Genomic DNA, 224,362 nt, shown 5'->3' on the forward strand with positions numbered 1-224,362 from the left:
CGCGATCCCCAGACCGGCGTCGAAGTCGCGCCTTGGCACCGTGCACGGCGGATCAACAGCGTCATGATGCTGTGCGGCCACTACGACAATTCCGGCGAGTTCGCCTATCGCGTCGGGCTTCCAGGAAAGAGCGGGGTCGGCGGCGGGATCCTCGCCATCGCTCCGGGCCAGGGCGCCATCGCCGTCTGGTCTCCCGGCCTGAATGAAGCGGGCACAAGCGCCGCCGGAGCAGTGGCGCTGGAAAAGCTCGTCGAACTGACGGGCTGGTCGGTGTTCGCGCCCTGAACCACCGAAGAGCGGGCGAGACTTATTCCCATGCTGCACTGCAGCGGCTAAGGGGCCGCCATGACCGATGGCGATACCGCCCTGCTACTGGCGCGCTTCCAGTTCGCCTTCACCGTGAGTTTCCATTTCATCTTTCCGGCCTTCTCGATCGGGCTCGCCTCCTACCTGGCGGTGCTCGAGGGCCTGTGGCTCCGGACCGGCCGCGAAGTCTATCTCAACCTCTTCAAATATTGGGTGAAAATCTTCGCGATCACGTTCGCCATGGGCGTCGTCTCCGGGATCGTCATGTCGTACCAGTTCGGCACCAACTGGTCGGTTTTCTCCGACCGGGCGGGGCCGATCATCGGGCCATTAATGGCCTATGAGGTGCTGACGGCCTTCTTCCTCGAGGCGGGCTTTCTTGGAGTCATGCTGTTCGGCATGAACCGTGTCGGCAAGGGCCTGCACTTCGCCGCCACCTGCATGGTGGCGATCGGCACGGGAATTTCCGCTTTCTGGATCCTGAGCGTCAACAGCTGGATGCACACGCCGGTCGGCTGGGCAATCAACGAGGTGGGGCAGTTCGTTCCGGCGGCCGGATGGCTTGAGATCATCTTCAATCCCAGCTTCCCCTATCGCCTCGTTCACACCGTCATTGCGGCCTATCTGACCACCGCATTGGTCGTCGGCGGAGTTGGCGCCTGGCATCTGCTGAAGCGCCGCGACACGCCTGAAGTCCGCAAGATGTTCTCGATGGCGATGTGGATGGCGGCGCTGGTTGCGCCGGTCCAGGCGGTCGTCGGCGATTTCCATGGCCTCAACACGCTCCATCATCAGCCGCAAAAGGTGATGGCCATGGAGGGGCATTTCGACTCCTATCCGGACGGCGCGCCCCTGATCCTGTTCGGCTGGCCGGACGAGGAAGCGGAAGTCGTGCGCGGCGCGATCGCCATTCCGAACCTCTCCTCGCTGATTCTCCATCATGACTGGAATGCCCCGGTCGAGGGCCTCAAGACGGTGCCGCGGGACGAGCGGCCGCCGGTGGCGATCGTCTTCTGGTCGTTCAGAATCATGGTCGGGCTGGGGCTGCTGATGATCAGCCTCGGCCTGTGGAGCCTCTTCGCGCGCTATCGTCGTCGGCTGTACGAGTGGCGCCTGCTCCACCGCTTTGCCCTCGTGATGGGGCCGGCCGGATTCGTGGCGGTGATCGCCGGCTGGGTAACGACCGAAGTCGGCCGCCAGCCTTATGTGGTCTACGGGCTGCTTCGAACGGCCGACGCCGTATCGCCGATCGCCGCTCCGGGAGTCAGCGGTTCCCTGCTCGCCTTCGTGATCGTCTATCTGACCGTCTTTGCGGCTGGGACGATCTACATCCTCCGGCTGATGTCGTCGCCGCCACATGCCGGCGAGCCGCAGCCAGCGCACGCGCCGATCCGAACCGCCGGAATCACCCCCGCACCTTCGGTCGATCGTCGAGAAAGCGATCCCAGGCCGGACCGGGCGGAGGAGACGCGCTGATGGACCTGACCGTGATCTGGGCCTTTCTCATCGCCTTCGCCGTCGCGGCCTATGTTGTGATGGACGGATTCGATCTCGGAATCGGAATCCTCTTTCCCGCCTTTCGGGTGGGGACCGAGCGGGACCAGGCGATGAACGCCATCGCGCCGGTCTGGGACGGCAACGAAACCTGGCTCGTGCTGGGCGGCGGCGGCCTTCTGGCCGCTTTCCCGCTCGCTTACGCGATCGTCCTCCCGGCGCTCTACGCTCCGCTGATCGCCATGCTGCTTGGCCTGATCTTCCGCGGGGTCGCGTTCGAATTCCGCTGGCGCGATCCCGGGCATCGCAAGTTCTGGGACGCCGGCTTCTGCATCGGCTCGCTGGTGGCCACCTTCGCCCAGGGCGTCACGCTTGGGGCGCTGCTGCAGGGAATCGAAGTGGACGGCCGCGCCTATGCCGGAGGATGGTGGGACTGGCTTACGCCGTTCAGCCTCCTCACCGGCCTCAGCCTGGTAATCGGCTACGCCTTGCTGGGCGCCGGCTGGCTGATCTGGAAGACGGAAGGCGCGCTTCAGGCCGATGCGCGGCGTTTCGCTCGCTGGCTGACCCCGACCATGCTGGCGGCGATCGGCGCGGTGAGCCTCTTCACCCTGGTTCTGCTGCCCAAATATGTCGATCGCTGGCTCGACGAGCCGGGGCTCTATGTGACGGTGCCGATGCCCCTGCTCGTGGCGGTTATCGGCTTCGCCTTGTGGCGCAGCGTGGGTGCCGGCCGCGACTGGCTGCCGTTCCTCCTGACCCTTCTTCTTTTCCTGCTTTCGATGGCTGGGCTCGCCATTTCGATCTGGCCGGACGTGATTCCCGGAAGCGTCACCATCTGGCAGGCCGCCGCGCCCTACGAGAGCCAGTTGTTCATGCTTGTCGGAGCGCTTGTCCTGGTGCCGATCATCCTCGCCTACACCGCCTGGGCCTATTGGGTCTTCCGAGGCAAGGTGGACGAGGAAGGCTATCATGCCCATTGACGAGGATCGGCCGGTCTGGAAGCGACTGGCTTGGTTCGTCGCCCTGTGGGTGGCGGGGGTGGCCGCGGTGAGCGCGATCGCCTACCTGCTGCGCTGGTGGCTCCATTGACCGAACCGCCCCTGTTGTTGGTCGGAACTCGGGCCGGAGGCACGAGCGGCGCTTAGCAGCTACTGCCGCCCTCTCAATCGGCTTGGCCGCGATCAGCGCCTGAAGCCGAATCGGCGCATCAGTTCCTCACGGCTAGCTGTTTCGGCTTCCCCTCCCCGCATTCGGATGACGCGCTGATAAATGCCCGGACGAACCTGACGCCACCAGGGAAGGTCGATTGGCCCGTTCGTTTGCTCGAGATAGGCCAGATATTCATCCAAGGTCCGGAAGGTGCGCCCGCGCGCATAGGGAAGTCCGGAAACCCCGTCGGTCGAATCGGATAGGTTCATCCGTCCTTCTCCTCGATCCTGCCGCTCAACCGCAACGCTGCCGGGCGCTTGTGCGCACGCGCTTGTGGCTGCGCAGACGACAAGGGCAACAGGCGCAACCATCTGGAAGTTGATCGGCTTCATTGGTCCTCCTGCTGCACAGCATTAGGACGCCTGCGGATTTGCGGGTGGGGGCTCATCGTGTATTTGGCACGTCTCATCGGGATCGATACCCCTTTCCACTGAAGCGCACAGTTCCCGGCGTCCGGCCACTGTCCGAAGTGGCTTTACAACTATCGATAAATGATGATCTTTTCTGCTTCTCACCTCGATTCTTGCGGATCTTGGTCCGGTCTCTCCACTTCATTCAGGGGGCTCATCGAAATGTCGTCACCATTTGTCAGGATCGACGAAGACGGACGCGTCGTTTTCATCAACGAAGACGACAAGGATTATTTCCAGCGCGGCGCAACTTGGAACGCTGATCCAGCCGTAGCCATAGGCGCCGAAATCTCCAGAAGCTTGGCGACATTCGCCACTCACTCTGACGCGACTGTTCCGGGCTCTCTTTCCGGTGTCGAGTCTTACGATTTGCTCGCCATCAATCTGGTTGCCGGCCAGACCTATTCCTTCGCTTATCGCGGCACCGCGACCGACGGCATCGAGGACCCGTATCTTGGACTGTTCGGACCGGGGCTCACCTATATCACCGAGGATGACGACGGCGGCGCCGGCCGTACCTCACTGATCACCTACACGCCCTCGGTAAGTGGGACCCATTATCTCTACCTCACGTCCTGGTACACGATCGATACGGGCAATCCGGCTCTCGACACCGGCAATTACAGCATCGATGTTTGGGTGGCGGACCCGGCGCATGACGCGCCCGACAGCTTCGCCGGTGCCGTCGAGATCGATCTCGGCACCTCTTTCGGCCACCTGACCCCCGCCGGCGACGCCGACATGTATCGGATCGAGATGACGGAGGGGCTGGTCTATGCCTTCAATCTCGCCGGCGGCGTTTCGGGAAGTGCCGATTTCACCGCTGCTCCCGGTGACCTTATCGCCAATGTCGAGCTATTTGACGGCGACGGCAATCTCATCGACTGGAATGTCAATTACGAGACCGGTCTGACCTATTTCGCGGCCGAAAGTGGCACCTATTATGTCAGAGTCTCACCCTATGAGCAGGCGGGCCTTCCCGATTTGACGGGCGGCTACACGCTCGACGTCGCCGAGATCAATCCGGCCGACTACGATCCCCTCGACTCGATCAATTGGTTCTCCGCCAACAATGTCGAATTCGTTGAGGTGAACGGGGTCAAGACAGCCTACGTCTATTTTGGCGACTCCGGGGAGAATTTCGGTCAGCTCGCGGACGATGGCGTCTCACCGATGGTGACCATCGACTGGAACGACTATGAGAAGCAGCAGGTGATGCTGGCGCTCGAAGAGTTCGAGAAGATACTCGGCGTGGAATATGAGATCACGACAGATGTCAGCCAGGCGACGTTCCGGCTGCTCAAGACCGAGTCTCAGGATTATGGCGCCTATTTCTATCCTCAGGACCCGGCGTCCTACGGCGACGATCAGGGGATTGGCGTGTTCAACGTCCTCAGCGGCGGCTGGAACCTTCCGGGCCAGCCGAGCCTCGAACGCGGCGGCCACGCCTTTGGCGTGATCCTTCACGAGTTCGGCCATGCGCACGGCCTTTCGCACCCGCACGACCGCGGCGGTGGGTCGGATGTCATGCTGGGAGTCAACGGATCCACCGGGTCTTACGGGGTCTATAATCTCAACCAGGGCGTCTACACGGTCATGTCGTACAACGATGCCTGGGACTTCCATCCCGACGGGCCGTCATCCTTTACCATTGCGGGTATCGACAACGGCTGGTCGGCAACGCTCAGCGCCTTTGATATTGCCGTGCTTCAGCAGCGTTACGGCGTGCACGACCACAATACTGGCGACGATGTGTACGCCTTGACCGACGTCGTGGACGACGCCTTCTATCAGACTATCTGGGACACGGGCGGGGTCGACACGATCGCCTATGACGGTCCGCGCGACGCGCAAATCGATCTCACCGCCGCCACTCTCGATTATTCCCCCACGGGCGGGGGCGTCCTTTCCTTCCTGCGCAACCTCCCAGGATTGCCTGGGTCCCAGGAGATCAAGGGCGGCTACACCATCGCTCACGGAGTCGTGATCGAGAATGCGACGGGTGGTTCCGGCAACGACCTGCTGATCGGCAATGCCGTCGCCAACACGCTCAACGGCAATGCCGGCGATGACGTGCTGATTGGCGGCAAAGGCGCCGATCTGCTGGACGGCGGATCAGGGTTCGATACCGTCAGCTACGCCAGCGCCGCGGAGCGAGTGAAGGCTGGTCTCCCAGGATCCGGCTCTCAAGGCGATGCCGCGGGTGATAGATATGTCTCGATCGAGAAGCTGATCGGAAGCAAGTTCAACGACGAGCTTGACGGGGGCAATGGGAGCGACTCACTCGACGGCTTCGAGGGCGATGACCTGATCAGCGGCGGTAACGGCAAGGACTCGCTCTGGGGAGGTGCCGGCAACGACAGTCTCTCCGGCGGCAACGATCGTGACTCGCTGGAAGGGGATGACGGCAACGATTTCCTCGACGGCGGCAATGATCAGGACGTGCTGAATGGCGGAGCCGGCGATGACACGCTGAAGGGCGGCAATGACGTCGACCAGCTGAACGGCGGCGACGGTACCGACTATCTGGACGGCGGCAACGGCAATGACCGGCTGAACGGCGGCGCCGGCGACGACACGCTCCGCGGCGGCAACGGCAGGGATATGTTCGCGTTCACCGAAGCCGGCGGCGCCGACGTCATCAGCGACTTCAGGCGCGGTCAGGACAAGATCGATCTGAGCGGGATCGACGCCATTGCCGGCGGCGGAGACGACGCCTTCATCTGGGTTGGAAGCAATGCCTTCAGCGGGGCGGCTGGCCAATTGCGCGCCTATAGCAGCGGCGGCAGTCACTTCCTTGCCGGTGACATCGACGGCGACAGCATTGCCGACTTCACGATCCAGACAACCGTTCCGATTACGACCACCGACCTGCTATTCTGACCGGGTAGACAAAGTCCGCGGCGTCCCGGCTCTCGGGACGCCGCGGTCTCGATCTTGAGGTCGATCCGGTCGCCTCAGGCTGCCATCCACTCCCGCACCCGCCGCTCGAGCACGGTGAGCGGCATCGAACCACTGAGCAGAAGGGCATCGTGGAAGGCCTTGATGTCGAAGCGCGAGCTTAGTCTCCGCTCGGCCTCGGCACGTAGGTCGGCGATCACCGTCTGGCCGATCTTGTAGGCGGTCGCCTGACCAGGCCAGACGCTGTAGCGCTCGATTTCCCGGATCGCGACGCCCTCGGGTTCGGCGGCATTGTCGACCATGTAACGGATCGCCTGCTCGCGACTCCAGCGCTTGTCGTGAAGTCCGGTATCGACGACCAGCCGGACGGCTCGGAACAGGTAGGACTGGAGATAGCCGATCCGGCCGAACGGATCGTCGGCGTAGACGCCGAGTTCGTCGGCTACGCGCTCGGCATAAAGCGCCCAGCCTTCATTATAGGCGGAGAAGCCTCCGGCTCGGCGGTAGAGCGGAAGCTCGCCCTGCTCGCGCGCGATCGAGCCCTGGAAGAGATGTCCCGGAACCGCCTCGTGATAGGTGAGGGTGGGAAGGCCGTATTTCGGCCAGTCATGCGTGTCCTTGAGGTTGATGTAATAAGCGCCGGGTCGCGAGCCGTCGAGCGACGGCGCCTGCGCATAGCCGCCCGGCGCCCCGGCCTCGATCGACGGCGGGACGCGCCGGATCTCCATCCGGGCGTTCGGAATGGTGCTGAACATGCGCGGAAGCAGCGCCCGCATCGCTTCCATCTGCCGGTTCAGATCGGCAAGCAGCTGCTCGCGGCCGGCGTCCGTATTGGGGTAAAGGAAACGCTCTTCCCGGTTGATGGCATTCAACCGCTCGCCCACCGAGCCGCGGGTATAGCCTTGCGCGCGGAGCATCCCGTCGATCTCGGACTGGAGCTGAGCCACCTGTTCGAGTCCCATCCGATGGACCTCGTCCGGGCTCAGATTGGTCGTGTTGTTGGCCTTGAGCGCGTAGGCATAATAAGCGTCCCCCGCCGGCAGCCTCCAGACACCGGCGTCATGCACGGCTTCGCGGCGGATCCGGCGAAGCTCGGCAATCTGTCGGCCAAGCGCCGCGTTGATCGGACCGGTCACGATCTGCGTCGCCCGTCGTCCCCAATCGCCGCCAATATTCTGTTCTCCGGTGCGGCGCACGATCGAACGGACCAGGCTCGTCTCGGCGGCGGGCGTGGCTCGAAGCTGCTCGAGATTGCTGACCGCCTTGTCGATGACGAAATCGGGCGGGACGACGCCGATGGAAGCGTCATGGCGGATCCGCCCCGATTCCTGATCGAGCACTCGGGCAAAGGCTTCGAGGCGGGAAAGATAGGCCTCGGCATCCTCGGCGCTGCGCACCGGGTGTTGGGAATCGAGGAAGTCCGGAAGGCTGTAATAGGCACCGCCGAGCTGGGTGACGAGATAGGGGTTCGGGCGCCCGCCGGCGCTGCCGTACCGGAAGCGGGCCCCTTCGGCGGCAACCGACTGGCGGAAGTCGGCAATGTCGAAGTTGAGCTGTCCGGCCGGTGACAACCCCTCGCGCCCGAAAGCCTGGAGCTGACGGTAACGCGCCACCGCTTCCGCGCGCTCTTCATTGGCCTTGGCCAGCGAAGCGTCGCCGAGCTGCCCACGCAGATAAGCAAGCTCGCCAGTGTCGAGCCCGAGATTGGTGGCGAAGGTCGGCGCTTCACGCAAATCCTCGTCAAACCAGCCTTGCAGCATCTGGTGGAGCGCCGCATCCCGCTCCGCGGGAGACCCGCGCGGTACCGTCGCGCAGCCGGAGAGCGTGACGAGCCCGAGCGCGGTCGAGCTGACGAGGAATTGGCGGCGATCGAACATGGGCCCTCCTGCTTTGACAGAGGTCCTAATCACCGTCTCCGGACGGCGCAACGATGTCCCAGGATCGAAATCGAACGGGTGCGGCCTTGCTGCACTGCAACATCCGCTCTATATGGCCGGCGAACCTTTTCCCTGCTCGAAAGTTGAACTGAGATGAGCCTGCGCAACGTGGCGATCATCGCCCACGTCGATCACGGCAAGACCACCCTTGTCGACCAGTTGTTCCGCCAATCCGGCACCTTCCGCGAGAACCAGCGCGTGGAGGAGCGAGCGATGGATTCCAACGATCTCGAAAAAGAGCGTGGAATCACCATTCTGGCCAAGTGCACCTCGGTCGAATGGACCGGTGCAGGCGACGGGCAGGAGCCGGTTCGGATCAATATCGTCGATACGCCGGGCCACGCCGACTTCGGCGCCGAAGTCGAGCGGATCCTGTCGATGGTGGATGGAGTCATCCTGCTCGTCGACGCCGCCGAAGGGCCGATGCCGCAGACCAAGTTCGTTACCGGCAAGGCACTCAGCCTGGGGCTCAGGCCGATCGTCGTCGTCAACAAGATCGACCGTCCGGATGCCCGGCCGGCCGAAGTGCTCGACGAGGTCTTCGAACTCTTCCTCAGTCTCGATGCCAATGACGAGCAGCTCGACTTCCCGACCCTCTATGCGAGCGGCCGCGCCGGCTATGCGGGGCGAAGCGACGACGTTCGGTCGGGCGACCTGACGCCGCTGTTCGAGGCCATCGTTTCCCACGTGCCGGAGCCGGGTCTCGACTCCGCCGGGCAGTTCAAGATGCTCGCCACTCTGCTCGATCGCGATCCCTTCCTTGGTCGAATTCTCACCGGTCGGATCGAAAGCGGCCGGCTGGACGTCAACATGCCGATCAAGGCGATCGACGTTGACGGCAACGAGGTCGAAGCCGGGCGAGCGACCAAGGTTTTCGCCTTCCGCGGCCTCGAACGGGTCCCGGTGGAGAGCGCCTCGGCCGGGGACATCGTCGCCATTGCCGGACTCACCAAGGCGACGGTCTCGAACACGATCGCCGATCCGGCGGTGACCGAGCCGCTCAAGGCCCGGCCGATCGATCCGCCGACGCTGGCGATGAGCTTCAGCGTCAACGACAGCCCCTATGCCGGGCGCGACGGCGACAAGGTGCAGAGCCGGGTCATCCGCGAGCGACTGATGCGCGAATCCGAAGGCAATGTCGCGATCCGGGTCACGGAAAGCGCGGACAAGGATGCGTTCGAAGTGGCGGGCCGGGGCGAGCTCCAGCTCGGCGTGCTGATCGAAACGATGCGACGGGAGGGCTTCGAGCTGTCGATCAGCCGTCCCCGCGTCCTTTTTCGTGACGGTCCCAATGGGCGCGAGGAGCCCTATGAAACCGTCGTCATCGACGTTGACGACGAGTTCAGTGGAACCGTCGTCGAGAAGATGGCTCAGCGCAAGGCCGAGATGGTCGACATGCGTCCGTCCGGCGGAGGCAAGACGCGCCTTACCTTCTCGGCCCCGTCACGCGGCCTGATCGGCTATCATGGCGAATTCCTGTCCGATACGCGCGGCACCGGGATCATGAACCGGCTCTTCGAGAAATATGGTCCCTACAAGGGCCCCATCCAGGGCCGCCAGAACGGCGTTCTGATCTCGATGGAGCAGGGCGAGGCGGTCGCCTATGCTCTGAATGCCCTGGAAGAGCGAGGAATCCTTTTCATCTCTCCCGGCGAGAAGCTCTACGAAGGCATGATCATCGGCGAGAATGCCAAGCCGCAGGACCTCGAAGTCAATCCGCTCAAGTCGAAGCAGCTCACCAACTTCCGCGCCAGCGGCAAGGACGAGGGCATCCGCCTCACCCCGCCGCGCCGGATGACGCTCGAGCAGGCGATTGCCTATATTCAGGACGACGAGCTGGTCGAGGTCACGCCCAAGGTGATCCGGATCCGCAAGCGCCATCTCGACCCGCACGAGCGCAAGCGCCAGTCGCGCAAGGCCGAAGCAGCCTAGCGTCCGCCCCGATGCCGCGATAGCGTCTCCCCATGGGGGAAGATGCCATGTCGTTTCGGTTCGCCGCCGGGCTCCTGATCGCAATGTCGCCGGTGCCAGCCATGGCCATGGCGCAGGAACGCGCCTTCGACTCGGCGTTGCGCAAATTTCGCCAGCTGCACAGCGCCGAGGTTCGCCGATCGGGGATCGTCGGGAGCAGCTTCTATTTCGTTCGCGACGGCCAGACCGTGGTCGCCGATCATCTGGGCGAACAGGATGCGGAGGCTGGGGTGCCGGTGGACTCGGCAACCATCTACCATTGGGCCTCCATCACCAAGACGATGACCGGTATCGCGATCATGCAGCTGCGCGATCGCGGTCTATTGTCGCTCGACGATCCGATCGTCCGCTACGTGCCGGAGCTCGCTCGCGTTCATAACCCCTTCGGCGACACGGAGGCGATCACCCTTCGCCAGCTGATGAGCCACAGCGCCGGCTTCCGGAACGGCACCTGGCCCTGGCGGGACCAGGAATGGCAACCGTTCGAGCCTCCCAGCTGGGCGCAGCTTGAGGCGATGCTTCCCTATACTGAGGTGCTGTTTCGCCCCGGTTCCCGCTACAGCTATTCCAATCCCGGGATCGTCTATCTGGGACAGGTCATTGAGCGACTCTCAGGCGAAGACTTCGAAACCTATGTCGACAAGAACATCCTGAAGCCGCTCGGCATGCATTCCAGCTACTTCGACCGGACTCCGCCGCATCTCCTCCGGCATCGGTCGCATAGTTATTACCTGCGCGACGGTCGCCGGATCGCTGCGCCGTTCGATGTCGACACCGGCGTTACCGTTTCGAATGGCGGTCTCAACGCGCCGCTGCCGGACATGGCACGCTATCTCGCTTTCCTGCTCGGCGATCCTGCGCGTCAGCAGGAATATGACCTCATCCTGAGGCGGCCCTCGCTCGAAGAGATGTGGCAGCCGCAGGTCTCGGCCGGCGAAGATTTCACTCAGGGCCGAATGGCGCCCTCGACCCAGAGCGGTCTCACCTTCTTCATCGACGCCGCCGGGCCAGTGCGATTCGTCGGGCACAATGGCGACCAGAACGGCTTTCGAGCCTATCTCAGCTTCTGCCCCGATCATCGTGCCGGCAGCCTGCTTGCCTTCAACACCGAGACCCGGCCGGTCCGCAACGACCCCGCCAACCGGGATTCCGCCGAATCGCGCATCGCGCTTGCCAGTGATCGTCTTTGTGAGGCGCTTGCCGGCGCCGACTGACTGTCGTCGAGACGGACGATCAGGGACGGAGCAGGGTACGGCTCCTGGCCTGGGCATCGACGGCCGCGCGGCTGAAAAGCATCGGCTTCATGTCGCCGGCTATCCATGGCTCGTACAGGTCGCGATAGTGAGGAGAGCGCGGATCATTGGACTGACCTGGCAGGTTGAGCATCAGCGAATTGTCCCAATTGCCGACGTCGATGACCTGGAAATAGCTCGCGCCGCCGGTGACGTTCCATCCTCCACCGCTTCGAAGCCATCGCGCCATCACCGTGTAGGAATCGCCGCCCGATCCCTGCCCCTCGATTGCCGGAAAGGCTGCAGCGATCGCCGGTATGGCGGAGAGGGGGTGTCTGATTCTCACCTGGTGCAAGGTCGCCCAGCGCCACGCTCCAGGGTCGGGGCCGAGCAATTCGACCGCGCGGCTCCAAGCGGCGCCGAGCGCGGCATCGAACAAGGCGTCGCGGGCTTCAACAGGATTGGCGCCGAGGCGCTCGTCGGGGCGGGCGAGCAGGCCCAGCAGAACCGATGGAGAGATCTCGTCGACCAGCCCCCGTGCGCGCTCGGGAACGATCGTTTCGAGCATCCGCGTGGCGAGTTCGCGCCAGAGGATCTGGAACAAGGCTGCCGGGCCGCTCTCGGCCTCGAGTCTTCCGTCCCATCCGCGCAGAAGATCGATCGCTCGCTCCGCCTCCGGCGAGCCTTGAGCGGGCAGTAGAGCGACGAGTTGCCGCGCAGGGGTGGAGAGAGTGTCGTGAAGGAGCTCGACACTGTCGGCAAGGCTGTGCCTGGGCTGACTTGCGAGCACCTCCGCAATGCGGTTGTACCGGTAGGGATCGCGGAAGGAAAAGGCCGGAATCCGGTCGCGCGGCCAGTCTTCCGGCAGATTGTTCTGGTTGGCGGACGCGAACCAACCCTTTGCGGGATTATACTCGCTGGGCAGCGACCGGAAATCGCGCATTCCCGTCCAATCGAATCGGCCATCGCCGGGCACCGGCATCAGGCCGTCTCCCCTGCGGCGGACCGGAAGGAAACCGATCACCTGCCAGCCATGATTCCCGTCAATGTCGGCATAATGGAAGTTGGTCGGCGACGGATGAAACCTGAAGGCATCGCGCTGCAGGCTTTCCCAATCACGCGCGAGATTGATCGCGATCATTGCAAAGGCGCCGCTGGCCCCCGGCTGCAGTTCGACCGCGGCGAGCGCCGTTGCTCGACGCCTCGATGGATCGTGCGATAGAACCGGTCCCTGAACGGCATAGCGCAAGGTCACACGTTGCGGAGCGGCTCCCTTGACCGGGATTGTAACATTCACGCTCTCCAACCGCCTCCAGCCGCCCTCGTGACGGTATCGCTCCGGGTCGGACGGGTGGAGCTCGAGAATGAACAGATCGTCCTGGTCGATGTGGAAATTGGTTCGGCCGAACGCGAACCGGTCGGTATGGCCCTGCATGATCCCCGCAAGGCCCGGGAAGCCGGCACCGATCACGTCCAGACCGGGAGCGGTGAGATGGGCGACGTGCCGCGGCCCGAAGCCGCCTATGCCAAGATGCGGATCGTTGGCGAGGATTGGCCGGCCGGTAGCGCTGCGACCGGGCGCGATCGTCCAGGCATTGCTCCCGTCATCGCCTCGATCTCTACGCTCTGAGGTGCGTATCGAAGCGGTGGGGCCTGGATCGGGATCGGGCGCAAGCGCCTCGATCGGAAGCCCTCCCAAAGCCAGCACCCCCAGGTCGGCCTCGGAAACGGCCGCCGCATCCAGGCCCTCGGGGACGGTCAAGGTCCAATCGGGGCGCAAGGGGGCAATCACCGAATCAAGGCCGATTAGCTCCATCCCCGCGAGGCGGGCGCGACGAACCTCGTCCTCGACGTTCCCGAACGATGTGCCCCGGGCCAGTAGCAGGTCGAGCAGGTTCCACTTCAACGGCTCGATCCCGAGAATTCCGTACTCGAGAGGCAGCAAGGCCGGATCGGCCAGCACTTCGTCGATCCGGGCATTGATACCGGCGACATAGGCCTGTGCGCAGGCGACCAGGTTTGCCGGCACCCGAGCCAGTTCCTGATCGAGATCGCCACGGAAGTGGAACAGCCGAGCAGCAGCGTCGTGGCGGACGAACTCCGCTCCGAACGCTTCAGCCATCCGCCCCAGTTCACGGCGGTGCCCCAGGTCGATCTGAAACAGCCTGTCGCGAGCAACGACGTAACCCTGCCCGAAAAAGGCGTCGGGGATCGAGCCTGCCCTGATGTGGGGAACGCCATAAGGATCATCGATGATCTCGATCGGCGCGGTCGGACCGGCGACGCTCACCGGACGGGTGACCGCCACCGGCATCCCTTCCCCGGCGCGGCAGCCGGCGTTCGAAAGCGCCGCCGTTGCGGCGGAACCGAGCAGGAAGGAGCGGCGGGTGAACATCGGCAACATCCCTCGTCGATCCGTTACGCTAGCGGTCGGCTTCGCGCGGGTCGCATCAAAAGCGCTTGGGCGACCATAGGGTCAGGCTATGGCGGCCGCCTTCCGTCACTTGGCCTCGCAGGAGAGCAGCCTGTTCCAGAGCCTCGCCAACATGTGAGCAGGAAATAAGGATCGGAGACGGACCCGAAACGGCCGCCGCTCGTTTGGCGATCGAGAGGAGGACGATGTGAGACCTATCCTTTTGCTTGCGCTCGTGCCGCTTGCGGCCTGCAGCGTCGACAATGACGGCACCAACGATCAGGTGACCTTCGAATATAATGAGCAGCGGGTCGAAGAAGCGGCCGAAGACGCTTCCAACGTCGCCCGGGAGGTCGGATCCAGCGTCGCCAATGTCGCCGACACTACCGGCGATGCCATTGCCAACGAGGTCGGCGATGTCGATGTGGACGTGAACCGCGACCGCACGGGCAATGAGCAGTAGCCGGCTCCAGTCCTGCCCCTCCGGTCGAGGCCTGCTGCCTTAGCTCGTCAGTCGCGAGGAGATCCGCTGGTGAGTGGCCTTCAGTCGGTCCACTCGGCCAGGATTCGCCGCCCAGAGCTGTCGGTTACCGCGATCCGGCTGTTTTCAAGGGCGATCAAACAGGTCGGCGGATCGTCCGGCCCCTCCGAACGACAAGCGATCGGCTGGCTGGTCGGAAGGCGTGCCAGTCGGCCTTCAATCACCAGCTGCAGTCCACGATCGAGGTCGATCTCCTCGGCCGGGACATTGACGACCAGCTCGTAGGGGCGCCCGTTGCGGCGCGCGGCTCGCGGCGCTCCCGCGGCGAAAAGTTCGACGAGACCCAACCTTCCGCTCGCTGATTCGGCGGCCGCGTTTACCGGAGCCGCGCTCGGGTCGCCAGGCTCTTCGGCAGGTTCGGGTGGAGGAGAAGCGACCGCGGCTGGTGAACTGGTGACGGGGCACTCGCCGACCCGGATCCAGGGGTGCGGGATCCAGAATCCTTCCGCGGCCTCGAAGGGAATGGTGCCGAGAAGGGCGCGGACCGCCTCGTCTTCCGTCCAGACCTGCGGAGTCACGCTTGCCCTCAGCGTCTGGCTGTCGGAGTCGTAGCTCCACCAGGCCCAGTCGCCCTCGTCTTCGCTGCTGGGGCCGGTACAGCCGAAAGGCAGTCGAAGCAGGAAGCGCCGACCGGCCAGAGCGACATTCTCCGGCGGCGGCGGGAGACCCCGAGCCACGGCATCGGCAGCCCGGGCGGCGGCATCGATCAGGTCGGCTCGAGTCAGTGGCGGCAAAGGCGCCGGAACGGCGGAGGCCTTCTCTCGGGCAGGTTGCGGCTGACTCTTTTCCGGCTCGACCCGCGGCGGGCTCGACATCAGCAGGACGCCCGCCAGAAGAAGGGCGACGAACACACTTGCGGCCAGCCAGGCCCGCCAATTCATGATTTGAGCCTTCCCAATCCCGTCCTCCAGAGTGCGGCTTGCAAGGATGTGAGCCGCTGTTGCTCCTGCCTCCTTGCCACAACAGGTACATGCGTCGCAAAGGTGGCGGAATGTCGCCCGACCAACTCGTCACCTTGCTGGTGCTCGCGGCCGTGATTGGCGCGCTGATTTGGGACAAGGTTCGGGCCGATGTCGTCGCTCTGGCCGGTGCCGCGGTACTGCTGGTCAGTGGCGTCGTTCGGCCCAGCGAGGTCCAGGGTGCCTTCGCCAGCCCGGCCCTGATCGCTCTCGCTTCGCTGTTCGTCATCGTCTATGCCATCGAGCTGTCGGGCCTGCTGGATCGACTCATCGGGCTATCGGTTCGACTCGGCAGGCTGCTGGGCGCTGCCGGCTTGTGGATCACGATCGCGCTGTGCGGCGCGGCCTCAGCTTTCCTCAACAACACGCCGATCGTCGTCCTCGCCGGGCCGGTGATCAAGGACACTGCCGAGCAGCTGAAGCTCAATCCGAAACGCTACCTCATGCCCCTGTCGTACATCTGCATCCTCGGCGGGTGCTGTACGTTGATTGGCACGTCGACCAACCTGCTGGTTTCCGACATGGCCCGAGTCTCGGGTCAACCGACCTTCGGGATATTCGAGATCGCTCCCGTCGGGCTGTGCGTGGCGGCGGCCGGAGCCATGTATCTTCTCTTCGCGAGTGGGCGTCTGTTGAAGGCGACCATCGGCGATTCCGGCCCCTCTTCCCTCGAGGGGCGGCACGATCGATGGGAAGCACAGGTCGGAGCTCCCGAAGTCTTCGCGCCGAACCACCCCCTCAACATCAGGAAAGCAGGTCTGGCCTTTCTCGTCTTTGTCGGAGTTGTCGCCGCGGCGGCGTTCAACGTGGCTCCGATCGCCGCCTCCGCCTTCGCCGGGGCCGTATTGCTGATCCTTCTGCGGGTGATCAGCGCCGACGAGGCCTATCGCGGTCTCCGCCCCGAAATCCTCCTCCTGATCGCGGGGATGGTGGTACTGGGAATCGCGCTCGAGGAAAGCGGCCTGGCGGGATCCGCGTCCGATGCGCTGGTGAGGTTCACCGAGCCGCTGGGACCCGTGCTCGCGCTTGCTCTCTTCTACGGAGCGACTCTGTTCTTCACCGAGGTGCTGTCCAATGCGACCGTTGCCGTCCTCTTCACGCCGGTTGCGGTAGCGCTTGCGGAGAGCCTGGGAGTCAGCCCACGCCCTTTCATCGTCGCGGTGATGATGGCGGCCAGCGCAGCTTTCGCCACCCCTTTCGGCTACCAGACCAACGTCCTCGTCTATCAGATGGGGCAGTACAATTACATGGACTTCGTCCGGGTCGGCCTGCCGCTCAACCTGATCACCTGGGCTGTCGGACTGATCGCCATTCTCACCTTCTTCCCGCTCTAGTGGCTTGCGGCCGGAAACTCCTGGATGTCTGGAGCGGCGTTTGCATTTGCCGTCACCCTCAGCATGATGGCCGCAAGCGAAGAGAGTAGGGAATATGCGCGGACAGGTGCTTGGCGTTGACACCCGCACCGGCGACGGGGTCGTCGTTGGAGACGATGGCCGACGCTATCGCTTCGGCCCGAGTGACTGGGCTGCTCGGGGCGAGCCCATGGTGGGAATGCAGGTCGACTTCGAAACCCATGAGAGCCGGGCGCTTAGTCTGTTCCCGGTTCCGGGCGCGACGCCCGTTCCGCCGCCTTCACCGACCCGGGCGGAGCCGCCAGGCGATCGCAACAAATATGTTGCGGCGATCATCGCCTTCCTTCTCGGTCCGCTCGGCATTCACCGCTTCTACCTCGGCCGGGTCGGCTCCGGCATCCTGATGCTGGTGCTGAGCTGTACCATAGTCGGTTTGCTCGTTTCGGTGCCATGGGCCTTTATCGACATGGTCCGCTATCTGGTCATGTCGGACCGGGAATTCGCCGCCCGCTACGCCCGCGAATAGGGCCGCCGTCTCACTCGGCCATCTGAAGGATATGATCCCATTCCTCATGGCGAACGGGTGAAACGGAAAGGCGAGACTGTCGGATCAGTTCCATCCCGGCCAGGGCTTGTTCCGCCTTGATGTCCTTGAGGGTGACGGGGCCGATGCCGCGGACCGGCTCGACCGGCACCTTCACCCAGCTGCCGTCCTCGCCGTCCGGTTGCTGTGCTCCGGCGATCCGCATGATCCCCACCACGGCACGCTCGTCTCCCGAGTGATAGAAGAAGGCCTGATCGCCCGGCTTCATCGCCCGGAGATGCAGCCGAGCGGCATTGTTGCGGACGCCGTCCCAATCGGTCCGGCCGTCGCGAACGAGATCGTCCCAGCTGTAGACGTGCGGTTCCGACTTCATCAGCCAATAGGCCATTGCTTGCGCTCCTCTCGCCATCGCTTCCCAGCGCCGGTAAAGCCTCCCCCATGAAGGCTCAACCGCAGACGATTCTGGTCCTGCTGATCGCGCTCTCGGCGTGCGGTGAGCAGGCGTCGGATCCCAATGCGCAAGGCTCGACCACTCCGCCCTATGTTCGCGCCGAAACCGATTCGCCGCTGAGCGGGACCGTAACTCCGGTCAGGATCGGCGACTTGGGACCCAATTTCGCTGCCTGCAACGCGCGCGGGGCAACCCGCGATCGGGTCGGTGCCGGTTCGGTCCCGGTTCGAGCGGCCCCGTTCGAGCCCGCCGAGCAGATCGACAGCCTCGAATCAGGGGCGGAGTTCTTCATCTGCTCACGAACTCACGATCAGCGTTGGATGGGAATCGTCTACGACGAAAGCCGGCAGGCGGCGGAGCGGTGTGGTGTTTCGGCGCCGGTGCCGGAGCGGCGAATCTACCAGGGCCCCTGTGCGGCCGGCTGGGTACCCAGCAGCAGAGTCCGCCTCGTCTCCGGAGTCCCGCACCAGCTTTTCGGCCCTCCGCCAACCGACTGATTTTGTAGACGAATTGATTTAGTTCCGCAGCTCGTCGCGGGACTCTCCCGACCCGCCGTAGGATCAAGTGTCAAAGCTTGATTTACCATTCTGAACTCATCATTTCACCCTCACTGAAAGCGAGCGGGAGCCGCCTGAAAGCGCACTAGGCGCTGGCGGCCGAGCAAGACGGGGAGGCGAGCGACCCTGGGTGCATCCTGCACCCGCCGGGCCAGCCCACCGCACTTATAAACGGGATGAGATGATCCGATCGGTTCGTGCCGCGGGCTTTGCCGCGGCTGCCTTCATCATTGCGGTTGCTGCAAATGGGGATCCACTTCAGGCTTGGCAGGGCGACTCAGCCCCGACGGCGCACTATCTCGACCACGGCATGGCCGGTGGGGAGATCAGCAATCTCGGACTCAACGACGTCGACAATCTCGACGAAGCTGGCAGCGGCCGGCCGGGCCTGGTCCCGTCCGGCAATGCGGCGGACTTTGCCGAGCATCTGGTTGCGCTGGCGGACTCGGCGATGCCGCGACCGCGCGGGCTGGAAGAGCTGGTCGACACCTATGCCGACGTTCGGACCGAAGACGGTGAGCAGGATTGCCTGGCTAGCGCGGTCTATTTCGAAGCTCGCGGCGAACCGCTCGACGGCCAGCTTGCCGTCGCCGAAGTGGTTCTGAACCGGGCCCAGTCGGGTCGCTATCCGGCCACCATCTGCGGAGTCGTAACTCAACCCTGGCAATTCTCCTTCGTGAACGCCACCGGCCGAATTCCGCCCGCGAACCGCTCCTCGGAGGCCTGGCGCAAGGCGGTTGCGGTGGCCCGGATCGCTCAGGCGGAGGCGGCCCGCCTCCTGCCCCGCAACGTTCTCTGGTATCATGCCGACTATGTGTCGCCGAGCTGGGGTCGTCGGCTTGCCCGAAACTCCAAGATCGGGCTCCACATCTTCTACAGCTGAGGTCGGCGGGCGAGCGTTCGAAGCGTGATCGAGTAGCGCAAGCTTTCGACCGGCGGAATCGAATGCTCCCATTCGTTTCGTGCCGGGCCGCGTAGCAGATAGGCCGAGCGCGGCTGCGGACGAAGCGTGACCCGCTCCCATTGGCTGCCCGCTTTGCGACGAAAGCGGAGCGGCGCCGGCGACAGAAGCGATATTCCGATGACGTCGCCGAACACCGGCCGATCGCGATGCCAGCCCAGCCCTGCGCCCGGACCATATTCGATCAGCAAGGCATGCTCGATCGCCTCCGGGTCAAGGCCCGCAAATCCTGCGGCTTTCGCACGGACCGGCAGAAGCCAGTCGGGGAACGGCTCGGCGGGCGAAAGCCCGCTTCCATCGAAGCGATAGGCCCAGCCGAACGACACCGTCTGCCTTTTCCCGACGAATCCCTGGAACTCGAATGGGCGGAAGGGAAGTTCGGCCATCCGCGCAATCAGCGCCTGCTCTTCTGCCTCGCTGATCAGGTCGGGCCGATAGACCAGGCCTTCAGGCTCGAGCGAAGCACCTTCGAACAGGTCGCCCTGGATCATCAGCTGGGAACAACGAGGGAGAGAAGGCCGGGGCGCTCGATCTCGACACTCGGCTGATCTGGAAGCGCCCATTGCACGGGATCGAGGCCGCAGCTTTCGAGAAAGGCGTTGGCTCGCGAGAAATGCCGGCAGCCGAAGAATCCGCCATGGGCCGATAAGGGCGAAGGATGGGGCGCTTTCAGCACGAGGTGTTGCCCGCCTTTGTCCACGGAGTCGACGAACGCTGCCTTCTTCTGCGCATAGCTGCCCCAGAGCATGAAGACGACGGGTTCAGCCCTGGCGTTGACGGCGCGAATCACGGCATCGGTGAATCTTTCCCAACCGCGCTCACGGTGAGAGGCCGCCCGGCCCTTTTCCACCGTAAGGACGCTGTTGAGCAGAAGCACGCCCTGGGACGCCCAGGCTTCGAGGCAGCCATGGCGGGGGGGAGGCAGGCTGAGGTCGCTTCGCAATTCCTTGAAGATGTTGACGAGCGAGGGTGGAATCGGGACTCCGTGCGGCACGGAGAAGCACAGGCCGTGAGCCTGGCCGATCCCATGGTAGGGATCCTGCCCCAGAATGACGATCCGGACCTGATCCAACGGCGTCTGGTCCAGAGCTCGAAACCAGTCGCGGCCCTTGGGCAAGATGCACTTGCCCGCCGACTTTTCGGCGATCAGGAAGGCCCTCAGCTGCTGCATGTAGGGACTGGCAAATTCGTCCCTCAGCGGTTCCAGCCAGCTCGGGTGGAGCCGGATCCGGTTCGACATCGCGATCAGCGACGCCGCTGTTGCGCCCGCCACTGCCGGACGGCGGCGAGCGTGTTGGCCACGTGGTTGCGCCAGTCCGGATCGGAATAGGCGTAGATGATCCGTCCGTTCGGCGCGATCACGTAGGACGTCCGGTTGCTCAGCGGCGATCCTTCGCGCAGTCGGACATCAAACGCTTCGATCGTCGCCGGGCTTGCAGTCGCCACCGGGAAGGCGTTGCGGCAAGCCTCGACCGAGAAACGGCGAAGAGTGTCGTAGTCATCGGCAGACAGGCCCACCACACGGGCTCCGGCGCGACGAAAGTCCCTCGAGGCTTCGGAAAAGGCTCGAGCTTCGAGCGTACAGCCTTCCGTGAAAGCGCGAGGGAAGAAGTAGAGCACGACAGGCCCATTCCGGAGCAGCGCGCGAAGATTCATCTCGAACGGTTGCCCGGCGAGCGCACCGCGCGTGCTGAAATCCGGCGCCAGTGCGCCTTCGGGAAGTGCCGCCCCGGCACCGGCCGAGGCGATCGCCACTCCAATGGCAATGACGGGTGCGAACAGGCGCATTGGGATCCCCCTGGAAGTCGAAGGCAGGATAGACCGGAAGGCCAATCTCGACCAGCCTCAACCCGCCCGAGCGAAGGTCTGGTGAGAGGTCCGCCCGCTTGAGCCTCCGCCGATCAGCTTCCGCAATCGCGGCAGCCGGCTTCGGTGTCGAGCTCGATCTGAAGGGTGACATGGCCTATCCCGAAACGGCGTCGCATCATCTGCTTCGCCTCCTCGAGGAACCGGTTGCCCGGGTGGGCGCCGGCGACGACGAGATGGGCCGTCATCACCGTGTCGGTGGTGCCCATTGGCCAGATGTGGAGATCGTGAACGGCGGAAACTCCGGGCATCTTTGCCAGCGCCGCTTCCACCTCTTCCGGCTCGATCCCTTCAGGGACGGCGCCAAGGAACATCATCACCGACTGCTTGAGCAGCCCCCAGGTGTTCCAGAAGATGATGGCGGCAATGACCAGGCTGAGCGCCGGGTCGATCCAGTCGTACCCGGTGAGGAGGATGAGCAGGCCGGCAGCGACGACGCCGGCGGAAACCCCGGCATCGGCGGCCATGTGGAGATAGGCTCCGCGAATGTTGAGATCGCCCTTGCGTCCGCGCGCGAACAGCATGGCGGTGGCGAGGTTGACGACCACCCCCGCCGCCGCAACCAGGATCATGACTTGGCCCGGCGCCTGCGGCGGATCGGCGAAACGTTCGATCGCTTCCCAGGCGATGGCGCCCAGCGCGACCAGCAGAAGCAGCGCGTTGCCGAGCGACGCGAGAATGGTGGCACCGCGATAGCCATAAGTGAAGCGGCGAGTCGGGGGCCGTTTGGAGAGGCCGGCGCCGACCCAGGCGACGGCAAGACCGATCACGTCCGAGAAATTGTGCCCGGCATCGGCGAGCAGGGCCATGGAATCGAAGATCAGCCCCGCGGCCGCCTCGATGGCGACGAACAGGCTGTTCAGCAGGATTCCGATGGCGAAGGCCCTGCCGAAATCGGCCGGTCCATGGCTATGGCCATGGTGGCCGTGATGGTGATGATGTGCGCCCATCCAGGGACCGACTAACGCAACTCGCCCGGGTGATGCTAGGACATGCGCTTGCGCTCCGGCTCATCGAGGGACTAGGCGCGTGCCATGGATCCAAGCCTCGCCGTCTCAGCCATCGCTCACCAGATCGAGCTGGCGGTTGCGCCGGTTTTCCTGCTCGCTGGAGTCGGAGCGATTCTCAACGTCCTGGCCCACCGGCTCGCGCGTGTCGTCGATCGTGCCCGTCATCTCGCTGACGCGGGGCAATCGCTCGACGACGCCGAGCGCCACCTGGCGGAGCAGGAGCTCCGGCTGCTCGCCCGAAGGATGAAAGCGGCCAATCTCGCGATCGGTTGCTGTACGGCCAGCGCGCTGTTCGTCTGTATCGTCGTCGCGATCCTGTTCATTGCCGGCCCAACCCAGCTCGGCGTGGCGCGACTGATTTCCTGGCTGTTCATCGCCGCGATGGGCCTGCTGATCGCCGGACTCGTCCTGTTCCTGCACGAGGTGCAACTGGCGATGCGCAGCCTGCGCATCCGCCACACCTGGGCCGCCCGCTAGCCGGTCCGCTGCTTCGAGCTAGGCCGGCTCGGCCGGAACGTCGCTGCGTCCCTCGATCTGGAGAGTGTCGCTTTCCGGTTCGGTGAATTCGCCGCCAGCCCCGCCGAAGGCGGCAGCGAGCTGGGCTGGAGTGACACTGCGTTCCCAGCGCGCAACGACGATCGTCGCGACGGCATTGCCGACAAAGTTGGTGAGCGCCCGGCACTCGCTCATGAACCGGTCGATCCCCAGGATCAGGGCCATTCCGGCCACGGGAACCGACGGCACCACCGAAAGGGTCGCAGCGAGCACGATGAACCCTGATCCGGTCACTCCTGCCGCCCCCTTTGACGAGATGATCGCCACGGCCATCAGCAGGAGCTGGTCGGCGAGGCTGAGTTCGGTGTTGGTCGCCTGGGCGATGAACAAGGCTGCCAGCGACATATAGATATTGGTGCCGTCCAAGTTGAAGGAATAGCCCGTGGGCACGACCAGGCCGACGATTGGCTTGGGGCAGCCGGCGCGTTCGAGCTTTTCCATCAGCAGCGGCATCGCGCTTTCGGAACTTGAGGTGCCGAGCACCAGGAACAGCTCAGCCTTGATGTAGCGGACAAGCCCGAGCAGCGAGAAGCCGGCCGCCTTGGCGACCAATCCCAGGACCAGGACCACGAACAGCAAGGACGTGACGTAGAAGGTGGCGATCAGTCCGGCGAGATTGGCGAGCGTTCCGATGCCATATTGCCCGATCGTGAAGGCCATGGCCCCGAACGCGCCGATCGGTGCCAGATACATCAGCATGTGGACCATTCGGAACACGACGGCCGTGACGACCCTGAGGCTCGACAACAGTCCAGTGCCGCGCTCGCCGATCAGAGCGAGCGCGACTCCGAACAGGATCGCAACGAACAGCACCTGCAAGATCTCGCCCGAGGTAAAGGCACTGAAGGCGGTATCGGGAATGATGTGGAGGATGAACTCCGTGACCGTGCGTCCCTGAGCCTGGGTCACATAGCCGGCGACCGCTCCTGTATCGAGTGTCGCCGGATCGACGTTCAGCCCATCTCCGGGCCGGGCGACATTGCCGACGACGAGCCCGACGGCCAGCGCCAGGGTGGAGAAGAGAAGGAAATAGGCCATTGCCTTGGCGCCGACCCGGCCGAACGCCTTGAGGTCGGCCATTCCGGCAATCCCGGTCACGACGGTGAGGAAGATTACCGGGCTGATGATCATCTTCACCAGCTTGATGAAGCCGTCGCCAAGGGGCTTCAGCGCCCGGCCGAATTCAGGATAGAGCCAGCCGATCAGAACGCCCAGGGCGATACCGACCAGCACCTGGAAATAGAGCGTTCGCCAGAACGGCCGTTCCGCTTGACCCATTGTTCCTCCCCTTGCGTCAGGTGATAGGCGCCGCGAGCACGGCTGTCAGGACGCATTTTCCGCGCGGTTGCGAATCCGGCGGGCGAGGTCCATTGAGCGCCCATGCTTTCTCAACGCACGCGGTATACAATCCGGGCGCTGCTCCACCTCGCCGACCGCTATGGGGAGGGGCCGGTCCAGCTCGCGGAAATCGCCGAGAAGCAGAACTTGCCACCGAAGTTCCTCACCGTGATCCTGTCGCAGATGCGGCGGGCGGGACTGGTCGAGACCTTGCGTGGGCGGGAAGGCGGCTACTGGCTTGCTCGCCCGCCCTCCGAGATCACCTATGGCCAGATCGTCCGGCTCACCCGCGGATCGCTCGGGCTTCTGCCATGCGCGAGCCGGCTGTCGCATCAGCCCTGCCGCAACTGCATCGGCGAGGAGAAATGCCGGCTTCACCGGGCAATGCTGCTCGTCAGAGACGAGACGGCCCGGATCCTGGACGGACTGAGCCTCGCCGATCAGGTCGAGGTCGAGCCCCTCTCCGAAATCGTCCAGTCCTGAGCGTGTCTCACGTCGCGATCGTCGGCGCAGGAGCCTCGGGGACCATCCAGGCGCTCCACCTGCTCGACCAGGGTGTCGGCCGGGTCAGCTTGATCGAACGGGAGCGAGTGCCCGGCCGCGGCACCGCTTATGGTACCCGCCGACCGGAGCATTTGCTCAACGTCACCGCCCGTCTAATGATTGTCTGGCCCCAGGATCCGGATCACTTCGCCCGCTGGTGGAAGGAACGTTTCGGCGGCGACCCCGAGGATTATCCCCCGCGGATGCTGTTCGGGGACTATCTGGCCGAGCAACTGGATCGCGAACGCGCAAGGATCGACATCGTCGCGGGAGAAGCGGTCGGGATCGAGCGTTCCGGCGAAGGTGAGCAAGTGGCGCTGAGCGACGGCCGCAGAGTTTCGGCGGATTCAGCCGTGCTGGCGCTGGGCAATCTTCGCCCCGCCTTGCTTTCCGAGCTTGCCTCCGTCGACCTTGATGGAATCCTCGTCGACGATCCCTGGTTCGGCGATCTCGCCGATGAGCTGAGACCGGAGGACACGGTTCTGCTGGTCGGGACGGCACTTACTGCCGTCGATGCCGCTCTGACCCTGGACGCCAGCGGATTCCGGGGAAGGATCGTCGCCTTGTCGCGCCGAGGCCTGCTCCCGCGGCCGCACCTCGGTAGGGAGCCCGTGGCGGGCCAGGGGGGGGAACTGCCGGGTGACCCGCTGAAGCTTCTCCGCCATGTTCGCCGGCGAGCCGAGCTTATCGGCTGGCGCGAAGCGGTCCAGGAGGTTCGACCCGTGACCCCGCAGCTCTGGAGCGGAGCGCCGATCGAGCAACGGCGGCGCTTCATCCGTCACCTGAGGCCCTGGTGGGACGTGCACCGCCATCGGATCGCTCCGGCGGTGGCGGAACGGATCGAAGCGATGCGGCAAGAGGGGCGTCTCACGCTTCTTTCCGGAAGAATTCGGTCGGCCAGGAGGGCAGGGGGGACCGCCGAAATCGCCTGGAGCCCGCGGGGCCGCTCCGAGATCGAGACCATGCAGGTCCGCCGGATTGTGAATTGCAGCGGCCCGGATCTCGACATCGCCCGAACTGGCGATCCGCTGCTCGACGCCTTGATCGCTTCAGGGCGGATCCGGCCGGACGTCTGCCGGCTGGGAATCGATGTCGACCCTCGAAGCCGGATCATCGGCGCCGACGGCACTGCCAGCCCCACCTTGACCGCGATTGGCCCAATGACTCGCGGCGCCTTTTGGGAGAGCATCGCCGTTCCGGAAATCGCCTTTCAGGCGCAGTCGGTGGCGAAGCGGATCGGCGGAGCCTCCGGCTAGATCACGATCCGGAACAGCGCGCCGCCTTGCTTCCCCTCGCCAATGCTGATCGACCCGCGATGAGCGAGCACGACCTGTCTGGCGAGGCTGAGGCCCACTCCGGTTCCTTTCGCCTTGGTGGTGAAGAAGGGCAGAAAAATGTCCTGCCTTAGCGCCTCTGGCACGCCCGGACCGTTGTCCTCGACCTCGATCTGGGCCTTGCCCGATCGGGTGCGGGTGAAAGTCAGAGTCACGCGCGGTTTCTCGGCGTGTTCAAGCGCCGCATCGGCAGCATTGCGAAGCAGGTTGATCAGCACCTGGCTCATCAGGTCCGGATCCGCCTCGATCCTGGTCGAGTCCTCCGCAACGATGACCTCGAAAGCCACGCCCTCGGCTTGGTCGTCGGCGAGAAAGAGTGCCTCCAGTTCCTCCCCCCAGGCGACGACGTCGATCAGCCGGCGCCTCACTTCGGGAGCGCGGCTTATCTGGCGGTAGCTCTCGACGAAATGCATGACTCCGTCGGCACGGCGCGCAAGCGTCTCGACCGCCGCCCGCGCATCGGCAATCGCAGGATCGCAGCCTTTGTCGGCTTCGCGCATCAGCCCGACGGCGCTGTGGGCAAGCGAAGTCACCGGGGTCATCGAATTCATGATCTCGTGGGTGAGTACGCGGATGAGATCGCTTTGCGCTGCGATTTCGATCGCGTTGAGTTCGCCCTGGATCGGCTGCACCGCAACCACCCTGACGAAGCCGCCGAGCCGGTGAACCACGGCTGCACTGACCAGCATCGTCTGCGGCACGCCGTCGATGAGCAGCGGCACAAGCCGCGGCCGATTGACCACGCCGCCCTCCAAGGCCCTCGCGAAAGCGTCTCCATATTCTCGGAAGTCCTGAATTCTTACGCCCTTGTGCCGCATCAGCAGCCGGCGCGCCGCCTTGTTCGAAAGCTCGACCTTTCCCTGTCCATCGACCGTGAGCAGGGCCGTTGGCGCATCGTCGAGCACCGCCTCGTAGAACCGGTTGGCATCGATCAGCTTGTGCTTCTCGTCGCGCATTCGCTTGATGGAATCGTCGAGGACCTTGCCGAGTTCGGCGAAGCCGCTGCCGTCGAAGCGATGGCCGAACCCCTGGCTGAAATCGGCGAAGCGAACCGCATCGATGAACCGCGCCAGCTCCATGTTGGTAAGTTGGATATGCCGCCACAGCAGAAAGGCGCTGCCGAGGACGAGCAGCCCGGCCACGATCCGGGCGGCGCCTAGCCCCTCGACCGAAAGGGACTGAGCGAAGGCAAAGGCCATGAGCAGCAGCAAGCCGAGCCGCCAGGCCAAACCGATGACGAATCGCCCGCCGACGCGCACCTACAGGAACTCCCCGGCCGGGACCTCTCCGATCACAAGCCGTGCTTTTCCATGCGGCGGTAGAGCGAGGCTCGGGTCAGGCCCAGCTCGGCTGCGGCCAGCGAGATATTGTAGCTGTGCTTCTTCAGAGCCGCCTCGACCATCTGCTTTTCGGCCTTCTCCAGATTCAGATCATCCCGCGGTTGATCGGCCGGAAGAGGCGCTGGTGCGGCTCGGGCCGCGGAGGTCCGCGAAAGCGAGAAATCCTCCAACGAAAACGAGTCCCCATCGGCAAGGATCACCGCTCGCTCGGCGGCGTGGCGGAGGGCCCGGACGTTGCCCGGCCAATCATAGTTCGCGAGCGCTCGAGCGACCTCCGAGGGGACCTCCCGGACCGGCTTGCCATACTTCCTCGAATAAACCGCGATGAAATGATCCACGAGGATCGGAATGTCCTCCCGCCTTTCCCGCAACGGCGGAATCTCGATCTCGACCGTATTGAGACGGAAGAGGAGGTCTTGGCGGAACCGGTTTTCGTCCGCCAGTTGATCGGCCGGGCAGTTCGTCGCGGCGATCACGCGCACATCGACCGCCACGGGTCGATTGCCACCGACGGGCACCACCTGCCTCTGCTCCAGCGCGGTCAGCAGCTTGGGCTGGAGGTGGAGAGGAAGATTTCCAATCTCGTCGAGGAACAGCGTACCACCATGCGCCGCCTGGATTCGGCCGATCCGATCGCCGCGAGCGTCGGTGAAGGCGCCCTTCACATGGCCGAACAGCTCGGATTCGAAGAGCGTCTCGGCGACGGCTCCGAGATCAACCGAAACAAGCACGTCCTCCGCTCGCCGCGACCGGCGGTGAAGCTCCCGGGCGACGAGTTCCTTGCCGGTCCCGTTTTCGCCGAGGATGAGAACATTCGCCTCGGTCGGCGCCGCACGCTCGATCAGGGAGTAAAGGCGAGCCACTGCCGGCGAGCGGCCGAGCAGGAGCGGTTCGCCGCCGGCTGCGGGCGCCGAGACGGCAGCGGCGCGCTTGCGCTCGGTCGACGCTTCCTCGCGCGAGGAGCGAAGGGCCGCAGCCGTTCGCACCGTCGCCAGCAATCGCTCGTTCGACCAGGGCTTGGACACGAAGTCGGTGGCCCCGCGCTTCATCGCTTCCACTGCAACGGCTACGCCCGCATGGGCGGTGATCATCACCACCACTGCCTGGGGGTCGCGCTTCAGGATTTCGGTCAGCCAGTGGAATCCCTCGGCGGCATTGGTGGCGCCGCGCCCGAAATTGGCATCGAGCAGGACGACATCGGGAAGTTCCTGCTCCATTGTCGCGATAGCCGCTTCGGGCGACTGGAATTCGGCGACCTCGCGGAACAGGTCGCGCAGCAGCAAGCGCGCCGACAACAGGATGTCGGGATCATCGTCGATGATGATGCAGCGCCCAAAGCGCGTTTGGTGATTCACTTGGCCCTCCCGAACTGTTCGATAGGTCACAATCAAAATGCGTGCCAGTGTCCGAAAACGGCGTTCGCGGCCGGACAATCCTGTTCGGAAGCGGACAGTCTTTCCACTCTTCTTCAGCGGGCGATGACTGCCGAAATTGGCGGAATCTAGCCATTCTTGGAGTTTGGCACGGCTCGTGCTGAACCTTGGCAGCAGGGGTTCACTCAAGTTCAGGAGTTGGGGACATGGAAAAGATCGAAGCGATGGCTTTCACCGTCGGATTCATCCTTACCGGCTTCCTTTCGCTCGCGGCGCTGCCGCTTGCTTGAGGGTCGTCGGGTGTGCGGCGGCGGACAGTGAGTGTCCGAAAGCGGACACCCGCGGCCGCTCATCATCATCGGGAAAGAAGTGAATGAGTGTCGTGAGAATTGCGAAGGCTGAAGCGAGGCCCGAGAGCGGCGGCGGCATGGACCGGGTCGTCGAGCGGAAGGGCTTGTCCAGGCAGGTGAAGATCGGCCTCGGCGCGGCCGGTATCCTGCTTCTCGTGCTTCTCTTCTACTTCTTTGCGCCTTCTTCGAACAGTCAGACCATCGATTCTTCCCGAGTGACGATTTCGACGGTGGAGCGCGGCCGTTTCGACGATTTCCTGCCACTGCGCGCACGAGTCGAGCCGCTCGTCACCGTCTACTTGGACGCGGTCGAAGGCGGTCGGGTCGAGCAGGTGATGGTCGAAGACGGCGCCATGGTCCAGCAGGGGCAGATGCTGGCGGTGCTTTCCAATTCCGACCTCCAGCTCAATGTCCTGGCCCGCCAGACCGAGGTTACCCAGCAGATCAACTCGATGCGAAGCCAGGAACTGGCCCTTTCGCAGACTCGCCTCGCCAACGAGCGCGCGGTGATCGAGGCCGAGCTCGCCGTCCAGACCGCCCGTCGGCAATATGAAACCCAGCGGCCGCTTGCCGAGCGCGGGTTCGTTCCCGCCCGGCAGCTCGCCGACAGTCGCGATGCCTATGACGCGGCCCGCAATCGTCTGGCGGTCCTTCGCCGCACTCAGGCGAATGACGAAAGGCTGCAGTCGAACCAGCTTGCGCAGCTTCGCGCTTCGGCCATGTCGCTGAACCAAAGTCTCGAACTCGCCCGAGCAAGTCTCGATTCGCTCAACCTTCGGGCGCCCGTCACCGGGCAGCTGACGGCCTTCTCGATTCAGGTCGGACAGTCCTTCAATCGCGGCGAACGGCTTGGCCAGATCGACAGCGCCGGCCGCAACAAGCTTCGCGCGCAGGTCGACGAATTCTATCTCGGACGAGTCACCGAGGGCCAGGTCGCTGCCGCCGAAGTCGGTGGACGGCCGTTCCGCATGCGCGTCAGCAAGATCTACCCGCAGGTCCGCAACGGAGCCTTCGAGATCGACCTTCAGTTCATCGGACAGGAGCCGGCCGACCTCCAGCGAGGCCAAACGGTGCAGATCCGGCTGACCCTGGGGGATCCCGCGCCGGCGCTGCTGATCCCCAATGGGGCCTTCTACAACGAGACGGGCGGCAACTGGGTGTTCGTGGTCACGCCCGACGGAAGCAGCGCGGTCAAGCGCCAGGTCCGGCTCGGCCGCCGCAATGCCGATTTCATCGAAGTGCTCGAAGGGCTCGACCCGGGCGAGCGAGTCATCACCTCTCCTTATACGGGTTTTGCCGAACGCGATCGGCTGAGCCTCAGTGGGCAATGAAGGGAGCCGAATATGCTGAGCATGCGTGAAGTTTCGCGGGTCTACCGCACCGACACGGTCGAGACGACAGCGCTCGACGGGATTTTCCTGGACGTGGCCGATGGCGAGTTCGTCGCGATCATGGGCCCGTCCGGCTGCGGCAAGTCGACCCTTCTCAACGTCATCGGCATGCTCGACAGCCCGACCAGCGGCTCCTACGTGTTCAACGGAACCGAGGTCGCCGGCCTCAGCGAATCCAAGCTCGCCGATTTCCGCAAACGGAACATCGGCTTCATCTTTCAAAGTTTCAATCTCGTCGACGAGCTTTCGGTCCGCGAGAATGTCGAGCTAGCGCTGCTCTACCACAATGTCCCCGCGGCAGAGCGGCGCGCCCGGGTCGACGAGGTGATGGACAAGGTGGGTATCGCTCACCGCGCCAAGCACCGCCCGTCCCAATTGTCAGGCGGTCAGCAGCAGCGTGTCGCCGTCGCCCGGGCACTCGTCGCATCGCCGAATCTGATCCTGGCCGACGAGCCGACCGGCAATCTCGACACGGCTCATGGCGAAGAAGTGATGAAGATGCTTCAGGCGCTCAATGCCGAGGGTTCCACCATCGTGATGGTGACGCACTCGCCCGCCCATGCCGATTATGCCGGGCGGGTCGTCAACATGCTCGACGGACGGATCCTCGTCGAGCATCGGCGGGCCGCCTGATGCGCCTGGCACTTCTCCTCTGCTCGGCGCTTGCCGCCGTCCCCGGATCGGCGGCGGGCGCTCAGGCGCGCGAGCAGGGCACCGTGATCATGTCCGAGAATGAGGGCGAGCGGCGGTTTCAGGAACAATGGGGATTTTCGGACGCGGTCATCGTCGGGGACACCATCTATCTTTCGGGCGTGGTGGTCGGACAGCGTGAGGGCGAGAGCCTCGAGAGCGCCTACGATCGGACTTACCGTCGCATCGGCGAGATCCTCCGCCGCGCCGGAGCGAGCTGGGACGATGTCGTCGACATCACCAGCTACCATACTGACGTAACGGCCCAGATGGACGCCATCGTCGCCGCCCATCGTCGACACGTGCGGGCGCCGTTCCCGGCCTGGACTGCGATCGACGTCGATCGCCTGATCCCGGAGCGGGGGATTACCGAAATCAAGATCATCGCCCGTCGCCCGACGGCGACGGCAGCGAACTAGAAGGGGGAGGCCTCGGATGTGGCGCAACTATGTAACGGTCGGGCTTCGCACCCTGATGAAGAACCGCACCTACGCCTTCATCAACATCTTCGGCCTCGCCATCGGTCTCGCCGCCTGTCTGATGCTCCTGATCTACGTGAACTACGAGCGCAGCTACGACGAGTGGCTGCCCGGGTCGCAGAATGTCTATCAGGTTCAATCCGAGTGGACCAACACCGAGACCGGCGAAGTCAATCCCGGACAGATGTCCGCCTATGTCGTCGGTACCGCGCTTCGGAAGGATTTTCCGCAGATAGAATCCTCGGTCTACGCCCTCTCGACTTCCCCAGTGGTGATGCGCGACGGCCAGGCACTCCCGACCGACGAGGTCATCTTCGTCGACAATCTGTTCTTCGACGTCCTGGAGCTTCCGCTCCTTCGAGGTGATCCGCGCACGGCTCTGCGCGAACCCGGCTCCATCGTTCTCACCGAAAGTGAGGCGAGAAGGTTTTTTGGCGACTCCAATCCGATCGGCCAGACCCTGACCCTGATCGCCCGTGGCCAGAGCATCGATCACCGCGTAACCGCGGTGATGCGGGATCTGCCGCGCAATTCGCACATGCGCCTCAACATGGTCGCCCGCTTCGATCCGGCGAGCTATTTTGCCGAGACTCCGGATTTCCTGACGCAATGGGGCTGGCAGTCGGGTTGGAACTATGTCCGGCTTCGGGAAGGCACCGACGGCGCCTCCATCAATGCCCGGCTCCCGCAATGGGAGGAGCGCAATATCCCGGACCAGAGGTTCGGGGACCAGACTCTGAACCAGGGCGACATTGGCGATTGGCGGCTGGTCAACATTCGCGACGTGCACCTTGGCGAGGCGGTTTCGGGCGCGATGAGCCCGAACAATGACGATCGGACGATCCTCACCTTTACCATCGTCGCCTTTCTCATCCTCGGCATGGCCTGCATCAACTTCACGAACCTCGCGACCGCCCGGGCGAGCCAGCGCGCCCGCGAAGTGGCCCTGCGCAAGGTGCTCGGCGCGAACCGCCAGCAACTGGTGGCGCAGTTCCTCGCCGAGTCGGTGCTCGTTTCCGGGCTCGCCATGCTGCTTGCACTGGCGTTGGTCGAGCTGCTTCTGCCCGCTCTCTCGAACTTCCTCGATGCCGATCTCGAGATGACCTATGTCGGCGCCGGCGGAATGCTTCTGCCGATCCTGCTTCTGACCCTGGTCGTCGGCGCGGCGGGCGGCCTCTACCCGGCCGTCTACCTTTCGCGCTTTCAGCCTGCCCAGGTTCTGAAGGCGAACAAGTCGACGGCCGAGGCGGCCGGCTCCGGCCGCTTGCGGAGCGCTCTCGTCATCGGCCAGTTCGCGGTCTCCATCGGGCTCATCATCTGTACGGCGGTCGTCTACGCCCAGACCGTCCATGCAAGGACGGCCGATCCCGGCTACAAGCGGGAGGGGATCCTCCAGGTCGACGAACTCGGCCGCCGTCAGCTGGAGGGCCGCCAGGAAGCCATTGCTCGAGAGATCGCACGGATCCCCGGCGTGCAGTCGGTTGGCCTCACCGGCATCGGGATTGCGACCCGCAACCAGAATACGACCGGGATCTCCATTCCGGGACGCGAACAGCCGGTAGGCGTCGGCAACTACACGATCGACGACGGCTTCTTCCGGGCAATGGGGATGGAGTTGATTGCCGGGCGCGAGCTGACCCGCAATCGGCCGATGGACGTGGATCCGCGCACATCCGCAAGCGACATCGAGGCCGACCGGGCCCTCGCTGCCCGCGGCATCAACGTCGTCATCAACGAACTTGCCGCTCGACGGATCGGCTTCACCAACCCGGGCGACGCAATTGGCCGGCAGTTCAACATGAGCCTCGCCGCCGAAGAAGCCGGCCTCGTGCCGATCACCATTGTCGGAGTCGTCAAGGACACCCGCTTCCGCTCGATACGCGAACCGCTCGAGCCGATCGTCTTCCGACTCGGCAACGGTATTGGCAACATGGTGGTCCGCTACGATTCGAGCGACCCCAATGCCGTCCGCTCGCGCATCGAGCAGACGTGGCGCCGGCTCGTCCCGGATGTACCTTTCAGCGCCCGCTTCAGCGAAGAGATCATCGCCGAGCTTTATGATGCCGAGGAATCGCGGGCCCAGGTCTTCGCCGGCTTTTCGCTCCTCGCGATCGTCATCGCCTGTCTTGGCCTGTTCGGGCTAGCCGCCTTCACGGCCGAACGGCGGACCAAGGAAATCGGCATCCGCAAGGTTCTGGGCGCCCGCACTCGCGACATCGTCCGACTGCTGGCCTGGCAATTTTCCAAGCCGATCCTGGTGGCGAACCTGATTGCCTGGCCGATCGCGTGGTGGGCGATGCGCGATTGGCTCAACACGTTCGATGCGCGGATCGACCTTGGCCCAGCGCCCTTCGTCACGGCGGGTCTTCTCGCCCTGGCGATCGCGATCGGGACCATCGCCGGGCACGCCTTCAGAGTGGCCCGAGCCAATCCGATCCACGCCCTTCGCTACGAATAAGGCGCTGACAAAAGGGGAAGAGTCATGTGGCGCAACTATCTGACCGTTGGCTTCCGATCGCTCATCAAGAGCCGGACCTACGCGTTCATCAACATGTTCGGTCTCGCCACCGGTCTCGCCGCCTGCCTGATGCTGATCGTCTACGTGCGCTACGAGCAGAGCTATGACGAATGGCTTCCCAACGCGGAAAATCTTTACCAGCTCCAAACCTTCTACGTCCCGGACGACAGCGGCGAGCCGCTGGAGATGCAGATGGCGTCCTACGCAGCCGGGCTCGCGCTCGAGCGGGATTTCCCCCAGGTCGAGAAGCGCGTCTACATGCTCGCCAGCTCACCGACCGTTATCCGCAACGGCGAAGCCTTCCGGGTCGAGGGCGGGCGAATGGTCGACGGCCCCTTCTTCGACATGATCCGAGTGCCCTTCGTCCACGGCAACCCGGAGACGGCGTTGAGCGACGTCGGCAGCGTCGCGCTTTCCCGCTCGGAAGCGGAGCGGATCTTCGGCAACGTCAATCCGGTCGGGCAAACGCTGTCGATCGACCTGAACGGCACCACGACCGACCATCGCGTCACCGGCGTATTCGAGGACCTGCCGAGTAACTCGCATCTCGACTTCAACATGCTCGTGCGGTTCGATCCGGCCGCCTACTTCTCCGACTCACCGACTTTCCTGACGGAATTCGGCTGGCAGTCGGGCTGGGTCTATGTCCAACTTCGTCCTGAATCGGATCCGGAGGCGATTCACGCCCAGATGCCGACCTGGGAGCGACGGAACATCCCCGACCAGACGGCTGGCGGAGTCACAACCAACCAGGGCGATGACCAGGATTATCGGCTCGCAAACGTCCGCGACATCCATCTCGGACGAGCGCAGGCCGCCGCGATGACGCCCGGCAACGATCGCAAGACCATTGTCACCTTCGCGGTGGTCGCTTTGCTGATCCTCGGGATGGCCTGCGTCAACTTCACCAATCTCGCAACCGCGCGGGCAAGTCAGCGGGCCCGTGAGGTGGCTCTGCGCAAGGTGCTGGGAGCCAGTCGGCGGCAACTGGTCGTTCAGTTCCTCAGCGAATCCGTCATCCTCGTGACTCTGTCCATGCTCGTCGCACTAGCTCTCGTGGAGTTGCTGCTCCCGCACCTGTCCAACTTTCTCGACGCCGATCTCAAAGTCGCTTATTTCGGTGCCGACGGCATATTGTTGCCGGTGCTTCTGCTCGTTCTTGTCGTCGGCGCGGCCGGCGGACTTTATCCGGCTTTCTACCTGTCGCGCTACCGCCCTGCCGAGGTGCTCCGGGCCAACAAATCGAGCGCAGAGCCGGCCGGATCAGGACGATTGCGCAACATTCTCGTCGTGGCCCAGTTTGCCGTGTCGATTGGCCTGATCATCTGTACCGCCGTCGTTTATGCCCAGACGGTCTATGCGCGAAATGCCGATCCTGGCTTTCGACGCGATGGACTGATTCAGCTCGACAATATCGGTGCTCGGAGACTCGCCGACCAGCGGGAGGCGATCGTTCGCGAAGTCGCCCGGCTTCCCGGAGTCACGGCTGCTTCGAGAACCGGAATCGGCATCAGCACTCCCAACACGATCACGACCGGAATCTTTGTTCCCGGACGCGAGGAGCCGGTGGACATCGGCAGCTACGCTGTCGATTCCCGCTTCTTCGAGACGATGGGCGTTGACCTCGTCGCCGGCCGCACCTTCGACGAAAACCGCCCTGGCGACGAAGCCACGATCGATCCGGCCGATAGCGAGAACAGCATTCGCGGGATCGTCGCTCGCGGAGTCAATGTGGTGATCAACGAACTTGCCGCTCGCCGGCTCGGCTTCGCCGACCCGCGGGAGGCGGTGGGCAAGCAGCTGCGCGCCTCGATCTACAACAGCGAGCAATATGGACTGACGCCGATCACGATCATCGGGGTGGTGAAGGATTCGCGCTTCCGCTCGGTGCGCAGCTCGCTCGAGCCGATCGTCTTCCGCTACAGCCGGGGCGGGCTGGGCTGGATGGTGGTCCGCTACGAGGATTCGGATCCCGCTCAGGTTCGCGAAGGACTGAGGCGCGTCTGGCGCCGCCTCGCCAGCGAGGTCCCCTTTGAAGCGAATTTCAGCGAGGACATCGTTGCTGAAATCTACGAAGCGGAAGAAGCGCGCGCGCAGACCTTCGCCGGCTTCGCTCTTCTGGCCGTGGTGATCGCCTGCCTCGGCCTGTTCGGGCTTGCCGCCTTCACGGCGGAGCGGCGGACGAAGGAGATCGGGATCCGCAAGGTGTTCGGCGCCCGTAGCCGGGACATCGTCCGGCTGCTCGCCTGGCAATTCTCGAAGCCGGTGATCATCGCCAACCTCATCGCCTGGCCGGCCGCATGGTGGGTGATGCGCGACTGGCTCAACAGCTTCGACGCTCGGATCGATCTCGGGCCGACGCCTTTCCTTTTCGCCGGGCTGCTTGCGTTGACGATCGCGATCGGAACCATCGCCGGGCATGCGATCAAGGTAGCGCGGTCCAATCCGATCCACGCGCTTCGATATGAGTGAGGCGTTGAAGGGCTGCGCTGCCTTTCGTCGAAGGCTGAAGCGGTTCGGCAGAATGCAGGTCCCATCCGGTGGCGCGGCTCGCCAGTCATGTTCCGCGAAGAGTGATGATTTACCAGGCTGTTATCGAGGCACTCATGACGGCCGCAACACCACCACCGTGCCGATGGGTTGCTCGCATCGGCGCTTCCAATTCGCTGATCTACAGGTAGGATCATGATTTCTTCCTTCATGCTTGCCGCCACCATAGTCTGCACCACAGGCATGCTCTGTTTCACCGGCCTTCGCGCCTGGCGTGGATGGCTCGAACTGCGCCGACTGGAGATTTCGCGGGGACGGGAAACTCCCGAAGACGCCGGCGTTCGGATCGAACTGGCCAGCGTTCGAGAGCGTCTCAAGAAGCTCGAGGCGATTGCCAGCGGAGTCGATCCCTGAGGCGGGCCGGGTCCGCCGTACCGATCCTGGTCGGCTTGCTCGACGCCGTCACTGCGCAGCGCGCGAGAGCAGCAGGAGAAAACGACTGGATCAGGATCCTTGTGGCGCTGTATCCCGTCACCGGGGCCTACTCTTTTCCGGTGAGTTGATGCTGACGAAGTTGTTCGATTCGGCGGGCGTGTCTTGCGGTGGGTCGCCGCCTCCAAACGTAAGCGGCGCTGGCTCTCTGCGACTGCTGAGGACCCGGACGGGAGTCGATCGTTGAAGCTTGGCTCGCGACTCGTCCTCGGCGCCGTCGCCGGGTTCGTTGGGACGATGGCGATGACTTCGGCCATGCGCCGTCTTCACAAGCGCCTTCCTGCCAGCGAGCGCTACCCGCTTACGCCGCGCGAGATCATCGATTCAGCCGCTGCGCCCCCTGACGAGCGGGCGCGGGACCTCACCCTTGCCGCGCATTTCCTCTATGGCGCCGCCTGCGGAGCCTTGCTTGCGGCGGCCAACCCTCGACCGGGAAAAGGGCAGGGCGCTGCCGCCGGTGCGATCGTCTGGTTGGGAAGCTATATGGGCTGGATCCCTGCGCTGGGCCTGCTCGAGCCCGCAACCGAACATCCGGCGCGCCGGAACGCGCTGATGATCACGGTGCATCTCGTCTGGGGAAGCGCCACCGCTACCGCCCTGAACGAACTTGCGGAGAGCCGCCAGTCGATCTTCGCGCAGGGCCCCGACCGCGATTCGCCGAACCGAGGGCGCGGTTAGGCCCCGGCTAGCTCAATCGACATGCTTGACGGCCGGAGGATCGCTGGCCGGGAAGCTCTCGTCGGAAGCCTCGTCGACCTGGCTCCACTCTCTTGGAGGGTCCCGCATCGCGTCGGGGCCGGCCGAGCGAAGGCCGCCGGAATGGCCGCCGGGGCCCAGCGCCTTTTCGCCCCGGCTCAGGGCTGCTCCGCTGCGAGTCTCGCCCTCGCCCGCCATCCACCACCGCCGGGTGGCCAGTGCGCCCGCAACTCCGGCAACAGCCGCGAGTCCGGCAGCGATAAAGGTTCGATTCCTGCTCCAGGCCATTCTCATACCCCTTCGTGCTGCAAGGTGGCGGGCTCTGCCGGGGGCAGACCCCCGCTTTCCGCCTGTGCCATCAGTTCGGCTTTGCGGGCGGCGAGTTGCTCGCCCAGAGCTTCCAGGTCCAGCTCAGCCGCTCGAGTCTGCTGGAACAGGTTCCCTTGCTGCTTCTCCTCTTCCTTTACATGATGTTCGACCAGCTCCTGGAGGACCTTGACCTTGGCGTCGTAAAATTCCTCGCTCGGCTCGGCGGCCTCCAGTTCGTTGACGAGCGCTTTGGCGCTGTCATGCTCCACAAAGGCCTCATCCAGGTCGGAATCCTCCACCTTTCCTCGGATCGCTGGATAATAGATCTCTTCCTCGATCATCGTGTGGATCTTGAGTTCGGTGCAGATCTGGCTGACGATCTTCTGCTTGTTCGTCGCCCCGCTCGCCTTCTGGAACTGCTCGAAAAGCTCCTCGACGCGCCGGTGGTCCTGGGCCAGAAGCTGAAGCCCGTTCATGGTCGCCTGCTCGGCCATTGCTGATCTCCTGATTGCGGCCGTGGAACAATCGGAGCGGGGCGCCGGTTCCGCGCCGGAGAAGGATTGGAGCCGGATTTTGAACGACACCGAGACGCTATCTCCCGTGCTTCCGGACGCGGTCGAGGAAGCCACCCGACGCCTTCTTGCCAAGGCCTGCGAGCGCGACCTGATACTCGCAACGGCGGAGAGCTGCACGGGCGGGATGCTTGCTTCCCTGCTCACCGATGTGCAGGGCGTCGCGCATGCCTTCGACCGCGGTTTCGTCACCTATTCCAACGCGGCCAAGAACGAGATGCTCGGCGTTCCCATGGAACTGATCGAAGCGAAAGGCGCCGTTTCCAGGGAGGTCGCTCTGGCCATGGCGGAAGGCGCCTTGCAGCGCTCGCGCGCCAATATCGCGGTGGCGATCACCGGCTTTGCCGACAAGGGGGAGGAGCCGGGCCTGGTCCATTTCGCCTGCGCCCGGGCCGGCCGTATAACCGCGCACCGGGAGGAACATCTCGGTCCGATAGGGCGAGGCGCCACCCGGATCGAGTGCATGCGGATTGCGGTCGAAATGATGACGGAGATGCTGTGATGGGGGAAGGGGGTTCATTTTCCTCGGGACCGTTGGTCAAGGCGCCCTTCGGAGCGATCCACGGTCACGGCTTCGTCCGGGTTGCCGCGGCGAGCCCCTGCGCCTCTTCCGGCGACGTGGCATACAATGTTGGCCAGACGATCACCCTTGCGCGCGAGGCTCACGAGCGAGGTGTCGATCTTGCCGTCTTCCCTGAGCTGAACATTTCTTCCTATGCGGTTGACGATCTCCACCTCCAGGACGCGTTTCTCGATGCGGTCGAACAGGGCATCGGACGGCTTGCTGCGGAAACGGCCGAACTCAGGACCGTGCTGGTGATCGGCGCCCCCCTGCGCCGCAACGGCCGGCTCTACAATTGTGGGGTCGCACTCTCCCGCGGGCGAATTCTTGGCGTCGTTCCGAAATGCTTCCTCCCGAACTATCGCGAATATTACGAGAAGCGCTGGTTCGCCTCGGGCATCGGCACCGAAGGGTTGAAGATCGCCGTGGCGGGACAGGTGGCGCCCTTCGGCCCGGATCAGATCTTCGCCGCCGAAGACCTGCCGGACTTCATCTTCCACATCGAAATTTGCGAGGATTACTGGGCGCCGCAGCCGCCCTCGACCAATGGCGCCCTCGCCGGCGCCCTGATCCTCACCAATCTTTCCGCTTCCAACATCACGATCGGCAAGGCCGACGAGCGCAAGCTGCTTTGCGCCGCCCAGGCGAGCCGCTGTCACGCGGCCTATGTCTATTCCGCCTCGGGGCCGGGGGAGAGCACGACCGACCTTGCCTGGGACGGGCAGGGCTCGATCTACGAACTGGGTGAGCTGCTGGCGGAAACCGGCCGCTTCGATCGTGCCAACGAACTCGCGGTCGCGGACATAGATGTTCAGCGGCTCAGGCTCGAACGGATGCGCAACGGCACGTTCAACGACAATGCTCGAGCGGCGGGTCACCCGGAAAAGGGCTTCCGGAGGATCGTCTTCGACCACCGGCCGGATTTCGCCGTTGTCGGGTTGGAGCGGCCGGTACGACGCTTCCCTTATGTCCCCAACCGGATCGAGCAGCTCGATCAGGATTGCTATGAAGCGTTCAACATCCAGGTCCAGGGTCTCGCGAAGCGCTTCCAGACGACGTCGGGCAAGCATCTCGTCATTGGCGTATCGGGCGGGCTCGATTCGACCCATGCCCTCATCGTTGCTGCCAAGACCTGCGACATGCTTGGCCTGCCGCGATCGACGATTCTCGGCTTCACCATGCCAGGCTTCGCCACCGGCGATGAGACCAAGAGCAATGCCTGGCGTCTGATGAAGGCGCTCGGGATCGTCGGCGAGGAGATCGACATCAAGCCGGCGGCGCGGCAGATGCTCGCCGACATGGACCATCCCTTCGCCCGGGGCGAAGCGGTCTACGACATAACTTTTGAGAATGTGCAGGCCGGCCTCAGGACCGACTATCTGTTCCGGCTCGCCAACCAGCGAGGCGGCTTCGTCGTCGGCACCGGCGATCTTTCGGAGATTGCGCTTGGCTGGTCGACTTACGGCGTCGGCGACCAGATGAGTCATTACGGCGTCAATGCCGGGGTTCCCAAGACGTTGATCCAGTATCTCGTCCGATGGGTGATCAAGACGGGCCAGTTCGACCGGGCGACCAACGAGGTTCTCCAGGCGATCCTCGACACCAAGATCTCGCCGGAGCTGGTTCCGGCGGACGAGAAGAGCGGCATTCAGTCGACCGAAGAGCGGATCGGGCCTTACGAGCTTCACGATTTCTTCCTGTTTCACATCCTTCGTCACGGGCAGCCGCCGTCAAAGGTGGCGTTTCTCGCTTGGCAGGCATGGAAGGATTCCGGTCAGGGCCTGTGGCCGTTCGACTATCCTGAAAGCCTCAAGCGCGAATATGATCTGCCGACGATCCGCAAATGGCTGGAGGTTTTCCTCTTCCGCTTCTTTCAGATCAGTCAGTTCAAGCGCTCCGCCATCCCCAATTCCCCCAAAGTCTCGGCCGGCGGTTCGCTCAGCCCCCGAGGCGATTGGCGCGCCCCTTCCGATGGCACCGCCGCACCCTGGCTGGACGAGCTCAGGGATCGGCTTGATTCGACCCACTGATCTGGATCAGGGAATAATTGCTGCACTGCGGGGAACCCGCCGCCGAGTCGCTACGTTGTCGAAATAGTCCTTCGGCTACAGGGGTTTCAGTGATCAAGTTTCAAGATGCCCTGCGGCCCCAGAGCCGCGTTCCCGCCCAGATTCCCTTCACCCTGATCTGCTTTTCGCATCTCAGGTGGAACTTCGTGTTCCAGAGGCCGCAGCATCTCATGAGTCGATTTGCGGCTGACCGGCGGGTCATTTTTTGGGAGGAGCCGGAGCCGGCCCTTCCGGACTGTGATCCGGCCCTGGGTGTGCGCACCTGCGCGGAAACCGGAGTGATCGTCGTGACGCCCTCACTTCCGGATGGCTTGGACGAGGCCGAGCAGGACCGGATCCTCAAGGGATTGCTCGATGGGTTCCTCGCCGGCGAGGAAGGGCCATTCGTCCGCTGGTACTACACGCCGATGATGCTGCCCTTTTCGCGGCACGTCCGATCGCTGGCGACGGTCTATGACTGCATGGACGAACTTGCCAATTTCCGCTTCGCGCCACCACGCCTGCTGCCGCTGGAGCAGGAATTGCTCGATCTTGCGGATGTCGTCTTCACCGGCGGATATTCGCTCTACGAGGCGAAGAAGGATCGTCATCCGAACATCCATCCCTTCCCTTCAAGCGTCGATCGGGCACATTTCGCGCAGGCGCGGTCCCCCGCCGGCGAAGCCGAGGACCAGCAAGCGCTGCCACGGCCGCGTTTCGGCTTCTACGGAGTCGTGGACGAGCGCATGGATCTTGCGCTGATCGAAGCGCTCGCGGACGCCCATCCCGAATGGTCGATCGTCATCGTCGGCCCGGTGGTGAAGATCGATCCCGCCGACCTGCCGCAAAGGCCCAACCTCCATTATCTCGGCGGCAAGACCTATGAGCAGCTGCCCCAATATCTCGGCGGCTGGGACGTCGCCCTGATGCCGTTCGCGATCAACGAGTCGACGAAGTTCATCAGCCCGACCAAGACACCCGAATATCTTGCCGGGGGGCGGCCGGTCGTTTCGACTCCGATCACCGACGTCATCCGTCACTATAGCGATCTCGACGCGGTGATCATCGCCGACGGTGCGGAGGCCTTCATCAAGGGCTGCGAGCAGGCTCTCGCTTTGACCCGCGACGGCGAGGAGTGGCTTTCCGAGGTCGATCTCAAGCTCGCCAATCTGAGCTGGGACATCACTTATGCTCGGATGGCCGGTCTCGTCCACGAGGCGGTCGCCGTTCCCAAGGCGGGTCCGAACATCGTCAAGGCGCACAACAAGAAGCGCTACGACTATCTGGTCGTGGGCGCCGGCTTTGCCGGCTCGGTCATCGCCGAGCGGCTGGCCAGCCAGCAGAACGCGCATGTGCTCGTCATCGACAAGCGCCCGCACGTCGCGGGCAACGCCTACGATCATCTCGACGAAGCAGGCGTCCTGATCCACCAGTACGGACCGCACATCTTCCACACCAACAGCGACGAGATCGTCGACTATCTTTCGCAGTTCACGCAGTGGCGGCCCTACGAGCATCGCGTGCTCGCCCATGTCCGCGACCAGCTCGTGCCGATCCCGATCAACCGGACGACCCTGAACAAGCTGTTCGGTCTGGACCTTCAGACCGACGAGGAGGCAGCCACCTATCTCGCCTCGCGGGCCGAGCCGGTGGCGGAGATCAGGACGTCGGAGGACGTCGTCATCAATGCCGTCGGCCGGGAGCTTTATGAGCTGTTCTTCCAGGGCTATACCCGCAAGCAGTGGGGGATCGACCCGAGCGGCCTCGACAAGGCGGTGACGGCTCGGATCCCGACCAGGACCAACACCGACGATCGCTATTTCGGCGACAAGCACCAGGTCATGCCGCGCGACGGCTATACGGCGATGTTCAACCGGATGCTCGATCACCCCAACATCGATGTGCTGCTGTCGACCGACTACAAGGACGTGATGGACGAGGTCGATGCCGGCCACATCGTCTATACCGGCCCGATCGACGAGTTCTTTGACTTCCGCTTCGGCAAGCTGCCCTATCGAAGCCTTCGCTTCGAGCACAAGGTGATCGACGAGGCGCAGTTCCAGCCGGTCGCGGTGGTGAATTATCCGGATCCTCAAGTCCCCTATACGAGGATCACCGAATACAAGCACCTGACCGGACAGCAGCATCCGAAGACGAGCGTCACCTACGAATATCCGTCGGCGGAAGGCGATCCCTATTATCCCATTCCGCGCGCCGAGAATCAGGCGCTGTTCAAGCGCTATGAAGCGCTTGCCGACGCGACTCCGAACGTCACCTTCGTCGGCCGATTGGCGACCTATCGCTACTATAATATGGACCAGGTCGTGGGGCAGGCGCTGGCCACCTTCCGGCGCCTGGAGGCTCGGCGCAAGGCGGAGGCGAGCAACAAGACCGACGTCTGGACGGAGGCGGCCGAATAGTCCCTCCCGGGCCAAGCCAGTCCTGAGAAGCCGAAGCGGCGCGAGCGGCACAAGCCTTCGCGCCGCTTGCGCGTGTTGCCTGAATAGTGCAGCCTCGCCGCTTCTTCACAACACAAGACCAGGATGCCCGATGTTCCGCAGTCTCGCCGTTCTTTCGCTTCTGCTCGCCTCCACCGCAACGCTTGCCCAGGCACAAAGAGGCGGCGAACAGCCGAAGTGGGACGTGAACAACCCGCCGGGACAGCGATTGCGCCAGGTTCCGATGCGTGTTTCGGAAGGCACCTGGATGAACCTTGACGTCAGCCCCGATGGGCGGACGATCGCCTTCGACCTGCTCGGCGACATCTATACCATGCCGATCGGCGGCGGGCGGCCGACTCGGATCACCTCAGGTCTCGCTTATGACCAGCAGCCGCGCTTCTCCCCGGATGGTCGACTGATCGCCTTCACCTCCGACCGGGGCGGCGGCGACAATATCTGGGTGATGAACACGGACGGTTCGGGTGCGCGTGCCATCACCCGCGAGACGTTCGAGCTGCTCAACAACCCGACCTGGAGCCCGGACGGCCGATACATAGCCGCCCGAAAGCATTTCACGACCCAGCGCTCGCTGGGAACCGGCGAAATCTGGCTCTATCATGCCAGCGGAACGGGCAATGGCGTGCCGCTCGTCCAGCGGCCGAACCCGCAGCACCAGAAGGAGCTTGGCGAACCCGCTTACGCGCCGGACGGCAGCGCGATCTATTTCAGTCGCAACACCACCCCCGGTCCGATCTTCGAATATGCGCAGGATTCGAACCAGCAGGTCTTCGCCGTCGAGCGCTACGACATCGCGACCGGCGAGCGGACCCAGGTTGCCGGTGGCCCCGGCGGTGCGGTCCGTCCAACGCCTTCCCCCGATGGACGCTGGCTCGCCTTCGTTCAGCGCGTCGGCGGCCTTAGCCGCTTGTTCGTCAAGGACCTCCGCACCGGCGAGGAACGGCGAATCTATGACGATCTCGACCAGGATCTGCAGGAGACGTGGGCGGTTCATGGCGTCTATCCGAACATGGACTGGACTCCGGACAGCAGCGCCATCGTCTTCTGGGCCGGTGGCAAGATCCGGCGGATCAATGCCGACGGTACGGGTGCGGCAGAAATCCCGTTCGAGATCAACGACAATCGAGTCGTGATCGACGCGGTGATACCGCAGGTGGAGGTCGCTCCGACTACCTTCACCACGCGGATGCCGCGTTTCGCCGCAGTGTCGCCGGACGGCAGTCGGGTCGTGTTCGAGACCCTCGGCCGGCTCTACATCCGCGATCTTTCCGGCGGAGAGCCTCGGCTCCTGACCGGGCAGGACGGCGATTTCCAGCTTTTCCCCTCCTGGTCACGCGATGGCAGCCGGATCGCCTTCGTCTCCTGGAACGACCAGCGGCTCGGGGAAATCCGCACGGTTTCGCCCGACGGCAGCAACATTCGGACCGTCACTCAGCAGCCCGGCCATTATCGCCGGCCGCGTTTCTCCCCGGACGGATCCACAATCGTCTATGAGGTGGCGAGCGGCGGCGGGCTCGTCTCCGAAGCCTGGTCGGAGTCGACCGGCATCTTCCGTGTGCCCGCGGCCGGCGGCCCCTCGACCCGGGTGATCCGGGAGGGCGGCAATCCGCATTTCGGCGCCGCCAGCGACCGGATCTTCCTGGAGGTGAACCAGGACCAGAAGCTGCGCTTGATCAGCGTCGACCTCAACGGCGGCAACCGGCGCGACCATGCGCAAGGCGACCTCGTCACCACCTATGAAGTTTCGCCGGACGGACGGACCCTCGTCTTCCGGGAGAATTACAACATCTTCGCCATGCCCTTTTTCGGCGGCGCGGCGATGATGAACGTGGGTTCGCGCAGCACTCAGCTGCCGATCACGCGAGTGACGGGCGGCGGCGGCACCTATCCGAACTGGACTCAGAATGGACTCCGCCTGACCTGGACGCTGGGACCGACGCTCTATGGCGCCAACACGGCCGATCTCGTCCGGACCGCTCCGGGCGGGAGCTACACGCCGCCGACCAGCGGCACCTCGCTTGCGATCACCGCGCGGGCCGATGTGCCGCAGGGTCGGGTCGCCCTCGTCGGTGCGCGGATCGTGACCATGGCGAACGATTCCGGCGGAATCATCGACGATGGAGTGATCCTCATCGAGGGCAATCGGATCAGAGCCGTCGGCCGACGCGGCGAAGTCGCCATCCCCGCCGATGCGCGCCAGGTCGACGTGACCGGAAAGACGATCATCCCGGGCCTGATCGACGGCCACGCCCACGGACCCCAGGGATCGGACGACCTGGTTCCCCAGCAGAATTGGTCGGCCATGTCGCACCTGGCGCTTGGCGTCACCACGGTTCACGATCCGTCGAGCACGTCGAGCGAAATCTTCCCCGCGGCCGAAATGCAGCGCGCAGGAATCATCCTTGCGCCGCGGACCTTCTCGAGCGGAGAGATCGTCTACGGCGCGCGTTCGCCGGGCCGCTATGCGCAGATCGATTCCTATCAGGATGCGCTCGCCCATGTCCGCCGACTCGAGTCGGAGGGCGCCCATTCGATCAAGAACTACAACCAGCCCCGGCGCGACCAGCGCCAGCAGGTGGCCGCGGCCGGTCGCGCCGAGAACATCCTCGTCGTCCCCGAAGGCGGGTCCCTCTTCTCCATGGACATCAGCCTCATCCAGGACGGCAACTCGACGCTCGAGCACAACATTCCGCAGCGCAGGCTGTACGAAGATGTGCTCAGCCTCTGGTCGCAGACCCGGGTCGGTTACAATCCGACCCTGGTCGTGACCTATGGCGGCCTTGCCGGCGATCCCTATTGGGCGCAGGCGATGCCGGTCTGGAACCATCCGCTGCTGACTCGTCACGTGCCGCCGCAGCAGCTTGCTTCGCGGGTTCGGGCGGTGACCGCGCCGGCCGATCAGTTCGTCGATCAATATAGCGCAAGGGAGTCGGTCCGGCTTGCCAATCGCGGTGTACCGGTCAGCATCGGCGCGCATGGCCAGCAGCAGGGGCTCGGGTCGCATTGGGAGATCTGGTCGTTCGTTCGGGGTGGCGCAACGCCGGTCCAGGCGCTTCGCTTCGCGACCGTTGATCCGGCCCGCATGTACGGGTTCAGCGACCTCGGCAGCCTCGAGCCCGGCAAGCTTGCCGATCTGGTGGTGCTCAATGCCGACCCGACCGTCGACATTCAGAATAGCGACGACATTCATTATGTCATGCTGAATGGCCGGCTCTACGAGGCCGCGACGCTCAACGAAACGGTCACCGGGGATCGCCGCCGTCAGCCATATCATTGGGAAGATTGAGCCAAGTTTCGCTCATCATTCGGTAACTGTTTTTTGTAATGGTCCATGGTGCCACGGAAGGGGGAGGCACCATGGCAAGTCACGCCGTCCAGTTCTCGAGCCGTTCGGCCAGGGATGTTCAATCGTCCGCCGAAGAGCGGCGGTCCGAACCGCGACACGAGGGCTTGGCCGACCTGGCGATCCTTTGCTTCCGCGGGCACGAATATCTGGTCCCGGTCGTCAACATCTCCAGCCGGGGCACTCAGGTCCAGTCGGACCTGGTGCCGCGTCTCGGCGAAAGCGTGGTGATCCGCTTTCAGGGCTGCAGTCCGCTCTACGCCTTCGTCCGCTGGATCCGTGACGGCCGACTGGGCCTGAACTTCGGTTGCGAGCTGACGATCGGCTGATTCCCTGGCTTCAGCTTCGGTCTGCTGACGGGGATCACGGCGAGCCGTTTGCTTTTCCCTGCCGAGGGCGTCGCCTGCTAGCCTTTGGATTGACAGGCGGTCAGCCAGTCCTATTTTGCAACGGATGTGAATGGGGCGCTCGAACGAACGTCGCACCGCCGCTGAACCGGTGATCGGGAGCGGCAGTCCGATCTGCCCCCAAGCTTCTGGTTCGAAGCGCGATCCGTTATAGCGGCGCCGAAGGAGACTCGCCCGATGAACGAAATGACCCGGATTTCCGCTCAGCCTGCTTACAGCGACGCCGTTCAGGCCTTCCTGAAGCGGGAGCACAAGCTTTTCATCAATGGCGAGTGGGTCGATTCGACGCACGACAAGAAGATCCCGGTCTACGATCCCTCCACGGGCAAGGAGATTGCCCGCGTCGTTGACGCGTCCGATTCGGATGTTGATCGCGCCGTCGCTGCGGCCCGGCTCGCCTTCGACGATGGCCGCTGGACGGGATTGCCGCCTTACCAGCGCCAGCGCCTGGTGGAGAAGCTGGCCGACCTGATCGAAGCTAATATCCCGGAGCTTGCGGAGCTCGAGTCGATCGACAATGGCAAGCCTCGAGCCGCCGCTCAGGGCTATGACATGCCCAAATGCGTGGCGGCGCTGCGCTACATGGCCGGCTGGGCCACCAAGCTGGTCGGCGAGCATGTCGAGCCTTCCGGCTTTCCCACCGGGACGATCCATGCTTATGTTCGGCGCGAGCCGGTCGGCGTTTGCGCCCAGATCGTGCCCTGGAACTTCCCGCTGATGATGGCGGTCCAGAAGATCGCTCCAGCCCTTTCCGCCGGCTGCACCGTCATTCTGAAGCCTGCCGAACAGACTCCGCTGACCGTTCTTCGGCTGGCGGACCTGGTGGCCGAAGCCGGAATCCCGGCCGGGGTCCTGAATATCGTGACCGGCTATGGCGAAACGGCGGGCGACCGGATGGTGCGCCACCCGGATGTCGACAAGGTCGCCTTCACCGGCTCGACCGAGGTCGGCAAGATCATCAACCGCAACGCCACCGAGACACTGAAGCGGGTCACTCTCGAACTGGGCGGCAAGTCGCCGGTCATCGTCCTTCCGGACGTCGACGTCCAGCGGACGGCGACCGGCGCGGCCACTTCCATCTTTTCCAACGCCGGGCAGGTCTGCATTGCCGGCTCTCGCTTGTTCGCGCACCGCGACGTTTTCGACCAGTTGATCGAAGCTGTCGCCGGCGCCGCCTCCAAGTGGAAGGTCGGGCCGAGCCTGGCCCCCGACACGCGAATGGGACCGCTTGTTTCCACCGAGCAGCATGAGCGCGTTCTCGGCTATATCGAAGCAGGCCGGAAGGAAGGGGCCTCGGTCATCTGCGGCGGCGATACGCCGGGCGGCGAAGGCTATTTCGTCAATCCGACGATCATGGTCGACGTAAAGCCCGAGATGAAGATCGTCCGCGAGGAGATTTTCGGTCCGGTGCTCGCCGCGACGCGCTACGACGACCTCGACGAGGTGGCGCGGCTGGCGAACGACACGCCTTATGGCCTCGCCGCCTCGATCTGGACTCGTGACGTTTCGGCGATGCACAAGCTTGCCGCAAAGCTGAAAGCCGGCATGGTGTGGGGCAATTGTCCCTCTGCGGCGGACACTTCGCTGCCCTTCGGAGGGTACAAGCAGTCCGGTTTCGGGCGAGAGAGCGGCCGCTATGGCATCGAAGCTTATACGGAGCTGAAGACGGTCGCCATCGCGCTCTGATCGACGGTCAGCCGCGGTTCACCCGGGGGCCGCGATCAGAACGGCCGGACCAGAAGGATTGCCAGTGATCCGTATGCCGAAGCTTCTCCTGACGATCGCCGCGACCGTTCTTGGCGCCCAGGTCGTCGCCGCGCAGAGTGCCGCCGAGGATGCCGAGGCGCCGCAGCCGCGGGGGCTTTCCGGGCTCGAGGAGAGCGTCGCGGAGATGCGCGACGAGGCACCTTCCGCGGCCGATCCGGATCCTTCCCGGCCGCAGGGTCCGAGCAGCGTTGCGCCGCCGCTCGCCCGAGCCCAGGTCGCCGAGCTCAATCGTACGGCCGAACGCGGGCGCCTGCTGGTCGATATCGCTCGGGCCGGCCTCGTCGCCACTCAGGACATGCTCAGCCGTGTCTCTGACCCGGAAGGTGCGGGAATCGACGGCTGGATCGCGGAGCCGGAGGGAAATGCGATGTCCGTCACCTTCTACGGCGAGGGTCCGACCGGTCCGGTGGCGATCTTTCGGGCCAGGGTGCTCGGCACCCGGGTGACGTCCCGCGAAGTTTTTCTTGCCGACAACCGGCCGGCGCTCAACCCGATCCAGGCGCGCATGGCCGCGGCGCGGTTGGCCAGCGAGGACGAGGAACAACGGCCCTGCACGAACCAGCCCTTCAACGTTCTGGTGGTTGCACCCGCTTCGGCGTCGGCGCCGATCGACGTTTACCGGATAAGCGCTCCGGCCGAGCGGGGACAGTTTCCGCTCGGCGGTCATTTCAGGTCGACAGTCAACGCCGATGGCCGGGTTACCGACAGCCGCGGCTTCAGCAATGCTTGCGTGACTCTCGATGCTCCGCCGGTGCCAGAGGGCCAGCAGCCGCGGCCGCTCGCGGTGACTCATTTGCTCGATCCGACGCCGACCGAGATCCACGTCCTCCTGGCGCAGATGACCGGCCGGCCGCTGATGGTCGTCACCGGAGAGCCTCAGCGCGTGTGGCTGGTGACCAACGAGCGAATCGTCGAGGTGCGGGAGCGGCCGGGCGTCCGGTCCAGCAACTGAGAAGCGCCGAGGCCGCGCTCCGGCCTGCCGGTTCCGCCGCTTGTCCGCACCCGGTCCGCCAATAACATAGATGAACGAATGCCGTGAATCGGCGCGCTATCAACGGCTTGCAATAAACAGCCAGTCGATGGGGCGGGGCTCTGCGTCTACATATCGAAGCTTCAGCGAAGCTTTCCCAACAGGATCGGGCTCTAATCGAAGAGCTCGCAACGAAGAACGTCCGGGAGGTCGCGCCCCGGCGTGACCTCATTCGTGAGGGCGACCGCCCGCGCTCCGTCAATCTGGTGCTCGAAGGCTGGGGCTGTCGCTACAAGCAGCTGCCCGATGGGCGCCGCCAGATCCTGTCCTTCATCCTTCCGGGCGAAATTTGCGAGCCGTATGTCCATCTGCTTCGCGAGATGGACCATGGCGTCAGCGCGATCACCCGGCTGCGCTATGCCGAGATCGCTCCGACCGACTTCCAGGCTCTGATGACGAAGAGCGCGAGCATCGGGGAGGCACTTTGGTGGAACGAACTCGTCAATGCCGCCGTCGCTCGCGAATGGATCGCCAATGTCGGGCAGCGGACGGCCTATGAGCGACTGGCCCATCTTATCTGCGAACTCTTCCTGAGGCTTCGGCAAGCGGAGCTGACGGAAGAGAATAGCTGCGGCTTTCCGCTCACTCAGGCGGACCTGGCCGAAGCCACCGGGCTGACCCCGGTGCATGTCAACCGAACACTGCAGGAGCTGCGCCGGGATGGGCTCATCGAGCTTCACGGCCGAAGACTCACCATCCCCGATCTCGATAGGTTGAAGCAGGCCGGACAGTTCAATCCCAACTATCTCCACATGGACCATCGCTTGGCCGAGTGAAGTGAGTTGCGAACGCGCGAGCGTTCGGAACATGGACAGGGTTTCTCGGTTCCGTCTTGCTCAAGTGCGGAGTCGCCGTGATCGAAGCGCATCTCAAGAAGCTGAGGGCGAGGGACGAGATCTCCGCCGAGGAAGAACGGGCAATCCGCGGCGCCGTCGCGGAGATCAGGGCGTTTCGTGCCGACGAAACCGTGATTCGGGCCGATGTCGACTTGTCGGTGAGCATGCTGCTCCTCGAAGGACTGATGTGCCGATACAAGGATCTGCGCGATGGGCAGCGCCAGATCACCGAGCTTCACGTCGCCGGCGATTTCGCCGACCTGCACAGCTTCACTCTGAAGCGGCTGGACCATGCCGTCATGACCCTTACGCCCTGTCAGGTGGCGATCGTTCCCCATGATAGGCTGCAGGCGATCACGGAAGAGTATCCGCATCTGACGCGAGTCTACTGGTTTTCGACCAATCTGGACGCGGCGATCCACCGGGAATGGGAGCTCTCGCTTGGCCGTCGATCGGCGGTCTCGCGAGTGGCTCACCCTTTTTTGCGAGCTTCAGCTACGCCTCGCTCTCGTCGGACTGTCCGACGAGAAGGGCTTCGACCTGAGACTGACTCAGGCCGACCTGGCCGAATGCCTCGGCCTCACTTCCGTCCATGTGAATCGAACCCTGAAGGAGTTGCGCGAGCAGGGCCTGGTCGAATTCCGAAACAGCCGAGTAAGAATTGGCGATCTTGAGCGGTTGCGCAGAGTGGCCGAGTTCAACCCGAACTATCTCTATCTGGAGCGTCGGCCCCGCTGATGCGAGGGGCAGCCCCTTCGCCTCGTCTTGGCCGCGACGAAGGGACGAGGCGCTGTTGCCGACCGCGGCGGATCTTGCGGGCGCGGCAATGACTGCGGTCAGATCGTATCTCCCCTTGATCTCGGCGGGAACCGCTTCGGTACGGCCGAGTTGGCGATCTGAGTTGGGTTGCGAGAGGTCATGAGCCGCTACCACTTCAACATCCACAATGGCGGCGGCTTTCTCGAGGACGAGGACGGGCGCGAGTTGCCCGACGTTGAAGCCGTGCGCCGCGAGGCGCTGAAGGGCGTGCGCTCACTCCTCGCGGAGGAGGTTCTTCAGGGTCGGCTCGATCTTCGCGGAACGATCGAGGTGGTCGACCAAGCGGGCAATGTCGTGCTCTCGCTCCGCTTCGACGAAATCGTCGAAATTCTTACAAACGACTGAATCGCACCGGCTCTGGTCCGGCGCATGAAAGGGCGAGGCCTCGCTCGCCAAGGCTGCGACCTCTCGCGTTCGTAATCGGACAGGTGAGCGTCCGGATCCGGACACTCCGACGATCGGGCCGGGAACCGCCGCGACAGCCCGCTTCCAGCAAGTTCTTCGAAAGAAACGGCTCCTCGATGGCGGGTTCGGGCCGAGCCGTTTGGCATAGTTAGTGCAGTAGCACAGTTGCCGTGGGGTGGGGGTAAAGAGTGTCGCCGAGCTTCAGGGATCTGGTATGCGATCCCTCCTTCATCCTCTATCGGGTGGACCCGGAAGGCGGCTGGCTCGTCTTCACGCCCACGGCGCGTCGCCTGCTGCACGAAGCCAGCTTCCTCGACGGCCGGTCAAACATTGCCACCGGCCCGCCGATGATGGTGCCGATAGCGGAAGCGCTGAGCCAGGCGGATGAGCTGCCGAAGGGACCGGATCGGTTCATTTTCCACGTTTCGTTCTGCGGGTCCACGCTCCTGGCGCGAATCCTCGATCAGCCAGGCCGTTCATTCGTGTTGCGCGAGCCCAATTGCCTCGTCGACCTGGCGAACTGGAAGATGGCGCTTGACCGCAGCGGCCTCGAAGATCCGCGATTCCAGCCCGTCCTGAGACTCGCCTGCGCGAGCTTGCGGTCGCGCTGGAGCCACGGAGAACCCGTCGTCATCAAGCCATCGAACTGGGCCAACAATCTGGTTCCGGACCTGTGCCGGTCCGGGGCAGACCTGTTGCCTCTCTTTATCACGATCCAGCCAAGGGCGTTCCTTCGAGCCGTCTTCCGCGGGGGACATGAGCGAATAGCCTTCACCGCCCGGGTCGCGGCGCATCTTGCGGGTGGTGATGTCGCTGGTGAAACTCTGCTCGCTTCTGCCATTCGGCAGTCGCGAGATCCGCTCGGCAAGGCGGCCAATCTGGCGCTGCTCGCCTATCATCTGGAGGTCCGCCGCTTCCGAAGCGCTCTCCACGCGCTCGACTTGAAGGCCAAGGCCGTGACATCCCTCGAGGCACTGACCGCCAACCCGTTGGCGACCGCCCGGCAATCGGCCGAAGCTCTCGGCTTGACCCTGAGCACCGACACGCTTGCCGGCAGCATCGCCAAGAACCTCCACCGGCATGCCAAGCAGCCGAACCTGCCTTATTCCGCCGAGGAACACGACCGAGCCGACCGGCTCGTTGAGCAGTCACATGGACGACAGATCGAGGAGGCGCTCGCCTGGGGGACGGAGCTGCTGCAGCTGGAGGGACTTTCTGTCGCCAACGAAGACGAGGCGCGACTTGCCGGCTAGTCGAACTGCAGGCTCTCGGCTTTATTCCAAGTCAATCAACATTTTGCCGATTTTTTGGTTTGCGCGAATCGCGTTCGGCGTCGAGGCTCGGCGCGGGGACATCATCATATGGGCGGCCGGCGCGCACCGACCGCTTGGGGAGCTGATTGCATGAAGAAATCACCTGTCGCGCTGGCAACGGCCATTCTCCTCGCGGGCGCCGCCCCGCTCATGGCCCAGCCTTCACCGGGCGGTGCCCCGGCTGGTCAGGCGGTCGCCAAGGCCCGCTACGGCACTTTCGGCATTGACCTGGCTGCCCGCGACACGGCTGTGGAACCAGGCGACAATTTCTTCCAATATGCAAATGGGAGCTGGCTTCGCACCACCCAGATACCCGCCGACCGATCGGCCTGGAGCCTGTGGACGGTTCTGAGCGAGGAAATCGAGCAGCAGCTGCGGGCGATCGTTACCGAAGCCGCCGCTTCCAGCGATCCGGCGCAGCGCCGGGTCGGCGACTTCTACGCCGCCTGGATGGACGAGGCAGGGATCGAGTCCCGCGGAACCGCGCCGCTTCAGCCTTATCTTCAGCGGATCAGTGCCGTCCGCGATCGCGGCGATCTCGTCACCCTGTTCGCGACCCCCGGCTATATCGCGCCCGTCGGGATTGGGATCATTCCCGACTTCGCCGATCCGACCCGCTACTCGGCCGTGGCCGGCCAAGGCGGTCTCGGCATGCCCAATCGCGATTACTATCTCCGCGAGGGCGCCGAATATGACCGGTACCGTTCCGCTTATCGCGAATTCATCGTCACTCTTCACCGGCTCGGAATCTCCGACGGGGAAGCCAAGGCAGACTCGATCATCGCTCTTGAGCGCCGGATTGCTGAAGTTCACTGGGCCCCGGAGCGGCTTCGCGATCCCCGCGCCATCTACAATCCGATGAACCGGCAGCAGCTCAACGAGCTGGCACCGCAATTCGATTGGGCCAATTATCTGGAGCGCCGCGGACTCGGCAGCGCCGAAACGGTGATCGCCACCACGCCCAGCGCGATCACCGGTATCGGCCAGCTGCTCGAGCAGGTGCCGATCGACACATGGAAGGACTATATGACCTTCCACTTCATCCGCAGCTATGCGCAATATCTGCCGAGAGCCTTCGACGAGGCGCAGTTCAACTTCTACGGTCGGACCCTCAACGGTCAGCAGCAGCAGCGCGATCGCTGGAAGCGGGGAATCGCGCTCCTTAATGCCAATCTCGGCGAGGCGGTGGGCCAGATCTACGTCCAGCGCCATTTCCCCGGCGAGAGCCGCCGTCAGATGGACGAGCTGATCGGCAATCTGCGCACCGCCTTTCAGGAGCGGCTGCAGCGGCTCGACTGGATGGACGAGGAGACACGACGCGAGGCCCTTCGCAAGCTCGATGCATTCGAGCCGCGTATCGGCCATCCCGTCCGCTGGATCGACTACGGCAACTTCCGCGTCGATCCGCGCGACCCACTCGGCAATGCGGTCCGGTCGGGCGAGTTCCAGTGGAACCTCGCTCTGTCACGCCTGCCCAATCCGGTCGATCGCGCCCTGTGGAACATGAGCGCGCAGACGATCAACGCTTCCTACAACGGCCTGCTCAATCAGATCACCTTCCCTGCAGGAATCCTTCAGCCGCCCTTCTTCGATCCGAATGCGGATCCGGCGGTGAATTATGGGGCGATCGGCGCCGTCATCGGCCACGAAATCGGCCACGGCTTCGACGACCAGGGGCGGCGCTTCGACGGGTCGGGTCGGCTGCGCGACTGGTGGACCGAAACCTCCGCGCAACGGTTCCAGGAGCGGGCGGCGCGGCTTGGTCAGCAATATGCCGGCTATTCGCCGCTCCCCGGGCTCAACGTCAATCCGCAGCTCACCATGGGCGAGAATATCGGCGACCTCGGTGGTGTGGAGATGGCCTATGCCGCCTATCGCCGGCACGTCGCGGAGCATGGCGAGCCGCCGGTGATCGACGGCCTTACCGGCGATCAGCGCTTCTTCCTTGCCTGGGCCCAGGTCTGGCGAAGCAAGGAGCGGGAGGACCTTATCCGCCAGGGCATCCTCACCGATCCGCACAGCCCCGACGAATTCCGGGTGAACGGCGTCGTTCGCAACATCGACGCCTGGTATCGAGCCTTCGACGTCGCTCCCGACGACGAACTGTACCTGCCGCCCGATCAGCGCGTCCGGATCTGGTAGGAAGTCGAGCAGCAAGGGGCCGGAGAGATCCGGCCCCTTCATTTTGCGCATCGGCTTGTGCAGAAGGGACGAAACCATCGGGAGCCGCTCATGCGCCATTCGACCCCGTTCGTTCTTCTGGCGACCCTCGCCGCCTGTACCCAGACGGCAAGCGAAACGCCGGTCGAGCCATCCGCTCGCTACACCTTCTGGCGGCCGGCACCGGTCGAGGGGGCGATCGAACCCACCGAGGTGATCGCAGCTTCCGCGGCGGCCGACTGGCGGGCAATCGACCCAGCCAATCTGCTGGTCATGGATCTGGCTGACGGCGGACGCGTGATCATCGAACTGGCCCCGGATTTCGCGCCCGTCCATGTCGCGAACGTGCGCGCCTTTGCGCGTGCCGGCTGGTGGAACAACGCCACGATCTACCGGGTGCAGGACAATTATGTCGCTCAATGGGGCAATGGCGATTCCGAGCTTCCACTTCCGCCAGGCGTGGTCAGAACGCCGCCTGCGGAATATGAGCGTGCGCTGGCGGGACTGAACGTCCGCCCTCTCGGCTTTCCGGACAGCTACTCGCCGATGGCGGGGCATGCGGATGGCTGGCCGATCGGCTATGACCCCGAGCGAGGTCGGGCCTGGCTCGCCCATTGTTATGCGAGCGTCGGAGTTGGACGGAACCTGGCCCCCGACACGGGTACCGGAGGGGAGCTTTACGCGGTGATCGGTCACGCCCCTCGCCATCTCGATCGGAACATTGCCAATGTCGGCCGAGTCATTGAGGGTATCCACCATCTCTCCGCCCGACCGCGAGGCACCGGAAATCTGGGCTTCTACGAGGAAGGACGGCAGAGTGGGATCCCGATCCGTTCGATCCGGCTCGCCAGTGACTTGCCGCCGGCCGAGCGGCCGCGGTTCGAAGTCTTGCGCTCGGACAGCGAAGCTTTCTCGGCCTATGTCACCGGCCGAGCCAATCGCGGCGGCACATTCTTCCAGGTGCCGGCCGGTGGCGTCGACCTGTGCAACGTGAATGTGCCGGTTCGTCGCCGCTCTTAACGCAGCACCATCCGGTTGCCGCGGATCTCGACCGAGCCGACCCGTGAAAGGAAGCTTTGGCCGAGAAGCGAGACCGTCAGTCCATCGGCGATTGCTGCCGGGACCGCTGTCGAGCTGAGGGGGCCCACCGCCATCCTGTCGATGGTCACGGGAGCGATCGGGACCTCGCCCCCCGCCCCCATTGCCGACGCCCGTTCATCGCCGGCGGCGATTCCGGCACGCAGCGCATCGGCTGGCGTCAGGGCGACGACACTTGCGCCGGTGTCGACGAGGAATCGGATGCGCGCCCCGTTCACCTGCGCCTCGACGTAGAAATGGCCGTCGGGAGCGCGTTCGATCTCCTGCGAGGCATAGCCGTTGCCGGCCGGCGCCGCCGGCTCGGGCGAGCGTTCGATCGGGAGCCGTGGACGCCGCTGCTCCAGGCGCGGAGCCTCGAGCGCGGGGGCGATCATTAGCACGCCCACCACGATCATACCGGCCCAGAAGAAGCTGGCTCTCGCGCTCATTCGGGATTTTTATCGCTCAGGATTGCCAAAGCCCGGTTAACGGCCTTTCGAAATGGAAGCGCCCGCCGAAGCCTCGACTTCGACGGGCGCCTTCCGCCTCTCCTGGACTGACTAGCACTTCAAGCGCAGGGGGGCGGCTCCGCCGCTGGCAGCGGCAGGTCCTGACGATTCCTCAGGCTGCGAAGGCGTGATCTCCCGCAAAGGGATAACGCCGAACGGTCCGAATGATCTGACCGCCGGCAATCATCGGTGCGTTCTCGAGCGGCAAGGCCGTGCCGCAGAAAGCGCACTCGGCCATGATCCGGCCAATATACCAATGGGTCCGCCCGCAACCCGGGCAGTAATTCGTCTCATGATCGCGATAGACGATATGATAGCCGCGCTGCGCCACTGGGGGGACCAGACTGCCGCCGCGCGCTTCCAGGATGTTCGTCGCCATACACCGGCTCCTTCCAAAACCACTTGCAACGCCCAACGCAGCGGCAGAGCGAGAAGTTTCATGGATTTAAGGTGAACGACAACGAGTTTTGTCCCGGCTGACACTCCTAAAGCGGTTTGAACAGTGTGCAAAAGCGCGGCGGCAAGCCGTTTCTAGGGCGCGCTGAAGCGTTCCAGTGACACATGGCCGATGGGTTTCCATTGCCTCTGGTCGAAGTGGCGAACGATCGCCGATCAGGCTCTCCGGGAACCAGTTGCTCCCCCAAGCGCTTGATCCCGGATGTCTTTCCTGATTGCCTCAAGCGCTCCGAGTGAGTCGGACTATCTCGTCCTTTCCGCCGCGGAGGCGGCGTGGGAGCGGACTCGTCGACGGCGGGAGTCTCAACGCTCTCTCGAAACGGCGCGGCTCTTCTTTCGCCGCCGGAGTGCTCGTTCGTGAGGCGCCGACGCCGGACTGGCTTGCTCGCGGGGATCGGCCTGATCGCGGTCGCCGGAACGGCTGTGCTGCTCGGTGACCGAAGCTCCTCGGCAGGCGAGCCGGCTCCGCCCGCCGTGCTCGAGCGGATTGCGGCGAAGAATGACGACGCGGCGATCGCGGCAGCGGCGCGGATGAAGCAACGTTCCGAGGCGATGTCCGCGGCAGCCGATGCCCGGCAGAGTTCAGCCGAAGCTCCGCTGGACGAGAGTACCGCAGGCCAATAGGGTCGTTCCACCACCGGCCGGCGATACTCGCCGGGCGCGCTCCAGAAGCGAGACCGCGAAATGTCCACCCATCACGAATTCTATGTGGAACGCGCCTCCGCCGCGCGTCGCGATGCCGATTCCGCGAGTCTCGTCAATGTCCGCGAGCGATGCCTTCGCGCCGCCGCCGCCTGGGATGAGATGGCGGCCCGGGCCGCCCGAACCGATCGCCTCCGCGCCGAGACCGACGCGCGAAAGGCGCTGTTGGCAGAATAGCACGCCAGGATCAATCGATTGTAAAGACCTGATCAACAGTCTGGCCTTGGATTTAAGTATTATCCTCCCGCTTCAGTCGACAGTCTCAGTAATGAAACCACCGGATTCGACTGCTCTCGATTGATACGGTACAATGGCTCCCGGTTTGACTTACCGGAGGGCTCCATGATCTTGGAACTTATTGTCCTGGTTGGCTTGCAGGCGCAGAGCGGAGTTCCAGCAATCGAGGCGAGGGCGGCGCTGGTCCGCGCCGAACCGAGGTTGCCGCTTGGCCAATACATCAGCGTGGCAGATTATCCGCCCGAGGCCTTGCGGAATCGCGAACAGGGAACAGTTGCCATCATGCTCGCCGTCAATCCGACGGGGCGCGTGAGCGACTGCACGATAACTCGATCAAGTGGCTCGGGAATACTCGACTCAGCCACGTGCCGACTGATGCGCTCTCGTGCTCGTTACTCCCCCGCGCGCGATTTGACGGGTCGAGCGGTCGCCGACATTCATGCCGGCGAAGTGACATGGTCCCTTTCCGAGTCCAATCTCGCGACGCCCTCGCCAGAGACCCCAGCACGCCCAGCAGCGAGCGCCCGGCCCCGAGCCGACTTGGCGTCCTATATTTCTGGCCCGGATTACCCTGCTCCCGCTCTCAAGGCGCGCGAGGAAGGCGCAGTCAGCTTCACTCTCGACGTCGGGCCGGACGGGCGCGTGTCCAGGTGCGAGATCGACCAGAGTAGTGGATCGGCAGCGCTCGACAATACGACCTGTCGGATCATGCGCTCCCGCGCCCGTTTCTATCCTGCGCAGGACGCTTCCGGGAGTCCCGTCGGCGATCGGGTGCAGGGCAGGATCGGTTGGGAATTGCCGGAAGCGACTCCCTAGCAAACCGCTCCCTTTCCCCTCCGCGTCCGGCTTGCTAGGAGCGCTGCGACATCAGCCAGGTGGTAGAAGCGGGAAGGAAACGAGCGATGACGGCCGTCGGACAGGATTCATTGGGGACCCGCAGCACGTTCGACGTCGGCGGCCGCTCCTACGCTTATTATTCGCTCGACAAGGCGAGCCAGCAGCTCGGCGACATTTCCCGGCTGCCCTTCTCGATGAAGGTGCTGCTCGAGAACCTGCTGCGCTTCGAAGACGGCGACACGGTCACCCGTGACGACATCCAGGCGATCGTCGACTGGCAGCAGGATCGCGGCACCCAGGCCCGCGAGATCCAGTACCGGCCGGCCCGAGTCCTGATGCAGGATTTCACCGGCGTGCCTGCCGTGGTCGACCTCGCTGCCATGCGCGATGCGATGGCGAGGCTCGGCGGCGACCCGCAGAAGATCAATCCCCTCGTGCCCGTCCATCTCGTCATCGATCATAGCGTGATGGTCGACGAGTTCGGCACCCCCAAAGCCTTCGAGCGGAACGTGGAGCTCGAATATCAGCGCAATTTCGAGCGCTACCAGTTCCTCAAATGGGGGCAGACGGCGTTCCGGAACTTCGAGGTCGTTCCTCCGGGCACGGGTATCTGCCACCAGGTCAATCTGGAATATATCGCCCGCGGAGTCTGGTCGTCGACCGACGAGAAAGGCGAGGAGGTCGCCTATCCGGACACTCTGGTGGGTACCGACAGCCACACGACGATGGTGAACGGCCTTGGAGTCCTCGGCTGGGGCGTCGGCGGTATCGAGGCCGAGGCGGCGATGCTCGGCCAGCCGGTGTCGATGCTGATTCCCGAAGTGGTGGGTTTTCGACTGACCGGGCAGCTCCGCGAAGGGATCACCGCCACCGATCTGGTGCTCACGGTCACTCAGATGCTCCGCAAGCACGGCGTGGTCGGTCGCTTCGTCGAGTTCTACGGGCCGGGGGTTTCCGCGCTCAGCCTTGCCGATCGTGCCACCATCGCCAACATGGCGCCCGAATATGGGGCAACGTGCGGCTTCTTCCCGATCGACGGGAAGACGCTCGATTACATGCGTCTGACCGGCCGCCCGGACGATCAGATCGCACTCACTGAAGCCTATGCCAAGCGACAGGGATTCTGGCTCGACACCTCGGCGCCGGAACCGGTCTTCACCTCGACTCTGGACCTCGACATGTCCACCGTCGAGCCGAGCCTGGCAGGACCCAAGCGCCCACAGGACAAGGTCGTTCTGTCCAAGGTGGACGACGAGTTCATCGCCAATTTCACGACGGAATATGGCCAGGACATCGGTCGGCTGAAGCAGCGCTGCGACGTCGATGTCGACAATGACGGCGAGCTCGAAACGGCGGAAACCCTCGGCCACGGCGACGTCGTCATCGCCGCCATCACCAGCTGCACCAACACCTCCAATCCGGCGGTTCTCATTGCCGCCGGCCTCGTCGCCCGAAAGGCTCGGGAGAAGGGGCTCACCCGCAAGCCCTGGGTCAAGACCAGCCTCGCGCCGGGCTCCCAGGTGGTGACCGACTATCTGGTGAAATCGGGGCTCCAGGACGACCTGAACGCACTCGGTTTCAACCTCGCCGGTTATGGCTGCACGACCTGCATCGGCAATTCGGGCCCGCTGCCCGAACCGATCAGCAAGGCGATCCACAAGAACGATCTCGTCGCTGCCAGTGTCCTTTCCGGCAACCGCAATTTCGAAGGGCGGGTCTCGCCGGACGTTCGCGCCAACTATCTCGCCTCGCCACCGCTCGTTGTCGCCTATGCGGTCAAGGGGACGGTCATCGAAGACATGGTCGAATGCCCGATCGGCAAGGGCAAGGATGGCGAGGATGTGTACCTGAAGGACATCTGGCCGACGAACGAGGAGGTTCGCCGCCTGATCGATCAGCATGTGCACGGCGAGATGTTCCGTTCACGTTATGCCGACGTCTACAAGGGCGACGAGCGCTGGCGTGAGATCGAGGTAGCCGGAGGCGACACTTATGGCTGGCCGGCGGGCTCCACTTACATTCAGAACCCGCCTTATTTCGAAGGCATGTCGATGACTCCGACGCCGCCGTCCGACATTGTCGGTGCGCGTCCGCTCGCCATTCTCGGCGACTCGATCACCACCGATCACATCTCGCCCGCCGGAGCGATCAAGCTCGACAGCCCGGCCGGCAAGTATCTGACCGAACATCAGGTCGCCCGCACCGACTTCAATTCCTACGGCGCCCGCCGGGGCAATCATGAAGTGATGATGCGTGGCACCTTCGCCAACATCCGGATCCGCAACAAGATGGTTCCGGGAATCGAAGGCGGCGTCGCTCGCCACGTTCCCACCGGCGAGAACATGGCGATCTACGATGCGGCGATGCGCTACAAGGCCGAGGGGACGCCGCTGGTCGTGATCGCCGGCAAGGAATATGGCACCGGCTCTTCGCGCGACTGGGCCGCCAAGGGCACCAACCTGCTCGGCGTCCGGGCGGTGATCGCCGAAACCTATGAGCGCATCCATCGCTCGAACCTGGTCGGCATGGGCGTCCTGCCGCTGCAGTTCGTCGGCGAAGTGCCGGAATTCGACGGGAACGAGACGTTCACCGTCACCGGTGTCGCCGATCTCCAGCCGCGCCAGGAGATCGAGGTCAAGGTGAGGAAGGCCGACGGGAGCGAGACGAGCTTCACCGCGCGGGTCCGGATCGACACGGCCAACGAGCTGGAATATTTCCGTCACGGCGGCATCCTCCACTACGTCCTCCGGCAGCTCGCCGGGAATGGCGTCGCCGCCTGACGCGCCGTATGCGGCCTGCTGCGGCCAGCGCTGGCGCGTTGATCGTCCAGAGGCGAGACGCGACCGGGGCAGGGGTGGGGTTCGCCTGGTGACGGGATGCTGATCCTCGTCGAAATCGCGGGCTGGGCCGGGGCCAGCCTGATCCTGCTGGCTTATCTGCTGCTGTCGATGGGCAAGGTAACCGGCGACTCTCCAGTTTATCAGGCGATGAATGTGGGCGGGGCCGCGGGATTCATCGTCAACGGCTGGTGGCACGGGGCCATCCCCTCCGCCACGCTCAACTTGGTCTGGATGCTGATCGGCTCCGCAGCGCTCTGGCGGATCGCCCGAAGAAAGCGTCTCCCGGCGCCGCCCGGCGCGCCACCGCCCTAGGAGCTCGAATGCTGGTCGACCTCAGCCACGATATCGAAGCTGGAATGACGACCTACAAGGGCTTGCCGGGGCCGCATATTTGCGACTTCTGGACCCGCGAGGCTTCGGCCGCCAGCTTCGACGACGGCTCCACCTTTCAGATCGGCCGGATCGACATGGTGGCCAATACCGGAACCTATCTGGACTCGCCCTTTCACCGCTTCCAAGACGGCGCCGACCTCGCCGCTCTTGATCTGGCCCAGCTTGCCGCGCTGCCGGGGATCGTCGTTCGATCCGAAGCCATGGCGCTCGATGCCGAGCGGCTCGATGGACTGGACGTGGCGGGAAAAGCGGTACTGGTCCATACCCGGTGGGACCGGCACTGGCGCACTCCGGCTTATTTCGACAACCATCCCTTCCTGACCGAAGCCGCGGCGCATTTGCTTGTGGAGCGAGGAGCCGCTTTGGTCGGGATTGACAGCCACAATATCGACGACACCCGCACTCGCGCCCGGCCGGTACATTCGATCCTGCTCGGGGCCGGGGTGCTGGTCTGTGAGCATCTGAGCAATCTCGGTGCCTTGCCGGAGGGCGGCTTCACCTTCAGCGCGGTTCCGCCGAAGATCGTCGGAATGGGGACTTTCCCGGTCCGGGCCTTTGCTAAGATTCAGCACGGTTCTGGCCGGACCTGAACCGGAGCGGCCGGAGTCAGAGAGCTTCAGCCAACCAGCCAGGAACGATCGCGCCGACCAGGTCGTCGACCCGCCGGTGCTCCACCGCCACGCCCAGTTCCGGATAATGGATTCGGGCGCGATCGCCGGGCCGGTCTGTCGGAACCACGACCAGTCGCCGGTTGACCTTGTTGCGGTAGTTCATCCGGGCGGTGTTTTCCTGGCCGACATAGCAGCCCTTGGTGAAGCTCACCCCGTTGAGCTCCTTGGCATTGCACTCCAGCCAGAGGGTCTTGTCGGAGCCGAGCTCCGCGACGCCCTCGGTGACTCCGAGCGAGAGGCGATGCGCAAGCCATCCCTCCGCCGGGTCGCCCGGCGCCGCCAGCCAGCGAACGCCCAGCGATTCGAGGCGAGGATCCGGTGAAGCCTCGCCCTCGACCGCCCAATGCACGCCCAAGCCGGTCTCGATCCCGATCCGGATCGGGCGGCGCAGCCGGTACAAAGTGAGTCGCCGCACCAGAGCCTCGGCCTGGTCTGCTTCGCAGTCGATCAGAACGTCCTGGCCGTCGGACCAGAGGATGAAGTCGAACAAGGCCTTGCCCTGGGGAGTCAATAGTCCGGCCCAAAGGGGACGATCGGGCGTCAGCCGGCCCACATCCTGAGTGACCAGCCCCTGGAGAAAGCCCTCCACATCCTCTCCCGACAGACGAATCAGCGAACGATCGATAAGGGTGGTCCCGGCCATCCCGAGCAGTTAGGGACGAAACCGCTCGAAATGAAGGCAGGAAGCTCTTGATCGATCGTCTCGTCCTCCGTCGTCCCGACGACTGGCACGTTCATTTGCGCGACGGCGAGATGCTGGAGGCCGTGGCCGGCTATACGGCGCGCCAGTTCGCGAGGGCGATCGTGATGCCCAACCTCTCGCCTCCGGTCACGACCGTCGCCGCGGCCGAAGCCTATCGCCAGCGGATCCTCGCCGCCGTCCCGTCGGGCATGGATTTCACGCCGTTGATGACCTGCTACCTGACCGACGGAGCCGATCCCGAAGAGATCGAGCGGGGATTCGCTGAAGGCGTGTTCACAGCCTGCAAGCTCTACCCGGCCCATGCGACGACCAACTCCGCTCACGGTGTGACCGACATCGCCAACATCTACCCGGCGATCGAAAGGATGCAGCGGATCGGAATGCCGCTGCTGATCCACGGGGAGGTCACCGATCCCAACGTCGACATTTTCGACCGCGAAAAGGTCTTCATCGAGCGAACCTTTGCGCGGCTGGTGAGCGACTTTCCGGAGCTGAAGATGGTCCTTGAGCATGTCACCACCGCCGAAGGCGTGGACTTTGTCGGCGGCAGCGGGGCGAACATCGCCGCAACCGTCACCCCGCAGCACCTGATCATCAACCGCAACGCAATCTTCGAGGGCGGGATCAGGCCGCACGCTTATTGCCTTCCGGTGGCGAAGCGCGAGCATCACCGTCAGGCGATCCGACGTGCCGCCACTTCGGGTTCACCCAAATTCTTTCTCGGCACGGACAGTGCGCCTCATGCCGTCGAAAAGAAGGAGGCTGCCTGCGGCTGCGCCGGGATCTTCAATGCGCCGTTCGCGCTCGAAAGCTACGCGACCGTGTTCGAGGAAGAGGGGGCTCTGGATCGGCTCGAAGCCTTCGCGTCCGAGAACGGACCGCGCTTCTACGGCCTGCCGCTGAACGAAGGGAAGGTCGTTCTGGAACGCGCGGAATCATCGGTGCCACAGGATCTTCCCGCCGCCGGGACCCGGCTCGTGCCTTTCCACGCAGGGGAAAGGCTTGGCTGGCGCTTCAGCGGCTCGGCCTAGAAGGGCAGCCAGCGGTTCCGTTCGCTGAAGCGCATATATCCCGCATTGACGCCGAGGCGCAGCCCGACGCCGAGTCGGATCGGGATCAGCACCACGTCCCCGCGCCGAAGATACTGGGCAGTGAAGCCGCCGACGAAATAGGCGTTTCCTTCGGCGCCGGGATAGCGCTTGAACAATTCCTGGCTGTCATGGAGATTGTAGACCAGCACGAAGACCTTGTTGGCGTCGGCTCCCATGTCGAAGCCGATCGACGGCCCCGTCCAATAGACTGGCCGATCGCCTTCGATCCGGTGATGAAGGGTGCCCGATCCGTAACGAACTCCGACCACCAGCGCGCCCCCTGCCTCCTGTCCGGAAATGTAGGCGACGGGTTCGCCCTGATCGCGAAGGATGCGCTCCAGCAATTGACCGAGGCCCTCGGCACCGCGCCCGAAAACGCCCTCAGCGGCCGTGAAAACATCTTCTCGCGGAACCGTCTCGACCGGTGCGGTGGTGGCAGGCGCGGCCGCGGTGCGATTCTCGGTCTGGGGCGTTTCGATCGGAGCCCAATCCGATTCGGCCGGCGGGCTCGATTCCCACTGCGGGTCTTCCCACTCCGGTTCGGGAGCCGACCGATATTCCTCGGCCCGGTTCGGATCGATCGTCTGGACCTGCTGGGCCGCGGCCGGCGCGGCAGCGGCGAACGCCGCCATTGCGGCGATTTTCAGCAAGCTTCTCAACATCATTCAATTCCCCACACGCTCTTCATTATAGATAACGCGAGCGACTCTTGACCGGCAATGAACGGGCGGCGAGTCGAGTCGATCATGCGGCGGGCCGAGTCGGCAAGTGCCGGTTGAACCTTTGAAATCGCGCCTATATAGGCCTCTGCCTTGGGGCCATCTTCCGGAGACGTGGGTGAGTGGCTGAAACCAGCGGTTTGCTAAACCGCCGTAGGGGGATTACTCCTACCGAGGGTTCGAATCCCTCCGTCTCCGCCACCTCGCGCTGATCGGTTTTCCTCCATCGCTCCTGACTCGAAGCTTCTCTTCAGGTACGCATTGGGCGAGACAAGCGGTGCACCGGCGGCTCGATCTTTGTCGGTGCGGGTTCCTCGCAAGCTTGCCCGGCAGCAATGCCGTTTGAACAGCCGTCAAACCTCGATTAGCCTTCGAAAAGTTCGGGTGGGGCGGCCATCGCAATGATCCTCAAGGCGTTCCAGCACAGGTCGTGGCGAGTCGTCTCGCTCAGCCGACTCGTGCTCGCGCTCGTCTTTCTGGTTGGAATATGGCTCGATCCAACTCAGCCTTCACGGCTCGCCGGACTGGGCTATTGGTTGCTCGCCGGTTATTTCCTGGCCGCTGCAGGATTACTTGCGTTCACGTGGAGCGATTGGCGACTGGAAGCGCGACTTGCCGGTCCGGTCCATTTTGTCGATTTGGTTCTGTTCACGACGCTGGTCTTCATGACCGAAGGTTACAGCAGCCCCTTCTTTCCCTTTTTCGTCTTCATCATCCTCTCGGCTGGTGTCCAATGGGGCTGGCGCGAAACGGCTCTGACCGCCGCTTTGGTTGTGCTCCTTTTCTTTGCTGCAGGACTTGCCGCGCTTGCTTGGCATGCGGCAGACTTCAACGTACGGATTTTCATCTTTCGCAGTGCGTATCTGGTGGTCCTGTCTTTGGTGCTGGTCTGGTTTGCACTCAATCAGCGGCCGGCCAAGCTGACGCGGCTCCCTCAGCCGAAAATGACGCGGCCTGACCGGCCTACCGAGCCACCCGTCGAGCAAATCATAAACTATGTTGCCGCTCGAGTGGGAGCGGGGCGGGTGCTGTTTGCCTGGTGGAGCCACGAAGAGCCTTGGACACATGTCAGTTGGAAGCCTGACGGTGATCTGAAGGACCGGAAATATTCCCCGGAGACTTTTGCTAGCCTGATCGAGCCTTCCCTGTTGAACGCTCCTCTCATCTTCGATCTTGCTCGCGACGAGGTTCTGGTGCGTCGAGTCCCGCGTCGCCGGCGCCTCCTGACCATTCCGCGTGCGGTGAATTCGAACTTCGCCGGACAATTCGATGTTATCGATGGATTGGCGATCCCCGTCGATTCCGACGGCTTCGGCGGCGTGATTTTCGCGCTCGATGTCCCGGGCTTATGTTCCGACGATCTCGACGTGGCGGAGACGATCGGCGAGGAAGTTTCAGCGGCGCTCGAGCGATCGTCGGTCATGGTTCTGCTGGAGGAGGGCGTGGAAAGTCGCGCCAGGCTCGCTTTGTCGCGTGACCTTCATGATTCGGTGCTCCAACTTCTGGCCGGTACGGCTTACCGCCTGGAAGGAATCCGAAAGGCGGCCGCATCGGCCACGAACGTCGACGCCGAGATCGAAACGCTTCAGCGGGAACTCGCCGTTGAGCAGCGGCAGCTCCGATCGCTGATCGCCGATCTCCGAGGCACCCAGACAGCCGGTGTCGCAACCGAACTTCAGCAGAGCCTGCGAGAGCTGACGGAACGCATGTCGAGGCAGTGGAATGTGAACTGTAGCCTGGATCATTGTCCTTCCGATCTTCGGGCGTCGGTCGTGCTGGAGCGAGATTGCCAGCAACTGGTTAGGGAGGCCGTGGCTAACGCGGTGCGGCACGGCAAAGCGAATAATGTCGCGATCCGAGTTGATGCCTGTGAAGACTCGATCCGGCTCATTGTAACGGACGACGGGACGGGCTTTCCAAACAAGGGCAGCGTCTCGTCGGAAGAAAGCGGGGCTCCCTGGTCACTGAGCGAACGAGTCAAATCCCTCGGGGGGAATCTTGCACTTGTGACCGGCAAGGAAGGTTCTCAGATTGCCATCTCCCTTCCGCTGGGTCGAGTACGATGACTCGGATATTGGTTGCCGACGATCACCCGATCATCCTGTCCGGCATCGATGCCATTCTCCGGGACACGCCCTACCGCGTGGTTGGCAAGGTGCTGGACGGGGTCTCGGTTGCGCCGGCCGTGGATCGACTTCGACCGGACATTCTGATCCTCGATGAACGTCTGCCCGGCATGAGCGGCATCGAGGTGGTGCGACATCTTCGCGCCCAGTCCCAGGATCTGCCGATCGTGCTCCTCACTGCCGAAATCGGCGGACAGCGCCTGCTGGATGCACTTGTCTTGGCTGTTCAGGGAATCGTTCTCAAGGAGAGCGCGCAGGACCGCTTGCTCACCTGCCTGAACGAAGTTGTCAGCGGTAGTCGCTGGATCGAACCGAGCTTGCTTCAGCAGGCCCTCGACCTGAAGATGCGAGGAGGTCCGGAAGAAACTTGCCTTGCTGCTCTAAGCCCGCGCGAAAGGGCGATTGCTGAACTGGTGTCGCGCGGCCTTCGAAATCGCGAGATCGGGGTGCAGCTTGGCCTGACCGAAGGGACGGTGAAGGTTTATCTTCACCGGATCTATGAGAAGCTCGGCGTCGCGAGCCGGACCGAACTCGCGCTTCGAGTTCGGGAAGAGACCCTGACCTGAACGGGCGATCAGCCCAACATCAGTCGAAGAGTTTTGAAGCGACCGTTCGAACGCACAAGTCTCTACCGACCATTCGCCACTCGCCCGCCTTTCCCTCCCCAGAAGGCCACCCACTGTTGCGCGAGAGCAACGCCGCTAAATTTTCGCTCGTGGTTCGACGGGCTTTGTGTCCCCTCACTCCGGAGCCCTCCTCGGGAAAATAACGAAGGTTAATGGTCGACTATAACCTTCGACAAATCGTGGCGCCCACAATCGCCTGATATCAACTCGAACATCTGAGTGGTGTGGGGCTTCGTCCATACGGGAAGAGCCGCTGGGCCGGCCGACCGCCACAAGAGGCGCGCAAGCATTGATCCAACCCAGAAGGGGGCAAGAATGATCGGTTTCCAGACCAAGAACGTTTCCCTGCATGTTGCTCTGATGAGCAGTGCGGCAGTTGCATTTGCCTCGCCTGCTTATGCCCAGCCGCAAGACCGAACGAACGACCAGCCGTCGGTTCAGGCCGAGGCTGATGCGGCTCCGGACGCTCAGGATCGCGGTGGCGAATCCATCGTCGTCACGGGTTCGCGCATTGCTCGCCGCGACCTTACTTCTACCAGTCCGCTCGCGGTCGTGCAGGACGAGGAGTTCCGACTGACCGGCGCAGTCAACGTCGAGCAGGTGATCAACACCTTGCCGCAGGTCATTCCCGGCACCACGGCTTTCTCGAACAATCCCGGTGGCGGTTTCGCCACTTTGAATCTCCGTGGTCTCGGCACTCAGCGCAACCTCGTTCTGGTCAACGGTCGGCGCTGGATGTTCTATTCGACGAACCAGGTGGTCGATCTCAACACCATTCCGCAATTCATGATCGACAGCGTCGATGTCGTGACCGGCGGTGCTTCGGCCGTCTACGGCTCCGACGCTCTCGCCGGCGTGGTCAACTTCCGCCTGCGGAGCGATCTTGAAGGCATGATCGCCGGCGGCCAATATTCGATCACCGAGGAGGGCGATGGCCGTCGCTACAATGCCTATGTCGGCATCGGCACCCAGTTCGCCGATGGCCGCGGCCATGTCGCGGCCTTTGCCGAATATTACAATCGCGGTCAGATCATGCAGTCCGACCGTGATTTCTCCCGCTGCGCTCGTGGCGAGTCCGCCGGAGCGCTGATCTGCCAAGGCTCGGCGAACGTTCCCCAGGGCCGTTTCGTCGCTCCGGGCACCGTGACCCTGCCGGCTGTCGGCGGGAACGCCGCGACCACGTTGAACATCGCCGCCGGAACGAGCTTCCCAGGCCTCGGTGCCTTCTTCGGGACCCCGGGCGTCGCCCGCCCCTATGTGGCGGCGACCGACGCGCACAATTTCGCCCCCGAAAACTATCTGATGGTTCCCCAGGAGCGGTGGCTGCTCGGCGGCTATGCCGAATATGAGGTGGCCGAGGGGATCAACGCCTATACCGAGATCAGCTACGTCAACAGCACGACCGCGAACGAATTGGCGGCGACTCCGATCACCCAGAACGTCGACATCAATCTGGCGGCGATCCAGGGTTTCGTGAATCCGGCCACTTTCGCTCAGCTGCAGCAAATCTCGGCGAACCAGCTTGCCGCCAACGCTGCGGCAGCAGCCCGCGGCAATACGCTCCCGTTCGGAGCTTTCAGCTTCAACCAGGGCGGCGCCCAGGTGAGCGTTCCCGCGCTTGCGCCCGGCTTCGTTCGGCTTGAGGTCAATCAGCGCGTCACCCAGGTGGGCTCGCGGAATACCGAGTTCGAGAGGAACGCGTTCCGCACCTTGTTCGGGATCCGCGGCGACCTCACGGACACGCTGACCTACGACGTCTATTATTCATTCGGGCGCACTCGAAACTCGAATATCCAGGAAGGGAACATCTCGCGTTCCGCTTTCTACAGGAACGTCTCGAATGGCACCTGCAACGTGTTCGGCGGAGGCCAGCTGAGCCAGCAGTGCATTTCGAACATCTCGATCCTGGCTCAGAACGCCGAAATCTCTCAGCTCCAGGTGGCCCAGGCCAGCCTCTCCGGACCCCTCTTCCAGTTTGGCTGGGCTAACGATCCGGTGGCCTTCGCCGCGGGCGTGGAATGGCGGAGCATGCAGGGAAGATTCATCCCCGACACGGCGCTTTCCTCGGGCGATGTCGTCGGCTTCAATGCCGGCAACCCGACCGCCGGCAGCTACGATGTGAAGGAGGTCTTCGCCGAGATCCGCGTGCCCATCATCCAGGACAACTTCATTCATCGCCTGGAACTGAACGGCGCTGCCCGCTATTCCGACTACTCGCTCGAAGCGGTCGGCGGGGTATGGACCTATGCGGTAGGCGCTGAGCTTGCGCCGATCCGCGACGTCACGCTCCGCGGCCAGTACCAACGGGCGGTGCGTGCACCGAACGTTCTGGAGCTGTTCGGTGGACAGCAGATCGGTTTCCCGCAGGCGACCGATCCGTGCGCCGTGCCGGCTAACGCGAATCGCGCCGACGCTGCGACGATCCGTCAGCTTTGCATCGCGACCGGTGTTCCTCAGGCGGCGGTGTTCACGTCCGCTCTCCAGCCGAACCCGCAGATCCAGGGGACCTTCGGCGGAAACCCGGACTTGCAGGAAGAGGTGGCGGATACCTGGACCGCCGGTGTGGTCTTGCGTCCCCGGTTCATTCCAAGGCTCAACATCACCGTCGATTATTACGACATCGAGATCGCCAATGCGATCGCTTCGGCCGCCGGCGGCGTCGCCAACATCCTCAATCTCTGCTACTTGACCATTCAGGACATCAACAACCCGCTCTGCCAGTCCATCGTCCGCAATCCGCTGACCGGCGTCATTTCGGGCGGACAGTTCGTGGTTCGTGCCAACAATGCCAATCTCGGCGCTTTGCTGACCAACGGCGTCGACATCCAGGTCGACTATACCCAGCCGCTGGGCTTCAGCCTGATGGGTGCGGGCGAATCCCGATTGAGCTTCTTCGCGCTCGCAACCTGGACGGATGAGAACGATTTCATTCCGGTGGTCGGCCTGCCGACGGTGAATCAGTGCGCGGGTCAATTTGGCAGCACCTGCGGTGAGCCGACGCCTGAGTGGAAATGGACGAGCCGTCTCTCGTGGGTCGACGGACCGATCACGACTAGTGTCCGCTGGCGGCACGTCAGCGCCGTCAACGACGACGCGGCGGCGGTTCGCGTGGTCGAGCGGATCCCCGCCTTCGACTATTTCGACCTCGCCTTCGCTTTCGAGGTGAACGACAACCTCACGTTGAACATGGGCGTCAACAACCTTTTCGATAAGCAGCCGCCGGTCATGGGTCCGAACGCTCAGCAGGCGAACACCTGGCCGGGCACTTATGACGTGCTGGGACGCGACTTCTTCATCTCCGCCAACCTTCGCTTCTAGGTCGGTCCGGAGCAGAGTTCAGGGAGACCCCTAGCCTCCCTGCTATCGGATGGACCTCCATCCAAGTGGGCCGAAGACGCTCAAGCGTCTTCGGCTCCTTTTTTCGCGCGTGGCAGCGATCCGCCCGCGGCACGCCCACTCCTTCAAGCTTGCCTTTGACGCGTGGGTGCCGCGTCGGCATTAGGGCGCAATGCTGAGCCTCGTCTTCATTCGCGAAAATCCGGATGCCGTTCGTACCGCCGCCGAGCAGAAAGGCGTGTCGCTCGATCTCGAGGCTCTGCTGGCGCTCGACGGCGAAGTGCGGGAGCTCAAGACTCGAGTCGACGAGCTTCGACGGAAGCGCAACGAGATCAGCGACGGCTTCAAGAGCGCTCCTCCGGAGCAAAGGCCGGCGCTCGGTCAGCGGGCCAAGGCGATCGGAGCGGAAATCTCCGGAACCGAGGCGTCGCTCGGCGAGAAGCAGGCCGCCCTCGACGCGCTGCTTCTTCGGGTTCCGAACCTTCCCTGGGAGGGGGCGCCCGTCGGGCCTGACGAGACGTTCAACACCGTCGTTCGGCGCGAAGGCGAGCTGCCGCGGTTCGATTTCGAGCCGCTCGACCATGTCGCGCTGGTCGAGAGGAACGACTGGGCCGATCTGGGCCGAATCACTCAGGTGGCGGGGTCGCGGACCTATTGCCTGAAGGGCCGCCTGGCGCTGCTCGAGCAGGCGTTGATGCTGTGGGCGCAGAAGCGGCTCGCGGCCGACGGCTTCACCCTGATGACCGTCCCTTCGCTGGCCCGACCGCAGGCCTTCGTCGGCACCGGGCACTTTCCGGGGCACGAGGAAGAGGCCTACCATGTTCCCGCGGACGAACTGTATCTCGCGGGCACTGGCGAAATCGCGCTGACCGGCCTTCATTCGGGCGAGATCATCGAAGCCGAAAAGCTGCCCATCCTTTATGCCGGCTACTCGCCCTGCTTCCGGCGCGAAGCGGGAAGCGCCGGTCGCGACGTGCGCGGCCTGCTCCGGGTCCATCAATTCTACAAGCTCGAACAATATGTGATCTGCCGCGACGATCCGGAGGAAAGTGCCCGCTGGCACGCCCGGCTGCTCGCCAATGCCGAAGCCATGCTTCAGGCGCTCGAAATCCCCTATCAGGTGATCGAAGCCTCCACCGGGGACATGGGGACCGGCAAGTATCGGATGAACGATATCGAATGCTGGGTACCGAGCCTCGGCAAGTATCGGGAGACCCACAGCTGTTCCACCTTGCACGACTGGCAGGCTCGTCGGGCCAATCTTCGCTGGAGGGACGAGGAGCGCAAGGTCCGCTTCGTCCACACGCTCAACAACACCGCCTTGGCGACGCCCCGCCTGCTCGTTCCGCTGCTGGAGAACCACCAGACGGCTGACGGGCGCGTTCGGCTGCCGGCCGCCCTCCACGAGCTGATGGATGGCGAGTATCTCTAGATCGGGCCGAGATCCCGACTCGCTGCCTCCGTCACGATGGCGGCTGCTGATCGAAGCCGCCTTCCTCCTGCTTCGATTCTATCGCTCCTTCGGTCATCTCGGCCAGCGCGGTCCGGCGGACGGCCCCAGGCTGATGGTGATTCCGGGTTTCCTTGCCACCGATCGGACCACGCTTGGGCTTCAGCGTGCCCTGGCCGGAGCGGGGTTCCGGGTCACCGGCTGGGGCATGGGAATCAACACCGGCGTCCAGGTGGACACGCTCGACCGGATCGTCGAACGGATCGAGGATTTCGGCGGCGGCGAACCCGTCACCCTGGTCGGCTGGAGCCTCGGCGGCGTCTATGCCCGGGAAGCCGCCAAGGTCCGCCCCGATCTGGTATCGAGCGTCGTCACCCTGGGATCGCCTTTTTCCGGGGACCGGCGAAACAACAATGTCTGGCCGCTCTACGAGCTGGTCGCCGGTCACCCCGTGGACGATCCTCCGATCAAGACGGTGCTCGAGGAGAAACCCCCGGTTCCGACGCTTGCGCTCTGGTCCCGCCGCGACGGCATCGTCGCGCCCTGCGCCGCCCGGGGCGAGCCGGGCGAAAGCGACCGGCAGATCGAGCTGGACTGCAGTCACATGGGCTTCGCCGTCAGCGCCCGGGCTTTTCCCACTATCGTCGACGCGATCTGCACTTTCAGCGGAGGAACGGCGCCGCGACCTCGGCTGGAACACGGATCGGACGCCCCGTCTTTTTGTCGATGATCGCCCAGGTCGTCTTCGCTCGAACGCGCCGCCGTCCGTCCGCCCCGACGAACTCGACATGCCGGTCGAAACGGGCGCCGCGAGGCGCTTCGCCGACCCAGGTCCGGCCGATGACCATTTCGCCGGGGCCGACCGCCCTCAGATAGTCGATCTCGTGGCGGGTCACGACCCACACATAGGCATCGACATGCGCCGGAGCTGCGACGGCGCGCCAGTGAGCGGTGGCCATGTCCTGGATCCACCGGACCCAGACCGCATTGTTGACGTGCCCCAGCTCGTCAATGTCCTCGGGCGCGGCGGTGATCTCCCGTTCGAACGGAGTCATTGAAGGCTCCAAGCTCCTCAGCCATCGAGGACGTCATAGAGGCTGAAGCGTCAACGCCCGCTCTCGTCCGTCCCCATCTGGGTGAGGATGAAGGCGTAAGCCTCGGCAATCTCGCGCAGCCGGGTCCATCGTCCCGACTGGCCGCCATGGCCGGCGCCCATGTTGATCTTGAGGAGCAGCAGATTGTCGTCGGTCTTCGTGGAACGAAGGCGCGCTGCCCATTTGGCCGGCTCCCAATAGGTGACCCGCGGATCGTTGAGGCCGCCGGTGATCAGTAGCGGCGGATATTCCTGTGCCCGGACATTGTCGTAGGGCGAATAGGAGCGGATATATTCGAAGGCTGCCCGGTCGGTGATCGGATTGCCCCATTCGTTCCACTCGCCGGGCGTCAGCGGCAGGCTCTCGTCGAGCATCGTGTTGAGCACATCCACGAACGGCACGTCGGCGACCACCGCGCCCCAGAGGTCCGGGTCGGAATTGACGACGGCGCCCATGAGCTCGCCGCCGGCCGAGCCGCCCTGAATCGCGATATTGCCGGGACGGGTATAGCCCTGGGCCACCAGTCCGCGCGCCGCATCGACGAAATCGTTGAAGGTGTTGGTGCGACGGTCGAGCTTCCCGTCCAGATACCATTGATAGCCGAGATCGTCCCCGCCCCGGATATGGGCGATGGCATAGGCATAGCCACGATCGATCAGGCTCAAGCGGTTGGTGCTGAACGCCGGGGGCGTTGCGATCCCGTAAGCGCCGTAGGCGTAGAGGTAGAGCCGTCCCTGGCCGTTGCGCTCGAAGCCGCGTTTGTAGACGATCGACACCGGGATCTGCCGGCCGTCCCGTGAAGGGACCATGATCCGCTCCGTCACATACTGGCTCGGATCGTATCCGGACGGGATACGCTGGACCTTGCGGGTTTCCAGTCGGTCCTCGGCGGGATGATAGTCGTAGACGGTCGGCGGAGTGACCAGAGAACTGTAACTCAGCCGGTAGGTCGCCGGATCGAATTCCGGGTTGGCGCCCAGCGAGACGGTGTAGCTCGCTTCCTGGAACGGGATCCGCTCCTCGGTTCCGTCATAGGATCGGAGCCGGATCTGATCGAGGCCGTTCACTCGCTCGGTGATGGCGAGATGGTCGGCAAAGGCGGTGATCCCGCGCAGATACACCTCGTCGGAGCCGGCAATGACGGTCCGCCAGTCGCCCGGCCGTTCCGGCGTGGCTTCGGCAAGACGGAAGTTAACATGCTCGTCATTGCTCAGGATCCACAGCTTTCCATGGCTGGAATCGACCGAATATTGGATGTTCGGACGACGGGCGGCGACGAGGAGGGGTTGGGCCAACGGATTGTCGGCGGGCACCAGTCGGATTTCGTTGGAAACATTCTCGCCGGTGTTGATGACGATGTAACGGCGATCCTGAGTTCGGCCGACGCCGACGGTGAAGGCGACATTCTCCGTTTCTTCGTACAGCGTTCGGTCGTTCTCGGTCGGCTCGCCCAGCCGGTGCAGCCGCGCCCGGTAGCTGCGCCAGTTCTCGTTCACTTCGGTGAACACGACTCCCCGGCTGTCGGCGGTCCAGACCGGCTGGCCGATTCCGACCTCGGTAACGGTCTCGACATCCGCTCCGCTGGCGAGATCGCGGATGCGCAGCTGGAAGCGCTCCGAACCGTCATCGTCGACGAGAATTGCCGCGTAGCGGCCGTCCGGACTGATCTCCATCGCCCCGAGCCGGAAATATTGCTTGCCTTCGGCTTCGCGCGGCTCGTCGAAGATGATCTGGGGCTCGCCACCGGCGACCGGCCGCCGATACCAGGTGCGATACTGCGCGCCCGGCTCGAACGCCCACCAGTAGAGCCAGTCGCCGTCCTTCACCGGCACCGAGCTGTCGTCTTCCGGGATTCGCCCGCGCATCTCCTGGAACAGGGTTTCGATCAGCGGCTGATGCGGCTGCATCGCCGCTTCGAAATAGGCGTTCTCCGCCCGAAGATATTGGAGCACGTCCTCGTCGTCGATCGTCGGATAGGACTGGTCCTTGAGCCAGTGATAGGGATCGTCGATCCGGATCCCGTGGCGCTCGAAGGAATGGGGACGCTGCTCGGCCCGCGGCGGAGCGGGAAGGTCGGACGTTCGGGTCATGGAGTCTCGTTGCGGCTGGGTTTGCGATTGGGCGGCGAGCGGCGCCGCTGCGATCAGAAGGCAAAGTGCGACTAGACGCATGCTTGTTCCCCACCCCCGCGCGGGCTGGCGCGCCGCGCTCTTCAGTATTAGGGAAACGGCGATAAAGACCAATTGGGAAAAAGCCAAATGTCCAGCTATGAGGCCCGGCTCCAAGCTTTGCGCGAGCAGTTGAAGTCAGACCGTCTCGACGGTTTCGTGGTGCCGCTGACCGACGAGCATATGAGCGAGTATGTCGGCAGTTATGCCCAGCGTCTGGCCTGGCTGACGGGCTTCCAGGGCTCGGCCGGATCCGCCGTGGTGCTGCCCGAGGAAGCGGCCATCTTCGTCGATGGCCGTTATACTCTCCAGGTGCGCGATCAGGTGGACGGGCGGCACTGGAGCTACCAGTCGGTGCCGGAGACCAGCGTCGCCGATTGGCTGAAGGCCCATGCGCCCGGCGGCGCCCGGATCGGCTATGATCCGTGGCTTCACACCAAGGAGTGGGTCGTCAAGGCGCGCGAAGCCCTTGCGGAAAAGGGCGCCGAGCTGGTCCCGGTGCCGCGCAACCCGATCGACGCCGTGTGGGCGGACCAGCCGGAGCCGTCGCGTGCCCGGCTCGTCGCTCATCCCGAGCGGCACGCCGGCAAGTCCTCGGCGGCTAAACGCCAGGAAATGGCCGATTCGCTCAGGGAACAGGGCGCCGACTCGGCCGTTCTGGCGGCGCTCGATTCGATCGCCTGGACCTTCAACGTGCGGGGCCAGGATGTCGAACATACGCCGGTGGCGTTGTCCTTTGCCCTCGTCCATGCCGACGGCACCGCCGACCTTTTCGTCGCTTCCGAGAAAATCGGCGAGGATGTGCGGGCGCATCTCGGCAATGGCGTTCGGTTGCACGAACGGCACGAATTCGAACCGCAACTCGCCTCGCTCGGCGGGAAGACCGTCATCGTCGACCCTGAGCGGTCGGTGGCGGCGATCTTCGAAGCGCTGGAAAAAGCCGGCGCCCGGATTCTGGCGAAACGCGATCCTGCCGTCCTGCCAAAGGCGATCAAGAACGACACCGAGATTGCCGGCCACCGAGCCGCTCAGGCCCGCGACGGCGCGGCCCTGGTGCGTTTCCTGCACTGGCTGTCGATCGAAGCCCCCAAAGGCGGAGTCGACGAACTGAGTGCAGCAGCGAAGCTGCAGGATTTCCGCCGCCAGGGCGGCGACCTCAGGGACCTCAGCTTCGACACCATTTCAGGCGCCGGACCGAACGGAGCGATCGTCCATTATCGCGTGACGGAGGCGACCAACCGGCCGCTCGAGTTGAACTCTCTCTATTTGGTCGACAGCGGTGGGCAATATCCGGACGGAACCACCGACGTCACCCGCACCGTCGTCATCGGAACGCCGACCGCCGAGATGCGCGATCGCTTCACCCGGGTGCTGAAGGGCCACATCGCCGTCGCCTGCGCGCTCTTCCCCGACGGCACCCGAGGATCGCAACTCGACAGCTTCGCCCGGCAATATCTGTGGCGCGCCGGCCTGGATTACGCCCACGGCACCGGCCATGGGGTCGGCAGCTTCCTGGCCGTCCATGAGGGGCCGCAGCGCATTTCGCCGGTCGGAAGCGGCCAGCCGGGGGGCGACGAGCCGCTCAAGGCCGGAATGATTCTCTCGAACGAGCCGGGCTACTACAAGACGGGCGAATATGGCATCCGGGTCGAGAATCTGGTGCTGGTCGTTCCGGTGGAGGTCGAGGGGGCAGAGAAGAAGGTGCTCGGCTTCGAAACGCTCACCTTTGCGCCGATCGACCGCAACCTGATCGAAGCCGGCCTGCTCACGCCCGAGGAGAAAGCCTGGATCGACGACTATCATGCCAAGGTGCTGGAGGTCGTCGGGCCGAAGCTCGAGGGCGAACCCCTCGCCTGGCTCGAAGCGCAGTGCCGGCCCCTGGAAGATTAGGCGAATGTGGGAGCAGGCCTAGGCCTGGCCGCTGCCGTCGTCCTTGGCTTCGCTCCGGGACTCTTGGGCTGAGCTGCGCGCCTGTGCCTTGCGGCGGCGCAGATTCTCCCTGAGGGCCGCGGCGAGCCGCTTGGCGCGCTCTTCATCCTTTCCGGTCATTCGCTCGGCTTAGGACCGGCATCGGCGTTCGGCAACGATCCACACCTGCCGGGACGGATTGGCGGCCGCTTCGACTCCGCGAGAGGTCGGGAGCGATCAGCTTGCGGCGAGGCGCCTTGACACTATATCGCCGCAGCGGCCATAGCGCCGCCTTCCGCGAACGACGTGCTGCCGTAGCTCAGTGGTAGAGCGCATCCTTGGTAAGGCTGAGGTCGTGAGTTCAATCCTCACCGGCAGCACCATCGTTCCGGAGCCGCTGATCGCGATCAGCGGGCGAACTGCCGATCCTCGATTCGGATGCGCTCGGCCGCCTTGGCGGCGAAAAGGTTGGCAAGCTCCCGATGGCGCTCCTGCGCCTGCGGCGTGATGGCGCGGGCGGCCCGCAACTGTTCTTCGGCGGCCCGCCGCGAATAATAGCGATAGTCCGATTCCATGCCGTCGCCTCCCCTCGACTCGGAAATACGTAACACAGGCGATCCGAATTTCCGAATCGGGTCGCCGGTCGCCAGCGGCGGCCCGCCTCAGCGGGTTCCGGCCCGCTGGACGAGCATGGCAAGCACGGCCGGGTGAAGCGGCCGTTCGAACGCGCATCCGACGAAATGGCCTTCGGACCAGACCACCTTGGCATGGCTTGCCTCAAGCCCCGGCAGACGCAGCCAGACGTCGGTTCCGATGCACAGTTCCAGATGGGTCGCGACCCGGAAGCCGTGGGTGGACAGGTCCATCACTTGTACCGAAACTCCCGAAGCGCCGCGCTGGCGCAGTCCGGCACCGAACTCGACCGCTACTCGCTCGGCCTGCCGGCCCGCGGGCTTGGTGTCCCCGGCCGGCCGATCGGTCGAAAGTTCGCCGGCCAATGAACCGCTCTGGTCTGACGAGCCCCAGGAACAATGGTCGGCGAAATCCGTCATCGGCAAACCTCAGATGTCGTCCGGCACGGCGAGGCCGACCGTCACTCCCCAGGCTCGGGCGAGCCTGCGATCCTTGTCGCTCAGCCCCTCATTGAGGCCGGGCCGGCGGAACCGTCCGCTGCTGTCGCTGCTCTGGGGACGGCGAAGCTGGACCAGAACTTCGGACTCGTCGATCATGTAGTGGAATTCCAGCCCGACCCGATTGGTCCCGGACCAGGCGACCCGGGCGGGAACAATGGTCGAGCCACGCGAAAAGACCACTTCGGCGCCGACCGGCGGAACATTACTGCACTCGACGAGCGCTCCCTTGCGGGAAAGGTCGCGAAGGCGGCAGTCAATCTCCCCGTTGGGCGTCTTCAACCTCGCCGAAAGCAGGACACGCGCCCGCTTCGCCGAGCGCTTGCCGCCGGCAACCGGAGAGATCACCACTTTATCGACGCCCATTTCCCGTCTTCTCCCAATCCTTTCCCTGCACTTACGTGGCGAGGCCAAAATTTCGGTAAACGCAAGGAGGGGAATCTCCGCGCATCGAACCCGGCACATCACCGTTGACGCCGGTCGCGACCGCTTACATTGGCGGCAGCGATGCGCTTCTTCTCCGACAATGCAGCGGCGGCCTGCGACGAGGTGCTGAAGGCACTCTCGGCGGCCAATCGGCTCGACACGGCCTATGACGGCGATTCCTGGAGCAAGCGCCTCGACGCGATCTTTTCCGACCTGTTCGGAACCGAGGTCGAGGCGCTCTGGGTCGCCACGGGTACGGCGGCCAACAGCCTGGCTTTGGCCGCGCTCTGCCCGCCGCACGGGGCGATCGTCTGCCACAAGGATGCCCACATCCAGAACGACGAATGCGGCGCTCCGGAATTCTTCACCCATGGAGCGAAGCTTCTGCTCGGCGAGGGCGAGGGAGCGAAGCTGACGGCCCGGGCGGTCGCGGATCTGCTGGGCACGGTCCGCAACGATGTCCACCAGGTGCAGCCGGCGGCGCTCTCGATCACCAATGCGACGGAATATGGGCTGGTCTATACGCCCGACGAAACGGCGGCGCTGGGCGCCCTTTGTCGTGAACGGGGCCTGGGCTTCCATGTGGACGGCGCGCGCTTCGCCAATGCCGTCGCAAGCCTTGGGTGCCATCCCGCGGACCTGACCTGGAAGGCGGGAGTCGACGCGCTCAGCTTCGGTTTCGTCAAGAATGGCGGAATGTCGGCCGAAGCCTTGATCTTCTTCCGTCCCGACCTTGCGGCTGCCAGTCGGTACCGCCGCAAGCGAGCTGGCCATCTGCTGTCCAAGGGCCGGTTCCTGGCGGCCCAGATCATCGCCATGCTGGAGGACGATCTGTGGCTGCGAAACGCGCGCGCGGCCAATGCGGCGGCGGCTCGCCTGGCCGAAGCGGCTGGACCGTCGCGCCTGGTGCTTCCGGTCGAGGCCAATGAGGTCTTCGTCAAGGTCGCTCCGGAGGAGGCGCAGAGGCTCCGCGACCAAGGCTTCGACTTCTACGACTGGGGGCCTGGCGAAGCTCGGCTGGTGACCAGCTGGGACAGCGATCCGGCGCAGGTCGACGCTCTCGCCGCCGCCATCCGGGCGCTGTGACCGACGAACCCGGGTTTCGCGACCCGAAAATCCTGCTCCCCTTCCTCCTGGTCACCCTGATCTGGAGCTCGACCTGGATCGTCATCAAGGACCAGCTTGGCACGGTGCCGCACGTCTGGTCGGTCAGCTACCGCTTCTTCATCGCCGGCGCGGCAATGATGGTGATCGCCCGAGCGCTCGGACAGAGCCTTGCCCTCGGCCGCGGGGGCCATGCTTTGGCCCTGCAGCTCGGCACCTTCCAGTTCGTCGTGAACTATAATTTCGTCTACGCTTCGGAGTTGTACATCACCTCCGGCCTGGCAGCCGTCGTCTTCGCTTTGCTGGTGGTGCCCAATGCCCTCTTTGCTCGGATGTTCTTCGGGCAACGTGTCACGCCGCGATTCGTCATCGGTTCGGCACTGGCGATGATCGGCGTCGCTTTGCTGTTCGTCCAGGAAATCCGCCAGACGGCGAGCTCGACCTCCGCGGTGCTGACCGGGCTCGGCCTCGTGCTCGTGGCAGTGCTCGCGGCCTCGATATCGAACGTGATGCAGCTCATGCCGGCAATGAAGGCTCGACCGATCGCCTCGATGCTGGCCTGGGCGATGCTCTACGGCGCCTCGCTCGATTCGGTCTTTGCCCTGGTCTTTGTCGGTCCGCCGGTGCTCGAATCCCGTCCCGGCTACTGGATCGGGCTGGTCTATCTCAGCGTCGTCGCCTCGTCGCTCGCCTTCTGGCTGTATTACGACATCATCCGCAAGGTCGGCCCGGCGCGCGCGGCTTATTCCAGTGTCCTCATCCCGATCGTCGCCATGGCGATTTCGACCCTGTTCGAGGGCTATCGCTGGTCGGTGCTCGCGCTTGCCGGTGGCGCGCTGGCGATTGCGGGGCTTGTGATCGCCCTTCGCGCCCGCAGGGTCCCGGCCCCGCCAAGCCCGGACGCAGCCGCAGCTAGTTCTGCGCCCGCGCCGCCTCGATCTCGGCAGGGCTGAGCCGGCGGACCGACTGCACCAGGCAGCTCTGCCGTCCGCTCGGACTGGGAACGATCAGCTCGGCGTCGAGCCCGCGGCAAATCCATGACGATCCGCCGCGCGTCCGGATCGCAATGGCCTGGCTCCAGTCGACGTCGGGACAGAAGCCGACAAGTTCCAGCCGGTATTGTTCGTTGGCGCCCACTCGAACATCGACGGCCCTGTCGCCGCGCGGACTGAAGCCGTTGACGCTCGAAGCGTGGAAGCATTCCCGCTGGCTCGGCGAGGCTCCTGCGGCGGCGCTCCCTTCGGGTGGATCGGTGACGGCGCAGCCTGCGACGGCAAGCGCGACCGGCAAGTAGAAGGCCTGTTTCATCCTTGGCTCCTATGTCTCCCGACGGGTTAAAGCATCAGGCTCCGGCGAGTTGCCATCGGACAGTAAAAGGCCCGCGGCCGATCGGGCCGCGGGCCTCAAGGCTGTTTCAGCATCTGTATATCTTAACGGACGGTACCCCGACGAAACAGATTGACGATCGCCAGCAGGATCACTGCGCCGATGAACGCCGCCAGCAGCGTGCCGCCATCGAGCGGAGCGTTGAGGATGTTGCCGTCCGCGCCGAGCATCGGCCCGAGCAGGAAGCTGCCGAGCAGAGAGCCGACGATTCCGACGACGATGTTCAAAAGAATGCCCTGCTGAGCATTGGTCCGCATGACGATGCTCGCAAGCCAGCCGATGATACCACCGATGATCAGTGCAAGGATAAGACCCATGGCGTTACTCCTACCGTGCTCCGACAGCTTCGAGAGCCGCGGATCACGATAAAGACGCTTCGCCGCGGGGAGCGGTTCCCTCGTTACGGCGGAAAAATGTTCAGGAGGCGCGGCCGAATGCCAGCTTCTCGCGCGGCTCCGGGGGCGGAGTGTCGGAGGCCTTGAAGTAGAGATGGGCAATCAGCATCAGAAGCGATCCGGAATAGAACAGGCTGTGCCAGTTCTGGACGTGCCAGAGGCTGAGTGGGACGATTCCCACCAGCAGAGTGCGCACCAGCCATTCGCGCGCGCGGGCCGTCCGGACTCCCACTGAAGAGGCCGCCTGCCGATAGGCGAGCCGACGAACGGCTTCCATGATCAGCAGCCAGGCGAGGGCCCGCAGCAGGATGACGAAGATGCCGTCGTCCATGCCCCTGCCGACGAGCGAGAAGGCAACGCCCGCGAGATAGAAAGCGACGCTGCCATTGAGGCATTCAATGGCTACCCGCCACTGGCTGATGCCGAGCAGGTGATGCAGTCGTCCCGCCAAAGGCGAGAACAGGCGTTCGATCAGGACGTCGTCGACGGTGCTCATGGGAGGATGGTTATCGCCGGGAAAATCTTGCCGAATCCTGAAGAATCAGGCGGCTGGAGAATTTTCCTAGCGCTCCTGCTGCGGCGCAGCAACCGAGCATGGGCCACTTGCGATTGCGCGCGCAGGGTCGGAGGCCTAGATTCATCCCATGGTAGATGCCCGACCCGCCGCCGCCCAGCCGCCCGTCATCAGGCGGGAGGATTATCGCGCCCCCGAATGGCGAATTCCGCAGATCGATCTCGAATTCGCACTGGGAGCCGATCGGACGATCGTCCGATCCTCGCTCCGTGTGGAGCGAAGCGGCGATCATCGGCTGCCGCTCCGGCTCGACGCCGAAGGCCTGGAGCTCGTCCGGGTCCTGGTTGACGGCGCGCCAGTGAATCATCGCTACGAGGACGACCGTCTCGAACTTCCGATCTCCGGCGACTCGGCGCTGGTGGAGACGGAAGTCGCCATTTCGCCGCGGGCCAATACCCAGCTGATGGGGCTCTACGAATCGGGGGGATTGCTCTGCACCCAGTGCGAGGCGGAGGGTTTTCGCCGGATCACGCCATTTCCCGATCGGCCGGACGTGCTCAGCCGCTACCGAGTCAAGCTGATCGCCGAGAAGGCGCTGTATCCGGTGCTGCTTTGCAATGGCGATCCGGTCGGCTCGGGCGAACTCCAGGATGGTCGCCACTGGGCCGAGTGGCACGACCCATTCCCGAAGCCGAGCTACCTGTTCGCTTTGGTTGCCGGCGACCTGGTGGCCAATCGCGATCGTTTCGTCACGCGATCAGGGCGCGAGGTCGAGCTGGGCATCTGGGTCCGCGAAGGCGACCTGGCCAAGACCGACCATGCGATGAAGGCGCTGAAGTCGGCGATGAAGTGGGACGAGGAGGTGTTCGGCCGCGAATATGACCTGGCCGTGTTCAACATCGTCGCGGTGGCCGACTTCAACTTCGGAGCGATGGAGAATAAGGGCCTCAACATCTTCAATTCCCGCTACATCCTCGCCGATCCGGACACGGCGACGGATGCCGATTACGACGCGATCGCCGGCGTCGTCGCTCACGAATATTTCCACAACTGGTCGGGTAATCGGGTCACTTGCCGGGACTGGTTCCAGCTCTCGTTGAAGGAAGGCTTCACTGTCTTCCGCGACCAGCAATTCTCGGCGGACATGGGCTCGCGCGCCGTCAAGAGGATCGAGGACGTGCGGATGCTGCGGGCGGCTCAGTTTCCCGAGGATTCGGGTCCGCTCGCCCATCCGGTCCGGCCCGATTCCTATATCGAGATCAGCAACTTCTACACCGCGACTATCTACAACAAGGGGGCCGAACTGATCCGGATGATGCACACCATCCTCGGCCCGGAGAAGTTTCGCGCCGGCTGCGACCTCTATTTCGAGCGATTCGACGGTCAGGCGGTGACCTGCGAGGATTTCGTCCGGTCGATGGAGGAGGCGAGCGCAATCGACCTGTCGCAGTTCCGGCTCTGGTACAGTCAGGCCGGCACTCCGAAGGTGCGGGCGAGGCTTGCGCAGGACGGCGACGCCGTTCGCGTGCGCCTCGAGCAGGAAGTGCCGCCGACGCCAGGGCAGGACCGCAAGCGTCCGATGCCGATCCCGCTCAAGCTGGCGCTTTTCGACGTGGCGACCGGCCAAGCGACGGACGAGCGGCTGGTCCTGCTTGACGAAGCGCAGGCGGAGATCACCCTTCCGTCGGCGCCCGCTCGACCGGTCCTTTCGATCAATCGCGATTTCTCGGCGCCGGTCGCGATCGAGTCCGACCGGAGCTCGGCGGACCTCGCCTTTCTTTCGGCCTTCGAAACCGACCCCTTCGCCCGCTACGAAGCGATGCAACAACTGATGCTCGATGTGCTGGTCGCGGCGGTTTCGAGCGACGAGGCCGATCACCGGCCGGTCGTCGAGGCGGTTCGCCGGACCTTGACCGACGAGGCGCTGGACCCGGCCTTCATTGCGGAAGCGGTGCTGCTGCCGAGCGAAGCGTTCATCGGCGATCAGATGGCGGTGGTCGATCCGGAAGCGATCCATGCTCGCCGCGAGGCGCTCCGCGCTCAACTCGGCGCCGAGCTCGAAGATCTCTGGCGCTCGGCCTATTCGGCCCATGCCGCCAATCGCTACGAATACAGCCCCGCCGCCAAGGGGGCTCGCCGGCTTCGGACGATTTCCCTCGGCTATATCACGGCGTCGGGTGCCGCCGATTCGGCCCTGCTCGCCAAGCGCCAGTTCGACGAAGCCGACAACATGACCGATCGGCAGGGCGCGCTCGGAATCCTCGCCAACGGCTATTCGGAAGAGCGAACGGCAGCTCTCGAGGCCTTTTACGGCCGCTATCGCGACAATGCCCTGGTGCTGGACAAATGGTTCAGCACTCAGGCGCTTTCGACCCGGGCGGACACGCCCGAGGCGGTGGAAGCGCTAGCCGGCCACCCCGATTTCACCCTTTCCAATCCCAACCGGCTGCGCTCGCTGGTCGGCGCCTTTTCGGTCAACCAGCGCGCCTTTCACGATCCTTCCGGCCGCGGCTATCGTTTCCTTGCCGACATGACCCTCGCCGAAGACAGGCTTAATCCTCAGACCGCGGCGAAACTGGTGCCTCCGCTCGGGCGCTGGCGTCGCTTCGACGAGGAACGGGCGGCACTCATGCGGGCGCAGCTCCAGAGGATCGTCGCGACGCCCGGTCTCTCGAAGGACGTTTTCGAGCAGGCGTCGAAGAGCCTCGCCTAGGGGCGGCCCGCAGCGAGCGGGAAGGCGGCCCCGCCTGATCGATTGAAGGGACCCTAGGCCGCGACCCAGGCGGCGACCTGCTCGGCGATCTGGTTGGCAGCCTGGTTGAGCGCCGGGGCGACGGCGGCGCTGGTCGCTTCGGCGACCGGCACTCGCGCCTGGAAGCGATTGGTGACGACGGCGCTCTGTGGCCGAGCCAGCGTCGCCTCGAATTCGATCACCACTTCCATCGCATTGGGATCGAGGCCGAAGGTCAGCAACTGGCCGCCGAGCGTCAGGCCCTGAACCTGGGTGTAGAGGGCAGGATCGATGACGACCAGCTGGGTCCGCGCCGCTATCGTTTCCGACAGAAGTTGACGGAACAGCTCGTTGGGCCCTTCGACCCACTGGGCATTCTCCAGATACTGGATCGAAGTCGGGCTGACATAGACCGGGACGCGCTTGTAGCGGAGCGCCTGCGGAACGGTTGGCACCGTTACGGTGATGACCTGCCCCTGCTCGGCCTGGCGCGCCGTTCCCGTCGGCCGGGTCGCGGCCGCCGTCAGCGTCAACAGCTCCGACGGCGTAGCGCCGCCGCCGAAGCAGCCGGCGAGGGAGAGGGCCGCAACCGTAAGCGACATAAGCCTGAAGCGCATCCTCAATTCCTCCGTCCGGGCTCGTAGTCGGGAAGGCGCTCGCCGCCAATCACTCCCCCGACTCCCCGCTGATCCAGCCGCTCGGTCACGTTTCGAAGCGATTCGCTGGTGGCGCGAAGGTCGCGGACGAGTTGCCCGACCTCCGGAAGGGTGCGGGTGGAAAAGGTCTGAAGGCCGGGCCGAGCGTCGCTCAGCACCGAGTCGAGATTGCGCATGCTCTGCTCGGCCGCACGAATGGTGTGTCTCAGATCGTTGATGAGCGGTCGGCCGTCCTCGTTGACGAGCGTTTCGGTGGTCCCGGCAAGCCGGCCGATCTGCTCGGCGGCGGCTCCGGCCTGGGCGATCGCGACCCGGGCTTCGGCGAGGGTGGCAGCGATTTCCGGCGATCGTTCGGCGAGCGACTGCGTCACCTCCTCGAGATTGTCGAGTATTCCCGCGATCGATTCCTGGTTGCGGTCCGACAGCAGCTCGGTCAGCCGTTCGGTCAGCGTGGAAACCCGCTCGAGAAGCTCAGGCGCCGTGTTCAGCAACTGGCCCAGCGCCCCGGGCCGGGTCGGGATCACTGGATAGCCGTAGGGACATTCCGACTGCGGATTCTGTTCCGGGCAGCGAATCTCCTGCTGCGATCGCGGAGGCTGTCCCGGCTCCGGCTCCGGCGGGTCGAGCTGGATCTGCGAAACGCCGGTGAAGCCGACGCCGCGGATTGTCGCCGTGGTGCCTTGAAGAACCGGTGTGTCGTCCCGGACGGAAATCCGGACACGGATGAATTGCGGACTGGACGGCTCCAGATTGATCGACTCGATCTGGCCGACGGGAACGCCCCGGAAGGTCACGGCCGAGCCCTTGGCCAGCCCTTCGACCGATTGCTGGAAGAAGATGTCGTAGCGCTTTTCGGCGCCGTCTCCGACCTGGCTCAGCCAGACGATGAAGAAGGCCAGCGCAGCGATCAGGCCGAGGACGACGCTACCGACGAGGATTTGGTTGGAACGCGTTTCCATCAGCCCCCGGCCTTCTCAGTCTCGACAGCGGCAACGGCGGCCCGGCCGCGCGGTCCCCTGAAATATTTCTGAATCCACTCGTGGTCCAAAGCCAATAATTCCGCAATCGTTCCGATCGCCACGACCTTGCGATCCGCAATCACCGCCACCCGGTCGCAGATTGCGTATAGCGTGTCGAGGTCATGGGTGATCAGGAAAACGGTAAGGCCGAGCGCGTCCCTCAGCTCGCAGATCAGCTGGTCGAACGCGGCCGCACCGATCGGATCGAGTCCCGCCGTCGGCTCATCGAGGAAGAGCAGGTCGGGATCGAGCGCGAGTGCGCGGGCGATTCCTGCGCGTTTCCGCATTCCGCCGGATAGCTCGGCGGGGAATTTGGCGCCCGCATCCACGTTGAGCCCGCACATCGCGATCTTGTAGGCGGCGATCTCGTCAAGCAGATCCTGTTCGATCCCGGGGTAGAATTCGCGGATCGGCACCTGCACGTTTTCGGCGACCGTCAGCGTGGAAAACAGGGCCGCACCCTGGAAGAGAACGCCCCAGCGACGCCGGATATGCTTGGCTTCTTCCTCGTCGCGGCCGATCATCGGCTCGCCGAACACCTTGATCTCGCCGGCCGCCGGCGTCTGCAGGCCGATGATCGACCGCATCAGCACCGATTTGCCGGTCCCGGATCCGCCGACGACGCCGAGAATCTCGCCGCGACGGACGCTGAGCTCCAGGTCTTCATGGATGACCTGCTCGCCGAAGCTGTTGCGCAGGCCGGCAACCTCGATCACCAACTCGCGCTCTTCGCCCTGCGGTGCCATCACACCCAACCGATCTCGGTGAAGAAGACGGCGAAGAAGGCGTCGAGCACGATCACGAGAAAAATCCCCTGAACGACGGCGGTGGTCGTTCGAAGTCCGACCTCTTCCGCATTTCCCTCCACCTGAAGCCCCTGGTAGCAACCGGCCATGGCGATGATCATCCCGAAGACCGGAGCCTTGATCAAAGACTGGTAAAGGTCGGTCATCGGCACGACCTCGCGGATGCGCTGGACGAAGGTGATCGGCGGAATCTCCAGGGAGAGCCAGACGAAGATGCCGCCGCCGATGATCGCCATGATGGCCGCGTAGAAGCCGAGCAGCGGCATCATCAGCACGGTGGCGAACACCCGCGGAAAGACGAGCGCCTCCATCGGCGAGACGCCGATCGTGCGCATGGCGTCGATTTCCTCGTTGAGCTTCATCGAACCGAGTTGGGCGGCAAAGGCCGAACCCGACCGGCCGGCGACCATGATCGCCGTCATCAGCACGCCCAGCTCCTTGATCGCGCTTCGACCGATCAGGTTGATGGTGAACACTTCCGCTCCGAACTGGCGGAGCTGCACGGCGCCCTGCTGAGCGATGACGATCCCGACCAGGAAGCTCATCAGCCCGATGATCGCCAGAGCTCGAACCCCGACGACGTCGAACCGGGTGATCACCGCATTGAATCGGAACCTTCGAGGATGGCGGATGATGTTCGCGATCGAGATCAGAAGGGAACCGAAGAAGCCGAGCAGGCCGACCATCGTCTGCCCGGCCGTCTGGGTGGCGATACCGACCTCGCCGACGAACTGCCTGAAGGCCGGCTCATGTTCGCGGCGGACTTTCACCGGCCGGTCCGCCTGAGTGACATGGTCGATCAACGTCTGCTGCTCTTCGGTCGCGCCGACGATTCTGGCCCCGCGGTCGCGTTCGAGCTTGTGAATGAGCCAGGCGCCGACCGTGTCCATCCGATCGACCTCGGTCAGGTCCACGACCAGCCGGTCCGCCTCGACGGCCTTGAGCTGGTCGCTGAGTTTGCGGACGCGCAAAATGGTGAGGTTGCCGCTGAAGCGCAGCACGCACTGCCCGTCTTCGGAGCTCTGGATGAAATCGCCCGTTACGCTCATGCCGGAGCGACTAGTGCTTCAAATCCCGGCAGGCGGCAAGCGTGAGGGCATGGACGGCGCAACGCTTCTATGCTTGCGAAGGCGCCGATGAAGCGCGCGATCGCCATCTACGACATGGACAAGACGGTGACTCGGCGCCCGACCTACACGCCGTTCCTGATCCACGCAGCACTGAAGCTCGGCCCGTGGCGGCTGCTGCTCCTGCCGGCCGTCCTGATGGCCACGCTGGCCTATATCCTCGGGCTGGTGGACCGCGGCCGGCTCAAGGAAATCAATTACCGGCTCCTGGTCGGGCGGCCTTCGGCCGAAAGACTCGAGCCGGTCGTGGAAAGCTTCGCCGACCGCCAGATCGCGACCAACATCCTGCCGGGCGCTCGGACCCGGATCGCGGAGGACCGGGAGGCGGGGCGCCGACTCGTCCTGGCCACCGCTTCCTACCGGCTCTACGCTGCGGCAATTGCCCGGCGGCTCGGATTCGACGATGTCATCGCGACGGAAACCCTGCCCGATTCGCTCGGCCGGATCGTTGCCCGGATCGACGGACGCAATTGCTACGGCCTCGGCAAGCTCGACATGATCGAAGCCTGGCTCCAGCGCGAGGGGCTGGAGCGCGAGGCTCTGCACATCCGATTCTATTCCGACCATATCTCGGACGCGCCGGTGCATCGCTGGTCGGACGAAGCCTTCGCGACCAACGCTCACGCCCGCCTGGTCCGGCTCGCCGAGACCGAGGGCTGGGAAGTGCTCGACTGGCGCGACCGCGTCAGATCGCGGCCAGCGCCTGGTCGAAATCGGCAATGAGATCGTCCGGATCCTCGACTCCGATCGAGATCCGGACGAGATTGTCGGTGATTCCGAGCGCCTGCTTGCGCTCGTCCGGAACCGACAGGTGGGTCATCGCCGCCGGATGGCTGGCCAGGGTCTCGGTTCCGCCCAGACTCACCGCCAGATGGGCGATCTTCAGCGAATCGAGGAAGGCAAAGGCTTCCTTCTCGCCGCCCTTGAGATAGAGCGAGAAGGTTGAACCCGCGCCCGTGCAGTGACGGCGATAGATGTCCGCCTGGCGCGAATCTTCGCCCTGCTCGAGGAAGCCGAGATAGCCGACGCTTTCGACCTTCGCATGGCCGCGGAGGAATTCGCAGACCTTGGCGGCGTTTTCGCCGGCGCGAGTCATTCGCAGTTCAAGCGTTTCGAGGCTCCGCAACAGCATCCAGGCGGTGTTCGGGTCGGTGATCGTGCCGATCGTGTTGCGCATCATCCGGATCGGGTTGATCAGCGCCTTGGATCCGGTGATTCCGCCGGCCACCAGATCGGAATGACCGCCGGCATATTTGGTCAGCGAATAGACCGAAAGATCGGCTCCGTGCCGGAGCGGATGGTGCCAGAGGGGACCCAGGAAGGTGTTGTCGATCGCGATCGGCGGCCGCTCCTCCTGTCCGAACAGCTTGTCGCGGGCGGCGGAAACGGCCTGGACATCGACCAGCGCATTGGTCGGGTTCGCCGGGCTTTCGAGATAGATGAGCGAAACTCGCCCCATTCCTCTGGCCCGCTCGATGACCGCCTCGATCTCCTCCTGGGTCGCTCCGGCCGGGAAGTCGAGCCACTTGACTCCGAAGCGGCCGAAGATCCGCCCGATCAATGTCTCGGTCGCGGCGTAAAGCGGCCCGGAATGGACGACCACGTCGCCGGGTTGGACGAAGGTCATGATCAAGGTGGTGATCGCCGACATGCCGCTTGAGAAGGTGAGGGCGTCCTCGGCATCTTCCCAGACGCTGAGACGGTCTTCCAATATTTCCTGGTTGGGGCCGTTGAAGCGCGAATAGACCAGTCCCTCGGCGCCGCCCGGACGCTTGCCGGTGACGCCTTCGAAGTGGCGCTTGCCGGCAGCGGCATTCTCGAAGACGAAGGTCGAGGTGAGAAAGATGGGCGGCTTGAGCGAGCCTTCGGACAGAGCCGGATCGAAGCCGTGGCCCATCATCAGGGTGGACGGCTTGAGCCGCCGTCCGCCGATCTCGAGGACGTCGGGCTTCGGGCGGCGGCGCGGCGTGGCACCGGTCAGATCGGATTCGTCGGGCTTGCGCGGCATAGTCATGTCTCCCTTTTCCGCCGGTCGCAGGTTCTGCGTGGAGACCGAGCCAGCCGGATCTTGGCCGGCTCACGGGCCGTTCGCTGGAACGGCCGGGGGTGAGGTCTGTTGCCCGTGCCGCTCTTTAGCGACCTGCCGGATTCGTATCTAGCCCGGCAGAGCGATCAGCGAGAACTGGCGGCCGTAGGTCGGCTCGACGCGATGAGTCGCCCGCCGGTAACTGAAGAATCGGTCCGGTTCCGAATAGGTGTCGAGCCCCATCGCTTCGACTCGAGTGACTCCTGCTGCCGCAAGCCGCGAGGCGACATAGCCCTCCAGATCGAACTGGTGGTGCCCCTCGCGCCCGGGACTGAAGAAGCGGTCATTCTCGGGATCGGCTTCGGCGAAGCGGCGGTGGAAAGCCTCGTCGACCTCGTAGGAGCGCCGGGCGATGGCCGGTCCGATCGCGGCGGCAATCCGGCCGCGCTCGGCGCCGAGCGACTCCATCGCTTCGACCACCGAATCGACCACTCCGCCGAAGGCGCCCTTCCAGCCGGCATGGGCGGCGCCGATCACGCCCGCTTGCGAGTCCGCGAGCAGGACGGGTGCGCAGTCCGCGGTGAGGATCCCCAGCACCAGCCCGGGCCGGTTCGTTGCCATGGCGTCGGCCCGAGGGCGTTGCTGATCCGGCCAGGGCTCGGCGACGACGAGAGCGTCGGCGGAATGGACCTGGTGCACGGTCACCAGCCGTGCCTGCGGCGCCACGGCTTCCACGGCGCGGCGTCTATTCTCCTGGATCGCCTCGCGATCGTCGTCCGATCCCAGGCCGACGTTGAGGCCGGCGCAGACCCCCTGCGACACTCCGCCGCGCCGCCCGAGGAAGCCGTGGGGCACGCGAACGAGACCGGATTTGATCACTTCGACCGTCACGGCTGCAGCTTCAGTCGCATGATGATGTCCTCGTCCGCATGAGTTCCGACCATGAAATCGTACCGGCCGACCGGCTCGAAGCCATAGCGTTCGTAGAAGCGACGCGCGCGGTGATTGTCGATGAAGACGGAAAGCTGGATTGCTCCGGCGCCGCGCCGCCGCGCCTCGTCGAGCACCCAGCCCATCATTTCCTGGGCGGCACCGGTCCCATGCCACGGCTTCAGCACGTAGAACTGGCGAAGTTCGACGGTCGGCCCCGCCACCTCCAATGGCAGCGAGGGAGGCCCGAGCTTGGCATAAGCGGCGGCCCGATCGTCCGCTTCGCCGAGCCTGACGACGAAATCCGGATCGGAAAGCTCGCCCCGCCAGCCTTCCTCGCTGTGGTTGAGGAGGAAAGCCGCAAGATCGTCGGAACTATAAAGATGGCCGAAAGTCTCGACGAAGCTCTGTCGTCCGAGCTCCGCCAGGACCGCGGCATCGGTCCGCCTGGCGATCCGCCAAAGGAGCCGACTCATCCGCCGAACCCTGCCGGCTTCGGCCAGCCAGGCGCGACCAGCGCCATTGCCTTGAACAACCGACCCATCTGTCCGGCCGAGGTCAGCCGATCGCGAGCCGCCGCAATCTCCTCCGTCCGTTCGGGCGCGGCCCGCGCCAGGGCCGCGGCCCTCAGCTGAATGCCCATCGCATCGAGCCATTCGCCCTGGGAGCGCGGGCCGAACACAGTCACGCTTGCTCGGCGAGCCGCTGCCGCTAGCGCCGAAAAGTCGACATGGGCGGTCAGGTCCTGGCTTCCCGGTGCCTGCCACGGATCGGCATATTCATGGCGAGACACCGCCTGGAGCGTGTCGCCGAAGCCGGGCCGGTCATGGCCGTAATCGAAGATCAGGGCGCCGCCGCCCTGGGCCGTCAGACGGGCGGCGAGGGCTTCGACGACCTGGATCGATTCGGGCGAATCTTCCCGGATCCGGCTCGCCTCGTCGCGGACGAAGCGGCTTCCCACCAGCTTCACTCGAAGCTCCCGATCACCGTCGAACTGGCGGATCGGCAGGGCGTCGAAGAATTCGTTGGCGGCGACCAGCAGCGCTCGGTCCTTCGGGACCGTGGCGAGATCGTCATGCCACTGTGCCTGTGGCAGCCGTTCCGCCTGGGCGCGCCTCAGCGCCGGACTGGTCTCAACGAGATGGATCGCCGGAGCGCAGCCGGCGCCGCCAAGCGCTCGAAGCGCATCCTTGGCCAGGGTGCCCCGCCCGGGCCCGAGCTCGACATAGCAGGCGTCCGGCCTGCCGGAGCGAAGCCAGAGGTCGGCAAGCCAGACCCCGACCAGCTCGCCGAACATCTGGCTGATCTCAGGCGCAGTGATGAAGTCGCCGGCGGCACCGAACGGATCGCGCGTGGCGTAATAATGGGCATTGGCTTCGGCCATATAGTCCGCGACGCTGATCGAGCCCTCTTCGGCTATTCGCCTGGCCAGGCGATCGGCCACGTCCTCTTGCCGCTTCCCGCCGGTCTCCGACGGCGCGCTTGGAACGCCGGCCATTCTAGCTCCTCCGGAGCCGGCGGACGGCAAATTCAGGTGGACGGTTCATCGGCGGGATCGGCCCGGACCCGGTCGGCGCGACGGGCGGCGGTGAGAAGCAGGTAAAGTCCGCCCGCGATCATCGGCAAGGAAAGGGTTTGGCCCATGCTGAGCCCCCAGGACAGGTTCTCCAGTCCGGGATCGGGCTGGCGCACCAGTTCGACCAGGAAGCGGCTGATCCCATAGACGAGGATGAAGGTCCCGACGAGCTTTCCCGGCTGGTAGCGTGCGCGCGTTCTCCAGAACATGTAGGCGAGGATGAGAAAGAGGACGACGCCTTCGAGGATCGCTTCGTAAAGCTGGCTCGGGTGACGCGGAACCTCGCCGCCAGTCGGAAAGATCACCGCCCAGGGCAGATCGCTTTCCCGGCCCCAAAGCTCCGCATTCACGAAATTGGCCAGTCGGCCGAGGAAGAGGCCGAACGGGATGCAGCAGGCGACATAATCGTGGATCCGCAGCCAATCGAGCCGGTGCTTGCGTGCCATGTAGAGCAGGCCGAGGCTGACTCCGATCACGCCCCCGTGAAAGGACATTCCGCCATCCCACAGCTGGATGATCTCCCCGGGATTTTCGACATAATAATCGGGTCGATAGAAGAGCACATAGCCCAGGCGTCCACCGAGGATGATCCCGACCGTCGCGAAGAAGACCATGTCGTCGGCGTGACGCCGCGCCATCGGCGCTCCGGGCTGGGCGAGCAGCTTCAACAGATACCACCAGCCGATGACGATTCCCGCCAGATAGGCGAGGCTGTACCAGCGGAGCTGGAAGAAGCCGAGGTCGAGCGCCACGGGATCGAGCCCGAGATCGGTCCAGCGGATCGCTCCCCCGGCTGCTGTCAGCGATGTCAATAAAGGCTCAATCAAGGCTTCCCCCTGCGCGCTCGCGCCTTCATAGTAGGGGGCAGATAAAAGGCAAAGCAGGAGAGAAACGCGCATGCCGAGCGAGCTCGACCGCAGATATGACGCGGTGCTGGCGGTAGTCACCGGGGAGGGCGGCCGGATTCAGATCGGCCGCAACGAGCAGGGGCTGGCGATCGTCACCAACCTGCCGCCCACTCTGCCCGGCCTGTTCGACATCTTCTGCATGCTGCACGGGGCCACCGAGGCGGTGGTCGCGGACGGCGAGCGACTGACTTTTGCCGAGCTCAACGCCGAAGCCACCCGGCTGGCTCGAGCGCTTGTTGGCCGCGGTATCGCCAAGGGCGATCGGGTCGCCATCGCGATGCGCAATTCGCCGGCCTGGATCGTTTCATGGATGGCGGTGCTCAAGGCGGGCGGGATCGCGACTCTGATCAACGGCTGGTGGCAGCCCGACGAAATGCGCCACGCGCTCGGCCTCGCCGAGCCCCGGCTGATCATCGCCGACGGTCCGAGGGCGAAACGGCTCGAGGCCGGCAGTTGTCCATTCGAGCATGTCGCGCTGCCGATCGAAAAGCCGATCGCCGAAGCCATCGCCCCGCTGCTCGGCGGCGAAGATGGCGAACTTCCCCAGGTCAACCCGGACGACGACGCCACGATCCTCTTCACTTCAGGTTCGACCGGGCTCGCCAAGGGCGCGGTGTCGACCCACCGGGCGGTGACGACGGGCGTCTATTCCTACACGATCGGCCTGGCGACCCTGCTGGGAATCAAGGAGAGCATGGGCGAGCCGCCGGTCAATCCGCCCAAAACCCTCGTCAACGTGCCGCTGTTTCACGTCACCGGCGAAGTTCCGGTGCTGCTCAACAGCTTCGTCATCGGCCGAACGATGGTGCTGATGCCGAAATGGGACGCGGGCGAAGCCCTTCGGCTGATCGAGCAGGAGAAGGTCACCTATTTCGTAGGCGTTCCGACGATGAGCCTCGAACTGATGCAGCATCCGGACCGCGACAAATATGATCTGTCCTCGCTCACCGACATCGCCGCCGGCGGCGCTCCGCGCCCCGTCGCCCACGTGAAGCGGCTGGAACAGAGCTTCAAGGGCGCCCAGCCGGCGCTCGGCTACGGCCTGACCGAAACCAATGCCGTCGGCTGCGGCAATTTCTGGTCCAACTACCATGACAAGCCGGCTTCGACGGGCAGGCCCCACAAGCCGCTGGTGGAGCTCGCAATCCTGGGCGAGGGGGGCGAGCATCTCGGCCCGAACGAGCGCGGCGAGATTGCCATCCGCTCGGCCGCCAACATCCGCGGCTATTGGCGTGACGAGGCGGCAACGCGCGCGGCCTTCACCGCCGACGGCTATTTCCGGACCGGCGACATCGGCTATCTCGACGAAGACGACTATCTCTTCATCGTCGACCGCAAGAAGGACATCATCATCCGCGGCGGCGAGAATATCAGCGCGGCCGAAGTCGAGGCGGCCATCTACGCCCACCCCGCCGTGTCCGAAGCCTCGGTGTTCGGCGTTCCCGACGATCGGCTTGGCGAAGTTCCGGCGGCGGTCGTCTACAGCGAAAAAGGCGGAATCGACGAGGAGGCGTTGCGCGCCTTTCTCTCGGAGAGCATCGCCCCGTTCAAGGTGCCGGCCTTTATCTGGATCCGGAACGAACCCTTGCCCAAGCTGGGAACCGGCAAGATCGACAAGATCGAACTTCGCGATCATTACCGCCGGCTTGCGATCGAGGCGGCTTGAGGAAACCGATCGCGAAACCGGTCATTATGTCGTCAGCAAGGAGGCGAGCGATGCGAAGGATCCTGATTGCGGCGGTAGCGACGCTGGGCCTGGCCGGGTGTGGCGACGCTGATGCGCCGTCCGGCACCAGCCAGCAAAATGCCGCCGACACGACGGGGGAGGTGCAGAACCGGCTTGAGGAAATGCCGGAAGGGCAGCGCAACGCGGTCTTCATCCGAGCGATTCGGGATTCGGGCGAGCCGTGCCAGCATGTCGAAAGCTCGTCGCGCTCCGGCGAGCATCAGGGTCATCCTGTCTGGACAGCGACCTGCACCGAAGGCGGGACCTATACGATCGTGGTGACTCAAGGCGGCTCCGCCCAGGTCCTGAACGCGGCCGAGCGGCAGCTGATGGAGTCGAACCAGGCTGGAAACCCGGTGCCACAGGGCCAGTGAGGATGCGATTGCGAACCGGGCTCACCCTGGGCCTGGTGGCTCTGCTCGCTGCCGCTTGCGAGGACGGACGCCCGTCGCAGGAGACGAGGCGGATCAGGGTCGCCAATCCCCACCACGAGGCTCTTCTGAAACTCTCGCCCCCCTATCAGCGGCTCGGCCTGATGCGGGCGATCCGCGACAATGGCCGGCGCTGCCGACGGGTCGAAGGGGCGGCCCATCAGCAGGAGCATGAGGGGCTGGAAATGTGGGTCGCGCTTTGCGACGACGGCCGTCACTGGGGCATCTTCATCGGCCCGAACGGCGACACCCAGGTTCGCGACTGCGCGCAGATGCAGCAGCTGAACCTTCCCCAATGCCGGCCGGTCGAGGTTCCGCCGCGCGAGTCGCAGCCCTTCTAGGCGGTTTGGTTCCGGTCGAACTCGAACCCGGCCCGATCGTGAGGGCCGGGTCGGCACAGGCGCGCCTCTCCCCGCGGGCTATTGAGGCGCCGGCGCCGCGCGGTTCCGGGATGCCGTGCGCAGCCCGTCAACGGTGAAGATCGCCAGGGCCGTCCAGATCGCGCCGAAGCAGATGATGTGGGCGGTCGTCAGGGGTTCCCCGAAGGCGAGAACGGCCAGCAGGAACTGAAGCGACGGGGCAATATATTGAAGGAAGCCCAGCATCGAATAAGGCAGGCGCCGGGCCGCTGCGGTGAAGAGAAGTAGCGGGATGGCGGTGACGGCGCCGCCAAGCACCAGCAGGGCATCGGTCGACATTCCAAGGCTGGCGAAATGCCCGGTGCCGCTTTCCTGCAGCCAGAGCACCCATCCCAGCGCAATCGGCGCCAGGATCGCCGTCTCGATCGACAGTCCCTCCAGCGAGTCGACCGGCGCGACCTTCCTCAGGAAACCGTATAAACCGAAACTGGCGGCCAGCGTCAGGCTGACCCACAGCCCTGAGCCCGCCCCGGCGGCGAGCACGGCAACGCCGGCCCCGGCGAGCAGGGCTGCGGCGATCTGGGCGCGGCTGAGCCGCTCCTTCAGCAGGACCACCCCCAGCAGGACATTGACCAGAGGGTTCAGATAGTAGCCGAGACTGCCTTCGAGAACATGTCCGCTGACCACGGCATAGATGTAGGTCAGCCAATTGACGGCGATCAGGAGCGAGGTGATCACCAGCGTCATCACGACCCGGCCGGCGCCGAGTGCGGCGCGAATGGCCGGCCAGCGCCGCCAGAGCGTGACCAGAGCGCCCAGGAAGATGAGCGACCAGAGGATCCGATGGGCGACGATTTCGGTCGCGGGAACGTGCGCCAGCGCCTTGAAATAAAGCGGCATGACGCCCCAGAGCAGATAGGCGCCGAGGCCGAACAGGAGCCCGGCGCGCCGCTGGCTGTGATCGTCGGCCATAAGCGGCGCCTAGTGAGGGCGTGACCCGACGGCAAGACGGCTGTTGTGTTACATGACTAATACAGCTAGGTTCTGAGGCGAAGGAGGATCCACGATGACGAAGAAGGTCTCCGCTCTCGCCGCCGTGGCGCTGCTTGCCGCCTGCGAAGCCCGGTTCGGGAATGACGCCGCCCCCGTCGATGCGAACGCCACCGCGCAAGGGCGCGCCGAGGAGGGCCGGCTGACGGTCGAGGCGCCGGGGTTCAACCTTTCGGTCAACATTCCCGAAGGCTTTCGCAATGGCGCCAATTTCGACGAGGATAGCGGTCTGGTCTATCCTGGGGCGACCTTCAGCGGGATGCATGTCCAGGGGCAGCCGGAGGGCGGAGCTCGGCAGGACGAAGTGGAGCTGCGTTTCGTCACCGGCGACCCTGTCGCCCAGGTCGTCGCCTGGTATCGGGATCCGGCGCGGGGCCAGGAGGTGCAGATCGATTCGACGCAGCAACGCGGAGAAAACTTTGTCATCTCCGGCGCGGGCCGGAAGGGCGAGCGTTTCACGATCAACATTGCGCCGCGTCAGGGTGGCGGCTCCGAGGCTCGGCTGGTGCTTTCCGACACGCGTTGATAGCTTCAAGCAGAACGCCGCGCGATCCTAGGTGACAGGATGTCGAGTCTCGTCCCACTCCTGAACTTTCTTGCTGCGGCAGCGTCTGCGCCCGCGACTGCAGGCGGAGACCTGCCACCATGCAGCGAAGCTGCGGGTTCGGTCGAGGCGCTCTGCTTTGTTGAACACGACTTTGTGCCCAGATCAGCCGCAAGCCTCATCGGCGACCGACAGCGCTTCTGGTGGATCCTGGGTGACCATCTAACGGTGATCGGCCGCCTCAATGACCAGGGAGAGGCGCGGCTGTGCTGCGCGATCCAAGCTCCGTTGGAGCGCATTGGCGAAACTCAGTTGGGGGCGATCACGGTTCGGGTTCCTCGGATCGACGAGGCGTTGCTTGACATCATGCTTCCCTTCGGTCCGGTGTTCGAGCTGCCGGACGTCTTCCGGGGTCCCGCAGCCCCTCGCGCGCCAGCCACAACTGAGGATCTGAGGGGCCAAATCGTTGAGACGCAGTTCTCCTCGGCATTGCTCGGTGGGCCGCGAGCATTGACCATCTATGTGCCGCCGGAGATCCCGAGTGGCCATCGGGTACCCGTCATTTACCTCGCGGATGGCGAAGTCGCGCGTGGATATGCCGCCATCCTCGAAGCCGCCCTGGGCGATGGCCAAATCGCGCCCGCGATGATCGTGGGCATCCACAGCGCGCAAGGTGTCGCAGCCCACTGCGGCCAGGATCATTGCGACCGGAGGAATCTCGAATACGTGCCTGGTTCGCCTTTCGAAGGCGGGCGGGATTTTCAGAAGCATCTGGATTTCGTTTCGGACGAACTGGTCCCGTTTGTAGAGGAGACATATCCGGCCTCGCAGCGCCGTGAAGACCGGATCGCGGCCGGCTTCTCGAGCGGTGCCGTCTGGGCTTTCGCGGCAGCAGCTCTTCGGCCTCGGGTGTTTGGCAATGTGCTGGCAATGTCGCCTGGCGGCGGCTCTACCGCTTATCTCGCCTCGCGACTCACAGATGCGCGAATCTATGCGGGCGCGGGTCTGTTTGAGCCCCGCTTTCTTCGAGCGACGCGGCAGCGCGTAGAGCTGGCGAGGAATGCGGGCGCCGAAGTGCGTTCGAGAGAGATTGTTTCCGGACACAGCAGCGTCATGTGGGATGTCTTGTTCAAGGAGGGGATAATGTGGCTCCTGGGACCGGGACGCGCGCAAAGCGCGGTAAGATAGGCCGGGGTAGCCTTGGTTCCATGTTCTTCTGAACAGCTCTTCTGTGGAAGCTCGCTCGGTTTGCCGCTGGACACCACAGACAGGCGGTCGGCGGAGGAGATCGTCTCCGCCCAATGAGCGATGATGATGGGCGTGATATGAGCGATGAAATGGCGGTATCCACTTCTGCTACCATGATGACGGCATCGGAGTGCGAAGTACCTTGGTCCATGGCGGGAAGGCGTGGCGATCGATAAATGGCGGGAGCAAGGAGCAAACGCTGCTTCAGCCCACCCGAAGAGCAGGTGGCGCAACGTCTGGCCGATCCGGAGGAAGTGCGCGCTCATCTCGTGGCCGCGGCCAAGGCGGGGCTGGCGCTGACCTATTCGGAGCTGCTCGAACAGCTTGGCTATGCCTTCTCCCGTCCGAAGATGCGGCAACTTTGTGCCGTTCTCGGGGAGGTCGACCGCGACTCGGAGGCGCTCGGGCAACCGGAGCTGGCGGTCCTTGTCGTTCGTCAGAGCGACGGCCTTCCGGGCCAGGGCTGGTGGGTCGGCGGAGGTGGTCGCAGGCGCGGCTATGAAGGGCCCCGGGAAGGGCCGGAGGCGCAGCGGTTCATCGCCGGCGTGCAAGCCGAGACTTTCGCCTGGTGGCAGTCGCGCAAGGGCGAGGCGACGCCAGGCGTGCGGCGTTAACCATATTCGCTCACCTGATTCTGCGAAAAATCCGGCAAGGGACGGGCATGGATCATGCTGTTCCTCCAGGTCACGCCTTGCTCGCGGCCGCGGCGCTGGCGCTCACGGCGTGCAGCAGCGCCGTCGGGAACGACATCGCGGCCCTCGAAGGGGAGGGGCTCGACCCGGCCCTGACGAGTGCGCTGGAGGATCCGATCCTCGTCGATGCGGACCTCGTTCAGCAGGCGCATCCCAACACGATCAGACCACCGGAGATGCCGGTTCAGGCGCAATATCCGCTGGGGACCGGACTTTCGGCGGCGGCCGAACCGGAATGCGGCTCGCTCGAACGACAGCGGCAGTGGCCTGGTGGGATGCCGGCCGGCTTTTCCTCATATCCCGGGGCAAACCTGATCGAATCCGCCGGTCCCGCTGCATCGGCCGGTCCCGCTGCATCGGCCGGTCCCGCTGCATCGGATTGTCCGGTTCGGATCGTCTCGTTCGAAACCGGCGATCCGCCCGAGCATGTGCTCGACCATTACCGAGCCGCCGCGGCGCGCGCCGGCTTCTCCGCCGAATATCGAACCCGTGGCGCCGACCACCTGCTCGCTGGGAAGAATGGTGGTGGCAATGCCGCTTTCCTCCTCGTCGTCAGTCCCGTCGAGAGCGGGTCGAGCGTCGCGCTGGCGGTTCGACCGGACGGTGCCTGAATCGAGGGGGAGCGCTTGGAGCGCTCCCCTTCTCCCGGCTCAATAATCGAGGCCGTACCAGCTGTTCACGCGCCGCCCATAGTCGCGGTTGAAGCGCGGCTCGTCATTGCGGTCGAAGCTCGGCGCCCGTTCGAGATCATGGTCGCTCATGTCGATATGGTAGCCGCCTTCCCGCGTATCGTAGTTCAGAATTCGCCACGGCAGCGGGTAATAACGCTGGCCGAGGCCGAGAAAGCCGCCGTAGCGCATTACGGCATATTCGACCTGGCCCGAATATTTGTCGACCATGAAGTTGTAGATCGTGCCGAGCCGTTCGCCGCGGCGTCCATAGACCGGCGTTCCCTCGACCTTGTTCGAGGCGATCAGGCGGCTGGTCTCGTCGATCGGAAGGCCGGCATGATAATCGTCATAGCCATAGTCCCGGTCTCGGCCCCAGCGGTCGCCGTCCCAATCGTCGCGTCCCCAGCCCGAGCGGCGGCTGCTCCGTCCCATGGATCCGGATCCTTCGCGGCCGCGCTCATCGAGCCGGAATCGCCCGCGCCCGAGCTCGCCGCGTTCGCGGCTGCGCTCGCGGCCGGAAGCGAAGAAGCCGCCGCGGCGGTCGTCACGTTCGTCGTCAGGGTGAAAACGCTCGCGGCGATCGCGAACATCGCTGCCATATCGGCCATGATCGGACATCACTTTCTCCTCTCGATTTCAGGTGCGCGAGCGGCTGGCCGGCAAGCCGAGCCTCGCTGGATCGCGTCAGGAACGGGAACGTGAAGCGCTCCGGCTGCCCGAGCTGCCGGTGCTCGACTCGGCCGCCGAGCCGGTCCCGCCCGACGAGGTCGTCGCTCCGGCGCTTTCCATTCCCAGGGAATCGCTCGTGGCGCCGGCGGTGCCTTGGTTTCGAACGCTATCGCCGCTCGAGCCGGTTGACCGGCCGGCATTGTCCCGGGTGGCGCCGCTGCTGCTTGCGGTCGTGTCCGTGCCGCTGCCGCTTTGGGTCAGCCGGCTGGTCCGCCAGCTGTTGAAGTCCTGCTCGAAGCGGTCCTGGCACTCCAGGCAGAATTCCTCATATTCCCGGTCGAGCTGGGCGATCTGCTGATCTCGCCACCGCAGATAATTCTCGTCCCAGTGCGATCGCCCGCCGCTGAACCTGTTGCGGCTCCGGTCGGGTTCGCCCCAGGACGATCCGCCACGGCCATATTCCTGGAGATCACCGCCGGAGCGACCGAAGTCGGCACCTCCCGGACTGCCAGCGCCGTAGCGGCTGCGGCTGGTGGTTCCTCCGCCGCTCCAGCCGCGTCCTTCATCGTTCGAGCCGGCTCGGCCCCCATTGTCGCGGCTTCCGAAGGAGCCGCTTTCGCCGCGCCGCATATCCTGTTCGCGCCGACGCTCGGCATCCTCATCCCCGAACCAGGAGCGGACCTCGTCGCCGGCTCGTTCGAGGAAGCCGCGCTCATCCTCCGGCCCTTGCCAGCTGCGCCCACGAGGCTCTTCGCGCTCCCAGCCGCTTTCGCTTCGCTCGCCGCCCCAGCCCCGGCTTCGGTCGCGCCCGAACTGACGGTCAGGGCTGCCGGACCAGCGCCCGGAGCCGCGGCTCCAGCGATCGTTGTCCTCGTCGGAAAAGATGGAGCTGTCGCGGCCGCGCCATGAATCGCGGCTGCGGCCATAATCGCCATAGCGATCGTCTGCCATTTGAAAGTCTCCTCGATATCTGCCGGAACGCGCGGATCGTCCGCACCGCCTCAACGGGCGGGTGCCTCGTGCCGTTCCGGCCCGGCCCGCCGTTCCGTGCCCGAATCGAGCCGGTCAGGGGCCGACATCGCCACGATGCTGCGGGCGCGGCTGCCGGTCGCGCGCGGCCAGTCCGAGCGCTTCGGCAACATCCTCGTCCCAGCCATAGGGGTCCGGCCGGAACACGATCCGATCGCCGTCCGCGAACGCGGTATGGTAAAGCAGCCGCACCGGGATCTGCTTCGGCAGGGCGACGAAAGTCTCCTCCCCTGTTGCCCTTGCCCGCTGCCACTCCTCCTCCACGCCTTCATGGCGGGCGATGAGCTGAGCAAAGCCGAGCGCGTCCTGCACCCGGACGCAGCCATGGCTGAAGTGCCTCTGATCCTCGTTGAACAGCGCCTTCGAAGGCGTGTCGTGGAGGTAGATGGCGTGATCGTTCCTCATGTCGAACTTGACGAGCCCGAGGGCGTTGGTCGGCCCGGATTTCTGGACGATCCAGCCGTCGCGCCATTCCATATTGTTGCGGGCCATGTAGCCCGATCCCTTGGGCTCGATCTCCTCTTCCTGGATCGACCGGGGAACGGTCCAGGTCGGATTGGCGACCAGCCGGAAGAGCGGCGAGCCGAGCTCGGGGGTTTCGTTGCCGGGCTGACCCACGACGACCCGGCGACGGTCGACGGCGGCGCCGTCGCGCCAGTAAGCGAGCATTGCCGCAGCGGTGTTGACGTCGATCCGGCTCTGCGGGAGCTCGCGAGCGAGCCAGCGTCGGCGCTCAAGATTGACGGCGAGGGTTCGGGCGCGTTCGAACGGCCCGTCATTGATCGCCACAAGAGTCGCCGAATCGATGATTCCGTCGGTCTCGAGTCCGTAATCCTGCTGCAGGCGGCGAACTGCCGCGACCAGTTCGGGCGAATAGCGATCGGACGGCGGCTGCTGGCTCTTCTGCTGATTTTTCCCCGGCTGCGGCGCAGCGGCCTGGGCCGGCTCTGCGGACTGAAGGTAGCCGTCTGAGCGCAGCGCGGCGGCTATTGCGGGAATTCGCGGATCGCTCGCGCCCGGCCGAACCGAATCGCCGGAGGGGATCGTCCGGCGCTGCTGGCCTGCATTGTCGCTGTAGCGCAGGTAAGCCTCCGACATCAGCCTGTATTCCGGATCCTGGGGCGCCAGGCCTTCGATCCACTCGGCAAGGTTCCCGGCCTCGATCGCCTGGGCGAGGCCCCGGGCCAGATCGGGATCGGGACGTGGGACCGTATAGACATCGAAGAGCCGGGAAGGATCGGTTCGGCCGCGCGCAAGGGCGTCGGCATAGGACAAGGCGGCGAGGGTGAGGGCGGCCTCCTTCGCCGTCGCGCCCTGTGCCTGTTCGACAGGCTGCAGGAAATGGCGCTCGTCCAATGCGTGACGCTTGGCGCCGCCGATCGCCTGTGTCAGCGCCTCCGCCAGCTGGTCCGTCCAGGCCGGTTGCCATCCCCTTGCTTCGTAGAAGCGGCGAACCCTTGGATCGGAGGCCGCTTCGCGAAGCCGGGCCGAATCGACCTGATCCGGTTGAACCGCCGCGGAACCGGCTCCGCCACCTTGACTGCCATCACAACCCCCCAGGGCGATCAACGCCGCCGCGATCAAGACTCGTGCGCGCACAAATACTCCAAACTGAACAGCTTACCGAGTGGCAACGCTCGGCGACCCCCCGGTTTCCCGAGCCCGCGACTTAAGCCTTGATTAGGCAATATCCGGCATAGGCGCCGACAGAGGGAGACTGACGGTGACCCGAGGACAATTGGCCATTCTTCCGGTGCCGGACGGCCGTCAGGCGGAGCGTCGGCTCGTCAACCTTGCGGCCCGGCTGCGGGATCCCGGCGCAACCGTGGCCGAGGTCGAAGTGCTCAACCTTTCAACTCACGGGTTCGCCGCCGAGGGCCAGTTCACCCTCGAGCCGGGAGCCTTCGTCTGGCTGAAGCTTCCCGGGCTTGAGCCGCAGAACAGCCGGGCGGTCTGGGTCGAGCAGGGCAAGGCCGGCTTCGAATTCGTTTCGCCGCTCCACCCCGCGACGATCGACCTGATCGTCGAAGCCAATCGCAAGCCCCTCCGCCGCGGCCATTTCGGACCGCGGCGCTAGGAGCCGCCCGCCCGCTGGGAATCAGTCCGCCAGCGAGCCATTGTCGATCACGAAGCGATAGCGGACGTCGCTCTTCTGCATCCGGTCATAGGCTTCCTCGATCTGCTCGATCCGGATCATCTCGATGTCGGCGACGATCCCCTTCTCGGCGCAGAAATCGAGCATCTCCTGAGTTTCGGGAATTCCGCCGATCAGCGACCCGGCAATCGACCGGCGGCCAAAGATCAAAGTGGCCACACTCGGCGAGGGATGGGCATGCTCCGGCACGCCGACCAGGCACAAGGTGCCGTCGAGCTTCAGCAGGGCCGTAAAGGCGTCGAGATCGTGGCTTGCAGCCACCGTGTCGAGGATGAAGTCGAAGCTTCCCGAATGCCTCTGCATCTCGTCGGCATGGCGCGAGACGATCACTTCGTCGGCGCCGAGATCGAGCGCATCCTGGCGCTTGCCTTCCGATGTGGTGAAGGCGACGGTGCGCGCTCCCATCGCATGGGCGAGCTTGACGCCCATATGGCCGAGCCCGCCGATGCCGACGATCCCCACCTTCATGCCCGGCCCCACCTTCCAATTGCGGAGCGGCGAATAAGTGGTGATTCCTGCGCAAAGCAGCGGGGCGACCGCCGCCAGCTGCTCTTCGGGATGGCTGATCCTGAGCACGAACCGCTCATCCACAGTGATCCGCTGCGAATAGCCGCCCAGCGTATGGCCGGGCGGATCCTGGGTCGGTGCGTTGTAGGTGCCGACGAAGCCGTTGAGGCAATATTGCTCGAGGCCTTCGGAACAGGAGGCGCAATGCTGGCAGCTGTCGACCATGCAGCCGACGCCCACCGTGTCGCCGGGCGCGAAGCCGGTCACTTCGCCGCCGACCGCAGTGACTCGGCCGACGATTTCGTGGCCGGGGACGCAGGGATAAAGCGTGCCCGCCCATTCGGACCGGACGGTGTGGAGGTCGGAATGGCAGACGCCGCAATAGGCGATCTCGATCTGCACGTCCTTCGACCCCGGCTGGCGGCGCTCGATGTGGATCGGCTCCAGCGGCTTGTCGGCGGCATGGGCTGCATAGGCTTTGGTGATCATGAGCTATCCTTCGGTTGCGGAGGCGATTGTCCAGACGGGCGTCGTGGGGCTCGGGAAGCCTGGTCGGAGCAGAGGCCGCGGACCCTCGGGTGGGGGATAGACGGGGACAGCGGCAGCAATAATGAGCTATAATCTCCATGTTGTTATGAGCAGGATTCATCAATGAACCGCCAGCACCTGGCGGACCTGTCAGCCTTCCTCCAGGTGGCCCGAGAGCGAAGCTTTACCCGGGCCGCGGCAAAGCTCGGGGTCACGCCTTCGGCCCTGAGCCACAGTCTTCGCGCCTTGGAGGAGCGGCTGGGATTGAGACTGCTCAACCGCACGACTCGAAGCGTCAGGCCAACTGAGATCGGAGAACGACTGATCTCCTCGATCGGTCCCCGGCTCGACGAGATCGAAGCCGAACTGAGCGGTCTCAGCGCGTTGCGCGACAGGCCGGCGGGAACGGTCCGGATCAGTGCCGACGAACATTCCCTCGCGTCGGTTCTTTGGCCGGCGCTCAGGCGGGTCCTGCCCGACCACCCCGATATCCATGTCGAGGTCGTCACCGACTATACCCTGACGGACATTGTCGCGGAGGGTTTCGACGCCGGCGTCCGGTTCGGAGAGATCGTCGCCAAGGACATGATCGCCGTTCCGATCGGTCCGGAGGCACGGATGCTTGCGGTCGCTTCGCCTGCTTATTTCCAGAAGCGCGGCCGGCCCGGCTCGCTGGAGGAACTGACCGGCCACGATTGCATCAATCTGAGATTGCCGACTCTGGGCGGGCTCTATGCCTGGGAATTCGTCCGCGATGGGCGCGACTTGCGCGTCAGGGTCGAGGGCCAGCTGACCTTCTCGTCGATTCTGCCGATCCTCCAGGCCGCGCTCGAGGGCTTCGGAATCGCCTATCTGCCCCAGTCCCTCATTGAACCGCACCTGGAAAACGGGGCGTTGGAGTCGGTGCTGACGCAATGGTCGCCGCCCTTTCCGGGCTATCGCCTCTATTATCCGAGCCGACGCCAGCCCACCGCCGCCTTCGCGATCATCGTCGAGGCGTTGCGCTGGAGGGGATAGGAGAAGGCCGTGCGGGACTCGTCGGCGACCGCCCGCACGACGGTGGCAAGCCTTGCATGACTTCAGCACGGAATTTCGATGGAGGGTGCCACCCGGCGCGATGGACGGTCCGGCGGCCATGTCCGCCGGACACGGCTGAACAGTGCCGAGCCCTGTTTGCCTGACCATGGTGCCGCTTGGGGGACTCGAACCCACGACCCCATCATTACGAATGATGTGCTCTACCAGCTGAGCTAAAGCGGCCCTTGGCCTGGGAAGCGCGCCCTTATCAGTGGCCATGGGCAAAGACAAGCGGGCGAGGGCCTCAGGTTTAACCATATCTCAACCACGAGGGTGCACCTTCATCCCACCAACGCGGGGTGTGACTGAAGACAATATGGACAGCTTCCGGGCCTTTGAAGACGAAGCCGCGCTGCAGCCGGTCGCGGACGAGGAAGCGGCCATGGAGCGTCCTCCGGAGATCGGCGTCGACGAGCGTCGGATGCATGTGCGCGCCTACAATTACTGGGTGTCGCTGCTCAACGGCCGCGCTTATCCCTCGATCCAGGACGTCGACCCCCACACGATCGAGGATTTCGGGCCGCACAGCGTCCTGCTCGATTTCTCGCGCAACCCGGAGGATCCGGAGATCGCCTTTCTCGGCCGGGCGCTCCGTGCCGAATGCGATCTCGACCAGGCGATCCGGCAGATCAGCGAAGTTCCGCAGCGTTCGCTGCTTTCCCGGCTGACCGATCACTTCCTTCAGATCATCGCGAATCGCGCGCCAATCGGGTTCGAGGCCGAATTCGTCGGGCAGCGGGGCTTCAACACCCTTTATCGCGGAATCCTGATGCCGCTTTCGTCCGACGGCGAAAGGATCGACTTCATCTACGGCGTCATCAACTGGAAGGAACTCGCCGATCGCGGCACCGCCGACGCGATCGTCGGCGAGGTCGACCGGGCGATCACCGCCGCCCCCGCGCCCGCCGATTGCCCCGTCTGGGCCGACGGTCCGACCGCCGATCTCCAGGTTTCCGCCCCTTCCGAGCAGGCCGAATCGGACAGCCTGACGCTCAGCCTCTGGCCGGACGAGGAAAGCGGCGTTTCCGAAGCCTGGATCCTCGCCGACGACGCGACCCTGTTCGACCGCCTGAGCATCGCCCGCGAATGTGCCGAGCGGGCGAACTCGACGGCGCAGCGAAGCCACGCCGCTCTCTATCGGGCGCTCGGCCAGGCCTATGACTTCGCGCTCGCCGCCGACTCGGAACCGCAGGCCTATGCCGAACTGCTCCAGGAGGCCGGACTGAAGGTTCAGGCGCGGGCGCCGATGACTCCGATCGTCAAGCTGATTTTCGGCGCCGGCTACGACAAGACCCGACTGACCGAATTTGCCGCTGCGCTTTCCTGGGCCAGGCGCTCGGGTCTCGGCCAGGGCGAACTATCCGAGCGACTCCTGAGCCATCCGGGAGGACTCAAGGGAGTCGTCCAGGAGGAGCGTCGGGCGCGTCGGCCGGAGCCACGCCCTGACCGGGCAGAGGAGATTCGCGACCGGCTGAGGAGCGCGCCGGCTTTCGCTCATGTCGAGGTCGAGCTCCCGCAAGGCGAGGAGGAATTCCTTCTTCTCGTCGCTCGGCGTGAAAAGGGCCGGCGCTACGCCGTCGTCGCCCCGATTGCCGATTCCCGGCTGACCGACCAGGCGATCCGAAGGAGTGCCGCCTGATCGAACCGGCCTCGACCTGAGGCTGGTCGAGCGCCTCCCACGTCGCTACACTTGTAGCAACAGGACGGGAGGACTCATGAAGTTGCCTATGCTCATGGCCGGACTGGCTTTCGTTCTGGCGATCGCACCGGCTTCGGCCGCCCAGCGGGACGCTGCGGCGGCGGCGGGCCTGCCGGATCGGCTCGAATCGACGGTGCGCGCGGCGATGGAGCGTACCGGCACCCGAGGCTTCGCCATGGCCGTGATCGAGGACGGGCAGCCGGTGCTGGTGCGAAGCTGGGGCGATCGCAACGGCGCCGGAGAACCGCTTCGGACGGACACGATCATGTACGGAGCCTCGCTGACCAAGGCGGTGTTCGCCTACACCGTCATGCAGCTGGTCGACGAAGGGGTGATCGATCTCGATCGCTCGATCGCCGACTATCTGCCTCGACCGCTTCCCGAATATTCGAGCGACGAGGACGATTACGCCCCCTGGCACCATCTGGCCGGCGACGAACGCTGGCGGCAGCTGACTCCGCGCATCCTGCTTTCGCACCGGTCCGGCTTCAGCAATTTCGCCTTCGTCGAACCTGACGGCCGGCTGCGCTTCCATTTCGATCCCGGCGCCCGCTACGCTTATTCAGGCGAAGGCCTGATCCTCCTTCAGTTCGTGCTCGAGCGCGGCCTGGGCCTGGACCTCGGCGCGGAGATGCAGCGGCGCGTGTTCGACCGCTTCGGAATGCGCAATACCAGCATGATGTGGCGGCCGGACTTCGCGAACAATCTTGCCGACGGGTGGATGGTGGACGGACGCACCGAACCGCATGACGAGCGAAGTCGCGTCCGGGCGGCCGGATCGATGGACACGACGATCGAGGATTTCGCCCGCTTCGCTGCCGGTTTCATTCGCGGCGAAGGGCTGAGTCCGCAAGCTCGCGCCGAAATGGTCCGCGAGCAGGCGCCGATCCTGACCGACTCCCAATTCCCTTCGCTTGCGCCCGAGGCCACGGTGCAGCGCTGGCCCGGCCTTGGCGCCGGACTGGGCGTGGTCACCTTCCGGGGTCCGCAGGGTGCCGGCTTCTTCAAGGGCGGCCACAATGACAGCACCGGCAACATGTGGGTCTGTCTGGAGCAAGGCCGGCGCTGCGTCCTTTTGCTGGCCAATGACGTCCGGGCAGAAGCCTTTTTCGAAGAAGTGGCGGAACTCGTCCTCGGCCCCACCGGCCTTCCCTGGGCCTGGGAATATCCGCAATTCGCCGACTGAGCAGGGCCCCTTCGCCGCCGGGCGTGCGCGTGCTAGCACCCGTCATCGGTTCGCGTACGGAGGCCAGAATGCGTTCTTTTTCCCTGATCTTCCTGCTGGTTGCGACGCCGGCTGCCGCGGCCGAGCCGGACTGGAGCCGTGCCCCGACCATCGAAGTGCGTGTCGCCAGCTTTGTCTTCCGTCCCGACACCCTCCGGCTTCGCGCCGGCGAGCCGGTTGTGCTCCGGCTGGTGAATTCCGGCGGTCGCGGTCATGATTTTTCGGCACCGCAATTCTTCGCTCTCGCGGCCGTCGAGCCGAGCGACCGCCTCCACATGCGTGCCGGCTCGGTGGAGGTGCCGAAACGGCAGGTTCGGGAAATCCGATTGGTGCCGGAGCGCGGGCGGTACCGGTTGCGCTGCACCCACGACTTTCACTCCGCGCTGGGGATGAGAGGCGAGATCCTGGTCGAATAGCCGGCACTCAGCTCAGCTTGCTCCTCGCTCGGCGGCGGGGCTATAGGCGCCGCAAATCGGGGCGCACTGCCGCCCGTCCGAACCCCGGGAGTAGATGCGATGAAAGCGGAGAGCAGGCAGGCGGGAGACACCGCTGACGAGCGCCTGCTGGACAGCCTCAGCCATGCGCTGCGTCATGGCGCCCTTCCAGGCGAGCTGGAGAATTTCAGCGACGAGGATCGTCGCGCCGCCGCCGAGTTCGTACTGTCCTGTGCCATGCGCCGCCCTCCGGGCGTCGCTTTGGTCCGGCTGGAGTCGACCAGCACCCGGCTCGGCCACCGCCGGATGCGGATCGCGATCGTCAATGACGACATGCCGTTCCTGGTCGATTCGATTGCCGGCGCGATCGCCGCCCGGGGACTGATCATCCACCGGCTGCTTCATCCGGTGGTCTGCGCGGGGCGGGACGAACAAGGCTGCCTTCAGACGATCGAGCCCCTCTGCGAGGATCTCAGCCGCCGCGAGTCGATCATGTATATCGAGGTCGATCGTGCCGAGGCCCGAATCCGAAGCGCGCTTCTCGCCGAACTTCATCGGGTCCTGGCCGATGTTCGCGCCGCCGTGACCGACTGGCGAGCGATGCAGGACCGGATGCGCTCGGATGCCGATCAGATCGAGGACGAAGAGGGGCGCGACCTGCTTCACTGGTTTGCCGACGGGGCGATGACCCTGCTTGGCTATCAGGTCGAGCGGCCCGGGGCGGCTCCCAGCGACAAGCTGGGCCTGTTCCGGCTTCCCGGCGAGCCGACGGATGAAGGCGGCTGCGAAGGCGCGATCCGCTATTTCGAACAGGGCGGCGCCGTGCCGCTGCTCGCCAAGGCCGACCGGAAATCGCCGGTCCACCGGCGGGTCCCCCTGGACCTGGTGGTCGTTCCGGTAAAGGAGAATGGACGGGTCGTCGGCGTCGGCGTGCATGTCGGGCTCTGGACCAGCGAAGCTCTGAATTCGCCCGTCGAGGAAGTGCCGGTGCTTCGGCGGCGTCTCGCCGAGCTGGAGCGGAGCTTCGGCTTCGATCCGCGCGGCCATAGCGGCAAGGCGCTCCGCCACGCGATGATGGCGCTCCCGCACGATCTGCTCATCAATATCAGCAGCGATTCGGTCGGCGATCTCGTCGCTACCTCCATGTCGCTGGCCGACCGTCCGAGGCCGACCCTCGCCCTGTTCCGATCGATTCTCCAGGGGCATCTCTTCGCCTTCGTCTGGCTGCCGCGTGACGAACTCACCACCCGTCGCCGGATCGACATCGGCGAGATGATCGGACGGGCGGCCGAGGGGCGGCAGACCAATTGGTCGGTGTCGCTCGGTGACGGCGACATGGCCCTGATCCGCTACACTTTCGCGGTCGATCCGCAGCGGCCGACGCCCGATACGGCCGCGCTCGACCGGCAATTGGACGACATGGTGCGGGGCTGGGCGCCTGCGGTCGAGGCGAGCCTTACCGAGCTTGCAGGCGTTGCCCGCGCGACCCGGCTCACCATGTCCTACGCGCATCTGTTTCCGACCGCCTACCGGTCCCGCTACCCGGCCGAGGATGCCGCTCACGACATCGTCCGGCTGGACGCGCTGGCGAGCGATCGCGAACGTTCCGTTCGGCTCTACCAGCTGCCGATCGACCCGGAGAGTCAGCTCCGACTCAAAATCTATCGTCGCGGCGGTCTCGTGCCGCTGTCGGACGTGGTGCCGGTCCTCGAAGATTTCGGATTCAAGGTTTTGAAGGAAACGCCGACGCGTCTTGAGGACGATCAGGCGAACATCCACGAATTTGCCGTTGCCACCCTGGACGGTTCACCCGCCGATCCGATCATGGCTCGAGCCTCGGTGATCGAATCCGCTGTCGCCGCCGTGCTCGAAGGCCGTTCGGAGAATGACGCGTTCAACCAGCTGATCGTGTCCACGGGGCTGGAACCGGGCGCCGTCGTCCTGTTCCGCGCCTGGTTCCGCTACCTTCGCCAGACCGGCCTTTCCTATTCGCTGATCACCGTGGTCGAAGCGCTTCGGCGTGCGCCTCAGGTGACTCGCGGACTGGTCGCCCTTTTCCAGGCGTTGCACGATCCGGCGCTGGAGGGTTCCCGCGACGAAGCCGTGAAGGGAGCGGACCGACGGATCAGGCAGGGGCTCGCCGCCGTCGCGGCGATCGACGAGGACAGGATCCTGCGGCTGATCAGGGGCGTGATCCTGGCGACCCTGCGCACCAACGCCTTCGCCCCGTCGGGTGAGGAAGCCCTCGCCTTCAAGCTCGATTCCACCCTTGTGCCCGATCTGCCGGCACCGCGGCCGTGGCGGGAAATCTGGGTCTACAGTCCCAGGCTCGAGGGGATCCACCTCCGCGGCGGTCCGATCGCCCGCGGCGGGCTTCGCTGGTCCGACCGGCGCGACGATTTCCGCACCGAGATCCTCGGCCTGATGAAAGCGCAGCTGGTCAAGAATGCGGTGATCGTGCCGACCGGAGCCAAGGGCGGCTTCTATCCCAAGCAGCTTCCGCCGGTTTCGGATCGCGACGCCTGGCTCGCCGAAGGCACCGAGGCCTACCGGATCTTCATCCGCTCGCTTCTGTCGATCACCGACAATATCGTGAACGAGAAGGTGGTTCATCCCGAAGGCGTCGTCATTCGCGATGGGGAGGATCCCTATTTCGTCGTCGCCGCCGACAAGGGGACCGCGACCTTTTCCGACGTCGCCAACGCCATCGCCGTCGAGCGGAAGTTCTGGCTGGGCGACGCTTTCGCGAGCGGCGGCAGCTACGGCTACGATCACAAGGCGATGGGAATCACCGCCCGCGGGGCGTGGGTCTCGGTTCAACGCCATTTCCGGGAGATGGGAATCGACGTCCAGACCCAGCCGATCCAGGTGGCGGGTGTCGGCGACATGTCGGGCGACGTGTTCGGCAACGGAATGCTCCTGTCCAAGGCGATCAAGCTCGTCGCCGCGTTCGACCATCGTCACATCTTCCTCGATCCGGATCCCGACCCGGCGACGAGCTGGGCGGAGCGCAAGCGGCTGTTCGAGCTGCCGCGCTCGACCTGGGAAGATTATGACAAGGCGCTCATCTCCAGGGGCGGCGGAGTCTTCCCGCGAAGCCAGAAATCGATCCCGCTCAGCCCGGAAGTTCGGTCGCTCCTGAAGATCGACGAGGAAGAGGTGGAGCCGAACGTCCTCATTTCGGCGATCCTGAAGAGCCCGGTCGATCTGCTCTGGTTCGGCGGCATCGGCACCTACATCAAGGCGCGAACGGAAAGTCATGCCGACGTTGGCGACCCGGGCAATGATTCGATCCGGATCAACGCTTTCGAACTTCGCGCCAAGGCGCTCGGCGAGGGCGCCAATCTCGCCATCACCCAGGCGGCGCGAATCGAGTTCGCCCAACATGGCGGGCGGATCAACACCGACTTCATCGACAATTCGGCCGGCGTCGACTGCTCGGACAACGAGGTCAACATCAAGATCCCGCTGAATCGCGAAATGCGCGAAGGGCGGCTCGAGTTCGAGGAGCGCAACCTCCTGCTCGCCGAGATGACCGAGGATGTTGCCTCGATCGTGCTCGAGGACAATCGACTCCAGACGCTCGCGCTTTCGATTGCCGAGCGCGGCGGTGCCCGCGCTCTGCCGCAGCTCGTCCGGGTGATCGAGATCCTCGAGGAAAGCGGCCGGCTCAACCGGAAGGTTGAAGGGCTGGAAAGCAACGAGGAGCTGCTGCGCCGCTCGCAGCAGAATAATGGTCTTACCCGGCCCGAACTGGCGGTCCTGCTTTCGACCGCCAAGATGCGGCTTCAAAGCGCCATCGAAAATGCCAGCTGGACGGACGATCCGACGCTCGAACCGGAGCTCCTCGCGGCTTTTCCGCCGCAGATGCAGGAGCGGCAGCGCGAGGCCCTGCTTCAGCACCGGCTGCGCAAGCAGATCATTGCGACCAAGATCGCGAACCGCTTCGTCAATCGCCTCGGGATCGTCGCCCCCTTCTCGCTGACGGAAGAGGAGGGGGCGTCCTTCGGCCAGGCGGTGGCGGCCTTCGTCGCCGCCGAGCGGCTGTTCGACATGGACCGGCTATGGGCGGACCTGGACCAGGCGGACGTCCCGGAACAGGTCAGGCTGGCCTTGTTCGAACAGGCGTCCGCCGGGCTTCAGCTGCACATTGCCGACCTGCTTCGCTGCACCTCGCCGGAAATGACTCCAGGTGCGCTGGTCGACCGGCTTCGGCCGGGCCTGACCAAGCTCAACGACGCGGTCGACGATCTGCTTCGGCCCGAGCCCAAGATGGAGGCGAGCGGACTTCGGGCCGAGCTCGAGTCGATGGGTGCACCGAGGGACCTGGCGGAGCGGATCGTCCGCTTGTTCGAGATGAACGGAGGGGTTGGCCTGGCCGAGCTCGGACGTACGCTGGGAATCGACGAGGTCGTGCTTACCGAGGCCTATACGTCGCTGGGCGAGGCGTTGGGGCTGGATTGGGCCCAGAATGCGGCCAATCATTTCCAGGCCCGCGACCAGTGGGAACGGCTGCTCACCGCTGGCCTTGCGCGGGATTTCGAGCAGCTCCGGCTCGATTTCCTGTCGCGACGCGAGGGCGGCGATCCCAAGGCCGCGGTCGATCAGTGGGTCGCTCAGCAGGAAGCGCGGATCGAGCAGTTCCGCCGCACCGTCGATCGGGCCCGCACCGCGTCGGTGACGACCGCACCGATGCTGGCGCAGATCGCTACCCAGGCGCGAGTGCTGCTGGCGCGCTGATACCGCCGGCATCGAGCAGGAGCGAAGGGAAGCCTGGCGACGGGCGTGCGGTCAGGCCCTGCGGTTCCCGCGCCTCTCCCGCTCGAAGAGCCAGACCCGGATCGCGCTTCCGAGATTGGGCGGGTCGGCCGCCCGGACACGTTCGGCGTCGATCCGGGCGACCAGGGCGTTCAGCGGCAGCTCCTCTTCCGCCGCCGCCTCCCGCAGCGCGTCCCAGAAGATCGGCTCCAGGCTGATCGAGGTGGCATGCCCGGCGATCATGATCGAGCGCTTGACCGGACCGGTCCGCTCCTGCCCGCTTGCCACTGCGACGGTCTTCCGGTCGATCAATACATGTGCTGGCCGCCGTTGATCGACAGGGTCGATCCGGTGATGAAGCCGGCATCCTCGGCGCACAGGAAGGTGACTCCGCGCGCAATCTCGTCAGCCCGACCAAGCCGGCCGACGGGAATTCGAGCAACAATCTTCTCCAGGACGTCCTGCGGAACGGCCGCAACCATCTCGGTGTCGATATAGCCGGGTGCGATCGCGTTGACGGTGATCCCGGAACGGGCGCCTTCCTGGGCCAGGGCCTTGGTGAAGCCGTGGATCCCGGATTTGGCGGCGGCGTAATTCACCTGGCCATATTGCCCGGCCTGGCCGTTGATCGATCCGATATTGACGATCCGACCATATTTGCGCTCGTTCATTCCGTTCCACACGGCCTTGGCCATGTTGAAGCAGCCGCCGAGATTGACGTCGATCACCTCGTCCCACATCTGTCGGCTCATCCGCTTCATCGTTCCGTCGCGGGTGATCCCGGCATTGTTGACGAGGACGTCGACCGGGCCGAGTTCGGCTTCGATCTGCTGAACGCCGGCCATGCAGGAATCGAAATCGGAAACGTCCCATTTATAGGCCTTGATTCCGGTGCGGCTTGTGAAGTCCCGCGCTTTTTCCTCGTTGCCGGCATAGTTTGCCGCCACGGTGACGCCCGCATCGCGCAGGGCAAGGCTGATCGCCTCACCGATGCCGCGGGTTCCACCTGTGACGATCGCGACGCGTGCCATGGTGCCTCTCCCTTATGGTATTTCTACGGGCGCCTTATTGCGGCGGCAGCCAACCTTCAAGCTGGCGGCGGATCAGCGAGCGAAGCATGGCCACTCCGCCTTCGCTGTCGTTGAGGCAGGGTAGATAGGCGAATTCGGTCCCGCCGGAATCGAGGAAGGTCTCCCGCCCGCGAATCGCCAGCTCCTCCAGGGTCTCCAGGCAATCGGCAGAGAAACCGGGCGCGACGACGGCAACTTTGCGCACGCCTTTGCCGGGCAGCTCGGCCAGGAGCCGGTCGGTTGCCGGCTCGAGCCAGCGGGCTCGGCCGAAACGCGACTGGAAGGCGACCGTCAGCTCGCGGCCGAGCGCGTCTCCGAGGAGCCGAGCCGTCTTCTGGCAATGGCAATGATAAGGGTCGCCAAGGTGGAGCGTGCGCTCCGGCATGCCGTGAAAGCTGGCGATGATCGCGTCCGGCGCGAAAGGGAGCTTCGCGAGCTCCGATTCGATTCCGGACTTCAGTGCCGCGATATAGGCGGGATCGTCATGATAGGGGGGAAGCGTCCGAATCGCCGGCTGCCAGCGCATCCGCTTGAGCTGCGCAAAGGCCTCGTCATTGGCGGTTGCGGTCGTCGCCGCGCTATATTGGGGATAAAGGGGAGCGACGAGGATCCGGTCGCAGCCTTGATCCTTGAGTGCAGCGATCCGCTCCCGGATGGCGGGTTTCCCGTAGCGCATCGCATGGTCGACGATCACTCGTGGGCCGAACGCCCCAGCTAGCGCACGGGCCTGCCGAGCGGTGATGACGGCAAGCGGGGAGCCTTCGTCCGTCCACACCTGCCGATAGGCATGAGCGGACTTTTTCGGCCGAGTGGTGAGGATGACCCCCCGGAGCAGGGGCTGCCAGACCAATTGCGGGATCTCCACCACTCGCGGGTCGGACAGGAATTCCTTCAGATAGACTCGGACCGCGCCGGGTTCGGGGCGGTTCGGCGTGCCCAGATTGACCAGAAGCACGCCGATCTTGGGTTCAGCTATTGCGGGATGGTCCGGGGGCGGAATCATGGACGGCTTCCGATGGCAAGCGGCAGCGAGCGGAGCCGCTGACCGGTAAGGGCGAAAAGGGCGTTGGCGATGGCCGGAGCCGCGGTCGGTACCGCCAGTTCGGTCGCTCCGCCGGGTTCCTCCTCGCTTTCCAGGATCTCGACGGTCACTTCGGGCGAATCGCGCAGGATCGGCAGCCCCAAGGCACCGATCGTCCGAGCGGTCGGGACGCCATTTTCGAAGTCGAGCGGAAGCCCGGTAGCCGCGGAGATTCCGTGGATCAGGCCGCCTTCGATCTGCTGCCTGACGATTTCGGGATTGACGATCCGGCCGCAATCGACGGCGCAGACGGCCCGCAAAACCCGCACCCTCTGCTCGCGGGTCACCTCGATCTCGACGAGGGTGGCGATGTGCGATCCGAAGGCGCTGTGCGCCGCGATGCCCATGCTGCTTCCCGGAGCGCCGCCGTCCCAACCGCCGATCGACGTCGCGGTGGCAAGCGCTCGGGCCAGGCGCGGGTTGGAGCCGAGCATCGACATCCGGAAGGACAAGGGTTCCTGCCCCGCCGTGCGCGCAAGCTCGTCGATGAAGCTTTCCGTGAAGAAGCAGGTGTAGCTGTGGGGCCCCGAGCGCCAGAACCCGGTCTGGATTCCGGGCTCGACCGGCACATGGTCGATCGCCACATTGGCGATCCCGTAGGGCGGGACAGCGCCCGCCACCGGGCCGCCATGAGGCTGAAACAGGCTGGCCGGCACGTGCAGCCGATCGGCGACCTCGCGGCCGGTCGAGGGCGCTGCAATTCGGGCGTGCCATCCGAGGATTGCGCCCTGCCGGACCCACGCGCTCATCCGCGCCGCGGCGGGGGGGCGGAAGCTGTCGCGCTGGATTTCCTGGATCCGCGGCCAGACGAGCTGCACCGGTCGACCCATCCGGATTGCCAGGATCGCTGCCTGTTCGATCGCCTCCGTCTCGAACTTGCGCCCATAGCCGCCGCCGGCAAGGGTGGGATAAAGCGTGACATAGTTCTCCGGGAACCCGGTCGCCCGGGCGGCAGCGGCTCGGGCAAGGCTCGGGGCCTGTGACGGCGCCCAGATCTCCAGCCGGTCGCCGATCTTGCGCGCCGTCGCGGTCAGCGTCTCGACCGCCGCGCCGGGCGCGGGTCCGACGTCGTAGCTGGCGGTGACATGGCTCGCTCCGGCACCGGGCTCGTCGACATTGCCGGCTTCGAAACTGCGCTCCGCCTCGCCCTCGTCCAGCGCTTCGGCCAGAGTGGCCGCGATACTATACCCGCCGGCGAGCCCGCCCGGCAGCTCGAAGCGCGGCCGGAGCAGGTCGAGCGCCTTGCCGGCCGCCCACCAATTGCTTCCGACCACCGCGACCCAATGCGGGTTCTCGACGAGCGTCAGGGCGCCATGCACCTGGCCGTCGGCGGCATCGCGGTCGAGCCCGACGAGACGGCTTCCTGGCGGGCCGCTTCGCACCGCCGCATAGAGCATGTCCGGAAGCCTCACGTCGCCGGCGAACAAGGCGGAGCCGTCGAGCTTGGCCGGAACGTCGAGTCGCGGAAGCGGTTGCCCGACCAGCCGGTTTTCCATCCCGCCCCGGACCGGCAGCTCTTCGGGCGGTTCGCGAGCGGCGGCGGCTTCGGCCAGCTCGGCAAACGGAATCCGGTCGTTGTCGCGCCAGACGAAGCCGTCGCGCGTGTCGAGTTCCCGCCAATCGGCATCCCAGCGCTCGGCCGCCGCCATGCAGAGCAGGGCTCGGGCTGAGGCACCGGCCTCGCGCAGCCGGTTCTGGAAGGCGCGAACCGATGTCGATCCGCCGGTGATCATCAGCGAATTGCGGATCGCATATTGGCGGGCCGCCCAGTGGTCGATGCCGAGGATGGAAGGCAAAGCACTGTCCTCCGCCGCCTGTTCGGCGACCAAGGTGTTGGCGTAAAGAGGGCCGATCGGCGCCGGTTCGACCGAAACGGTTCGCCAGTCGGCGCCGAGCTCGTCCGCCAGGATCTGCGGCAGGCTGGTGAAGACACCCTGGCCGATCTCGGTCTGCGGAACGGCCACGATCACTCGGCCGTCCTGCGCGATTCTGAGAAAGGCGTTGAACAGGACTTCGCCGGGTGCGGTGCTCAGGTTGGGCGTGTAGGTTCGTGGCCAGAGCGCCCAGGCGACGACAAGGCCGACGCCCGCGCCGCCGCCGATCAGCACCGAGCGCCGGCTGACGCCTCCGCCTTGGTCGTCTTCTGCCATCCGGTTGCTGATAGCGGGCGGCGACGGGAGCGCAAAGCCTTAGCCCCGCTTGATTCCTGCCGCGGGATTGGGCACGGACGCGGCCCGGAGGAGCACCGATGGCGGCCCGAATCTACCAGCGCTACAAGAATGCGATGCAGTCCGGAAAAGCCCGCACGGGCGAATGGGTGCTCGAATTCGAATCCCGCAGGCCCAAGCGTCCCGATCCGCTGACCGGCTGGTCGGGGGGCGCCGAGACCCAGGAGCAGATCAAGCTCAGCTTTCCGAGCCTCGAAGCGGCCCAGGCCTATGCGGATCGCAATGGCATCGACTATCATCTTGTCCCGCCGGCGCAGCCGAAGCTGAAGCTCCAGTCCTACGCCGACAATTTCCGATAGCCGGTAAAGCGGATTGCCAGAAGGTTCGGCTCAGCCGAGCCGCGGCCTACCCGCCCTGCTCAGCGCTCTTGAGGAAGCGGGAGGCCAGCAGGAGCAACAGCTTCACATCGACGGCGCAGCCTTGCTGCCGCTTCGCTTCGACGAAATCCGGCGCCTGCTCGATCGGGACGCGATGGACGATGATGTCTTCGCCGGCCACGCCTCCTCCTTCTCCGACCCGGGTAAGGCCTTCCGCGCGAAGGAGGGTAAAGCCTTCTGAGGACATTCCGGGCGAGGCATGGAAACGGCCAAGCTCGACCATCCGCTCGGCGCGATAGCCGGTCTCCTCCTCCAATTCCCGGATCGCCGCGGTTTCGACGGCTTCGCCTTCCTCCTCGTCGCCGACCAGTCCGGCCGGAAGCTCCAGGCAAGGCGACTGCAACGGCGCTCGGAACTGCTCGACAAGAAGGACGTGGCCTTCTTCGATGGCAAGGATCACCGCTGCGCTCACCCCTCGGGTTCGGGACACATATTCCCATTTGCCACGACGCTTGGCGGCGATGAACTTGCCCTGCCAGGCGATTTCCTCGGGGGCGTTCGAGTCGAGGCTCATAGTTCGACCAGCCTGTCCGGAAGCTCGTTCGGATTGTCGAGGGTCTTTGGAAGGATGCGGGCGAGCACTTCCCCGACCTTTTCGACGGCTCGTGCCATTCCCTGGCCCGGGCGTCCCGCTTTGACCTCGTCGACCAGCGCCGCCATCGCCTCGCCCCAGATTTCCGGCTCGACTTGGTCGGCGATCGCCTTGTCGGCGACGATTTCCGCCCGGTGCTCGAGCAGCGAAAGGTAGATCAGGACTCCGGTTCGGCCGCGCGTCTTGAGCTCGCACCCGGTGCGGAACAGCTCGATGGCACGGCGATGGACTCGCCGAGTCTTGGTTCGCCCCGGAGTGAGCGCCATCCGCAGCGGCATATGGGCGAGGATCAGCCTGACGACGAGGAAGGCGAGCGCCAGCAGAACGAAAAGGGCGAGCATCAGCGCGCCTCTCGAAAATTCGGCATTCCAGCCCAAGGCGAGGCCGGCCGCCCAGTCGATCCACCCTTGTGGGAGGAGCGCGAGCTTGGCTGGAACCAGCAGCATGGCCAGCACCGAATAGTGGAGCGCGACGTCGTGATAGGCGTCCGACCGCCCGGCGACGATCGTGACGATCTCGCCGTCGCTTTCGGTTTCGGCCTTGGTCACGGCCGCGGTGACCAGCTTATGCTCCTCCGCTGTCAGGCGATTCATCACCATCCTCCTGAGGCTCCGCCGCCGCCGAACGACCCGCCGCCACCCGAAAAGCCGCCGAAGCTTCCGCCTCCGCCGCCGCTCCAGCCGCCCCAGCTGCTGCCCGATGAACCGCCGCCCCATCCGCCGCTGCCCATCCCGGGCCCCCAGATGATGATCGGTCCGCCGTGGCGGCGGCGCCGGCCCCGATATCTGCGTCCGCCGAAGCCGCTTCGAAGCATCGGGATGATGATGAACATCAGAACGACGATCCAGAAGATGAGGGGGAAGACCGATCCACTCTCGCCGCCGCCTTGCCGGGCCTGAGCGGCCGCCAGAGCGCGCTGCTCGGCTTCCTCGGGAGGCGCCTGAAGCTGCTGGATGATCGAGTCGACCCCGGCGCCGATCCCGCCCGGAAAGTCGCCGCTGCGGAAGCGCGGCAGGATCTGCTCCTGGATGATCTGGTGCGAGAGAGCGTCGGTGAGGATCGGCTCCAGCCCATAGCCGACTTCGATCCGGACCTTCTTCTCGTTGGGGGCGACGATCAGGAGCGTGCCGTTATTGGCCTCGCTCTGGCCGATGCCCCAGTGGCGTCCGAGCTGATAGCCGTAATCCTCGATCGGATAGTCTTCCAGACTGGCGATCGTGGCAACGACCAGCTGCCGGCTGGAAGCCTGTTCGAGCGCCTGAAGCCGGCTGGTGAGCTCCGCCTCCTGCTCGGGCGACAGCAGGTCGGCCTGATCGACGACCCGCCCGGTCAGCTCGGGAAAATTCTGCGCTGCCGCCGGCGAAGCGGCGATCAACAGAAGCAGGAGAAAAAGACTTCGGATCATGTGACGACTCCGTCCTGCCGGGCGATCTCCGAAGCCGATGGCCGGAAGCGGAGACGCTCGATCAGCTTTCGGCTGCCACCGGCAACGGGGTCCGACAGGTTGGCAGCGCCTCCCGAGGCGATCAGGAGGGGCAAGGGCGCTTCCAAGGGGCCGCGCCCCGTCACTGCGTGTTGGTGTCGAAATTCACGGTCGGAGCGACGTCGGCGTTGGGCACGGTGGCCTCGAACGGCACCATCGGTTCCGAACCGTAGATGATCCGGGCGCCGATCACCGACGGGAAGGTACGGATCTCGGTATTATAAGCGCGGACCGCCTCGTTATAGTCGCGGATCGCTATGGTGATGCGGTTCTCCGTGCCTTCCAGCTGCGACATCAGGGTCGCGAAATTCTGCTGGCTCTGGAGCTGGGGATAGGCCTCCTGAAGCCGCTGGAGGGTGAGGGTGAGCCGGGTCTGGGCCTCGGCGAAGCGAGCCATCGCCTGTGGGTCGCTGAGCTGCTCGGGCGGAACCGTGATCCGAGTCGCGTCGGCCCGCGCCTGGGTCACCTCGGTGAGGATCCGCTCTTCCGAGGCTGCGGCGCCCTGGACGGTTGCGACCAGGTTGGGGATCAGATTGGCGCGCCGCTGATAGGCGGCCTGGACGTCGGCCCATTCTGCCTTCGCCTGCTCCTCCGCGGTCGGGATCGAATTGACCCCGCAGGCAGAAAGTAGGACCATGATCGGTGCAAGAACGGCAATCTGGCGTGCGCGCATCAATGGTCTCCCGGGATGGTGCTGTTCTCCCACCTAGGGTGTCCGCTTCGGCTCCGCAACGGCAGGCCGCCGAACGCTGGCGACCACCGGGTCGGAATCAGATCGAGCCGCCGGAGTCGAGCAGCATGTTCACCGGTACCTGGAACTTCCGACGATAGTCTCCAGGGGCCATCCCGACGTGGCGCCGGAAGAGCCGACGGAACGAGGCCGGATCCTGATAGCCGACCTGACGGGCAATCTCCTCCACGGCCTCCTCGCCGGTTTCGAGCATCTGCTTGGCCTCCTCGATCCGGAGCGACTGGACATATTCGAGCGGAGCGTAGCCGGTTGCCGCGCGAAACCGACGATCGAAGGTGCGCTTGGAAAGGCCGGACAGGGCCGCGACCTCGCCGATCAGGTCGGGACGGTCGTAATGCTCCGCCAGCCACTGCTGGCAACGCAGGATGGCCGAGTCGCCATGGCCGACATTCACGACCATGGACGCATAAGGCTGCTGTCCGTCGCGATGCCACTGGTACAGGAAAATTTTCGAGATCCGGAGCGCTTCGGCGATTCCGCCGTGGCGGGCGATCATATAGAGGCAGAGGTCCTGCCAGGACGATGAGCCGCCGGAGCAGAGCAGGGAATGGCCTGGTCCGCTCTGGACGAGGATCCTGTTCTCCTGAACGTCGACGTCCGGAAACTCGCTTCGAAGAAGGCTGACATAGCTCCAGTGAGTGGTCGCCGAGCGGCCGTCGAGCAGGCCCGCCTCGGCGAGGACGATCGGCCCGCCGCAGGAAGCCAACACCTGTGCTCCGAGCGCGTGCATGTCGCGGATCCAGGCGATCAGTCGCCGGTCGAGACGGCGGATGCACTCCGCCGAGTAAACCATGACGTTCGGAACGAAGACGATGTCCGTCCGCTCGACCTCTTCGATCGACTCGTGGGGAACGATCGTGACTCCGGTGAACAGCTCGATCGGATCGGGTGCCGCGGCGACGAGACGGGGCCGGAACAGCGGCTCGCAGTCGCGCCCCTCCATCCGGTTCCAGAACACGCCCGGGGCATAGAGCGTGTCGTAGATGCCGTAGATGACGCAGGGGTCGGATTCGCGGAACAGCACGATGCTGACATCGAGCGGCCGTCGCCTTTCGTCCCCGCCTGGTGGCGCGATCGGCTCCATCGCAGCCCTTTTGCCACTGATCCCGTCGCGCCGCCATCCTTATGGGTGAGGCAAGGGGCGACTTTTCGAAACAATGGCGAGAGCAAACATCATGCAGATCGACGAAAACAAGCTTCACGCTTTGCTTGGACTGATGGTCAACGAGCTTGGCGCGGCGCAGAACGCCGCCCTGGTCATATTGGGAGACGAACTCGGCCTTTATTCGGCCTTGGCCGAGAAAGGGCCCTTGAATTCCGACGCGCTCGCCGCGGCCACCGGAACGCACGAACGCTATGTGCGGGAATGGGCCTCCGCCCAGGCAGCGTCGGGCTTCATCAGCTATGACGCCTCGACCGGCCGGTTCAGCCTTTCGCCGGAGCAGTCGGCGGTGCTCGCCGACGAGGACAGCCTGGTCAACATGGTCGGCGGCTTTCAGGCCCTGGTCGCCACTTATGCGGACCGGCCGCGGCTGAAGGAGGCGTTCAGGACGGGCAAGGGCGTCTCCTGGACGGAGCGGTGCAGCTGCCTGTTCTGTGGCACGGACCGATTCTTCCGTCCCGGCTACCGGTCCAATCTGCTCAGTTCGTGGCTGCCGGCGCTGGACGGAGTGGTCGAAAGGCTCGAGCGAGGGGCCCGCGTCGCGGACGTCGGCTGCGGCCACGGCACGTCGACGGTGATCATGGCCGAGGCCTTCCCGAACTCGGAATTCGTCGGCTTCGATTTCCACGACGCATCGATCGAGGAGGCCCGCAGCCAGGCGAAGGGACTGGCCAATGCGCGCTTCGAGGTGGCGAGGGCTCAGGATTTCCCCGGCCGGGGATTCGATCTCATCACCTTGTTCGACGCGCTCCACGACATGGGCGACCCTGTCGGCGCCGCCCGGCACATGGCCGAGGCGCTGGCGCCGGACGGGAAGGTGATGCTGGTCGAGCCGATGGCCGGCGATGCCCTGGAAGACAATCTGCACCCGGTCGGGCGGATCTTCTATGCCGCCTCCACCAACTTCTGTGTGCCCGCCTCACTGGGCCAGGAGGTTGGCGCGGCCCTCGGTGCACAGGCCGGACAGAAGCGGCTTGAAGCCGTGCTTCGCGAAGGCGGTCTGAACAAGGTGCGGCGGGCCGCGGAAACGCCATTCAACATGGTGCTGGAGGCTTGCCGCTAAGTCCGGATCAAGCCGGCCGGGCCGCAGCGCAGCCTGGCCCGGCCGGCAAGGGTCCGCAATGACACCGCCATTCCGCTCGGCGGAGCGCGCGGCTATCAAGGCTCCATGTCCCGGATCCTGCTCTATGACTATCACCGCTCCTCGGCGAGCTATCGGGTGCGAATCGCGCTCAATCTCAAGGGTGCCGAATATGATCGGGTCGCCGTCAGCCTGATCGACGGCGAGCAACGCGAGCCGGAATATAAAGGCCGCAATCCGCAGGGATTCGTGCCGATGTTGGAGGTTGACGGCCGACGCCTGACTCAAAGCCTCGCCATCATCGACTGGCTGGACTCGACCCGCCCTGATCCGCCGCTTCTGCCCCGCGACCCGGCCGAGGCCGCCCATGTGCGCGCTCTGGCGCTGACGATCGCCTGCGACATTCACCCGCTCAACAACCTGCGCGTGCTCAAGCGGCTTTCGGCGCTCGGTCACCCTCAGGAGCAGCGGGACGAATGGTATCGCCACTGGGTCAGCGAGGGCTTCGATGCGCTCGAAGCGCTCGCCGCACCGGGGGCAGGACGCTTCCTGTTCGGTGACCTGCCCACTTTGGCGGACATCTGCCTGGTGCCGCAAATGTACAATGCCCGTCGATTCGAGGTTCCGCTGGACGCCTATCCCACGCTCGTCCGGGTCGACGCGGAAGCGAGCCGGATCGAGGCCTTCGCCGCGGCTCATCCGGATCGGGTCGCGCCGGCGGCGACAAAGGGGTAAGGAGACACGCAGAGAAGGAGGAGGCCTGAATGGGACGCGTCGAAGCGATCGGGCGGGGAATGACGGAAGCGACCCCCGTTTCAGCGGTCGAAATCCCTTCGCTGGAGGGCAAGGTCAGCGACGAGGAGTGGAAGATCCGCGTGGACCTTGCCGCTGCCTACCGGCTCGTCGCTCATTATGGCTGGGACGACCTCATCTTCACCCATTTGTCGGCGCGGATCCCCGGGCCTGAGCATCACTTCCTGCTCAACCCCTACAATCTGATGTTCGAGGAGGTGACCGCCTCCAGCCTCATCAAGGTCGACATGAACGGCCTTCCGGTCGAACCCACGCCGTTCATCACCAATCCCGCCGGCTTCACCATCCATAGCGCGATCCATATGGCGCGGGAGGATGCCCAGGCGGTGATCCACCTTCACACGCCGCACGGCCAGGCTGTTTCGGCCCATGGCGACGGACTGCTTCCGCTGACCCAGACGGCGATGCTGATCCGGGACGAAGTCGCCTATCACGATTATGAGGGCGTCGCCGTCGACCTCGACGAGCGGGAGCGGATCATCGCCGACCTGGGGCAGAAATGCGCGATGCTTCTGCGCAATCACGGGACTCTGGCCGTCGGCGAGACGGTCGGCGAGGCGTTCATCCGGATCTATTTCCTGGAGCGCGCCTGCCAGGCGCAGATCCTGGCTCTCTCCGCCGGCGACAATCTCAACAACCCGCCTCAGGGAGCGCCGGAAGTCACCGCCCAGCAGGGCAAGATGGGGCTGAAGCTTGCGGCTGGAGCGCTTGCCTGGCCCGCTCTGCTTCGCAAGGCGTACCGGCTGGATCCGGACTTCGCCACCTGAGCGCCTTCGTCAGGCCGAATACCAGTCCTTCTCCAGCCGCCGCGAGGCGATGAAGTAGAGCAGGGCGCTGAGCAGGTAGAAGCCAAGGCCGTACAGGATCGAATAGCGAAGCGACTGCTCGCCATAGGCTTCGGCCATCGTGTCCGACATGAAGCCGAGGAAGAAGATCCCGAAGCCGATTCCGATCAGATTGTTGATGAACAGCATGCAGGCCGATGAGGTCGCCCGCATGTTGGGCGGGACGATGTGCTGCACGGCGGCGATCACCGGGCCGAGCCAGGCCAAAGCGAGCATCTGACCGATCGCGAAGAGGATCCACGCCACTTCGAGCGAGGGCGCGAACAGGCCGATCGCGAAGGTCGGGGCGGCGATCAGGAAACAGATTGCCGGAATGAGGGCGTAGCTGGCGGGCCGGTCGGGCCCGGTTCGGTCACCGAGCCAGCCGCCGAGCCAGGTGCCGGCGATCCCGCCGACCAGAACGATCGAGCCGTAGAACCAGCCGACCTGCTGAAGCTCGAGATCGAAGCTTCGATTGAAGAAGCTCGGAAGCCAGAAGATCAGTCCATAGCCGAGGATCGACCCTGAAGCCGCGCCGAAGGACAGCAGCCAGAAACTCGGTGTAGCCGCAAGCGTCCTCGCGACCGCGGGAAAGGGCGGTGCCGGGTCGCTCGCTCTTCCGTCCACCGTGTCGAACCCGCCGCGCACCGGCTCGGGGACTCCCAGCTTGACGAGAAGCGCTGCGGGAAGTCCGGCCAAGCCGACGATGAGGAAGGCCGAGCGCCAGTCGAGATTGCTGGCGATCCAGCCGCCGAAAAAGACACCGAGCGCGGAGCCGATCGGGATCCCGAGGGAGAAGAAAGCGAGCGCCCGGGCCCGCTTCGACTTCGGGTAGAAATCGGAGATCAGCGCATAGGAGGGCGCGACGCCTCCGGCTTCGCCGATCCCGACGCCCATTCGAGCCAGGAAGAGCTGCCAGAAATTCTGGGCCAGGCCGCAAACAGCGGTGAAGAGGCTCCACAGCGCAACCGAGAAGGCGATGATGTTGACCCGGCTCTTGCGGTCGGCGAGCCAGGCGATCGGAATGGCGAGCCCGGAATAGAAGAGGGCGAAGGCGATCCCACCCATCAGGCTGAGCTGGGTATCGGTGAGCTGGAGCTCCGCCTTTATCGGCACCGCCAGGATGCCAATGATCTGCCGGTCGATGAAGTTGAAGATGTAGGCGAGGAGCAGGATGACGAGTACGCGCCCGCCGGGACCTTTCTCGTCAGCTTTGCTCCCCGCCGTCATGTTCGCTCCTTAGAAAGTCAGGCCGACCGACAGGTAGACCTGCCGCGGATTGCCGTAATAAGCCGTCAGTACCCCTTCGGCGCCCAGAGTGGGAACGAGCCGGCCCTGCGCGTTCCGACGGAAATCGCCGGTGTCGGGATCCTGGGCAAGGAAGTTGTAGCCGGAGACGATGTAACGCTTGTCGGTCAGGTTGCGGCCGTGAAGCCCGATCGACCAGCGATCGTCGTCCGATCGCCAGACCAGATTGGCGTCCCAGAGCGCGAAGCCGCCCTGATCGAGGCCCGGCGTGCGCAGCTCGAACTGCTGGCTGGCGCTTCGATAGGAAAGGGTGGTGATGAAATTGAGCATTCCGGGTCCGACCGGCACCCCATAGTTGAGGGTCCCGCTCGCCGTCCATTCCGGCGTGTTCTGAACTTCCCGGCGATCGGCGACGTCGATGCCGCGGGCATCGATATATTCCCTGTAGTCGGCGTTCAGATAGCCGAGCGACCAGGAGATGTTGAAGCGGTCGCCGGCCGCGGCGAGGCTACGACCGACCAGAGCATTGCCCTCGAATTCGAGGCCCTGGAAGCGCGCCTTGGCGGCATTGGTGGTGACTCCGATGAAGGTCTGCTGGCCGTTCAGCACCGTTCCCACCGATCCGGGGATCTGAACATTGTTGTAGTCGGCGTGGAAGAGGGCCAGAGCCAGGTTGACCCGGCGATCGAAAAGGGAAGCGCGATAGCCGAGTTCGTAGCTGTCGACCGTCTCGGGCTCGAACGACATGAAGTCGAACAGCTCCTCGGCATTGCAGGCGCCGCCCTGCGCATTGCGGCACGCCGTGGAAACGCCGCGCGGGTCGAAGCCGCCGCCTTTGAAGCCGGCCGAATAGCTGGCGTAGATCGTCTGGTTCGGTCCCGGTCGATAGCTTACCGAGGCGCGAGGCGTGAATTCCTTGAACGTGGCGGTGCCGGTGAAGTCCGACTGGGTCAGGATCCGGGTACCCGTTCCGCCGAAGAAGGGGGATCCGCCTCCGCCCAGATAGACGCCGCGGTCGATGTCGGACGTGCGCTGGTCCCAAGTGTAGCGGCCGCCGAGCGAGACGCTGAACTGCTCCGAAATGTCATAGGTGAAGTCGCCGAAGAGCGCGAAGGTCTCGGTGTCGACATCGCCGAACGTCAACGCGGTGACTCCGCCCGGCAGCCGGACGTCGAAGATGGTCACGGCATTGGCGTCGAGATAATAAGCGCCGAGCAGTCCGTTGAACGGGCCGCTGCTGTAAAGGATCTGAAGCTCCTGCGACGTCTGGCTGTTGCGATAAACGGCCGGGACGTCGACATCGACCGCCGGAAGCGCGTCGAAGTCGATCGGCGTGCCGCTGCGATCGCGGCGATAGGCGCTGATGCTTCGCAGGGTCCAGCCGTCCCAGGGCTGGACCTCGGCATAGAGGCTGACGCCCCAGGCGCGCACGTCCTGCTCGGGATCGAGCAGCCCGCCGCGCGTGTCGAACTCGTCTTCGAGGACGGGCGCGCCCGAAACCAGGCCGGGAATGAGCCGGTGACCGCCTCGCGTATTGCTGTTGTCCTGGGTAAGGTCCGCCTGGACCCGGACGAAGAGATTGTTGTCATTGTTGACCTCCGCCGAGACTCGTCCCGCCCAGATGTCGCGATTGTAATTCTCTTCGCCCGTGGTGAGGTTTTCACCGAATCCCCCTCGGGACAGACGCGCCGCGGAGGCGCCGACCCGGAGCAATCCCGAACCGACGGGAGTGCTTCCCGTCACGACGAGATCCGCCTGGTCGTAGGTGCCGACGGTGGCTCGAACCCGCAGCTCGGGGTCGCGCGGAATGCGGCGAGTCACATATTTGATCGCGCCGCCGATCGTGTTGCGGCCGTAGAGCGTTCCCTGGGGACCGCGGAGGATTTCGATGCGCTCGACATTGTAGATGTCGAGGAGGGCGGCCTGCGGCCGGTTGAGGTAGACGTCGTCGAGGTAGATTCCGACCCCGGCTTCGAACCCGGCCACGGGATCCTGCTGGCCCACGCCGCGAATGAAGGCGGTGAGCGTGGAGTTGGTGCCGCGCGACGCCTCGAGGGTGACGTTGGGCGTCGTGTCCGAAATGTCGGTGATGTCGAGCGCACCTTCGGCCTCGAGCTGATCGGCCGAATAGGCGGTAATGGCGAGCGGCACGTCGGTGATGCTCTCGGCCCGCCGCCGGGCGGTGACGAGGATGACCTCATCCTGGTTGGCGGCTGCCGCCGCTTCTTCGGCGACGGTCGAACTTGCGAGTTCGTCCTGGGCGTAGAGCGGGGCCGCGGCCGCCAGCGCGATGGTGGCGCTGCCGAGCTTCATGGCGGTGATCAGTCGGGTTCTGGTGGACATCGGGCTTCCTCCTCAATGGCTGCTGTTCTGGGTGGTGCGGGCGCGAAACAGGCGCTCCGCAAAATCGGTCAAAGTGGCGTTGAACAATTCCGGCTGCTCGAGATGAGGAGCATGGCCGGAACCATCGAAGCGCACGGCCTCGGCGTTCGGCAGGGCCGCCACGAGATGGTCGGCCGTATCCTCGCCATAGAGGCGGCTCTGCGCTCCATGGACGATCAGCGTCGGGTGCTGGATTCGGGTGAGCAGCGACCGAACGTCCTGGCCGACGAGCGAGGCCCAGAGAGCGGCGATCGTTTCCGGCTCGTTGCGGGCGAATTCGAAGCTTGCCCAGTCGGCGGCTTCTCGCGCGTTGTCGGAAATCGGCTGGGCGAAAATGGCCTGGCCGGCATCCACCGCGAAGCTTTGGAAGTCGGTTCGGATGGCGGCTGTTCGTGCCTCGCAGGCTTCAGGAGAGAGGCCGAGCGTCCAGTCGTCGTCGTTGAGCACTCGGGCCGTCATGTCCACGACCACCGCGCCGGCGAAGCGCCGAGCGGCAGGCCCGCTCAGAACGTGCCAAAGCACGGTGGCGCCGAGCGACCAGCCAACCCCGATCGCTTCGTGAAGTCCGAGCGCCTCGGCAAGTTCGGCGACATCGCGCGCGATCTGTTCGACGCTCGGTCGCTCGCCCGGTCGAGCCGAGCCGCCGTGACCGCGAAGGTCGATCCGGATCAGACGGAACCGCTTCGCCAGCGCTTCCTGTTCGCGGAAGAAGCCGCCATGCGCCATCAGCCCGTGCAGAAGCACGAGCGGCGGGCCACGGCCTTCGTCGCGATAGGCGATGCGCGCCCCGTCCGATGCGGTGAAATGCTCCAGAACGTCCTCCCCCGCCGCCGCTCCTTGCGAAGTCTCTCGGCTGGCGCCGCCAGTCGCATGAACTGAAACTTGAGTCAATGTTCAGTTTGAGGCTTAAACATCCCTTCACCCGCTTCTGCTAGGCGCCAAGCATGGCGACGCGCGTTCTCCTGACGATCGATACCGAGCTGACCTGGCGCCATTATTCGCCGGGGCAGGGGTGGCGCGAAAATTTCGTGCACAGCTACGAGGCGAGCGGGGTCGGGATACCCTACCAGCTCGAACAGCTTCGGCGGCACGGTCTCAGCGCCTGCTTCTTCGTCGATCCGATGCCGGGGCTTCTTTACGGCGCGGAAGTCGTCCGCTCGATGGTCGAGCCGATCCTCGCCGCCGGACAGGAGGTTCAACTCCATGTCCACAGCTTCTGGGCCGATCTGGCGACCGGCCGGGAGCAGCCTCGGTTCGAATTGACCGGGCTCAGCCTTCAGGAGCAATGCGATCTGATCGGTTCGGGGATCGACCTTCTGGTCGAGGCCGGCGCTCCCCGTCCGATCGCTTTTCGCGCCGGCAGTTATGGCGCGGACCTCAACACGCTCGAAGCGCTGCGACAGCTCGGGTTGAGGTACGACAGCAGCCATAACGGCGCCGAACATCCGTGGCCCAGCCAGCTGCCTCTCGATCGCCCACTCATTGCCCCGACCACCTGCGCTGGGATCGTCGAGGTTCCAGTGACCCTGATAAGGTGCCGAGGCGGCCTTCGCCCATTCCAGATCTGCGCCCTGTCGACTCAGGAAATGCGTGCGGCCCTCCGTCACGCGGCCGAACGGTCGCACCCGGTCGTCACCATCGTCGGCCACAGCTTCGAACTTGCTACCCGCGACGGGCGGCGTGCCAACCGGCTCGTTCGCGGTCGCTTCGACCGGCTCTGCGCCTTCCTTGCGGATCATGGCGAGTCGATGCCGACAGCGAACTTCGAGTCGCTGCCCGCGCTGCCGACGGGTCAGAAAGCCGATCCGATGCCCGAATGGCGGCTGCGCACAGCCCGTCGGATGGCGGAGCAGGCTTGGGGAGCGGCCCGCTACGAGCGGCCCAGGATCGGGCTTGCGATTGCGGCGATTCCGCCGCTTGCCGCGATGGAGGAGCTGGTTGCACTCGCCAGCCTCTGAAGTCGTGCTGCCGTTCAGGGTCGGAACGCGCACTATCTGGCGGCTGCGTCGCCGCCTTGTCCGGCGGGCGCTGCCGCTGGAGGAGGCGTTGGCCGGCCGACTCCCGAGACTGCCCGCGCTCGACGGCGCCGACGGCTATCTTGTCACGTCGCTGCCGGTCGCTTCGGCCGAGCGCCTGATCGGCGATCGAGCGGATCTCCACGCTTTTGTCCGCCAGCGTTACCGGCGAAGCTACGCCAGCCTCGAATCGTCGTTCGAAGCCTATCTGTCGGGCTTTTCGGCGAAGACCCGATCGACCCTGAGGCGCAAGCAGCGCCGGCTGGCCGAACGCTCCGGCGGGGCAATCGACGCGCGCTGCTATCGGACGGAATCGGAGATCGAGACTTTTCACCGGTGGGCCCGCAGCCTCTCCGAGCGCACCTATCAGGAGCGGATGCTCGGTGCCGGGCTACCCGACGGATCGGGAGCGGTGGCGGAGATGAAGTCGCTCGCCCGCAACAATGCCGTCCGGGCCTGGCTCCTGTTCGTGGACGACCGGCCGATCAGCTATCTCTACGCGCCAGCGGAAGGCAAAAGCCTGCTTTACGCCTTTCTGGGTTACGATCCGGACTTTGCCGACTATTCGCCCGGTACCGTGCTCCAATTGGAGGCCATGCGACAGCTTATGGACGAAGGCCATTTCGCTTATTTCGACTTCACTGAAGGCGATGGCGAACATAAGAGGCGGTTCGCGACCGGCGCCATCGACTGCGTCGATCTGCTGCTTGTCCGGCGGACGCCGGCCAATCTTCTCGCCGGTAAGGCTCTGAACGGTTTCGATCGTCTCGTGGCCTTGACCAAGCGCCTCGTGAGCCGGGCATGATCGAGATCTGGCTGGAAGGCGGCATCGCTCCCGCCATCGACTCCGCCGCCACCGCTGCTGCCGCAGCCTGCCGCTTCCTTAGACAGGCCTGGTATGAAGCGGGGAACGGCGCCCGATCGTCGACCCTGGTCGGCGCCCGTTCGGACAAGGCGATCATCGCCGCCCTGCCGACGACAAGTCTCGGCCCCCAATGGCTCGGCCTGCGCGCGGTTCCCGGCAGCTACTGGCCCTTCCGAAGCTTTCCCATCAACGAGGACGCTTCCGACGACGAGCTCGCCGCCTTCTTCGCGTCGCGCCAGGCGCGGCGGGCGCTCGGCCGGGCCTGGCGCCTGGGGCCGGTGCCGCAGGATGATCCCTCGGCGAGTCGGCTGCTTCGGATCGCCGAGCGCTGCGGCTTTTCCGTCCTGACCCGGCCAGTCGGTTCAACCTACGTCCTCGACATTTCCCAGGAAGGATGGCCCCGCTCATCGACCCTTCGCAACCTGCACAAGCAGGAGAAGAGGCTGGCCAAGCTCGGGCTCGTGGAGTGGCGCTTCATCAGCGGCGACGACTGGACCGCAGATCTGTTCGAAGCGCTTCGGACGATCGAGCGCAACAGCTGGGCCGGGCGGGAAGCCGGTGCCGATCCCAAGTTCATCGACCCGCGGCTGGGCTGGGAGGCCATGGTCCGCGATCCTGTCCTGGCCGACATGCTGAGCGTCGGCCTGCTCTGGATCGACGGTCAGCCCGTCGCCTTCAGTTTCGGCCTCGACTGCGGAAACACCCGCTATGCCATCGCCACCAGCTATGATGAGCGCTTCGCCCGCCACAGCCCTGGCTACGTCACCAATTACCGGACCTACATGCATGTCCGGGAGCGGGGTGTCGGGTTGCTCAACCTTGGCACCGGCGACGGTGGCGAGAAGAGCAGCATGGGAGCGACCGCCGGCCCGGAACTGATGGACCATCTCTTCGTCCGCAGCCGGGCGGCAGCGCGCCTCCTTCGGCCGCTCTGGCGCGGCTGACGACCGAAGGGCTAGCGCCAAGCACCTTGCGCTGATCTGAAAGCCGGTTCAGATTCCCGCTTTGGAGGGGCCGAATGAACGATCTCGCACAGACCGCCGTATCGGCCGAGAAGGCCCCGCGAACCGAGCGCGGGCGGCGAACCGTCCGAAAGCTGCTCGAGGCGGCCGCTCAGGAGTTCGGGGAGCGCGGCTTCCACGATGCGGCGATCACCGGCATCACCGCCCGGGCCGGCGTGGCGCTCGGCACCTTCTACACCTATTTCGAAAGCAAGGAGGAACTGTTCCGGGCGCTCGTCCGCGACATGAGCCATGCCACCCGCAGCCATGTCGCGGAAGCGGTGGCGGGCGCCCCCGACCGACTCGCCGCCGAGCGGATCGGACTTGCCGCCTTTCTGGCCTTCACGCGCAGGCATCCGGAGCTCTACAGGATCATCGAAGAAGCGCAGTTCGTCGCCGAGGACGTCTATCGGGAGCATTACCGGACATTCGTCGACGGCTACCGCCAGGGGCTTGCCGCCGCCCGCAAGCGTGACGAGATTTCGGACGGACCGGACGAACTGCGGGCCTGGGCCCTGATCGGGATGAGCGTCTTCCTCGGCATGCGATACGCCATCTGGGACAAGGACATGGCTCCAGAGAAGGTGGCCGATCTCGCCATCGATTTCGTTTCCGAAGGTTTGAGGAAACGGCAGACATGATCGGCGACATCCCCGACCTGATCGCCAGGCGGGCCGAACTCACCCCCGACAAGATCGCGATCGAGGCGGTCGCGAGCGGACGGACCGTCACTTATGCCGAGCTCGATCGCCGTTCCGGGCTCGCCGCGGCCCTGCTCGCCTCGCTGGGCGTCGGCCAGGGTGACAGGATCGCGATCCTGTGCCGCAACCGCCCGGAATTTTTCGAGCTGCTGTTCGCCAGTGCGAAGCTGGGCGCAGTGCTCGTCCCGCTGAACTGGCGAATGCCGCCGGCAGAACTGGACGGCTTGATCGCCGATTGCGAGCCGAGCCTTCTGGTCCATGACTCGCGCGATCGGGAAATCGTCTCGCGCCTCGGCAATCCGCCTCCCGGTCTCGATCTCGACCGCGACTATGAAGGCGCCCTGGAGGCGATCGAACCGCGACGGTGGCGGCGGCTCTGGCCCGCCGCCTCGACCTGGTACCTGCTTTACACTTCGGGAACGACGGGCCGGCCCAAGGGGGTCGTCTACACCTACCGGATGGCGCTTGCGAACTATGTGAATATCGGTTCCTGCATCGATCTTCGCTCGAGCGACGTCACCGCCAATTTCCTGCCACTCTTCCACACCGCGGGAATCAACCTCCACAGTCTGCCGACCCTGATCGCTGGCGGCCGGGTCCTGGTTCTCGACGCGTTCGACGCCGACGCGCTCGTCGATCTCTTCCGGCACAAGCGTCTCGACGCCTTCTTCGCCGTTCCGACCGTCTATCAGAGCCTGCTCGATCATCCCCGCTTCGCCTCGGCTCCCCTCGACCATGTTCGACATTGGGGGTGCGGCGGCGCCCCGCTGCCCGACGTGCTCGTCCAGCACTTCCGCGAACTCGGCGTCCGGGTGTGCAACGGCATGGGGATGACCGAAACCGGTCCGACCGCCTTCCTGCTCGACCCGGCCGACGCCTGGGACAAGGTCGGTTCGGTCGGCAAGCCGCAGCTGCTCTGCTCGGTTCGGATCGTCGACTCCAGGGGCGACGATGTCCCCGAAGGGGAAGTGGGCGACCTGCTCTTTTCCGGCCCCGGAGTCACTCCCGGCTACTGGCGCAACGAGGAGGCGACCCGTGCCGCCTTCACCGAGGATGGCTGGCTCCGGTCCGGCGACCTCGCCCGGCGCGACCAGGATGGCTTCTACTACATCGTCGGTCGGCGGAAGGAGATGTTCATCTCCGGGGGTGAGAATGTCTATCCGGCGGAGGTCGAGAACGTGCTCTGTGCCCATCCCGCCGTCGCCGATGTCGCCGTACTGGGCCAGCCGGACCCCCGATGGGGAGAGGTCGGACGAGCCTTCGTCCAGCTCGCCGAGGGGGCGAGGCTCGATGGCGCGGAGCTTCGCGAATATTGCCGGCAGCGGCTCGCCGCTTACAAGGTGCCGGTCAGCTTCGAGTTCGTCGCCGAATTCCCGCGAACCTCGGCGGGCAAGATCCAGAAGCACCTGCTCCCATGAGCACGATCGAAACCGCTCGAGCGCTGGTCAGGCAGGGGCGCCAGGCCGAGGCCGTCGCGCTGGTTGAGCGGGAGGCGGCGGCCGGCGACACCGAGTCCCTCCTCATGTTGGCTCACTGGCGGCTGTTCGCTCTGTACGGCCCGCGCGATCTCCCGGCGGCTCACAGGCTGCTGGAGGCTGCAGCCGCCAAGGGGCAGGTCGAAGCCGCCCGAACGCGCGCCTTTCTCGTCGCCAACGGGACGGGCTGCCAGACCGATCCGCTCCTTGCGCGCCGGATCCTTGAAGGCATTGCGGGGAAGGATCCCTTTGCCGCCCTGCAGCTTCAGTTCCTGCCGAGGATGCTTCCGGAATCGGCGGCCGGCGATGCGGCTCGCGAGACGCTCTCGAACGCGCCGCGGATCGAGCTGATTCGAGGTCTGCTGCTGCCGGAAGAGTGCCGTTACGTGATGACTCTGGCCGAGCCGAACCTCGAACCGTCCTTCGTCATCCATCCGGTCAGCGGCCAGCGCGTTCCGCACCCGACCCGGACGTCGCATGGAACGAGCTTCGGGCCCGTGCAGGAGGATCTCGTGATCAACGCCCTCAATCGGCGGCTGGCCCGGGCGACCGGAACCGAAGCCGCGTGGGGCGAACCCTTGCACGTGCTCCGCTATCGTCCCGGGGAAGAATACAAGCCGCATATCGATGCCCTGCCCGGCGTGACAAATCAGCGGACCTGGACGGCGCTCGTCTACCTGAACGAGGGCTATGGCGGCGGTGAAACCCAGTTTCCGGAACTGGGGATCTCCGCGAAGGGCCGGATGGGCGACGTCCTGATCTTCCAGAATCTCCTGCCGGACGGCCGCGGCGACCCGCGAACGCGTCACGCCGGGCTTCCCGTAACCAACGGGATCAAATGGCTGGCGACGCGCTGGATCCGCCAGTCGCCTTACCATCCCTGGGACATGTGAGCATCATCGCGGAGTTCACCGAAGTCGAGAGTGGCAAGCGCAACGGCCGCCCGCAGCTCGCCGCAGCGCTGAACCGGGCGAAGGTCATGGGGGCGAAGTTGGTGGTGGCGAAGCTGGACCGCCTCAGCCGCGACGCCGAGTTCACGCTCAAGGTCCGCAACAGCGGCGTGGATTTTGCCTGCGCCGACAACCCAGACGTGAATCGCCTCACCATTGGCCTCCTGGCGGTCATCAATGAGGATGAGCGAGACCGCATCGCGGAGCGCACCAGGACGGCGCTGACCGCTGCGAAGGAGCGCGGCGTGAAGCTCGGCAACCCCAACGGAGCTGCTCCGTTGCGGCGAGCCAACAAGGGCAACACGGCAGCCCTCGAAGCCGTCAAGGCGAACGCGGTTGCGCGTGCGGTGGACTATGCGCCCATCATCTCAGATATTCGAGCGGCGGGAGCGGTTTCCTTACCGTCCATCGCGAGGGAGCTGAATGAGCGCGGGATCGTCACTCCGCGAGGCGGGCGCTGGCATCCATCGTCGGTGCGGAATCTTCTGTCCCGCCTTGAGTTGCGCTAGGTTCTCGCGGGCCGCTGGTAGCGTCAGACGTTGCTCGCGGAATCGGCTCCCTCTAGCTGCCCAACAGCCCCTCCACGTTCGGCAGCATCGACGGGCTGCGTTCACGCTAGATTGGATAGAATATAGTGTTGGACCCTACTGACTTGCTCGCGCTGAGCCGCCTTGCTCCTGCGCTGCTTGACGCGGACGAGGCGTCGCTTGCAGCGGCGGTGAACAGCGGCGGCCTGCTGGACCACGCAGGGTTCACCAAGGGCAGCGAAGGCGCATTAGCGGCGTTCTACGCGCCCTTCGACTGGATCAACGACAGCGCCGATATCGTGATCCTCGGAATCACGCCGGGAAAGCAGCAAGCGGAGGCCGCTCTGCTGGCGATGCGTCGCGAACTGCGGGCAGGAGCCACCTTCGAAGATGCAGCCGCTCGGGCAAAGCAGGAGGCTTCATTCAAAGGCGAGATGCGCGAAATCGCTGCCCTGCTGATGGATCATTTTGAGTTGAACAGCGTGTTCAACCTATCGTCCTGCTCCCTGCTGTTTGAGGAGGCAGCCGCAAGGGTGCATTACACATCAGTGTTTCGCTACCCTGTCCTCGAACTCAAGAAGGGCCAGTGGAAGAACTACTCGGGAGCGAACTGGGCTCGATCCGCCTTCCTTTGGGATATGGTTGAGAGACATCTTCTCCATGAGCTGCAGCGGCTGCCAAACGCATGGTTGGTTCCGTTCGGCCCGGTTCCAAGCGGCGTTTTGGAACAGTTGAGCAGCCGCGGATTGGTTGACACCCGCCGGGTCCTCAGTGGGCTCAATCATCCGTCCGGGCAGCAGTGGAACCGGCACAACTGCCAACTCGGTCGTGTGGACCACTCGCGGTGTAGTGCGAACGTTGGATGCGCCACGATCCAGATGCGCTCCCAAGCGCTTCGAGAGCGCGTTCGCGCGACACTCGCAGACGGTTATAGCGCGTCCAGCCGTCGTGCGAGTTGATCCCCGTTGCACAAGATGACTCCGGTAGACGAAGCAAGCTCTATGGCCGCTGGGGTAAACCCTCCGGTGCTGCACACTACCCCGAAATCAACCTTGTAATGCGCGCGGGCCGCGGCTGCTTCTTGGACCGCCTTTACGCCCACAGGCTTGCTCGTGTCCTTACATTGGATGGCGAACGCTAGCCCGTCCTTTTCTGAAACGAGATCGGCGCCATAGTCCCCAGTTCGAGGCGTTCTTCGAACTTCAAACCCCGCCGCCTCCAAGAGGCTCTGGCAGTCTTGTTCGGAATCGAGCCCGTTGGATTTTGAGGACCCTCCGCGCCGTGAGATTTCGCGTTCGATTAGAGGAAGAAGGTGCTCCGGATGATCGCGATAGCCGTTGTCCCGCGATCTGCCGTAAGTCCGATTCATCACCTTCCTGATACCCTCCAACGCGGGCTCAACGTTCTTTCGGCCCAAAGCATCAAGTTGGACATTGGTCGCATAGATGTTGTGGAGCAGCGCTCGGTTTGGCTCCACAGTCTGTCGGCGGGGGCGTTCGCCACCTCGAAACGGGTCGGCACGTAGCATCCGTCGCGCCAGATGCCGCTGTGGCGCCGGATCACGTCGATGATGCGCTGATCAGGAATCCCGAAACGATCGGCAGGATCGTCAGTCATCTTTCATCTCCAAAGTTGGTCCTTTGGAGTTCTTGATCCTCTCATTGTCGCCTCGTCGAGGCCGTGCCCTCGCTATCCTTCCTTGTTGTAGCCGCCGCCGCGCAGCGGGGGCGCAGACGCCTGCCGGTGCGCTGTCGAAGCAGCGCTGGAGGCCCCGACGCGAGAGCGGCGCACCCGCCACAGTCCGCGTCAACACGGCGGGGCGGGCAACCCTCGGAGAGCGCAAGGAAGGGATCTATTGCCCGCAGGCAGAGATGATCCCGTGTAGATCTGGGGTGCCCCAGATCTACGGTATTGCGCCTGACTCAGGATAGGAGACAGATCGGGAGATCTGTGATGGTCCGATAATCGGTCCCAATCGTCACGGGCCGTCATTTGTGAGGGATGTGGCGAATAACCCATGCCTCACAAAACGCGGTCTTCTAGGGTCGGGTGATCTAGGAAATGCGACCTGATGGCGACCCTGCGTTCGGAACACATGGCGCAGTAGAGTTGCCGCTCTGCGGCAGCTCTACGGTATTGCGCCTGACCTTGTGCCGGTAACGAACGAGGAAACTTGTTGGGGCTTCTCTAAGCCTCCCGCAGCAATCTGCGCGCTCTTTGGCGGGATGGGTGAATATACCTGATCCGTCACAACCCAACCTTGCTGCCGGGTCTGAGAACCCGACCCGGGAGGCCGTATGGCGGACAGTGACGAAGACAGCATCACCAAGCGGCTTGCCGCACTCCTAGGAGAGGGCGCGTCGCAGACATTCTCTGATGACGGCTCGCTGAGGGCCGCTGAGGAAATGGCCGGCGAAGCTCGGAAGATCGTCGAGAGCCTGGGCACTGATGGCGCTCGGGGCGAGGCTGCGGACCAATTGATCGAGCGGCTAGTGCCCGCCATGATTGACATGAAGCTTTGGCAGGCGGTCGCCCTCGGGAAAAACGTTCATCTGCCTGCGACGGATCAGTATGGGCCGGTCTCCGCGCGTATCGAGCCGTCGGATCCCAAGGTGGCAAAGCCCGCGCGGGGGAACGCATACGGCAAGGTCCACGACAAGGGCCAACAGGCCCCGTCCGATTTCATGAAGCGGCAAGGGCAGGCGGTAAGCCGAGCTGCTGCAAACATCGTTCGGCTTGAGCAGGAACTCGAAACTGCAAGGGAGGACTTCAAGCAACTCGAAGCTGGCTTGAAGCTGTTCGCCACCACTTGTCTGCTGACGGAACTGAGGAAGGCAACAGCGTCAGTTTTCGCGATGGGACCGGCTTGGACCTTGCTTCGAGCGATCCGCGGCCGGACGGGAGTCGAGGTGGCGGCGGCGGACAGCGAGATCGAGACCCAGCGGATACTTGTTGTCCTCCATGCGCTCCGAGAGCACGAGGCGTTCGAGCAGGAGTTGAAGAGCGCCATCCACGCCGTCTGTGTCAGATACGGCGGAGAGGCCGCACGCCGAGGCAAGCCGTTCGACGAGTTCGATGACCCATGGGATTACGAAGAGATCATCAGCGGACTGAGCTGGCCACCGTATCCGGACGAACGCTGATCTGTTCGCTGCCGGCGGATCATGTACTGAAAGCGAACGCGTCGCGCGGCTTGGCGGAATAGCGGCTGCTTCGGTTGCTGCTGGTGAAAAGCTCCAGCCAAGGAACCAGAAGTAGATGGACGCGAGGTCGCCCAGCGCTCCTGACGTGCCAGCGGGAACTTGCAACGCTACAACGAGCCGTATCTCACGGCTGAAATCAGCTTATGAGGTCCGCCGGTCGTGGTGTCGGCGGCGCTAAGGGCGAGCGCCACCGAGCCTCGCTCGTCGACACGGCGCATGCGAACCGCTAGGGCCGGGGACGAGAACGCCGCGGTCGGCGAAGGATACGAGGTTCGTGCAACCAATGCTCAGCGACAATGCGCGGGACGAGCCGAGGCCCTCCCGTAGCGGCGCGAACCGCCCGCGCGTCAGCGCTACCGCGAGACAAAGGCGGCAACGGTGACGCTGCAGGTTCCTAAAGGCGCCTCAGTTCGGGACATCGAGGCGTTGCTCGGCCAAATCGCGCGCGAACCTGGAGCGGCCGAACTTCGCCTCCGCATCGGTAGCGCGTCAACCGGTGGTATGCTCGCCGATGTCTGGGCCGCGATCCTGGTGGGCACTGCGGCACGACAGTACCCGCTCGAGCTTGTAGCGTGGGGTTTGCAAACCGCGATCACGCCCGCCTCAGCAATTGCCACAACCCTTCCGTTTCTCGCTGCTTTGTCGCTCGCGCGCAGAGTCACGAGCGACGCAGGTGAGCCCCTCGACACGGCTGCCGCCCGTCGCTTTTACGTCACGCGCCGACGCGGCATCGTCGATCCCGAGAGCGGCGCGGAGCAGACGCTGGTCGAGTTCGACCCGGACCATAGCATCGCCCCCATCCTTCGTGGGGGCGAGGGGTTTGAGGCGGTTCCGCCGCGCCTCCGCGCAAGGCTTCTCGATCAACTGATCCTGCGCTTCCGGCGCAAACTAGAGATCGGCGCCCTGCGCCGCGGCATCGATCCGGTCGGCGCAGGTCCGGCCGGTGATCTGGGGCAATTCCTCGTGGAGCTGCGCGACAACGGCTTGGAACATGGGGCGAGAGACCCTGAAGGTCGAGTTCAGTCCGGAACGCGGTTTTTGCGCATTCGCAAGCACGTCGCGAACACGCGCTCGCAACTCCTGGAGCGCACCGGGAGCTCGGCAGCGCTTCGTCAGTATATCGAAGATAGCTTTGCCCCCGACCAAACGCCGGCGTTGATCGAGGCGTCCGTGTCGGATTTCGGACCGGGGATGGTCGACGGCTTCATCGCGTCCGCGGCAGCGCGCGGTGTTAATCTTCCGCGCGCCACACTGCTCGACGCACTGATCTATGATCGCCTAACGTCCAAGGCGGGCGACCCCTCCGCAGGGCTCGGCATCCAGAAAGCACTGGCAGCGGCGGCGCGGATGCAAGCCTTCGTGTCGCTTCGGACGGGTGAATTCTGGAAAGTGGCAGCGTTCACCGGCACCGACCCCGACATCCGGCTTAAGGATGTGCCGGGCAGCCCCCACCCTAAGGTCGCGGGGACGCACTGGCAGATCCTTTGGCTGCAACCCTGAGTCGCGGCAGGGTCCATGCACGTTTTTACCGCCACGCTCACGCGCGAAAATCCCGAGATCACCCTCCTCGTCGCCCAATTTTCGAGCGAGCTCAGCTTAGAGTCGCTCTTTGATCAGATATACCGCGGCTACCCCGAGGACCGCCTGCGGGCGAGCGCGCTCGTCATCCGCGCCGATGTGCGCGATCAGTTCAATCGCGCCGCGCTGGCAGCCGCCTGCGCAGGGACGGCGACGGCAGCGAGCCCGTTCCTAACTGCACTCGCCGCAGCACGCGCCGATCCCAACCGGCACTTCAAGCGGTTCGCTGAGATGCCGGTGCTGGTGCTACATGCGGAGGATTGCGAGCCGGCGCTGTCCGGAGACGTTAACCCGCTCGCGTCACCGTCTGAGCTCGTGACCTCGCATGTCGAGCATCCTGACACGCTTGCTGACCTTTGCGACGCGGAACTGCGCTGTCTTGTCGAAAAATCACGTGCGCATCTCCTTCCGATCGAGGGCAGCTACTATGAGCCGCCGTCGCATCGACCGGCTCGGTCGTTTCTGCGCGTGGGCAATATCCAATATTCTGCGCAAGCAATCGATGCGGTCACGTTCTGGCTCCTACCCTATCTGAAGGAGAGCCGCGCCATTTTGGTCGACACTTGGTCGCTCTCCTCGATTGCGTTCAACGCAAGCCGGGTTCTCGCGGCAATCCGCGGTGAGCCGCCGATCGCGGTTGAGATGCTCAGTCACTACCAGGATGATAGTGAGGAGCGGCGCGCAGCGCTGATTGAGATCCTCGATCGGCTGACAGCCGACGTCGCGATCCGAGACGAAGTCGAGGCGCCAGTGGCGGTGACCTGCATCGTCAGCGCCACTCAGACTGGCTCTCTGATCGAGGTGCTCGAGGATCAGATCCAGCTGTCCGGGCTCGACATTGATCTCAAATTCGTCGCAGTCTTCCGCCTGGGCAAGACCGGCGAGCTTCCGGCATTGTGCGATCTCTCAGATGATCCCGGCTTCGCACCGCTCGACACCGCAGATCTCGGCAGCCGCGTCACCATTCCAATCGATCCGCAGGTCTATTTTCCGCTGACCTACAAGGACGTGGAGCACCTCCCGTTGGCGGCGGACGCGGCGCCCTTCAAACCCTTTCTGACGCTGGCACGCGGCCACGGCATTCTTTCGGTCCACCGCGACCAGCCCTCGGACAATCCAATCCGCCATCATGGCATCCATGTCGACACCCAAGCACTGTTCGCCCTCGCAACCTTCGAATTGCCCTTCCGCGCCGCAGTCCGCGCGCTCAATCCTCTGCCGGCGCTGATCCTGACGCCGCTCCACGCTGCCGCCGCTCGCTTGGCCGAGCTCGCGGTGGAGGAGATCACGGCAATCACTGGGACGGCGCCTGTCCGCCTCGAACACACCAGTCTGCAGCTCGCGCAAACAGGACCGCGGGCGGCGGCGGACGCTGCCCTCCGTGACGCTCTACTGGCCATACCAGCAGACTCGGCGATACTTATCCTCGACGACTGCTTCGTCACGGGTGCGCGCATGACGGGCTATCAATCGCGGCTGCGGCAGCTCGCCCTCCGACCGCGCCTTCACTATTTAGTCGGGCTGGCCCGGCCCGACGACCCGGTCAAGTGGAAGCGGTTCCAGCGCCTCGTCGGCTTTCGTTCGCCCGAGACGCGCGCGCTGTTCTACGGCAATACCGTAGGCGCCATCCTCGAGACCTGCCTCCCCAATTGGCAACGTCACCAGTGTCCGTGGTGTCAGGAGGCGCTCCTCCTCGAGCGCCTGCTAGCGCGTGATGCGTCTACCCCGCCGCCGGCGTTCGTGTCGGAACGCCTTACGCGGCTCGCTGACACCGCCGCCGGGCTCCAGGACGACCTCTTCCTCGCCGATGCCGGCGACGCCGCGATCAAGCTCTACTCGGGATCGGTGTTCGCCGAGGAAGGCAGCAGCCAGGCGGAGGTCTTCGCCGCGCTCGCCGCCGCGCTGCAGCGCCTGCGCGTTCACCCGAGCGGCGATCGCCCCGTACTGGGTCCGCGGCGGTATCCCGTGGCAACAGTAATCAAGGCCGACGACTATCTCCGCGTCACCTATACGGACTCCATTCTGCGCGCGAGCTTCCTGCGCGCCGCCACTGCTGAGGAATTGGTCTATACCGCTCGAGACAAAGAGGCCGCGCGCACCGACCTGATCACGGCCATCCTGACCGCGGCGGAGAACGACGTTCGGGATCTCGCACCCGAATTGGTGTTAGCGCACGTCGCCGGAAAATGCGCCATCGCGCCAAACCTCCGCGCCTCTCTGCTACCGACGCGCGCGGCGGCGCTGCTGACTCTAGCCCGCGCTCGGGCGGCGCCCGCCGAGTCCACCGCCGATCAGGCTGGAGAGGAGAGCTGGAGGGTCTGAGCAAGCTCGGTCCATTCCCGCGAGGAGAGGCCGCTCGTCTCCTGATTGACCGCTTCGCCCCGCAACAAGCGCCGAACGCATTCGAGCGCTGTCGCAGAAAACGTCGCAGCGTTCATCTGGTACTCGAGGAATGCCTCGTGCGTGTAGGGGACCCAGCGGCGGACGACATCGAGCAGCAGCTCAGCGTAGGCGCGGATCTCATATTGTGCATGAGCATCGGCCCGAAGGCGCAAGAAGCGTAGCAAATTGTGGAGGTCCACTTTCCAATACCACTGGGTGTAGGTGCCGAGACCGAGCCCAATCCGCGCGAGCTCGCGGCTAAGGCCTTGACGCGTAGGATCGATGCGCTGCCCATCCTCGCCTTCGTTGAGCAGCCATAGATAATGGTCGTAGGAGCGGTCCGCGTCGTCGCGCAGCAGCTGCTGCACGCCAGCGGCCTGCTCCGGGGAGAGCAACTGCTCACGGCCTTGACGATTTGCCGACGACTGGCTCGCCAGCTGCGCTGCGTCGGGAATGTAGAACTCGCGGTCGAGAATCGAGTAACGGGCCGAATACTCGTTGACGTTCGCAGTGCGGTGCCGGATCCACTGACGCGCGACGAATATCGGCAGCTTTACGTGAAGCTTGATCTCGCACATCTCGAACGGTGTCGAATGCCAGTGGCGCATCAGATAACGGATGAGCCCGCGATCCTCGCTGGCCCGCTTGGTGCCACGGCCGTAGGAGACGCGTGCCGCCTGCACGACTGCCGCGTCGTCGCCCATATAGTCGATCACGCGCAGAAAGCCGTGATCCAAGACGGGGAGGGCCTGCATCAGGATTTCTTCAAGCGCGGGAACGCTCGCGCGTCGGGTTGGCGTGGTGGCGTCCCGCGCTGCGTTGATGGCCTGCTGCTGCTCGTCGGTGATCATGGTGGCTCCGTGCGCTCGCCTAAGCGGGGTCGTGGCGATTGGCAAATCCGATATGGCGCGCAAGGTAGCCTCACGCGCTCGCCCCCCGACACTTGGACGAATAACCGCTTGCCGCAACTCATCGCGCCGACGGGAATAAGCTGCAAGACACTGTTCGTGTCACCTGTGGTTCTTGAACGAAAATCGGCTTCCCTGATCGGAATAGGACATCGGAATGGCTGATGTCCGGCGGCGAAGGTGACGCCGATGGTAAGGCTGAGTCACTCCGCGCGCTGCTTCCGCTGACCCGCGTCGCTCCGGATGCGACGGTGCCGACCGCTGCCGACCCGGGATCGCATTTCCATCGGAAGCAGCATCATCGGCGCTGCAACCACCTCGCCCGTGATCTCGGGAACGTAGCGCTTGATGAATTCCAACCGCTCGGCCAGGACGACATCCAAGCCTTCGGTCTTCATGCGCTTCGAATAATGCTTGGCGTTGGTGCCCTGGCGCGAGTGGCCCATGATGTCGGCGCGCATGATCTCGTTGACGCCATCGACTTCGTAGAAGGAGGAGCCGAGCGACCGGATCGAGTGTATGTCCGGGATCTTGCCCTGCTCGTTCACCGGCAGGGTCATCCGGTCGGCTATCCATTCGACCATGAAGCGCCAGGCGCGGTCATAAAATTGTGCGCCACCCCGCTTCGCCTCGAAGAGGTAAAGCTCGGGGAACAAGGCGACGTGACCTTCCGCGCGGATGGCTTCCACATAGTCGAGAAAGCCCAGCCGGATGAGCTCGGGATGGATGGGCAGCTTCCGCCGCCGCGCAGCGCGCTTCTCACCCGCCTTCTCTCCGTCACGTCCACGAGTGAGGTTGTCCCGGATATCAATATACGGGACGGCATGATCGGTGGTGACGTCCGCCACCTCAAGGCCGCAGATTTCCTCCCGACACGCGTGCGTATAGTACCAGATGAGGGGCGCGAAGTAAGCAGCGTCATGCCAGATCTGTGCCCCGAACTCCGCTTCCTTGAGCCGCCGCTTTCCAAAACCGCCGCCCCTGTAAAGCGGCGAGTTGAACAGGCACTGCAGGTGCGCAGTGGTCCAAGGTGGCCGCAGATCGGTGCTGTCGCTCTCCTTAATGGCGACCGTCGCGCCGCTGAAATCCATCACCTTCGCGCCGGACTGCCTCGGTTTCCAGGCTGTCTGCTCCAGATGCTTAGCCACCGTGCTCATCGTGCTGAGGTCGCGGTTGATCGTCTTATTATTGCGCCGCTGCTCCGGCGAAAGTGGGGGAAGCTCGCCCACAACCTCCGCGAACGGCCGCGCCATCGCCCCCCAGGTCAGCGTGCCAAAGCGGAAGGTCGTCGGCAGCTTCATGAGTCCGGCCTTGAACGCTGCTACATCGCGGTGATCGTAGGTGCCGAGTTCCCGATTACCAGTGATCCAGGCGAAGGTCTGCATGATCCGCCGCTTCTGGTCTCATCCTTCCTTCCAGACGCCCTCAGCCTTCAGTTCCGAGATGATCGCTTCGATGACTTCGCCGAAGCGTCGGCTATCGTAGATGAGGAATTGACCCCCATGCGGCGCCGCGGTCGATGTCGCGAGGATAGGTGAAACGTCATCTTGACGAGGGATGCCACCCGCCTGCCTCGTAGGCTCGCCCAGGTCAGCTAGCAGTGCACGCATGGGGTCGGGGGCATCCAGGACATCGTCGTCGAAGAGGCGCTGCGCTCGGGACGACCCGACGGCACGAGCTCGAATGAGATGGGTGCGAGCTGCGGCGATGCTGCCGGGGTGAACAGGTGCGCCGATGGCGGCGAGCCTCTCGACGACGACTTCGTCGGGGGATCATCTCCCTCACGTGCTCGATCAACTCCTTGGCGTGCCTGCCCGGCCCTCGCAGAAGGCTGTAAACCTCTGCGTCGAGAGCGGCCACCCCGACAGCCGCAGACGACCACTCGGCATCTTCGAATGCTCGTTGGATGTGTCCACTTAGCTCGCGCTCCAGCTCCTCCCGGAATAACGCCTCAATTTCAGCCCCGGTGAGGGCTCGCTCGCATTCCAACATCTTGTCCACGCTTGCCTTCACAACCGCAAAGCGCGCCGACAGAAGCGCCGCGCGTTGCCGCGCGACCTTCGGATTGGCCGTCTGCAAGGCAATCGCTACGGGCTTCGAGATAAGATTTCGGAAATGGACGCGGCGACGGAACACATACCGACCTTGGCGACGGCGGGCATGGGGGATGCGGCACATGGGGTATCAACCTTCCCGCGTGTGTCACACTCATGTGTACCGGTCATGTGACCGGAACCGTCAGGTGATCCACGCCAAAAGGCAGAAGTCCGTCGCTTTCGCGATAAAATGGTCGGGGAGAGAGGATTCGAACCTCCGGCCCCTGCCTCCCGAAGACAGTGCTCTACCAGGCTGAGCTACTCCCCGACCGATACGCACGGCCCATTCGGGCCGGCGGGGCTGGGGGTCTATAGGGGCCGCCTCCGGCGAGTTCAAGCGACTCTGGTCGCTCAGTAGCTATCCTCATAATAATCGGACGGCACTTCCTCGGCCGGGGGCTTCCCCCCGAGATCGGGCGAGACCAGATTGTTGTCGAGCGAGGGGGCTGGATCGAGCTGGTTCCCCTGTTGCTGCTGGAGCTGGGACGCCGCCGCGAGCACCATCATCAGCGTCGCCACGAGCACCAGAGCGACAAGAACGACGACGGCGACGATCGACGTTCCGCCGCGGCTGCGGAGGCTGTCCATCGCGAGCTCCGGTGGAAGCGAGCCGCTTTCGGCGACGAGTTTCTCCGTCTGCTTCCGGTACCAGTGATTGCCGAACGAGCCCGTCACGAACGAGATCAGCGCAGTGAGGAGCAGCTGGCCCTGGGCCGGCAAACCGATGGCGCTTCCGACCACTCCGAGCAGGAGCGTGACGACCAGCATGGCGAACATCGCCAGCCACATCTTCCGGTAGGCGAACCAGAACAGGTTGAGCAGGCACGCGGCCCAGTTCCAGTTGATCGGCGACCCCTTCGAATCAATCTGCCGCCACCGCTCCAGATACCAGTCCGCATTGGCGCCGATCGCGGCCCGCCATTTGTCTTCGGCGGCCGAGCCCGGCGCGGGCACGGGCTGCGCTGCCGACGCGCCCGGATTGGGTGCGGCCGGGCCGACCTGCTGCGGTACCGGGGAGGGAGGGGGCGGCGCCGGCGGGGGAGTGGGCGTCGGCGCCGCGCTCGTCGCGGCCGGTTCGCCGCTCAAAGCGCGCAGCTCGGTGGCCAGGCGTTCGAGATTGGCCTCCCGCTGCGGCCCGTAAGCGTCGGTCCAGTGCCGGATCTTCAGGAACAGCGCCAATCCGGCCGCGGGCTGGATGTCGCTCATTCGAACCGGAAAGATCGGCTTGTGGGTGCTGAACGCCATTTCCGTCTCGGCGCGGACATAAGGCGACTTGTTCGCCATTTCCGTCACGAGGACGACGAAGGCGGCGCAGCTTTCGATGGCGAGCTGGAGTTGTTCGGAATAGTCCATTCCGGGCCGAACGTCGCGCGGCGCGATCCACACCCTGGCGCCGCGCGCTTCCAGAAGGGCGGCAAGCTCGTTCGCCTGCTCCCGGTTGTCGGAGCTGTGGCTGATGAAGACGTGACCGCCGCTGGACATGGACCCCCCTCGATGCTCCCCGAAGGACGCTATGCGCATTGCCGCGGCAATGGCAATGGTCGCCGGAGATCAGCGGTCGCGAGCGCCCAGCATTTCGGCGATGGCGACGAATTTTTCGCGCGGCGCCCCGTCGCGGGCGCGCGCCGCTTCGGCCGCCTCGATCCGCTGCCAGTCCTGGAAGGTGACCACATCGGCGCCTCGGCCCGCGAGCAGCTTGTCGAGTCCGGCGCCCCCGGGCTTGCCGCCGTCGCCCGATCCCAGGTCCGTCGCAATCCGCTCGGCCACCTCGTAACCGTCGGGACGATTGGTGCCGATCGTACCGGTCGGGCCCCGGCGCGCCCAGCCGACGCAATAAAGGCCGGGGCCGATCACCCCGTCGCGGTTCGCGAAGCGGCCGAGATCCTCCTCATAAGGCACGCCTTCGATCGGGGGCGTCCGGTAGCCGATGCAGGTGACGACCAGCCCGCATGGGACGACATAAGTCTCGCCGGTGCCAACCGCCGATCCTCGCTCGTCCAGCCGGGTCCTTTCGACGATGATCCGCTCGACCCGGCCTTCCCCCTCGACCGCGACCGGCTTGGCGAAGAAATCGAAGAGGATCGACTTGCGCTTGTCCCGCGGCAGGTTCGCGAACTCGCGCAGGTGGGAGACCGACTTGCGAAGTCCAGGATCGAGCGACGCATCTTCCTCCTGCGGGGGGAAGTCTTCGAGGTCGACGACCGGAACGGAATCCTCGAGATGAGCCAGCTCTCCCAGTTCCTTGGGAGTCATCGCGATCTGGTGGGGACCTCGTCGGCCAAGGACATGGATGGTTCGGATCGCGGAATTGCCGAGCGCCTCGAAGGCGTGGGCGACGATATCGGAGCCGACGAATTCGGCGGGTGTCTTGGAGAGGATCCGGGCCACGTCGAGAGCGACATTGCCGTTGCCGATCACTGCGGCGGCTTCGACGTCGAGCGGCGGGTTGAGCTCCGCAAAATCCGGATGCCCATTGTACCAGCCGACGAAGGCGGCCGAGCCGATCACTCCGGGAAGATCGTCGCCGTCGATCCCGAGCGGCCGATCATTGGGAGCCCCGGTCGCGAGAATGACGGCGTCATAAAGGTCGAGCAACTCAGCCATCGAAACGTCGCGGCCGACCAGGACATTGCCGAGAAAGCGGACGCTGTCGGAAAGGGCAACCTTCTCGTAACGCTTGTAGACGGCCTTGATCGACTGGTGGTCGGGCGCGACTCCGAAGCGGATCAGCCCGTAGGGCACCGGCATCCGATCGATCATGTCGATCCGCACTTCGCCGCCGAACTGCTTTTGAAGCGCTTCGGCGCTGTAATAGCCGGCCGGCCCCGATCCGATCACCGCCACATGCCGCATCCGCGCCTCCCGCTCTGTCGCCCCCAATGGCTTAACGCCGTGCCGGAACGAGGCAAGGGGCAGGGAGGGAGGTTGCGCTCAGCCGAGCCGGAGCCATTCCCGGCCGTGTTGACCGCTCCAGTCTGCCCCCGCCCGGAACCCGTTCAAGCCGTCCCTGATCCCGAACGATCCTCGAGCAGGGCGGCGCCCTTGCGCCGAAGCACCGCTTCGATCGCCTTGCCGAAGAAGGCGAGGGCGGGGGGCAGGAGCATCTCGACCCGAACGAGGGAGTCCTGAACGTCGATCTGCGCGTTCACCTCCTGGCCCATGGCCGTGACCTGCAGCCCGAGCCGATCGCCGGTCCAGGAATGGCGCACTTCGGCGCCGCCCGGAATGAAGTTGCTCAGCTTGTCGACGCTTCCGGCGATCCGCCGCTTCGACTCCGCTGCGCCGAGACGATGGGGAAGATCGACGCTGATCGGACTGGTCATCGGCTCAGCCTAGCGTTGGTAAACGGCCGAACACAAGGGCCCTCTCTGCCAGAACTCGTGCCTGCGCTAACTCAATCTTAGGTAAAATCACTTACGACCTCTCAACATTAGCTGGTTTAGTCGTCTGAAGTTCGAGCGTTCTGATCTAGGGGGTTATTATCCGGATGCTCACGGCGCGTGCACGGCGACTGATCCTTTGGACGGCAGCGAAATTTCGCGAACGGCGGCAGTCGTCAGCGAAACGCCCGTTCCTCGTCCGCCTCGCCCGCAGCGAAGCAGGAAACACGATGGCGATCATGGCAATCGCCCTCATACCGCTCGCGGGCCTGGTCGGCGGTGCGTTCGACATGAGCCGACTCTACCTCGTCAAGACCCGCCTCCAGCAGGCGTGCGACGCCGGCGCCCTCGCCGGTCGCCGGGTGATGGGCGGCGGCCAGTGGAACGCCAACAACAACGCCGCCAGGAACTCTGCTCTCGAATATTTCGAAGGCAATTTCGAGGACAACGCCTACGGCACGAGCAATCTCGCTGTCGCTTTCAGCGAAGCGGCCGGGCGGGTGACCGGCACGGCAAGCGTGACCGTTCCGATGACCCTGATGAAGATCTTCGGCTACAGCCAGGAAGTCATCAGCGTCACCTGCGATGCCGAGATGCGGCTTCCGAACACGGACATCATGTTCGTTCTCGATACGACCGGATCGATGTCCGAAACGATCCCCGGCGACACCAGCCAGAAGATGGCGACCCTGCGTTTTGCCGTAAGGTGCTTCTACGAAACGGTGGCCCGACTTGATACTGAAGCCAATTGCGAACCAGGCGTTCCCGGACCGACCGGCGGCACGGGAAGCCAGGTGCAGATCCGGTTCGGTTTCGTGCCTTATGCGACGAACGTGAACGTCGGAAGGCTCTTGCCGACCTCCTACATTGCGGACCGCTGGCCCTATCAATCGCGTCAGGCGCGCTGGCGCAATGAAACGACCTATGCATTCGAAGCCAACGGGACCCCGCAAGTTACAAGCACCAGTATCTCAAACGACTCGTGGTCGGACTGGCAACTCATCCAGAACACGACCGCCAACAACAACAATGATTGCCAACGGAAGAAGCCCAACGACGACGCAGCCACGGCTACGGGTCCCGAAGGAGCGCCCTACAATCAGAATGAAACGGTTTCCGGATCAAACCGCACGGTCACTTGGCGGACGAGCCAACCGCATCGGATTCAGTATCAGTACGGAGCCTATTACGATCGCGGTAACTGCTACATCGGAAGGCGAACCGGCACATATAATCTGATCCGCCATTATTCGCGGACCGATAACGGCACACCGCAAACCACCCAGGTTTTCGATGGCTGGACCTATCGACAGGTGACTCACGACATCCGGGGCCTGAAGCGCGACACCAGCTCCAACACGACCGTGGAGCCAAACGAATGGAATGACGGTGTCAGCCTTCCCGTGGGGCCGAACGGAACGAACATCACGGTGAACTGGGATGGCTGCATCGAGGAGCGCCAGACCGTTCGATCCACCAATTTCAGTTCCAGGCCCGGCAATGCGCTCGATCTCGACATGGAGCTTGTTCCGACGAGCAGCCGCGCAGCAGGAGTCGCCAACGGATTGCCGACCGGATCATTCTGGGGTCCGGCATTGCCCGGCGCGGTATTCACTCGCGGCACCACCAACAGCAATCAGGGTTGGAATTTCAATCGAGCGGAGATCCAGACGACCGAGAACTATGCCCATCCGAACTATCAGTGTCCCAGCCCGGCGACGAAACTGCAGACATGGACCGCCAATGCGCTGGACAATTATGTGCGCGCTCTGACGCCGAGCGGAAACACCTATCACGATATCGGTCTGTTGTGGGGCTGGCGGCTGATGTCGCCGAACGGGATCTTCGCTTCGGAGAATGCCTTCACTTCATTAGGCGGTGAGATCGAACGGCACATCATCTTCATGACGGACGGCCAGACCTGCACCGATGTGCGCAACTATGCGGCCTATGGCCTGCCGTGGTTCGACCGTCGCCAAACTCCGGACGATGTCGCTCCGACACCAAACAACTCGAATTCCTGCTCGAGCAGCGGCAATCCAGGAAGCACCTTGACTCAGCAAACGGACCTGCGTTTCCCGTCCATCTGCGATGCCATCAAGAACCACGTCAGCCAGCCGACCTTGTGGGTCGTCTATTTCGGCAGCACCGACGAGGCAACGCGCACGCGGATGGAGAACTGCGCGACCCCCGGCAAGTTCTTCTATGCCAACAATTCGGCGGGCCTGATCGCCTCCTTCCGGCAGATCGCCGACCAGATCTCGCAATTGAGGCTGACGCGGTGATCGGGGCTCCGGCAAAAGCTCGGAAGGCTTGCCGCCTCGACGAACGGGGTGCCACCCTCACCGAATTCGGGCTTCTGCTTCCGGTGCTGGCGCTGCTGCTGTTTGGAGCGCTGGACGTTGGTCATACGCTCTACATGCGCTCGGTGCTGGATGGGGCGATCCAGAAGGCGGCTCGCGATTCCGGGCTCGAAAGCGGGACCGTGGAAGCGAACCGGACAAGCATCGACAACAAGGTCCGCGAACAGCTTCGAGCGCTCGGGCTCGAGGACAGCGAGATCACCATCCGCCGTCGCTTCTACCGGACCTTCAGCGCAGCGTCGGCGGCGCAGGGCGAGCCCTATACCGACACGAACGGCAACGGCCGCTGCGACAATGGCGAGCCCTACGAGGATCGGAACCACAACAATGCCCGCGATTCCGACGGCGCCGATGCGGGTCAGGGCGGCGCCAAGGATAGCGTCGTTTACACCGTCAGCGTCGATTATCCGCGCATGTTCCCGCTGAATGGCCTGATCGGCCTGCCGGAGCGGGTGACCATGTCGGGATCCACGGTCATGAACAACCAGCCCTATGGAGACCAAGGCTCCTATGCCCCGCCCGAGGTCAAAAATTGTCCGGCGATATGAAGATGATCCGGAAATCCACTCTTCTGCGGTCGCTCCGGCGGGACGAATCCGCGGTGGCGCTGGTCGAATTCGCCTATTCGCTCCCGGTCTTCCTTCTGCTCGCCGTCACTGGAGCGGAGATCACCAACTATGCGACCACCAAGATGCGGATCAGCCAGGTTGCGCTTCACACGGCCGACCATGCCGCGCGCATGGGCGCCGGAAGCCTGCTCGCCGCAAAGACGATCAGCGAAACCCAGATCAACGACATCCTGACCGGCGCCGGCTTGCAGGCCGGAAACCTCGATCTCTACGCCAACGGACGAGTCATCCTGTCCAGCCTGGAGCCGATGGCCAGTCCGCCTGACCGCTACCAGATCAGGTGGCAGCGCTGCCGCGGATCACTTGCTCGCGGCTCGAGCTACGGCACCGCCGGCACGACCGACATGGCCGGAATGGGACCATCGGGTCGCCAGGTCCGACCGGCGCCGGGAGGCGCGACGATGTTCGTGGAGGTGCATTACCAATATCGGCCGCTCTTTTCCGGCACCTTGGCTCCCAGCTCGACGATCAGCGAGATCGCGTCGATGCTCGTGCGCGACCGGCGCGACCTCACGCAGATCTACAATAATGAAGGGGCAGCGGTTTCGAGCTGCTCCTCCTGAAATCGAGCCGCCCTCAGGGCGCGATGGCGAGCCCGTCTCCCTGCCGGCCGGCCTCGAGCCTGCGAAGCACGCGGCCGCTCGCCAGGTCGATCTCGGCGACCTGATTGCGACCCGTTTCGGCCGCATAGATGCGCCGACCGTCGGGCGAAAAGAGGATCGTCACCTGCTGAGCGGCCTCCTCGCCGCTGACTTCGATCTCACGCACAACCTGGCGAGCGCGAGCGTCGATGAGGGTGAGCGTGCCACTTCCGAAATTCGAGGTCACGATCCAGCGCCCGTCGGGGCTCGCCAGCACCCGGATCGGAACGTTGCCGGTTCGAACCTCGCCGATTCGCTCGAAGCTCGCCGAGTCGAACGCCTGCACCCGTGCACCTTCCAGGTCGCCGACCCACAGAGTCCGGCCATCGGGCGTAAGGGCGATCCCCTCCGGCCGGCCGCCGACCTCGATGTCGCGGATCTTCCGCCCGGCGGAAAGGTCGATCACCGTCACCGTGCCGCCCGGAATGTTGGCGGTGAAGGCGCGGCGCCCGTCAGGAGTGACCGCGACCATGTGAGTGCCCGGCTGGTCGGTCGGGATGCTGGTTACCGAATCGTTGTTGCGGGTGTCGACGATGGTCAGGGTCCGGCTTCGCTCCGTCGTTGCGACGATCCGCCCGTCGGCCAGCCAGACGAGCCCGTGCGGCCCCTCATTGGGGGAAAGGTCGATCGTCCGCTGCTTCTCGCGGGTGGCGAGATCGAAGATGTCGATGCTCCTGCCGCCATAGGCGACGACCGCCGCCTGTCGGCCGTCCGGAGAGATGGCTATTTCATGCGGCATGTGGCCGGTGGCCGGCCGGGCCAGCTCCCGACCACTGGCAAGGTCGATGAAGCTGAGGCTGTTCTCGCCCTTGTTGCCGACCAGCAGGGTGCCGGCAACGGCAGGATCGGATGCCGGCTGGGCAGTTCCTTCGCTCGAACTGCACGACAAGGCGGCGAAGGCCGCGATCGCGATGAACAGCTTCATATTCCCTCCCTCGAACCCGGAGCGATGCTAGGGCCCTTGAAGTCGAGCGGCAATGTCCGGCTTTGCTATGGCCTGAGCGACGGGCCGTTGCCGGCCAGGGGTCCGGCGCCTTGCGGCCGGCTTGCGCCGCCCGCCATCCCACCTGCTATAGATGAATCATGCTGCGCCGCATCCTGATCGCTGCCGCCTCGCTTTTCGCTGCTCCGCTTCAGGCTCAGGAGCTTCCCGAAGGTCAGGGTCCGGCCGAATATCAGGCCTGGCTGGCCGAGGGCGGGCCCGGTCGGCTCGCCTCGGTCCTGTCCTTCGAAAGCTGGCAGCAGGCCGCGGGTGTCCAGGGTGTCCTTCCGCACTGGCAGGTGCTTCGCACCGCAAGCATGTGGCGGGAATGCGGCGGGCAGCCGTTCGAGGTTCCGCCGCCCCAATTCTGGCCGGACATGACCCGGACGCTCAAGTTCATCCGCGACCATGTCCTTCCGAATGTCGGTCCGGTCGAAGCCGTTTCCGGCTATCGCAATCCGGCGCTGAATGCCTGCGCCCGCGGCGCCCAGCGAAGCGCTCACCTGGACTTTTTCGCGCTCGACCTCATTCCCCGCCAGCCGCTCACCCGTCGGCAACTTTTCGAGCGGATCTGCCCCGTTCACGCCGCATATGGGCGAGCGGACGGAGTTGGGCTCGGCTTCTACAACTTCACTCGCTTCCACATCGACACCCGAGGCTTTCGCCGCTGGGGGTCGGCAGGTCCAAGGCGGAATGAGAGCCCCTGCGCCGTCCTTGCCCGAGGGGAGGATCCGGAAGCGGTTCATTCGCCGCCCGTCGCAACGCCCGTGGCACCGGTCGTATCGAGCCCCCAAGGCGCGAGACCGGAAGTCGCGCCGGAGCCGAGGCCCGACCCGCAGCCTTGATTTTGTCGGCGTTTTCGACTATCTTATTGAAATGCTGAAACTTATTCGTGCGGCCGCACTTGCGGCGACGCTCTCGCTTGCACCGGGAGCGACCCTGAGCCTCGCTTCCGATCAACCGGCCGTCGCGGTCGCAACCACGGCGGCTGTGGTCCCCGCTCCCGCCGTGAAAGCCGTCCAGGCCAGCTTCGACCAGCAGGTCGGCCTCGAGCCTGCGCATCACCACCGCCATGGCTCGGGACTTGCGCCGGGTCAGGGCGCAAGGGAATTCCGCGCCTGGCTTGACGCTTCGCCCGGCAATCGCGCGGTCCTGACCGCCTTTCGCAACCGCCTGGCCGCCGACGGTGTCGAGGATGTCGTTCCCCTCTGGCAGCTGGTTCGCACCTCTTCCTCCTGGCGCCAGTGCGGGGCGGAGCCGTTCGAGGTCGCTCCGGCTGCGAAATGGGACAATATCGTCGCCACGCTCAAGTTCGTGCGGGACGAAGTGAAGCCGGCGATCGGCGAGGTCGAGGCGCTCTCGGCCTATCGGAACGCGGAGCTCAATGCCTGCTCGGACGGTGCCCCGAAGAGCGCTCATCGCCACTTCTTCGCGCTCGACCTGACTCCGGTCAAAGCGGATGTCAGCCGCTCCAGCATGATCCGCGAGATCTGTGCCGCCCATGCTCGGGACGGACACCTCTACGATGCCGGACTCGGCTTCTACAGCGGCAAGCGCTTCCACGTCGATTCGAACGGCTATCGCAAGTGGGGACCGGACGGCAGCGGCGCCAGCAGCCCCTGCCTGAGGGGAGCCTAGGCGCGGTCACGAACCGCAGCCGGCACCGGGTGCTCGTTCGCAAAGCCGGGGAATGGACTCGCTCCCGAATGCGCGGAATCAGGCCTTTCGATCCGGCGAGCGGCCCTCAGCTGGTCAGTCCTCGCCGTACAGATAGCTTGCGGCGGCACTGGCCATGGCCCGATAATCGTGTCCCACACCCGGCACCACTTCCAGCCGCCACTCCAGCCGAAGTTGGAGCCTGGCGGCTTCGCTGGCCGCCGCCGCGTAGAAGTGCCGGCCGCGTGCCAGGCGGTGTTCCCCCTGAACTTGGGTTTCGGGCGTGACTCGCAAATGTCCCCGCCTCTCCTGCGCATTGTCCAGCTCTCCCAGAAGGATCACAAGCTTGCGGGCAAAGGCCTTCTCGAGTTGGCGGGTGGGCAGGGAAAGGCCCCCCAGCCCATAGGGGAAGGATACGTCTGACCGGGGCATTGTGTACCAGCCCGAATTGGCGGCCAGCGCGTTCCTCACGCGGACTCGCGACGCGAACAGGACCATCCGATGGACGATCTGGCCGCCGGCCGAATGGCCGAAAAGATCATAACCGGATTGGGCCAGACCCGTTCTAGCAACCGCTTCGTCGAAAATTGCCTCGATGTCGGAAAAGAGCCAGCTTGGCTGCGGCTGCATTCGAAGGTCGCGAAGCGTCGCGAGGTCCGCGCCGTCGCGAACCATTCCGGCAAGATTGTAATTGAGCGGACCCGGAAATTGGGCCTCGTCGAAGGACGGCGCAAGCACGAGAAGGTCGTACCGGTTCGCGGCCTCGATCCAGCTATCCCGATAGTCGTCACCATTTCGGCCGCCGCCGGGCAGGACGATGATGACCGGGTCGCCGGGGCCGTGACCCGATGCACGGTAGGTGGAAACTTCTAGCCTCTCGCCGCCCGGGAGCATCATCTCGAAGGTGCCAGCTCCGATCGTGATCTCCCCGACCGCCCGTGAAGCTGACTCCGGCTGCGCCCGGGCGGCGGTCTGGGCGGTCGCGAGCGACGGGGCGAGGGCGATATGGAGACAGAGGCTCGCGATTGGCGGCCAGCAAGGCTTGCAGATGTTCATGTCGGTCCTCGGGTCAGCCTTTTGAAGTTTGACGATCGGCGCTAGGCTGTTGCTCTTTGCGGCAAGGGGAAAGGCGGCTTTCGTGTGATGTCCGACTTTGTCGTGAGCGGTCGCTCAGTCCGCCTGCTGCGCCGCTCGTCGTCCATTCTCCCGCACCCTCGCCGCTTGGTCCTTCACTGCACCGGCATCGCTGCACTCGCTTTGGTCCTCGTCACGAGCCGCGCCTTCGGCAGCGACGACCTGTCGCTCCTTCGCCGGATTTTGATGTTCGGCGTCGTCTCCACCCTGTTGGTGGTTCAGGCGTCAGTCCTGGCGAACGCCGCGGGGCGCTTCGTCCGCCGCTCCTTTCCCGCAATGGCGCTTTCGGCCGGATCGGCGGTGGCGGTGATCCTGTTCCTGATGACGGTCGAGATCCACCTGCTCAAGGCGACTCCGGTCGTCCCGTACGCACCGGATCCGCTGATCGAGTTCGCGCTGTTCCTGATGCCGTTCGTGGTGCCCGTAAGCGCCCTCGTGCTCGCGCTGAAATGGTGCGCAGAGGGTGACTCCGCGGCCCGGCCCGCCCGGGGGCTTTCACCGGATGCGCCGACTGGGACGGCTGGCGCGGCTCCGCTGCCGGAACCTGCCGGGACGATGGACGGGTGGCCTGGAGTCACCGTCTGGCGGGTGCAAGCCGTCGACCATTATCTTCAGCTCTGGACGTGTCGAGGCAAGTTTCTTGTTCGTGGCCGGTTGCGGGACGCCCTTGCCCGACTGTCTGCCACCGGGGGAATCCAGCCTCACCGGTCCTGGTGGGTGGCCCTTTCGCAGGTCGAGCGGCTGGAACGGCGGGGGCGCGATCATGTCCTGCTCCTCCGCGATGGCGATCGAATACCGGTCGCGCGATCGCGCGTCGCCGAGGTGAAGCGGCGCCTGGGCGACAGGAGCTGCCGTTAGGCGCAAGAGATGTCGGTCGTTCGGAGCCGGATGTGCGCCTGCGCCCTTGCCGCTGCACGAGCGGCTATTTCGTGGCGTCCCGCTCTTTGCCAGTTTCGGCCCCTCTGCTAGGGCGCGCGCTCACTTCCCTGAAAAGCTGAAATGACCGACCTTTCGCGAATCCGCAATTTCTCCATCATCGCGCATATCGACCATGGCAAATCGACCCTGGCCGACCGGCTGATCCTTGCCTGCGGCGGCCTTTCCGAGCGGGAGATGACCAGCCAGGTGCTCGACAATATGGAGATCGAGCAGGAACGCGGGATCACGATCAAGGCGCAGACCGTCCGGCTCGACTACAAGGCCGCCGACGGCGAGACTTATGTCCTCAACCTCATGGACACTCCGGGCCATGTCGACTTCGCCTATGAGGTCAGCCGGAGCCTCGCTGCCTGTGAAGGCGCGCTCCTCGTGGTCGATGCGGCCCAGGGCGTCGAGGCGCAGACGCTGGCCAATGTCTACCAGTCGATCGAGCATGACCATGAGATCGTGCCGGTCATCAACAAGATCGATCTTCCCGCGGCCGACGTCGACAAGGTCAAGCGCGAGATCGAGGACATTGTCGGGCTTCCGGCCGACGATGCAGTGCTGACCAGCGCAAAGACCGGGATCGGGATCGGCGAGGTGCTGGAAGCGATCGTCGGCCGGATGCCGCCGCCCAAGGGCGACCGCAGCGCTCCGCTCAAGGCGATGCTCGTCGACTCCTGGTACGATCCCTATCTGGGAGTCGTCATCCTGATCCGGGTGATCGACGGCGCGATCCGCAAGGGTCAGCAGATCAAGTTCATGCAGGCGGGCACCACCCATCTCGTCGATCGCGTCGGCGTGTTCCGGCCGAAGATCGAGAACCTGCCCGAACTCGGGCCGGGCGAGATCGGCTTCATCACCGCGCAGATCAAGGATGTGGCGGAAACCCGGGTCGGCGACACGATCACCGATGCCCGCAAGCCGGCGGCCGAGGCGCTGCCCGGATTCAAGGAAGTGCAGCCGGTCGTCTTCTGCGGACTTTTTCCGGCCGATGCCGCCGACTTCGAGAAGTTGCGCGAAAGCCTGCACAAGCTCCGGCTCAACGATGCCAGTTTCAGCTTCGAGATGGAAACCAGCGCGGCGCTCGGCTTCGGCTTTCGCTGCGGCTTCCTTGGGCTGCTCCACCTGGAGATCATCCAGGAGCGGCTGTCGCGAGAATATGATCTCGACCTGATCACGACGGCACCGAGCGTCGTCTATCACGTCGTGATGACCAGCGGCGAAACCCGGGAGATCCACAATCCCGCCGACTGGCCCGACCCCAATTTCATCGAACTGGTCGAGGAGCCCTGGATCGAGGCGACGATCTACGTTCCCGACGAACATCTCGGGTCGATCCTCAAGCTTTGCCAGGACCGGCGCGGAATCCAGAAGAACCTGACCTATGTCGCCGGCCGTGCCCAGCTCGTCTACGACCTTCCGCTCAACGAAGTGGTATTCGACTTTTACGACCGGCTGAAATCGATCAGCCGCGGCTATGCCAGCTTCGACTATCACCAGACCGGCCACCGCCCCGGCGACCTCGTCAAGATGAACATCCTCGTCAATGCCGAGCCGGTCGACGCTTTGTCGATGATCGTCCACCGCGCCGCCGCCGAGGCGAGGGGCCGCCAGCTTTGCGAGCGACTCAAGGACCTGATCCCCAGGCACCTGTTCAAGATCCCGATCCAGGCCGCGATCGGCGGCCGGATCATCGCCCGCGAAACCATTCCGGCGCTTCGCAAGGACGTGACCGCGAAATGCTATGGCGGCGACATCAGCCGCAAGCGCAAGCTTCTCGAAAAGCAGAAGGAAGGCAAGAAGCGGATGAGGGAATATGGCAGCGTCTCGATCCCTCAGGAGGCCTTCATCGCGGCCCTGCGCATGGGCGAAGAATAGGCTTCGCTATTCGGGCGATCCCTCCAGCGGACGGCTGCTGGAGTGGGGGCATCGAACCGATGCCGATCGGATCAGAAGCGCATCGCGTTGGTGACGGTTTCGAACACCGTCGCCAGGTTCAGGCCCAGCGCCTGGAAGGCCATGATGCAGGCAAGGGAGATCAGGGCAGCGATCAGCCCATATTCGATCGCGGTCGCGCCGCGTTCGTCGTCACGGATAGGACTGAAGCGCAAATCGTCCTCCCCCTGACGACGACACCTAATCGTGACTCTTTTCTGATCGGTTAAGCTGGACCGTCTTCGCGGTCAGCCCTCCTCCCGCTGGCGCTGGAGGTGAGTCAGAAACTCCATGTCGGGCGAATAGCCGGTTTCGCGGCAGATCCCGTTCAGCGCCGAGCGGGCGCCGGTTCGGCGGACATAGGCATCCTGGGCATCGGCCGATCGCGGCCGAGTGGACTCCTTCCAGAAACTGTCCCAGATCCACTTCTTCTTCGGGTCGGCCCCACTTGCGGCGAAGGTGTACATCAGCAGGAATCGCAGGCTGAGGCTCCTGCGCGCCGGCTGGTCGCCGCATTCGTCGGCGATCTCGCTGAGCGCTGCAAGTGCCTTCCTGACCAGTTGCTCGTGAAGCAAGGACATGGCGCCGCTCCTGGAACATAGCAGGAACATCGGCAATGATTCGTTTGCTCGGCCGGCAGGAAAAATGGCGGCCCCAAAGGATTTAGTGGAGGTTCCGCCCGGCCAGGGACTTCTCCGGCCGGGCCAAGTGCGGCACGCCCGAATGACCGCCGGCCTTTCCCTGTTACGCGCCCTTGCTGGTGAGTTGCGGCGAATAAGTTTGCTTGTGCCGCGCAAAGGGCCCACGCCGGTCGGCGACTCCTTTGAAAGGAATAGCGGGATGACAAGCACGGCCGAGGACTACCAGGCGAAGGCCGATCAGGCGCTTCAGCAGCTTGCGGAAGCAACCAACGAGGGGGAACGGCAGCGGCTTCGGCGGGCGCACGGCGTTTATCTCAAGCTCGCCAGCCACGGCGCCGAGGCGGCGAAGCGGGCCGCTCGACCGGGGGAAAGGCGGATCCGGCCGGAGAAGCAGGCTTTGACCAGCGGACCTTCGCCGCGGCTTCAGAGTTATTTCAAATAGGCGTCCGAAACGACGCCGAAAGCGGGGTGGGGGCCGTCTTAGAAGGGACAGAACTTTCGGTCCTCACCCCCAATGCGCAACAGCGCCGCTTCGTATTGGCGCTTCCACTCGCCGCAATGCCAGCCGGGATTTTGCGTATCGCGGTGCCTTGGCCTAGGACGTCGGCAAGCTGTTGCCGACGGAGTTAAGTCATGCGCCTGTTCGCCCTCGCTGCCGCCCTGATCCTGTCCGCTTGTACGGCAGCGGGAGGAAATGAGCAGAACGGCCAGACCGCCGGAGACACCGCGGCCGAGCGGCGGGTCGCACCGGTTCTGACCGGTCCCGACGCCCGCGATACGTCGAGCTTCGCCCGCCCGGAAGTCGCCCGAGTGACCCATGTTGCGCTCGATCTCGACGCCGATTTCCAGGAGCGACGGCTGGCGGGAACGGCGACGCTCGACGTTCAGGCTGCGCAGGGGGCTCGGGAGATCATTCTCGACACCAAGGGACTCGAGATCCAGGCCGTAACCGACGGCGAGGGCCAGCCGCTTGAATACGAGCTGGGGCAAGGCGACGAGCGGCGCGGCGCTCCGCTGACGGTGCGCTTTCCCGGAGGACAAGCGCCGGAACGGATCGTCGTCCGCTACCGCTCCGGACCGGACGCCGAGGCCCTGCAATGGCTGAGCCCTGAGCAGACGGCCGGCAAGCGCCATCCCTATCTCCTGAGTCAGGGACAGCCGATCCTCAACCGAAGCTGGATTCCCACTCAGGACAGCCCCGGTATCCGCCAGACCTGGGAAGCCCGGATCACTGCTCCGGCGCCGCTCAAGGTGGTGATGTCGGGCGAACGGTTGAGCCCGCCCGAGGGCGAAGAGGCCGCCGAGGGACGTCGCGCCTATCGCTTCCGGATGAACAATCCGGTCGCGCCCTACCTGATCGCGATCGCGGCCGGCGACCTCGCCTTCCGCGAACTCGGCCCGCGCACCGGCGTTTGGACCGAGCCCGTCATGCTCGACCGTGCCGCCGCCGAACTCGCCGACACGGAGCGGATGGTCGAAGTTGCCGAACAGCTTTACGGCCCCTATCGCTGGGGTCGTTACGACGTCATCGTTCTTCCGCCGAGCTTCCCTTATGGCGGGATGGAAAACCCGATGCTGACGTTCCTGACGCCGACCTTCATCGCCGGCGACAAAAGCCTGGTCGGCCTCGTCGCTCACGAGCTGGCGCATTCCTGGTCGGGCAATCTCGTCACCAATGCGGTGTGGAACGACAGCTGGCTCAACGAGGGCTTCACCTCCTACTTCGAGAACCGGATCATGGAGGCGATCTACGGCCCGCGCCGGGCGGCACAGGAAGCCGCGCTGTCCTGGGACGAGATGCAGAAGGCGCTTGAAGAAGAGGGGCGCAATGCGCCGACGACCCGGCTCCACGCCAGCGACGATCCCGATTCCGGAGTGAGCGGCATCGTCTACGACAAGGGCGCGATCTTCCTTCGGACCCTTGAGCATATTGTCGGGCGCGAACGGTGGGATTCCTATCTGCGATCCTATTTCGATCGCCATGCCTTCCAGCCGATGACTTCGGCCCGCTTCCTCGCCGACCTGCGCCAACATCTGGTGCGCGGCGATGCGGCGCTCGAGCAGAGGCTCAAGCTCGACGAATGGGTTTATCAGCCCGGACTTCCCGACAATGCGGCTCGGCCCGATCCGGCGGCCTTCGCCGAGGTCGACCGGGCGCTCGCCGCGTTCAACGGCGGCGGCGATGCCGCTTCCGTGCCCTATGCCGGCTGGAACACGGCCGAGCGCCTGCGATTCCTGAACGGGCTGCCGCGCGAACTGCCGGCGGACCGGCTGGCGGCCCTCGACCGGGCCTTCCAGCTGACCCGGAGCGGCAATGCCGAAGTCCTGTTCGCCTGGCTGCAACTGGCACTTGCCAATCGCTACGAGCCGGCCGTCCCCGCCACCGAACGTTTCCTGACCTCGATGGGGCGCCGCAAGTTCGTCGCGCCTCTCTTCGAGACCTTGATGGGAGAGGGGCAGTGGGGGCAGCCGATCGCCCGGCGGATCTATGCTCAGGCACGCCCCGGCTATCATAGCGTCACCACGACGACGGTCGATCGGCTGATGGGGCGCCAAGGCTAAGTCCAAGGCGCCAGGAAGAACTTTTTTCCGGATCGGCGCGGGGAATTGTCCCGCCTGTTTAACGATCCATCAAGCCTCTGGGCGTAGGGCCAAGCCACTGCGTACGAGGCTGGCTGTAGATGTATCAATCACCCGTTCCGCTCGATGCGGACCAAGTTCCGGAAGACCAAGCGGAAGCGGGCGTCGCCTCGCTCAATTTCGACGTCGCCAGCGAACGGCTCCGGGAGGCTCACCTCCACAACGGCCAGGTCGAGGCGCGCGCCTTGTTCGCACCCTTCTTTGCCATCACCGCCAGCGCCGCCGCCCTGATCTGCGCCTGGGCCATGTTCGGGTCCGAGCCGGGCTGGCTCGTCGGTGGCTGGTTGGCCACCATCATCCTCAGCAACTGGATTTCGTGGCGACGGGCCCACAACGCGGCCGAATGGGCGAATGGCCGAACCGCGCGGTTGCGCTCCAAATGGGTCGCCATCGCCGAAGCGGCCGGGCTCGCGATGCTCTGGTGCTCGCTCCCGACCTACGCCTTTGCCTCCCAGGATCCGGTTCCCCAGGTGATGATCGGCGCCGCGATGGCGACGATGGTGACCGCAGCGATCGCTCTGGCCGCAATCCCGGCCGCGGCGATCGCCTGGATCGCAACCCTCACCGGCTGCTTCTGCATCGCTTATTATTTCGGCAGCGGATCGCTCGACCCGCGGATCGGCCTGACCTTCATGCTCGTTGCCGGGGTGAGCGCGTTCAGCGTCGCCCGACTGACCCGTTGGAGCTTCCGCCAGCTCCAGGACATGGCCAAGATCACGACCCAGTCGGAGTCTATTCGGCTGCTGCTCAAGGAGTATGAGCATCGCGGCGTCGGCTGGCTTTGGCAGGTGGATGTCGAGAATCGCGTCGTCTACATTTCTTCGCGAATGACCGCTCTGCTCGGCCGATCGACCAACCAGCTGATCGGCCATTCGCTTCCCGCGGCGCTCGGCGGCAACAGCGCTCTCGGCCGGACCCTGCTCGCTCGCCAGCCATTCACCAATCTGGAAATGGAGCTGAAGACCCGCCGGGGCACGCGCTGGATCAGTTTGTCCGGCGATCCGATCGTCGACATGACGGGCCAATTCCAGGGTTTCCGGGGAGTCGGGCAGGACATCACCGAGGTGCGTCGGACCCAGGAGCGACTGACCAACCTCGCCAATATGGACGTGCTTTCCGGATTGCCCAATCGCGGGCGGGTCCGCCAGCTGCTCGGCGAGGCACTGTCCGGCGCTACCGCCGGGAGCGTGCCCTGTGCCATCATGTTCCTCGACCTGGACGGCTTCAAGCCCGTCAACGACACGTTCGGCCACCCCAAGGGCGACGCGGTGCTCAAGAGCGTGTCGCAGCGGCTGGTGAAGGAAGTGGGGCCGTTCGGGACGGTCGGCCGGATGGGCGGCGACGAGTTCGCCATCGTGATCAAGGATGCCCAGAACCGCCGAATGGTGGAAACGCTTGCGGAGCGCGTGATCGCCTCGATCGCGGAGCCCTACCACCTCGACAAGGCCGAGATCAGGATCGGAGTCTCGGTGGGCTGTGCCTTCGGGCCGATCGACGGCCAGACCGTCGACGATCTGATCCAGAAGGCCGATCTCGCTCTCTACCAGGCGAAGGCTCAGGGCCGCGGCACCTGCTGCTTCTTCAACGCCGACATGGCCAACGTGGCCGAGGACCGGCTCCGCCTCGAACAGGATCTCAAGACCGGCCTCGGCTCCGGCCAGTTCCGGCTGCTCTACCAGCCGCTTATCAGCGCCGCCGACCAGAGCCTGGTCGGCTTCGAGGCCCTGATCCGCTGGCACCATCCGAAGCGCGGCATCGTGCCGCCGAACGAGTTCATCACCATTGCCGAGGAATCCGGGTTCATCATGGAGCTGGGCGACTGGGTGCTGGACGAAGCCTGCCGGGCGGCATCCTGCTGGCCCGATCACATCACCGTGGCCGTGAACATTTCTGCCAAGCAGTTGATCTTCCCGGCTCTTCCAAACACCGTCGCGGACGCGATCCGCAAATATCGGATCCAGTCGAACCGGCTCGAACTCGAAGTGACCGAATCCGTCTTCATGGGCGATTCCGCCAATGCGCTCGACGTCCTTAAGCGCCTCCGGGCGCTAGGGGTCGGAATCGCGCTCGACGATTTCGGTACGGGCTATTCCTCGCTCGGCTATCTGAACAAGGCGGTGTTCCACAAGCTCAAGATCGATGGCAGCTTCGTTCGCGAGTCGGCCGAGAATCGCGAAACCGTGGCAATCATCCAGTCGATCGTCCAGCTCGCCAAGAGCTTCCGAATGACGGTCACTGCCGAGGGGGTGGAAACCGCCGACGATTTCACTCGGATGCGCAATCTCGGCTGCCACCAGATCCAGGGCTATCTTTTTGGTCGGCCGATGGACTTTGAACGCGCCAGCGAGCTCGTTCACGGCATTCAGCAGCGCTTGAGCGCCTGACGAGCGGGCGAAGTCGCCCTGGTGCTGCTCGGAACCGATCGGCTCCTGGCTCAAGTCGAGAGCATGCGTTGCGCCAGCGAGCGCCAGTCGAGTTCTGCGTTCGGGAGGAGAGCTACTGGCCCTGAGCGGCCGAGCCGGCCGAACCGCCAAGCGGCGGATCCCAGGCGGCGTTGACGATCCGTCCTTGAGCATCGGCAACGCATTCGAAAGTATAGCGCCGATCGGTAGTCACCGTGAGATTGACCCTCGTCCGACGTGAATTGCCGGAAATGGAGGCCACTCGGTGCGACTGAACCGAGTCGGCGGGAAACTGGCGCAGTGCCTCGGCACGGCACTGGGCGACGGCGCGCGCTTCGGTCTGGGCGGAAGCGGGCAGTGCCCAGCCGGTGGCGACAACGGACGCGAACAGGACCGGCGCAAGGCGATTCGCTCTGGCCATGATGACCTCCCTCCGATAATTATGTACTGCATCGTATAGAACGGCGAGCCGGGCGGCAAGAGGATTTTGGAATGGACAGTACAAAAGTCGTCATGCGGGGGCGTCCGCGAAGCTTCAACACGGACGAGGTGCTCGATCGGGCTCGGGACGTCTTCTGGCGGCAGGGCTATGCGGGCACATCGATGGATCAGCTTTCCGCGGCCACCGGCCTTCACAAGCCGAGCCTCTATGGCGCTTTCGGCGACAAGAAGCAGCTCTACCTAGCGGCGCTGCGCAACTATCTGGCCGAGGTCGGCGCTCAATTCGCGGAAGCGTTCGCCATCCCGGACCTGTTCGAATCGCTCGAGGAGATCGCGGAATGCGCAATCGACAAGTTCACTCGCGCCGGCGAAGGGACCGGCTGCTTCATGATGAATACGGCCATGCCCGAGGCGATGCAGGATCCCGAAATTTCACGCACCGTCCGCGAGGCGATGGAGTCGCTCGACCGCGCCTTTGTCCGGCGCTTCGAAAAGGCGATCGAGGCGGGCCAGATCGCGCAAGGTGCCGATGCCCGCTCGCTGGCCATGATCATGGCCGCCAATCACTATGAACTGTCCGGCCGTGCCCGTGCCGGCTATTCGCGCGCCGAGCTCAGAGCCCTGGCAGACCGTACCCTTCGGCTCGTCAGAACGCTCGCCGCCGCGGCCGACCGTCTCGCTTGACGGTCCCGTTCCAGCGCCGAGGTTCGCGCCCAAGCGCCGGCCAACAGCCGTTCGATTGGCGCGAGGATCGGGAGGTGAGGCTGCGGAAGCGAGCCCCACCTCCCACGCCCTTCCGCGCCGAGGAAGGACGTATCTGCCGCCAAACCTGCAATCTGGGGGCAAATTCCGAATGGTTGCTCAATCCTGGGAGGGCACGCCGCCTTCGGCCTCCCATTCGCGCGCGGTCTTGCAGATCCGGCGACTCATCCGCGAGCCGGTGAGCGTGTCGCGAACGCAGATCCTGCGCTCGCCGGACTCGGCACTCCTGTTCGGATCAGCTGGACGATTGCGTTCGCTCGCCGCGGCCGAAGGGCCGCCGCTGACGTTCGCGAGGTTGGTTCCGGACTGTGCACTGGCAGGTAGCGACACAGCAGCGAGAATGACTCCGGCAGCAAGGATGGCCGGACCGCGCAGGCTGGAGAGATTGGTTCTGAACATGACAAACTCCTGTTCTTGCAAAGTGACCGTTCTGGTCGCGAGCCGGATTGCTCCACCCGCAACCGTCTTAGTGCACTAAGCATGCCAAACACTCGCACCCAGTGTTTTCAATAACTTAGTACCACGTGCAGGCTGATGAGGCTGCGATCTGCGCCAATACCGGGCCTGTTCCACCGATTGTCGGCGCGGGCCGCGCAGCGTCGGGGACGCTTCCCCTGAGCCTTATCGTTCCGCCCGCCTGTCTTACTCGACTAGAGCGGTCGGCGCATTGATCGAGCCTGCGAAATTTGTAGCACCCCCCATTTCTCTGGTCGCTCGGCGAAGGTCAGAAGCTTGGACGTGGCCGTTCAGGTCCGTTCAAAGCGAGCTGGCTTGCTCGGCCTGTGCCGAGGCGGCGGCCGAGAGCGGGAATTCGAGAATGCAGGTGACTCCCTTCTCCCCCAGTTCACGGCGGAGTGACCCGTTGAGCTGGCCTTCGGCGAGACGCCTGAGCAGGCGGGAGCCGAAATTTTCGATCGCGGCGGCGCGAACAACGGGCCCGTCGGACTCACGCCATTTCAGAACGAGCCGGTTCGCCTCGCGAGTCCAGCCCACGTCGAGCCGGCCCTCGGGGGTGGAAAGTGCGCCATATTTGAGGGCGTTGGTTGCAAGTTCGTTGATCACTAGGCCCAACGCCACCGCCTGGGCGCTGCCCAGGCGAACGGTGTCGCCGTTCAGCACCAGGCGCCCCGGGCTTTCCGTCGCATAGGGTTCGAGCTCGGCCGCGATCAGCTCGGCCAGGGTGATCGATTCCTGGTGCGCCAGCTTCTCGTCCAGCAAGGCATGGGCTCGGGCGAGCGCGGCGATTCGCGCATTGAGCGCTCGATGATGCTCGGCTGGAAGGGTGAGGGTCGCCAGAGCCTGGGCCGCGGTAAAGGCGTTCTTGACCCTGTGCTTGAGCTCGTCGCGAGCCAGTTCGGCATCGGCCAGCGCCTTGGACAGTGCGGCGACGAGCCGAACATTCTCCATGGCCGTCGCGGTTGCTCGGGCGAGACGCTCCAGCAGCTCCACCTGCAAGGCGGTGGCTCGATAGCAGTCGCTCCAATAAGCGCCGATCGCTCCGATGGGATCCTCCGACCGCACCGGAACCATCAGGAGACTTCGGACGAACGTGTCCCGATACAGCTCCTGAGGGATTCGAGCGTCGTTGCGGACATCCTCGATGACGACGCTCTCGCGGTGAAGCATCGCCCAGCCGCTGATGCAGGAGGCGAGCGGAAACTTCTGGCCTTTCCAGAGCGGCCCGACGGCATCTTCCTCTACGTACCAGCATTGCTCGTGTTCGCGGAGAATGACGGCGATTCCGTCAGCGCCGATCAGGCGCCGGGTCGTTTTCCGAAGAGTGGCGATGACGTCGTCGATGCCGGCGGCTCCCGCCAGAGTCTCGATGGCATCCAGAAGGCTGCGGTCACGCTCCCGCCGAAGCTGCTCGGGCGGGCGGCTCGACGGGTCGTCACTCTCATTCTCATGCTGTTTCATGGCGCCGGTTTGAACGACGATCCCCGCGACAGGTTTCCGATCCGCAACGATCCTGCCTCACCTCTCCGTCGCCTCGTCTTCGGCCTCAGCGGTCAGGTCCTCGGCGCGCTGGCTCGCTTCGTTCGGAGTGTTGGGGCGGCGGCCGCGGGATCGTCCGGCCACGGGTGCTTGGGATAGCGGCCGCGCATTTCCTTCGCGATTGCTATCCAGCTGCCCTTCCAGAAGCCGGGAAGGTCGCGCGTCGTCTGGATCGGCCGTCCGGCGGGCGAGGTGAGGGCGAGGACGAGCGGCACCCGACCGCCGGCAACGGTGGGATGGGCTGAAAGCCCGAAAAGCGCCTGTACCCTCACGGCGACCGTCGGGCCCGCTTCGGCTTCATAGTCGATCGGGTGCCGACTGCCGGCGGGCGTCTCGAAATGGCTTGGAGCGAGGCGGTCGAGGGCCCTGCGACCTTCCCAGCCGAGCATGTCCTCCAGAATCGCCGTCAAGGCGGCTTGGTCCACTTCGGCCAGGCGTCGCCTTCCCGTCACCAAGGGCGGCAGCCAATCGTCCAAGGTCGCAAGAAGCGCCGGATCGGAAAGATCGGGTACCGCCGGATCGAAGCTTCGGGCGAAGGCGGCTCGGCGGCGGAGCGTCTTCGCAGACTCGCTCCAGGGGAGAAGGTCAAGACCATGATCGCGAACGCCCTCCACGAGCGCCGATTCGAGCGCCGCCGGATCCACCCGGCTGTCGCTGCCTCCCGCCAGAAGGATGGCGCCGAGCCTTCGCCCATGCGAAGCGCGAACGCTTCCCGTGGCGGCATCGAAGACCAGTTCGGCACCGGATTGGATGCGGTCGCCGAACAGCGATTCGACGAAGGCCTGATCGATTGAGTGGGCGGACAGGATCCGCGCGCCGGAGGCGGTGCCGCTCACTTCCGCAACGGCGAGCCAGGACTCGCGGGCCAAGGAAGATGCGGGGTCGAGGCGAAAGCCCCGTCCGCCGACGCTCAGCCATTCCGAGCCGTCCGCACCCCGTCGCCGGGCGACTCGATCCGGAAACGCCAGGGCGATGCAAGCCCCGACCTCGCCTCGCCCACCTCTGGCGTCCGGAAGCAGCTTCAGCCAGCGCCGGGCGAGGTTCCGCGCCGCCTGTGCCCTCGTTCCCTTGTCGCTCCGCCAGCGGCGGAGGCGAACTTCGAGATCGGGATCGTTGCCACCGAGGCCACGCTCGGAGACAAGAACCGCCGCCTCTGCCGCCGTCTCGCCCCACCCGCGCCGGTCCGCTTCGATCAACATGTGGGCGAGGCGCGGAGGCAGCGGAAGAGCGGCGATTGCCCGGCCATGCGCCGTCGGGCGGCCATCTTCGCCGATGGCGCCGAGATCGAGCAATCTGCGGCGGGCTTCCTCGAGTGCCGCTGCGGGCGGCGGATCGAGCCAGCGCAGCTGGCGTGGATCGGCCACTCCCCAAAGGGCGCAGTCGAGCAGAAGCGCGGAAAGATCGGCCTCCAGGATTTCGGGTGGATCGAAGCGCGGAAGGCTGGAGGTCGCCGCTTCCTCCCAGAGGCGATAGACCCGCCCGGGCGCCTGTCGGCCGGCACGGCCGGCGCGCTGGGTCACCGCGGCCTGACTGGCGCGCTCCGTCACGAGCCGAGTCAGTCCGGCGGCGCGATCATAGCGCGGGCGGCGAGCAAGTCCGGAGTCGACCACGATCCGGACCCCGTCCAGGGTCAGGCTCGTTTCCGCAATGGACGTGGCCAGGACGAGCTTGCGCCGGCCCGGCGGGGGCGCGGCAATGGCGGCGCGCTGCTCCCCGGGCTCGAGGCTTCCGTGCAGGCGATAAAGATCGACCCCCGTCGGCAGCGGCTGGAGGCGCTCCGCCGTCCGCTCGATCTCGGCCACGCCAGGCAGGAAGGCCAGCAGACTTCCCTCCGACTCGGCCAGGGCTCGACGACAGCCGCCAGCCATCTCGTCCTCGATCTTCCTGTCGGGCGAGCGGCCCAGATGGACGATCTCGACCGGGTGGCTTCGGCCTTCGCTTTCGATCAGCGGCGCACCGCCCATCAGCTCGCAAAAGCGTGCACCGTCGAGGGTCGCCGACATGGCAATCAGCCTGAGATCGGGGCGAAGCGCCGATTGCGCGTCGAGCGCGAGCGCCAGCCCAAAATCGCTGTCGAGGCTGCGCTCATGAACTTCGTCGAAGAGCACGGCGGAGACTCCGGAGAGTTCGGGGTCGGCCTGGATCCGCTTCAGGAAGATGGCTTCGGTGAGGACGAGGATCCGGGTCGCTCCGGATCGCTTGGTATCGAGACGGGTCGCATAGCCGACGGTGTCGCCGACCCGTTCCCCGGCGAGCTCGGCCATCCGTTCGGCGGCGGCGCGGGCGGCAAGGCGCCGCGGCGAGAGCAGCAGGATCTCGCCCCGGCACCAGGGCTCATCGAGCAGGGCCGGAGCGACGGCCGTCGTCTTCCCCGCACCGGGCGGAGCGACGAGAACGGCATTGGACTGGCGGCGAAGACTGGCGAGAAGATCCGGAAGGACGGCGTCGACAGGAAGGCTCAATAGGCCCTCGCCATCGCGAACTCGACGGCCTCGACCAAGGCGGCCTTGGCTCGGCCAGCAGGAAAGGGGCCGAGCGAGTCGATCGCCCGCTGTCCATAGTGGCGGGCGCGCTCCAGAGTGTCGGCGATCGCACCGGTGCTGTGCAGTAGTTCAATCGCCTGCCGGAGATCCTCGTCGGAATTGCGCCGGCCCTCCATCGCCTCGCGCCAGAAAGCGCGGTCCTTCTCCGACCCGCGGGCATGGGCGAGGATGACGGGCAAGGTCACCTTGCCATCCCGGAAATCGTCGCCGACCCCCTTACCCATCGTGACCGCATCCGATGAATAGTCGATCGCATCGTCCACCAGCTGGAAGGCGACGCCGAGATAGCGGCCATAGGCATCCAGCGCTTCCTCGGTGGATTCCTCCCGTTCGGCGACGACGGCGGCGATCCGGCAGGCCGCCGCAAACAGAGCTGCCGTCTTGGCGGCGATGATTTCGAGATACTGATCTTCGCTGGTCGCGATCCGCCGCTGAGCGGTCAACTGGTTGACTTCGCCCTCGGCAATCACGCTCGAAGCGCGGCTCAGGATCCGGAGCACCTTGAGGCTTCCGTCTTCCACCATCAGCTCGAACGAGCGCGAGAAGAGGAAGTCGCCGACCAGAACGCTGGCGGGATTGCCCCAGATGATGTTGGCCGTTCGCCGGCCGCGCCTCAACCCCGAGCCGTCGACGACATCGTCATGGAGAAGGGTGGCGGTGTGGATGAACTCCACCGCCGCAGCGAGCCGGTGGTGCCGGGTGCCGGCATATTCGAGCAGCCGGGCACAAGCGAGCGTCAGCATCGGCCGCATGCGCTTGCCCCCGCCGGCGATCAGATGCCCGGCAAGCTCCGGGATCAAAGTGACCTCGCTCTGCATGCGATCGAGGATGACCGCGTTGACATGGTTGAGGTCCGCGGCGACGAGCTGGATCATCGGCTCGAGCGAGGGCGCTCGGGGGGCGCCGATCGGATGAACGGTGGCGGTCACGGTGGCGGCGATGTGCGCGCTCGTGAGCGCAAAGGCAAGGGGCGGGTCCGACCCGCTCCTCCTTCCGCGGCACCCCCGACCAGGACGATCGGCGAGAGACTAGCGTCGGGACTGAAAGGCCAAAGCGGTCATTTCGGCAATCGGCAGTTTCAGCCGCGCCAGAAGGCCGCCGAGATCCTCGCTTTCCTCAAGCTCGACCGAGCCTTCATAAATCTGGGCCACGTCCCGAACGATCGCCAGGCCGAGTCCGGTTCCGGGCTTGCCGGTGTCGAGCCGAGCGCCGCGATCGAAAATGGCGATCCGCTGCGCTTGCGGAATCCCGGCACCGTCATCCTCGACTTCGATCTCGACGCATTCCGAAGTCGTCTTGACCGTCACGAAGACTCGGCCGTTTCCATATTTGGCTGCATTCTCGATCAGATTGCCGAGCATCTCGTCCAGGTCCTGACGCTCGACCCGCACCGCTGCCTGCTTGTCTCCGGCCAGATCGATCGTGACATTCTCATAAAGGCGGCTGACCGCGCGTTCGACCGACTCGAGCGACGGCCAGACATGTGCGCGCGCCTGGGCGCTCGATCGCCGACCGATGGCTCGGGCCCGGGCAAGGTGGTGATCCACCTGGCGGCGCATCGTCGTCGCTTCGCGGCACACGGTGTCGGCCAGGTCCGGGCTCTGCGCCGTCGCCGCATTGGTGATTACGGTCAGCGGCGTCTTGAGCGCGTGGGCGAGATTGCCGGCATGGCGGCGCGCCTCTTCGGCCTGCTTCTCATTGTGTTCGAGAAGGGCGTTGAGCTCGTTGGTAAGCGGCTCGATTTCGAGCGGCAGGCGTTCCTCGATCCGTGATTTCTGGCCCGAACGGATCGCGGCGATGGCGCGTCGGACTCGCCGCAAGGGCCACAGCCCGTAAATCGCCTGGAGTGCGGCGAGAATGAGCAAGCCGAGCCCGAGGATTCCGAAGGATCGGACCAGGGTTCGTCGAAGGACGCTGATATCCTCGTCGAGTATGTCGCGGCTCTGCGCCACCTGGAATCGCCAAAGCACCGGCGAACCTGGCAGTCGCACGTCCCGCTCCGCGACCCGCAAATGTTCCATCGGGAACTCCTCGCTGTCGTAGAAGTGGACGTCCTCGTCGCCATGCGACGGACCTACCGAAAGCCGCCGGTCCCAAAGCGATCGCGAGGGAAAGGGATCGAAGCCATCGCCGCTGATCTGATAATAGAGCCCGGAATAAGGCTCGAGGAACCTCTGGTCGGCGGGAGCGCGGTTGAACAATACCTCGCCGTCAGGTCCGATCTCGGCCGACGCGATCATCCCGGTCAGCACATAATCGAGCTGGGAGTCGAAATTGTTGGTGATGGCGGAAGTCAGGACTCGGTCGAGCGCGTAACCGCCGACGCCGAGCAGGATACCGATCCACAGAGCGGCAATCCCGATCATTCGCCGAGTGAGCGATCCCTGGCGGCGCCTGTCCGCGCTTCGCACCCAGAACTTCTTGAGCTTCATGGTTCGACCGTCACCTCCGCCAATGGCGGGAGGCGCATGAACGCATGCTTAGGGAAGGCGCCATTGCCGGTGACCGGCCCGACGCCTCAGCCTTTCGGTTCCTCGAGGCTGTAACCCAGCCCGCGGATCGTGGTGATGACGTCCGGTCCAAGCTTCTTCCGGATGCGGGTGACGAACACCTCGATAGTGTTGGAATCACGGTCGAAATCCTGATCGTAAATATGTTCGATCAGCTCGGTTCGGGAAACGACCTTCCCCTTGTGGTGCATCAGATAGGAGAGGAGCTTGTACTCCTGCGCGGTCAGCTTGACCGGCTCGCCATTCAGGGTGACCTTGCCGGAGCGGGTGTCGAGGCGGACGTCACCGGCCGTGAGTTCGGAACTGGCATTGCCGGAGGCCCGGCGGATGAGCGCGCGAAGCCGGGCGATCAGTTCTTCGGTTTGAAAGGGCTTGGCGAGATAATCGTCCGCGCCGGCGTCGAGGCCGGCCACCTTGTCCGACCAGCTGTCTCTGGCCGTTAACACGAGAACCGGGACCTTGATCCCTTCCTTTCGCCACCGGTCGAGCACGGTGAGGCCATCCACTTCCGGCAGGCCGAGATCCAGAACGATCGCGTCATAGGCTTCGGTCGAGCCGAGATAATGCCCGTCTTCGCCGTCGGTGGCGACGTCCACGGCGTAGCCGGCACCTTCGAGCGTCGCCCTCAGCTGCCGCACCAGATTCGGTTCGTCCTCGACGATCAGGACCCGCATGTGCTTTCCCTTCGAACTGCCTTCCGGACGCGTTCCAATCGGTACGCCCGGATAATGTTCCAGTCAGGAGATGGGAATAGCAGCGCCTGCGCGCCAGCACCATGCCGGGGCTTTGGCTTATTGTCGGGCGACGACTGCGCCGGTGCGCGCGTCCACGTCCACCCAGATCACGTCGCTTCCGCGCATGAACTTGAGCCGGTAGATTCGGCCATCGAATTCGGCGCCGATGAACTGGGCGCCCGGGATCCGGATCCGCGCCCTGATCTGCGGCAGCGGCAGTACCTGACCCTGCTGGGCGGCATGATAGGCGCGGTCCTGTTCGCGGTGGCGCTGAAGGCCGCGCGAATCGGCCGGGGGCGCGGCAAGGACTGTTGCGGCCGCAGCGAAGGCTAGAAAGATACGCATCACATCACGAACTCGACTTTTCCAGAAAGGATCGCAAGGTCGAATAACGGCAAGGCATTGAATAAGCCATGAATGCGGCTGTAGGCCTGTCTTAACACTGGACAGCGGGGGAGGGGAGCGAATGCGGTTTCTGAAGGTTGCGGCGGTTGCCGTCTTGTTGGCGGGCTCCGGCCTGGCCGGATCTGGGGTCGAGGCTCAGGAGCGGCGCCAGATGGAGCGCGTGCCCGATCGCCAGCCGGGCGAGGGCGTCGGGCCGTTCCGCCGGCTCGTGATCCGAGGCGCCACCCTGATCGACGGCAGTGGCGCCCCACCCCGTGGGCCGGTCGACATCATCGTTGCGGGCAATCGAATCGAAAGCATCCGCGCTGCGGGCACGCCGGGCCTTCCGGCAAGGCCGAACCGGCAGCCGCACGATGCCGACCATGAAATCGACGCCGCCGGAATGTACGTGCTCCCGGGTTTCGTCGACACCCATGGCCATAATGGCGATCCCGACAAGGCCCCGAACGCAACCTATGGATACCGGCTCTGGCTTGCCCATGGAGTGACGACGGTTCGCGGCGTGTCGCTCTATTTCGGACCCGACAACATGTCCTTGTCGGATCGCCAGCGCAGCCGCGACAATGCGATCGTTGCGCCGCGTCTGTTCGCCTATCTTTCACTTGGCGACGTTTGGAACGGTGGACCGGTCAACACGCCCGAGCAGGCGCGGGCCTGGGTCCGCTGGGCCGCCGCTCAGGGTTATGACGGGGTGAAGCTGTTCAACGATCCGCCGGCCATCACTCGAGCGGCGATCGAGGAAGCGCGGCGACTACGCTTGGGCACGGTGGCGCACCTCGCTCAAGGAGGCGTGGCCGAGGTCAATGCCGACCGCGCCGGCGAGATGGGGCTCCACTCGATCACGCATTTCTACGGCCATTTCGAAAGCCTGCTTCGCGACCATCGAATCCCGAACTACCCGGTCGACTACAACATGTTCGACGAGCAATGGCGGTTCAGCCAGGTCGCCCGGCTCGCCGACCAGGCCGTCGAGCCCGGAAGTCCGGAATGGCGATCCTATCTGGAGCGGCAGCTCGAACGGGGAGTGACCTTTAACCCGACCTTCAACATCTATTCCGCTGGTCGCGACGTGATGCGGGCGCGCAATGCCGACTGGCACGCCCGCTACACCCTGCCGTCCCTTCAGCGCTTCTTCGACCCCAGCCGGGAGCATCACGGTTCCTATTTCTGGGACTGGACGACGTCCGACGAGATCGCCTGGCGCCGGTTCTACCAGGCATGGATGCGGCTCACCAACGAGTACAAGAATATGGGCGGCCGGGTGACGGTGGGATCGGATCCCGGCTACATCTATCAAACCTGGGGCTTCTCCTACATCCAGGAGCTCGAGATGCTTCAGGAAGCCGGCTTCTCGCCGCTCGAAGTGATCCAGGCCGCGACCATCAACGGCGCCCGTGAAATATACGAGCCGCGGGGAGAGGAACCGCCGTTCGGCCTGGTCCGCGAAGGCATGCTCGCCGATCTCGTCATCGTTCCCGAGAATCCGCTGGCGAACCTGAAGGTGCTGTACGGGACCGGGCACATGCGCCTCAATCCGCAGACTCAGCAGGTCGAGCGGATCGGCGGGGTCCGCTGGACGATCAAGGACGGAATCGTCTACGACGCCCGGGCATTGCTCGCCAGCGTCGAGCGGATGGTGGCTGAGCAGCGGGCTCGCGAGACCGCTTCGTCTAACTGAGACTCTGCTCGCGGCTGGCGGCTTCGACGAGCGCGCGGATCGCCCAGCGCGTCACCCGTCGCGCTTGGGCGTCGTCGAGCTGAAGCACGTCCCGAAACACGATCCGGGCTTCGGTTCCGATCACCAGGCCGAGAGCCGAGGCGAGGATATGCCAGGTTTCTCCGTCGACTCGCGCGCGTAGCGGCGCCAGGGCTTCCTCGATCAACGGGGTCCGGCGATTCTGCCGGGCCGGAAGCTTGTCGCCACTTTTGCCGCTCAGCGCCTGTTCGAGCGAATGGATCAGCATCGTCCTCAGCGCGGTCTCGTTGGTGAGGATCATGTCGTGAACCGCGGCTTCGGCACGCTCGACCCGTTCAACCGGATCGCTGTTCGGATCGCCCTCGAACAGGTCCGGTCCCGGCATCGCCACATGAACCGAGGCTTCGACCAGGAGCGGCTCGATCCCGGGAAAATAGCGATAGGCGGTGGCACGCGACACCATTGCTTCCTGAGCCACTTCGTCGAAACTCGGCTTTCGACCCTGCTTCATCAGCCGCGACGCGGCTTCCAGAAGCGCCTTTCGCGTTCGGCGCTTCTGGTTGTCGCGTCCCGGACTTGCCGACCGCGCCAGGCTCAATGCTGGGGAAGCTGCTGGAGGATTGAAGCGAGGTCGATCCAGACATTCTCGCGAGCGATATTGCCCGCCCCGTCGAACTCGAGCACGTGAAGCAGCCTGAACTGGAGCGGCCGACCGCCGCCCTCGAGCCCGAATGGCCGGCCGGTGGCCCGACCGGTCCAGACTGAATCATCGACCATGAAATCGTCGCCGTAGAGGCGTCTCAGGCTTCGGACCTGACCATCGGCGAGGTCGGCGAACAGGGCTTCGTAGAAGGGCCGAACCGATTCCCGCCCACGCACCGGGCCAGTGGGCCAGCCGACCACATCATGCTCCACATGATCGGCAAGGGTGGCGAGCACCCCTTCGACATCGTCCCGCATTTCGAAGCCGAAATGCTCGTCGAGCTTTCGGTCCATCTGCTCCCGCGTCAGCGCCATCATTCAGTCTCCTGATGCCTTTCGCCCGCCCGAGTGCTTCATTAATGAGACTAATGTCTCATAGCAAGAACAGATTCTCAATTCAGGGGACGGCACCGAGCATCCGCTCGGCGGTTCTCGCGCTCATGAGCAAGAAGAAGCGAAAGAAGAAGAAGGCCGCCGGCGCTCTGATGGATCTCGATCGCTTCGCCCGCGACGTCGTCCAGCCGCATCGCGAACGCAGGGCCGTCGAGGCGCTTTCATGGTACAGCGAGCTTGGCGACCAGCCTCAGATGCTGGCGATTTCCGGCGCTTTGCTGGCCGGCGGCCTGGTTCGCGGCGATCCCCGAATGGCCCGGGCGGGAACGCGGATGATTGCGGCCCACCTGATTGCAACCGCAGCCAAGAATTTCGTGAAGTCGCGGATCGATCGAACCCGCCCGAGAAGCGCCAGCGGAAGCGAAGGCCATAAGATCAAGCCAGGCCGGGCGAGCAGCAAGGAGGAGACGAGCTTTCCCTCCGGCCATAGTGCCGGTGCGGCGGCGGTCGCCCACGCGTTCGTTCGTGAATATCCTCAGTATCGGGCGCCGGCGCTGACTGCCGCCGGCCTGATCGCGCTGGCTCAGATCCCCCGATGTGCCCATTATCCGACCGATGTCGGCGCCGGGCTTGCGCTCGGCGTCGCTGCCGAGTGGCTGGTGGACAAGGTCCTCGGGCGCGGCGGAGACTCCTCAGGAGAAGCAGCGGGCGACGATCTCGTAGGAACGGAGGCGGGCCTCATGGTCGAAAATCTGTGAAGTGATCATCAGCTCGTCGGCGCCGGTGCGCTCGACGAAAGCCTCGATCTGGGCCTTCACCCTGCCGGGCGAGCCGATCGCCGAACAGGAGAGAAGCTGATCGAGGACTGCCCGCTGAGTTTCCGGAAGAGACTCGAGATAGCCGGGAACGGGCGGCTTGAGCGGCGTCGGCTGGCCGCTTCGCAGGTTCACGAAGGCCTGTTGGACGGAAGTGGCAAGCAGGGCCGCTTGCTCGTCCGTTTCGGCGGCGAAGGCGTTGAAGCCGAGCATGACATAGGGCCGGTCGAGCTGCTCCGACGGTTGGAAGCTCTCGCGGTAGATTCGGATCGCCTCCATCATCTGCTGCGGCGCGAAATGCGAAGCGAAGGCATAAGGGAGGCCGAGCATCGCCGCGAGCTGAGCGCCGAACAGGCTCGATCCGAGGATCCAGACCGGGATGTCGAGGCCCTCGCCCGGGATGGCGCGCACTCGCTGTCCCGGCTCCGGCGGCTTGAAATAGTTCATCAGCTCGACGACGTCGCGCGGGAACTGATTGGGGTCGGAGGCGAGATTGCGACGAAGCGCATGAGCGGCCGCCTGGTCCGTTCCCGGAGCTCGGCCGAGACCGAGATCGATCCGGCCGGGATAGAGCGACTCGAGAGTTCCGAACTGCTCGGCGATCTGGAGCGGTGAATGGTTGGGGAGCATGATCCCGCCGGCGCCGATCCGGATCGAGCGCGTTCCTTCAGCGACATAGCCGAGCGCGACCGACGTGGCGGCGCTGGCGATGCCCGGCATGGAATGGTGCTCCGCCATCCAGAAGCGCCGATAGCCGAGGCGTTCGGCGTGACGAGCGAGATCACGGGCGTTGCGGAAAGCGGCGGCAGCGTCGCCGCCTTCGACGATCGGGGCGAGGTCCAGAACGGAAAAGGGAATCATCCAGAGGATATGGGAAGTTCCGGTCGGCTGACCAGCCGCCCGAGATTGGAATGCAGAAAATCAGGCCGCGGATCGGAGCGCCGGCAGTACCCGCGGATTGCGAAGCAGCGCGGCGGAAACCAGAGCGACGAGAAGCCCGACCGGGAAAATCTCGCTGAAAGTTATCGAGATCCGGAACAGCGGATCCTGATAGCGCTCGCCGAATTCAGCCAGTTCACGAAGCGCGGCCTCGATCTGCGCAGGCGACGCGCCGTCCGCCCGCATCCGAGCCGCCGTGCTGGCGCCATATTCGGCGATGAAGTCGGTACGGGTGGACGCCAGGAAGGATTCCCAGCCGAGCACGTAGACAAGCGACGCGACGGCAGCCATGCCCAGGCCGAGGAGGAACGCCCGTCCGAACTTGATCACACCGCCACACTCGATGTCCCGATATCGCTTCATGCCGACGAAGATCAGCGAAAGCGCCACGAGCATGACCAGATATCCGAACCAGGCCGTCTCGAAATGGCTCGGCAGGTCGACCAAGGCCACAACGGAGGCGATGGCGATGACGACGGCTCCCGAAAGTCCCCCATAAACGAGCGGATACTTCATCTGCCTTCTCCCTTCGGTTGAGCCCCCATTGGTACGTCGGCCCAAGCGTTCGAGGCTATCGCCCGAAAGGGTGATTTGGCGCTTCTCGCCCGTCCGGATCAGGGAATGAGTGACAGCCAGCGAGCCTTCTCGATGGCCTGAACCCGCTTCTGCACCTCCAGCTTCTCATAGACCCGCGCAACATGCGTCTTCACCGTGTTGGGCGAGATGTCGAGATCGCGCGCCAGTTCCTTGTTGGAGCGGCCGGAGGCGAGCATCGCCAGTATCTGGCACTCCCGTTCGGTCAGCCCAAGCGCGCGGATCGCCGCCTCGTTTCGGACGAATTCCGCCGCGACGGGCCGGGGCGTCAACTGGCGGCCCAGCCAGATGCCGAGGACGATGAACGCGACAGCGACAAGGGCGACGTAGATTTCGGCCGTGAAGGTGCGGGTAAGATAGCGATATTCGAGCCACTGCAGAGCGAGGGCCGCCGCGGCTAGAGCAAGCGCATAAAGAAGGATGGTCCGCGCCATTCGCAGGAAATTGCCAGAAAAGGTGCGGCCGGACCAGCGTTCGGCAGCCCGGCAAGGCGCGGATGACCTGGAGGTGGCGGGGTGACGCGAACCCTTGGACACCCTATCTGCGGCGCCATGTCCGCACCTGTTCTTGCTTATGAAAATCTCGGTCTCGTCCAGGGATCAGGCTGGTTGTTCCGGGGTATCGACCTGTTCGTCGGCGCCCGCGACCGGCTGGCGCTGATCGGCCGCAACGGCGCCGGCAAGACCACCCTTCTCAAATGCCTGGCCGGAACGATCGACACGGACGAGGGGCGTCGAACGATCGTGCCGGGAACCCGGGTCGTCCTGCTCGAGCAGGATCCGGCCGTCACCGCCTTCGCAACTCTTCGCGACTTCGCCCTTGCCGGACCGGACGCTCCGGCGGCGCATGCCGTCGACGCGATCGCCGACCAGATCGGCCTCGATCTCGATCGACCGGCGGCGACCGCGTCGGGCGGCGAGCGGCGCCGAACGGCAATCGCCCGAGCGCTTGCGCAGGAGCCGGACGTTCTGCTGCTGGACGAGCCGACCAACCATCTCGACCTTGCGGGCATCGAATGGCTGGAGGCTTGGCTGTCCCGCTATACCGGCGCCTTCATCGTCATCAGCCATGACCGAACCTTTCTCAAGCGCCTTACCCGGTCTTCGCTCTGGCTGGACCGGGGCAGCCTTCGACGGGCGGAGGTCGGCTATGGCGGCTTCGAAGCCTGGACCGAGAAGGTCTATGAAGAAGAGGCGAGGGCGGCGGAGAAGCTCGACGCCAAGCTGAAACTGGAGCTCCACTGGCTCCAGCGCGGAGTGACCGCCCGGCGCCGTCGCAACCAGGGGCGGCTCGCCAAGCTTCAGGAGATGCGGGCCTCCCGGGCGGCGATGCTCGGACCAGCGGGAACGGCCAAGCTCGCCCTCGCGAACGACGATGTGAAGACCAAGATGGTGATCGAAGCCGACCGGGTCACCAAGCGTTTCGGCGATCGCGCCATCGTCAAGGATTTCTCGCTTCGAATTCAGCGCGGCGACCGGATCGGAATCGTCGGCGCCAACGGCGCCGGCAAGACCACCCTTCTGAAATTGCTGACGGGGGAGATCGAGCCCGACGAAGGAACGGTCACCCGAGCGAAGACCCTTGAAGGCATCATGATCGACCAGCAGCGCCGGCTGCTCGACCCCGACAAGAGGGTCCGCGACATCCTCGCCGACGGCGGCGACTGGATCGAAGTGCGCGGCAGCAAGAAGCATGTTCAGGGTTATCTGAAGGAATTCCTGTTCGAACCCGAACTCGTCGACGCGAAGATCGGCTCGCTCTCAGGAGGCGAGCGTTCGCGACTGCTGCTCGCCCGGGAGTTCGCTCGCCGCTCCAACCTGCTCGTGCTCGACGAGCCGACCAACGACCTCGACATGGAGACGCTCGACCTCCTCCAGGAGGTGATTGCCGACTATGACGGGACGGTTCTGATCGTCAGCCACGATCGCGACTTCCTCGACCGGACGGTGACGATAACCCTCGGTCTGGACGGCAGCGGCCGGGTCGACATCGTTGCGGGCGGCTATGAGGATTGGGAGCGCAAGCGCCGGCCGAGCAAGCCGGCTCCCAAAGCGCAGGGGCAGGCCAGAACAGCGCCGGCGCCAGCGCCGCAACGCACCAAGCTGACCTACAAGGATCAGCGCGACTATGAGCTTCTGCCGAAACGGGTTGAGGAGCTCGAGGCAGAGATTGCCCGGAACGAGGCGCTGCTCGCCGATCCCGATCTCTATTCGCGCGATCCTGATCGCTTTGCCCGGCTGACCGCCGCGATCGAGCGCGCCCGCAAGGAACGCGACGCCGCCGAGGAACGGTGGCTGGAACTCGCCGAGCAGGCGGAAGCTCTGGCCGGCTGAGGCAGACGGTCGGCTTACCCGAGGTCAGCCGCGCCGCGCCTGTTCGAGACGCTGGCGGATGGCGGCGTCGCTCGGAGCACCTCGTGCGGCCCGTTCGAGCAGGGCAAGCCCGCCGGCCCGGTCGGTGCCGCTCTTGAACAGGATCCAGCCGAGCGTGTCGGTCGTGGCCGGATTGTCCCGGTTGAGCGCCCAGGCGCGGCGCGCAAGCGGCAGGGCCCGCTCGTAATCGCCAGTCTCCGAATAGGCCCAGGCAAGATTGTTGAGGATCGTCGCGTCCTGATTGCCGAGCCGGCGGCGAAGCCCTTCATAGGCTCGGATCGCGCCTTGCCAGTCGCCCGCCTGCATCATCCGCCCGGCGAGGAGGAACTGGGCGGGGACGTTGCGCGGGTTCTGGCGAAGGAAAAGCGCAAGGACCTGGTCGGCCGCCGCCGGCTGGCCCGAACGCTGCAGCGCCTCGATCAGGCGAAGAGCCACCGCCTCGCTGAAGGCAAGATTGGCGGCGCGGCGATATTGATCCGCGGCAGATCGGAAATCGCCCCGAATGCCGAGTGCGTCGCCGGCCAGGATATGGGCTTCCGGTGCCCCGGGATTTGCCGCCTGGAGCCGGCGCGCCCGCTGCAGGGCTTCGTCGCCGAGGCCCTGGGCGAGCAGTGCCGAGATCAGCCGAACCTGGGTAGGCCCGTGCTCGGGCTGCTCGGCCGCCTCCCGGCGAAGCTGGGCGAAAGCCGCTTCGCCCGGCGGCGTGATGGCGGCCAGTGCCGCAGGCTGCGGCCGAGCCGCCCTGGCGAGATAATGGGAAGCGCCGGCCCCGTCGCCGAGCCGGGCCAGTGCCTGTCCCATCAAGGCAAGGCTGTAGCTGTCCGCATCGAGGCTGTCCGCGATCGGCCGCAGGGTCTCCGCGGCGGCGGCCGCATTGCCCTTCTGCCATTGCGCGGCAGCGAGCAGTCGGCGCGCCCGGCGATTGCCGGGCTGGCGCTCGACGAGTCGGGCGAGGCGCGCCGCCGACTGTTCGACATTCCCCATTCCGAAGTCGATCGCGCTCGCCAGGAGCATCCCCGCCGGAGTCCCGTCGAACGCACCATTGGTCCGGTCGTAGAGCGAGCGCGCAAGGCCGAAGTCGCGCGCCCGGGCGGCGAGCACCGCCTGAAGATAGTAAGCGGTGGGATGGCCCCCGGTCTGGATATGGAGCTGGCGGGCATCGGCCAGCATCTCGCTCATCCGCCCGAGTTCGCCATAGGTCTTCGCCCGCTCGACCCGTGCGGCGAGGTTGCCGCCGTCAATCTCGAGTGCCCGGTCGAACCAGGCCAGCGACGCCGCGAGACCATATTGGCCTCGGGTCAGCTCGCCGCGAAGGACAAGCGCCTCGACATTGTTGGAACGGGCGGCCACCGCCCGGTCGGCGGCTTCGATGGCTCCGGCGATCTCGCCGTTGGAGCGGCGGAATCGAGCGATGTCGGTCCACACCCAGGAATCGCCGGGAGCCGCTGCGAGCGCCCGGTCGAACTCGGCTCGAGCGCCGTCCTGGTCGCCGAGGATCATCAAGGCGCGGCCACGGATCCGGGCGGCATAAGCGGCATGATCGGGCGTGGCCGCTTCGGCCTTGTCCAGCGCTCCTTCGGCGTCTCCCTGCAACAGTCTGGCATGGGCGAGCAGATGTGCCACCTGCTGCGCGGGCAGGCCCGTCTCCACCGCACGAACGATTTCCGCCTCGGCGGCCGCTCCGTCGCCGAGCGCGAGCAGGACTCGCGCCTGCATGATCCGAGCGTCGCGGTTCCCCGGATCGGCCTGGAGGGCGTTCATGAACTCGACCCGGGCGGTCCGCACATCCCCCGCCTCAAAGGCAACGACGCCGCGCTCAAAAGGCGACCCGTCCGCTCCGCCACAGCCGGCGGCGAGGAGGAGCAAGGCGGCAACGAGGACGCGGCCTTTCATGGCTGAAGTCCGTACTGCTTGAGCAGGTCGTAAAGGGTCGGCCGGCTGATCCCGAGCAGCTTTGCCGCGGCCGAGATATTGTTGTCGGTCTGGGCGAGCGCCTTGCGGATGGCGCGCCGATCGGCCTCCTCGCGAACCGCCTTGAGGTTCACCGCCAGGCACTCCTCCGGGGATTCGGCAAGATCGAGATCCTCGGCGGAAATCAGCTTGCCCTCGGCCATGATCACGGCCCGCTTCATCCGGTTCTCGAGCTCGCGGATATTGCCCGGCCAGTGCCACTTCTCGATCGCCGCCAGTGCACCGGGGGCAAAGCCCTTCACCTGCGGGTTCATCTCCCGGGCGAACCGGGCGAGGAAATGCTTGGCCACCAATGCGGGATCGCCCGGCCGCTCGGCGAGGCCGGGGATCCGGACGACGATCTCCGCCAGCCGATAATAGAGATCCTCGCGGAATGTCCCGGCGGCGATCATCTCCTCCAGGTTCTGGTGAGTCGCACAGACGATTCGCGTGTCCACCGCGATCGGCTTTCGCCCGCCGATCCGTTCGACCACCCGTTCCTGGAGAAACCGCAGCAGCTTGACCTGGAGCGGCAGCGGAATGTCGCCGACCTCGTCAAGGAAGAGGGTCCCGCCATGGGCCAGCTCGATCTTGCCCTCATTGGTCCTGATCGCGCCGGTGAAGGCACCCTTCTCGTAGCCGAACAGCTCCGCTTCGAGCAGGTTTTCCGGAATGGCGGCGCAGTTGATGGCGACAAAGGCGCCCTTGCGCCGCGGACTCGACTGATGCAGCCCCCGCGCCAGAAGCTCCTTGCCCGTGCCGCTTGCGCCGAGCAGCATCACGGAGATGTTGGTGTCCGCAACCCGCTCGATCGTTCGCGCCACCTTGAGCATTTCCGGAGCGGCGGTGATCATTGTGCCGAGCACGGTGCGGTCCTCGGCCACCTGGCCTTCGAGCCGCCGGTTCTCGCATTCGATCTCGTGGAGCTGAAAGGCGCGGCGGACGATCAGTCCGAGCTGGTCGATGTCGACCGGCTTCTGATAGAAGTCATAAGCTCCGGAAGCGATCGCCCGAAGTGCGCTTTCGCGGGCGCCATGCCCGGACGCGACGATCACCTTGGTATCCGGCTTCAAAGTGAGGATGGAATCGAGCGCTGCAAAGCCTTCGGTGACCCCGTCGGGGTCCGGCGGAAGGCCAAGGTCGAGAGTCACCACGGCCGGCTCGGCCGAGCGCATCAGATCCACGGCCGAATTGCGGTCGGAAGCGATCAGCACCTCATAATCGTCATAGGCCCAGCGGAGCTGGCGCTGCAGCCCTTCATCGTCCTCGACGATCAGCAGCTTGGGTTTCACAGGCATGTTCATGCGCGCATCCGTTGCAATCGGGCGGCCGGCTGGGACTCGGCGGCGGGAAGGGAAAGGGTGAAGCGGGTTCCGCGGCCTTCGACGCTTTCGACGTCAAGTCGGCCGCCCATGGCGTTGACCAAAGCGCGCGCCTCGTAGGCGCCGATTCCGAACCCGGATTGCTTGGTCGAAGCGAAGGGCTGGAACAAGCGGGTCCGGACGAACTCTTCCGACATGCCGCGACCCTGGTCCACGACATGGATCGCCACCATTCCGCCATCCTCGGCCAGGCTCAGTTCCACCGGCTGTCCCGGTTCGCTGGCGTCGATCGCGTTCTGAACGAGGTGAGCGAGCGCCTGCTCGAGGGCATTCGGATCGGCCCTCGCGACCAGCCGGTCGCCCCCGCTGACCCGAACCGGGTGAGCGCGCCGCTTGCTCGCCGCCACGCGCTCCACCAGCGGTCCAAGCTCGACCGGGCGCGGCGGGTCGGCTTCGAGCACGGCCCCGGGCGAGAGCCGGGCAAGCAGGTCGTTCATCTTTCGCACCGAGCTCTGCAGAGTCGCCACCATGTCGGCCCGGAAGTCCGGATTGGCGGCATGGCGCTCCGAATTGCGGGCGACGAGGCTCAGCTGGCTGACCAGGTTCTTGAGGTCGTGCATGATGAAGGCGAAGCGGCGGTTGAACTCGTCGAACCGGCGCGAATCCGCCAGCGACTGCTGGACCCGGGCTTCGGCAATGTAGCTCGCCGCCTGGATTCCGGCAGCTCGGAACAGGTCGAAATCCTCCCAGTCGAGGGGCCTGCGAAAGGTCGGATGTTCAAGAATGACGAGGCCGACGAGCCTTCCGGAATGGATCAGCGGCACTCCGGCCCAGGCGCGGTCGAGGCGAGCGAGCCCTTCGGGTATCAGGATCTTCTCGCCGCCGCGGTCGATCCAGCCGCCGCGTACCGACTCGAAATCGATCACATAGCCGTTCGCCTCCACGAACCGCAGCAGCGCCTGGCTTTCGTCACTCTCGGGGCCGATCCGGCAGCCGGAATTCCAGCAGGCCGATTGAGTGAGGCGATACTGGCCATCGACCGCCAGCAGGATACCGCCGGGCGACTCGGCAATGTCGGCCAGCGCCTTGATCACCCGATGCTCGAGCGGCGAGTCGTCCGAATCCTCACGGCCGATCGTGTCGGTGAAGCGGAGCCACTCCTGACGATAGTCGTAGCGGTGTTCGAACAGGTGCTTGGCCAGCACGACCCGGAGCCAGGCGCGTGCCCGCGGGGAGGGGAGCAGGATCAGGGCGGCGAGCGTGGTCAGGAAGATGATTCCGATTTCGCCGGCGCGGGCCCAGTCGCCGCCGGCAATCTCCATCGCCCGCGAAGCGGACATCATGGTGACCAGGTAGATGAGGATGACGACGAGGGAGATGGACTGGAAGGTAGCCGCGCGCGAAATCTGGATCCTCCAGCTTGCCGCATTGCGCACCCCCAAAGCGAAGAGCGGAACCATCGATGCCAAAGCGAGACCGCGGATCGCGAACAGGTCGGCCGCCGATCCGCGCGAAAAATAGGCGACGGTATAAAGGTGCAGGTCGTAGGCCCACATCACCGCCAGAGCGATCATCGGCAGCCGAAGAGCGCTTCGGGAGACGGGCGCCGCCTGGCCGTAGAGATTGTGGACGAGGATCAGCGAACCGGCGGCGATGGTGAGGCCGATGACGTGGCTGGTTGAAGCGAGGGAGTCGAGGATCAGCGGAAAATCGCGGAACTCCTGCATCACGCCGCCGATGACGATCTGAAGGCCGACCACGGCGGCGACGGCGGCATAGAGAGCCTTCACCGCCCGCTGGCCGCGATTCTGCTCGGCCTCCTGAGTTATCCCGTACATGAAGGCGAGGAAGGCGAGATTGCGGGCGCTTTCCGCCAGCTGGGTCATCATCGCATAGGGATCCAGCATCGACAGGAAGATCGCCCAAACGGAGGTGACCGCAAAGGCGCTGACCAGCGGCCGGTTGAGCGGGTCCGAATTCCAGCGGCGGAGCTGGAAGATGGTCAGCGACCCATAGAGAATGGCGGCGAGCAGGTGGCTCCAGACGCCGAAGATCGAGGTCATCGCGCCCCTTCCGGCCAGAGGATCACCCTCAGGGTCTGAAGCAGGATCAGTATGTCGAGGAAGGGCGTGTAGTTCTTGGCGTAATAGAGATCATATTCCAGCTTCTCGCGCGCATCCTCGACGGAGGCGCCATAGGGATAATTGATCTGCGCCCAGCCGGTGATCCCCGGCTTCACCACGTGCCGCTCGGAATAGAAGGGCAGCCGGGTTTCGAGATCGGCAACGAACTGGGGCCGCTCCGGTCGCGGGCCGACGAAGCTCATTTCGCCCTTGAGCACGGTCCAGGCCTGCGGCAGCTCATCGATCCGGAGGGTGCGGATGATCCGGCCGATGCGCGTGACCCGCGGATCGTCCTTCTGTGCCCAGACCGCCTTGCCGCCGACTTCGGCGTCGGTCCGCATCGAGCGGAGCTTCAGAACGTCGAACGTCTGGCCGTAAAGCCCAACCCGGCGCTGTCGGTAGAAGGCCGGACCCTTGCTTTCCAGCTTCACGGCGATGGCGGTCAGGGCGATCAGCGGCAGGGTCGCGATCAGGATGGCGAGGCTGACGACGACGTCAAACAGCCTTTTGCCGGCACTCGACAGCCGACGTCCGGACGAAAAGCCGTCGGAGAAGATGAGCCAGGAGGGATTGAGGCTGTCGAGGTCCACCCGCCCCGTCTCGCGCTCGAGAAAGGTCGAGAAATCGTGCACTTCGACGCCCGTCGTCTTGATCCGGAGCAGGTCGTTGAGCGGTAGCGAGTTGCGCCGTTCCTCCAGGGCCAGGACGACCTCGCCGGCGCCGAGCCGGAGCAGATGGTCGGGAAGGCTGGCAATATCGGCACGGTTGACGGAAGTGGCGACCGCGACCGGACCGTCGTTCATCGCGATGAACCCGACGACTGAGAAGCCCGCGCCCTCGCGGCGCGAGAGCGCCTCGACCCGGGCGGCTCGTGGACCGGCGCCGAGCACCATGATCCGGCGCTTGAACCGGTCGCTGCCGAGCAGATCGCGAAGTGCGATCCGGGCCAGGATCGTCCCGCCCAGCGCGAGCCAGGTCGCGTAGAGAAGGTTCGATCGCCAGAAGCTGACTGGCGGAATGAGGAAGAAGACGAGCGAAAGCAGGATGATTCCGAAGGCGAAGGCGACCAGCAGTCGGGCAATGGCGAAGCGCACCGACTGGAGCGCCTGGACGGCATAAACTCCGACAGCGACCATGGAGGCCTGAATCGCCACCGCAAAGGCGAGCATGTTCGGAACCCGGCGGCCGGGGTCGATGTCGAACTCGCCTTCCACCTGCCACAGGCGCAAGGTCCAGCCGGCCTCGGCCGCGAGCAGCAGAAGGATGAAGTCGATCGCGCCCAGAAGGAGCACCGCATAGGGCACATAATGTTTGAACAGGCGGATCACCGGCCCGGCTCCGATCGCCGCGAGAGGATTGCATGCCGGTCCGTCAGGGCGCGCAGGAGTCGGCGCGCTCCGGCCGTAATCCATCTGCCTCGTTCGGAACGGCGCAGACACGGCGATGTCAAATTGCCCGACATGGGCGCCAGTGTCGGAGAAATTGACAAAAAAAGGGTGAAGGGCACCCGATCCGGAACGGGACTGCGGGTAACCGCACCCACGCCGTCGAGACTTGCCTTTCTTCAAAGAACCTTGATAGTGGGCAATCATTTCACCAAATACGGCCCACCTGGCCGCCCCTTCCGGCGGCACTCACCGATGACGGTTTGAAAGCACCATGCCCATTCTCAAATGTCCCTCCGATTTCACTGACCACGCGCCCAGCAAGACCAACCGCCAGCTCGCCGAGAAATATGGCGTCGGCGAGAAGACGATCACGCGCTGGCGCAAGGAAACCGGCTGCACGGCCTCCATTCGTCCGTTCGCAAGCGCCGCGCTGCCCAAGCAGCACGTCCCGGCGATCAGCCCGGGCCTGGCGAGCGAGGCGGCGCAGTTCCTGCGCAAGACCCACCGCCCGGTCTATCACCGGATCATCGAGGGCAAGGAGTTCCGCGGCCAGTATGTCGTCGGCACTCAGGTCCTGACCGAGGACCAGATCATCGCCCTCGCCGAGGAAAAGGGGTTCGAGCCCTATAATCGGCTGTTCGACCTGGCGAGCTAGTTTCGTCAACGGCGCGATGTTCGCAACCCACCGGCGCATTGCCGGGCGGGTCCGTGGATCTCCATCCAACTCGCGGAGGTTGACCGACTGGAACAGGTTTCCAGTCGGCCGCGATTCTTTCTAGGGTGGCTCCATGAGTCAGCGCCCGCTCAGCCGAATCACGCCGGTGATCCTTTCCGGTGGCGCTGGAACTCGACTCTGGCCGCTGTCGCGGCTTGATCGCCTGAAGCCGATGGTCAACCTGACCGGACAGGGGACGCTGCTGCAACTCACGGCTGCGCGAGTCGCCGACCCTGCGTTGTTCGGACCTCCCGTGCTCGTCACCACGGCTGAGGATTCCGGCGCGGCCACCGCTCAGCTCAACTCCGCCGGAGCGCCGCCGGCATTGACGATCGAAGAGCCGGTGGCGAGGGGCACTGCCGCAGCCATTGCATTGGCCGCGTTCGCGATCGACCCGGAGACGGTGATGCTGGTCATGCCCAGCGACCATGTGATTGGGGACGAGCTGGCTTTCCTGAACGCCATTCAGGTCGCGCTTCCCGCCGCACAACAAGGCTGGCTGGTGACGTTCGGGATTGAGGCCGATCGGCCGGAAACGGGCTACGGCTACATCAAGCAAGGCGACCCGATCGCTTCGGGAGCCTTCCGGGTGGAGCGGTTCGCCGAGAAGCCGGACGAACCAACGGCGGCAGCGTGGCTTGCTCAAGGTGGCTATAGCTGGAACGCTGGCATCTTTCTGATGCGCTCGCGCGACTATCTCGAGGCGCTCACGGCCGAGGCGCCCGAGGTGCTTACCGCCTGCCGGTTGGCCGTCCAGTCCGGGCGGCAAGAGGATGCGCGCCTCGAGCCGTCGGCCGAGCCGCTGTCTATGGCACCCGCCGCTTCGATTGATCGAGCCGTGCTTGAGCGTTGGGCGCGGGTTGCGGTCGTGCCGACCGCAATGGACTGGTCGGATGTCGGGAACTGGGAGGCCGTGCATGCGCTGGGACCGCATGACCCCTCGGGCAATGTCGTCGCGGGCGAGGCCGTGGCGGTAGGTAGCCGGGGTTGCCTGGTGCGTTCCGAGGGACCCGTGATTGTGGCGCTCGGAGTGGAAGATTTGGTGATCGTCGCAACCGAACGCGCCGTCCTGGTCGTGCCGCGCGGTCAGACGCAGCGAGTCGGTCAGGCGATCGAGGCGCTGGAGCAAAGGCGTAAGGGAGTTGCAGCGGATGACTGAAACACGCAGCCTCGGCGATAGCGGGCTCTCGACGCCGCGGCTTGTGCTCGGCGGCAACGTGTTCGGCTTCACGCTCAAGGGCGAGGAGGCCTTCCGGGTGCTCGACCGCTTCGTCGAGGCGGGCGGGACGATGGTCGACACCGCCGACGTCTATTCCAACTGGGTGCCTGGCCATGTCGGCGGGGAATCCGAGACCCTGCTCGGCGAATGGCTGAGGCGTCGGGGCCGCCGCGACGGAGTCCTGATCGCGACCAAGGTCGGCTATGACGAGGGTCTCGCGCCGGACCATATCGAGCAGGCGGCTGAAGCCTCGCTCCGCCGGCTCGGGATCGAGACGATCGATCTCTATTATGCGCACAAGGACGATCCGAAGACGCCGCTCGAGGAGACGCTTCGGGCCTTCGACCGGCTGGTGCGTTCCGGCAAGGTGCGGGCGATCGGCGCTTCCAATTATTCGGCGGAGCGGCTCGCCGAGGCGCTGGCCATATCCGAGCGCGAAGGACTGGCGCGATTCACCGTGCTCCAGCCCGAATATAATCTGATGGCCCGCGACGGCTTCGAAGGGGCGCTGCAGCAACTCTGCATCGATCGTGGCCTCGGCGTTCTTCCCTATTTCGGGCTCGCCTCCGGCTTCCTCACCGGCAAGTACCGTTCGGAAGCGGACCTTTCCAAGAGCGTCCGCGGCGGAGGAATGGCCAAATATCTGAACGAGCGCGGCCGGCGCGTCCTGGCGGCGCTTGACGAGGTTGCTGCCGAGGTGGGCGCGAGGCCGGCCCAGATCGCCCTGGCCTGGCTCGCCGCGCAACCCGGAGTGACGGCGCCGATCGCCAGCGCGACCGGGCTTGATCAGCTCGAGGAGCTGCTTGGTGTCCTCACCCTGGAACTGAGCCCGGACCAGATCGACCGGCTCGGCGAAGCTTCGGCCTAGCGCTCGCCGAACACACCCAGCGCCGCCACCACCATCGCCTCCGTCGCGGTCGAGATCACCGCTTCGGCGTCCGGCGCCCAGAACGGGCTGTGGAGCGAGGGCAGCCGGCTGATGTCGCCGTTCGCCGCGTCCCATTGCTGGCGGGGCACGCCGCCGACCCAGAAGATCAGGCTCTGGATGCTCGGGTCCGCGAGATGGTAGCGCGAGAAATCCTCGCCGCCCATGACCGGGGGAGTCTGCTGAACCCTATCCGGGCCGAAATGCTCCCGGAACAAGGCCGCGCTGTTCTGGGTCAGCGGGTCGGTGTTGACCGTCGCCGGCGTATATTCGGCCTCGCGGATGGTGACGACGGGCATTCGGTCGTCGGGAATTCCGGCGGCGATCGCCTCGCCGCGGGCGATGCGCTGGATGCCGTCGAGTAGAAGCCGCCTTACTTCGGGCGTGTAGCTTCGAACCGTGAGCTGGAGCCGCGCCTCGTCGGAGATGATGTTGTGCTTGGTTCCGCCCTGGAAGCTCCCGACCGTCACCACCGCGCTGTCGAGCGGATTGAGTTCCCGGCTGACCAGGGTCTGCAATGTCGTCACGATCCGGCTGGCCAAGACGATCGGGTCGCGGGTGGTGTGGGGATAGGCGCCATGGCCGCCAAGGCCGCGCACCTGGATGTCCACGGAATCGACGTTGGCAAGGGCCGGCCCGACCGAATAGCCGATCACTCCCGCGGGTAGGCTCGCCGAATCATGAAAGGCGATGACGTGGCTCGGCTTGGGGAAGCGCGTGAACAGGCCGTCCTCGAGCATCGCCCGGGCGCCGACTCCGATCTCCTCGCCGGGCTGGGCGATCATGACCAGGGTTCCCGACCATCGATCCCGCATCGCCGCCAGCCGCCGGGCCGCGCCGACCCAGGCGGTCATGTGGGTGTCGTGGCCGCAGGCGTGCATGATCCCGCTTTCGACCCCGGCCAGGCTCGTTCCGCGCGCCCGGCTGGCATAAGGCAGGCCGGTCTGCTCCTCGACCGGCAGCGCGTCCATGTCGGCGCGGAGCATCACCACCGGACCCGGCCCGTTTTCGAGCACCGCCACCACTCCGGTGCCGCCGACGCCGGTCGTCACGTTGAAGCCGAGCCGGCGTGCCTCGTCGGCAAGCTTGGCGGCGCTTCGCCGTTCCTGCATGCTGAGCTCGGGATGCTGGTGGAAGTCGCGGTAGATTTCCAGCAGCGAAGGCATGTCCTGCCGGATCGCCTGATTGAGGTCCTGGGCGGCAAGCGGGCTGCTCATGCAGCCGGCCCATAGCATCGCGGCGAGAATTTTGCGTCCCATGAGTACCTTTCTGTCAGCGGGGCGTCAGCTCGATCACGTCGAGCCGGGATTCGAAGCGGGGAGAGGGAAAGACGAGGCGCCATTGCCGCTCGCCGATCCGCTCGAGCAGGCCGGCCATGTCCCGCTCGCGATCGGTGCCGTAGCGATAGGCACGCCGCTCGTCGCCGAGCTGCATCGTTCCGAGGAAGACCATGCGCCGGTCCATGTCCGCGTAGAGCCGTCCGATCGGCCGCTGGGAGCCGGTCAGCTTGGTGAAGGTCGTGGAGCCATTCTCGACGGCGATCCGGCAGCGGAAAGGCGGATAGTCGACGTAAGCGAGCCCGCCTTCGCTCTGGCTGCCGAGCTTGATCGTGCGGCAGGCATATTCGCCCGGAGGCGGCACTGGGCCGGTGAGCGCGGAGTCGGGGTCGAGCAGCGCGCCCTCGCGTGCAATCTCGTCCGAATGGCCGCTCGATCGTGCCTCGCCCAGCGCCTCCATCCAGGACTCGCGCCAGCCGCGGATCCGGTCGAGGTCGCCCTCGGTCGCGAAGCTGCGCCAGCTGACCGAGCCGGGGCGGCAGGGCTCGCGCGTCAGGGCGGGCGCTTCCTGACCGACCGTACAGGCGGCAAGCGCCGCGGCGAGAAGAAATGTCATCCCGGTGTGCTAACCCGCCCATCGCGATACTGAAAGAGGCGTTGTCATCCGAACGGTGCCGAGCCTTCGAACCTGGGCCGCAATGCCATCACCCGCTCCGCCAGGAAGTCCGAAAGGGCGCGCACCCGCTCCAGGCCCCGAGCTTCGGGACGGGTCACGAGCCAGAGGGACTGCTCGGTTCCGGCGAGCCGGTCCACGCACAGTACCAGGTCAGGCCTTCGATCGCCCTCGATGCGGGGCAGGGGGCCGAGCCCCAGACCGGCCTCGATCGCCAGGGCGTGCGCGACGAGGCTGTTGTTCCGGCCAACAACCGTCGCGCCCGCGGCACGCCTTCGCAGCCAGTGGGCGGCAGGCATCTCATCGAGCCATCCTTCGAAGCCGAGAATGGCGTGTTCATCCAGTTCGGCGACCGACTTCGGTGCGCCGCGCCGCTCCCGATAGACACGGCTGCAATAGAGGCCCCAACTCGCCTCCACGAGCTTCCGGACAATGAGTTCGGGCTCTACCGGCCGCGGGCCGACCCGCAGCGCCAGATCGGCCTCGCCGGCGAGCAGATCGAGCTTCCGGTCGTCGACGATCGTGTGGACCCGAATTTCGGGGCAGCGGTCGGCAAAGTCGCGGAGCGCCGGCGTGAGGACAAGGCTGGCGAGCAGGTCGCTGGTCGTCACCCGAACGACACCCGACATCTGCCTCTTCTGCTGGTCGGCAAGGCTGGAAAGGGCGCGCGCCTCCGCTTCCATCCGTTCGGCGCCGGCGAGGAGCGCCTGGCCTGCCTCGCTGAGCTTGTAACCGGTCGGCAGCCGGTCGAACAAGCGAACCCCCATCACCGCTTCGAGCGACTTGATCCGGCGCGCGACGGTCGTCTGGTTGGTCCGCAGGCCGCGAGACGCGCCCAGCGTGCTGCCGCTTCGGGCCACCGCCAGGAAATAGCGAATGTCGTTCCAGTCGTACATTCGTCGGCTTTCCCCTCCTTCGGAGCCTAGGCCGCCGCTGAACGCACGCGCAAGACACGGTCTGCAAGATTGCAGAGCCCTCCTGCGAACTTCCCGGCTGTGCGGTGCCGGCTCCCGCCCCTAGCCGACCTCCGCCGGCAAAGCGGGGCTGTCCAGCAGGGGCAAGTCCAGGCGAGCAGGAGCCGGCTGAAGAAGAGGCACAGGAGAAGCCATGCGCGACGAAGCAAGCGGGGCGGGCGAATGCCTGCACTTTCTCAACAGCTGCGTTCGCGTCGCTCTGCCGGGCGACGCCAATACCGACAACCTCTCGCTGCTCGAACATTGGATGCCGTTCGACGAGGCGCCGCCGCTTCACCTCCATCATGTCGAGGACGAGATCTTCCACATCCTCGAAGGCGAGCTTCGCTTCCGGATTGGCGATCAGACGATGGTTGGACGCAAGGGCGACACCTTGTTCGCCCCGAAAGGCATCCCCCATGGCTTCCGGGTCATCTCTCCGGAGGGCGCGTGGCTGCTGACAATCACCCGCGGCGGATTCGAAGCCCTGGTCCGGCAAGCCTCGCGCCCGGCCAAGTCGATGAGCCTGCCGGAGCCCGCCGAGCCGACGCCCGAGCAGCAAGCGGCGCTTGCCGAATTGTGCGCGGCGCAGCGCATCGACATTGTCGGCCCGCCGATCAGCTGAAGCCCAGCGACCGAGGGTCTAACCGGTCGTCGCTTGCGGGCCTGCGGATCGATCGACAGGAGGGCGTCGATGGTCCCGCGACCGCTATTGCGCCGTCCAGCCGCCGTCCATGCTGAGATTGGCGCCGGTAATTCCCGAGGCTTCGTCGCGGCAAAGGAACAGGGCGAGGGCGGCGACCTGGTCGACGGTGACGAACTTCTTGGTCGGCTGGGCGGCGAGCAAGACGTCGTTCACCACCTGATCGCGGGTCAGGCCGCGAGTGCGCATCGTGTCCGGGATCTGGTTCTCGACGAGCGGCGTCCAGACATAGCCGGGGCTGATGCAGTTGACGGTCACCCCGGACTGGGCGGCTTCGAGCGCCACCGTCTTGGTGAAGCCGGCAATGCCGTGCTTGGCCGCGACATAAGCGGACTTGTTGGGGCTTGCGACCAGGCTGTGCGCCGAGGCGGTGTTGATGATCCGGCCCCATCCGTTCGACTTCATCCCCGGCAAGGCAAGCCGGGTGGTGTGGAAGGCGGCCGACAGGTTGAGGGCGATGATCAGGTCCCATTTCTCCACCGGGAACTGGTCGACCGGCGCAACATGCTGCATTCCGGCATTGTTGACGAGGATGTCGACCGGGCCGAGCTCCTCCTCCGTCTGGCGGACCAGCGCCTCGATCCGCTCGGGGCGGGTCAGGTCGGCATCGCTATAGCCGGTCCGCACCCCCGACCGGCCGATCTCTTCCCGGATCCCCTCGATCTGAGCCGGATCGCCGAAGCCGTTGAGCATGATGCTGGCCCCTTCGGCGGCGAGCGCCCGGGCGACGGCGAGGCCGATGCCCGAGGTCGATCCGGTGACGAGCGCGGTCTTGCCCTGGAGGAACATGAATCATCCTTCGACTTGTGGCTTTCCCGGCGCTTTGGCGGGAGCAGGGGCCGAATGCAACTTTGCCGCCGGTCAGCCGCGGCGGCGCGGGGGCGCGGGAACGAAGCGCCATCGATCCCCGCCGCTGCAGCGGAGCCCGGCAAGGGTGGCGGTGCCGCCCGACTCCAGCCGCTCCAGCAACCGGCCGATCTCCTCGCCGCGTGGGCTCGCGCCGGGATCGAGCGATCGGATCACCGCCAGGACCAGCCTTCGGCGAAGCTCCGAAGGCAGGCCTTCGGGATCCAGCACATAGCCGCCCCCGTCGCGACGAACCCGTTCGTCGATCAGGCGACCCGCGGCCCAGTCGAGCGCCTCCTCCGCTTCGGCGAGCGCGGCGGCGCTTCGAGCGATCGGCACGGGCTCCAGCCAAAGCGTGTCGGCCAGCCGCCGGCGAAGGCGCACGCGGTCGAACGATTGATCGCTGTTGCTGGGGTCGGTCACGGGCGTGAGGCCCGCTTCGCCGACGATTCCGGCAAGTTCGGCGCGGCGCCAGCCGAGCAACGGTCGGATCACCGCCAGTCCGCCAATCTCCACCCGCGGGCGTATTCCGGCCAGTCCTCCCAGGCCGGCGCCGCGGAGCAGCCGCATCAGCAGGGTTTCCGCCTGGTCGTCGGCATGGTGGCCGGTGAGCACGAGGTCGATCGCCTCGCGCCGGGCCCAGTCGCCGAGGAGTCGATAGCGCTCCGCCCGGGCCGCGGACTGGAGGTTGCCGGCCGGCGGGGCGTCGGGACGAAGCGTGGCATGGCGAAGCCCGAGATCGCGGCAGACCTTGTCGACGAAGGCGGCCTCGCCGGCGGCTTCCGGCCGGAGCCGGTGATCGACGGTGGCCGCCGCCACCTGGCCGGGAAAGGCCGAGGCGGCGAGAAGCAGCAAAGCGAGGCTGTCGGGCCCGCCCGAGACGGCGACTCCCAACCGCGCTTGGCCCGGACCGGCGAGACGGTTCACGCAGGCGCGGAAGCGCTCGATCGGGGCGGAGTCGGCAAGCGGCATGGCCGCCACCCTAGGCGCGCCCGGCGCCGTGGAAAATGCCGGCCGCCTGCCGGGCGCTCAGTTGCCCGCCGGGGCCGCGGCCGCGGCGCCGATCTGCTCCCTCAGGCAATGTTCGAGCGCGGCCCGAGCTTCGGGGGGAGCGCTGGTCTCGCTCTCCTCTTCGCGGAGCTGCTCGATCGAGCGGGACTGCATGTAGCGATCCACCGAACATTCGCACATGCGAGCGAAATCCACCCCCGGCGGTGCGCCCGGAGTGGCTCTGGCGCCGCTGGTGCAGCTCTGGATCGCCTGGTTGCGATAGGCTTCGCGGAAAGCGGCTTCGCTTTCGCCGCAGCCGCCTGTCGCGGCGGCGGCGAAGATCGTGGCGGCGGCGAGAATCGGTCGCATTCCATCCTCCCCCTGTTCGATGCCGCCGGAATGGCGGCGGCCGCGATTAGGCGCTCGCCGGGTCCGGAAGTAAAGCCCCGGAGGGGCGACTGCGGCAGCGGGAGGCCGCTCGTGGGCTCAGAAGAGCCGTCGTCGTCGGCGCGGCGGCTCCTGCGGCTCGGGCGGAAGGTCCTCGACGATCCAGCTGTGATTCTCGACGATATGCGAGACGATCGGCCGCCCCCGGCCGTCGCGGGAAGGTTCGAAGCGGAACCGCGCCTCGATCACCCGGCAGGTGGTTTCATCGAGCAAAGCGTGGCCGCTCGAACGGGTTACCTGGCAATTGGCGACCCGGCCGTCGGTCAGAACCGTGTAGCGGACTCCGACCGTTCCGCCGATTCCGGCCTCGCCAAGGCCTCCCGGGAAATCGCTGTCGCGAATCCGGCCGCGGATGTGCCGGGGTGGGGTCAGTCGCTCGCGGCCATAGCCACCGCCGCCGCCGCCACCGCCGCCGAGGCCGCTGCCGGTTCCGCTGCCCTCGCCGCCGGCCCCGGTTCCTGGGCCGCGCACGTCAGCGGCGCCGGAAGACGGATCATTGCCGGTGGCGGCGATCGGCGCGGCAGTGATCGGCGGAGTGATCGGAAGGGGAATGATCGGCTTCGGGGCCACGATCTGGGTCGCCCGGCTGCGCAGGTTGGGCGGGGCGGCCCCGCCTTCCTCGCCCGGGCTGAATCGCCGGGCCTTGGTGTCGCTTTCGACCCGTGGCGGCGGACGGGTGACCGGCGGATCGGGCTCGGGCGGCGGCGGAGCGACGTTGAACAGCTTGAGCGGCTCCTGAAGCGCCCGCGGCAGCGGCGCGCCCAGTCCCCAGAGCAAGGCGGCGCCGATCAGGGCATGGACGAACAGGGTCGAAGCGACTCCCGCCGCTTTCTCCCGATCGACCTGTCGTCCAGCCAGTCTCAAGACGAACCTTCAGCAAAAACAGCGTCATAGTATCAGATTTCGGCGATGAATGAGCGGTTGACGGACGGTCTGCGGCCGCTCTTCCGAGTCCGGGCCGGGACAGCTATCCAGGGGCATGGCGAAGAAGCCGAAGCTGAAGGTGTTCCGGATGCCGGTCGGCTTCCACGACGTCTATGTGGCGGCGCCGAGCCAGAAGGCGGCGGCCGAAGCCTGGGGCACGGACAGCAGGGTCTTCACCCGCAAGGAAGCGGAGCTGGTCACCGATCCGGAGCTTACCGCCGAGCCGCTCGCCCATCCGGGAAAGGTGATCAAGCGGCTTCGCGGAACGGCCGCCGAACAGATCGAGGCGCTCGGCGAGCCGGCACTGAAGCCGCCTGCCGGGACAGGCACGGCATCGGGCACCCGGTCGGGCCGGAGCAAGGCGAAGTCTGCGGCCAAGCCGAAGCCCAAGCCCAAGCCGAAGCCGAGCCGGTCGAAGCTGGACCAGGCCGAGCAGGCCTTGTTCGAGGCCGAGGCTCGGCACCAATCGGAACGGCGCGCGATCGCCCGGCGCGAGGCCGAGCTGGCGCGCGAGCGGAAGGCGATGGAAGGCAGGCAGCGCCAGGAGCGGGAGCGGCTGGAGAGCCGCCGCGACCAGGCCGAGAAGGCGTATCGCGAGGCCCTCCGCCGCTGGCGGGGGCTTTAGCCCGGCTGCGCTCGCCTGATTGGTCTTCCATTATTTCGCGTGGGTGCCGTGGGTCCCCCAACGGATCAGGGGAGGTCTTCGCGCAGCACGCTCGGGCTAGAAACAGAGCTCGCTAGCGTTTCGGCGCCGCTATGATAAAAGTTGGAGGTTCGCGCCCGTCCCGGACCGCGACCAGGTTGCGGAGGGTGCCATGAAGCCGACGCGCAAGCTCAATCGACGTTCCTTTCTCGCGACCGTGGCCGGCGGAGTGGCCGGGATCGGCGCTCTCGGCGCGGTCAGCAGCGACGCCCAGGCCCTCCAGGGTTGCAGCGACAGCGATCCGTCCGATCCGGTCGGGCACGGCCGGCGCTGCTATTCGAGCGGCTGCAGCGACAGCGACAGCGGCCCCAATTCCGATCCGGTCGGCAATGGCCGAAGCTGCCGCCGGACAAGCGGCTGCACCGATTCCGACACCGGTCCCAATTCGGATCCGGCGAATGACGGCCGCAGCTGTCGCCGGACGAGCGGCTGCAGCGACAGCGACACCGGCCCCAATTCCGACCCGGTGGGCCAGGGCCGAAGCTGCGGCGCCGCCTGCAGCGACAGCGACCAGGGTCCGAATTCCGATCCGGTCGGACGAGGGCGAAGCTGCTACCGCTCCTGCAGCGATTCCGATCCGAGCGATCCGGTCGGCCGCGGCCGGCGCTGCTAGGACCGTCGACGGAGCTTCAGGCGCGGCCTATTCGCAGCGAATCTCGCCCCGTTCGATCGCATAGCCGAGCGCAGCGCCGCCGGCGGCGCCGAGCAGGGTGCCGAGCGTGTTGGAGCCGCGCGGAGCGATGAGGTTGCCGAGCAGCCCGCCGACCGCGGCCCCGGCGACCAGGCCGATCGTCCCGTCGCGGCGCCGGCAATAATAGCGGCCGTCGCTGCCGCGGTAGATCCGGTCCTCGCGGCTGAGCGGATAGGGTTCGTAGGCGCCGGGGCGGTACTGGCGCTCATAATAGCCGTCATAAGAATCGTAAGGATCGGTGGTCGCGCAGCCGCCGAGGGGGACGGCGGCGAGCGCGGCGGCGGCAAGGATGGGGGGAGCGCGCATGGAAATGCCTCCTGCTGGTGGGTGTACGGGGTCAATGCGCAAGCGGCGGAGAAAGTTGCGCCCTCGTACCGTTCGTTCCGGGCGGAGGCTCGCGCATCGGCCGGAACGGGTTTATGATGGGGGTCGCCACCGCAGGAGAGGCTCATGGCCGGCCTTTGGACGTTGCTGGGCGCCGCTTCCCTCCTGGAGGGGGGACAGGCGGGCGACCCGTCGCCGCCGCGGGTGGAGATCGCCTTTCCCCGGCTGATCGAACGCTATTGCAGCTTCGTCTCGCCGCGACCGCCCGACGAAGGCGTGATGGCGGCGATCGCGCGGCGCTTGCCGGAGCTGATCGCCTTGTGGGAGCGGGACGGGCCGGCCTTGCTTGCCGAAGCGCAAAGGCTGACCGGACGGCCCTACCCTTTCGCGGAGACCCAGGCGGTGGTTCATGGCTGCGAGGACATGGGCTCGCTGTCGCAGCCGCTGCTGATCGCCGGCGGCTTCTACACGGACGCCTGGGAGTCCCGCCCGCCGGCGGCGGACGGACGGCCCCGCCGGCGCCGCGCCGACTCCGAATTCGTCAACACCGTCTGGCACGAAGTCACTCACCGCTATCTGGGCCGGATCATCGCCGCCCTGCCCGGCGGCACCACTGCCTCGAGGGACCGGTACCGCTCGGAAAGCCAGGTGGTGCGCAACCACATCCACCTCTTCGCGCTGGAGGAGCTGGTCTATGACCGGCTCGGCCGCCGCGACGAGTTCGAGATCGTGCGGACTCGCGTCCTCGAGCGCGGCGATCCGGAGCTCCAGCGCGCCTATCGGATCGTCATGGCGGAAGGGGCGGAGGCGCTGGTGGCGGAGCTCCGGCCGACGCGCTGACCGTGCCGGTTCAGCGAGGCAGGAAGGGAAAAGGGTGAGGCGGAGTTGAGCAGTTTCGAATTCGTTTTTTCGCTGTTCGGCCTGCTGCTCGGGTTCAGCCTGGTCGAGGTCGTCGCCGGCTTCGGGCGGGCGCTGGAGGCCCGGGTCCGGCCGGCCCCGGCCGGGCCATCCGTACCAACGCGGATCGGCTGGCTCAGTCCGCTCCTGGGGCTGTTCGTCATGCTCAACCTGCTGTCCTTCTGGACGGCGGCCTGGCTGCTTCGCGACGCCATCCCCGCCGCTTACCTGCCGATGCTGTTCGGGCTCCTCGTCACCGGCGGCTATTATTTCGCCGCGGCGATGATCTTTCCCCGCGAGCTCGGCGACTGGGCTGATCTGGACGATCATTATTTCAAGGTGAAGCGCTGGGTGATCGCGGTGGTCGCCGGCTGCAACCTGCTCGGGTCGATCGGAATGGCCCTTGCGGGCGCCAATCCGCTCGAGCCGATCGATGAACTCGCGCTCAACCTGCTCTTCTATGCCCTGCTCGGCGCTCTGTTCGTCGCACGAGGCCGGCCCGGCAACCTGGTGCTGCTGGTCCTGGTCGCAGCGCTTTATCCGGCCGCCACCCTCGCCGCCCAGCTCGCCTGACGGGAATGGCAGCTGGCGGGCCCGCTCAGTCGCGCGTGCCGAAGCCGCGCCTGGCGCCGGTGAAGCCGCTGGCCAGGAGATAGAGCACCATCATCATCACATAGATGTCGAGAGCGCTGGGATCCGGAACGAAGGCGAAGCGCGCCGCCGCGACCCAGAAGAAGAGGGCAAACTGGAAAACAAGAAAGGCGATCACCCCGGTTTCGACGATGATCTGCCGAAACAGCTCGTCGGACCGGCGCCACAAGGCGATGTTGAATCCGGTCTGCACCGCCAGCACCGTTGCCAGGAGCGCGAGCAGGATCGCCGAATATTCGCCGGTGAGCAGGTCGGTCGAAAGCGACAGGATGGCGAGTTCGAAACCCGCCAGAGCGGCGACGAGCCCCTGCCAGCGCAGCGACTGCATCTCGGAACCGAGATCGTCTTCCGGCTCTGCGGTCGGGCCCATCATCCTGGCGACTCCGGATCGGCTCAGCGACGCGACCGCGATTGCGAGCCCGACCAGGACCAGCATCCCGGCAACGAACAGCCCCGAAACATGGAGCCCCCGCGCCTCGACGTCAGGGGCGAATTGCGCGATCAGATAGGCTCCCGCCGCGCCGGCGAGGGCGCCGACCAGGAACTGAAGAACGAAGGTCTTTCCGTTTCGCCCGAGCGTGCTTGCCGTCATGGTTCCTTCTCCATCTCCCAATGGTCGTGGAACAGCGCCTCGACGGGCACGCCGAAGACCCTCGCCATGCGCAGCGCGAGCGGAAGGCTCGGATCATATTTGTCGGTCTCGACCGCGTTGATCGTCTGGCGCGACACGCCGAGCCGGCGGGCCAGCTCTCCCTGGCTCCAGCCGCGCGCCGAACGATGCTCCCTGACGCTGTTTTCCAACCCGTACCTCTGTAAAGAGCTCTTTACAGCCCAGGTCGGAACGCTGTCAAGAGCTCTTGACAAGGCTCGACGCGGAGGAGCGGCGACGGAGGAAGGGCCGCCGTTCGGCTGCGCCGTCGGGCGCAGCCCGGCGGGGCAATGGCCGGTTCAGGGATTGAGCTGGCGGACCCGTTCGAGGTGGGTCGTGACCACCGGCAGCGCCTCGGCCGCGAAGGTCTTGAGCCGGGGTCCGTGGCCGTTGGCGGCGAAGTTGCGGTGAAGCTCGACCGCGATCTCGTGAATCTCGGCCTGCTGGCGGACATAGGTGCGGTCGAACCGCCGCTCAGAGGCGCGCTCGAGACGGCGAAGCATGTCCCAGTGCATCGGCATCATCGCCGGCGGGAGCAGTTCCTCCAGGCCGACGGCCCGGGCGATTTCGGACAGCTGCTCGCTCGACCGGCGATGATCGGCCAGCATCATCTGGGCGAACTCGCGCACTTCCGGCCGCTGCGCCTTTTCGATCGCGAGCTCGGCCGCCCGGATCTCGTAAAGGTCGGTGGCTCCGGCGACGGCGACATAGGCGCCGCGTTCCTCCGGAGTCAGGTCCTGCCCGCTCGACGATTGCGCCACGGCGGGCGCGGGCGCCCCGGCCAGGACGAAGGCCGCCGCAATGGCGGCCGCGAATACTCGCTTCCTCATATCCTCTCCTTTCAAGGGTTTAGGCTGTTGGAGACAGTGTAACCCATGGCGCCGAGTCGGGGCAAATTCCGGCCAGAAGGTGCGGCGGCGGGAAGGCGGCCCTTCCTGCGCGGCCGGCCTTCATCCGCCCGATCGTCGGTCCGGCGCCGGCTTGGCGCGAGCGGCGTTGCTCCCTAGACCAGACGGGACAGCCTAGCCCTGACGCAAAGGAACCTGACCCTGCTCAACCCGCTTCGGCTCATCGCCGCCCTGCTCGCGGCGCTCGTCGCTGTTCCCGCCTCGGCGGCGCTTCCGCCCAACGCCCAGCGGATGAACGAGCTGCGCGCCGTGATCGATCATCCCGCCATCGCCCGAGCGTTCGGGCCCGGCCAGCCGGTCGACCGGATCGAACTTGTCAGGCCGGACCTTTACCGGGTGAGCGCCGGCCAATGCCATGTCGACGTCGCCATCGTCAGCCTCCCCGTCGCCAATCCGCGCCGGCCGGGTCCGCGCCGGTTCGCGGCCCGCCCCGGGCCCAGGACCTGCGCAGGCGGGCGCTGAACCCGGGCCGGCTTCGGCAGGGCCCCGGCCAAGGCCAGAGGCTCCGCCGCCTTCACCCGGCGTGCGAAAGGCCGAGCCGCTTTTCCATGCTGTAATTGTGGATCGGCACGCCGCCCACTTCGAAGTCGTTGCGGTGGAGGAGGGTGAAGCCCTTGCGCTCGAACAGCGGCCGGGCGAGCTCGCTCGCCTCGACGAAGATCCGGTCGAGGCCCTGGCGAAGGGCGATCGCCTCCAGCGCCGAATAAAGAGCGGATCCCACTCCGCGGCGCTCGCCTTCCGGCGCCGTGTAGAGGAAGTCGAGATGGCCGTTCGCTTCGAGGTCGCCATAGCCGAGGATCGTCTCCGCCTCGACCGCCACCAGGACCGTGCGCCCGTCGGCGCAGCGCGCCGCCATCCGCTCGGCATCGGCGGTGGACGCCCAGGCCTCCACCTGCGCGGCCGAATAAGCGCGCGGGCCGAAATGGCGAACCGAGCGGGCGTAAAGGTCCGCGAGGCGGGGCGCGTCGGCCGGGATGTAGGGGCGGATGTGCATGACGGGAGGAAGTGTCTAGGTTGGATCGCCTGCCGGGTCGAGCGCTCGGCATCAGGGAGACGGGTGGATGGTCGTGGATGGTCGAAGGCAGCTGCCATTGCGGCGCGGTTCGGACAATGCCGGCGAGTGACGGCCGGTCGAGCTTGAGCGGCCTACGCTTACTCCCGAATGTTGCGGCATCGGAGCCGTAGGAGCTCCGGCCCGGTTGCCATCCGACGGCCATTTAGTTAGCATGCTAACTAAAGGAGACTTCATGTCCGATCACCTCTTCCTGTTTGCCCGCATCGTCCCCCGACCCGAGCATTTCGAAGCTGCCCGGGCGGCGATCGGCGGGATCTTGGCCGACACCCGAGCCGAGCCCGGCTGCCACGGCTTTCGGCTCCACGAGGGGGAGGACGGCAAGGCGCTGTACCTGTTCGAGGAATTCACCGACGAGGCCGCGCTCCAGGCGCATTATGTCCAGCCTTACACCCGCGACGTCTTCGCGAAATATGAGAAGTGGCTCGCCGAACCGGTGGCGATCACCCGGATGCGGGCGGTTTCGTGACCGGCCGGACGCCGGTCCGCCGGATCGCGCACCCGTTCCTCGGCAGGAAGGCGCCATGTTCTTCCTGAAGGACCTGCCGACCCGCCAGATGGTCGCGGCCTATGCCGCCCGCCATCCCGCGATGGACGCCGAGCTGGTCGGCAAGGCGCTGCTGATGATGCGCGAGGCCAGCCTGCTCGTCCGCCGCCTGGAGGCCTATTTCGCCGCGCACGACCTTTCGCAGCTCCGGTTCCTGATCCTGATCGTGATCGACCGCGAGCCCGATCGCCAGGCGCTCACCGCGGGCGAAATTGCCGACCGGCTCGACGTGTCGCGGCCGGTCATGACTCGAAGCCTGCAGACGCTGGCCCGGGCAGGGCTGGTCTCGATCGGCGAACATGAAAGCGACGGACGTGCCAGGCTCGTGAAGCTGACCCAGGAGGGCACCGACAAGCTCGCCGCGGTGCTCCCCGGCTATTTCGACCTCATCACGCGCTTCATGCGCGATCGCGGCCCTTGAACGGGCCTTCGCCTCGGCACCCTTCGCCTGCCCGAGCGAGGCAGAGTCTCTGAACGACGTCCTGGACTCCCGGGTCCCGGGGATCAGGCGTTCTGAGCCTGCCTGGAAGCCGAAGCGAGCTTTTCGACCAGATCGTCGGGGATGGTGCGGCTCGGCGAGAAGGTGATTCCGGTCTTGCTGGCCTTGAGCCCGGCCGCTTCGATCTCGCCGGAATGGGCCTTGATGGCGGAAGGGGAGAGATAGAGGCCGCATTGCCGGCTGAACGCCGCATAGCCGGCGACGATCGCCTGGCCGATCCGGAACCCGGGCATGTTGTAGGCGATGACTTCCTCGGCGTCGGGAAGCGCGCGGGCAAGCTGGGCGCGCAATCGGACCAGCAAAGGGCGGAGCTCTTCGGGAACATCGGCAATGTAGCTGTCGTGATCAGCAGCCATGGCCGAAGCAGGCTATGCTTGCCCGGCCTTGCAGGCAAGTGTTCAGCCTTCCCGCGTGAGAGAGGGATGGCGCGGAAGCCAGCGCCCCGGTGATCACCACGCGCCGATCTTATTGATTCCGCTGCCGGGCCCCGAACGTGCTAAAAGCGGTGCGGAGGTGCCGCCATGAACCTGCTTCTATCCGCGCCCGCCCTCGCGCTGGCATTGGCCGTCCAGACTCCTGAGCATCGCCACGAGCCGCAACTGGGCGACGTTTCCTTCGAAACGAGCTGCAATGCCGCCGCCGCGGCCGCGTTCCGGCGCGGTCTCGGCTGGCTCCATTCGTTCGAATATGAGCCCGCCGCCCAGGCCTTCGCCGAGGCGGCCGCGGCCGATCCGAGCTGCGGCATCGCGCATTGGGGCGTCGCGATGAGCTATTATCATCCGCTCTGGGCCGCGCCGAGCGCCGCCGAGCTGGAGAGCGGAAGACAGGCGCTTGCCAGAGCTCGCCAGGCGGGCGCGGGAAGCGAGCGGGAGCAGGCCTATATCGCTGCGCTGGAAAGCTTCTACCGCGACTCCGAGACTCGCGACCACAGGACCCGCGTGCTGGCCTATTCCGACGCCATGGCGCGGCTGCACGAACTCTATCCGCAGGATCGCGAGGCGGCGGTGTTCTACGCGCTCACCCTGGTCGCGGCGGGGACGATGGACAGCGAACCCGGCTTCGCCAGGGAAAGGGCCGCCGGAGCGATCCTCAACCAGGTGCTGGCCAGCGCACCCGACCATCCCGGCGTCGCCCATTATCTGATCCACAGCTTCGATTATCCGGCGCTTGCCGAACTCGCCCTTGCCGCGGCGCGGCGCTATGCGGCGATCGCTCCGGCTTCGCCGCACGCGCAGCACATGCCTTCGCACATCTTCGTCCGGCTCGGCCTGTGGGACGAGGCGATAAGGTCCAACCTCGCTTCCGAGGCCGCGTCGCGAGCCATGGCGCAGGCGCAGGGGCTGCCGGATTCGTCGAGCGAGCGGCTGCATGCGATGGACTATCTCGCCTATGGCTATCTCCAGACCGGGCAGGACGACCAGGCCGAGCGGGTCCTTCGGGAGCTCGAAGCGATCCGCCGCGCCGACCCGCCCGTCTTCTCGGTGGCCTATGCGGCGACGGCGATCCCGGCGCGGCTGGCGCTCGAGCGGCGGCAGTGGAGGGAAGCGGCCGATCTCGAGCTGCCGGAAAATGTCCGCAACCTCGCTCCGCTCGAGAATTTCACCTGGGCCGAGGCGCACATCCATTTCGCGCGCGCCGTGGGCGCGGCGCGGAGCCGCGATGCCGCCGCCGCCCGGCGCGCGGTCGAGCGGCTGAGGGCGATCGAGCAGGCGCTGACGATCCCGCCGGGAACCTATGACTGGCGCACGCAGGTAGCGGTGGAGCGACAGATCGCCGAGGCCTGGGCGGCGCGCGCGGAGGGCAGGGACGAGGAAGCGCTCCGGCTGATGCGCTCCGCTGCCAGCCTCGACGACACGGCCGAGAAGCATCCGGTGACTCCGGGCGCGATCCTTCCCGCCCGCGAGCAGCTCGGCGAGCTACTGCTGGAGCTCGGCCGGCCGGGGGAAGCGCTGGCCGAATATGAGGCGAGCCTGACTCGAGCGCCGCGGCGGCTCGCCGCCGTCTATGGAGCCGCGCGCTCGGCGCGGTTGGCCGGCGATGCGGCGAAGGCGCGAAGCTATTATGCGCAGATCCTGGAGCTGACCGGAGCCAGCGGAGGGGAACGTGCCGAGATCCGCGAGGCCGCGGCCTTCGTCCGGGCGTCCGGGGACGAAGGGACGACGAGCGGGCCCTCACGCTGACGGCATCATCGGCGGTCCGGTCTGGTTGCGCGGGGTGAAATCAAGTGCGGAGGCCGCGATTCAAGTTCGGGATTTTCCCTTGCCTGGCAGAAGGTTGGCTCCTGCGTAGCGGGCCAACTTGAAAGAATCACGAATTCAATCCGGACGCCGAGTCGGGCCGTCGCCGCGGGCGGGCGATCCCCTGGGAAGGATCCGGTCAGCGCTTCGGGTGGCAGTAGGGCGCCGCCGCCTTCGCCGCCTCGATGCGCCGGCTCTCGTCGAGCGTTTCGTCGCGCATCACCTGCAGAAGAAAGTCGAGCGGCGACAGGCCATCGCCGATCGCCGTGGCGACGGCCTGACTGCGCCAGCCGGGCTTGCGCCCGGCCCCAGGCCTAGCGCCGCCGTGCGCCATCCGGCCCTCCTGAATGACGAACGGGCATGAGACCTCCTTTCCGCCTGTCCGGGACAGGCGGGGCTTTGCTGGGGTGGATGCTGCGAGCGCGCGGGCCGCCGGCGCCGACTGGGCTGTTCAGACGGGAAGGGTGCTTGTTCGGAGCGCGACGAACGCCTGAATCAAAAGAGCCGCACTTGGGCGGCCCGAGGCGAGTTCGGCGATGCGCGGGCGGCGGATGCGGCTCTCGCGACTGTTGCGCCGTTACAACAGTTCTCGTTACATGTCAAGGTCCTGCGGGCGTGGCGGGAGGTTCAACCCGGAGGGCAGCCCGAACCCAGATTGGGCCGAAGGTCAGGCGAAACCGGGGCGGTCGGCCTCGCGCGGCCGCATCCGGATCAGGCGCGATGTCTCGACGGCGGCCTGGCGGTGGCGGACGGCGGCGCGGTAGTCGGGATCGGCAAGCATTTCGAGGAAGGCGGAGGCGCTGGGATAGCGGGCGATGAACGCCGTGTCCCAGCGCTCATCCGGCGGCCCGATCAGGACGCCTTCGGGCGTTCCCAACCAGACGATGGTGCCGCCGACGCGCCGGAAGACCGGCCCGCTTTCTTCGCCATAGCGGCGATACGCCTCCGCGCCGGTCAGACCCGCGGCCGCGTCCTCGTGGTCGCTCGGATAGACGGCGCGGTCGCGGAAGCGGACGAGGTTCAGCATCTCGATCGGCGTGTCGCGGGGCAGCGCCTTGAACACTTCGAAGGCGGCGCGCTCGGGGTCGACATGGCAATCGGGCATCGTCGCGGCTCCCTGACTCGGCAAAGCCAGGATCATGGCCGAGGATTGCCTGGCGGGAAAGCGCCGCGCGATTGCTGGCACTTTGCGGTTGTGGTGGCGGGTCAGCATGTCCGCAGTGAGCGGAGGAGAATTAGGTCTTGTGTTCCTGGAATTCAGTGTCCCCGGAATTGAGAGCTCCACCTGCATAACGGTAGCCGCTAAGGTCAAAGGCAGGACCAGGCCCGCGGTCGAGCCAGAATCGCTGAAAATAGATCCGGCGTTTCCTTGGAACGCCTTCGTTCAGCTTGTCAGCAAGCCGCTGCGAGATGAACACCTTGTTCCAGATCCGCTCCGTTGGACCTTCAGCAAGGAAGAGCCCGGAATCGAGAGCTTCACGGTTGACTTCCAGTCGCTCCCAGTCGGAAATTGCGCGGAAGCCAAACCGCCGCGATATCTCCCGTATGCCCGTGACCGGCTCGTGGAAGTCGACATAAGTCACGCTTGAACGATCGAAGTCGAACACCTTGCGCCAATTGAACACATTTACGAACCACCAGTTGCCGAGCACGGTGCCGGTGTCCTTGTAGACAATCTCAAGCGAAATGAATTCAACGTTTGGAACGTGTTCGCTTTCGATGATGTTCTTGGCCCGCGGCGACACGATCGCTCCGCCATGAAACCCATAAAGATCTTTGAGCCGGTCGAGCGACTTCACTTCCGTTCGAGCGTGCCAGACGAGATCCGGCCCTGCTTCGGCGAGGAAAGATCGGCCAAAACTGCGTGGGTCGAGTGCGTTGAGCAGGATCGGTTCTCCGGTCCGTTCGAAGCCGACGACGCAGGGCTGGACGAGCCGGATCTTCTCGCCAAGCAGTTCCGGGAGAGTCAGCAGATATTCTCTTGCAGCCATTGCCTTATCCGCTTTGGTAGTTCGCGACTGAGGGTCAAAGTCCGCGACCCTGGATGACAGACGGAATTCGCTCCCGCCCCGTTCGTGGAAGAGGCAGGGAGCGAGGCCTCCGCCAACCCGGAATCAACGGGCCCAGGTCGACTACTCGCCGACATGTGGCTGTTAGCTAACATGCCTAACAGCATGCCTTCCCCCTCGCTAGCTGCGAGCAGTGGGAACTGTGCCCGCGGAATCATGTCTCGTTGATAGTCGAAGTCGATGGCGCGCGGGCCACTTGTGCCCGGACGGCCCGCGCGGCCGCTGCCTTGGCCCCCGCAGGCGCAGCGGGATTAGGTATTGTGTCCCTGGAATTTTGTGTTCCTGGAGACCGCAGCGTTAGCCGGTAACCATCTCGATTGACCTCTCATCCGGGCCAAGCGGCTCGAAGCGCGCCTTCAGCGCATCATAAGTCGCAGGTGCGATGAACAGGCTTGCGTCGAGGTCTTTGTTGCGGCCCTCGATGCGCTGGCGCGCGATCTCATCTGGGCAGGTCACGCGATAGAGACGGCATTCACCACCCAATTGGGCGACAAGTGCACGCGTGCGGTCCCGCTCTGATCGTGACCAAAAGCCGAAGTCGAGCACTATGTTGAGCCTGAGTTCGAGACAGCGCGTCCAGGTGGCTTCGATCAGCCCAGATACCCTTCCGGCATATTGGGCGAACAACGCTTCGGGTGGGTCGTTGCCATAAAGGGCTCGCATCCACTCGTCATGAGTGAAGCGAATGGCGGCATGCTCCGCCTCCAACTTCCTCGCGAGCGTGGTCTTGCCCACGCCGAGATAGCCGTGGAGTAGGAAAGCCAACGGAGCTAGCTGCGCCATCATGTTCTCCGGGCCGTGAGCGAGGAGAGTAGCCGCATCGACCCAATCTTGAACCGGGACGTTGCGTCACGAGTGCCTACCCGAATTAGGTATTGTGTCCCCGGAATTGTGCGGTCGACAATTAGGTATTGTGTCCCCGGAAATGGCGTTCTCTCCGACATTGGGGGTCGCACCGCCGGAGCTCTGAGCGTGGAGTGCTGCGCCGCAGCTCAGGCGACAATCGATCTAATTAGTGCAGTTCGTGCAATCTTGATGCGGTCCCGTTGTTCTCCCTCGAGGAACTCCAGCGCATCGAAGCATCCAGTCATCGCCTCCACCTCTGTCGAGTACCGCTTAGTGCCCCAGCGATGCTCTGGGTCACGAGGACCTTTGGCACCTACCTGGAAACGCCCATCTGCCTTGCGGCCAACCACGAAATGGAAGCCGTCGATCTCGATGTAAGGCGCCCCATTGCGAGAGACCTTCCAGCCTTTGCGCTTGTGGAAGTTCTGACGTCGTCGCGCGCGTGAGCGCATGCGTTTGTCTCGGTCGATTGCCTCTTTCTTCTCTCCAGACATGTGTCCCGCGCAGATGCACCCACAGTGAAGCTGCTCTGGGTATCGGTCATTAGACATCACATGCACGAAGCGGACTTGCATCGTCTCGCACATCTCGCAGGTAACTAGCTCTCCCATGTCTTCCTTCGCATCGTACTCCCGCACGAAAGTCCAGCCGAGATGAGGTACATCTTTTCGCGCCCACTTTCCCCGACCTGCAGTGATCGCCTCAGCTTCAGCGTCCATTTGTCACGAACCTTCGATGACTACGGGCTTCTCGAACCTTTCTATAGCATCGAGCGGAAGACCGAAATGGCCTGTGAGACCTGCTTTAGCATCTCACGTCGGGGCTGGGCTGGCGCAGTAAGGAAGAGGTCGGGCTCTTGCGGCCGGCCCGATCGCCGACGAAGTCGACAGCAGGGGCTGCAACACCACCCGCGTCTGGTGGGGCCCGCCTGAACCTGTCGGCCGGCGGCGGCTGCGGGCGAGGTAGGTGGAGCCGACGGGAAACGAGGTCTCCGCGACGGAGCAATTGAGTATAGTGTCCTCGGAATTCCCTCAGTGTCCCCAGATTTCCCTGAATCCTAGCTCGTCTTGAGCCTAGGCATGTGTCACCAGATTGATACTGGCTCTCCGAAATACACCTGGACCCTATTCTGCGGCAAGAAGATTGACCCTTTGCAGAGTTGAGAAAAAGTGCCTCGTTGAGGCAAGGAGCTCATTAACCAAGAGGAGGCAATGTGCCTTTATGAGGCGAAACGTTCGTAGGTCTGGACTCTGGCACTCATGGCCGCACATGATGCTTCTTGAGTTATGGCTTTTAGATCAACGATTAGCGGTAATCCCGGGGTGAGGTTAAGATGTCGCTCAAATTGATCCATCTGCGGAAGCTACTCAAAATACTGTACTTGGACCCGAACCGCCGAATCTCCGCTCTACGAGCCGACATTCGCGAAGACCTCGCTCGGGAGGGGCAGCCGGGTGCTGGGGGAGATTTCTACGGTCCATTCTGGCGCGACGCGAAGGACCATGTGTTTGATGTGTCCGACCTCCGCGACACGACCAGAATGCGAATTGAAAGCAACCCGGCACGAGCGAGCCTATATCCACAGCTCAGAGACGGCTTTCTCTTGTGGTGGGATCAAAGACGCAGGTGGACGAATGAGCCGTATCGGCGAGCCGAGAACTTGAAAGCCCGATTTCCCTTCCCCGGCCTAGACGCAATAGTGAAAATCGCAAACGTGCTCGCCGTTCGAGATGCTCGAAACGTAGGACATTTCGTCTATCCTTACTGGTTCCCCGAACCCAGCCTTTCGGATGAGTCGGCACGACTCGGGCTTTGGCTACTAGCACGAGCCTTACCCAACGTGCAGCCGGACGCCCTTAGATTACTTGATGTCGTCCGAGGGCGAACATTCTCGATAGACCGCACCCAACTCAGAGGCGACGAGGAGCAGGTGTTTAGGAGCCGCTATGCCGCCGCGATCAGTCAGCAGGAGGCACTAAGACTAGAATACCTCTAGTAGTTTTATTGTTATGCGGAAGGACGATGCATTCGCTCAGCAAGAAAATAGAGGCCATGTAGAGTCACTACAACCAAGTTTACCACCCAGAAAGAAAGAGCTATCGATCCTAAGACGTTCAAAGTACGAGATGTGTTACGCGGTACAATAGAAGCTAAGACATCACTTATGTCGCCCGAAAGCGAGAGAGACATGTACAGAACTACCGATAAAACAGAAAGATAAGCGAACAGGTAGCATATGTACATACGGTAAGTTAGACAAATTGTGTGGTTTTGGCCCTTCGACGCCACTGACAGTTGAGCGCCATCTCCCTCGATCAACTGATCCAAATAACTTGACTGAAAGGAGGAGACTGCGGCTAAGGCGGCAATGTAGAAGCCAGGCAATGTCACCAAAGACATGGCCGTGGCTTCAGCTACCCTTCTCAGCGGAACCGGCACACCGAGAATGGTCGCTACAAGGTAGCCGATGATGAGGATGGCAGTGGCAGCGGTCGGGATCCCATAGCGCAATGTATTCAGGCCGCCTCCTTGTATCCATCCAAAAGCTATGGCTCGCGTGAGTTGATATCGTACCACGACTAGTCTCTATAGTCGATCAAGAGCTGCTTCATGGGATCTGCGATCCTGGGAACGATAACATCGGTAGTCATACGAAGAGGTGGAAAAATCGGAGCAATCCGGCGAGCTTGCACATACGATTGTTCTATAGCTCCGGTCGTCATGTCTATCTCAACCGATTTTGGATGACCGGTTTGATCTTTGAAGTGGATCTTTGCGCGATCATAAGTGGTGTGTTTAGAAGAAATCGCCGCTATGATGCGTTCCAGTCGGTTCTCACTCGGAATGTTCCTATCAACTGATAGTGTCAATCGGAAGGACTTGCTCCTAATGAACGGATCATTGCCTATCACAGTGTGGACCGTGCTGTTCCGCAGTTCGATATCGCTGATATATCCATTCTCTATATCTTGATGGAGTTGGTCGGAAATGTGTCCAAGTAACTTGAATCTCGGCTTAAATTCGTGGACCTTAACCTGACCTTCTCTGGTGCGGGCCCCGGAGGGGTCGGGGAAAGTGAAGTGACCGGGATGGGAATCGTAGAAGTTGCTTAATAGGTTATTCAACAGGGAGACTACATTGCGGTGACTGACTCCCGATACCCCCTCAAGTACAGCTATGTACGTATCCGGCTCTGATGCGGTGAGGGAAACAACAAGATGCGCAGCTGCATCTCCTCCTTCATGGTTTTCCTTCTGGAGAAGACGAAGGTGACCGTTGTTCACGTTGGAATAGCCATACTCCGGTGAGCGGCGATCCGAAGCTCGAATTAGGAGCGTTGCAGTCTGGTTGACCTCATCAAACTCAATCGGGCCAAGGAAGTGCCAGAGATGCCCGGCTCGGTCTCCCGCGGCGCGGAAGCGGCCGGCCTCTCGCTCAGCAGCAAGTAGATCTAGCATTGTCCTTAATGCTGGAAGCTGCGCGTGGGCAGCCCGCGACGTGACCATTAGATCGTAAAAATATACCGCCCGTTCGTCTCTCTTCATTGTAGGCACTCCCCGCCGGATCGGGGCTCATGCTATCCGAAAGCCGCGATGAGGCAAGTTTTGATAAACCTTCTGGCGCTCGCATTCACTTGAGGTACCTAGATGATCTTTTGAGATGCTGTGGTTATGGTACGACGCTTTGGTTCTGTCTCAATCAACGGATGGAGTGAGTTTGTGGCCACTGCTGATCCCTCCCTGAACTTTGAGGCTTAGCGCGTTCCTGATTATGATCGTGCTGATGTTCCGAACGGCTCTCATGCAAGTTGCTCACGATGCCTCCGTGGTCGTGATGATCTTTCATCCGCAGCGTCTTTGAATGCATATTCTTCCCTGCATTCACCGCCCGTTACCTACTCAGCGGCTTGCCGCTCCCGGACGGAAGCCCGCCGGGCTTTCGCACGCTTAGGTGAGGGTTCGACGGCAGGCGTCTTCCCGGTGAGCAGCGGCTTCAGATAGTGCCCGGTATAGGAGCGTGGCTCTTCCGCAACCTGCTCCGGAGTTCCCACGGCGACAATCTCACCCCCCTTGTCGCCACCCTCGGGGCCCAGGTCGATCACCCAATCCGCGGTCTTGATGACCTCCAGGTTGTGCTCGATCACGACCACGGTGTTGCCCTGCTCGACCAAAGCGTGGAGCACTTCGAGGAGCTTGCGCACGTCCTCGAAGTGGAGGCCGGTGGTGGGCTCGTCGAGGATGTAGAGGGTCTGGCCGGTCGCCCGGCGGCTGAGCTCCTTGGCGAGCTTGACGCGCTGGGCTTCGCCGCCGCTGAGGGTCGTCGCCTGCTGGCCGACCTTGACATAGCCCAGGCCCACTTCCTCAAGCATCCGCATCTTTTCGCGGATCGGCGGCACCGCCTTGAAGAATTCCACCGCATCCTCGACCGTCATGTCGAGGACGTCGGCAATGCTCTTGCCCTTGAACTTCACTTCCAGAGTTTCGCGATTGTAGCGCTGGCCGTGGCAGACGTCGCAGGTGACATAGACGTCTGGCAGGAAGTGCATCTCGATCTTGATGACTCCGTCGCCCTGGCAGGCCTCGCAGCGGCCGCCCTTGACGTTGAAGCTGAACCGGCCCGGCTTGTAGCCGCGCGCCAGCGCCTCCGGCAGTCCGGCGAACCAGTCGCGGATGTTGGTGAAGGCGCCGGTATAGGTGGCCGGGTTCGACCGCGGCGTCCGGCCGATCGGCGACTGATCGATGTCGATCACCTTGTCGAGATGTTCGAGGCCGGTGAGCTTGTCGTGCCGGCCGGCGGTGACCCGGGCGCCGTTGAGATGGCGCGCGGCCGCCGCATAAAGGGTGTCGATGGTGAAGCTCGACTTGCCCGAACCCGACACGCCGGTGATGCAGCAGAAGGTGCCGAGCGGGATCGAGGCGGTCACGTTCTTGAGATTGTTGGCGCGGGCGCCGTGGACGGTCAGCTTCTTGCCCGTGCCCTTGCGGCGCTTTTCCGGAAGCGGGACGGAGCGGCGGCCGGTGAGATAGTCGGCGGTCAGCGACTTTTCGTTGGCGAGCACTTCGTCGAGCTTGCCGCGGGCGACGACCTCGCCGCCATGCACTCCGGCGCCCGGCCCCATGTCGATGACATAATCGGCCGACCGGATCGCATCCTCGTCATGTTCGACGACGAGCACGGTGTTGCCGAGGTCGCGAAGCCGCTTCAGGGTGACGAGAAGCCGGTCATTGTCGCGCTGGTGAAGGCCGATCGACGGCTCGTCGAGGACGTAGAGAACGCCGGACAGGCCGGAGCCGATCTGGCTGGCGAGGCGGATCCGCTGGCTTTCGCCGCCGGACAGGGTGCCGCTGGTCCGGTCGAGGTTGAGATAATCGAGCCCGACATTGTTGAGGAAGCCGAGCCGCTCGTTGATCTCCTTGAGGATCGCGCGGGCGATCTCGCGCTGGGTGGGGGTGAGCTTTTCCTCCAGGGTCGAGAACCAGTCGAGCGCGTGGCGGACCGAGCGGCGGGTGGCCTGGCTGATATGCTCGCCGGCAATCTTGACCGCCAGCGGCTCGGGCCGGAGGCGGGCGCCGCCGCACGTCTCGCACGGCGCGGCGGACTGATATTTGCTGAGCTCCTCGCGCATCCAGGCGCTTTCGGTCTGGAGCATGCGCCGGTTGAGATTGCCGATCACGCCGTCGAACGGCTTGTTGACCTCATAGCTCTTGCGCCCGTCGACGAAGCGGAGCGTGACCGGTTTGCCCCTGGTGCCGTTGAGGATGATGTCGTGGATCTCGGGGGGCAGATCGCGCCAGGGCGTTTCCAGGCTGAAGCCGAATTCCTTCGCCAGCGAGCCCAGCACCTGCATGTAATAAGGGCTGGGCGGGTTGGAGCGCGCCCAGGGGACGATCGCGCCCTTCTTGATGCTCAGCGCCTCGTTGGGGACGACCAGCTCGGGATCGAACAACTGCTTTTCGCCGAGACCGTCGCAGCCCGGGCAGGCGCCCTGCGGCGCGTTGAACGAGAAAAGGCGCGGTTCGATCTCCGGAATGGTGAAGCCGGACACCGGGCAGGCGAACTTCTCGGAAAAGACGATCCGGCCGGGAGGGGCATTGTCGGCGAGGACGGCGCGTTCATGGGCTTCCGCCAGCGCCTTGGCGACTCCGGTGCGGGCGCTGCTGATCTCCGCATCGGCGGATTCGATGGCTGAGGAATTGGGGCCTTCGGCTGGACCTTCTTCCGTTTGGGCTGATGATGGAGCTGCGCTATCCCCCGGATAGCGCGATGGAGGCTCCATCATTGTCGAAGCCTTCCCTTTTCCTTTGCCGCCGAGGGAAGAAGAATTAGGCCCTTCGACAGGCTCAGGGCGAACGGAGGGGGAGGGGTCAGCTTCAACCTCGAAGCGCTGCGGCATTTCGCGGACCGAGGCGGCGGCGGGGGGATCGGCGGGATCCAGATAGACGAGGCCGTCGGCGAGCTTCAGGGCGGTTTCGAGGCTGTCCGCCAGCCGGGTCTCGATCCCTTCGCGGACGACGAGCCGGTCGACGACCACCTCGATGTCATGCTTGTACTTCTTGTCGAGCGCGGGAGCGTCCTCGATGTCGTGGAACCTGCCGTCGATCCGCACCCGGGTGAAGCCGGCCTTCTGCCATTCGGCCATTTCCTTGCGATATTCGCCCTTGCGGCCGCGGACGACCGGCGCGAGCAGATAGAGGCGAGTGCCTTCGGGAAGCGCCATCACCCGATCGACCATCTGGCTGACCGTCTGGGCGGCGATCGGCTCGCCGGTGACGGGCGAATAGGGCACTCCGACCCGCGCCCAGAGCAGGCGCATATAATCGTAGATTTCGGTGACGGTGGCGACGGTCGAGCGCGGGTTGCGGCTGGTCGTCTTCTGCTCGATCGAAATGGCCGGCGACAGGCCCTCGATATGGTCGACGTCCGGCTTCTGCATCATTTCGAGGAACTGGCGCGCATAGGCGCTCAGGCTCTCGACATAGCGCCGCTGCCCTTCGGCATAGATGGTGTCGAAGGCGAGGCTGGACTTGCCGGAACCGGACAGGCCGGTGATCACGGTCAGGGTCTCGCGGGGAATGTCGACATCGACATTCTTGAGATTGTGCTCGCGCGCCCCGCGGACGCTCAGGTGGGTCAGCATCGCCGATCGTTCCAGATTTGTTCTTGTTGTTACTGAGGCTCGCGCGACTCGTCAACGCGGGTTCGGCCGAGATGGGTGCGGCAGGGCGGCAGGGCAAGGGCGGCGCGATGTTCGCGACCATCCGGCATGCAGCGATGAGCGCCCGGAACCGCTGCTCCGGGTCGGCGCGGGCCGGTCCGGCCGGCCCTACCCTAGGTAGATAAACGGATCCGCCGGTGAAGGGTGCGGTAAGCCCCGGCTTCTAGTCGCTGACCGCACCTCTGGGGTGGGGAAACCTGATTGTCGGCAACAAGAAGCTGGAAATGGCGCTTCGGGCATAAAGTCCTGGCGCCGCTGATCGTCGCGACTTTCGCCGCGATCTGTCTCGCCGTGGCGGGACTGTTCTGGGTTGCCAAGCGAAGCGACGACATCTCGGTCGAACGGCAGGTCCGGACCACGCAGGTCGCCATGGACGGAGCGGTTGCGCGGATCGGCCATGAGCAGCAGGTCGGCGCCGTCTGGGATGAAACCGTTCTTCAGCTGCGCAAGCCCCGGCTCGACCTCGACTGGTTCGACGTCAACTTCGCCGCCTGGTACAAGACCATGTTCAATCACGACCAGGTCCATGTCCTCGACGAGCAGGATCGGCCCATCTACTCGGCCGTCGACGGGCGGCGAGCCTCGGCGACCGATTTTGCGCGGATCCGCGCCGACCTGGGCCCCCTGGTCGACGTCGTTCGCGGACGGGTGGCGATGACCAGCCATCGCTTCGACCGTCACCCCAACCAGTCGGCACCCGGGGCCGCAAGCGAGACGACGGGAGTCGCCATTCACGACACCCGGCTCGTTTCCGTAAACGGCCGGCCGGCGGTCGCGAGCGTGATGCGGATCAGGCCGCATACGGACACTCTGCGCCTGCCCGAGGGGCCGGGGCACCTCCTGGTCAACCTCCACTTCATCGATTCCGATCTCCTGAACGAGCTGGCGACCCGCAACCTCATCGCCGAGCCCCGCCTGTCCCGGACCTCGCAGGCCCGGCCTGGCGAGCGGGTGATCCCGCTGGCCAATGACGAAGGCGAGCCGATCGCCTGGTTCGCGTGGCGGCCGGAGCTTGCCGGATCGCGGATCCTCGGCGTTCTCGGCCCGATCACCGGCGCCGCCTTGGCGCTGCTGATCCTCGTCATGGCCTGGCTGGGCCATCGGCTCTGGCGCTCGACCTCGGCGCTGCAGGAGACCCTGCTCGATCTCAGCACAAGCGAGGCGCAGGCCCAGCACCTGGCCTTCCACGACAGCCTGACCGGGCTTCCCAACCGGGCGCTGTTCAACGACCGGCTCGACCAGGCGCTGGCCCAGGTGCGCCGAGGCGGCGGGCTGGCGCTGCTGATGATCGACCTCGACCGGTTCAAGCATGTCAACGACTCGTTCGGCCATCTCGCCGGCGACGCCCTGATCCGCGAATTCGCGGCCCGGATCTCCGGATTGCTCCGGGCGTGCGACACCGTCGCCCGGCTGGGCGGCGACGAATTCGTCCTGCTCCTTCCCGGAATGACCCGACGCGAGGATGTCGAGGCGCTGTGCGGGCACATCCTCGATTCCGTTCACCAGCGATTCGAGGTGCTCGGCAATTCCGCCTTCGTCGGAGCGAGCATCGGCGTCGTCCTTGCCCCGGAAGCGGGGGTCGAACGGACCGAGCTGATCCGCAAGGCCGACATCGCGCTCTACCGGGCCAAGGAGGAAGGGCGCGACTGTTTCCGGATCTTCAGCGAATGCATGGACGAGCGGGTCCGATTCCGGAGCGCGATCGAGGACGAGCTTCGAGTTGCGCTGGAAAGCGGCGACCAGCTTCGAGTCCATTACCAGCCCGAAGTGTCGAGCGACGGCCGAGCGATCGTCGGGCTCGAGGCGCTGGTGCGCTGGCAGCATCCGGAGCGCGGGCTGATCTCGCCGGAAACCTTCGTTCCCGTCGCCGAGGAGACCGGCCTTATCGGCCAGCTCGGCGAATGGGTGCTCCGCGAAGCCTGTGAGGTGGCCCGACGCTGGCCGCATCTGTTCATCGCCGTCAACCTTTCGCCGGTCCAGTTCCGCACTTCCGGCTTCGCCGAGCGGGCGGTCGAGATCATCGAAAGCGCCGGAGTGGCGCCCGGCCAGATCGAACTGGAGATTACCGAAAATATCCTGATCGACGACGACGAGATGATCCGCGCTTCGCTGGCCAAGCTGCGCGCCGGCGGGATCCGGATCGCGCTGGACGATTTCGGCACCGGCTATTCCTCGTTGAGCTATTTGCGGCGCTTCGAAGTGGACAAGATCAAGATCGACCGGTCCTTCGTCCAGCATCTCGGCCACCGGGTGGACTCGGCCTCGATCGTCGCCGCCGTGGTCTCGATCGGCCATGCCATGGGCCTGACCGTCAGCGCCGAGGGGGTCGAGACCCGGGAGCAGAGACGTTTCCTGTCGATCGCCGGCTGCAACCAGATGCAGGGCTTTCTCTTCTCGCCGGCCGTTCCCGAGAATGAGCTGGCGGCCCTGCTCGACGAGGCCGACCAGGAGCGCCTTCGCGCCTGAAGCGGTCCGGCCGGCCGATGCCCCGGACTGGCTAGCGATCGCCGGCTGACTCGATCCGAAGCGGCGCAGGTTCGCGTCGAAAGACTTGGAATGGCCGCCGCGCCTGATATCCTGAGCGGAAACGAGCAGGGGGGGTTCCATTTGCTGAAGAACGGTGTTGCGGGCCTCCGCCTGACCCTCGCTTTGGCGGTCACTGCCGGCGTCGCAGCGGCTGGACCGTCGGCGGCCCTGTCCGCACTCGGCCACTCGCAGACGGATCCGGCACAGGCCGCTTCGTCGGGCGGTAGTGCGGCCTCCCCACCCAGGCTCGACCAGACGGAAGCCCGCTTCGCGCAGGATTTCGAGGCGCTGATCGGCCATGCGCGCGAGCGACTGCCTGACGTTCCCGGCCTCTCGATCGCCGTCACCCGCCACGACCGGCCGCTTCATGTCGCCGGAGTCGGCCGATCGGACATCGAAGCAGGCCTTCCCGCGACCGCCGACAGCCGGTTCTACATCGCTTCCTCGACCAAGAGCTATGTGGCGCTGGCGCTGGCCTTGCTCGATGCGCGCGGCGAGATCGACCTTGACTGGACTCTTGCCGAGCTTGCCCCGGACGTTCGCTTCGACCCTGCCGTTCGGGCGCGGGAGGTGACGCTTCGGCACATGCTGAGTCACACCCACGGCTTCGCCAGCGACGCCATGACCGATCGGCTCGCTTATTCCGGCGAGCATGATCGGCCCATTTTGTGGCGGCTGCTGTCCGCGCTGCGCCCGAACGGCGACGCGCCGCTGGGAGAATTCGCTTACGGCAATGTCGGCTACAATGTCGCGACCTTGCTGGTCGAGCGACGGTTGGGAAGATCGTGGCAGGAGATACTGGAAGCGGAAGTCTTGAGGCCGCTGGCCCTCGAACAGACGCTCGCTCGCGGCACCGCTGAAGCGCGCTCGCGGGGCCTGCTGGCCGCGCCTTATCA

General features: G+C 65.0%; 209 protein-coding genes, 4 tRNA genes and 1 pseudogene (2 of these 214 only partly in view). 111 read left to right on the forward strand and 103 right to left on the reverse strand.

Annotation, left to right across the window (positions count from 1 at the left end; all coding sequences use genetic code 11):
• The 4 genes in view from ACRYLT_RS06820 to ACRYLT_RS06835 are tightly spaced (at most 60 nt apart) and all read left to right on the forward strand, a layout consistent with a single transcriptional unit that may run on beyond the window.
• On the forward strand, positions 1-285 hold the final stretch of the coding sequence (locus tag ACRYLT_RS06820) for a glutaminase (protein ID WP_482663336.1). The gene continues 636 nt to the left of window position 1, outside the view; only the last 285 of its 921 coding nucleotides appear in the window; the start codon falls outside the window, past its left edge; it ends in the stop codon at positions 283-285.
• Between the two features lie 60 nt (positions 286-345).
• Positions 346-1,782, forward strand: a complete 1,437-nt coding sequence (locus ACRYLT_RS06825; protein ID WP_482663337.1) for a cytochrome ubiquinol oxidase subunit I — start codon at positions 346-348, stop codon at positions 1,780-1,782.
• Positions 1,779-2,783, forward strand: a complete 1,005-nt coding sequence (gene cydB, locus ACRYLT_RS06830; RefSeq protein WP_482665414.1) for a cytochrome d ubiquinol oxidase subunit II — start codon at positions 1,779-1,781, stop codon at positions 2,781-2,783. Before ACRYLT_RS06825 ends, cydB begins: the two co-directional genes overlap by 4 nt.
• Positions 2,773-2,892 (forward strand): DUF2474 domain-containing protein, encoded by a 120-nt coding sequence (locus ACRYLT_RS06835; protein ID WP_482663338.1) that lies wholly within the window; start codon positions 2,773-2,775, stop codon positions 2,890-2,892. Before cydB ends, ACRYLT_RS06835 begins: the two co-directional genes overlap by 11 nt.
• A gap of 92 nt (positions 2,893-2,984) precedes the next feature.
• Here ACRYLT_RS06835 and ACRYLT_RS06840 read toward each other — a convergent pair whose 3' ends face one another.
• The gene (locus ACRYLT_RS06840) at positions 2,985-3,344 is read right to left on the reverse strand and encodes a hypothetical protein (protein ID WP_482663339.1); all 360 of its coding nucleotides are present in this window, start codon (positions 3,342-3,344) and stop codon (positions 2,985-2,987) included.
• 240 nt (positions 3,345-3,584) lie between these two features.
• Between ACRYLT_RS06840 and ACRYLT_RS06845 the strand changes: the two genes are divergently transcribed.
• Positions 3,585-6,305: a M10 family metallopeptidase C-terminal domain-containing protein gene (locus ACRYLT_RS06845; protein WP_482663340.1), complete on the forward strand. Its 2,721-nt coding sequence runs from the start codon at positions 3,585-3,587 to the stop codon at positions 6,303-6,305.
• 74 nt (positions 6,306-6,379) lie between these two features.
• On the opposite strand, the gene ACRYLT_RS06850 is transcribed toward ACRYLT_RS06845, so the two are convergent.
• The gene (locus ACRYLT_RS06850; RefSeq protein ID WP_482663341.1) at positions 6,380-8,200 is read right to left on the reverse strand and encodes a DUF885 domain-containing protein; all 1,821 of its coding nucleotides are present in this window, start codon (positions 8,198-8,200) and stop codon (positions 6,380-6,382) included.
• 153 nt (positions 8,201-8,353) lie between these two features.
• Between ACRYLT_RS06850 and typA the strand changes: the two genes are divergently transcribed.
• Positions 8,354-10,192, forward strand: a complete 1,839-nt coding sequence (typA, locus tag ACRYLT_RS06855) for a translational GTPase TypA (RefSeq protein WP_482663342.1) — start codon at positions 8,354-8,356, stop codon at positions 10,190-10,192.
• Positions 10,193-10,239: 47 nt separating this feature from the next.
• Positions 10,240-11,445: a serine hydrolase domain-containing protein gene (locus ACRYLT_RS06860; protein WP_482663343.1), complete on the forward strand. Its 1,206-nt coding sequence runs from the start codon at positions 10,240-10,242 to the stop codon at positions 11,443-11,445.
• Positions 11,446-11,464: 19 nt separating this feature from the next.
• Here the strand turns inward: ACRYLT_RS06860 and ACRYLT_RS06865 are convergent, their stop codons facing one another.
• Entirely contained in the window at positions 11,465-13,858 is a 2,394-nt protein-coding gene (locus ACRYLT_RS06865; RefSeq protein WP_482663344.1) for a penicillin acylase family protein, read from the reverse strand.
• A gap of 226 nt (positions 13,859-14,084) precedes the next feature.
• On the opposite strand from ACRYLT_RS06865, the gene ACRYLT_RS06870 reads away from it, so the two are divergent.
• Positions 14,085-14,339, forward strand: a complete 255-nt coding sequence (locus ACRYLT_RS06870; RefSeq protein ID WP_482663345.1) for a hypothetical protein — start codon at positions 14,085-14,087, stop codon at positions 14,337-14,339.
• A gap of 80 nt (positions 14,340-14,419) precedes the next feature.
• Here ACRYLT_RS06870 and ACRYLT_RS06875 read toward each other — a convergent pair whose 3' ends face one another.
• Positions 14,420-15,298, reverse strand: a complete 879-nt coding sequence (locus ACRYLT_RS06875; RefSeq protein WP_482663346.1) for a hypothetical protein — start codon at positions 15,296-15,298, stop codon at positions 14,420-14,422.
• Between the two features lie 110 nt (positions 15,299-15,408).
• Here ACRYLT_RS06875 and ACRYLT_RS06880 point away from each other — a divergent pair, with 110 nt between their 5' ends.
• Positions 15,409-16,710, forward strand: coding sequence for an SLC13 family permease (locus ACRYLT_RS06880; RefSeq protein WP_482663347.1), 1,302 nt, complete (start codon positions 15,409-15,411; stop codon positions 16,708-16,710).
• Positions 16,711-16,804: 94 nt separating this feature from the next.
• Positions 16,805-17,254, forward strand: a complete 450-nt coding sequence (locus ACRYLT_RS06885; RefSeq protein ID WP_482663348.1) for a TM2 domain-containing protein — start codon at positions 16,805-16,807, stop codon at positions 17,252-17,254.
• A 10-nt stretch (positions 17,255-17,264) separates the two neighbouring features.
• Here the strand turns inward: ACRYLT_RS06885 and ACRYLT_RS06890 are convergent, their stop codons facing one another.
• Complete coding sequence (locus ACRYLT_RS06890; RefSeq protein WP_482663349.1) at positions 17,265-17,660, reverse strand: EVE domain-containing protein; 396 nt, start codon at positions 17,658-17,660, stop codon at positions 17,265-17,267.
• Positions 17,661-17,710: 50 nt separating this feature from the next.
• Here ACRYLT_RS06890 and ACRYLT_RS06895 point away from each other — a divergent pair, with 50 nt between their 5' ends.
• Both ACRYLT_RS06895 and ACRYLT_RS06900 read left to right on the forward strand, forming a co-directional pair.
• A complete protein-coding gene (locus ACRYLT_RS06895) occupies positions 17,711-18,220 on the forward strand; it encodes a hypothetical protein (RefSeq protein WP_482663350.1) in 510 nt (169 codons plus the stop codon).
• Positions 18,221-18,461: 241 nt separating this feature from the next.
• Entirely contained in the window at positions 18,462-19,163 is a 702-nt protein-coding gene (locus ACRYLT_RS06900; RefSeq protein WP_482663351.1) for a cell wall hydrolase, read from the forward strand.
• On the opposite strand, the gene ACRYLT_RS06905 is transcribed toward ACRYLT_RS06900, so the two are convergent.
• The 4 genes from ACRYLT_RS06905 to ACRYLT_RS06920 form a co-directional block, all read right to left on the reverse strand.
• Entirely contained in the window at positions 19,154-19,732 is a 579-nt protein-coding gene (locus ACRYLT_RS06905) for an alpha-ketoglutarate-dependent dioxygenase AlkB (protein ID WP_482663352.1), read from the reverse strand. The two genes, ACRYLT_RS06900 and ACRYLT_RS06905, sit on opposite strands and share 10 nt — an antisense overlap.
• A complete protein-coding gene (gene ung / locus ACRYLT_RS06910) occupies positions 19,732-20,481 on the reverse strand; it encodes a uracil-DNA glycosylase (protein ID WP_482665415.1) in 750 nt (249 codons plus the stop codon). Before ung ends, ACRYLT_RS06905 begins: the two co-directional genes overlap by 1 nt.
• A 5-nt stretch (positions 20,482-20,486) precedes the next feature.
• A complete protein-coding gene (locus ACRYLT_RS06915; protein ID WP_482663353.1) occupies positions 20,487-21,029 on the reverse strand; it encodes a peroxiredoxin in 543 nt (180 codons plus the stop codon).
• A 113-nt stretch (positions 21,030-21,142) separates the two neighbouring features.
• Positions 21,143-22,057 (reverse strand): cation diffusion facilitator family transporter, encoded by a 915-nt coding sequence (locus tag ACRYLT_RS06920; protein WP_482663354.1) that lies wholly within the window; start codon positions 22,055-22,057, stop codon positions 21,143-21,145.
• Positions 22,058-22,141: 84 nt separating this feature from the next.
• Between ACRYLT_RS06920 and ACRYLT_RS06925 the strand changes: the two genes are divergently transcribed.
• Positions 22,142-22,594, forward strand: a complete 453-nt coding sequence (locus ACRYLT_RS06925) for a DUF2721 domain-containing protein (RefSeq protein WP_482663355.1) — start codon at positions 22,142-22,144, stop codon at positions 22,592-22,594.
• Positions 22,595-22,612: 18 nt separating this feature from the next.
• On the opposite strand, the gene ACRYLT_RS06930 is transcribed toward ACRYLT_RS06925, so the two are convergent.
• Complete coding sequence (locus ACRYLT_RS06930; protein ID WP_482663356.1) at positions 22,613-23,950, reverse strand: dicarboxylate/amino acid:cation symporter; 1,338 nt, start codon at positions 23,948-23,950, stop codon at positions 22,613-22,615.
• 102 nt (positions 23,951-24,052) lie between these two features.
• Here ACRYLT_RS06930 and ACRYLT_RS06935 point away from each other — a divergent pair, with 102 nt between their 5' ends.
• Together ACRYLT_RS06935 and ACRYLT_RS06940 are read left to right on the forward strand one after the other, a co-directional pair.
• On the forward strand, positions 24,053-24,493 hold the full coding sequence (locus tag ACRYLT_RS06935; protein ID WP_482663357.1) for an RrF2 family transcriptional regulator: 441 nt from the start codon (positions 24,053-24,055) through the stop codon (positions 24,491-24,493).
• A gap of 2 nt (positions 24,494-24,495) precedes the next feature.
• Positions 24,496-25,809: an FAD/NAD(P)-binding protein gene (locus tag ACRYLT_RS06940; protein WP_482663358.1), complete on the forward strand. Its 1,314-nt coding sequence runs from the start codon at positions 24,496-24,498 to the stop codon at positions 25,807-25,809.
• Here ACRYLT_RS06940 and ACRYLT_RS06945 read toward each other — a convergent pair.
• Together ACRYLT_RS06945 and ACRYLT_RS06950 are read right to left on the reverse strand one after the other, a co-directional pair.
• The gene (locus ACRYLT_RS06945) at positions 25,806-27,146 is read right to left on the reverse strand and encodes a sensor histidine kinase (protein WP_482663359.1); all 1,341 of its coding nucleotides are present in this window, start codon (positions 27,144-27,146) and stop codon (positions 25,806-25,808) included. The two genes, ACRYLT_RS06940 and ACRYLT_RS06945, sit on opposite strands and share 4 nt — an antisense overlap.
• A 32-nt stretch (positions 27,147-27,178) precedes the next feature.
• Complete coding sequence (locus ACRYLT_RS06950; RefSeq protein WP_482663360.1) at positions 27,179-28,582, reverse strand: sigma-54-dependent transcriptional regulator; 1,404 nt, start codon at positions 28,580-28,582, stop codon at positions 27,179-27,181.
• Between the two features lie 391 nt (positions 28,583-28,973).
• On the opposite strand from ACRYLT_RS06950, the gene ACRYLT_RS06955 reads away from it, so the two are divergent.
• The 7 genes from ACRYLT_RS06955 (at position 28,974) to ACRYLT_RS06985 (ending at position 37,688) form a co-directional block, all read left to right on the forward strand.
• The gene (locus tag ACRYLT_RS06955; RefSeq protein WP_482663361.1) at positions 28,974-30,281 is read left to right on the forward strand and encodes an efflux RND transporter periplasmic adaptor subunit; all 1,308 of its coding nucleotides are present in this window, start codon (positions 28,974-28,976) and stop codon (positions 30,279-30,281) included.
• Between the two features lie 12 nt (positions 30,282-30,293).
• Complete coding sequence (locus ACRYLT_RS06960) at positions 30,294-30,974, forward strand: ABC transporter ATP-binding protein (protein ID WP_482663362.1); 681 nt, start codon at positions 30,294-30,296, stop codon at positions 30,972-30,974.
• Positions 30,974-31,450, forward strand: a complete 477-nt coding sequence (locus ACRYLT_RS06965) for a Rid family hydrolase (protein WP_482663363.1) — start codon at positions 30,974-30,976, stop codon at positions 31,448-31,450. The genes ACRYLT_RS06960 and ACRYLT_RS06965 overlap by 1 nt, the downstream gene beginning before the upstream one ends.
• Positions 31,451-31,466: 16 nt before the next feature.
• On the forward strand, positions 31,467-33,968 hold the full coding sequence (locus tag ACRYLT_RS06970; RefSeq protein ID WP_482663364.1) for an ABC transporter permease: 2,502 nt from the start codon (positions 31,467-31,469) through the stop codon (positions 33,966-33,968).
• A 24-nt stretch (positions 33,969-33,992) separates the two neighbouring features.
• Positions 33,993-36,500 carry an ABC transporter permease gene (locus ACRYLT_RS06975; RefSeq protein WP_482663365.1) on the forward strand — a complete coding sequence of 836 codons (2,508 nt, stop codon included), beginning with the start codon at positions 33,993-33,995 and terminating at the stop codon, positions 36,498-36,500.
• 213 nt (positions 36,501-36,713) lie between these two features.
• Positions 36,714-36,932 carry a hypothetical protein gene (locus ACRYLT_RS06980; protein WP_482663366.1) on the forward strand — a complete coding sequence of 73 codons (219 nt, stop codon included), beginning with the start codon at positions 36,714-36,716 and terminating at the stop codon, positions 36,930-36,932.
• Between the two features lie 261 nt (positions 36,933-37,193).
• Positions 37,194-37,688 (forward strand): hypothetical protein, encoded by a 495-nt coding sequence (locus ACRYLT_RS06985; RefSeq protein WP_482663367.1) that lies wholly within the window; start codon positions 37,194-37,196, stop codon positions 37,686-37,688.
• 12 nt (positions 37,689-37,700) lie between these two features.
• Here the strand turns inward: ACRYLT_RS06985 and ACRYLT_RS06990 are convergent, their stop codons facing one another.
• On the reverse strand, positions 37,701-37,994 hold the full coding sequence (locus ACRYLT_RS06990; RefSeq protein WP_482663368.1) for a hypothetical protein: 294 nt from the start codon (positions 37,992-37,994) through the stop codon (positions 37,701-37,703).
• Positions 37,995-37,996: 2 nt separating this feature from the next.
• Positions 37,997-38,509, reverse strand: coding sequence for a hemerythrin domain-containing protein (locus ACRYLT_RS06995; protein WP_482663369.1), 513 nt, complete (start codon positions 38,507-38,509; stop codon positions 37,997-37,999).
• A gap of 79 nt (positions 38,510-38,588) precedes the next feature.
• Between ACRYLT_RS06995 and ACRYLT_RS07000 the strand changes: the two genes are divergently transcribed.
• The 14 genes and pseudogenes from ACRYLT_RS07000 (at position 38,589) to ACRYLT_RS07065 (ending at position 56,756) form a co-directional block, all read left to right on the forward strand.
• Complete coding sequence (locus ACRYLT_RS07000) at positions 38,589-39,089, forward strand: CinA family protein (protein WP_482663370.1); 501 nt, start codon at positions 38,589-38,591, stop codon at positions 39,087-39,089.
• On the forward strand, positions 39,089-41,179 hold the full coding sequence (locus ACRYLT_RS07005) for an NAD(+) synthase (RefSeq protein WP_482663371.1): 2,091 nt from the start codon (positions 39,089-39,091) through the stop codon (positions 41,177-41,179). The genes ACRYLT_RS07000 and ACRYLT_RS07005 overlap by 1 nt, the downstream gene beginning before the upstream one ends.
• Before the next feature lie 89 nt (positions 41,180-41,268).
• Positions 41,269-43,617: a UDP-galactopyranose mutase gene (gene glf, locus ACRYLT_RS07010; RefSeq protein ID WP_482663372.1), complete on the forward strand. Its 2,349-nt coding sequence runs from the start codon at positions 41,269-41,271 to the stop codon at positions 43,615-43,617.
• A gap of 130 nt (positions 43,618-43,747) precedes the next feature.
• Positions 43,748-46,942, forward strand: coding sequence for an amidohydrolase family protein (locus ACRYLT_RS07015; protein ID WP_482663373.1), 3,195 nt, complete (start codon positions 43,748-43,750; stop codon positions 46,940-46,942).
• Positions 46,943-47,013: 71 nt separating this feature from the next.
• On the forward strand, positions 47,014-47,328 hold the full coding sequence (locus ACRYLT_RS07020; protein ID WP_482663374.1) for a PilZ domain-containing protein: 315 nt from the start codon (positions 47,014-47,016) through the stop codon (positions 47,326-47,328).
• A 255-nt stretch (positions 47,329-47,583) separates the two neighbouring features.
• On the forward strand, positions 47,584-49,092 hold the full coding sequence (locus ACRYLT_RS07025) for an aldehyde dehydrogenase family protein (protein WP_482663375.1): 1,509 nt from the start codon (positions 47,584-47,586) through the stop codon (positions 49,090-49,092).
• Between the two features lie 64 nt (positions 49,093-49,156).
• The gene (locus ACRYLT_RS07030; RefSeq protein ID WP_482663376.1) at positions 49,157-50,125 is read left to right on the forward strand and encodes a hypothetical protein; all 969 of its coding nucleotides are present in this window, start codon (positions 49,157-49,159) and stop codon (positions 50,123-50,125) included.
• Positions 50,126-50,319: 194 nt separating this feature from the next.
• Positions 50,320-50,979: a Crp/Fnr family transcriptional regulator gene (locus tag ACRYLT_RS07035; protein WP_482665416.1), complete on the forward strand. Its 660-nt coding sequence runs from the start codon at positions 50,320-50,322 to the stop codon at positions 50,977-50,979.
• A 224-nt stretch (positions 50,980-51,203) separates the two neighbouring features.
• Positions 51,204-51,344 (forward strand): annotated as a pseudogene (locus tag ACRYLT_RS07040) (Crp/Fnr family transcriptional regulator); the annotation flags it as partial.
• A 136-nt stretch (positions 51,345-51,480) separates the two neighbouring features.
• Complete coding sequence (locus ACRYLT_RS07045) at positions 51,481-51,777, forward strand: Crp/Fnr family transcriptional regulator (RefSeq protein ID WP_482663377.1); 297 nt, start codon at positions 51,481-51,483, stop codon at positions 51,775-51,777.
• A 180-nt stretch (positions 51,778-51,957) separates the two neighbouring features.
• Entirely contained in the window at positions 51,958-52,203 is a 246-nt protein-coding gene (locus ACRYLT_RS07050; RefSeq protein WP_482663378.1) for a DUF6894 family protein, read from the forward strand.
• A 248-nt stretch (positions 52,204-52,451) separates the two neighbouring features.
• Entirely contained in the window at positions 52,452-53,516 is a 1,065-nt protein-coding gene (locus ACRYLT_RS07055; RefSeq protein ID WP_482663379.1) for a hypothetical protein, read from the forward strand.
• Between the two features lie 150 nt (positions 53,517-53,666).
• Entirely contained in the window at positions 53,667-55,718 is a 2,052-nt protein-coding gene (locus ACRYLT_RS07060; protein WP_482663380.1) for a M13 family metallopeptidase, read from the forward strand.
• A gap of 90 nt (positions 55,719-55,808) precedes the next feature.
• The gene (locus ACRYLT_RS07065) at positions 55,809-56,756 is read left to right on the forward strand and encodes a peptidylprolyl isomerase (protein ID WP_482663381.1); all 948 of its coding nucleotides are present in this window, start codon (positions 55,809-55,811) and stop codon (positions 56,754-56,756) included.
• Here the strand turns inward: ACRYLT_RS07065 and ACRYLT_RS07070 are convergent.
• Positions 56,753-57,262, reverse strand: coding sequence for a retropepsin-like aspartic protease family protein (locus tag ACRYLT_RS07070; protein ID WP_482663382.1), 510 nt, complete (start codon positions 57,260-57,262; stop codon positions 56,753-56,755). The two genes, ACRYLT_RS07065 and ACRYLT_RS07070, sit on opposite strands and share 4 nt — an antisense overlap.
• Before the next feature lie 172 nt (positions 57,263-57,434).
• Positions 57,435-57,701 (reverse strand): hypothetical protein, encoded by a 267-nt coding sequence (locus tag ACRYLT_RS07075; protein WP_482663383.1) that lies wholly within the window; start codon positions 57,699-57,701, stop codon positions 57,435-57,437.
• A gap of 434 nt (positions 57,702-58,135) precedes the next feature.
• On the opposite strand from ACRYLT_RS07075, the gene ACRYLT_RS07080 reads away from it, so the two are divergent.
• The 6 genes from ACRYLT_RS07080 (at position 58,136) to ACRYLT_RS07105 (ending at position 63,377) form a co-directional block, all read left to right on the forward strand.
• Entirely contained in the window at positions 58,136-58,402 is a 267-nt protein-coding gene (locus tag ACRYLT_RS07080) for a hypothetical protein (RefSeq protein WP_482663384.1), read from the forward strand.
• 60 nt (positions 58,403-58,462) lie between these two features.
• Positions 58,463-58,657 (forward strand): hypothetical protein, encoded by a 195-nt coding sequence (locus tag ACRYLT_RS07085; RefSeq protein ID WP_482663385.1) that lies wholly within the window; start codon positions 58,463-58,465, stop codon positions 58,655-58,657.
• Between the two features lie 165 nt (positions 58,658-58,822).
• Complete coding sequence (locus ACRYLT_RS07090) at positions 58,823-59,533, forward strand: energy transducer TonB (RefSeq protein ID WP_482663386.1); 711 nt, start codon at positions 58,823-58,825, stop codon at positions 59,531-59,533.
• A gap of 86 nt (positions 59,534-59,619) precedes the next feature.
• Positions 59,620-62,334: an aconitate hydratase AcnA gene (gene acnA / locus ACRYLT_RS07095; RefSeq protein WP_482663387.1), complete on the forward strand. Its 2,715-nt coding sequence runs from the start codon at positions 59,620-59,622 to the stop codon at positions 62,332-62,334.
• Between the two features lie 96 nt (positions 62,335-62,430).
• Positions 62,431-62,706 (forward strand): CBU_0592 family membrane protein, encoded by a 276-nt coding sequence (locus ACRYLT_RS07100; protein WP_482663388.1) that lies wholly within the window; start codon positions 62,431-62,433, stop codon positions 62,704-62,706.
• An 8-nt stretch (positions 62,707-62,714) separates the two neighbouring features.
• Positions 62,715-63,377: a cyclase family protein gene (locus tag ACRYLT_RS07105; protein WP_482663389.1), complete on the forward strand. Its 663-nt coding sequence runs from the start codon at positions 62,715-62,717 to the stop codon at positions 63,375-63,377.
• A gap of 16 nt (positions 63,378-63,393) precedes the next feature.
• Here the strand turns inward: ACRYLT_RS07105 and ygfZ are convergent, their stop codons facing one another.
• Positions 63,394-64,101 (reverse strand): CAF17-like 4Fe-4S cluster assembly/insertion protein YgfZ, encoded by a 708-nt coding sequence (ygfZ, locus tag ACRYLT_RS07110; RefSeq protein ID WP_482663390.1) that lies wholly within the window; start codon positions 64,099-64,101, stop codon positions 63,394-63,396.
• A gap of 47 nt (positions 64,102-64,148) precedes the next feature.
• On the opposite strand from ygfZ, the gene pyrC reads away from it, so the two are divergent.
• Positions 64,149-65,192 carry a dihydroorotase gene (pyrC, locus tag ACRYLT_RS07115; protein ID WP_482663391.1) on the forward strand — a complete coding sequence of 348 codons (1,044 nt, stop codon included), beginning with the start codon at positions 64,149-64,151 and terminating at the stop codon, positions 65,190-65,192.
• Here the strand turns inward: pyrC and ACRYLT_RS07120 are convergent.
• Entirely contained in the window at positions 65,189-65,914 is a 726-nt protein-coding gene (locus ACRYLT_RS07120) for a DUF1134 domain-containing protein (RefSeq protein ID WP_482665417.1), read from the reverse strand. The genes pyrC and ACRYLT_RS07120 overlap by 4 nt on opposite strands.
• Positions 65,915-66,079: 165 nt before the next feature.
• On the opposite strand from ACRYLT_RS07120, the gene ACRYLT_RS07125 reads away from it, so the two are divergent.
• From ACRYLT_RS07125 to ACRYLT_RS07150, 6 genes are all read left to right on the forward strand, one after another.
• Positions 66,080-66,172, forward strand: a tRNA-Ser gene (locus ACRYLT_RS07125).
• 200 nt (positions 66,173-66,372) lie between these two features.
• Entirely contained in the window at positions 66,373-68,037 is a 1,665-nt protein-coding gene (locus tag ACRYLT_RS07130) for a sensor histidine kinase (RefSeq protein ID WP_482663392.1), read from the forward strand.
• Entirely contained in the window at positions 68,034-68,663 is a 630-nt protein-coding gene (locus ACRYLT_RS07135) for a response regulator (RefSeq protein WP_482663393.1), read from the forward strand. The genes ACRYLT_RS07130 and ACRYLT_RS07135 overlap by 4 nt, the downstream gene beginning before the upstream one ends.
• 375 nt (positions 68,664-69,038) lie before the next feature.
• Positions 69,039-72,041, forward strand: coding sequence for a TonB-dependent receptor domain-containing protein (locus tag ACRYLT_RS07140; protein ID WP_482663394.1), 3,003 nt, complete (start codon positions 69,039-69,041; stop codon positions 72,039-72,041).
• Positions 72,042-72,231: 190 nt separating this feature from the next.
• The gene (gene serS, locus ACRYLT_RS07145; RefSeq protein WP_482663395.1) at positions 72,232-73,491 is read left to right on the forward strand and encodes a serine--tRNA ligase; all 1,260 of its coding nucleotides are present in this window, start codon (positions 72,232-72,234) and stop codon (positions 73,489-73,491) included.
• Positions 73,475-74,239 (forward strand): esterase/lipase family protein, encoded by a 765-nt coding sequence (locus tag ACRYLT_RS07150; RefSeq protein ID WP_482663396.1) that lies wholly within the window; start codon positions 73,475-73,477, stop codon positions 74,237-74,239. The genes serS and ACRYLT_RS07150 overlap by 17 nt, the downstream gene beginning before the upstream one ends.
• On the opposite strand, the gene ACRYLT_RS07155 is transcribed toward ACRYLT_RS07150, so the two are convergent.
• Both ACRYLT_RS07155 and ACRYLT_RS07160 read right to left on the reverse strand, forming a co-directional pair.
• Positions 74,172-74,564 (reverse strand): acyl-CoA thioesterase, encoded by a 393-nt coding sequence (locus ACRYLT_RS07155; protein ID WP_482663397.1) that lies wholly within the window; start codon positions 74,562-74,564, stop codon positions 74,172-74,174. The genes ACRYLT_RS07150 and ACRYLT_RS07155 overlap by 68 nt on opposite strands.
• 50 nt (positions 74,565-74,614) lie before the next feature.
• Positions 74,615-76,693: a S9 family peptidase gene (locus ACRYLT_RS07160; protein ID WP_482663398.1), complete on the reverse strand. Its 2,079-nt coding sequence runs from the start codon at positions 76,691-76,693 to the stop codon at positions 74,615-74,617.
• Positions 76,694-76,861: 168 nt separating this feature from the next.
• On the opposite strand from ACRYLT_RS07160, the gene ACRYLT_RS07165 reads away from it, so the two are divergent.
• Complete coding sequence (locus ACRYLT_RS07165; RefSeq protein ID WP_482663399.1) at positions 76,862-78,661, forward strand: aminopeptidase P family protein; 1,800 nt, start codon at positions 76,862-76,864, stop codon at positions 78,659-78,661.
• Between the two features lie 18 nt (positions 78,662-78,679).
• Here ACRYLT_RS07165 and ACRYLT_RS07170 read toward each other — a convergent pair whose 3' ends face one another.
• Complete coding sequence (locus ACRYLT_RS07170) at positions 78,680-78,820, reverse strand: hypothetical protein (RefSeq protein ID WP_482663400.1); 141 nt, start codon at positions 78,818-78,820, stop codon at positions 78,680-78,682.
• 167 nt (positions 78,821-78,987) lie between these two features.
• On the opposite strand from ACRYLT_RS07170, the gene ACRYLT_RS07175 reads away from it, so the two are divergent.
• A tRNA-Thr gene (locus ACRYLT_RS07175) sits at positions 78,988-79,062 on the forward strand.
• Positions 79,063-79,086: 24 nt separating this feature from the next.
• Here the strand turns inward: ACRYLT_RS07175 and ACRYLT_RS07180 are convergent.
• The 3 genes from ACRYLT_RS07180 to ACRYLT_RS07190 all read right to left on the reverse strand — a co-directional run bounded on the left by ACRYLT_RS07180 (position 79,087) and on the right by ACRYLT_RS07190 (position 80,175).
• Positions 79,087-79,254 (reverse strand): hypothetical protein, encoded by a 168-nt coding sequence (locus ACRYLT_RS07180; RefSeq protein ID WP_482663401.1) that lies wholly within the window; start codon positions 79,252-79,254, stop codon positions 79,087-79,089.
• A gap of 87 nt (positions 79,255-79,341) precedes the next feature.
• Positions 79,342-79,731: a PilZ domain-containing protein gene (locus ACRYLT_RS07185; RefSeq protein ID WP_482663402.1), complete on the reverse strand. Its 390-nt coding sequence runs from the start codon at positions 79,729-79,731 to the stop codon at positions 79,342-79,344.
• A 9-nt stretch (positions 79,732-79,740) separates the two neighbouring features.
• Positions 79,741-80,175: a PilZ domain-containing protein gene (locus tag ACRYLT_RS07190; RefSeq protein WP_482663403.1), complete on the reverse strand. Its 435-nt coding sequence runs from the start codon at positions 80,173-80,175 to the stop codon at positions 79,741-79,743.
• A 141-nt stretch (positions 80,176-80,316) separates the two neighbouring features.
• Between ACRYLT_RS07190 and ACRYLT_RS07195 the strand changes: the two genes are divergently transcribed.
• Together ACRYLT_RS07195 and ACRYLT_RS07200 are read left to right on the forward strand one after the other, a co-directional pair.
• On the forward strand, positions 80,317-81,321 hold the full coding sequence (locus ACRYLT_RS07195; protein ID WP_482663404.1) for a threonine aldolase family protein: 1,005 nt from the start codon (positions 80,317-80,319) through the stop codon (positions 81,319-81,321).
• The gene (locus ACRYLT_RS07200; RefSeq protein ID WP_482663405.1) at positions 81,318-82,292 is read left to right on the forward strand and encodes a DMT family transporter; all 975 of its coding nucleotides are present in this window, start codon (positions 81,318-81,320) and stop codon (positions 82,290-82,292) included. Before ACRYLT_RS07195 ends, ACRYLT_RS07200 begins: the two co-directional genes overlap by 4 nt.
• On the opposite strand, the gene ACRYLT_RS07205 is transcribed toward ACRYLT_RS07200, so the two are convergent.
• The 3 genes from ACRYLT_RS07205 to ACRYLT_RS07215 form a co-directional block, all read right to left on the reverse strand.
• A complete protein-coding gene (locus ACRYLT_RS07205; RefSeq protein ID WP_482663406.1) occupies positions 82,252-82,647 on the reverse strand; it encodes a DUF6491 family protein in 396 nt (131 codons plus the stop codon). The two genes, ACRYLT_RS07200 and ACRYLT_RS07205, sit on opposite strands and share 41 nt — an antisense overlap.
• A 122-nt stretch (positions 82,648-82,769) precedes the next feature.
• The gene (locus ACRYLT_RS07210; protein ID WP_482663407.1) at positions 82,770-83,042 is read right to left on the reverse strand and encodes a GlsB/YeaQ/YmgE family stress response membrane protein; all 273 of its coding nucleotides are present in this window, start codon (positions 83,040-83,042) and stop codon (positions 82,770-82,772) included.
• Between the two features lie 100 nt (positions 83,043-83,142).
• Positions 83,143-83,616, reverse strand: coding sequence for a hypothetical protein (locus ACRYLT_RS07215; protein WP_482663408.1), 474 nt, complete (start codon positions 83,614-83,616; stop codon positions 83,143-83,145).
• Positions 83,617-83,764: 148 nt separating this feature from the next.
• Between ACRYLT_RS07215 and pepN the strand changes: the two genes are divergently transcribed.
• Positions 83,765-86,347, forward strand: a complete 2,583-nt coding sequence (pepN, locus tag ACRYLT_RS07220; RefSeq protein ID WP_482663409.1) for an aminopeptidase N — start codon at positions 83,765-83,767, stop codon at positions 86,345-86,347.
• Between the two features lie 53 nt (positions 86,348-86,400).
• Here the strand turns inward: pepN and ACRYLT_RS07225 are convergent, their stop codons facing one another.
• Genes ACRYLT_RS07225 through ACRYLT_RS07240 form a run of 4 tightly spaced genes read right to left on the reverse strand, consistent with a single transcriptional unit; the run spans position 86,401 to position 89,895 of the window.
• A complete protein-coding gene (locus ACRYLT_RS07225; RefSeq protein WP_482663410.1) occupies positions 86,401-86,982 on the reverse strand; it encodes an ABC-type transport auxiliary lipoprotein family protein in 582 nt (193 codons plus the stop codon).
• Between the two features lie 2 nt (positions 86,983-86,984).
• Positions 86,985-87,980, reverse strand: a complete 996-nt coding sequence (locus ACRYLT_RS07230) for an MlaD family protein (protein ID WP_482663411.1) — start codon at positions 87,978-87,980, stop codon at positions 86,985-86,987.
• Positions 87,980-88,786, reverse strand: coding sequence for an ABC transporter ATP-binding protein (locus tag ACRYLT_RS07235; RefSeq protein ID WP_482663412.1), 807 nt, complete (start codon positions 88,784-88,786; stop codon positions 87,980-87,982). The genes ACRYLT_RS07230 and ACRYLT_RS07235 overlap by 1 nt, the downstream gene beginning before the upstream one ends.
• Positions 88,786-89,895 (reverse strand): MlaE family lipid ABC transporter permease subunit, encoded by a 1,110-nt coding sequence (locus ACRYLT_RS07240; protein ID WP_482663413.1) that lies wholly within the window; start codon positions 89,893-89,895, stop codon positions 88,786-88,788. Before ACRYLT_RS07240 ends, ACRYLT_RS07235 begins: the two co-directional genes overlap by 1 nt.
• A gap of 87 nt (positions 89,896-89,982) precedes the next feature.
• Between ACRYLT_RS07240 and ACRYLT_RS07245 the strand changes: the two genes are divergently transcribed.
• On the forward strand, positions 89,983-90,696 hold the full coding sequence (locus ACRYLT_RS07245) for an HAD family hydrolase (protein WP_482663414.1): 714 nt from the start codon (positions 89,983-89,985) through the stop codon (positions 90,694-90,696).
• Here ACRYLT_RS07245 and ACRYLT_RS07250 read toward each other — a convergent pair.
• The 5 genes from ACRYLT_RS07250 to lgt all read right to left on the reverse strand — a co-directional run bounded on the left by ACRYLT_RS07250 (position 90,659) and on the right by lgt (position 95,404).
• Complete coding sequence (locus ACRYLT_RS07250) at positions 90,659-91,981, reverse strand: cystathionine gamma-synthase family protein (protein ID WP_482663415.1); 1,323 nt, start codon at positions 91,979-91,981, stop codon at positions 90,659-90,661. The genes ACRYLT_RS07245 and ACRYLT_RS07250 overlap by 38 nt on opposite strands.
• 147 nt (positions 91,982-92,128) lie before the next feature.
• A complete protein-coding gene (pgeF, locus tag ACRYLT_RS07255; RefSeq protein WP_482663416.1) occupies positions 92,129-92,890 on the reverse strand; it encodes a peptidoglycan editing factor PgeF in 762 nt (253 codons plus the stop codon).
• Positions 92,887-93,405, reverse strand: coding sequence for a GNAT family N-acetyltransferase (locus ACRYLT_RS07260; RefSeq protein ID WP_482663417.1), 519 nt, complete (start codon positions 93,403-93,405; stop codon positions 92,887-92,889). Before ACRYLT_RS07260 ends, pgeF begins: the two co-directional genes overlap by 4 nt.
• On the reverse strand, positions 93,402-94,427 hold the full coding sequence (locus tag ACRYLT_RS07265) for a class I SAM-dependent methyltransferase (protein WP_482663418.1): 1,026 nt from the start codon (positions 94,425-94,427) through the stop codon (positions 93,402-93,404). The genes ACRYLT_RS07260 and ACRYLT_RS07265 overlap by 4 nt, the downstream gene beginning before the upstream one ends.
• A gap of 32 nt (positions 94,428-94,459) precedes the next feature.
• Positions 94,460-95,404 carry a prolipoprotein diacylglyceryl transferase gene (gene lgt, locus ACRYLT_RS07270; RefSeq protein WP_482663419.1) on the reverse strand — a complete coding sequence of 315 codons (945 nt, stop codon included), beginning with the start codon at positions 95,402-95,404 and terminating at the stop codon, positions 94,460-94,462.
• Here lgt and ACRYLT_RS07275 point away from each other — a divergent pair.
• The 3 genes from ACRYLT_RS07275 to ACRYLT_RS07285 are packed head-to-tail and all read left to right on the forward strand — an operon-like array spanning position 95,403 to position 97,911.
• The gene (locus tag ACRYLT_RS07275; protein ID WP_482663420.1) at positions 95,403-97,079 is read left to right on the forward strand and encodes a class I adenylate-forming enzyme family protein; all 1,677 of its coding nucleotides are present in this window, start codon (positions 95,403-95,405) and stop codon (positions 97,077-97,079) included. The genes lgt and ACRYLT_RS07275 overlap by 2 nt on opposite strands.
• A gap of 50 nt (positions 97,080-97,129) precedes the next feature.
• A complete protein-coding gene (locus ACRYLT_RS07280; protein ID WP_482663421.1) occupies positions 97,130-97,513 on the forward strand; it encodes a membrane lipoprotein lipid attachment site-containing protein in 384 nt (127 codons plus the stop codon).
• 2 nt (positions 97,514-97,515) lie between these two features.
• Positions 97,516-97,911, forward strand: coding sequence for a hypothetical protein (locus tag ACRYLT_RS07285; RefSeq protein ID WP_482663422.1), 396 nt, complete (start codon positions 97,516-97,518; stop codon positions 97,909-97,911).
• A 78-nt stretch (positions 97,912-97,989) separates the two neighbouring features.
• On the opposite strand, the gene rarD is transcribed toward ACRYLT_RS07285, so the two are convergent.
• Entirely contained in the window at positions 97,990-98,901 is a 912-nt protein-coding gene (rarD, locus tag ACRYLT_RS07290) for an EamA family transporter RarD (RefSeq protein ID WP_482663423.1), read from the reverse strand.
• A 94-nt stretch (positions 98,902-98,995) separates the two neighbouring features.
• Between rarD and ACRYLT_RS07295 the strand changes: the two genes are divergently transcribed.
• The 4 genes from ACRYLT_RS07295 (at position 98,996) to ACRYLT_RS07310 (ending at position 102,074) form a co-directional block, all read left to right on the forward strand.
• Positions 98,996-99,505 carry a hypothetical protein gene (locus ACRYLT_RS07295; RefSeq protein WP_482663424.1) on the forward strand — a complete coding sequence of 170 codons (510 nt, stop codon included), beginning with the start codon at positions 98,996-98,998 and terminating at the stop codon, positions 99,503-99,505.
• Positions 99,506-99,751: 246 nt separating this feature from the next.
• Complete coding sequence (locus tag ACRYLT_RS07300; RefSeq protein ID WP_482663425.1) at positions 99,752-100,711, forward strand: alpha/beta hydrolase; 960 nt, start codon at positions 99,752-99,754, stop codon at positions 100,709-100,711.
• Positions 100,712-100,995: 284 nt separating this feature from the next.
• Positions 100,996-101,385: a ribose-phosphate pyrophosphokinase gene (locus ACRYLT_RS07305; RefSeq protein ID WP_482663426.1), complete on the forward strand. Its 390-nt coding sequence runs from the start codon at positions 100,996-100,998 to the stop codon at positions 101,383-101,385.
• A gap of 47 nt (positions 101,386-101,432) precedes the next feature.
• The gene (locus ACRYLT_RS07310; protein WP_482663427.1) at positions 101,433-102,074 is read left to right on the forward strand and encodes a hypothetical protein; all 642 of its coding nucleotides are present in this window, start codon (positions 101,433-101,435) and stop codon (positions 102,072-102,074) included.
• Positions 102,075-102,113: 39 nt separating this feature from the next.
• Here ACRYLT_RS07310 and ACRYLT_RS07315 read toward each other — a convergent pair whose 3' ends face one another.
• From ACRYLT_RS07315 to ACRYLT_RS07325, 3 genes are all read right to left on the reverse strand, one after another.
• The gene (locus tag ACRYLT_RS07315; protein WP_482665418.1) at positions 102,114-102,458 is read right to left on the reverse strand and encodes a PRC-barrel domain-containing protein; all 345 of its coding nucleotides are present in this window, start codon (positions 102,456-102,458) and stop codon (positions 102,114-102,116) included.
• Positions 102,459-102,818: 360 nt separating this feature from the next.
• Positions 102,819-103,754 (reverse strand): SWFGD domain-containing protein, encoded by a 936-nt coding sequence (locus tag ACRYLT_RS07320; RefSeq protein ID WP_482663428.1) that lies wholly within the window; start codon positions 103,752-103,754, stop codon positions 102,819-102,821.
• A 114-nt stretch (positions 103,755-103,868) separates the two neighbouring features.
• Positions 103,869-105,431: a L,D-transpeptidase family protein gene (locus ACRYLT_RS07325; RefSeq protein WP_482663429.1), complete on the reverse strand. Its 1,563-nt coding sequence runs from the start codon at positions 105,429-105,431 to the stop codon at positions 103,869-103,871.
• Between the two features lie 124 nt (positions 105,432-105,555).
• On the opposite strand from ACRYLT_RS07325, the gene ACRYLT_RS07330 reads away from it, so the two are divergent.
• On the forward strand, positions 105,556-105,909 hold the full coding sequence (locus tag ACRYLT_RS07330) for a PilZ domain-containing protein (RefSeq protein ID WP_482663430.1): 354 nt from the start codon (positions 105,556-105,558) through the stop codon (positions 105,907-105,909).
• A gap of 21 nt (positions 105,910-105,930) precedes the next feature.
• Here the strand turns inward: ACRYLT_RS07330 and ACRYLT_RS07335 are convergent, their stop codons facing one another.
• Positions 105,931-106,983, reverse strand: a complete 1,053-nt coding sequence (locus tag ACRYLT_RS07335; RefSeq protein ID WP_482663431.1) for an NAD(P)-dependent alcohol dehydrogenase — start codon at positions 106,981-106,983, stop codon at positions 105,931-105,933.
• Positions 106,984-107,145: 162 nt separating this feature from the next.
• On the opposite strand from ACRYLT_RS07335, the gene ACRYLT_RS07340 reads away from it, so the two are divergent.
• Positions 107,146-108,039 carry a LysR family transcriptional regulator gene (locus tag ACRYLT_RS07340; protein WP_482663432.1) on the forward strand — a complete coding sequence of 298 codons (894 nt, stop codon included), beginning with the start codon at positions 107,146-107,148 and terminating at the stop codon, positions 108,037-108,039.
• A 167-nt stretch (positions 108,040-108,206) separates the two neighbouring features.
• Here ACRYLT_RS07340 and ACRYLT_RS07345 read toward each other — a convergent pair.
• A tRNA-Thr gene (locus ACRYLT_RS07345) sits at positions 108,207-108,282 on the reverse strand.
• Positions 108,283-108,415: 133 nt separating this feature from the next.
• On the opposite strand from ACRYLT_RS07345, the gene ACRYLT_RS07350 reads away from it, so the two are divergent.
• The 4 genes from ACRYLT_RS07350 (at position 108,416) to ACRYLT_RS07365 (ending at position 116,197) form a co-directional block, all read left to right on the forward strand.
• Positions 108,416-109,738, forward strand: a complete 1,323-nt coding sequence (locus tag ACRYLT_RS07350; protein WP_482663433.1) for a PAS domain-containing protein — start codon at positions 108,416-108,418, stop codon at positions 109,736-109,738.
• A 76-nt stretch (positions 109,739-109,814) separates the two neighbouring features.
• A complete protein-coding gene (locus tag ACRYLT_RS07355; protein WP_482663434.1) occupies positions 109,815-110,984 on the forward strand; it encodes a serine hydrolase domain-containing protein in 1,170 nt (389 codons plus the stop codon).
• A 68-nt stretch (positions 110,985-111,052) separates the two neighbouring features.
• Positions 111,053-111,439: a cupredoxin domain-containing protein gene (locus tag ACRYLT_RS07360; RefSeq protein ID WP_482663435.1), complete on the forward strand. Its 387-nt coding sequence runs from the start codon at positions 111,053-111,055 to the stop codon at positions 111,437-111,439.
• Positions 111,440-111,538: 99 nt separating this feature from the next.
• On the forward strand, positions 111,539-116,197 hold the full coding sequence (locus ACRYLT_RS07365; RefSeq protein WP_482663436.1) for an NAD-glutamate dehydrogenase: 4,659 nt from the start codon (positions 111,539-111,541) through the stop codon (positions 116,195-116,197).
• A gap of 51 nt (positions 116,198-116,248) precedes the next feature.
• On the opposite strand, the gene ACRYLT_RS07370 is transcribed toward ACRYLT_RS07365, so the two are convergent.
• From ACRYLT_RS07370 to ACRYLT_RS07385, 4 genes are read right to left on the reverse strand one after another with little or no spacing between them, the layout of a single operon-like run.
• Positions 116,249-116,527, reverse strand: coding sequence for a ribbon-helix-helix domain-containing protein (locus ACRYLT_RS07370; RefSeq protein WP_482663437.1), 279 nt, complete (start codon positions 116,525-116,527; stop codon positions 116,249-116,251).
• A complete protein-coding gene (gene phbB, locus ACRYLT_RS07375; protein WP_482663438.1) occupies positions 116,524-117,246 on the reverse strand; it encodes an acetoacetyl-CoA reductase in 723 nt (240 codons plus the stop codon). The genes ACRYLT_RS07370 and phbB overlap by 4 nt, the downstream gene beginning before the upstream one ends.
• 34 nt (positions 117,247-117,280) lie before the next feature.
• Positions 117,281-118,288, reverse strand: coding sequence for a ferrochelatase (hemH, locus tag ACRYLT_RS07380; protein ID WP_482663439.1), 1,008 nt, complete (start codon positions 118,286-118,288; stop codon positions 117,281-117,283).
• A complete protein-coding gene (locus ACRYLT_RS07385) occupies positions 118,285-120,516 on the reverse strand; it encodes a xanthine dehydrogenase family protein molybdopterin-binding subunit (protein ID WP_482663440.1) in 2,232 nt (743 codons plus the stop codon). The genes hemH and ACRYLT_RS07385 overlap by 4 nt, the downstream gene beginning before the upstream one ends.
• 98 nt (positions 120,517-120,614) lie before the next feature.
• Between ACRYLT_RS07385 and ACRYLT_RS07390 the strand changes: the two genes are divergently transcribed.
• Complete coding sequence (locus ACRYLT_RS07390) at positions 120,615-120,893, forward strand: ETC complex I subunit (protein WP_482663441.1); 279 nt, start codon at positions 120,615-120,617, stop codon at positions 120,891-120,893.
• A gap of 46 nt (positions 120,894-120,939) precedes the next feature.
• On the opposite strand, the gene ACRYLT_RS07395 is transcribed toward ACRYLT_RS07390, so the two are convergent.
• The 6 genes from ACRYLT_RS07395 to ACRYLT_RS07420 all read right to left on the reverse strand — a co-directional run bounded on the left by ACRYLT_RS07395 (position 120,940) and on the right by ACRYLT_RS07420 (position 124,881).
• The gene (locus ACRYLT_RS07395) at positions 120,940-121,485 is read right to left on the reverse strand and encodes an NUDIX hydrolase (protein ID WP_482663442.1); all 546 of its coding nucleotides are present in this window, start codon (positions 121,483-121,485) and stop codon (positions 120,940-120,942) included.
• Positions 121,482-122,156 carry a TPM domain-containing protein gene (locus ACRYLT_RS07400; protein ID WP_482663443.1) on the reverse strand — a complete coding sequence of 225 codons (675 nt, stop codon included), beginning with the start codon at positions 122,154-122,156 and terminating at the stop codon, positions 121,482-121,484. The genes ACRYLT_RS07395 and ACRYLT_RS07400 overlap by 4 nt, the downstream gene beginning before the upstream one ends.
• Positions 122,156-122,968 carry a TPM domain-containing protein gene (locus tag ACRYLT_RS07405; protein WP_482663444.1) on the reverse strand — a complete coding sequence of 271 codons (813 nt, stop codon included), beginning with the start codon at positions 122,966-122,968 and terminating at the stop codon, positions 122,156-122,158. The genes ACRYLT_RS07400 and ACRYLT_RS07405 overlap by 1 nt, the downstream gene beginning before the upstream one ends.
• The gene (locus ACRYLT_RS07410; protein ID WP_482663445.1) at positions 122,965-123,102 is read right to left on the reverse strand and encodes a hypothetical protein; all 138 of its coding nucleotides are present in this window, start codon (positions 123,100-123,102) and stop codon (positions 122,965-122,967) included. The genes ACRYLT_RS07405 and ACRYLT_RS07410 overlap by 4 nt, the downstream gene beginning before the upstream one ends.
• 26 nt (positions 123,103-123,128) lie before the next feature.
• The gene (locus ACRYLT_RS07415; protein WP_482663446.1) at positions 123,129-123,719 is read right to left on the reverse strand and encodes a LemA family protein; all 591 of its coding nucleotides are present in this window, start codon (positions 123,717-123,719) and stop codon (positions 123,129-123,131) included.
• A gap of 97 nt (positions 123,720-123,816) precedes the next feature.
• Positions 123,817-124,881: a GlxA family transcriptional regulator gene (locus tag ACRYLT_RS07420; protein ID WP_482663447.1), complete on the reverse strand. Its 1,065-nt coding sequence runs from the start codon at positions 124,879-124,881 to the stop codon at positions 123,817-123,819.
• A 91-nt stretch (positions 124,882-124,972) separates the two neighbouring features.
• Between ACRYLT_RS07420 and ACRYLT_RS07425 the strand changes: the two genes are divergently transcribed.
• From ACRYLT_RS07425 to ACRYLT_RS07435, 3 genes are all read left to right on the forward strand, one after another.
• The gene (locus tag ACRYLT_RS07425) at positions 124,973-126,022 is read left to right on the forward strand and encodes a class I SAM-dependent methyltransferase (protein ID WP_482663448.1); all 1,050 of its coding nucleotides are present in this window, start codon (positions 124,973-124,975) and stop codon (positions 126,020-126,022) included.
• A gap of 105 nt (positions 126,023-126,127) precedes the next feature.
• The gene (gene maiA / locus ACRYLT_RS07430; protein WP_482663449.1) at positions 126,128-126,775 is read left to right on the forward strand and encodes a maleylacetoacetate isomerase; all 648 of its coding nucleotides are present in this window, start codon (positions 126,128-126,130) and stop codon (positions 126,773-126,775) included.
• Between the two features lie 59 nt (positions 126,776-126,834).
• Positions 126,835-127,620: a class II aldolase/adducin family protein gene (locus ACRYLT_RS07435; RefSeq protein ID WP_482665419.1), complete on the forward strand. Its 786-nt coding sequence runs from the start codon at positions 126,835-126,837 to the stop codon at positions 127,618-127,620.
• Positions 127,621-127,629: 9 nt separating this feature from the next.
• Here the strand turns inward: ACRYLT_RS07435 and ACRYLT_RS07440 are convergent, their stop codons facing one another.
• The 3 genes from ACRYLT_RS07440 to ACRYLT_RS07450 are packed head-to-tail and all read right to left on the reverse strand — an operon-like array spanning position 127,630 to position 132,198.
• Positions 127,630-128,907: a spinster family MFS transporter gene (locus ACRYLT_RS07440; protein ID WP_482663450.1), complete on the reverse strand. Its 1,278-nt coding sequence runs from the start codon at positions 128,905-128,907 to the stop codon at positions 127,630-127,632.
• A 9-nt stretch (positions 128,908-128,916) separates the two neighbouring features.
• Positions 128,917-131,268 carry a TonB-dependent receptor gene (locus ACRYLT_RS07445; protein WP_482663451.1) on the reverse strand — a complete coding sequence of 784 codons (2,352 nt, stop codon included), beginning with the start codon at positions 131,266-131,268 and terminating at the stop codon, positions 128,917-128,919.
• Positions 131,269-131,280: 12 nt separating this feature from the next.
• Positions 131,281-132,198: an alpha/beta fold hydrolase gene (locus ACRYLT_RS07450; protein WP_482663452.1), complete on the reverse strand. Its 918-nt coding sequence runs from the start codon at positions 132,196-132,198 to the stop codon at positions 131,281-131,283.
• Between the two features lie 53 nt (positions 132,199-132,251).
• Here ACRYLT_RS07450 and ACRYLT_RS07455 point away from each other — a divergent pair, with 53 nt between their 5' ends.
• From ACRYLT_RS07455 to ACRYLT_RS07490, 8 genes are all read left to right on the forward strand, one after another.
• Complete coding sequence (locus ACRYLT_RS07455) at positions 132,252-133,265, forward strand: polysaccharide deacetylase family protein (protein WP_482663453.1); 1,014 nt, start codon at positions 132,252-132,254, stop codon at positions 133,263-133,265.
• Positions 133,246-134,127 (forward strand): GNAT family N-acetyltransferase, encoded by an 882-nt coding sequence (locus ACRYLT_RS07460; RefSeq protein ID WP_482663454.1) that lies wholly within the window; start codon positions 133,246-133,248, stop codon positions 134,125-134,127. Before ACRYLT_RS07455 ends, ACRYLT_RS07460 begins: the two co-directional genes overlap by 20 nt.
• On the forward strand, positions 134,124-135,131 hold the full coding sequence (locus tag ACRYLT_RS07465) for a GNAT family N-acetyltransferase (RefSeq protein WP_482663455.1): 1,008 nt from the start codon (positions 134,124-134,126) through the stop codon (positions 135,129-135,131). The genes ACRYLT_RS07460 and ACRYLT_RS07465 overlap by 4 nt, the downstream gene beginning before the upstream one ends.
• Positions 135,132-135,205: 74 nt before the next feature.
• The gene (locus ACRYLT_RS07470; protein ID WP_482663456.1) at positions 135,206-135,829 is read left to right on the forward strand and encodes a TetR/AcrR family transcriptional regulator; all 624 of its coding nucleotides are present in this window, start codon (positions 135,206-135,208) and stop codon (positions 135,827-135,829) included.
• Positions 135,826-137,307: an acyl-CoA synthetase gene (locus ACRYLT_RS07475; protein WP_482663457.1), complete on the forward strand. Its 1,482-nt coding sequence runs from the start codon at positions 135,826-135,828 to the stop codon at positions 137,305-137,307. The genes ACRYLT_RS07470 and ACRYLT_RS07475 overlap by 4 nt, the downstream gene beginning before the upstream one ends.
• Positions 137,304-138,257, forward strand: coding sequence for a 2OG-Fe(II) oxygenase (locus tag ACRYLT_RS07480; RefSeq protein ID WP_482663458.1), 954 nt, complete (start codon positions 137,304-137,306; stop codon positions 138,255-138,257). The genes ACRYLT_RS07475 and ACRYLT_RS07480 overlap by 4 nt, the downstream gene beginning before the upstream one ends.
• Positions 138,254-138,823: a recombinase family protein gene (locus ACRYLT_RS07485; RefSeq protein WP_482663459.1), complete on the forward strand. Its 570-nt coding sequence runs from the start codon at positions 138,254-138,256 to the stop codon at positions 138,821-138,823. The genes ACRYLT_RS07480 and ACRYLT_RS07485 overlap by 4 nt, the downstream gene beginning before the upstream one ends.
• A gap of 143 nt (positions 138,824-138,966) precedes the next feature.
• Positions 138,967-139,800: a hypothetical protein gene (locus ACRYLT_RS07490; protein ID WP_482663460.1), complete on the forward strand. Its 834-nt coding sequence runs from the start codon at positions 138,967-138,969 to the stop codon at positions 139,798-139,800.
• Here the strand turns inward: ACRYLT_RS07490 and ACRYLT_RS07495 are convergent.
• Complete coding sequence (locus ACRYLT_RS07495; protein ID WP_482663461.1) at positions 139,770-140,369, reverse strand: restriction endonuclease; 600 nt, start codon at positions 140,367-140,369, stop codon at positions 139,770-139,772. The genes ACRYLT_RS07490 and ACRYLT_RS07495 overlap by 31 nt on opposite strands.
• A gap of 769 nt (positions 140,370-141,138) precedes the next feature.
• On the opposite strand from ACRYLT_RS07495, the gene ACRYLT_RS07500 reads away from it, so the two are divergent.
• From ACRYLT_RS07500 to ACRYLT_RS07510, 3 genes are all read left to right on the forward strand, one after another.
• Positions 141,139-141,984 (forward strand): hypothetical protein, encoded by an 846-nt coding sequence (locus ACRYLT_RS07500; protein ID WP_482663462.1) that lies wholly within the window; start codon positions 141,139-141,141, stop codon positions 141,982-141,984.
• A gap of 438 nt (positions 141,985-142,422) precedes the next feature.
• Positions 142,423-143,544 (forward strand): hypothetical protein, encoded by a 1,122-nt coding sequence (locus ACRYLT_RS07505; protein ID WP_482663463.1) that lies wholly within the window; start codon positions 142,423-142,425, stop codon positions 143,542-143,544.
• A 15-nt stretch (positions 143,545-143,559) separates the two neighbouring features.
• A complete protein-coding gene (locus tag ACRYLT_RS07510) occupies positions 143,560-145,944 on the forward strand; it encodes a hypothetical protein (protein WP_482663464.1) in 2,385 nt (794 codons plus the stop codon).
• On the opposite strand, the gene thyX is transcribed toward ACRYLT_RS07510, so the two are convergent.
• The 6 genes from thyX to ACRYLT_RS07540 all read right to left on the reverse strand — a co-directional run bounded on the left by thyX (position 145,914) and on the right by ACRYLT_RS07540 (position 152,331).
• On the reverse strand, positions 145,914-146,855 hold the full coding sequence (gene thyX, locus ACRYLT_RS07515) for an FAD-dependent thymidylate synthase (protein ID WP_482663465.1): 942 nt from the start codon (positions 146,853-146,855) through the stop codon (positions 145,914-145,916). The two genes, ACRYLT_RS07510 and thyX, sit on opposite strands and share 31 nt — an antisense overlap.
• 260 nt (positions 146,856-147,115) lie before the next feature.
• Positions 147,116-148,297: a site-specific integrase gene (locus ACRYLT_RS07520; protein WP_482663466.1), complete on the reverse strand. Its 1,182-nt coding sequence runs from the start codon at positions 148,295-148,297 to the stop codon at positions 147,116-147,118.
• A gap of 902 nt (positions 148,298-149,199) precedes the next feature.
• Positions 149,200-149,276 (reverse strand) — tRNA-Pro (locus ACRYLT_RS07525).
• Between the two features lie 83 nt (positions 149,277-149,359).
• Complete coding sequence (locus tag ACRYLT_RS07530) at positions 149,360-150,490, reverse strand: TIR domain-containing protein (protein ID WP_482663467.1); 1,131 nt, start codon at positions 150,488-150,490, stop codon at positions 149,360-149,362.
• Positions 150,491-150,559: 69 nt separating this feature from the next.
• Positions 150,560-151,861 carry an FAD-dependent oxidoreductase gene (locus tag ACRYLT_RS07535; RefSeq protein WP_482663468.1) on the reverse strand — a complete coding sequence of 434 codons (1,302 nt, stop codon included), beginning with the start codon at positions 151,859-151,861 and terminating at the stop codon, positions 150,560-150,562.
• 143 nt (positions 151,862-152,004) lie between these two features.
• Positions 152,005-152,331, reverse strand: a complete 327-nt coding sequence (locus ACRYLT_RS07540; RefSeq protein ID WP_482663469.1) for a polyhydroxyalkanoic acid system family protein — start codon at positions 152,329-152,331, stop codon at positions 152,005-152,007.
• A gap of 287 nt (positions 152,332-152,618) precedes the next feature.
• Between ACRYLT_RS07540 and ACRYLT_RS07545 the strand changes: the two genes are divergently transcribed.
• The 3 genes from ACRYLT_RS07545 to ACRYLT_RS07555 are packed head-to-tail and all read left to right on the forward strand — an operon-like array spanning position 152,619 to position 155,943.
• A complete protein-coding gene (locus ACRYLT_RS07545; protein WP_482663470.1) occupies positions 152,619-154,673 on the forward strand; it encodes a Tad domain-containing protein in 2,055 nt (684 codons plus the stop codon).
• Positions 154,670-155,299, forward strand: coding sequence for a TadE/TadG family type IV pilus assembly protein (locus ACRYLT_RS07550; protein ID WP_482663471.1), 630 nt, complete (start codon positions 154,670-154,672; stop codon positions 155,297-155,299). Before ACRYLT_RS07545 ends, ACRYLT_RS07550 begins: the two co-directional genes overlap by 4 nt.
• 2 nt (positions 155,300-155,301) lie before the next feature.
• On the forward strand, positions 155,302-155,943 hold the full coding sequence (locus tag ACRYLT_RS07555; RefSeq protein ID WP_482663472.1) for a TadE/TadG family type IV pilus assembly protein: 642 nt from the start codon (positions 155,302-155,304) through the stop codon (positions 155,941-155,943).
• A gap of 13 nt (positions 155,944-155,956) precedes the next feature.
• Here ACRYLT_RS07555 and ACRYLT_RS07560 read toward each other — a convergent pair whose 3' ends face one another.
• Positions 155,957-156,946, reverse strand: a complete 990-nt coding sequence (locus tag ACRYLT_RS07560; protein WP_482663473.1) for a beta-propeller fold lactonase family protein — start codon at positions 156,944-156,946, stop codon at positions 155,957-155,959.
• Between the two features lie 158 nt (positions 156,947-157,104).
• On the opposite strand from ACRYLT_RS07560, the gene ACRYLT_RS07565 reads away from it, so the two are divergent.
• The gene (locus tag ACRYLT_RS07565; RefSeq protein ID WP_482663474.1) at positions 157,105-157,848 is read left to right on the forward strand and encodes a hypothetical protein; all 744 of its coding nucleotides are present in this window, start codon (positions 157,105-157,107) and stop codon (positions 157,846-157,848) included.
• Between the two features lie 31 nt (positions 157,849-157,879).
• Positions 157,880-158,641: a hypothetical protein gene (locus tag ACRYLT_RS07570; protein WP_482663475.1), complete on the forward strand. Its 762-nt coding sequence runs from the start codon at positions 157,880-157,882 to the stop codon at positions 158,639-158,641.
• 114 nt (positions 158,642-158,755) lie between these two features.
• On the opposite strand, the gene ACRYLT_RS07575 is transcribed toward ACRYLT_RS07570, so the two are convergent.
• Positions 158,756-159,715, reverse strand: coding sequence for an alpha/beta hydrolase family protein (locus ACRYLT_RS07575; protein ID WP_482663476.1), 960 nt, complete (start codon positions 159,713-159,715; stop codon positions 158,756-158,758).
• Positions 159,716-159,802: 87 nt separating this feature from the next.
• Between ACRYLT_RS07575 and ACRYLT_RS07580 the strand changes: the two genes are divergently transcribed.
• Both ACRYLT_RS07580 and lepA read left to right on the forward strand, forming a co-directional pair.
• On the forward strand, positions 159,803-160,651 hold the full coding sequence (locus ACRYLT_RS07580) for a LytTR family DNA-binding domain-containing protein (RefSeq protein ID WP_482663477.1): 849 nt from the start codon (positions 159,803-159,805) through the stop codon (positions 160,649-160,651).
• A 141-nt stretch (positions 160,652-160,792) separates the two neighbouring features.
• Entirely contained in the window at positions 160,793-162,595 is a 1,803-nt protein-coding gene (gene lepA, locus ACRYLT_RS07585; protein WP_482663478.1) for a translation elongation factor 4, read from the forward strand.
• Positions 162,596-162,666: 71 nt separating this feature from the next.
• Here lepA and ACRYLT_RS07590 read toward each other — a convergent pair whose 3' ends face one another.
• A complete protein-coding gene (locus ACRYLT_RS07590) occupies positions 162,667-162,828 on the reverse strand; it encodes a Flp family type IVb pilin (protein WP_482663479.1) in 162 nt (53 codons plus the stop codon).
• A gap of 72 nt (positions 162,829-162,900) precedes the next feature.
• Positions 162,901-163,233, reverse strand: coding sequence for a hypothetical protein (locus ACRYLT_RS07595; RefSeq protein ID WP_482663480.1), 333 nt, complete (start codon positions 163,231-163,233; stop codon positions 162,901-162,903).
• A gap of 259 nt (positions 163,234-163,492) precedes the next feature.
• Here ACRYLT_RS07595 and ACRYLT_RS07600 point away from each other — a divergent pair, with 259 nt between their 5' ends.
• The 3 genes from ACRYLT_RS07600 (at position 163,493) to ACRYLT_RS07610 (ending at position 168,317) form a co-directional block, all read left to right on the forward strand.
• Entirely contained in the window at positions 163,493-163,735 is a 243-nt protein-coding gene (locus tag ACRYLT_RS07600) for a hypothetical protein (protein ID WP_482663481.1), read from the forward strand.
• A gap of 191 nt (positions 163,736-163,926) precedes the next feature.
• Positions 163,927-165,855, forward strand: a complete 1,929-nt coding sequence (locus ACRYLT_RS07605) for a M1 family metallopeptidase (RefSeq protein WP_482663482.1) — start codon at positions 163,927-163,929, stop codon at positions 165,853-165,855.
• A gap of 119 nt (positions 165,856-165,974) precedes the next feature.
• On the forward strand, positions 165,975-168,317 hold the full coding sequence (locus tag ACRYLT_RS07610) for a putative bifunctional diguanylate cyclase/phosphodiesterase (protein WP_482663483.1): 2,343 nt from the start codon (positions 165,975-165,977) through the stop codon (positions 168,315-168,317).
• Positions 168,318-168,429: 112 nt separating this feature from the next.
• On the opposite strand, the gene ACRYLT_RS07615 is transcribed toward ACRYLT_RS07610, so the two are convergent.
• Positions 168,430-168,756, reverse strand: coding sequence for a hypothetical protein (locus ACRYLT_RS07615; protein ID WP_482663484.1), 327 nt, complete (start codon positions 168,754-168,756; stop codon positions 168,430-168,432).
• 71 nt (positions 168,757-168,827) lie between these two features.
• Here ACRYLT_RS07615 and ACRYLT_RS07620 point away from each other — a divergent pair, with 71 nt between their 5' ends.
• The gene (locus tag ACRYLT_RS07620) at positions 168,828-169,460 is read left to right on the forward strand and encodes a TetR/AcrR family transcriptional regulator (RefSeq protein ID WP_482663485.1); all 633 of its coding nucleotides are present in this window, start codon (positions 168,828-168,830) and stop codon (positions 169,458-169,460) included.
• 177 nt (positions 169,461-169,637) lie between these two features.
• On the opposite strand, the gene ACRYLT_RS07625 is transcribed toward ACRYLT_RS07620, so the two are convergent.
• The 7 genes from ACRYLT_RS07625 to ACRYLT_RS07655 all read right to left on the reverse strand — a co-directional run bounded on the left by ACRYLT_RS07625 (position 169,638) and on the right by ACRYLT_RS07655 (position 177,665).
• On the reverse strand, positions 169,638-169,937 hold the full coding sequence (locus ACRYLT_RS07625) for a hypothetical protein (protein WP_482663486.1): 300 nt from the start codon (positions 169,935-169,937) through the stop codon (positions 169,638-169,640).
• Positions 169,938-170,294: 357 nt separating this feature from the next.
• Complete coding sequence (locus ACRYLT_RS07630) at positions 170,295-171,455, reverse strand: sensor histidine kinase (protein ID WP_482663487.1); 1,161 nt, start codon at positions 171,453-171,455, stop codon at positions 170,295-170,297.
• Between the two features lie 92 nt (positions 171,456-171,547).
• Positions 171,548-173,995, reverse strand: coding sequence for an ATP-dependent helicase HrpB (hrpB, locus tag ACRYLT_RS07635; protein WP_482663488.1), 2,448 nt, complete (start codon positions 173,993-173,995; stop codon positions 171,548-171,550).
• Complete coding sequence (locus ACRYLT_RS07640; protein WP_482663489.1) at positions 173,992-175,005, reverse strand: polyprenyl synthetase family protein; 1,014 nt, start codon at positions 175,003-175,005, stop codon at positions 173,992-173,994. Before ACRYLT_RS07640 ends, hrpB begins: the two co-directional genes overlap by 4 nt.
• A gap of 99 nt (positions 175,006-175,104) precedes the next feature.
• On the reverse strand, positions 175,105-176,442 hold the full coding sequence (locus ACRYLT_RS07645; protein WP_482665420.1) for a sensor histidine kinase: 1,338 nt from the start codon (positions 176,440-176,442) through the stop codon (positions 175,105-175,107).
• A gap of 152 nt (positions 176,443-176,594) precedes the next feature.
• Positions 176,595-177,260 (reverse strand): response regulator transcription factor, encoded by a 666-nt coding sequence (locus ACRYLT_RS07650; protein ID WP_482663490.1) that lies wholly within the window; start codon positions 177,258-177,260, stop codon positions 176,595-176,597.
• Between the two features lie 117 nt (positions 177,261-177,377).
• Entirely contained in the window at positions 177,378-177,665 is a 288-nt protein-coding gene (locus tag ACRYLT_RS07655; protein ID WP_482663491.1) for a PepSY domain-containing protein, read from the reverse strand.
• 121 nt (positions 177,666-177,786) lie between these two features.
• Between ACRYLT_RS07655 and ACRYLT_RS07660 the strand changes: the two genes are divergently transcribed.
• Positions 177,787-179,403, forward strand: a complete 1,617-nt coding sequence (locus ACRYLT_RS07660) for an amidohydrolase family protein (protein ID WP_482663492.1) — start codon at positions 177,787-177,789, stop codon at positions 179,401-179,403.
• Here ACRYLT_RS07660 and ACRYLT_RS07665 read toward each other — a convergent pair.
• On the reverse strand, positions 179,396-180,019 hold the full coding sequence (locus tag ACRYLT_RS07665) for a TetR/AcrR family transcriptional regulator (RefSeq protein WP_482663493.1): 624 nt from the start codon (positions 180,017-180,019) through the stop codon (positions 179,396-179,398). The two genes, ACRYLT_RS07660 and ACRYLT_RS07665, sit on opposite strands and share 8 nt — an antisense overlap.
• Positions 180,016-180,441, reverse strand: a complete 426-nt coding sequence (locus ACRYLT_RS07670) for an ester cyclase (protein ID WP_482663494.1) — start codon at positions 180,439-180,441, stop codon at positions 180,016-180,018. Before ACRYLT_RS07670 ends, ACRYLT_RS07665 begins: the two co-directional genes overlap by 4 nt.
• A 122-nt stretch (positions 180,442-180,563) precedes the next feature.
• Here ACRYLT_RS07670 and ACRYLT_RS07675 point away from each other — a divergent pair, with 122 nt between their 5' ends.
• Positions 180,564-181,214: a phosphatase PAP2 family protein gene (locus tag ACRYLT_RS07675; RefSeq protein ID WP_482663495.1), complete on the forward strand. Its 651-nt coding sequence runs from the start codon at positions 180,564-180,566 to the stop codon at positions 181,212-181,214.
• Here the strand turns inward: ACRYLT_RS07675 and ACRYLT_RS07680 are convergent.
• From ACRYLT_RS07680 to ACRYLT_RS07690, 3 genes are all read right to left on the reverse strand, one after another.
• Positions 181,149-182,132: an LLM class flavin-dependent oxidoreductase gene (locus ACRYLT_RS07680; protein WP_482663496.1), complete on the reverse strand. Its 984-nt coding sequence runs from the start codon at positions 182,130-182,132 to the stop codon at positions 181,149-181,151. The two genes, ACRYLT_RS07675 and ACRYLT_RS07680, sit on opposite strands and share 66 nt — an antisense overlap.
• Positions 182,133-182,192: 60 nt before the next feature.
• On the reverse strand, positions 182,193-182,726 hold the full coding sequence (locus ACRYLT_RS07685) for a DUF4199 domain-containing protein (protein WP_482663497.1): 534 nt from the start codon (positions 182,724-182,726) through the stop codon (positions 182,193-182,195).
• A 98-nt stretch (positions 182,727-182,824) separates the two neighbouring features.
• Positions 182,825-183,238: a response regulator transcription factor gene (locus ACRYLT_RS07690; RefSeq protein ID WP_482663498.1), complete on the reverse strand. Its 414-nt coding sequence runs from the start codon at positions 183,236-183,238 to the stop codon at positions 182,825-182,827.
• 117 nt (positions 183,239-183,355) lie between these two features.
• Here ACRYLT_RS07690 and ACRYLT_RS07695 point away from each other — a divergent pair, with 117 nt between their 5' ends.
• A complete protein-coding gene (locus tag ACRYLT_RS07695) occupies positions 183,356-185,137 on the forward strand; it encodes an ABC-F family ATP-binding cassette domain-containing protein (protein WP_482663499.1) in 1,782 nt (593 codons plus the stop codon).
• Positions 185,138-185,161: 24 nt separating this feature from the next.
• Here the strand turns inward: ACRYLT_RS07695 and ACRYLT_RS07700 are convergent, their stop codons facing one another.
• The 4 genes from ACRYLT_RS07700 to ACRYLT_RS07715 are packed head-to-tail and all read right to left on the reverse strand — an operon-like array spanning position 185,162 to position 191,899.
• Positions 185,162-187,069, reverse strand: a complete 1,908-nt coding sequence (locus ACRYLT_RS07700) for a tetratricopeptide repeat protein (protein ID WP_482663500.1) — start codon at positions 187,067-187,069, stop codon at positions 185,162-185,164.
• Positions 187,066-188,424: a PEP-CTERM-box response regulator transcription factor gene (gene prsR, locus ACRYLT_RS07705; RefSeq protein WP_482665421.1), complete on the reverse strand. Its 1,359-nt coding sequence runs from the start codon at positions 188,422-188,424 to the stop codon at positions 187,066-187,068. Before prsR ends, ACRYLT_RS07700 begins: the two co-directional genes overlap by 4 nt.
• Before the next feature lie 2 nt (positions 188,425-188,426).
• On the reverse strand, positions 188,427-190,511 hold the full coding sequence (gene prsK / locus ACRYLT_RS07710) for an XrtA/PEP-CTERM system histidine kinase PrsK (RefSeq protein WP_482663501.1): 2,085 nt from the start codon (positions 190,509-190,511) through the stop codon (positions 188,427-188,429).
• On the reverse strand, positions 190,508-191,899 hold the full coding sequence (locus tag ACRYLT_RS07715; protein ID WP_482663502.1) for a TIGR03013 family XrtA/PEP-CTERM system glycosyltransferase: 1,392 nt from the start codon (positions 191,897-191,899) through the stop codon (positions 190,508-190,510). The genes prsK and ACRYLT_RS07715 overlap by 4 nt, the downstream gene beginning before the upstream one ends.
• Before the next feature lie 331 nt (positions 191,900-192,230).
• Here ACRYLT_RS07715 and ACRYLT_RS07720 point away from each other — a divergent pair, with 331 nt between their 5' ends.
• The 3 genes from ACRYLT_RS07720 to ACRYLT_RS07730 all read left to right on the forward strand — a co-directional run bounded on the left by ACRYLT_RS07720 (position 192,231) and on the right by ACRYLT_RS07730 (position 194,761).
• Positions 192,231-192,614: a hypothetical protein gene (locus tag ACRYLT_RS07720; RefSeq protein WP_482663503.1), complete on the forward strand. Its 384-nt coding sequence runs from the start codon at positions 192,231-192,233 to the stop codon at positions 192,612-192,614.
• A gap of 133 nt (positions 192,615-192,747) precedes the next feature.
• Positions 192,748-193,833 (forward strand): mannose-1-phosphate guanylyltransferase, encoded by a 1,086-nt coding sequence (locus ACRYLT_RS07725; RefSeq protein WP_482663504.1) that lies wholly within the window; start codon positions 192,748-192,750, stop codon positions 193,831-193,833.
• Positions 193,826-194,761: an aldo/keto reductase gene (locus tag ACRYLT_RS07730; protein ID WP_482663505.1), complete on the forward strand. Its 936-nt coding sequence runs from the start codon at positions 193,826-193,828 to the stop codon at positions 194,759-194,761. Before ACRYLT_RS07725 ends, ACRYLT_RS07730 begins: the two co-directional genes overlap by 8 nt.
• Here the strand turns inward: ACRYLT_RS07730 and ACRYLT_RS07735 are convergent.
• The 3 genes from ACRYLT_RS07735 to ACRYLT_RS07745 are packed head-to-tail and all read right to left on the reverse strand — an operon-like array spanning position 194,758 to position 197,664.
• Complete coding sequence (locus tag ACRYLT_RS07735) at positions 194,758-196,077, reverse strand: amidohydrolase (protein WP_482663506.1); 1,320 nt, start codon at positions 196,075-196,077, stop codon at positions 194,758-194,760. The two genes, ACRYLT_RS07730 and ACRYLT_RS07735, sit on opposite strands and share 4 nt — an antisense overlap.
• A 13-nt stretch (positions 196,078-196,090) precedes the next feature.
• On the reverse strand, positions 196,091-196,711 hold the full coding sequence (locus ACRYLT_RS07740; protein ID WP_482663507.1) for a DUF4893 domain-containing protein: 621 nt from the start codon (positions 196,709-196,711) through the stop codon (positions 196,091-196,093).
• Between the two features lie 44 nt (positions 196,712-196,755).
• Entirely contained in the window at positions 196,756-197,664 is a 909-nt protein-coding gene (locus ACRYLT_RS07745) for a LysR family transcriptional regulator (RefSeq protein ID WP_482663508.1), read from the reverse strand.
• 211 nt (positions 197,665-197,875) lie between these two features.
• On the opposite strand from ACRYLT_RS07745, the gene ACRYLT_RS07750 reads away from it, so the two are divergent.
• Entirely contained in the window at positions 197,876-198,346 is a 471-nt protein-coding gene (locus ACRYLT_RS07750; protein ID WP_482663509.1) for a cupin domain-containing protein, read from the forward strand.
• Between the two features lie 84 nt (positions 198,347-198,430).
• On the opposite strand, the gene ACRYLT_RS07755 is transcribed toward ACRYLT_RS07750, so the two are convergent.
• The 4 genes from ACRYLT_RS07755 to ACRYLT_RS07770 form a co-directional block, all read right to left on the reverse strand.
• Entirely contained in the window at positions 198,431-199,213 is a 783-nt protein-coding gene (locus ACRYLT_RS07755; protein WP_482663510.1) for a 3-hydroxybutyrate dehydrogenase, read from the reverse strand.
• Between the two features lie 72 nt (positions 199,214-199,285).
• On the reverse strand, positions 199,286-200,242 hold the full coding sequence (gene tilS, locus ACRYLT_RS07760) for a tRNA lysidine(34) synthetase TilS (RefSeq protein ID WP_482663511.1): 957 nt from the start codon (positions 200,240-200,242) through the stop codon (positions 199,286-199,288).
• Positions 200,243-200,299: 57 nt separating this feature from the next.
• A complete protein-coding gene (locus ACRYLT_RS07765) occupies positions 200,300-200,629 on the reverse strand; it encodes a hypothetical protein (RefSeq protein ID WP_482663512.1) in 330 nt (109 codons plus the stop codon).
• Between the two features lie 117 nt (positions 200,630-200,746).
• The gene (locus ACRYLT_RS07770) at positions 200,747-201,571 is read right to left on the reverse strand and encodes a TonB family protein (protein ID WP_482663513.1); all 825 of its coding nucleotides are present in this window, start codon (positions 201,569-201,571) and stop codon (positions 200,747-200,749) included.
• A 115-nt stretch (positions 201,572-201,686) separates the two neighbouring features.
• On the opposite strand from ACRYLT_RS07770, the gene ACRYLT_RS07775 reads away from it, so the two are divergent.
• Positions 201,687-202,256 carry a hypothetical protein gene (locus ACRYLT_RS07775; protein ID WP_482663514.1) on the forward strand — a complete coding sequence of 190 codons (570 nt, stop codon included), beginning with the start codon at positions 201,687-201,689 and terminating at the stop codon, positions 202,254-202,256.
• Between the two features lie 190 nt (positions 202,257-202,446).
• Positions 202,447-202,947, forward strand: a complete 501-nt coding sequence (locus tag ACRYLT_RS07780; RefSeq protein WP_482663515.1) for a hypothetical protein — start codon at positions 202,447-202,449, stop codon at positions 202,945-202,947.
• Between the two features lie 27 nt (positions 202,948-202,974).
• Here ACRYLT_RS07780 and ACRYLT_RS07785 read toward each other — a convergent pair whose 3' ends face one another.
• Entirely contained in the window at positions 202,975-203,331 is a 357-nt protein-coding gene (locus tag ACRYLT_RS07785) for a glycine zipper 2TM domain-containing protein (RefSeq protein WP_482663516.1), read from the reverse strand.
• A gap of 144 nt (positions 203,332-203,475) precedes the next feature.
• Between ACRYLT_RS07785 and ACRYLT_RS07790 the strand changes: the two genes are divergently transcribed.
• Positions 203,476-204,189 carry a hypothetical protein gene (locus ACRYLT_RS07790; protein WP_482663517.1) on the forward strand — a complete coding sequence of 238 codons (714 nt, stop codon included), beginning with the start codon at positions 203,476-203,478 and terminating at the stop codon, positions 204,187-204,189.
• Between the two features lie 45 nt (positions 204,190-204,234).
• Positions 204,235-204,819 (forward strand): hypothetical protein, encoded by a 585-nt coding sequence (locus ACRYLT_RS07795; protein ID WP_482663518.1) that lies wholly within the window; start codon positions 204,235-204,237, stop codon positions 204,817-204,819.
• Between the two features lie 25 nt (positions 204,820-204,844).
• Here the strand turns inward: ACRYLT_RS07795 and ACRYLT_RS07800 are convergent, their stop codons facing one another.
• The 3 genes from ACRYLT_RS07800 to ACRYLT_RS07810 form a co-directional block, all read right to left on the reverse strand.
• A complete protein-coding gene (locus ACRYLT_RS07800; protein WP_482663519.1) occupies positions 204,845-205,489 on the reverse strand; it encodes a hypothetical protein in 645 nt (214 codons plus the stop codon).
• Entirely contained in the window at positions 205,486-205,698 is a 213-nt protein-coding gene (locus tag ACRYLT_RS07805) for a helix-turn-helix transcriptional regulator (RefSeq protein WP_482663520.1), read from the reverse strand. The genes ACRYLT_RS07800 and ACRYLT_RS07805 overlap by 4 nt, the downstream gene beginning before the upstream one ends.
• Positions 205,699-205,845: 147 nt before the next feature.
• On the reverse strand, positions 205,846-206,376 hold the full coding sequence (locus tag ACRYLT_RS07810; RefSeq protein ID WP_482663521.1) for a DUF4142 domain-containing protein: 531 nt from the start codon (positions 206,374-206,376) through the stop codon (positions 205,846-205,848).
• A gap of 309 nt (positions 206,377-206,685) precedes the next feature.
• Between ACRYLT_RS07810 and ACRYLT_RS07815 the strand changes: the two genes are divergently transcribed.
• Positions 206,686-206,916 carry a hypothetical protein gene (locus ACRYLT_RS07815; RefSeq protein WP_482663522.1) on the forward strand — a complete coding sequence of 77 codons (231 nt, stop codon included), beginning with the start codon at positions 206,686-206,688 and terminating at the stop codon, positions 206,914-206,916.
• 52 nt (positions 206,917-206,968) lie between these two features.
• Here the strand turns inward: ACRYLT_RS07815 and ACRYLT_RS07820 are convergent, their stop codons facing one another.
• A complete protein-coding gene (locus tag ACRYLT_RS07820) occupies positions 206,969-207,448 on the reverse strand; it encodes a GNAT family N-acetyltransferase (RefSeq protein WP_482663523.1) in 480 nt (159 codons plus the stop codon).
• A 253-nt stretch (positions 207,449-207,701) separates the two neighbouring features.
• On the opposite strand from ACRYLT_RS07820, the gene ACRYLT_RS07825 reads away from it, so the two are divergent.
• Both ACRYLT_RS07825 and ACRYLT_RS07830 read left to right on the forward strand, forming a co-directional pair.
• The gene (locus tag ACRYLT_RS07825; protein ID WP_482663524.1) at positions 207,702-207,995 is read left to right on the forward strand and encodes a putative quinol monooxygenase; all 294 of its coding nucleotides are present in this window, start codon (positions 207,702-207,704) and stop codon (positions 207,993-207,995) included.
• A 55-nt stretch (positions 207,996-208,050) separates the two neighbouring features.
• Entirely contained in the window at positions 208,051-208,494 is a 444-nt protein-coding gene (locus ACRYLT_RS07830) for a MarR family winged helix-turn-helix transcriptional regulator (protein WP_482663525.1), read from the forward strand.
• An 83-nt stretch (positions 208,495-208,577) separates the two neighbouring features.
• Here the strand turns inward: ACRYLT_RS07830 and ACRYLT_RS07835 are convergent, their stop codons facing one another.
• Positions 208,578-208,928, reverse strand: coding sequence for an iron chaperone (locus ACRYLT_RS07835; RefSeq protein WP_482663526.1), 351 nt, complete (start codon positions 208,926-208,928; stop codon positions 208,578-208,580).
• A gap of 165 nt (positions 208,929-209,093) precedes the next feature.
• Here ACRYLT_RS07835 and ACRYLT_RS07840 point away from each other — a divergent pair, with 165 nt between their 5' ends.
• On the forward strand, positions 209,094-210,752 hold the full coding sequence (locus ACRYLT_RS07840; protein ID WP_482663527.1) for a hypothetical protein: 1,659 nt from the start codon (positions 209,094-209,096) through the stop codon (positions 210,750-210,752).
• A 196-nt stretch (positions 210,753-210,948) separates the two neighbouring features.
• Here the strand turns inward: ACRYLT_RS07840 and ACRYLT_RS07845 are convergent, their stop codons facing one another.
• The 7 genes from ACRYLT_RS07845 to uvrA form a co-directional block, all read right to left on the reverse strand.
• Positions 210,949-211,143, reverse strand: coding sequence for a hypothetical protein (locus ACRYLT_RS07845; protein WP_482663528.1), 195 nt, complete (start codon positions 211,141-211,143; stop codon positions 210,949-210,951).
• Between the two features lie 333 nt (positions 211,144-211,476).
• Positions 211,477-211,950 carry a DUF1330 domain-containing protein gene (locus tag ACRYLT_RS07850; RefSeq protein ID WP_482663529.1) on the reverse strand — a complete coding sequence of 158 codons (474 nt, stop codon included), beginning with the start codon at positions 211,948-211,950 and terminating at the stop codon, positions 211,477-211,479.
• A gap of 94 nt (positions 211,951-212,044) precedes the next feature.
• Positions 212,045-212,800: an imm11 family protein gene (locus ACRYLT_RS07855; protein ID WP_482663530.1), complete on the reverse strand. Its 756-nt coding sequence runs from the start codon at positions 212,798-212,800 to the stop codon at positions 212,045-212,047.
• Positions 212,801-213,175: 375 nt separating this feature from the next.
• Positions 213,176-213,661 (reverse strand): P-loop nucleotide/nucleoside kinase family protein, encoded by a 486-nt coding sequence (locus tag ACRYLT_RS07860; RefSeq protein WP_482663531.1) that lies wholly within the window; start codon positions 213,659-213,661, stop codon positions 213,176-213,178.
• Between the two features lie 209 nt (positions 213,662-213,870).
• Positions 213,871-214,443, reverse strand: coding sequence for a hypothetical protein (locus ACRYLT_RS07865; RefSeq protein WP_482663532.1), 573 nt, complete (start codon positions 214,441-214,443; stop codon positions 213,871-213,873).
• A gap of 1,860 nt (positions 214,444-216,303) precedes the next feature.
• Positions 216,304-217,269: a hypothetical protein gene (locus tag ACRYLT_RS07870; RefSeq protein WP_482663533.1), complete on the reverse strand. Its 966-nt coding sequence runs from the start codon at positions 217,267-217,269 to the stop codon at positions 216,304-216,306.
• A gap of 350 nt (positions 217,270-217,619) precedes the next feature.
• A complete protein-coding gene (gene uvrA, locus ACRYLT_RS07875) occupies positions 217,620-220,862 on the reverse strand; it encodes an excinuclease ABC subunit UvrA (protein ID WP_482663534.1) in 3,243 nt (1,080 codons plus the stop codon).
• 279 nt (positions 220,863-221,141) lie between these two features.
• Between uvrA and ACRYLT_RS07880 the strand changes: the two genes are divergently transcribed.
• Both ACRYLT_RS07880 and ACRYLT_RS07885 read left to right on the forward strand, forming a co-directional pair.
• Entirely contained in the window at positions 221,142-223,406 is a 2,265-nt protein-coding gene (locus ACRYLT_RS07880) for a putative bifunctional diguanylate cyclase/phosphodiesterase (protein WP_482663535.1), read from the forward strand.
• 90 nt (positions 223,407-223,496) lie between these two features.
• Positions 223,497-224,362 carry the 5' portion of a serine hydrolase domain-containing protein gene (locus ACRYLT_RS07885; protein WP_482663536.1) on the forward strand. 802 nt of this gene lie beyond the right edge of the window, so the window shows 866 of its 1,668 coding nt (coding positions 1-866); it begins with the start codon at positions 223,497-223,499; its stop codon lies beyond the right edge, outside the window.

The organism is Sphingosinicella sp. SM1-17 (assembly GCF_056821765.1).

Bases quoted from the DNA above. Each gene is read 5' to 3' on its own strand.
- ACRYLT_RS06825 (WP_482663337.1), top strand. From the start codon at position 346: ATGACCGATGGCGATACCGCCCTGCTACTGGCGCGCTTCCAGTTCGCC.
- ACRYLT_RS06835 (WP_482663338.1), top strand. From the start codon at position 2,773: ATGCCCATTGACGAGGATCGGCCGGTCTGGAAGCGACTGGCTTGGTTC.
- ACRYLT_RS06840 (WP_482663339.1), bottom strand. From the start codon at position 3,344: ATGAAGCCGATCAACTTCCAGATGGTTGCGCCTGTTGCCCTTGTCGTC.
- ACRYLT_RS06845 (WP_482663340.1), top strand. From the start codon at position 3,585: ATGTCGTCACCATTTGTCAGGATCGACGAAGACGGACGCGTCGTTTTC.
- ACRYLT_RS06850 (WP_482663341.1), bottom strand. From the start codon at position 8,200: ATGTTCGATCGCCGCCAATTCCTCGTCAGCTCGACCGCGCTCGGGCTC.
- typA (WP_482663342.1), top strand. From the start codon at position 8,354: ATGAGCCTGCGCAACGTGGCGATCATCGCCCACGTCGATCACGGCAAG.
- ACRYLT_RS06860 (WP_482663343.1), top strand. From the start codon at position 10,240: ATGTCGTTTCGGTTCGCCGCCGGGCTCCTGATCGCAATGTCGCCGGTG.
- ACRYLT_RS06865 (WP_482663344.1), bottom strand. From the start codon at position 13,858: ATGTTCACCCGCCGCTCCTTCCTGCTCGGTTCCGCCGCAACGGCGGCG.
- ACRYLT_RS06875 (WP_482663346.1), bottom strand. From the start codon at position 15,298: ATGAATTGGCGGGCCTGGCTGGCCGCAAGTGTGTTCGTCGCCCTTCTT.
- ACRYLT_RS06880 (WP_482663347.1), top strand. From the start codon at position 15,409: ATGTCGCCCGACCAACTCGTCACCTTGCTGGTGCTCGCGGCCGTGATT.
- ACRYLT_RS06885 (WP_482663348.1), top strand. From the start codon at position 16,805: ATGCGCGGACAGGTGCTTGGCGTTGACACCCGCACCGGCGACGGGGTC.
- ACRYLT_RS06890 (WP_482663349.1), bottom strand. From the start codon at position 17,660: ATGGCCTATTGGCTGATGAAGTCGGAACCGCACGTCTACAGCTGGGAC.
- ACRYLT_RS06895 (WP_482663350.1), top strand. From the start codon at position 17,711: ATGAAGGCTCAACCGCAGACGATTCTGGTCCTGCTGATCGCGCTCTCG.
- ACRYLT_RS06900 (WP_482663351.1), top strand. From the start codon at position 18,462: ATGATCCGATCGGTTCGTGCCGCGGGCTTTGCCGCGGCTGCCTTCATC.
- ACRYLT_RS06905 (WP_482663352.1), bottom strand. From the start codon at position 19,732: ATGATCCAGGGCGACCTGTTCGAAGGTGCTTCGCTCGAGCCTGAAGGC.
- ung (WP_482665415.1), bottom strand. From the start codon at position 20,481: ATGTCGAACCGGATCCGGCTCCACCCGAGCTGGCTGGAACCGCTGAGG.
- ACRYLT_RS06915 (WP_482663353.1), bottom strand. From the start codon at position 21,029: ATGCGCCTGTTCGCACCCGTCATTGCCATTGGAGTGGCGATCGCCTCG.
- ACRYLT_RS06920 (WP_482663354.1), bottom strand. From the start codon at position 22,057: ATGGGCGCACATCATCACCATCACGGCCACCATGGCCATAGCCATGGA.
- ACRYLT_RS06925 (WP_482663355.1), top strand. From the start codon at position 22,142: ATGGATCCAAGCCTCGCCGTCTCAGCCATCGCTCACCAGATCGAGCTG.
- ACRYLT_RS06930 (WP_482663356.1), bottom strand. From the start codon at position 23,950: ATGGGTCAAGCGGAACGGCCGTTCTGGCGAACGCTCTATTTCCAGGTG.
- ACRYLT_RS06935 (WP_482663357.1), top strand. From the start codon at position 24,053: ATGCTTTCTCAACGCACGCGGTATACAATCCGGGCGCTGCTCCACCTC.
- ACRYLT_RS06955 (WP_482663361.1), top strand. From the start codon at position 28,974: ATGAGTGTCGTGAGAATTGCGAAGGCTGAAGCGAGGCCCGAGAGCGGC.
- ACRYLT_RS06960 (WP_482663362.1), top strand. From the start codon at position 30,294: ATGCTGAGCATGCGTGAAGTTTCGCGGGTCTACCGCACCGACACGGTC.
- ACRYLT_RS06965 (WP_482663363.1), top strand. From the start codon at position 30,974: ATGCGCCTGGCACTTCTCCTCTGCTCGGCGCTTGCCGCCGTCCCCGGA.
- ACRYLT_RS06970 (WP_482663364.1), top strand. From the start codon at position 31,467: ATGTGGCGCAACTATGTAACGGTCGGGCTTCGCACCCTGATGAAGAAC.
- ACRYLT_RS06975 (WP_482663365.1), top strand. From the start codon at position 33,993: ATGTGGCGCAACTATCTGACCGTTGGCTTCCGATCGCTCATCAAGAGC.
- ACRYLT_RS06980 (WP_482663366.1), top strand. From the start codon at position 36,714: ATGATTTCTTCCTTCATGCTTGCCGCCACCATAGTCTGCACCACAGGC.
- ACRYLT_RS06990 (WP_482663368.1), bottom strand. From the start codon at position 37,994: ATGGCCTGGAGCAGGAATCGAACCTTTATCGCTGCCGGACTCGCGGCT.
- ACRYLT_RS06995 (WP_482663369.1), bottom strand. From the start codon at position 38,509: ATGGCCGAGCAGGCGACCATGAACGGGCTTCAGCTTCTGGCCCAGGAC.
- ACRYLT_RS07005 (WP_482663371.1), top strand. From the start codon at position 39,089: ATGGGGGAAGGGGGTTCATTTTCCTCGGGACCGTTGGTCAAGGCGCCC.
- ACRYLT_RS07015 (WP_482663373.1), top strand. From the start codon at position 43,748: ATGTTCCGCAGTCTCGCCGTTCTTTCGCTTCTGCTCGCCTCCACCGCA.
- ACRYLT_RS07020 (WP_482663374.1), top strand. From the start codon at position 47,014: ATGGCAAGTCACGCCGTCCAGTTCTCGAGCCGTTCGGCCAGGGATGTT.
- ACRYLT_RS07025 (WP_482663375.1), top strand. From the start codon at position 47,584: ATGAACGAAATGACCCGGATTTCCGCTCAGCCTGCTTACAGCGACGCC.
- ACRYLT_RS07050 (WP_482663378.1), top strand. From the start codon at position 51,958: ATGAGCCGCTACCACTTCAACATCCACAATGGCGGCGGCTTTCTCGAG.
- ACRYLT_RS07060 (WP_482663380.1), top strand. From the start codon at position 53,667: ATGAAGAAATCACCTGTCGCGCTGGCAACGGCCATTCTCCTCGCGGGC.
- ACRYLT_RS07065 (WP_482663381.1), top strand. From the start codon at position 55,809: ATGCGCCATTCGACCCCGTTCGTTCTTCTGGCGACCCTCGCCGCCTGT.
- ACRYLT_RS07070 (WP_482663382.1), bottom strand. From the start codon at position 57,262: ATGAGCGCGAGAGCCAGCTTCTTCTGGGCCGGTATGATCGTGGTGGGC.
- ACRYLT_RS07075 (WP_482663383.1), bottom strand. From the start codon at position 57,701: ATGGCGACGAACATCCTGGAAGCGCGCGGCGGCAGTCTGGTCCCCCCA.
- ACRYLT_RS07085 (WP_482663385.1), top strand. From the start codon at position 58,463: ATGTCCACCCATCACGAATTCTATGTGGAACGCGCCTCCGCCGCGCGT.
- ACRYLT_RS07090 (WP_482663386.1), top strand. From the start codon at position 58,823: ATGATCTTGGAACTTATTGTCCTGGTTGGCTTGCAGGCGCAGAGCGGA.
- acnA (WP_482663387.1), top strand. From the start codon at position 59,620: ATGACGGCCGTCGGACAGGATTCATTGGGGACCCGCAGCACGTTCGAC.
- ACRYLT_RS07100 (WP_482663388.1), top strand. From the start codon at position 62,431: ATGCTGATCCTCGTCGAAATCGCGGGCTGGGCCGGGGCCAGCCTGATC.
- ACRYLT_RS07105 (WP_482663389.1), top strand. From the start codon at position 62,715: ATGCTGGTCGACCTCAGCCACGATATCGAAGCTGGAATGACGACCTAC.
- ygfZ (WP_482663390.1), bottom strand. From the start codon at position 64,101: ATGGCCGGGACCACCCTTATCGATCGTTCGCTGATTCGTCTGTCGGGA.
- ACRYLT_RS07120 (WP_482665417.1), bottom strand. From the start codon at position 65,914: ATGTTGAGAAGCTTGCTGAAAATCGCCGCAATGGCGGCGTTCGCCGCT.
- ACRYLT_RS07130 (WP_482663392.1), top strand. From the start codon at position 66,373: ATGATCCTCAAGGCGTTCCAGCACAGGTCGTGGCGAGTCGTCTCGCTC.
- ACRYLT_RS07135 (WP_482663393.1), top strand. From the start codon at position 68,034: ATGACTCGGATATTGGTTGCCGACGATCACCCGATCATCCTGTCCGGC.
- ACRYLT_RS07140 (WP_482663394.1), top strand. From the start codon at position 69,039: ATGATCGGTTTCCAGACCAAGAACGTTTCCCTGCATGTTGCTCTGATG.
- serS (WP_482663395.1), top strand. From the start codon at position 72,232: ATGCTGAGCCTCGTCTTCATTCGCGAAAATCCGGATGCCGTTCGTACC.
- ACRYLT_RS07150 (WP_482663396.1), top strand. From the start codon at position 73,475: ATGGCGAGTATCTCTAGATCGGGCCGAGATCCCGACTCGCTGCCTCCG.
- ACRYLT_RS07155 (WP_482663397.1), bottom strand. From the start codon at position 74,564: ATGACTCCGTTCGAACGGGAGATCACCGCCGCGCCCGAGGACATTGAC.
- ACRYLT_RS07160 (WP_482663398.1), bottom strand. From the start codon at position 76,693: ATGACCCGAACGTCCGACCTTCCCGCTCCGCCGCGGGCCGAGCAGCGT.
- ACRYLT_RS07165 (WP_482663399.1), top strand. From the start codon at position 76,862: ATGTCCAGCTATGAGGCCCGGCTCCAAGCTTTGCGCGAGCAGTTGAAG.
- ACRYLT_RS07170 (WP_482663400.1), bottom strand. From the start codon at position 78,820: ATGACCGGAAAGGATGAAGAGCGCGCCAAGCGGCTCGCCGCGGCCCTC.
- ACRYLT_RS07180 (WP_482663401.1), bottom strand. From the start codon at position 79,254: ATGGAATCGGACTATCGCTATTATTCGCGGCGGGCCGCCGAAGAACAG.
- ACRYLT_RS07185 (WP_482663402.1), bottom strand. From the start codon at position 79,731: ATGACGGATTTCGCCGACCATTGTTCCTGGGGCTCGTCAGACCAGAGC.
- ACRYLT_RS07190 (WP_482663403.1), bottom strand. From the start codon at position 80,175: ATGGGCGTCGATAAAGTGGTGATCTCTCCGGTTGCCGGCGGCAAGCGC.
- ACRYLT_RS07195 (WP_482663404.1), top strand. From the start codon at position 80,317: ATGCGCTTCTTCTCCGACAATGCAGCGGCGGCCTGCGACGAGGTGCTG.
- ACRYLT_RS07205 (WP_482663406.1), bottom strand. From the start codon at position 82,647: ATGAAACAGGCCTTCTACTTGCCGGTCGCGCTTGCCGTCGCAGGCTGC.
- ACRYLT_RS07210 (WP_482663407.1), bottom strand. From the start codon at position 83,042: ATGGGTCTTATCCTTGCACTGATCATCGGTGGTATCATCGGCTGGCTT.
- ACRYLT_RS07215 (WP_482663408.1), bottom strand. From the start codon at position 83,616: ATGAGCACCGTCGACGACGTCCTGATCGAACGCCTGTTCTCGCCTTTG.
- pepN (WP_482663409.1), top strand. From the start codon at position 83,765: ATGGTAGATGCCCGACCCGCCGCCGCCCAGCCGCCCGTCATCAGGCGG.
- ACRYLT_RS07225 (WP_482663410.1), bottom strand. From the start codon at position 86,982: ATGCGCTTCAGGCTTATGTCGCTTACGGTTGCGGCCCTCTCCCTCGCC.
- ACRYLT_RS07230 (WP_482663411.1), bottom strand. From the start codon at position 87,980: ATGGAAACGCGTTCCAACCAAATCCTCGTCGGTAGCGTCGTCCTCGGC.
- ACRYLT_RS07235 (WP_482663412.1), bottom strand. From the start codon at position 88,786: ATGGCACCGCAGGGCGAAGAGCGCGAGTTGGTGATCGAGGTTGCCGGC.
- ACRYLT_RS07240 (WP_482663413.1), bottom strand. From the start codon at position 89,895: ATGAGCGTAACGGGCGATTTCATCCAGAGCTCCGAAGACGGGCAGTGC.
- ACRYLT_RS07245 (WP_482663414.1), top strand. From the start codon at position 89,983: ATGAAGCGCGCGATCGCCATCTACGACATGGACAAGACGGTGACTCGG.
- ACRYLT_RS07250 (WP_482663415.1), bottom strand. From the start codon at position 91,981: ATGCCGCGCAAGCCCGACGAATCCGATCTGACCGGTGCCACGCCGCGC.
- ACRYLT_RS07260 (WP_482663417.1), bottom strand. From the start codon at position 93,405: ATGAGTCGGCTCCTTTGGCGGATCGCCAGGCGGACCGATGCCGCGGTC.
- ACRYLT_RS07265 (WP_482663418.1), bottom strand. From the start codon at position 94,427: ATGGCCGGCGTTCCAAGCGCGCCGTCGGAGACCGGCGGGAAGCGGCAA.
- ACRYLT_RS07275 (WP_482663420.1), top strand. From the start codon at position 95,403: ATGCCGAGCGAGCTCGACCGCAGATATGACGCGGTGCTGGCGGTAGTC.
- lgt (WP_482663419.1), bottom strand. From the start codon at position 95,404: ATGCGCGTTTCTCTCCTGCTTTGCCTTTTATCTGCCCCCTACTATGAA.
- ACRYLT_RS07280 (WP_482663421.1), top strand. From the start codon at position 97,130: ATGCGAAGGATCCTGATTGCGGCGGTAGCGACGCTGGGCCTGGCCGGG.
- ACRYLT_RS07285 (WP_482663422.1), top strand. From the start codon at position 97,516: ATGCGATTGCGAACCGGGCTCACCCTGGGCCTGGTGGCTCTGCTCGCT.
- rarD (WP_482663423.1), bottom strand. From the start codon at position 98,901: ATGGCCGACGATCACAGCCAGCGGCGCGCCGGGCTCCTGTTCGGCCTC.
- ACRYLT_RS07295 (WP_482663424.1), top strand. From the start codon at position 98,996: ATGACGAAGAAGGTCTCCGCTCTCGCCGCCGTGGCGCTGCTTGCCGCC.
- ACRYLT_RS07310 (WP_482663427.1), top strand. From the start codon at position 101,433: ATGGATCATGCTGTTCCTCCAGGTCACGCCTTGCTCGCGGCCGCGGCG.
- ACRYLT_RS07320 (WP_482663428.1), bottom strand. From the start codon at position 103,754: ATGGCAGACGATCGCTATGGCGATTATGGCCGCAGCCGCGATTCATGG.
- ACRYLT_RS07335 (WP_482663431.1), bottom strand. From the start codon at position 106,983: ATGATCACCAAAGCCTATGCAGCCCATGCCGCCGACAAGCCGCTGGAG.
- ACRYLT_RS07340 (WP_482663432.1), top strand. From the start codon at position 107,146: ATGAACCGCCAGCACCTGGCGGACCTGTCAGCCTTCCTCCAGGTGGCC.
- ACRYLT_RS07350 (WP_482663433.1), top strand. From the start codon at position 108,416: ATGGACAGCTTCCGGGCCTTTGAAGACGAAGCCGCGCTGCAGCCGGTC.
- ACRYLT_RS07355 (WP_482663434.1), top strand. From the start codon at position 109,815: ATGAAGTTGCCTATGCTCATGGCCGGACTGGCTTTCGTTCTGGCGATC.
- ACRYLT_RS07360 (WP_482663435.1), top strand. From the start codon at position 111,053: ATGCGTTCTTTTTCCCTGATCTTCCTGCTGGTTGCGACGCCGGCTGCC.
- ACRYLT_RS07365 (WP_482663436.1), top strand. From the start codon at position 111,539: ATGAAAGCGGAGAGCAGGCAGGCGGGAGACACCGCTGACGAGCGCCTG.
- phbB (WP_482663438.1), bottom strand. From the start codon at position 117,246: ATGGCACGCGTCGCGATCGTCACAGGTGGAACCCGCGGCATCGGTGAG.
- hemH (WP_482663439.1), bottom strand. From the start codon at position 118,288: ATGATTCCGCCCCCGGACCATCCCGCAATAGCTGAACCCAAGATCGGC.
- ACRYLT_RS07385 (WP_482663440.1), bottom strand. From the start codon at position 120,516: ATGGCAGAAGACGACCAAGGCGGAGGCGTCAGCCGGCGCTCGGTGCTG.
- ACRYLT_RS07390 (WP_482663441.1), top strand. From the start codon at position 120,615: ATGGCGGCCCGAATCTACCAGCGCTACAAGAATGCGATGCAGTCCGGA.
- ACRYLT_RS07395 (WP_482663442.1), bottom strand. From the start codon at position 121,485: ATGAGCCTCGACTCGAACGCCCCCGAGGAAATCGCCTGGCAGGGCAAG.
- ACRYLT_RS07400 (WP_482663443.1), bottom strand. From the start codon at position 122,156: ATGAATCGCCTGACAGCGGAGGAGCATAAGCTGGTCACCGCGGCCGTG.
- ACRYLT_RS07405 (WP_482663444.1), bottom strand. From the start codon at position 122,968: ATGATCCGAAGTCTTTTTCTCCTGCTTCTGTTGATCGCCGCTTCGCCG.
- ACRYLT_RS07415 (WP_482663446.1), bottom strand. From the start codon at position 123,719: ATGCGCGCACGCCAGATTGCCGTTCTTGCACCGATCATGGTCCTACTT.
- ACRYLT_RS07420 (WP_482663447.1), bottom strand. From the start codon at position 124,881: ATGGAGCCGATCGCGCCACCAGGCGGGGACGAAAGGCGACGGCCGCTC.
- ACRYLT_RS07425 (WP_482663448.1), top strand. From the start codon at position 124,973: ATGCAGATCGACGAAAACAAGCTTCACGCTTTGCTTGGACTGATGGTC.
- maiA (WP_482663449.1), top strand. From the start codon at position 126,128: ATGTCCCGGATCCTGCTCTATGACTATCACCGCTCCTCGGCGAGCTAT.
- ACRYLT_RS07435 (WP_482665419.1), top strand. From the start codon at position 126,835: ATGACGGAAGCGACCCCCGTTTCAGCGGTCGAAATCCCTTCGCTGGAG.
- ACRYLT_RS07440 (WP_482663450.1), bottom strand. From the start codon at position 128,907: ATGACGGCGGGGAGCAAAGCTGACGAGAAAGGTCCCGGCGGGCGCGTA.
- ACRYLT_RS07445 (WP_482663451.1), bottom strand. From the start codon at position 131,268: ATGTCCACCAGAACCCGACTGATCACCGCCATGAAGCTCGGCAGCGCC.
- ACRYLT_RS07455 (WP_482663453.1), top strand. From the start codon at position 132,252: ATGGCGACGCGCGTTCTCCTGACGATCGATACCGAGCTGACCTGGCGC.
- ACRYLT_RS07465 (WP_482663455.1), top strand. From the start codon at position 134,124: ATGATCGAGATCTGGCTGGAAGGCGGCATCGCTCCCGCCATCGACTCC.
- ACRYLT_RS07470 (WP_482663456.1), top strand. From the start codon at position 135,206: ATGAACGATCTCGCACAGACCGCCGTATCGGCCGAGAAGGCCCCGCGA.
- ACRYLT_RS07475 (WP_482663457.1), top strand. From the start codon at position 135,826: ATGATCGGCGACATCCCCGACCTGATCGCCAGGCGGGCCGAACTCACC.
- ACRYLT_RS07480 (WP_482663458.1), top strand. From the start codon at position 137,304: ATGAGCACGATCGAAACCGCTCGAGCGCTGGTCAGGCAGGGGCGCCAG.
- ACRYLT_RS07495 (WP_482663461.1), bottom strand. From the start codon at position 140,369: ATGCTACGTGCCGACCCGTTTCGAGGTGGCGAACGCCCCCGCCGACAG.
- ACRYLT_RS07500 (WP_482663462.1), top strand. From the start codon at position 141,139: ATGGCGGACAGTGACGAAGACAGCATCACCAAGCGGCTTGCCGCACTC.
- ACRYLT_RS07510 (WP_482663464.1), top strand. From the start codon at position 143,560: ATGCACGTTTTTACCGCCACGCTCACGCGCGAAAATCCCGAGATCACC.
- thyX (WP_482663465.1), bottom strand. From the start codon at position 146,855: ATGATCACCGACGAGCAGCAGCAGGCCATCAACGCAGCGCGGGACGCC.
- ACRYLT_RS07520 (WP_482663466.1), bottom strand. From the start codon at position 148,297: ATGCAGACCTTCGCCTGGATCACTGGTAATCGGGAACTCGGCACCTAC.
- ACRYLT_RS07530 (WP_482663467.1), bottom strand. From the start codon at position 150,490: ATGTCCAGCGGCGGTCACGTCTTCATCAGCCACAGCTCCGACAACCGG.
- ACRYLT_RS07535 (WP_482663468.1), bottom strand. From the start codon at position 151,861: ATGCGGCATGTGGCGGTGATCGGATCGGGGCCGGCCGGCTATTACAGC.
- ACRYLT_RS07540 (WP_482663469.1), bottom strand. From the start codon at position 152,331: ATGACCAGTCCGATCAGCGTCGATCTTCCCCATCGTCTCGGCGCAGCG.
- ACRYLT_RS07545 (WP_482663470.1), top strand. From the start codon at position 152,619: ATGGCGATCATGGCAATCGCCCTCATACCGCTCGCGGGCCTGGTCGGC.
- ACRYLT_RS07555 (WP_482663472.1), top strand. From the start codon at position 155,302: ATGATCCGGAAATCCACTCTTCTGCGGTCGCTCCGGCGGGACGAATCC.
- ACRYLT_RS07560 (WP_482663473.1), bottom strand. From the start codon at position 156,946: ATGAAGCTGTTCATCGCGATCGCGGCCTTCGCCGCCTTGTCGTGCAGT.
- ACRYLT_RS07565 (WP_482663474.1), top strand. From the start codon at position 157,105: ATGCTGCGCCGCATCCTGATCGCTGCCGCCTCGCTTTTCGCTGCTCCG.
- ACRYLT_RS07570 (WP_482663475.1), top strand. From the start codon at position 157,880: ATGCTGAAACTTATTCGTGCGGCCGCACTTGCGGCGACGCTCTCGCTT.
- ACRYLT_RS07575 (WP_482663476.1), bottom strand. From the start codon at position 159,715: ATGAACATCTGCAAGCCTTGCTGGCCGCCAATCGCGAGCCTCTGTCTC.
- ACRYLT_RS07580 (WP_482663477.1), top strand. From the start codon at position 159,803: ATGTCCGACTTTGTCGTGAGCGGTCGCTCAGTCCGCCTGCTGCGCCGC.
- lepA (WP_482663478.1), top strand. From the start codon at position 160,793: ATGACCGACCTTTCGCGAATCCGCAATTTCTCCATCATCGCGCATATC.
- ACRYLT_RS07595 (WP_482663480.1), bottom strand. From the start codon at position 163,233: ATGTCCTTGCTTCACGAGCAACTGGTCAGGAAGGCACTTGCAGCGCTC.
- ACRYLT_RS07600 (WP_482663481.1), top strand. From the start codon at position 163,493: ATGACAAGCACGGCCGAGGACTACCAGGCGAAGGCCGATCAGGCGCTT.
- ACRYLT_RS07605 (WP_482663482.1), top strand. From the start codon at position 163,927: ATGCGCCTGTTCGCCCTCGCTGCCGCCCTGATCCTGTCCGCTTGTACG.
- ACRYLT_RS07610 (WP_482663483.1), top strand. From the start codon at position 165,975: ATGTATCAATCACCCGTTCCGCTCGATGCGGACCAAGTTCCGGAAGAC.
- ACRYLT_RS07615 (WP_482663484.1), bottom strand. From the start codon at position 168,756: ATGGCCAGAGCGAATCGCCTTGCGCCGGTCCTGTTCGCGTCCGTTGTC.
- ACRYLT_RS07620 (WP_482663485.1), top strand. From the start codon at position 168,828: ATGGACAGTACAAAAGTCGTCATGCGGGGGCGTCCGCGAAGCTTCAAC.
- ACRYLT_RS07625 (WP_482663486.1), bottom strand. From the start codon at position 169,937: ATGTTCAGAACCAATCTCTCCAGCCTGCGCGGTCCGGCCATCCTTGCT.
- ACRYLT_RS07630 (WP_482663487.1), bottom strand. From the start codon at position 171,455: ATGAAACAGCATGAGAATGAGAGTGACGACCCGTCGAGCCGCCCGCCC.
- ACRYLT_RS07645 (WP_482665420.1), bottom strand. From the start codon at position 176,442: ATGATCGGGATTGCCGCTCTGTGGATCGGTATCCTGCTCGGCGTCGGC.
- ACRYLT_RS07650 (WP_482663490.1), bottom strand. From the start codon at position 177,260: ATGCGGGTCCTGATCGTCGAGGACGAACCGAATCTGGTGCGGCAGCTG.
- ACRYLT_RS07655 (WP_482663491.1), bottom strand. From the start codon at position 177,665: ATGCGTATCTTTCTAGCCTTCGCTGCGGCCGCAACAGTCCTTGCCGCG.
- ACRYLT_RS07660 (WP_482663492.1), top strand. From the start codon at position 177,787: ATGCGGTTTCTGAAGGTTGCGGCGGTTGCCGTCTTGTTGGCGGGCTCC.
- ACRYLT_RS07670 (WP_482663494.1), bottom strand. From the start codon at position 180,441: ATGATGGCGCTGACGCGGGAGCAGATGGACCGAAAGCTCGACGAGCAT.
- ACRYLT_RS07675 (WP_482663495.1), top strand. From the start codon at position 180,564: ATGAGCAAGAAGAAGCGAAAGAAGAAGAAGGCCGCCGGCGCTCTGATG.
- ACRYLT_RS07680 (WP_482663496.1), bottom strand. From the start codon at position 182,132: ATGATTCCCTTTTCCGTTCTGGACCTCGCCCCGATCGTCGAAGGCGGC.
- ACRYLT_RS07685 (WP_482663497.1), bottom strand. From the start codon at position 182,726: ATGAAGTATCCGCTCGTTTATGGGGGACTTTCGGGAGCCGTCGTCATC.
- ACRYLT_RS07690 (WP_482663498.1), bottom strand. From the start codon at position 183,238: ATGGCGCGGACCATCCTTCTTTATGCGCTTGCTCTAGCCGCGGCGGCC.
- ACRYLT_RS07695 (WP_482663499.1), top strand. From the start codon at position 183,356: ATGTCCGCACCTGTTCTTGCTTATGAAAATCTCGGTCTCGTCCAGGGA.
- ACRYLT_RS07700 (WP_482663500.1), bottom strand. From the start codon at position 187,069: ATGAAAGGCCGCGTCCTCGTTGCCGCCTTGCTCCTCCTCGCCGCCGGC.
- prsR (WP_482665421.1), bottom strand. From the start codon at position 188,424: ATGCCTGTGAAACCCAAGCTGCTGATCGTCGAGGACGATGAAGGGCTG.
- prsK (WP_482663501.1), bottom strand. From the start codon at position 190,511: ATGACCTCGATCTTCGGCGTCTGGAGCCACCTGCTCGCCGCCATTCTC.
- ACRYLT_RS07720 (WP_482663503.1), top strand. From the start codon at position 192,231: ATGCCCATTCTCAAATGTCCCTCCGATTTCACTGACCACGCGCCCAGC.
- ACRYLT_RS07725 (WP_482663504.1), top strand. From the start codon at position 192,748: ATGAGTCAGCGCCCGCTCAGCCGAATCACGCCGGTGATCCTTTCCGGT.
- ACRYLT_RS07730 (WP_482663505.1), top strand. From the start codon at position 193,826: ATGACTGAAACACGCAGCCTCGGCGATAGCGGGCTCTCGACGCCGCGG.
- ACRYLT_RS07735 (WP_482663506.1), bottom strand. From the start codon at position 196,077: ATGGGACGCAAAATTCTCGCCGCGATGCTATGGGCCGGCTGCATGAGC.
- ACRYLT_RS07740 (WP_482663507.1), bottom strand. From the start codon at position 196,711: ATGACATTTCTTCTCGCCGCGGCGCTTGCCGCCTGTACGGTCGGTCAG.
- ACRYLT_RS07745 (WP_482663508.1), bottom strand. From the start codon at position 197,664: ATGTACGACTGGAACGACATTCGCTATTTCCTGGCGGTGGCCCGAAGC.
- ACRYLT_RS07750 (WP_482663509.1), top strand. From the start codon at position 197,876: ATGCGCGACGAAGCAAGCGGGGCGGGCGAATGCCTGCACTTTCTCAAC.
- ACRYLT_RS07755 (WP_482663510.1), bottom strand. From the start codon at position 199,213: ATGTTCCTCCAGGGCAAGACCGCGCTCGTCACCGGATCGACCTCGGGC.
- tilS (WP_482663511.1), bottom strand. From the start codon at position 200,242: ATGCCGCTTGCCGACTCCGCCCCGATCGAGCGCTTCCGCGCCTGCGTG.
- ACRYLT_RS07765 (WP_482663512.1), bottom strand. From the start codon at position 200,629: ATGCGACCGATTCTCGCCGCCGCCACGATCTTCGCCGCCGCCGCGACA.
- ACRYLT_RS07775 (WP_482663514.1), top strand. From the start codon at position 201,687: ATGGCGAAGAAGCCGAAGCTGAAGGTGTTCCGGATGCCGGTCGGCTTC.
- ACRYLT_RS07780 (WP_482663515.1), top strand. From the start codon at position 202,447: ATGAAGCCGACGCGCAAGCTCAATCGACGTTCCTTTCTCGCGACCGTG.
- ACRYLT_RS07785 (WP_482663516.1), bottom strand. From the start codon at position 203,331: ATGCGCGCTCCCCCCATCCTTGCCGCCGCCGCGCTCGCCGCCGTCCCC.
- ACRYLT_RS07790 (WP_482663517.1), top strand. From the start codon at position 203,476: ATGGCCGGCCTTTGGACGTTGCTGGGCGCCGCTTCCCTCCTGGAGGGG.
- ACRYLT_RS07800 (WP_482663519.1), bottom strand. From the start codon at position 205,489: ATGACGGCAAGCACGCTCGGGCGAAACGGAAAGACCTTCGTTCTTCAG.
- ACRYLT_RS07810 (WP_482663521.1), bottom strand. From the start codon at position 206,376: ATGAGGAAGCGAGTATTCGCGGCCGCCATTGCGGCGGCCTTCGTCCTG.
- ACRYLT_RS07815 (WP_482663522.1), top strand. From the start codon at position 206,686: ATGAACGAGCTGCGCGCCGTGATCGATCATCCCGCCATCGCCCGAGCG.
- ACRYLT_RS07820 (WP_482663523.1), bottom strand. From the start codon at position 207,448: ATGCACATCCGCCCCTACATCCCGGCCGACGCGCCCCGCCTCGCGGAC.
- ACRYLT_RS07825 (WP_482663524.1), top strand. From the start codon at position 207,702: ATGTCCGATCACCTCTTCCTGTTTGCCCGCATCGTCCCCCGACCCGAG.
- ACRYLT_RS07830 (WP_482663525.1), top strand. From the start codon at position 208,051: ATGTTCTTCCTGAAGGACCTGCCGACCCGCCAGATGGTCGCGGCCTAT.
- ACRYLT_RS07835 (WP_482663526.1), bottom strand. From the start codon at position 208,928: ATGGCTGCTGATCACGACAGCTACATTGCCGATGTTCCCGAAGAGCTC.
- ACRYLT_RS07840 (WP_482663527.1), top strand. From the start codon at position 209,094: ATGAACCTGCTTCTATCCGCGCCCGCCCTCGCGCTGGCATTGGCCGTC.
- ACRYLT_RS07845 (WP_482663528.1), bottom strand. From the start codon at position 211,143: ATGGCGCACGGCGGCGCTAGGCCTGGGGCCGGGCGCAAGCCCGGCTGG.
- ACRYLT_RS07850 (WP_482663529.1), bottom strand. From the start codon at position 211,950: ATGATCCTGGCTTTGCCGAGTCAGGGAGCCGCGACGATGCCCGATTGC.
- ACRYLT_RS07855 (WP_482663530.1), bottom strand. From the start codon at position 212,800: ATGGCTGCAAGAGAATATCTGCTGACTCTCCCGGAACTGCTTGGCGAG.
- ACRYLT_RS07860 (WP_482663531.1), bottom strand. From the start codon at position 213,661: ATGGCGCAGCTAGCTCCGTTGGCTTTCCTACTCCACGGCTATCTCGGC.
- ACRYLT_RS07865 (WP_482663532.1), bottom strand. From the start codon at position 214,443: ATGGACGCTGAAGCTGAGGCGATCACTGCAGGTCGGGGAAAGTGGGCG.
- ACRYLT_RS07870 (WP_482663533.1), bottom strand. From the start codon at position 217,269: ATGAAGAGAGACGAACGGGCGGTATATTTTTACGATCTAATGGTCACG.
- uvrA (WP_482663534.1), bottom strand. From the start codon at position 220,862: ATGCTGACCCACCTGAGCGTCCGCGGGGCGCGCGAGCACAATCTCAAG.